The sequence below is a fragment of the Serratia sp. BNK-10 genome, assembly GCF_047456065.1.
In the GTDB taxonomy this organism is placed as follows: Bacteria; Pseudomonadota; Gammaproteobacteria; order Enterobacterales; family Enterobacteriaceae; genus Serratia; species Serratia ureilytica.
On record NZ_CP179894.1, the window covers coordinates 1249396 to 1480081 of the forward strand.

209 protein-coding genes, 1 pseudogene and 1 other annotated feature (2 of these 211 running past the window's edge) are annotated in these 230686 nt (G+C 58.2%); of the genes and pseudogenes, 115 read left to right on the plus strand and 95 right to left on the minus strand.

The window, feature by feature from the left end; all coding sequences use genetic code 11:
- The 6 genes from ACMGG9_RS06105 to ltnD form a co-directional block, all read right to left on the minus strand.
- On the minus strand, positions 1-62 hold the start of the coding sequence (locus tag ACMGG9_RS06105; protein ID WP_033650561.1) for a GNAT family N-acetyltransferase. The gene continues 469 nt to the left of window position 1, outside the view; only the first 62 of its 531 coding nucleotides appear in the window; the start codon lies at positions 60-62; the stop codon falls past the left edge of the window.
- Between the two features lie 63 nt (positions 63-125).
- Positions 126-1496, minus strand: a complete 1371-nt coding sequence (locus ACMGG9_RS06110; RefSeq protein ID WP_033642396.1) for a GntP family transporter — start codon at positions 1494-1496, stop codon at positions 126-128.
- Positions 1497-1602: 106 nt separating this feature from the next.
- Complete coding sequence (otnI, locus tag ACMGG9_RS06115; protein ID WP_197809194.1) at positions 1603-2379, minus strand: 2-oxo-tetronate isomerase; 777 nt, start codon at positions 2377-2379, stop codon at positions 1603-1605.
- A gap of 3 nt (positions 2380-2382) precedes the next feature.
- Positions 2383-3015, minus strand: coding sequence for an aldolase (locus ACMGG9_RS06120; protein WP_414161975.1), 633 nt, complete (start codon positions 3013-3015; stop codon positions 2383-2385).
- Positions 3012-4271, minus strand: a complete 1260-nt coding sequence (otnK, locus tag ACMGG9_RS06125) for a 3-oxo-tetronate kinase (protein WP_414161976.1) — start codon at positions 4269-4271, stop codon at positions 3012-3014. Before otnK ends, ACMGG9_RS06120 begins: the two co-directional genes overlap by 4 nt.
- On the minus strand, positions 4271-5185 hold the full coding sequence (gene ltnD / locus ACMGG9_RS06130) for an L-threonate dehydrogenase (protein ID WP_033642399.1): 915 nt from the start codon (positions 5183-5185) through the stop codon (positions 4271-4273). Before ltnD ends, otnK begins: the two co-directional genes overlap by 1 nt.
- A 283-nt stretch (positions 5186-5468) precedes the next feature.
- Here ltnD and ygbI point away from each other — a divergent pair, with 283 nt between their 5' ends.
- Positions 5469-6239, plus strand: coding sequence for a DNA-binding transcriptional repressor YgbI (ygbI, locus tag ACMGG9_RS06135; RefSeq protein WP_101453357.1), 771 nt, complete (start codon positions 5469-5471; stop codon positions 6237-6239).
- Positions 6240-6388: 149 nt separating this feature from the next.
- Here the strand turns inward: ygbI and ACMGG9_RS06140 are convergent, their stop codons facing one another.
- From ACMGG9_RS06140 to ACMGG9_RS06155, 4 genes are all read right to left on the minus strand, one after another.
- The gene (locus ACMGG9_RS06140) at positions 6389-6916 is read right to left on the minus strand and encodes a hypothetical protein (protein ID WP_414161977.1); all 528 of its coding nucleotides are present in this window, start codon (positions 6914-6916) and stop codon (positions 6389-6391) included.
- Positions 6917-7038: 122 nt separating this feature from the next.
- A complete protein-coding gene (locus ACMGG9_RS06145) occupies positions 7039-7806 on the minus strand; it encodes a molybdopterin-dependent oxidoreductase (RefSeq protein WP_414161978.1) in 768 nt (255 codons plus the stop codon).
- Positions 7799-8404, minus strand: a complete 606-nt coding sequence (locus tag ACMGG9_RS06150; RefSeq protein WP_414161979.1) for a cytochrome b/b6 domain-containing protein — start codon at positions 8402-8404, stop codon at positions 7799-7801. Before ACMGG9_RS06150 ends, ACMGG9_RS06145 begins: the two co-directional genes overlap by 8 nt.
- A gap of 13 nt (positions 8405-8417) precedes the next feature.
- Positions 8418-9044, minus strand: coding sequence for a hypothetical protein (locus ACMGG9_RS06155; RefSeq protein ID WP_108680350.1), 627 nt, complete (start codon positions 9042-9044; stop codon positions 8418-8420).
- Between the two features lie 140 nt (positions 9045-9184).
- Here ACMGG9_RS06155 and ACMGG9_RS06160 point away from each other — a divergent pair, with 140 nt between their 5' ends.
- Both ACMGG9_RS06160 and ACMGG9_RS06165 read left to right on the plus strand, forming a co-directional pair.
- Positions 9185-9856, plus strand: coding sequence for a heavy metal response regulator transcription factor (locus tag ACMGG9_RS06160; protein ID WP_414161980.1), 672 nt, complete (start codon positions 9185-9187; stop codon positions 9854-9856).
- Positions 9853-11271 (plus strand): heavy metal sensor histidine kinase, encoded by a 1419-nt coding sequence (locus ACMGG9_RS06165; RefSeq protein WP_197795434.1) that lies wholly within the window; start codon positions 9853-9855, stop codon positions 11269-11271. Before ACMGG9_RS06160 ends, ACMGG9_RS06165 begins: the two co-directional genes overlap by 4 nt.
- A gap of 13 nt (positions 11272-11284) precedes the next feature.
- On the opposite strand, the gene ACMGG9_RS06170 is transcribed toward ACMGG9_RS06165, so the two are convergent.
- Entirely contained in the window at positions 11285-12751 is a 1467-nt protein-coding gene (locus ACMGG9_RS06170) for an ATP-binding protein (protein WP_414161981.1), read from the minus strand.
- A gap of 3 nt (positions 12752-12754) precedes the next feature.
- Positions 12755-13468, minus strand: coding sequence for a winged helix-turn-helix domain-containing protein (locus ACMGG9_RS06175; protein WP_414161982.1), 714 nt, complete (start codon positions 13466-13468; stop codon positions 12755-12757).
- A gap of 151 nt (positions 13469-13619) precedes the next feature.
- Here ACMGG9_RS06175 and ACMGG9_RS06180 point away from each other — a divergent pair, with 151 nt between their 5' ends.
- From ACMGG9_RS06180 to ACMGG9_RS06195, 4 genes are all read left to right on the plus strand, one after another.
- Complete coding sequence (locus tag ACMGG9_RS06180; RefSeq protein ID WP_033650571.1) at positions 13620-14231, plus strand: cytochrome b/b6 domain-containing protein; 612 nt, start codon at positions 13620-13622, stop codon at positions 14229-14231.
- 10 nt (positions 14232-14241) lie between these two features.
- Positions 14242-15018: a molybdopterin-dependent oxidoreductase gene (locus tag ACMGG9_RS06185; protein ID WP_046686687.1), complete on the plus strand. Its 777-nt coding sequence runs from the start codon at positions 14242-14244 to the stop codon at positions 15016-15018.
- A 59-nt stretch (positions 15019-15077) separates the two neighbouring features.
- On the plus strand, positions 15078-15368 hold the full coding sequence (locus tag ACMGG9_RS06190) for a pentapeptide MXKDX repeat protein (RefSeq protein WP_015377176.1): 291 nt from the start codon (positions 15078-15080) through the stop codon (positions 15366-15368).
- A 67-nt stretch (positions 15369-15435) separates the two neighbouring features.
- Entirely contained in the window at positions 15436-15903 is a 468-nt protein-coding gene (locus ACMGG9_RS06195) for a YkgB family protein (RefSeq protein WP_016928490.1), read from the plus strand.
- A gap of 44 nt (positions 15904-15947) precedes the next feature.
- Here ACMGG9_RS06195 and ACMGG9_RS06200 read toward each other — a convergent pair whose 3' ends face one another.
- Positions 15948-17987 carry a choline transporter gene (locus tag ACMGG9_RS06200; RefSeq protein WP_004939112.1) on the minus strand — a complete coding sequence of 680 codons (2040 nt, stop codon included), beginning with the start codon at positions 17985-17987 and terminating at the stop codon, positions 15948-15950.
- 400 nt (positions 17988-18387) lie between these two features.
- Here ACMGG9_RS06200 and betI point away from each other — a divergent pair, with 400 nt between their 5' ends.
- The 3 genes from betI (at position 18388) to betA (ending at position 22282) form a co-directional block, all read left to right on the plus strand.
- Positions 18388-18990 carry a transcriptional regulator BetI gene (betI, locus tag ACMGG9_RS06205; protein WP_033642409.1) on the plus strand — a complete coding sequence of 201 codons (603 nt, stop codon included), beginning with the start codon at positions 18388-18390 and terminating at the stop codon, positions 18988-18990.
- A gap of 14 nt (positions 18991-19004) precedes the next feature.
- Positions 19005-20477: a betaine-aldehyde dehydrogenase gene (gene betB, locus ACMGG9_RS06210; protein ID WP_047572157.1), complete on the plus strand. Its 1473-nt coding sequence runs from the start codon at positions 19005-19007 to the stop codon at positions 20475-20477.
- Between the two features lie 137 nt (positions 20478-20614).
- Positions 20615-22282: a choline dehydrogenase gene (gene betA / locus ACMGG9_RS06215; RefSeq protein ID WP_004939099.1), complete on the plus strand. Its 1668-nt coding sequence runs from the start codon at positions 20615-20617 to the stop codon at positions 22280-22282.
- A 109-nt stretch (positions 22283-22391) separates the two neighbouring features.
- Here betA and ACMGG9_RS06220 read toward each other — a convergent pair whose 3' ends face one another.
- The 3 genes from ACMGG9_RS06220 to ACMGG9_RS06230 form a co-directional block, all read right to left on the minus strand.
- Positions 22392-24017, minus strand: a complete 1626-nt coding sequence (locus tag ACMGG9_RS06220) for an FMN-binding glutamate synthase family protein (RefSeq protein WP_414161983.1) — start codon at positions 24015-24017, stop codon at positions 22392-22394.
- Between the two features lie 184 nt (positions 24018-24201).
- Positions 24202-24792, minus strand: coding sequence for a LuxR family transcriptional regulator (locus tag ACMGG9_RS06225; protein ID WP_004939094.1), 591 nt, complete (start codon positions 24790-24792; stop codon positions 24202-24204).
- A 21-nt stretch (positions 24793-24813) separates the two neighbouring features.
- Entirely contained in the window at positions 24814-25530 is a 717-nt protein-coding gene (locus tag ACMGG9_RS06230; protein ID WP_016928483.1) for an EAL domain-containing protein, read from the minus strand.
- 514 nt (positions 25531-26044) lie between these two features.
- Here ACMGG9_RS06230 and ACMGG9_RS06235 point away from each other — a divergent pair.
- The 4 genes from ACMGG9_RS06235 (at position 26045) to ACMGG9_RS06250 (ending at position 31017) form a co-directional block, all read left to right on the plus strand.
- Positions 26045-26572, plus strand: a complete 528-nt coding sequence (locus tag ACMGG9_RS06235; protein WP_004939088.1) for a fimbrial protein — start codon at positions 26045-26047, stop codon at positions 26570-26572.
- Between the two features lie 66 nt (positions 26573-26638).
- On the plus strand, positions 26639-27322 hold the full coding sequence (locus ACMGG9_RS06240; RefSeq protein ID WP_033642410.1) for a molecular chaperone: 684 nt from the start codon (positions 26639-26641) through the stop codon (positions 27320-27322).
- Between the two features lie 27 nt (positions 27323-27349).
- On the plus strand, positions 27350-29965 hold the full coding sequence (locus ACMGG9_RS06245; RefSeq protein ID WP_414161984.1) for a fimbria/pilus outer membrane usher protein: 2616 nt from the start codon (positions 27350-27352) through the stop codon (positions 29963-29965).
- 11 nt (positions 29966-29976) lie between these two features.
- Complete coding sequence (locus ACMGG9_RS06250; RefSeq protein ID WP_197760134.1) at positions 29977-31017, plus strand: fimbrial protein; 1041 nt, start codon at positions 29977-29979, stop codon at positions 31015-31017.
- A 75-nt stretch (positions 31018-31092) separates the two neighbouring features.
- Here the strand turns inward: ACMGG9_RS06250 and ACMGG9_RS06255 are convergent, their stop codons facing one another.
- The 5 genes from ACMGG9_RS06255 to ACMGG9_RS06275 all read right to left on the minus strand — a co-directional run bounded on the left by ACMGG9_RS06255 (position 31093) and on the right by ACMGG9_RS06275 (position 36822).
- A complete protein-coding gene (locus ACMGG9_RS06255) occupies positions 31093-31551 on the minus strand; it encodes a helix-turn-helix domain-containing protein (protein ID WP_046686691.1) in 459 nt (152 codons plus the stop codon).
- A 205-nt stretch (positions 31552-31756) separates the two neighbouring features.
- Positions 31757-33337 carry a malate dehydrogenase (quinone) gene (gene mqo / locus ACMGG9_RS06260; protein ID WP_414161985.1) on the minus strand — a complete coding sequence of 527 codons (1581 nt, stop codon included), beginning with the start codon at positions 33335-33337 and terminating at the stop codon, positions 31757-31759.
- 460 nt (positions 33338-33797) lie between these two features.
- A complete protein-coding gene (gene phoA, locus ACMGG9_RS06265; protein WP_414161986.1) occupies positions 33798-35225 on the minus strand; it encodes an alkaline phosphatase in 1428 nt (475 codons plus the stop codon).
- Positions 35226-35356: 131 nt separating this feature from the next.
- Entirely contained in the window at positions 35357-36064 is a 708-nt protein-coding gene (locus tag ACMGG9_RS06270) for a glutathione S-transferase N-terminal domain-containing protein (RefSeq protein WP_414161987.1), read from the minus strand.
- Between the two features lie 74 nt (positions 36065-36138).
- Complete coding sequence (locus ACMGG9_RS06275) at positions 36139-36822, minus strand: ArsR/SmtB family transcription factor (protein ID WP_414161988.1); 684 nt, start codon at positions 36820-36822, stop codon at positions 36139-36141.
- A gap of 175 nt (positions 36823-36997) precedes the next feature.
- On the opposite strand from ACMGG9_RS06275, the gene ACMGG9_RS06280 reads away from it, so the two are divergent.
- Together ACMGG9_RS06280 and ACMGG9_RS06285 are read left to right on the plus strand one after the other, a co-directional pair.
- Positions 36998-37369 (plus strand): antibiotic biosynthesis monooxygenase family protein, encoded by a 372-nt coding sequence (locus ACMGG9_RS06280; protein ID WP_414161989.1) that lies wholly within the window; start codon positions 36998-37000, stop codon positions 37367-37369.
- A 168-nt stretch (positions 37370-37537) separates the two neighbouring features.
- Positions 37538-38035, plus strand: a complete 498-nt coding sequence (locus ACMGG9_RS06285) for an AAA family ATPase (RefSeq protein ID WP_060659748.1) — start codon at positions 37538-37540, stop codon at positions 38033-38035.
- A gap of 32 nt (positions 38036-38067) precedes the next feature.
- Here the strand turns inward: ACMGG9_RS06285 and ACMGG9_RS06290 are convergent, their stop codons facing one another.
- The 4 genes from ACMGG9_RS06290 to ACMGG9_RS06305 form a co-directional block, all read right to left on the minus strand.
- A complete protein-coding gene (locus tag ACMGG9_RS06290) occupies positions 38068-38574 on the minus strand; it encodes a GNAT family N-acetyltransferase (RefSeq protein WP_147837787.1) in 507 nt (168 codons plus the stop codon).
- Between the two features lie 62 nt (positions 38575-38636).
- Entirely contained in the window at positions 38637-38894 is a 258-nt protein-coding gene (locus ACMGG9_RS06295; RefSeq protein WP_004939031.1) for a YjhX family toxin, read from the minus strand.
- A 233-nt stretch (positions 38895-39127) separates the two neighbouring features.
- Positions 39128-39598: a cyanase gene (gene cynS, locus ACMGG9_RS06300; protein ID WP_033650583.1), complete on the minus strand. Its 471-nt coding sequence runs from the start codon at positions 39596-39598 to the stop codon at positions 39128-39130.
- Between the two features lie 19 nt (positions 39599-39617).
- The gene (locus ACMGG9_RS06305; RefSeq protein ID WP_164107260.1) at positions 39618-40271 is read right to left on the minus strand and encodes a carbonic anhydrase; all 654 of its coding nucleotides are present in this window, start codon (positions 40269-40271) and stop codon (positions 39618-39620) included.
- Between the two features lie 111 nt (positions 40272-40382).
- Between ACMGG9_RS06305 and cynR the strand changes: the two genes are divergently transcribed.
- A complete protein-coding gene (gene cynR / locus ACMGG9_RS06310; protein ID WP_048322586.1) occupies positions 40383-41333 on the plus strand; it encodes a transcriptional regulator CynR in 951 nt (316 codons plus the stop codon).
- On the opposite strand, the gene ACMGG9_RS06315 is transcribed toward cynR, so the two are convergent.
- Positions 41257-41688 carry a hypothetical protein gene (locus tag ACMGG9_RS06315; protein ID WP_019454439.1) on the minus strand — a complete coding sequence of 144 codons (432 nt, stop codon included), beginning with the start codon at positions 41686-41688 and terminating at the stop codon, positions 41257-41259. The genes cynR and ACMGG9_RS06315 overlap by 77 nt on opposite strands.
- 58 nt (positions 41689-41746) lie before the next feature.
- The gene (locus ACMGG9_RS06320) at positions 41747-42214 is read right to left on the minus strand and encodes a winged helix-turn-helix transcriptional regulator (RefSeq protein WP_033642428.1); all 468 of its coding nucleotides are present in this window, start codon (positions 42212-42214) and stop codon (positions 41747-41749) included.
- Between the two features lie 63 nt (positions 42215-42277).
- On the opposite strand from ACMGG9_RS06320, the gene ACMGG9_RS06325 reads away from it, so the two are divergent.
- Together ACMGG9_RS06325 and ACMGG9_RS06330 are read left to right on the plus strand one after the other, a co-directional pair.
- Complete coding sequence (locus tag ACMGG9_RS06325) at positions 42278-42505, plus strand: tautomerase family protein (RefSeq protein WP_033650586.1); 228 nt, start codon at positions 42278-42280, stop codon at positions 42503-42505.
- A 139-nt stretch (positions 42506-42644) separates the two neighbouring features.
- The gene (locus ACMGG9_RS06330; RefSeq protein WP_233788189.1) at positions 42645-44237 is read left to right on the plus strand and encodes an ABC-F family ATPase; all 1593 of its coding nucleotides are present in this window, start codon (positions 42645-42647) and stop codon (positions 44235-44237) included.
- A gap of 51 nt (positions 44238-44288) precedes the next feature.
- Here the strand turns inward: ACMGG9_RS06330 and moeB are convergent, their stop codons facing one another.
- Positions 44289-45044 carry a molybdopterin-synthase adenylyltransferase MoeB gene (gene moeB, locus ACMGG9_RS06335; protein WP_147880316.1) on the minus strand — a complete coding sequence of 252 codons (756 nt, stop codon included), beginning with the start codon at positions 45042-45044 and terminating at the stop codon, positions 44289-44291.
- A gap of 2 nt (positions 45045-45046) precedes the next feature.
- On the minus strand, positions 45047-46285 hold the full coding sequence (gene moeA / locus ACMGG9_RS06340; protein ID WP_069101134.1) for a molybdopterin molybdotransferase MoeA: 1239 nt from the start codon (positions 46283-46285) through the stop codon (positions 45047-45049).
- 157 nt (positions 46286-46442) lie between these two features.
- On the opposite strand from moeA, the gene ACMGG9_RS06345 reads away from it, so the two are divergent.
- From ACMGG9_RS06345 to gsiD, 6 genes are all read left to right on the plus strand, one after another.
- A complete protein-coding gene (locus tag ACMGG9_RS06345; protein WP_033650589.1) occupies positions 46443-46979 on the plus strand; it encodes a DUF924 family protein in 537 nt (178 codons plus the stop codon).
- Positions 46980-47336: 357 nt separating this feature from the next.
- Positions 47337-48293, plus strand: a complete 957-nt coding sequence (locus ACMGG9_RS06350) for an isoaspartyl peptidase/L-asparaginase family protein (protein ID WP_164057306.1) — start codon at positions 47337-47339, stop codon at positions 48291-48293.
- A 19-nt stretch (positions 48294-48312) separates the two neighbouring features.
- Positions 48313-50187 carry a dipeptide ABC transporter ATP-binding protein gene (locus ACMGG9_RS06355; protein ID WP_414161990.1) on the plus strand — a complete coding sequence of 625 codons (1875 nt, stop codon included), beginning with the start codon at positions 48313-48315 and terminating at the stop codon, positions 50185-50187.
- A 23-nt stretch (positions 50188-50210) separates the two neighbouring features.
- A complete protein-coding gene (gsiB, locus tag ACMGG9_RS06360; RefSeq protein ID WP_414161991.1) occupies positions 50211-51746 on the plus strand; it encodes a glutathione ABC transporter substrate-binding protein GsiB in 1536 nt (511 codons plus the stop codon).
- 52 nt (positions 51747-51798) lie between these two features.
- Positions 51799-52719: a glutathione ABC transporter permease GsiC gene (gene gsiC / locus ACMGG9_RS06365; RefSeq protein WP_025302141.1), complete on the plus strand. Its 921-nt coding sequence runs from the start codon at positions 51799-51801 to the stop codon at positions 52717-52719.
- 9 nt (positions 52720-52728) lie between these two features.
- Positions 52729-53637: a glutathione ABC transporter permease GsiD gene (gene gsiD, locus ACMGG9_RS06370; protein ID WP_414161992.1), complete on the plus strand. Its 909-nt coding sequence runs from the start codon at positions 52729-52731 to the stop codon at positions 53635-53637.
- A 142-nt stretch (positions 53638-53779) separates the two neighbouring features.
- Here the strand turns inward: gsiD and fghA are convergent, their stop codons facing one another.
- Genes fghA through ptrR form a run of 3 tightly spaced genes read right to left on the minus strand, consistent with a single transcriptional unit; the run spans position 53780 to position 56712 of the window.
- Positions 53780-54622: an S-formylglutathione hydrolase gene (gene fghA, locus ACMGG9_RS06375; protein ID WP_015377214.1), complete on the minus strand. Its 843-nt coding sequence runs from the start codon at positions 54620-54622 to the stop codon at positions 53780-53782.
- 14 nt (positions 54623-54636) lie between these two features.
- Positions 54637-55761: an S-(hydroxymethyl)glutathione dehydrogenase/class III alcohol dehydrogenase gene (locus ACMGG9_RS06380; protein ID WP_016928454.1), complete on the minus strand. Its 1125-nt coding sequence runs from the start codon at positions 55759-55761 to the stop codon at positions 54637-54639.
- A gap of 30 nt (positions 55762-55791) precedes the next feature.
- Positions 55792-56712, minus strand: a complete 921-nt coding sequence (gene ptrR, locus ACMGG9_RS06385; protein WP_016928453.1) for a putrescine utilization regulator PtrR — start codon at positions 56710-56712, stop codon at positions 55792-55794.
- A 105-nt stretch (positions 56713-56817) separates the two neighbouring features.
- On the opposite strand from ptrR, the gene ACMGG9_RS06390 reads away from it, so the two are divergent.
- From ACMGG9_RS06390 to ACMGG9_RS06425, 8 genes are all read left to right on the plus strand, one after another.
- On the plus strand, positions 56818-57975 hold the full coding sequence (locus ACMGG9_RS06390; protein ID WP_033650593.1) for a YbfB/YjiJ family MFS transporter: 1158 nt from the start codon (positions 56818-56820) through the stop codon (positions 57973-57975).
- Positions 57976-58219: 244 nt separating this feature from the next.
- Positions 58220-58885 carry a GTP cyclohydrolase I FolE gene (gene folE, locus ACMGG9_RS06395; RefSeq protein WP_004938969.1) on the plus strand — a complete coding sequence of 222 codons (666 nt, stop codon included), beginning with the start codon at positions 58220-58222 and terminating at the stop codon, positions 58883-58885.
- A 79-nt stretch (positions 58886-58964) separates the two neighbouring features.
- The gene (yeiB, locus tag ACMGG9_RS06400) at positions 58965-60137 is read left to right on the plus strand and encodes a DUF418 domain-containing protein YeiB (protein WP_042784037.1); all 1173 of its coding nucleotides are present in this window, start codon (positions 58965-58967) and stop codon (positions 60135-60137) included.
- A gap of 127 nt (positions 60138-60264) precedes the next feature.
- Positions 60265-61302: an HTH-type transcriptional regulator GalS gene (gene galS, locus ACMGG9_RS06405; RefSeq protein ID WP_414161993.1), complete on the plus strand. Its 1038-nt coding sequence runs from the start codon at positions 60265-60267 to the stop codon at positions 61300-61302.
- A gap of 265 nt (positions 61303-61567) precedes the next feature.
- A complete protein-coding gene (mglB, locus tag ACMGG9_RS06410) occupies positions 61568-62560 on the plus strand; it encodes a galactose/glucose ABC transporter substrate-binding protein MglB (RefSeq protein ID WP_033650594.1) in 993 nt (330 codons plus the stop codon).
- Between the two features lie 99 nt (positions 62561-62659).
- Complete coding sequence (gene mglA, locus ACMGG9_RS06415) at positions 62660-64168, plus strand: galactose/methyl galactoside ABC transporter ATP-binding protein MglA (protein WP_004938959.1); 1509 nt, start codon at positions 62660-62662, stop codon at positions 64166-64168.
- Between the two features lie 11 nt (positions 64169-64179).
- A complete protein-coding gene (mglC, locus tag ACMGG9_RS06420) occupies positions 64180-65190 on the plus strand; it encodes a galactose/methyl galactoside ABC transporter permease MglC (RefSeq protein WP_033642445.1) in 1011 nt (336 codons plus the stop codon).
- A 228-nt stretch (positions 65191-65418) separates the two neighbouring features.
- Positions 65419-65811 carry a tautomerase family protein gene (locus ACMGG9_RS06425; protein WP_099783537.1) on the plus strand — a complete coding sequence of 131 codons (393 nt, stop codon included), beginning with the start codon at positions 65419-65421 and terminating at the stop codon, positions 65809-65811.
- Between the two features lie 125 nt (positions 65812-65936).
- On the opposite strand, the gene sanA is transcribed toward ACMGG9_RS06425, so the two are convergent.
- The 8 genes from sanA to metG form a co-directional block, all read right to left on the minus strand.
- Positions 65937-66680, minus strand: a complete 744-nt coding sequence (gene sanA / locus ACMGG9_RS06430; RefSeq protein WP_004938948.1) for an outer membrane permeability protein SanA — start codon at positions 66678-66680, stop codon at positions 65937-65939.
- Between the two features lie 169 nt (positions 66681-66849).
- Positions 66850-68547, minus strand: coding sequence for an NAD-dependent malic enzyme (locus ACMGG9_RS06435; protein WP_004938945.1), 1698 nt, complete (start codon positions 68545-68547; stop codon positions 66850-66852).
- Between the two features lie 221 nt (positions 68548-68768).
- Complete coding sequence (gene cdd, locus ACMGG9_RS06440; protein WP_197776222.1) at positions 68769-69653, minus strand: cytidine deaminase; 885 nt, start codon at positions 69651-69653, stop codon at positions 68769-68771.
- Between the two features lie 137 nt (positions 69654-69790).
- Entirely contained in the window at positions 69791-70486 is a 696-nt protein-coding gene (locus ACMGG9_RS06445) for a CidB/LrgB family autolysis modulator (protein WP_033650597.1), read from the minus strand.
- Positions 70483-70890: a CidA/LrgA family protein gene (locus ACMGG9_RS06450; protein ID WP_033642448.1), complete on the minus strand. Its 408-nt coding sequence runs from the start codon at positions 70888-70890 to the stop codon at positions 70483-70485. The genes ACMGG9_RS06445 and ACMGG9_RS06450 overlap by 4 nt, the downstream gene beginning before the upstream one ends.
- A 138-nt stretch (positions 70891-71028) precedes the next feature.
- Positions 71029-72243, minus strand: a complete 1215-nt coding sequence (locus ACMGG9_RS06455) for an MFS transporter (RefSeq protein WP_414161994.1) — start codon at positions 72241-72243, stop codon at positions 71029-71031.
- Positions 72244-72374: 131 nt separating this feature from the next.
- Positions 72375-73442, minus strand: coding sequence for a sugar ABC transporter substrate-binding protein (locus ACMGG9_RS06460; protein WP_033650600.1), 1068 nt, complete (start codon positions 73440-73442; stop codon positions 72375-72377).
- A gap of 224 nt (positions 73443-73666) precedes the next feature.
- Complete coding sequence (metG, locus tag ACMGG9_RS06465) at positions 73667-75694, minus strand: methionine--tRNA ligase (protein WP_033650601.1); 2028 nt, start codon at positions 75692-75694, stop codon at positions 73667-73669.
- 159 nt (positions 75695-75853) lie between these two features.
- Between metG and apbC the strand changes: the two genes are divergently transcribed.
- The gene (apbC, locus tag ACMGG9_RS06470; protein ID WP_033650602.1) at positions 75854-76966 is read left to right on the plus strand and encodes an iron-sulfur cluster carrier protein ApbC; all 1113 of its coding nucleotides are present in this window, start codon (positions 75854-75856) and stop codon (positions 76964-76966) included.
- Positions 76967-77012: 46 nt separating this feature from the next.
- Here apbC and ACMGG9_RS06475 read toward each other — a convergent pair whose 3' ends face one another.
- Positions 77013-77642, minus strand: a complete 630-nt coding sequence (locus ACMGG9_RS06475; RefSeq protein ID WP_033650603.1) for a phosphatase PAP2 family protein — start codon at positions 77640-77642, stop codon at positions 77013-77015.
- A 232-nt stretch (positions 77643-77874) separates the two neighbouring features.
- Between ACMGG9_RS06475 and udk the strand changes: the two genes are divergently transcribed.
- From udk to dcuC, 4 genes are all read left to right on the plus strand, one after another.
- Complete coding sequence (udk, locus tag ACMGG9_RS06480) at positions 77875-78516, plus strand: uridine kinase (protein ID WP_033642454.1); 642 nt, start codon at positions 77875-77877, stop codon at positions 78514-78516.
- Between the two features lie 125 nt (positions 78517-78641).
- Positions 78642-79223 (plus strand): dCTP deaminase, encoded by a 582-nt coding sequence (dcd, locus tag ACMGG9_RS06485; protein ID WP_019454407.1) that lies wholly within the window; start codon positions 78642-78644, stop codon positions 79221-79223.
- 44 nt (positions 79224-79267) lie between these two features.
- A complete protein-coding gene (gene asmA / locus ACMGG9_RS06490; protein ID WP_033650604.1) occupies positions 79268-81100 on the plus strand; it encodes an outer membrane assembly protein AsmA in 1833 nt (610 codons plus the stop codon).
- 173 nt (positions 81101-81273) lie between these two features.
- Positions 81274-82626, plus strand: coding sequence for an anaerobic C4-dicarboxylate transporter DcuC (gene dcuC, locus ACMGG9_RS06495; RefSeq protein ID WP_033642456.1), 1353 nt, complete (start codon positions 81274-81276; stop codon positions 82624-82626).
- Positions 82627-82657: 31 nt separating this feature from the next.
- On the opposite strand, the gene ACMGG9_RS06500 is transcribed toward dcuC, so the two are convergent.
- Positions 82658-84241, minus strand: a complete 1584-nt coding sequence (locus tag ACMGG9_RS06500) for a TerC family protein (protein WP_033642457.1) — start codon at positions 84239-84241, stop codon at positions 82658-82660.
- Between the two features lie 620 nt (positions 84242-84861).
- Here ACMGG9_RS06500 and galU (ACMGG9_RS06505) point away from each other — a divergent pair.
- The 31 genes from galU (ACMGG9_RS06505) (at position 84862) to ACMGG9_RS06655 (ending at position 128050) form a co-directional block, all read left to right on the plus strand.
- Entirely contained in the window at positions 84862-85758 is an 897-nt protein-coding gene (gene galU / locus ACMGG9_RS06505; RefSeq protein WP_108682265.1) for a UTP--glucose-1-phosphate uridylyltransferase GalU, read from the plus strand.
- Positions 85759-85811: 53 nt separating this feature from the next.
- A complete protein-coding gene (gene galU / locus ACMGG9_RS06510; protein WP_072628009.1) occupies positions 85812-86705 on the plus strand; it encodes a UTP--glucose-1-phosphate uridylyltransferase GalU in 894 nt (297 codons plus the stop codon).
- A 435-nt stretch (positions 86706-87140) separates the two neighbouring features.
- Positions 87141-88277 (plus strand): polysaccharide export protein, encoded by a 1137-nt coding sequence (locus tag ACMGG9_RS06515; protein ID WP_033650761.1) that lies wholly within the window; start codon positions 87141-87143, stop codon positions 88275-88277.
- Between the two features lie 10 nt (positions 88278-88287).
- Positions 88288-88722 (plus strand): protein-tyrosine-phosphatase, encoded by a 435-nt coding sequence (locus tag ACMGG9_RS06520; RefSeq protein ID WP_033650606.1) that lies wholly within the window; start codon positions 88288-88290, stop codon positions 88720-88722.
- A 12-nt stretch (positions 88723-88734) separates the two neighbouring features.
- Positions 88735-90912, plus strand: coding sequence for a tyrosine-protein kinase Wzc (wzc, locus tag ACMGG9_RS06525; RefSeq protein ID WP_208060078.1), 2178 nt, complete (start codon positions 88735-88737; stop codon positions 90910-90912).
- A 104-nt stretch (positions 90913-91016) separates the two neighbouring features.
- Positions 91017-92153: a glycosyltransferase family 4 protein gene (locus ACMGG9_RS06530; protein WP_213587295.1), complete on the plus strand. Its 1137-nt coding sequence runs from the start codon at positions 91017-91019 to the stop codon at positions 92151-92153.
- A 1-nt stretch (position 92154) separates the two neighbouring features.
- On the plus strand, positions 92155-93477 hold the full coding sequence (locus ACMGG9_RS06535; RefSeq protein ID WP_099783564.1) for a hypothetical protein: 1323 nt from the start codon (positions 92155-92157) through the stop codon (positions 93475-93477).
- A 37-nt stretch (positions 93478-93514) separates the two neighbouring features.
- Positions 93515-94579, plus strand: a complete 1065-nt coding sequence (locus tag ACMGG9_RS06540; RefSeq protein ID WP_208060169.1) for a glycosyltransferase family 4 protein — start codon at positions 93515-93517, stop codon at positions 94577-94579.
- 173 nt (positions 94580-94752) lie between these two features.
- The gene (locus ACMGG9_RS06545; RefSeq protein ID WP_033650610.1) at positions 94753-95913 is read left to right on the plus strand and encodes a glycosyltransferase family 4 protein; all 1161 of its coding nucleotides are present in this window, start codon (positions 94753-94755) and stop codon (positions 95911-95913) included.
- Between the two features lie 15 nt (positions 95914-95928).
- A complete protein-coding gene (locus ACMGG9_RS06550; RefSeq protein WP_033650611.1) occupies positions 95929-97344 on the plus strand; it encodes a mannose-1-phosphate guanylyltransferase/mannose-6-phosphate isomerase in 1416 nt (471 codons plus the stop codon).
- Positions 97345-97402: 58 nt separating this feature from the next.
- Entirely contained in the window at positions 97403-98776 is a 1374-nt protein-coding gene (gene cpsG / locus ACMGG9_RS06555; protein ID WP_033650612.1) for a phosphomannomutase CpsG, read from the plus strand.
- A gap of 119 nt (positions 98777-98895) precedes the next feature.
- The gene (gene wcaJ / locus ACMGG9_RS06560) at positions 98896-100290 is read left to right on the plus strand and encodes an undecaprenyl-phosphate glucose phosphotransferase (protein ID WP_033650763.1); all 1395 of its coding nucleotides are present in this window, start codon (positions 98896-98898) and stop codon (positions 100288-100290) included.
- Between the two features lie 73 nt (positions 100291-100363).
- Complete coding sequence (locus ACMGG9_RS06565) at positions 100364-101710, plus strand: cellulase family glycosylhydrolase (protein ID WP_253271429.1); 1347 nt, start codon at positions 100364-100366, stop codon at positions 101708-101710.
- Positions 101711-101790: 80 nt separating this feature from the next.
- Positions 101791-102861 (plus strand): acyltransferase family protein, encoded by a 1071-nt coding sequence (locus ACMGG9_RS06570; RefSeq protein ID WP_033650613.1) that lies wholly within the window; start codon positions 101791-101793, stop codon positions 102859-102861.
- A gap of 647 nt (positions 102862-103508) precedes the next feature.
- A complete protein-coding gene (locus ACMGG9_RS06575) occupies positions 103509-106502 on the plus strand; it encodes a beta strand repeat-containing protein (protein WP_033650614.1) in 2994 nt (997 codons plus the stop codon).
- Between the two features lie 380 nt (positions 106503-106882).
- On the plus strand, positions 106883-108649 hold the full coding sequence (locus ACMGG9_RS06580) for a type I secretion system permease/ATPase (RefSeq protein WP_033650615.1): 1767 nt from the start codon (positions 106883-106885) through the stop codon (positions 108647-108649).
- Between the two features lie 54 nt (positions 108650-108703).
- Positions 108704-110035, plus strand: coding sequence for an HlyD family type I secretion periplasmic adaptor subunit (locus ACMGG9_RS06585; RefSeq protein ID WP_033650616.1), 1332 nt, complete (start codon positions 108704-108706; stop codon positions 110033-110035).
- 2 nt (positions 110036-110037) lie between these two features.
- Entirely contained in the window at positions 110038-111414 is a 1377-nt protein-coding gene (locus ACMGG9_RS06590) for a TolC family outer membrane protein (protein ID WP_033650617.1), read from the plus strand.
- 444 nt (positions 111415-111858) lie between these two features.
- Positions 111859-112872 (plus strand): UDP-glucose 4-epimerase GalE, encoded by a 1014-nt coding sequence (galE, locus tag ACMGG9_RS06595; protein WP_033650618.1) that lies wholly within the window; start codon positions 111859-111861, stop codon positions 112870-112872.
- 487 nt (positions 112873-113359) lie between these two features.
- Positions 113360-114247, plus strand: a complete 888-nt coding sequence (galU, locus tag ACMGG9_RS06600) for a UTP--glucose-1-phosphate uridylyltransferase GalU (protein ID WP_033650619.1) — start codon at positions 113360-113362, stop codon at positions 114245-114247.
- 313 nt (positions 114248-114560) lie between these two features.
- Positions 114561-115328 carry an ABC transporter permease gene (locus ACMGG9_RS06605; RefSeq protein ID WP_019454384.1) on the plus strand — a complete coding sequence of 256 codons (768 nt, stop codon included), beginning with the start codon at positions 114561-114563 and terminating at the stop codon, positions 115326-115328.
- The gene (locus tag ACMGG9_RS06610; protein WP_033650620.1) at positions 115328-116068 is read left to right on the plus strand and encodes an ABC transporter ATP-binding protein; all 741 of its coding nucleotides are present in this window, start codon (positions 115328-115330) and stop codon (positions 116066-116068) included. Before ACMGG9_RS06605 ends, ACMGG9_RS06610 begins: the two co-directional genes overlap by 1 nt.
- Positions 116069-116099: 31 nt before the next feature.
- Complete coding sequence (locus ACMGG9_RS06615; RefSeq protein WP_042785674.1) at positions 116100-117983, plus strand: DUF4422 domain-containing protein; 1884 nt, start codon at positions 116100-116102, stop codon at positions 117981-117983.
- A gap of 4 nt (positions 117984-117987) precedes the next feature.
- Positions 117988-119142, plus strand: coding sequence for a UDP-galactopyranose mutase (glf, locus tag ACMGG9_RS06620; RefSeq protein ID WP_033650766.1), 1155 nt, complete (start codon positions 117988-117990; stop codon positions 119140-119142).
- Positions 119139-120038 carry a glycosyltransferase gene (locus ACMGG9_RS06625; RefSeq protein WP_033650621.1) on the plus strand — a complete coding sequence of 300 codons (900 nt, stop codon included), beginning with the start codon at positions 119139-119141 and terminating at the stop codon, positions 120036-120038. The genes glf and ACMGG9_RS06625 overlap by 4 nt, the downstream gene beginning before the upstream one ends.
- Positions 120039-120052: 14 nt before the next feature.
- On the plus strand, positions 120053-121195 hold the full coding sequence (locus ACMGG9_RS06630) for a glycosyltransferase family 4 protein (protein WP_033650622.1): 1143 nt from the start codon (positions 120053-120055) through the stop codon (positions 121193-121195).
- 253 nt (positions 121196-121448) lie between these two features.
- Positions 121449-122855, plus strand: coding sequence for an NADP-dependent phosphogluconate dehydrogenase (gene gndA, locus ACMGG9_RS06635; RefSeq protein ID WP_042784055.1), 1407 nt, complete (start codon positions 121449-121451; stop codon positions 122853-122855).
- A 222-nt stretch (positions 122856-123077) separates the two neighbouring features.
- Complete coding sequence (locus ACMGG9_RS06640; RefSeq protein WP_099817909.1) at positions 123078-124178, plus strand: acyltransferase family protein; 1101 nt, start codon at positions 123078-123080, stop codon at positions 124176-124178.
- Positions 124179-124228: 50 nt separating this feature from the next.
- The gene (locus tag ACMGG9_RS06645) at positions 124229-125251 is read left to right on the plus strand and encodes a glycosyltransferase family 2 protein (RefSeq protein ID WP_080280840.1); all 1023 of its coding nucleotides are present in this window, start codon (positions 124229-124231) and stop codon (positions 125249-125251) included.
- A gap of 1 nt (position 125252) precedes the next feature.
- On the plus strand, positions 125253-126527 hold the full coding sequence (locus tag ACMGG9_RS06650) for a glycosyltransferase (protein WP_042784056.1): 1275 nt from the start codon (positions 125253-125255) through the stop codon (positions 126525-126527).
- A 149-nt stretch (positions 126528-126676) separates the two neighbouring features.
- Complete coding sequence (locus ACMGG9_RS06655; RefSeq protein ID WP_050440114.1) at positions 126677-128050, plus strand: glycosyltransferase family 2 protein; 1374 nt, start codon at positions 126677-126679, stop codon at positions 128048-128050.
- Between the two features lie 120 nt (positions 128051-128170).
- Here ACMGG9_RS06655 and hisIE read toward each other — a convergent pair whose 3' ends face one another.
- The 9 genes from hisIE to hisL form a co-directional block, all read right to left on the minus strand.
- A complete protein-coding gene (hisIE, locus tag ACMGG9_RS06660; RefSeq protein WP_015377251.1) occupies positions 128171-128791 on the minus strand; it encodes a bifunctional phosphoribosyl-AMP cyclohydrolase/phosphoribosyl-ATP diphosphatase HisIE in 621 nt (206 codons plus the stop codon).
- Positions 128785-129561, minus strand: coding sequence for an imidazole glycerol phosphate synthase subunit HisF (hisF, locus tag ACMGG9_RS06665; RefSeq protein WP_015377252.1), 777 nt, complete (start codon positions 129559-129561; stop codon positions 128785-128787). Before hisF ends, hisIE begins: the two co-directional genes overlap by 7 nt.
- Positions 129543-130280: a 1-(5-phosphoribosyl)-5-[(5-phosphoribosylamino)methylideneamino]imidazole-4-carboxamide isomerase gene (gene hisA / locus ACMGG9_RS06670; RefSeq protein WP_213587280.1), complete on the minus strand. Its 738-nt coding sequence runs from the start codon at positions 130278-130280 to the stop codon at positions 129543-129545. Before hisA ends, hisF begins: the two co-directional genes overlap by 19 nt.
- Before the next feature lie 5 nt (positions 130281-130285).
- Positions 130286-130876, minus strand: coding sequence for an imidazole glycerol phosphate synthase subunit HisH (hisH, locus tag ACMGG9_RS06675; RefSeq protein ID WP_414161995.1), 591 nt, complete (start codon positions 130874-130876; stop codon positions 130286-130288).
- Positions 130876-131943: a bifunctional histidinol-phosphatase/imidazoleglycerol-phosphate dehydratase HisB gene (gene hisB, locus ACMGG9_RS06680; RefSeq protein WP_015377254.1), complete on the minus strand. Its 1068-nt coding sequence runs from the start codon at positions 131941-131943 to the stop codon at positions 130876-130878. Before hisB ends, hisH begins: the two co-directional genes overlap by 1 nt.
- Entirely contained in the window at positions 131940-133028 is a 1089-nt protein-coding gene (hisC, locus tag ACMGG9_RS06685; protein WP_414161996.1) for a histidinol-phosphate transaminase, read from the minus strand. The genes hisB and hisC overlap by 4 nt, the downstream gene beginning before the upstream one ends.
- The gene (gene hisD, locus ACMGG9_RS06690) at positions 133025-134332 is read right to left on the minus strand and encodes a histidinol dehydrogenase (RefSeq protein WP_414161997.1); all 1308 of its coding nucleotides are present in this window, start codon (positions 134330-134332) and stop codon (positions 133025-133027) included. The genes hisC and hisD overlap by 4 nt, the downstream gene beginning before the upstream one ends.
- A gap of 4 nt (positions 134333-134336) precedes the next feature.
- On the minus strand, positions 134337-135236 hold the full coding sequence (gene hisG, locus ACMGG9_RS06695; RefSeq protein ID WP_015377256.1) for an ATP phosphoribosyltransferase: 900 nt from the start codon (positions 135234-135236) through the stop codon (positions 134337-134339).
- A 70-nt stretch (positions 135237-135306) separates the two neighbouring features.
- Positions 135307-135433: a sequence feature (His leader region), on the minus strand.
- Positions 135409-135456: a his operon leader peptide gene (gene hisL / locus ACMGG9_RS06700; protein ID WP_100396937.1), complete on the minus strand. Its 48-nt coding sequence runs from the start codon at positions 135454-135456 to the stop codon at positions 135409-135411. (Overlaps the previous feature by 25 nt.)
- 229 nt (positions 135457-135685) lie before the next feature.
- Here hisL and ACMGG9_RS06705 point away from each other — a divergent pair, with 229 nt between their 5' ends.
- The gene (locus ACMGG9_RS06705) at positions 135686-136510 is read left to right on the plus strand and encodes an SDR family oxidoreductase (protein WP_033642487.1); all 825 of its coding nucleotides are present in this window, start codon (positions 135686-135688) and stop codon (positions 136508-136510) included.
- 15 nt (positions 136511-136525) lie between these two features.
- On the opposite strand, the gene ACMGG9_RS06710 is transcribed toward ACMGG9_RS06705, so the two are convergent.
- Positions 136526-137410 (minus strand): LysR family transcriptional regulator, encoded by an 885-nt coding sequence (locus ACMGG9_RS06710; RefSeq protein ID WP_089180716.1) that lies wholly within the window; start codon positions 137408-137410, stop codon positions 136526-136528.
- 137 nt (positions 137411-137547) lie between these two features.
- Here ACMGG9_RS06710 and ACMGG9_RS06715 point away from each other — a divergent pair, with 137 nt between their 5' ends.
- The gene (locus tag ACMGG9_RS06715; RefSeq protein ID WP_414161998.1) at positions 137548-138738 is read left to right on the plus strand and encodes an MFS transporter; all 1191 of its coding nucleotides are present in this window, start codon (positions 137548-137550) and stop codon (positions 138736-138738) included.
- Here the strand turns inward: ACMGG9_RS06715 and ACMGG9_RS06720 are convergent.
- A complete protein-coding gene (locus ACMGG9_RS06720) occupies positions 138729-139634 on the minus strand; it encodes a LysR family transcriptional regulator (RefSeq protein WP_342173850.1) in 906 nt (301 codons plus the stop codon). The two genes, ACMGG9_RS06715 and ACMGG9_RS06720, sit on opposite strands and share 10 nt — an antisense overlap.
- Before the next feature lie 250 nt (positions 139635-139884).
- Between ACMGG9_RS06720 and speB the strand changes: the two genes are divergently transcribed.
- The 4 genes from speB (at position 139885) to ACMGG9_RS06740 (ending at position 144533) form a co-directional block, all read left to right on the plus strand.
- The gene (speB, locus tag ACMGG9_RS06725; protein WP_033642489.1) at positions 139885-140817 is read left to right on the plus strand and encodes an agmatinase; all 933 of its coding nucleotides are present in this window, start codon (positions 139885-139887) and stop codon (positions 140815-140817) included.
- 77 nt (positions 140818-140894) lie between these two features.
- Complete coding sequence (locus ACMGG9_RS06730; protein WP_033650631.1) at positions 140895-142280, plus strand: sodium:solute symporter; 1386 nt, start codon at positions 140895-140897, stop codon at positions 142278-142280.
- A gap of 16 nt (positions 142281-142296) precedes the next feature.
- Complete coding sequence (locus ACMGG9_RS06735; protein ID WP_089196830.1) at positions 142297-143724, plus strand: purine-cytosine permease family protein; 1428 nt, start codon at positions 142297-142299, stop codon at positions 143722-143724.
- A complete protein-coding gene (locus ACMGG9_RS06740; protein ID WP_033650634.1) occupies positions 143721-144533 on the plus strand; it encodes a nitrilase-related carbon-nitrogen hydrolase in 813 nt (270 codons plus the stop codon). The genes ACMGG9_RS06735 and ACMGG9_RS06740 overlap by 4 nt, the downstream gene beginning before the upstream one ends.
- A 73-nt stretch (positions 144534-144606) precedes the next feature.
- Here the strand turns inward: ACMGG9_RS06740 and ACMGG9_RS06745 are convergent, their stop codons facing one another.
- Positions 144607-145590, minus strand: a complete 984-nt coding sequence (locus tag ACMGG9_RS06745; protein ID WP_033642493.1) for a magnesium and cobalt transport protein CorA — start codon at positions 145588-145590, stop codon at positions 144607-144609.
- An 11-nt stretch (positions 145591-145601) separates the two neighbouring features.
- Positions 145602-146021 (minus strand): GNAT family N-acetyltransferase, encoded by a 420-nt coding sequence (locus ACMGG9_RS06750; RefSeq protein ID WP_033642494.1) that lies wholly within the window; start codon positions 146019-146021, stop codon positions 145602-145604.
- A 131-nt stretch (positions 146022-146152) separates the two neighbouring features.
- On the opposite strand from ACMGG9_RS06750, the gene ACMGG9_RS06755 reads away from it, so the two are divergent.
- A complete protein-coding gene (locus ACMGG9_RS06755; RefSeq protein ID WP_342173852.1) occupies positions 146153-147253 on the plus strand; it encodes a PQQ-dependent sugar dehydrogenase in 1101 nt (366 codons plus the stop codon).
- 13 nt (positions 147254-147266) lie between these two features.
- On the opposite strand, the gene ACMGG9_RS06760 is transcribed toward ACMGG9_RS06755, so the two are convergent.
- Both ACMGG9_RS06760 and ACMGG9_RS06765 read right to left on the minus strand, forming a co-directional pair.
- Complete coding sequence (locus ACMGG9_RS06760; protein ID WP_033642496.1) at positions 147267-147887, minus strand: glutathione S-transferase family protein; 621 nt, start codon at positions 147885-147887, stop codon at positions 147267-147269.
- A gap of 91 nt (positions 147888-147978) precedes the next feature.
- A complete protein-coding gene (locus ACMGG9_RS06765; protein WP_033642497.1) occupies positions 147979-148635 on the minus strand; it encodes an HAD family hydrolase in 657 nt (218 codons plus the stop codon).
- Positions 148636-148742: 107 nt separating this feature from the next.
- Here ACMGG9_RS06765 and ACMGG9_RS06770 point away from each other — a divergent pair, with 107 nt between their 5' ends.
- Together ACMGG9_RS06770 and ACMGG9_RS06775 are read left to right on the plus strand one after the other, a co-directional pair.
- Entirely contained in the window at positions 148743-148979 is a 237-nt protein-coding gene (locus ACMGG9_RS06770) for a hypothetical protein (RefSeq protein WP_071845076.1), read from the plus strand.
- Positions 148924-149946, plus strand: coding sequence for an isopenicillin N synthase family dioxygenase (locus tag ACMGG9_RS06775; RefSeq protein WP_033644235.1), 1023 nt, complete (start codon positions 148924-148926; stop codon positions 149944-149946). The genes ACMGG9_RS06770 and ACMGG9_RS06775 overlap by 56 nt, the downstream gene beginning before the upstream one ends.
- Before the next feature lie 59 nt (positions 149947-150005).
- Here ACMGG9_RS06775 and ACMGG9_RS06780 read toward each other — a convergent pair whose 3' ends face one another.
- Both ACMGG9_RS06780 and ACMGG9_RS06785 read right to left on the minus strand, forming a co-directional pair.
- Entirely contained in the window at positions 150006-151151 is a 1146-nt protein-coding gene (locus tag ACMGG9_RS06780; protein WP_213587266.1) for a trans-sulfuration enzyme family protein, read from the minus strand.
- A 12-nt stretch (positions 151152-151163) separates the two neighbouring features.
- Positions 151164-152531 (minus strand): pyridoxal-phosphate dependent enzyme, encoded by a 1368-nt coding sequence (locus ACMGG9_RS06785; RefSeq protein WP_042784067.1) that lies wholly within the window; start codon positions 152529-152531, stop codon positions 151164-151166.
- Between the two features lie 467 nt (positions 152532-152998).
- Between ACMGG9_RS06785 and ACMGG9_RS06790 the strand changes: the two genes are divergently transcribed.
- A complete protein-coding gene (locus tag ACMGG9_RS06790; RefSeq protein WP_033633487.1) occupies positions 152999-154204 on the plus strand; it encodes a serine hydrolase in 1206 nt (401 codons plus the stop codon).
- 97 nt (positions 154205-154301) lie between these two features.
- Here the strand turns inward: ACMGG9_RS06790 and ACMGG9_RS06795 are convergent, their stop codons facing one another.
- From ACMGG9_RS06795 to ACMGG9_RS06805, 3 genes are all read right to left on the minus strand, one after another.
- Positions 154302-154793 carry a fimbrial protein gene (locus ACMGG9_RS06795; RefSeq protein ID WP_414161999.1) on the minus strand — a complete coding sequence of 164 codons (492 nt, stop codon included), beginning with the start codon at positions 154791-154793 and terminating at the stop codon, positions 154302-154304.
- A 19-nt stretch (positions 154794-154812) separates the two neighbouring features.
- Complete coding sequence (locus tag ACMGG9_RS06800; protein ID WP_033633691.1) at positions 154813-155631, minus strand: fimbrial protein; 819 nt, start codon at positions 155629-155631, stop codon at positions 154813-154815.
- 232 nt (positions 155632-155863) lie between these two features.
- Positions 155864-156196 (minus strand): hypothetical protein, encoded by a 333-nt coding sequence (locus ACMGG9_RS06805; RefSeq protein WP_147880291.1) that lies wholly within the window; start codon positions 156194-156196, stop codon positions 155864-155866.
- Between the two features lie 663 nt (positions 156197-156859).
- Here ACMGG9_RS06805 and ACMGG9_RS06810 point away from each other — a divergent pair.
- The 9 genes from ACMGG9_RS06810 to ACMGG9_RS06850 all read left to right on the plus strand — a co-directional run bounded on the left by ACMGG9_RS06810 (position 156860) and on the right by ACMGG9_RS06850 (position 165234).
- Entirely contained in the window at positions 156860-157381 is a 522-nt protein-coding gene (locus ACMGG9_RS06810; protein ID WP_025302212.1) for a fimbrial protein, read from the plus strand.
- Positions 157382-157459: 78 nt separating this feature from the next.
- The gene (locus tag ACMGG9_RS06815) at positions 157460-157996 is read left to right on the plus strand and encodes a fimbrial protein (protein WP_033642500.1); all 537 of its coding nucleotides are present in this window, start codon (positions 157460-157462) and stop codon (positions 157994-157996) included.
- A 47-nt stretch (positions 157997-158043) separates the two neighbouring features.
- Positions 158044-160578 carry an outer membrane usher protein gene (locus ACMGG9_RS06820; RefSeq protein WP_147880290.1) on the plus strand — a complete coding sequence of 845 codons (2535 nt, stop codon included), beginning with the start codon at positions 158044-158046 and terminating at the stop codon, positions 160576-160578.
- Between the two features lie 79 nt (positions 160579-160657).
- The gene (locus ACMGG9_RS06825; RefSeq protein ID WP_164106163.1) at positions 160658-161422 is read left to right on the plus strand and encodes a fimbria/pilus periplasmic chaperone; all 765 of its coding nucleotides are present in this window, start codon (positions 160658-160660) and stop codon (positions 161420-161422) included.
- A gap of 74 nt (positions 161423-161496) precedes the next feature.
- On the plus strand, positions 161497-162135 hold the full coding sequence (locus tag ACMGG9_RS06830) for a fimbrial protein (protein WP_046897038.1): 639 nt from the start codon (positions 161497-161499) through the stop codon (positions 162133-162135).
- 50 nt (positions 162136-162185) lie between these two features.
- A complete protein-coding gene (locus ACMGG9_RS06835) occupies positions 162186-162740 on the plus strand; it encodes a fimbrial protein (protein ID WP_033642504.1) in 555 nt (184 codons plus the stop codon).
- A gap of 24 nt (positions 162741-162764) precedes the next feature.
- A complete protein-coding gene (locus tag ACMGG9_RS06840) occupies positions 162765-163187 on the plus strand; it encodes a hypothetical protein (protein WP_046686746.1) in 423 nt (140 codons plus the stop codon).
- Positions 163184-164572, plus strand: coding sequence for an FKBP-type peptidyl-prolyl cis-trans isomerase N-terminal domain-containing protein (locus ACMGG9_RS06845; RefSeq protein ID WP_164106162.1), 1389 nt, complete (start codon positions 163184-163186; stop codon positions 164570-164572). Before ACMGG9_RS06840 ends, ACMGG9_RS06845 begins: the two co-directional genes overlap by 4 nt.
- Positions 164569-165234: a response regulator transcription factor gene (locus ACMGG9_RS06850; RefSeq protein ID WP_164106161.1), complete on the plus strand. Its 666-nt coding sequence runs from the start codon at positions 164569-164571 to the stop codon at positions 165232-165234. Before ACMGG9_RS06845 ends, ACMGG9_RS06850 begins: the two co-directional genes overlap by 4 nt.
- Before the next feature lie 54 nt (positions 165235-165288).
- Here the strand turns inward: ACMGG9_RS06850 and ACMGG9_RS06855 are convergent, their stop codons facing one another.
- From ACMGG9_RS06855 to deoC, 4 genes are all read right to left on the minus strand, one after another.
- A complete protein-coding gene (locus ACMGG9_RS06855; protein ID WP_033642507.1) occupies positions 165289-166656 on the minus strand; it encodes an L-serine ammonia-lyase in 1368 nt (455 codons plus the stop codon).
- A 93-nt stretch (positions 166657-166749) separates the two neighbouring features.
- Positions 166750-168048, minus strand: a complete 1299-nt coding sequence (locus ACMGG9_RS06860) for an HAAAP family serine/threonine permease (protein ID WP_033650641.1) — start codon at positions 168046-168048, stop codon at positions 166750-166752.
- Positions 168049-169029: 981 nt separating this feature from the next.
- Positions 169030-169794: a DNA-binding transcriptional repressor DeoR gene (deoR, locus tag ACMGG9_RS06865; RefSeq protein WP_042784074.1), complete on the minus strand. Its 765-nt coding sequence runs from the start codon at positions 169792-169794 to the stop codon at positions 169030-169032.
- Positions 169795-169947: 153 nt separating this feature from the next.
- Positions 169948-170628, minus strand: coding sequence for a deoxyribose-phosphate aldolase (gene deoC / locus ACMGG9_RS06870; protein WP_033642510.1), 681 nt, complete (start codon positions 170626-170628; stop codon positions 169948-169950).
- A gap of 217 nt (positions 170629-170845) precedes the next feature.
- On the opposite strand from deoC, the gene ACMGG9_RS06875 reads away from it, so the two are divergent.
- Positions 170846-171679, plus strand: coding sequence for a hypothetical protein (locus tag ACMGG9_RS06875; protein WP_033642511.1), 834 nt, complete (start codon positions 170846-170848; stop codon positions 171677-171679).
- Positions 171680-171718: 39 nt separating this feature from the next.
- On the opposite strand, the gene ybjG is transcribed toward ACMGG9_RS06875, so the two are convergent.
- Together ybjG and ACMGG9_RS06885 are read right to left on the minus strand one after the other, a co-directional pair.
- Positions 171719-172324, minus strand: coding sequence for an undecaprenyl-diphosphate phosphatase (ybjG, locus tag ACMGG9_RS06880; protein ID WP_033642512.1), 606 nt, complete (start codon positions 172322-172324; stop codon positions 171719-171721).
- A gap of 5 nt (positions 172325-172329) precedes the next feature.
- Positions 172330-173064, minus strand: coding sequence for a phosphatase PAP2 family protein (locus ACMGG9_RS06885; protein WP_197793182.1), 735 nt, complete (start codon positions 173062-173064; stop codon positions 172330-172332).
- Between the two features lie 291 nt (positions 173065-173355).
- On the opposite strand from ACMGG9_RS06885, the gene eco reads away from it, so the two are divergent.
- The 3 genes from eco (at position 173356) to ACMGG9_RS06900 (ending at position 176535) form a co-directional block, all read left to right on the plus strand.
- On the plus strand, positions 173356-173868 hold the full coding sequence (gene eco, locus ACMGG9_RS06890) for a serine protease inhibitor ecotin (RefSeq protein ID WP_033642514.1): 513 nt from the start codon (positions 173356-173358) through the stop codon (positions 173866-173868).
- Positions 173869-174283: 415 nt separating this feature from the next.
- Entirely contained in the window at positions 174284-175765 is a 1482-nt protein-coding gene (locus ACMGG9_RS06895) for a phospholipase (RefSeq protein ID WP_414162000.1), read from the plus strand.
- Entirely contained in the window at positions 175762-176535 is a 774-nt protein-coding gene (locus tag ACMGG9_RS06900) for an ankyrin repeat domain-containing protein (protein ID WP_147880287.1), read from the plus strand. The genes ACMGG9_RS06895 and ACMGG9_RS06900 overlap by 4 nt, the downstream gene beginning before the upstream one ends.
- Positions 176536-176968: 433 nt before the next feature.
- Here the strand turns inward: ACMGG9_RS06900 and ACMGG9_RS06905 are convergent, their stop codons facing one another.
- Positions 176969-178657, minus strand: coding sequence for an aspartate:alanine antiporter (locus ACMGG9_RS06905; RefSeq protein WP_004938680.1), 1689 nt, complete (start codon positions 178655-178657; stop codon positions 176969-176971).
- A 294-nt stretch (positions 178658-178951) separates the two neighbouring features.
- Here ACMGG9_RS06905 and ACMGG9_RS06910 point away from each other — a divergent pair, with 294 nt between their 5' ends.
- Positions 178952-179341 (plus strand): inner membrane protein YbjM, encoded by a 390-nt coding sequence (locus ACMGG9_RS06910; protein WP_033642521.1) that lies wholly within the window; start codon positions 178952-178954, stop codon positions 179339-179341.
- Positions 179342-179380: 39 nt separating this feature from the next.
- Here ACMGG9_RS06910 and ACMGG9_RS06915 read toward each other — a convergent pair whose 3' ends face one another.
- Positions 179381-179644, minus strand: a complete 264-nt coding sequence (locus ACMGG9_RS06915; RefSeq protein ID WP_004938676.1) for a GrxA family glutaredoxin — start codon at positions 179642-179644, stop codon at positions 179381-179383.
- Between the two features lie 230 nt (positions 179645-179874).
- Here ACMGG9_RS06915 and ACMGG9_RS06920 point away from each other — a divergent pair, with 230 nt between their 5' ends.
- The 9 genes from ACMGG9_RS06920 (at position 179875) to rlmC (ending at position 188200) form a co-directional block, all read left to right on the plus strand.
- Positions 179875-180189, plus strand: a complete 315-nt coding sequence (locus tag ACMGG9_RS06920; protein ID WP_089194498.1) for a YbjC family protein — start codon at positions 179875-179877, stop codon at positions 180187-180189.
- Between the two features lie 56 nt (positions 180190-180245).
- Positions 180246-181148 (plus strand): 30S ribosomal protein S6--L-glutamate ligase, encoded by a 903-nt coding sequence (gene rimK / locus ACMGG9_RS06925; protein WP_414162001.1) that lies wholly within the window; start codon positions 180246-180248, stop codon positions 181146-181148.
- 136 nt (positions 181149-181284) lie between these two features.
- Positions 181285-181764 carry a YbjN domain-containing protein gene (locus ACMGG9_RS06930; protein ID WP_004938666.1) on the plus strand — a complete coding sequence of 160 codons (480 nt, stop codon included), beginning with the start codon at positions 181285-181287 and terminating at the stop codon, positions 181762-181764.
- A gap of 406 nt (positions 181765-182170) precedes the next feature.
- The gene (potF, locus tag ACMGG9_RS06935; RefSeq protein WP_033650647.1) at positions 182171-183280 is read left to right on the plus strand and encodes a spermidine/putrescine ABC transporter substrate-binding protein PotF; all 1110 of its coding nucleotides are present in this window, start codon (positions 182171-182173) and stop codon (positions 183278-183280) included.
- 120 nt (positions 183281-183400) lie between these two features.
- Entirely contained in the window at positions 183401-184534 is a 1134-nt protein-coding gene (gene potG, locus ACMGG9_RS06940) for a putrescine ABC transporter ATP-binding subunit PotG (protein ID WP_004938650.1), read from the plus strand.
- 24 nt (positions 184535-184558) lie between these two features.
- On the plus strand, positions 184559-185521 hold the full coding sequence (potH, locus tag ACMGG9_RS06945; protein WP_046686755.1) for a putrescine ABC transporter permease PotH: 963 nt from the start codon (positions 184559-184561) through the stop codon (positions 185519-185521).
- On the plus strand, positions 185518-186363 hold the full coding sequence (gene potI, locus ACMGG9_RS06950; protein ID WP_042784088.1) for a putrescine ABC transporter permease PotI: 846 nt from the start codon (positions 185518-185520) through the stop codon (positions 186361-186363). Before potH ends, potI begins: the two co-directional genes overlap by 4 nt.
- A gap of 161 nt (positions 186364-186524) precedes the next feature.
- Positions 186525-187004, plus strand: coding sequence for a YbjO family protein (locus tag ACMGG9_RS06955; protein ID WP_047024958.1), 480 nt, complete (start codon positions 186525-186527; stop codon positions 187002-187004).
- Between the two features lie 68 nt (positions 187005-187072).
- Positions 187073-188200, plus strand: a complete 1128-nt coding sequence (rlmC, locus tag ACMGG9_RS06960) for a 23S rRNA (uracil(747)-C(5))-methyltransferase RlmC (protein ID WP_033650649.1) — start codon at positions 187073-187075, stop codon at positions 188198-188200.
- On the opposite strand, the pseudogene ACMGG9_RS06965 reads toward rlmC, so the two are convergent.
- The 8 genes and pseudogenes from ACMGG9_RS06965 to ACMGG9_RS07000 form a co-directional block, all read right to left on the minus strand.
- Positions 188197-188479 (minus strand): annotated as a pseudogene (locus tag ACMGG9_RS06965) (type II toxin-antitoxin system RelE family toxin). The gene rlmC and the pseudogene ACMGG9_RS06965 sit on opposite strands and share 4 nt — an antisense overlap.
- A complete protein-coding gene (locus tag ACMGG9_RS06970; RefSeq protein ID WP_004928423.1) occupies positions 188469-188720 on the minus strand; it encodes a type II toxin-antitoxin system Phd/YefM family antitoxin in 252 nt (83 codons plus the stop codon). The pseudogene ACMGG9_RS06965 and the gene ACMGG9_RS06970 overlap by 11 nt, the downstream one beginning before the upstream one ends.
- A 101-nt stretch (positions 188721-188821) precedes the next feature.
- Positions 188822-189556, minus strand: coding sequence for an arginine ABC transporter substrate-binding protein (artJ, locus tag ACMGG9_RS06975; RefSeq protein WP_015377297.1), 735 nt, complete (start codon positions 189554-189556; stop codon positions 188822-188824).
- 199 nt (positions 189557-189755) lie between these two features.
- On the minus strand, positions 189756-190424 hold the full coding sequence (artM, locus tag ACMGG9_RS06980; RefSeq protein WP_099783622.1) for an arginine ABC transporter permease ArtM: 669 nt from the start codon (positions 190422-190424) through the stop codon (positions 189756-189758).
- Positions 190424-191140, minus strand: coding sequence for an arginine ABC transporter permease ArtQ (gene artQ, locus ACMGG9_RS06985; protein WP_025159684.1), 717 nt, complete (start codon positions 191138-191140; stop codon positions 190424-190426). The genes artM and artQ overlap by 1 nt, the downstream gene beginning before the upstream one ends.
- A 9-nt stretch (positions 191141-191149) precedes the next feature.
- The gene (gene artJ / locus ACMGG9_RS06990; protein WP_033642533.1) at positions 191150-191881 is read right to left on the minus strand and encodes an arginine ABC transporter substrate-binding protein; all 732 of its coding nucleotides are present in this window, start codon (positions 191879-191881) and stop codon (positions 191150-191152) included.
- A 32-nt stretch (positions 191882-191913) separates the two neighbouring features.
- Positions 191914-192642, minus strand: coding sequence for an arginine ABC transporter ATP-binding protein ArtP (gene artP, locus ACMGG9_RS06995; protein WP_089192582.1), 729 nt, complete (start codon positions 192640-192642; stop codon positions 191914-191916).
- A gap of 264 nt (positions 192643-192906) precedes the next feature.
- Positions 192907-193449, minus strand: a complete 543-nt coding sequence (locus tag ACMGG9_RS07000) for a lipoprotein (protein ID WP_033642535.1) — start codon at positions 193447-193449, stop codon at positions 192907-192909.
- Between the two features lie 159 nt (positions 193450-193608).
- Here ACMGG9_RS07000 and ACMGG9_RS07005 point away from each other — a divergent pair, with 159 nt between their 5' ends.
- On the plus strand, positions 193609-193932 hold the full coding sequence (locus ACMGG9_RS07005) for a heavy metal-binding domain-containing protein (RefSeq protein WP_004928400.1): 324 nt from the start codon (positions 193609-193611) through the stop codon (positions 193930-193932).
- Between the two features lie 53 nt (positions 193933-193985).
- Here the strand turns inward: ACMGG9_RS07005 and ACMGG9_RS07010 are convergent, their stop codons facing one another.
- Positions 193986-195515, minus strand: a complete 1530-nt coding sequence (locus tag ACMGG9_RS07010; RefSeq protein WP_414162002.1) for a DUF3300 domain-containing protein — start codon at positions 195513-195515, stop codon at positions 193986-193988.
- A gap of 187 nt (positions 195516-195702) precedes the next feature.
- Between ACMGG9_RS07010 and ACMGG9_RS07015 the strand changes: the two genes are divergently transcribed.
- A complete protein-coding gene (locus ACMGG9_RS07015; protein ID WP_414162003.1) occupies positions 195703-196539 on the plus strand; it encodes an N-acetylmuramoyl-L-alanine amidase in 837 nt (278 codons plus the stop codon).
- Here ACMGG9_RS07015 and ACMGG9_RS07020 read toward each other — a convergent pair whose 3' ends face one another.
- Positions 196540-197550 (minus strand): NAD-dependent epimerase/dehydratase family protein, encoded by a 1011-nt coding sequence (locus ACMGG9_RS07020; RefSeq protein ID WP_004928393.1) that lies wholly within the window; start codon positions 197548-197550, stop codon positions 196540-196542.
- 158 nt (positions 197551-197708) lie between these two features.
- Positions 197709-199148, minus strand: a complete 1440-nt coding sequence (locus tag ACMGG9_RS07025; RefSeq protein ID WP_033650655.1) for a DUF2867 domain-containing protein — start codon at positions 199146-199148, stop codon at positions 197709-197711.
- A gap of 150 nt (positions 199149-199298) precedes the next feature.
- Here ACMGG9_RS07025 and ACMGG9_RS07030 point away from each other — a divergent pair, with 150 nt between their 5' ends.
- A complete protein-coding gene (locus ACMGG9_RS07030) occupies positions 199299-199646 on the plus strand; it encodes a DUF1294 domain-containing protein (RefSeq protein WP_033642539.1) in 348 nt (115 codons plus the stop codon).
- A 29-nt stretch (positions 199647-199675) separates the two neighbouring features.
- Here the strand turns inward: ACMGG9_RS07030 and ltaE are convergent, their stop codons facing one another.
- From ltaE to ACMGG9_RS07055, 5 genes are all read right to left on the minus strand, one after another.
- Positions 199676-200692, minus strand: a complete 1017-nt coding sequence (gene ltaE, locus ACMGG9_RS07035; protein WP_033650656.1) for a low-specificity L-threonine aldolase — start codon at positions 200690-200692, stop codon at positions 199676-199678.
- Between the two features lie 244 nt (positions 200693-200936).
- On the minus strand, positions 200937-202658 hold the full coding sequence (gene poxB / locus ACMGG9_RS07040; RefSeq protein ID WP_033650657.1) for a ubiquinone-dependent pyruvate dehydrogenase: 1722 nt from the start codon (positions 202656-202658) through the stop codon (positions 200937-200939).
- Between the two features lie 198 nt (positions 202659-202856).
- Entirely contained in the window at positions 202857-203858 is a 1002-nt protein-coding gene (gene hcr, locus ACMGG9_RS07045) for an NADH oxidoreductase (protein WP_414162004.1), read from the minus strand.
- Positions 203859-203913: 55 nt separating this feature from the next.
- A complete protein-coding gene (hcp, locus tag ACMGG9_RS07050; RefSeq protein WP_414162005.1) occupies positions 203914-205563 on the minus strand; it encodes a hydroxylamine reductase in 1650 nt (549 codons plus the stop codon).
- A 181-nt stretch (positions 205564-205744) separates the two neighbouring features.
- A complete protein-coding gene (locus ACMGG9_RS07055) occupies positions 205745-206641 on the minus strand; it encodes a lysine exporter LysO family protein (protein WP_033642544.1) in 897 nt (298 codons plus the stop codon).
- 187 nt (positions 206642-206828) lie between these two features.
- Here ACMGG9_RS07055 and ACMGG9_RS07060 point away from each other — a divergent pair, with 187 nt between their 5' ends.
- Entirely contained in the window at positions 206829-208487 is a 1659-nt protein-coding gene (locus ACMGG9_RS07060) for an ATP-dependent endonuclease (protein ID WP_147880279.1), read from the plus strand.
- A 14-nt stretch (positions 208488-208501) separates the two neighbouring features.
- Here the strand turns inward: ACMGG9_RS07060 and ACMGG9_RS07065 are convergent, their stop codons facing one another.
- Positions 208502-209455, minus strand: coding sequence for a VirK/YbjX family protein (locus tag ACMGG9_RS07065; protein WP_033642547.1), 954 nt, complete (start codon positions 209453-209455; stop codon positions 208502-208504).
- 194 nt (positions 209456-209649) lie between these two features.
- Between ACMGG9_RS07065 and macA the strand changes: the two genes are divergently transcribed.
- Together macA and macB are read left to right on the plus strand one after the other, a co-directional pair.
- Positions 209650-210765, plus strand: coding sequence for a macrolide transporter subunit MacA (macA, locus tag ACMGG9_RS07070; protein WP_414162006.1), 1116 nt, complete (start codon positions 209650-209652; stop codon positions 210763-210765).
- Positions 210765-212711 carry a macrolide ABC transporter ATP-binding protein/permease MacB gene (gene macB, locus ACMGG9_RS07075; RefSeq protein ID WP_033642549.1) on the plus strand — a complete coding sequence of 649 codons (1947 nt, stop codon included), beginning with the start codon at positions 210765-210767 and terminating at the stop codon, positions 212709-212711. Before macA ends, macB begins: the two co-directional genes overlap by 1 nt.
- Positions 212712-212798: 87 nt before the next feature.
- Here macB and cspD read toward each other — a convergent pair whose 3' ends face one another.
- Complete coding sequence (gene cspD / locus ACMGG9_RS07080) at positions 212799-213020, minus strand: cold shock-like protein CspD (protein WP_004928349.1); 222 nt, start codon at positions 213018-213020, stop codon at positions 212799-212801.
- A 355-nt stretch (positions 213021-213375) separates the two neighbouring features.
- Here cspD and clpS point away from each other — a divergent pair, with 355 nt between their 5' ends.
- Positions 213376-213696: an ATP-dependent Clp protease adapter ClpS gene (gene clpS / locus ACMGG9_RS07085; RefSeq protein WP_004928347.1), complete on the plus strand. Its 321-nt coding sequence runs from the start codon at positions 213376-213378 to the stop codon at positions 213694-213696.
- Positions 213697-213723: 27 nt separating this feature from the next.
- Entirely contained in the window at positions 213724-216003 is a 2280-nt protein-coding gene (gene clpA / locus ACMGG9_RS07090) for an ATP-dependent Clp protease ATP-binding subunit ClpA (protein WP_025302261.1), read from the plus strand.
- Between the two features lie 205 nt (positions 216004-216208).
- Here the strand turns inward: clpA and infA are convergent, their stop codons facing one another.
- The 6 genes from infA to ACMGG9_RS07120 all read right to left on the minus strand — a co-directional run bounded on the left by infA (position 216209) and on the right by ACMGG9_RS07120 (position 222607).
- Complete coding sequence (gene infA, locus ACMGG9_RS07095; protein ID WP_002211347.1) at positions 216209-216427, minus strand: translation initiation factor IF-1; 219 nt, start codon at positions 216425-216427, stop codon at positions 216209-216211.
- A gap of 105 nt (positions 216428-216532) precedes the next feature.
- Positions 216533-217258: a leucyl/phenylalanyl-tRNA--protein transferase gene (gene aat / locus ACMGG9_RS07100; protein WP_033642550.1), complete on the minus strand. Its 726-nt coding sequence runs from the start codon at positions 217256-217258 to the stop codon at positions 216533-216535.
- A gap of 29 nt (positions 217259-217287) precedes the next feature.
- Entirely contained in the window at positions 217288-219027 is a 1740-nt protein-coding gene (gene cydC / locus ACMGG9_RS07105; RefSeq protein WP_197666408.1) for a heme ABC transporter ATP-binding protein/permease CydC, read from the minus strand.
- A gap of 2 nt (positions 219028-219029) precedes the next feature.
- The gene (gene cydD, locus ACMGG9_RS07110) at positions 219030-220796 is read right to left on the minus strand and encodes a heme ABC transporter permease/ATP-binding protein CydD (protein WP_413714984.1); all 1767 of its coding nucleotides are present in this window, start codon (positions 220794-220796) and stop codon (positions 219030-219032) included.
- 240 nt (positions 220797-221036) lie between these two features.
- Entirely contained in the window at positions 221037-222008 is a 972-nt protein-coding gene (gene trxB, locus ACMGG9_RS07115) for a thioredoxin-disulfide reductase (RefSeq protein WP_019454557.1), read from the minus strand.
- A 158-nt stretch (positions 222009-222166) separates the two neighbouring features.
- A complete protein-coding gene (locus tag ACMGG9_RS07120) occupies positions 222167-222607 on the minus strand; it encodes a hypothetical protein (protein WP_129993320.1) in 441 nt (146 codons plus the stop codon).
- A gap of 55 nt (positions 222608-222662) precedes the next feature.
- Here ACMGG9_RS07120 and lrp point away from each other — a divergent pair, with 55 nt between their 5' ends.
- From lrp to serS, 5 genes are all read left to right on the plus strand, one after another.
- Positions 222663-223157: a leucine-responsive transcriptional regulator Lrp gene (gene lrp / locus ACMGG9_RS07125; RefSeq protein WP_004928318.1), complete on the plus strand. Its 495-nt coding sequence runs from the start codon at positions 222663-222665 to the stop codon at positions 223155-223157.
- A gap of 120 nt (positions 223158-223277) precedes the next feature.
- Positions 223278-226901 carry a DNA translocase FtsK 4TM domain-containing protein gene (locus ACMGG9_RS07130; protein WP_206359611.1) on the plus strand — a complete coding sequence of 1208 codons (3624 nt, stop codon included), beginning with the start codon at positions 223278-223280 and terminating at the stop codon, positions 226899-226901.
- Positions 226902-227099: 198 nt separating this feature from the next.
- On the plus strand, positions 227100-227711 hold the full coding sequence (lolA, locus tag ACMGG9_RS07135) for an outer membrane lipoprotein chaperone LolA (RefSeq protein WP_033642555.1): 612 nt from the start codon (positions 227100-227102) through the stop codon (positions 227709-227711).
- Positions 227712-227778: 67 nt separating this feature from the next.
- Positions 227779-229065 (plus strand): replication-associated recombination protein A, encoded by a 1287-nt coding sequence (locus ACMGG9_RS07140; protein WP_046897122.1) that lies wholly within the window; start codon positions 227779-227781, stop codon positions 229063-229065.
- 109 nt (positions 229066-229174) lie between these two features.
- Positions 229175-230467 carry a serine--tRNA ligase gene (gene serS / locus ACMGG9_RS07145; protein WP_033642556.1) on the plus strand — a complete coding sequence of 431 codons (1293 nt, stop codon included), beginning with the start codon at positions 229175-229177 and terminating at the stop codon, positions 230465-230467.
- Between the two features lie 53 nt (positions 230468-230520).
- On the opposite strand, the gene ACMGG9_RS07150 is transcribed toward serS, so the two are convergent.
- A protein-coding gene (locus ACMGG9_RS07150) for a DUF1801 domain-containing protein (RefSeq protein ID WP_042784105.1) crosses the window boundary here: on the minus strand, positions 230521-230686 show its 3' end. The gene runs 200 nt beyond the window's last position; only the last 166 of its 366 coding nucleotides appear in the window; its start codon lies beyond the right edge, outside the window; the stop codon is at positions 230521-230523.

Sequence of the window (230686 nt, forward strand, 5' to 3'; positions counted from 1 at the left end):
GTGTGCGCGTCCAGCCGCAGGCGTTCGGTGATAAGCGTGGGCGCGGTGTTGATTACGGTCATGTTGCTGCTCCTGCACAGGATGAAAGGCGATGAAAAACAACGGCGTTCAGTATGCCAGAGAAATCACGCCGCCAGCCACAACAGCCAGGTGAACAGGAAGCCGCTCAGGCCGAGCAGGGTGGTCAACACCGTCCAGGTCTTCAGGCCATCGGCCACCGACAGCCCCAGATAGCGCGTGACGATCCAAAAACCGGAGTCGTTGACGTGCGAAAGCCCGAGCCCGCCGAAACAGGTCGCCAGCGTTACCAGCACCAGCTGCAGCTGATTCAAGCCGCTGACCGCTTCCGACAACAGGCCGCCGGTGGTCAGGATCGCCACGGTGGCGGAACCCTGCGAGGCGCGCAGCGCCAGCGAAATGATAAACGCGGCGGGCACCAGCGGCAGGCCGATGGCCGTCAGCACTTCCGCCAGCGCCTTGCCGACGCCGGATTCCACCAGCACCTTGCCGAACACACCGCCCGCGCCGGTCACCAGGATCACCACCGCGGCGGTCGGCAGCGCGGCCCCCATCACGTCGCCGGCGTGTTGCAGGCTCCAGCCACGGCGCAGCGCCAGGAAGTAGAAGGCCAGCAGCAGGGCGATCATCAGCGCCACCGCCGGCGAGCCCAGCAGCGACAGCGCGTCGCGCAGCGCCGAGCCGGCCGGCAGCAGGGTGGCGGAGACGGTGCCGAGCATGATGATGGCGATCGGGATGACGATCAGTGCCGCCACCAGGCCGGCGCCGGGCGGGTTGATGCGATCGCTGAGCGGCGCGTGATCTTCCGGACGCGGCTCCGGCGCCGCCAGCTGCAGCTGTTCCAGCACCTCTATCGATAACGGATAGGTTTTGCGGTTGAGGTAGTTGGCGGCGAAATAGCCGATAACGCCGACCGGAATACAGATCGCGAGGCCGATAATGGTTAGCCAGCCGATGTCGGCGTTGAGCAAGCCGGCGGCGGCGACCGGGCCGGGGTGCGGCGGCAGCGCGACGTGTACCGTCAACATCACGCCGGCCATCGGCAGGCCGAACTTGAGCGGCGACACTTTGGCGACCTTGGCGAAGCCATAGATAATCGGCGCCAGAATGATAAAGCCGACGTCGAAGAAGACCGGAATGCCGAGAATAAACGCGGCGAGGGTCAGCGCCGCGACGGTATGTTTCGGCCCCAGACCCTGGCTGAAACGCTGCGCCAGCGACTCGGCGCCGCCCGATTGTTCGATCATGCGGCCGAGCATCGCCCCCAGACCGATGATGATGGTCACCGAGCCGAGCACGCCGCCCATTCCGGCGGTCATCACTTTCATCACTTCGCCGGTCGGAATGCCGCTGGCCAGAGCCACCAGCAAACTGACCACCAACAGCGCGACAAAGGGTTGCACCTTCGCCTTAATCACCATCAATAACAGCAGCACCACGCCGAGTACGGCAATCAGCAACAGCAGAGAGGTAGACATGAAAAAAGCCTTTCGTTGGGTAAGCGTTGGGCACCGCGATCGCCGCGTGGCGATACGGGTGCGTTTCATTGTTATAAAATCGATTTCCTGGTGTTGGCGTGCGGCTTTAGCGGTAAGGCTTCAGCCAGCCGAGCCCGGCGGCGGTGTCGCCGCGCGGGCGGTATTCGCAACCGATCCAGCCCTGATAGCCGAGCGCATCCAGCTTGTCGAACAGCCACGGGTAATTCAGTTCGCCCTCGTCGGGCTCATGGCGATCCGGCACCGAGGCTATCTGGATATGCGCGTAGCGCCCGGCCAGCGTCTCCAGCAGCCCGCTGATATTGCCGTCCACTAACTGCGCGTGAAAAAAATCGAACTGGATGAACACGTTCGGTCTTTCGATCGCCGCCACCGCTTCCGCCGCCTGATGCTGACTGGCGAACAGGTAGTCGGGCTTGACCGGCGGGCTGAGCGCCTCGATCAGCACCTTGACGCCGTGCGGCGCAAAAGCGTCGGCGGCATAACGCGCATTGGCGATAAAGGTGTCGAGATAACGCCGTCGATCCGCGCCCGCGGGCACCACGCCGGCCATCAGGTGCACGCAGGGGCAGGAAAGGGCGATGGCATAGGCCAGCGCGCGATCGATATCGGCGCGCGCATCCCGCTCGCGGCCCGGCAGCGCCGCCAATCCCCATTCGCCGGCGGCGGCATCGCCGGGCGCGGTGTTGAACAGCACCTGTTGCAGGTCGTGTTCGCGCAGTTTCTCGGCCAACAGATCGGCGGGATGCTCGTAAGGGAACAGGAATTCCACCGCGCTGAAGCCCTGTGCGGCAGCGGCGGCAAAGCGATCGAGGAACGGCACCTCGGTAAACATCATCGACAAATTGGCGGCAAATTTAGGCATGGTTCAGCTCCGTAATTCGGCAATTTCATCAGCGGTCAAATAGCGGATCGGACGATCGCCGAGGGTGAAGATCAGCCGCGCTGCATCTTCCATCTCTTCGGTATTGTCCGCCGCCGCTCGCAGGTCTTTACCCGTCACCACTGGCCCGTGGTTGGCCAGCAAAAAGGCGCGGTGGGTCGGCGCCAGGCGGGCCAGATCCTGCGCCAGCCTTTCGTCGCCGGGCCGGTAGTAAGGCACCACCGGCACCTTGCCGACGCGCATCACCACATAGGGGGTGAACGGTTTGATGGCGTTGTCGGCGTCCAGCCCCTGCAGGCAAGAGAGTGCCGTGAGGTAGGTGCAATGCAAGTGCACTACCGCTTTGCATTGGGGGTTGTTCAGATAGAGCGCCCGATGAAAGCTGATCTCTTTCGACGGTTTGTCGCCGGAGAGCCAGTCGCCGTTCAGGCTCACTTTAGACAGGCGATCGGCCTGCAACTCGCCGAGGCAGGAGCCGGTCGGCGTCGCCAGCAGCGCGCCGTCCGGCAGCAACAGCGAGAGGTTGCCGGCGGAGCCGGTGGCGTAGCCGCGTTGGAAAAACGAGGCGCCCAGGCGCACCATCTCTTCACGCGCCTGCTGTTCAATCGTCATGCTCATACCGGGAACTCCGTTTGCGCGCGCGCGAAGAAGGCTTCATCGCCAAAATTACCCGATTTCAGCGCCAGGGAAATGGCCCGATCGCTGGCGCGCACCCAGGGAACGCCGGGTGAAATGCTGGGGCCGATATGGAAGCCGCGAATGCCCAGCGCCTGCGTCACCACGCCGGAGGTTTCGCCGCCGGCGACGATAAAGCGGCTGAATCCCAACTGGCGCAGTTGCACCACCAGCTCGGCGAACAAGGCTTCCACCGCCTTGCTGGCGGCGGCGCCATGCCGTTGTTGCGTTTGCTGCAGCGACTCCGGCGATGCAGTGGCGTAGATCAGCGGGGCAAGCGCTTCTCCGGCATGGCGCTGCGCCCAGTGCGCCAACTCGACGGCGTAGGCGGCGCGCGTCTGGGGATCGAAGCAACGGTCGATATCGATGGCCTGCGCCGCCGCGCGTTCGCGATAGTGCGCCACCTGCCGGTTAGTCATGACGGAGCAGGAGCCAGACAGCACCGCCGCCTTTTCCCCCTGCGGCGCGCCGGCCGCCTCTGCCGAACGTTCGCCGTTCTGCGCCCATTGCCGCGCCAAACCGATCGCCAAGCCCGAACCGCCGGTCACCAGCTTCATCGTTTTCAACGCTTCGCCCTGGGTAAGCAGATGCCGTTCGTTGAGCGTGTCCAGCACCGCGTAGCGCACGCCTTCCTGCGCCAATTGCTGCAGCTTCTCGCTGACTGCCTCGGCGCCGCGATCCATTTCCGCCGCCGTCACCAGCCCACAGCGTCCGGCGGCCTGGGATTCCATCAGGCGAAGCAGGTTGCTGTCGGTCATCGGCGTGACCGGGTGATGACGCATGCCGGACTCAGACAGCAGCTGTTCCCCGACGAACAGGTAGCCCTGATAGACCGTGCGGCCGTTTACCGGCAGCGCCGGGGAAACAACCGTGAAATTTTCCCCCAGCGCGGCGAGCAGGGCGTCGGTCACCGGGCCGATATTGCCCCGTGCGGTGCTGTCGAAGGTGGAGCAGTACTTGAAGTAGAACTGGCGGCAGCCCTGTTTTTGCAACCAGGCCAGCGCTTGCAATGCCTGTTCGATCGCCTGCTCTGCCGGGCAGGAGCGCGATTTCAGGCTGATGACGACCGCCTGAGCGTCGACCGGCGTTTCGTCCTGCGGCACGCCGTTCAACTGCACCGTCGGCAGGCCGTTTTGCACCAGAAAGCTGGCGATGTCGGTCGCGCCGGTAAAATCATCCGCGATTACGCCGAGCTGCATCAGAGCGTCTCCTTTTTCTGCGGCAGATCGATGCCGGCAAAGATTTTGATTACCGCGCTGTCATCTTCTTTACCGTAGCCGGCGTTGCTGGCGGCGGTAAACATGGTGAAGGCGGTGGAGGCCAGCGGCAGCGGGAAATGCAGCGCCTTGGCGGTATCCGCCACCAGCCCCAGATCCTTGACGAAGATATCCACCGCCGATTTGGGCGTATAGTCGCCGTCGACCACGTGGCGCATGCGATTTTCGAACATCCAGGAGTTGCCGGCGGCGTGGGTGACGACGTCATACATGACGTCCAGCGGGATGTTGGCGCGGGCGGCCAGCGCCATGGCTTCCGCCCCGGCGGCGATGTGCACCCCGGCCAACAGCTGGTGGATGATTTTTACCGTCGCGCCCAGGCCGATGGTTTCGCCGATGCGGTAAACCTTGCCGGCGATGGCGTCCAGCACGGGTTGCAGGCGCGCGAAGGTGGCGTCGGCGCCAGCGGCCATCACCGTCATCTGGCCTTCTTCCGCCTTGGCCGCCCCGCCGGAAACCGGCGCGTCCAGCATCGCCAGGCCGTAGTCCAGCAGCCGTTGCTCGATCTGTTTGGCGTCATCGGCGGAAATGGTCGAAGACACCATCACCGCCGTGCCCGGCTTGAGCTGCGGCGCCAGGCCTTGCTCGCCGAACAGGATTTGCTTCACCTGCGCGGCGTTTACCACCAGCAGCAACACGGCGTCCAGCTCGGCGGCGAAGTCGCGCGCGCTGGGGGCCGTTTGTTTCGCGCCGGCCTGTTGCAGCGCCGCCAGCGCCTGCGGATTGAGATCGGCGCCGTAGGTGGTCAATCCGGCGCGGAGGCATGAACGCGCGGCGCCCATGCCCATCGCCCCCAGCCCGATGACGCAAACGGCATAATTCCCTGGGTGTGTCATACTGCACTCCTGTTAATTTTAGTGATAATTTGTTTTGTTGTGTTAAATGTAAGCGCTTGTCGGCTGATTATCCGCGATCGCTATCACAATAATTAACAATGCGTGAAACGGGTTTTTCGTGCGATTTCTGGCCTGAAGCAACATTACTATTATGTTTTTAAATAAGTTTATTTTTGGCTGGCCTAACTGCGCTCGCCGTCACGCTGCGAGAAATTAGGGCTATCGGCGAACGAAAATTGACGTAAAATCACAATTATTATCACCGCAGCAACGAGAGGGAACCGTGATACCTGTAGAACGCCATCAACAAATTCTTGCGCTGGTATCCGAACGCGGCGTCGTCAGCATCGCCGAGCTGACCGAACGGCTGGGGGTGTCACATATGACGATCCGCCGTGACGTGCAAAAGCTGGAAGAGCAGGGGGCGGTGCAGTCGGTCTCGGGCGGCGTGCAGGCGCCGGAACGGGTGGCGAGCGAACCTTCTCACCAGACCAAAGAGGGGATGTTCGGCCGGCAGAAAATCGCCATCGGTCGGCTGGCGGCGCGGCAAATTCCCGCCAATAGTTGTATCTATCTGGATGCCGGCACCACCACGCTGGCGCTGGCGAAACAGATCGGAGAACGTGACGATTTGACGGTGGTGACCAACGACTTTGTCATCGCCGGGTTCCTGATAGAGCATAGCCAGTGCCGAATCATCCACACCGGCGGCACCGTGTGCCGGGAAAACCGTTCCTGCGTCGGCGAGGCGGCGGCGCAGGCGCTGCGCGGTCTGTTTATCGATCTGGCGTTCATCTCCGCCTCTTCGTGGAGCATGCGCGGCCTGTCGACGCCGAACGAAGATAAGGTGATGGTGAAGAAGGCCATCGTCGAGGCCAGCCGCCGCCGCATTCTGCTCAGCGATACGTCCAAATACGGCAAAGTCGCCACCTATCTGGCGCTGCCGATCGCCGCCTTTGACGCCATCATTACCGACGAAGGGTTGCCCGCCGCCGCGCGGGAGGCCATTGAGCAAGCGGGGATTGCATTGCTGACGGCGGGAGAAGAAGAATAAGAACGAACCGGAATCAGGATGAAAGTTCGGTATCGATGCTACGTGCGGGCGGTTCACTGGCTTCAACGCCGCCGCGTTCACGCCATTCGCGGCGCCTTTGTTCCCACCACTCTTCGTGGAAGGCTTGCATCTCTTTCAGGCGCTGTTCCTTAACGTGCTGTTGGCAAGTATGGGATGCTATGGGGGCTACGTGGGATTTCGATGACATAGAGGCCGTCCTTTATAAACTCTATTTTGTATAAATAATGCCCTTTGTGCGCGCATTTTTTCAACAAAAAATCATAAATTTTAGCTAATGCTGGCCTTAACGGTGCACTTAAGATGATCCTGGCATGATACTGATAGGCAAACTTGAGAAGAGTTTCCCCGATGCCAACAACGAATAAGCGTTCGCGTTGGAGAAGGGTATAATGCATTGCAGTATAGGTATCGAAAGCTGAGCGCCGATACCTGTTTACGTCGCTCAACGCCTTAACATCATAAAACTCCAGAGAGAAAGCATTATTGAGGAGAGCAGTGTCCACATACACTGGGGCAAACCAATGGTGCATGTTTTGCCCAATTCTCTTGAAATCCAAATGATAGATGGCCGATTTACCATCACCTTTTCTGACGGCAATCTGATATCTGTATGTGTCTGCTATTCCAGTGTGTGACTCCCTCACATCAATATCCATGATAAAATCCTTTTTACTATTATTTTTCCTATAGTTATCCCTTTTGTGACGAACAGATTATTAACCGCGGCGGAGACGATCCTCCAGCCGCCGATGAAGGTTGTGCGCAGCGCCGCGCAAAACTAAATGCCGCTGAACCAGTTGTAGCCCTGATCCTCCCAATAGCCGCCCGGATTGACGTCGCTGACGAAGATCGCGGCGATATGTTTGGCGTTTTTGAACCCCAGCTTGGTCGGCACGCGTAGCCGCAGCGGGTAGCCGTAGTCCGCCGGCAGCGCCTTGCCGCCGAAATCCAACGCCAGGATGGTCTGCGGGTGCAGCGCGGTGGCCATGTCGAGGCTGGCGTAGTAACGATCGGCGCATTTGAAGCCGACGTAACCGGCATTCAGATCCGCGCCGACGTGCTGCAGAAAGGTGCGCAGCGGCACGCCGTCCCATTGGCCAATGGCGCTCCAGCCCTCAATGCAGATCAGACGCGTGATCTGGCTTTGCTGCGGCAGCCGCTGCAGCTGTTCCAGCGTCCAGGGCGCTTTTTTCTCCACTTTCCCCGCGACCTCAAGCCGGTAGCCGGCGAGATCGATCTCGGGGACGTTGTATTCCGGGTAAAATGCGTTAAAGGGGAAGGGGTGAGTGATCTGGTCCGGCCGGTAAGTTTGCGCCAACCGCTGGCCGCTGAACAGCCAGGCCTGCACCCGGTCGTTCCAGCGCGACATAGCCCACAGCACCTTATCCACCCGATCGCCGTCTTGCAGATTACACCCGGTCAGCATGGCGATGCCGCCCAGCGTCAGCCCGGAGCGCAACATCAGCCGGCGTTGCAGATTGACCAGCTGCTTTTTTTGGTCCGGTTCCAGCGTCGGCGCGGTTGCCCGCTGTTTTTTCTCATTCATGTTTGCCACCCGTTATCATCGCCCACAGGGTTTTGGGCACGACAGCCACCATAAAGACGTGGATCGCCACAAACAGGCCGATGCCGGCCATGGCGAAGAAATGCACGTAGCGCGCGAAGTCGAAGCCGCCAAACAGCGCGACCAATCCCTGTAGCTGAACCGGTTTCCAAATCGCCAGGCCAGACAGCACCAGTAATAGCCCCAGCGCCAGTACGCCGAGGTACATCAGTTTCTGAATGGCGTTGTAGCGGCCATGCCGGTGGCGCAGGCGCAGCGTCATCGCCAGCCAGATATCCTGCCGCAGCGCGTCGGCGCGAAGCGGCAACAGATCGCGGCGAAAATGGCCGCTGAACAGGCTCCACAGCAGATAGCAGACGGCGTTGAGCGCCAATAGCCACATCACCGCCAAATGCCAACCAATCGCGCCGCCCAGCCAACCGCCCAGCGTCATCTGCGGCGGAAAGCTGAAATCGAACAGCGGCGAGGCGTTGTAGATTTCCCAACCGCTCATGAACATGCACACCATGGCGAACAGGTTGATCCAATGAGTGATTCGAACCGGCCAGCGATGCACCGGCGGCGACGCGTTGGTCTTCATGGCATTCCTCCGGTTACATCGGCGGCACGGTGCCGTCTTTGCCGGCGGAAATGCGCGTGGCGATGCGCTGGCCCTTATCGTCGGCGGCGGAGAACAGCACGATGTGCACGCCCGGTTTCAGCAGGCTCAGATCGCCCGGATCCAGCGTCACGATCGGCACGTCTTCCGGCACGACGACGGTTTTCTGCTGGTTGCCATAGGTGACGGTGAGGGTGCGGCCGTTAGATTTCACCAGCTTGCCGACGGTGCCGTTGGTCATGGTGTCTACTTTGCCGTCGGCGGATTCCCAGGCCGAATGCCCTTCGCCGGTGCCGCGCAGGCTGGCGGCGAACACGTGCACTTCCAGTGCCTTGAGCGTGCCGTCCGGCTGCGGCACGGCGGCGGTGCCGATAAAGCTGTCCGGCTTGATATCGTCCAGCGTGGCTTTGGAAACGCTGAGCACTTTAGTTTGCTCGTTCAGCTTGACGCTGAGTGTCTCGCCCTTGCGGTCGGTCAGCTGCAGATTGCCGTCGGCAACCTGCGTGATGGTGCCGCGCAGCGGCGCAATCACCTTGCCCGGCGGTTGGGCGGCGGCGGCCAATCCGCTGGAAAGCAGTAACGTGGACAACAGTAAACCGGCTATACGATGACGGGTAATCATAACGTTCTCCTGAAATGAGTTTGCCGGTTAAGCATGGTTGACCTACTGGGTCAGCGCCATGGCCGTTTGATGACATTAATGTCATCAAGTTTGTCCGCTGAAGCTGCTAGTATTTTTGCAGACGTAACGAGGTGGCGAGCATGCGAATACTGGTAGTTGAAGACGATATCGGCACAGGGGATTACCTGAAGAAAGGGCTGGGGGAAGCGGGCTATGGCGTCGATTTGGCGCGCAACGGCACCGACGGGCTGTTTCGCGCGTTGGAGCAGGACTACGATGCGATCGTGCTCGATGTCATGCTGCCGGGGCTGGATGGCTGGCAGATCATCGAGATATTGCGCAAGAAAAGCGACGTGCCGATCCTGTTTCTCACCGCCCGCGATGGCGTGCAGGATCGCATCCACGGTCTGGAGCTGGGCGCAGACGACTATCTTATCAAACCGTTTTCCTTTACCGAGCTGGTGCTGCGTTTGCGCACCTTGCTGCGCCGCGGGCCGGCGCGCGAAGCCGATCATTACGCCATCGCCGATCTGCAGTTGGACGTATTGCGCCGCCGGGCGGTGCGCCAGGATCAGGTGATCCCGTTGACCAATAAAGAATTCATGCTGCTGCATCTGCTGGTGCGGCGCGAAGGCGAAGTGCTGTCGCGCACGCAGATAGCCTCTCAGGTGTGGGACATGAATTTCGACAGCGACACCAATGTGGTTGACGTGGCCATCAAACGCCTGCGCGCCAAAATCGACCGGCCGTTCGACGTCAAGCTGATCCACAGCGTGCGCGGCATCGGCTATGTTTGCGAGCCGCGCTCGTGAACGCCCGCGCTTCACGTCGGCCGGTGTCGCTGACGCTGCGTACCGCCATGCTGTTCGCGCTGGTGGCCGCCTGCGTGGTGAGCGGGGCGGGCTGGTATCTGTTCGGCGCGATGCGCCAGGAAATGACGCTCCGCAGCGATCTGCAGGTGACCGGGCGCGTAGAGTATTTCCGCCATTTACTGGGGCAGCGCTTTCCTTTGGCGCGCCTGACCGCCAATAACGGCCTGTTCGAAAATATGCTGGGCAATGAACAGGACGTGCTGATTTTCCAAATCCCGGGGCAAAAACCGCTCATCAATGTGAATCCGGCCAGGGTGGCCCTGCCGCCGATCGCGCCGACACCGCCCGAACAGGCGCAGACGCTGGCCGCCGTGCGCGGCGGGGAGACGGCGCAGGGGGTGCCGCTGCGTGCGGCATCGGCGATGGTGCGTCTGGAAGACGGCAGTTTGCTGCAGATCTCCGCTGCGCACGTCATGGTCAACGAGCAGAAGATGCTGGCGCGTTACCTGTGGCGCATTGTCGCTGCGGTCATTGTGGCTTTCCTGCTGATTGCGCTGCTGGGCTATGGGGTCATGCGCCGGGGATTGAAGCCGCTATGGCGCATGGCGGCGCAGGCGTCGCAGATCGCGCCCAATACATTGTCCACTCGCCTCAGTGAACAGGGGGCGCCGAAGGAGTTGCAGCAGCTGACCCGGTCGTTCAATGCGATGCTCGATCGGTTGAATGAAGGCTATCAGCGGCTGACGCAGTTTTCCGCCGATCTGGCCCATGAGATCCGCACGCCGGTGGGCGCGTTGATGGGCCAGTGTCAGGTGGCGCTGTATCAACCCCGCAGCGTGGAGGAGTACGAAACCCTATTGTCGAACAATATGGACGAGCTGGAGCGTATTTCGCGCATGGTGGAAAACATCCTGTTTCTGGCGCGCGCCGGTGAGGCGCAGTCTGCGCTGAACTACAGTCGTCTGGAGGTGGCGGCCGAGCTGCGGCGGGTGGCGGATTATTTCGAAGGGCTGGCGGAAGAACGCGGCATCGCGCTGAGCTGCGAAGGGGAAGGAGAGCTGAAGGCGGACGCGATGTTGTTCCAGCGGGCGCTGAGCAACCTGGTGGCCAACGCGGTGCGCTATGCCGATGAAAACAGCCTGATCGTGTTGCGGGCTGAACGGCGTGCCGATGCCTGGTGGGTGCAGGTCATCAATCAGGGGCCGCCGATCGCGCCGGCGCATCTGGAAAAGCTGTTCGATCGTTTCTACCGCGCCGATCCCGCGCGCAGCGCCGGCAGCCACGCCAGCGGCCTCGGGCTGTCCATCGTGCGCGCCATCATGACGCTGCACGGCGGTGAGGTGCGCGCCGAATGTATCGAGCGCGCGCCTGTCGCCAGCCTCATTTTCAGCCTGCGGTTCCCGCTAGCGCAATAACCGATATGCCGGATTAACGCGGCGGAATGGCAAAGCGGAAGCAGGCGCCGCTTTGTGGTTGTTCGATCAGCTGAATGTCGCTGTCGTGCAGCTGCAGAATGCGCCGCACGATCATTAACCCCAGCCCGCCGGCGGGGCGTCGGACGCCGCTCAGGATAGACGGCCGCACGAACAGATCGGCGCGCAGCGTCTGCGGAATGCCGGGGCCGCTGTCGCTGACCTGCACCATCACCTGGTCTTCCTGCCGCCACAGCCGCACGCCGATGTCGCCGCCGGGCGGCGTATGGCGAATGGCGTTGTCCAGCAGATTAGTCAGCACCCGCTCAATCATGCTGAGATCGGCGAACACTGGCGGCACGCCGGGGGCGATGTCGGCGTGCAGCCGCTGGTTGCGCGCCTCCGCCGCCAGCTCGAACTTCTGGAACACGTCCTGCAGCAGTTCGCTGAGGGAGAAGGGTTCTTTCTGCGGTTTCACCACGCCATATTCCAGCCGCGCCAGTTCGAACAACTCCTGCGCCAGCTTGCCCACCTTGCGGCTCTGCGCCAGCGCGATCTCCAGATAGCGCCGCCGATCGGTGTCGCTCAGGGTGGCGGCCTTGACCGACAGCGTTTCCAGATAGCCGTGCAGCGAGGTGAGCGGGGTGCGCAGATCGTGCGAGACGTTGGCGATGAATTCGCGCCGCAGCCGATCCTGCTGCGCCAGCGTTTGCCACTGTTCGGCGAGGCGCTGCGCCATGCGGTGGAAGGCCTGTTGCAGCTGGCTGACCTCGTCGCGCCCGGCCGGCACCGCCGGCAGCGCCGCGTAGGTCTGCACTGCCTCAATACCGCCGCTGTCCAGCGCATTGACCTGACGGGTCAGGCGCCGGATGGGGCGAGTGACCCAGTAGAACGCGAAACCGCCGGCCAGCAGGCTGAACAGCACCATCACCCCGGAGGTCCACAGCGCCATCCTGGCCGCCGAGTTGAACTGGGCGTTGCTGGCCAGCGCCGTGTACTCTTCACCGAGCAAGACCACATACAGATAGCCCTCGACCCGGCCGTCGACCTTCAGCGGCGCAACGCTGAACACCTTGCGCCCGTCCGCGCTGCGCGGATCGTCGCCGTACACCGGCATCTGCGCGCCATCGAGCAGCGCCTGCAGCGGCGCCAGCGCGACCCGCTGCCGCTTCAGATGCCCGGCCGGCGCGGCGTTGCCGATGATTGCGCCCTGTTTGTCGAGCAGATAAACCTCAACGCTGGGGTTCACTGCCATCAGCTGATCGAACAGGGTATGCACCGCCTGTGGATCCGGCCCGTTCACCCCCAGCAGCGGATTGCTGTCGGCGATATGCTGCGCCAGGTTGCCGGACAGGCGCTGGATCACCGCCTGGCTGTACTGGGTATTGCTGCGCACCTGCATCCAGCCGGAAAAGGCGCAGCCGATGACGATCAGCAGCGCGAAGATAATCGTGAGGCGTTGCGCTAACGTAAGGTTTTTCATGGCTCACTCTTGCGGCGCGGCCGCGAATTTATAGCCCATGCCCCACACCGTGAGGATGCGCTCGGGTTCCGCCGGGTTGCGCTCGATCTTGATGCGCAGCCGGTTGATATGGGTGTTGACGGTGTGCTCATACCCCTCGTGCTGATAGCCCCAGACCTGATTCAACAGGCTGAGGCGCGAGAACACCTGGCCCGGGTGGCGGGCGAAAAAGTACAGCAGGTCGAATTCGCGCGGCGTCAGCTCGATCGGCTGTTGGTGCAGGCGCACTTCGCGGGCGATGGGATCGATGGTCAGATCGTTGAAGCTGAGCGCGCCGGCGTCCATGCGCAGGTTGCGGCTCATCGCCTCCTGGCGGCGAAACAGCGCCTTGACCCGCGCCACCAGCTCCAGCATGGAAAAGGGTTTGGCCAGATAGTCGTCGGCGCCCAGCTCCAGCCCCAGCACGCGGTGCACCTCGCTGGAGCGCGCGCTGGTGATGATGATCGGCGTGTAGCGCGTCATGGTGCGCGCCCGGCGGCAAATCTCCAATCCGTCTACGCCCGGCAGCATCAGATCGAGGATCAAGGCGTCCCAGCCGGCCTGTTCCAGCATCGCCATGCCCTGATTGCCGTCGGCGGCGTGGCTGATGGCGTAACCCTCGTCACGCAGATGCAACTGCAGCAGCTCGGCGATGTCGCCGTCGTCCTCGACGATCAAAATTCGTTTTGGCTTGTCCATTCTCATTACCGCTGATTAGCCCGATTCTCTCTGAAGTCTACACAACCGCCACCGGCGGAGTTATCACATTTTATTTAACTTTGCGTGAGGTCTTGGGGAACAAATCCGGGGAATACTCGGTTCATCGCATCGTTAGCTGGCAGGAATCGTTATGAGCCTCACCCTCACCCCGGAACAACGACAGACCGTACATCCGCTGTGGCTGCGGTTAACGCATTGGCTGAATGCGCTGGCGATGCTGATCATGGTGACCAGCGGTTGGCGCATCTACAACGCTTCGCCGCTGTTCAACTTCAGTTTTTTCAACGAGCTGACGCTCGGCGGCTGGCTGGGCGGCGCGCTGCAGTGGCACTTCGCCGGCATGTGGCTGTTTGGCGTCAACGGGCTGTGTTACCTGCTGCTGAACCTCGCCAGCGGGCGCTTCAAACGCAAATATTGGCCGCTCAGCCCGAAGCAGTTTCTCGCCGATGTCGGCGCGGCGCTGCGCGGCAGGCTGCAGCACGCCGACCTGCGCCACTACAACATGGTGCAGCGCGTGGCCTATCTGTCGGTGATGCTCCTCGGCGTGCTGAGCGCGCTGTCCGGACTGGTGCTGTGGAAATCGGTGCAGTTTCCGCTGCTGCGCACGCTGCTCGGCGGCTATGAGGCGGCGCGCTATATCCACTTTTTCGCCATGTCGGCGCTGGTGGCCTTCGTCGCGATCCATTTGGTGATGGTGGCGCTGGTGCCCCGCACGCTGCTGGCCATGCTGCGCGGACGTTAAGGAGTTCACGATGAAAAAGGATAAACAGATCATGACGATCGTTGAAGGGCAGGCGATCGTCAAAGAAGCGCAGCGCTTGTTGACCGCGTCGTCCCGCCGCCGCTTTCTGCGCAACGGCCTGACGCTGGGCGGTATCGCTATGCTTACCGGCTGCGATCTCAGCGGCAACGCCAACGTCGAGCAGGCGCTGAGCCGTATTTCGCGCCTCAACGATCGGGTGCAGGGCTGGCTGTTCAACGGCGATCGCCTGGCGCCGGTCTACCCGGAGTCGATGATCACCCGGCCATTCCCGTTCAACGCCTTTTACGCCGAGGAGGACGCGCCCGACATCAACGGCGACGACTATCGGCTGGAAGTGGCGGGGTTGGTGCAGGACAAGCGCGCCTGGAGCCTGCCGCAGCTGCATCGGATGGCGCAGGTTAGCCAGGTGACGCGTCATATCTGCGTCGAGGGTTGGAGCGCCATCGGCAAGTGGGGCGGCGTGCCGTTCGCCAACTTTCTTAAGGTAATCGGCGCGGATCTGAGCGCCCGCTACGTCAGCTTTAAATGCGCCGACGACTATTACACCAGTATCGACATGGCCACCGCGCTGCATCCGCAGACGATTATCGCGCTGACCTACGACGGCCAGACCTTGCCGCGCAAGTACGGCTATCCGATGAAGCTGCGCATGCCGACCAAGCTGGGCTACAAGAATCCGAAGCACATTCAGGTGATCGAGGTCACCAACCGCTTCCCGGGCGGTTACTGGGAAGACCAGGGTTACAACTGGTTTGGCGGCAGCTGAGGCGGCCGCCGGCCATTCTCCGGCACTCCGGTGCCTTTAACATGACGGAAGGAAATACCATGAAAAAGTTATTCGCAATGATGATGTGCAGCGCGCTGATGCTGGGCGTGGCCGGCGCCAACGCCGCGGACGGCATGAGCAAAGACGCGATGAAAAAGGACGGCATGAGCCAGATGTCGCACGACGGCATGGCGAAAGATGGGATGAAGAAAGAGTGCATGGGCAAGGACTGCATGAAGAAAGACAAAATGGGCAAAGACGCCATGAAAAAGGATGGCATGGCGAAAGACAGTATGGCCAAAGATGGCATGAAGAAAGACGAGATGAAAAAGGATGCGATGGGGCACTAAGCCGCCTCACCCCGCGGCCGCAAGCGGCAAACCGCGGCGGCTGCGGGCAACATAAGGAGAGAGGACGATGCTGGCGACATGGCTGCGACGCTTTCGGCGCTCGAACGGGGACGTTATTTTTATGCGCGCGGCGCTGGTGGTGATCTTCGCCGCCTTCGGCTACGCCAAATGGTTTGATTATGAGGCGCAGGGGCTGGTGCCGCTGATCGGCAACAGCCCGCTGCTGAGCTGGATGCATCAGGCGTTCGGCATTCGCGGCGCCAGTTATGCATTGGGCGTCGCCGAATGGAGCTTCGGTTTACTGCTGCTGGCGGGGTTCTGGTCGCGGCGTCTGGGTTTGCTGGGGGCGATCGGATCGACGGTGACCTACCTGACCACGCTGACGCTGATCTTTTCCACGCCGGGCGCCTGGGAGCCCTCCGCCGGCGGTTTTCCGGCCATGGCCGGCGCCACCAGCTTTTTAATCAAGGATCTGGTGTTGCTGGCCGGCTCCCTGGTGCTGCTGAAGGCCGATTTGCCGGCCGAGCAGGCATAAAAAAGGGCGTAGCCTGGCTACGCCCTCTGGTTATTTCTCGGCCGTCACATATCCGGGAAGGTCAGGGTGCCCCCCGGCGCTTCGCGATGAATGTGCAGGAAGTTCAGGTGCTTCTCGTACTGGTCGAGAATATCTCCAATCACCTGTTCCTTGCTGTAGTCCATCAGGTCGTTGCCCTGGGTGCCTTCCATCAGGAAGGTTTCCAGCCGGTAGTAGTGCGACTTGCCGGAGCGGGCGCGGTAGGTGAAGCCCGGCACCGAGTAGCGCATCGGCCAGATCTGATAGATAAAGTTCTGTTCCTCGCCCAGGTGCACCAGCAGCTCCAGGTGGTTCAGGCGTTCGTCTTCGGTCGGCGGCACTTCGCTGAACTCCACCTTCGCGCCGCGCAACTCCAGCTCGCGCGCCACGTCCTGCATCGCCGGGCGGCAAACCTTATCCAACATTTTCTGCGTGTACTGCGTGCCCGGGTAGTTCATCACCCGCGACAGACGCTGTTTCCAGTTGAGCACGTCGTGGCTGGAGACCGGCACCGGCGCCAGGGTGCTGAGCGCGCTGGCCTTGCGGTAGTCCTCCACCCGCAGCGACTTGTACAGCCCGGCCATCACGAAGAAGATCACGAAGCTGAACGGCAGGCCCATGATCACCGTGGTTTTCTGCAGCGCCGGCACGCCGTCGGTCATCAACATGCCGATGGTCAGCAGGCCAATGGCCACCGACCAGAAAATCCGCAGCCAGTTCGGCGCATCATTATTGATGTCGGCCAGGCGCGAGGTGAAGTTGCCCAGCACCAGCGAGCCGGAGTCCGCCGAGGTGACGTAGAACAGCAGGCCGGTGATGGTGGCCACCGAGGCGCTGAAGGTGAAGCCGGGGTATTGCGCCAGCAGGCTGTAGAAGCCGCGCTCCGGGAACTGCATCACTTCCTGAGCAAACTCGGCGTTGCCGTGGATGATCTGGTACAGCGCGCTGTTGCCGAAGATAGACAGCCACAGCAGGGTAAACACGAACGGTATGATCAGCGTGCCGACCACGAACTGGCGAATGGTGCGCCCGCGCGAGATGCGCGCCAGGAACAGGCCGACGAACGGCGACCACGCCACCCACCAGGCCCAGAAGAACAGCGTCCAGTTGTTCATCCACTCCACCGGCCGATCGAACGCGAAGCTGTTGAGCGTCATGCCCATAAAGCGGTTGACGTAATCGCCGACGTTAAGCACCAGCGCGTTGAGCAGGAACTCGGTGTCGCCGAAGAACAGCACGAACAGGATCAGGCCCAGTGCCAGCAGCACGTTCAGCTCGGACAGGATGCGAATGCCCTTGTTGACCCCCGAGGTGACCGAGATGGTGGCCATGATCACCGACAGCAGGATCAGCGAGCCCTGCACCGTCAGGTTTTCCGGGATCTCGAACAGCACCTTGAGGCCGTAGTTGAGCTGCACCACGCCAATGCCCAGCGTGGTGGCGATGCCGAAGATGGTGCCGAGCACCGCGGCGATGTCCACGCTGTGGCCGATCGGGCCGTTGATGCGTTTACCGAAGATCGGGTACAGCGCCGAGCGAATGGTCAGCGGCAGATTGTAGCGATAGCTGAAGTAGCCGAGGGCGATGCCCATCAGCGCATACATCGACCAGCCGGTCAGGCCGTAGTGGAACAGCGTCCAGACCATCGCCTGGCGGGCGGCCTCCAGCGTTTGCGCGTCGCCTTCCGGCGGCATCATGTACTGGGTCACCGGCTCGGCGACCGAGAAGAACATCAGATCGATGCCGATGCCGGCGGCGAACAGCATCGCCGCCCAACTCATCAGGCTGAACTCCGGTTTGGACTGTTCCGGCCCGAGCTTGATGGAACCGAAGCGCGAGGCGGCGATAAACACCACGAACACGATGTACAGCGTCGCCGCCAGCAGGTAGTACCAACCGAAGGTGGTCGACACCCAATTCAGCGTGCGGGTGATCCACTGCCCGGAGAAGTCGGTGAAAAAGATGGTCATCAGCGAGAAGGCCAGGATCAGCCCCGCCGAGGTGAAGAAAACCACAGGGTTGAGGCGGTCCTGCTGCGGTTTGGAGGAGGTTTCGCGTGTTGTCATCGTCATCCTCTGAACTGAGTAAAATCGTGCCGCTCCGCATTCTGGGGCGCGTTGGCGCATCCGGAAAACGGGCGAATGAAGGCGGCGGCCATCCCCACGGGAATGGCCTGAACGATGCCGCTTTCGCCTGCTTATGAAGCACCGGAGCGCTTCGCGGCGGGAACCGCTTACAGCCACTGATTTTGGTCAGATTCGTTAATTACCTCACAAAAATCAGCCAGTTCCACAACCAGAAAATACATTTTTTTAACCAGGCGGCAATAAAATATATGCAATTTTTATTGAACGTTCAATCAAAAAAAAGTTTAATAGTCCTCATGATGACCTGAATCACGGGCGAAACGGCAGTGAAATTTGCCCGCTGAGATAAGGCCGAAGTCGGTTTTGTGAGAGTCGAAATATGCCAAAGGTAGGAATGCAGCCAATCAGAAGGCAGCAGTTGATTGATGCCACGCTCGCCGCGGTAAACGAAGTGGGAATGCATGACGCCACCATCGCGCAGATCGCGCGGCGGGCCGGCGTTTCCAACGGCATCATCAGCCATTATTTCAAGGATAAGAACGGCCTGCTGGAAGCCACGATGCGCTATCTGATCAGCCATCTGGGCGAGGCGGTGAAGCTGCGGCTGCAGGCGCTGACCGACAACAGCCCGGCGGCGCGGCTGCAGGCGATCGTCGCCGGCAACTTCGACGACAGCCAGATCAACAGCGCGGCGATGAAGACCTGGCTGGCCTTTTGGGCCAGCAGTCTGTACCAGCCGCAGCTCAACCGCTTGCAACAGGTGAACGGCCGTCGGCTCTATTCCAACCTGTGCGCCGAGTTTCGCCGCGTTATGCCGCAGCCGCAGGCGCGGTTGGCGGCCAAGGGGCTGGCGGCGCTGATCGATGGGCTGTGGCTGCGCAGCGCGCTGCGCGGCTCCGCGTTCAATCAGGCGCAGGCGCTGGCGCTCACGACCGAATACATCACGTTCCAACTCCGGGGGCAAACGCCGCCCGGAGGATAACTCAAGGAGATCCTATGTCCCGTTTTGGCTTGCAGAAGCTCTATATTCATGGCGCCTATGTAGACAGCACCGCTGGAAAAACCTTCAACGCCATTAACCCGGCGAACGGCGAAGTTCTGGCTGAAGTCCAGTCCGCCGGCGCTGAAGACGTCGATCGTGCGGTGGCCAGCGCGGCCAGCGGGCAGAAGGTGTGGGCGGCGATGACGGCGATGGCGCGTTCGCGCATCCTGCGTCGCGCGGTGGATATTCTGCGCGAGCGCAACGATGAACTGGCGGCGCTGGAAACGCTGGATACCGGCAAAGCGATGTCGGAAACCACCGCGGTGGATATCGTCACCGGCGCTGACGTGCTGGAGTACTACGCCGGCCTGATCCCGGCCATTGAAGGCGAGCAGATCCCGCTGCGCGATACCTCGTTCGTCTACACCCGCCGCGAGCCGCTGGGCGTGGTGGCCGGCATCGGCGCCTGGAACTACCCGATTCAAATCGCGCTGTGGAAGTCCGCGCCGGCGCTGGCGGCGGGCAATGCGATGATCTTCAAGCCGAGTGAAGTCACGTCATTGACGGCGTTGAAGCTGGCGGAAATCTACACCGAAGCCGGCCTGCCGGACGGCGTGTTCAACGTGGTGACCGGCAGCGGGGCGGAAGTGGGGCAGTACCTGACCGACCATCCGGGCATCGCCAAAGTCTCTTTCACCGGCGGGGTGAAAACCGGCAAGAAGGTGATGGCCAACGCGTCGGGTTCGACGCTGAAGGAAGTCACCATGGAGTTGGGCGGCAAATCGCCGCTGATTATCTTCGACGACGCCGATCTGGATCGCGCCGCCGATATCGCCATGATGGCCAACTTCTACAGTTCCGGCCAGGTGTGCACCAACGGCACCCGCGTCTTCGTGCCGGCGGCGCTGCAGGCGCAGTTTGAGGCGAAAATCCTCGAACGCGTGAAGCGCATTCGCCTCGGCGATCCGACCGATCCGCAAACCAACTTCGGGCCGCTGGTCAGCTTCGCGCACATGGAATCGGTGCTGCGCTTTATCGAGAGCGGCAAAAACAGCGGCGCGCGCCTGCTGTGCGGCGGCGAACGCGTCACCCACGGCGAATTCGGCAAGGGCGCTTATGTGGCGCCGACGGTGTTCAGCGACTGCCGCGACGATATGGAAATCGTGCGCGAGGAGATCTTCGGGCCGGTGATGAGCATCCTCAGCTACCAGAACGAAGAGGAAGTGGTGCGCCGCGCCAACGACACCACCTTCGGCCTGGCCGCGGGCGTGGTGACCCACGATCTGGCCCGCGCGCACCGCGTGATCCACCAGCTGGAAGCCGGCATTTGCTGGATCAACACCTGGGGCGAGTCGGCGGCGGAAATGCCGGTCGGCGGTTACAAGCAGTCCGGCGTCGGCCGTGAAAACGGCCTGACCACGCTGGAGCACTACACCCAGATCAAATCGGTGCAGGTCGAGCTGGGCGAATACGCCTCGGTATTCTGATCTTCCCGCCGTCTTTCGAGCCGCAGCCGCGTTGGCTGCGGCCGACAATCTCTAGAGAGCCAAAATACACAGCCTGTTGCCGAGCCGCGCTTCGCGTCTTTGCCTGACCAGGCCTCTATAAAGTAAGGAGATAATGAATGGAATTTGACTACATCATTATCGGTGCCGGTTCCGCCGGCAACGTGTTAGCCACCCGATTGACCGAAGACGCCGACGTCAGCGTCCTGCTGCTGGAAGCCGGCGGCCCGGACTACCGGATGGATTTCCGTACCCAGATGCCGGCCGCGCTGGCGTTTCCGCTGCAGGGCCGCCGCTATAACTGGGCGTATGAAACCGATCCTGAGCCGCACATGAACAACCGCCGGATGGAATGCGGCCGCGGCAAAGGGCTGGGCGGTTCATCCCTGATCAACGGCATGTGTTACATTCGCGGCAACGCGATGGACTTCGACAACTGGGCCAAGGCGCCGGGTCTGGAAGACTGGACGTATCTGGACTGCCTGCCGTATTTCCGCAAGGCGGAAACGCGCGATATCGGCCCGAACGATTACCACGGCGGCGATGGCCCGGTGAGCGTCACCACGCCGAAGGCCGGTAACAACGAACTGTTCCACGCCATGGTGGAAGCCGGCGTGCAGGCGGGCTATCCGCGCACCGACGATCTGAACGGCTATCAGCAGGAAGGGTTCGGCCCGATGGATCGCACCGTGACGCCGAAAGGGCGCCGTGCCAGCACCGCCCGCGGTTATCTGGATCAGGCGCGTTCGCGGCCGAACCTGAAGATCGTCACCCATGCGCTGACCGACCACATCGTGTTCGACGGCAAGCGCGCAGTGGGCGTTAACTATCTGCAGGGCGACAGCAATCAACTGACCCATGCCAAAGCGCGCCGCGAAGTGCTGCTGTGCGCCGGCGCCATCGCCTCGCCGCAAATTCTGCAGCGTTCGGGCGTCGGCCCGGCGGCGCTGCTGAAAAGTCTGGACATCAACGTGGTGCACGATCTGCCGGGCGTCGGAGAGAACCTGCAGGACCACCTGGAGATGTATCTGCAGTACGCCTGTAAGAAACCGGTGTCGCTGTACCCGGCGTTGCAATGGTTCAATCAGCCGAAAATCGGCGCGGAATGGCTGTTCAACGGCACCGGCGTCGGCGCCAGCAACCAGTTCGAGGCCGGCGGTTTCATCCGCAGCCGTGCAGAGTTTGCCTGGCCGAACATTCAGTATCACTTCCTGCCGGTGGCGATTAACTATAACGGCAGCAACGCGGTGAAAGAGCATGGCTTCCAGGCCCACGTCGGTTCGATGCGTTCGCCGAGCCGCGGCCGAGTGCAGGTGAAGTCGAAGGATCCGCGCCAGCACCCGAGCATTCTGTTCAACTACATGTCGACCGAACAGGATTGGCAGGAGTTCCGCGATGCTATCCGCATCACGCGCGAAATCATGGCGCAGCCTGCCCTGGACGAATACCGCGGCCGTGAGATCAGCCCAGGGCCGGAGGTGCAGACCGACGAGCAGCTGGACGCCTTCGTGCGCGAGCACGCCGAAACCGCCTTCCACCCGTCCTGCTCGTGCAAGATGGGCGAAGACGAGATGGCGGTGGTCGACGGCCAGGGCCGGGTGCACGGCATGGAAGGATTGCGGGTGGTGGATGCGTCGATTATGCCGCTGATCATTACCGGCAACCTGAACGCCACCACCATCATGATCGCCGAAAAGATCGCCGACCGCATTCGCCAGCGCGCGCCGTTGCCGCGCAGCACCGCCGACTACTACGTCGCCGGCGATGCGCCGGTGCGCAAGCAGTAACCGACACGCCCTCTCGCCGTTGAGGGGGAGGGCCGCCGTAGCAAGCAACCCCTCTCCATATGCTCTTCCCCAAGGCGAGGGGGCAACTCTCTTTTTATTCCTTATCCCATCATGCCGCCGGCAGCGAGATTGCCTGATCGAAACTGTTGGGCGTCGCCATGCGCCACATGCGGGCGTAGAACTCGCTTTTGATCTCCGGCTGCAGCAGCGCGCCCGGCTCCAGGTAGTAATAGATATCGGCGTACACCTTGATCTCGGTCGGCGTGATGCGGCGCAGCATATGGTGCGAGGTCAACTGCTCCGGGCGGCTGACGCCGGCCGCCGCCAGCATGTCCGCCAGCGCTTTCACCGTATTTTGATGGAAGTGATAGACGCGCTCCGCCTTGTTCGGCACCACCAACGCCTTCTGACGCAGCGGATCTTGCGTCGCGACGCCGGTCGGGCAGTGGTTGGTGTGGCAGCTTTGCGACTGAATGCAGCCGACGGCGAACATAAAGCCGCGCGCCGAATTCACCCAGTCGGCGCCGAGCACCAGCACGCTGGCGATGTCAAAGGCGCTGATGATCTTGCCGCTGGCGCCAATCTTGATTTGGTCGCGCAGACCGCAGCCCACCAGCGTGTTATGCACGAACAGCAGCCCTTCGCGCAGCGGCATGCCCATATAGTTGGAGAGTTCGAGCGGGGCGGCACCGGTGCCGCCTTCCTTGCCGTCCACCACGATGAAGTCCGGCAGAATGCGGGTGTGCAGCATCGCCTTGATGATGGCGACGAACTCCCACGGGTGGCCGATGCACAGCTTGAAACCGACCGGTTTGCCGCCTGACAGCTCGCGCAGCTGCTGGATGAACTGCATCATTTCCAGCGGGGTGGTAAAGGCGCTGTGCGAGGCCGGCGAGATGCAATCCACGCCTTCCGGCACGCCGCGGGTGGCGGCGATTTCCGCATCCACTTTTTTCGCCGGCAGAATGCCGCCGTGGCCCGGTTTGGCGCCCTGGCTGAGCTTGATTTCAATCATTTTCACCTGCGGGCTTTGCGCCTGTTCGGCAAAGCGGCGCGGATCGAAATGGCCGTCGGCGGTGCGGCAGCCGAAATAGCCGCTGCCCAGCTCCCACACCAGATCGCCGTTGTTTTCGCGGTGATAGCGGCTGATGCTGCCCTCACCGGTGTCGTGGTAGAAATTGCCTTTGGCCGCGCCGAGGTTGAGTGCGCGAATGGCGTTGGCGGAGAGCGCGCCGAAGCTCATCGCCGAAATGTTGAAGATTGACGCGGAGTAGGGCTGGCGGCAGTCGGCGCCGCCGATGGTGATGCGAAAACTGGTGGGATCGGCGGCTTCCACCGGCCGCATGGAGTGGCCGATGCATTCATAACCGGTTTGGTACACGTCCAGCAGGGTGCCGAACGGCTTGTCGCCCATCTCGTTTTTCGCCCGGCGATACACCAGCGTGCGCTGGGTGCGGGAGAACGGGATCTCTTCATTATCCTGCTCGAGGAAATACTGGCGCAGTTCCGGGCGGATGAATTCAAAGAAGAAGCGCAGGCGGCCGATGATCGGGTAGTTGCGGCAAATGGCGTGGCGCTGCTGCGTGAGATCGTAGATACCCAGCACCATCAGGCAACCGCAGGCCAGGGCCGGCAGCCAGAACCACGGATGGTTGTGCATCATGATCAAGAAAACCAGGGTGAGCAAGATGCTCAGCACAAAGCAGGTATAGCGGCTGAATAAGGACGACTTCATAACATCTCCTGATGTTTATTTTTAATCCACACGACATGACTCACGGATAATCCGTGTGCAAATCGTAGCCAACAGGAGAGGATGTTGTGTGTCTGTTGCTGCTTTGTCGCCGGTTGTTACATTAATTTAACTCGGCGAGGGGGCGGGTTGCCGCGCGGCGTACCGCGCAACAAACCAGGGCGTGTTATTTGCCGGCGACGAAGATGGTGCTCATGCTGCGCAGCCGCAGCTTTTTCATCGCGCTGTATTTCTGCGAGAAGATGGTTTTCGGGTGCGTGCCGCGTTTTTCCGCGATATGCAGCAGGCTGTCGCCACGCAGCAGATTGAAGATCACGTCGCTTTCCGCTGGGCTGAGCTCGCGGGTTTTCTGCACCCGGATACCGCCCGGCTCTTTGCTTTCCAGCAGCCGCTGGATTTTTTCCTGCAGCGAATAAAGCGGAATGCGGGTGGAGACCAACTCGACGGAAATCCCCAGGATCGACAGCAGTTTCACCACGCGCTCGTCGTCATAGAACACCAACAGGCGCGTTTTGCTGTTGTACTGCTGGTGCAGGGACACCAGGCTTTCGATCACGTTGACGCTCTGCTCCAGGTTTTGCGAGGTGAAAATCAGTGCGATATCGTGCTTGGTGATCTTTTCCGCTTTGGCGCCGCCGTGCATGAAATCGGAAAACAGGCGGATATCGTACGCGCCGTAGTGTTTCTTCAGCAGCACCGACAGGCCAACATAGCTGTACTTACACTCACTAATCACAAGAACGTTGTTTTTAGACATAGGGCAAACACCAATACCGAGTTAAAAGTATTCAGCTGTAAGAAGCGAGTTCAAATCCTTAATGCTGGATTCCTTCCACAGCTTTCCCTGCAGTGCGTAATATGGCATTTCATCCAGCCATTTCTTGTGTTCGGGAGTTTCAACTCCTTCGATAATTACCTTGTAATGATTAAGGTAAAAGAAGCGCAGTAACGCGCGCATCAAGCCCTCGCCGCCGGACTTTTTCATAAAGTCCCAAAGCAGAAAACGATCGAGCTTAACGAAGCGGAACTGGCTGTTGTACAACGCGGAAAAACCCGCATAGCCAGAACCAAAATCATCGAGCCAAAATGAATAACTATTCAATGACGGATCGCCGTGCACGCGATCTTTCACCAGCCGGGTTGAATTCTCGCTGATCTCAAAATGAATACAGCGCAGGGCATTAATTCTTTCGGCAAAGTGAGTATTCGCCAGCGATTGCAGGGAATAATCGTCAACATTCAAAGTGGCTATCACTTGGTTTTCATGAAACCAGTGTTTGTATTTATCGATCAGATTGATCTGATCCATCAAAATCTCAATCCGGGTAGCGCTGTCGGCATGGCGAAAGAACTGTTCAGGAGAAAAATGGGCATATTCGCTATTAAACGTAAAGCGAGACAGGCATTCAACGGCCAGCAATTGTCCCGATTTCGCGAACATTGGCTGGAAAACATAATTAATGCCGTTATTTTTCTCTCTGAAAGAACCGCTCATTTCCCAATCCTTGGATTGATATTTAACTTGTTGATTTTAAATGATTAAAAAGAAAGTTACTCCGTATTTTTTGGTAAATTTCTTATTTAAAGCGTCAGGATGGCCGAAACGTGTCGACAGACCATTTAACGCGGAATTCGTGCCAAAGTCCAAACGTCGCAATCTGTTACTAAATGTAAATATTCGGGATAATATTCTGATTTTCAGGCCTTAACGCAAAATGTTGAACTCTGCAGCTTTCCCAAACACAGATTATTCCTATTCATATGAATCGTCAACATCGATCGATAGGTATCCGCCGATAGTTTATTCCTATCAAGAGGGGGCTTATGAATGTTTTAAACGATTTAACATTAAGAATATGCTTAGTCTATATTTCGTCCGGCAATGAGTTCATCGAGGCAACGCTCCTTTTCAGCAAGGGAGTGCTATCGCTGAGTGTATGCTCAGTGGCGGCAATATATATATAAGCCCGCCACTGAATCGATTATTTTATTGTTCTATGGAGCTGGAAATGAAAAAAGTATTATTGCCTTTGGCTGCCCTGGTATTGTCTGCAACTGCTTCCAACGCAATGGCAGCAAACGGCAACGTTAAATTCACCGGTGAAATTGTACAGTCCACCTGTAAAGTTGTTGATAAAGACCAGAATAAAGAAGTTTACCTGGGTAAATATCCTACCACCGCTTTCCCAACTGCCGGTTCTACCAGCGGTGCTAAAGCTTTCGATATTAGCCTGGAGAAATGTGAAGCGGGTAACTACACCCTGCGTTTCGACGGTAACACTCCAGCTGGCCACCCAGAGCTGTTGGCTGTAACTGGCGGCGCAACTGGCGTTGGCGTTGAAATTCTGGATAACAACGGTTCTACTCTGCCAATCTCTCAGGAAGTGGCTACCCCAGCTACCGTAACTGTTGCTGCTGATGGCGATAACCCAGGCGCTGCGACTTTCAACCTGCGCGCTCGTTACAAATCCTTCCAGGATCTGGTAACTGCCGGTCAGGCAAACTCTAACGCTACCTTCACCATCGAATACAAATAATTCGCTGGCAGGATAGATAGAGTTATTGGCCAAGGATGGCTAAATTTTGAGAGTTGAGACATTCCGATGAAAAAAATTCTGACTGGTATTTTATTCGCATTCTCTGTTAATGCCTTTGCCGGCATTCAGGTTGATGCGACGCGTGTCATCTATAACAGTGCAAGTAAATCCGCATCGCTCTCAATCAGCAATGACAGCGACGATACCTACATGGTGCAAACCTGGCTGGATACTGGTGACGCAAGCCAGATGCCTAAGAATTTGCCGATCGTGGTGACACCACCCATTTTGAAGCTGGCTGCCAAGAAAGACGCCATTTTGCGTTTTATTTATTCCGGCAGCGGTTTGCCGCAGGACAGAGAATCTCTGCTCTGGGTTAACGTACAGGAAATTCCGCCAACGCCTAAGCAAGATAACGTGCTGCAGGTGGCGATCCGTACCCGTATCAAACTGTTCTACCGCCCGGACTCGTTGAAAACCAACCTGCAGCAGCAGGCAGAAGCGCTGAAATGGACGCGCCAGGGCGGGAACTTGGTCGTGACCAACGATGGCCCGCTGTTCGTCACGCTGGGCGTATTGAACCTCAAGAGCGGCGGTAAAAGCTGGAAAGTGAACGCCGACATGGTCAAGCCACACGACAGCCTGCGTATTTCCCTGCCTCAGGGGGCGCAATCAGCCAGCAATATGTCGTTTACCTATATCAACGACTATGGCGGTCACACCGAGATTAAAAACGTCGCACTGAATTGATTTGAAGCACTTCAAGGAATGAAAGAAATGGCACACAAAAGAATAACAACCCTCGCGCCAAAACGTTTGGTGAAGCTGATTAATGGTGTAATTTATTTTTCTGCTGTGCCTTTTTCATTCTCACATATGGCCATGGCGGAGGAGCAGTTCAACACTTCCTTCATCCATGGCGATGACAATATCGCTCAGGTGGCGTCTTTGGCCAGCGGGGATGATATTCTGCCGGGTAAATATCCGTTTGATATCTATCTCAACGGGCAGCGTATCGATCACCGTGAAATCGAGTTCAAGAAAGAATCCAAGGACTCTCCTGTCGCACCGTGCCTGACGGCGGCGGACTATCAGGATTATGGCGTAAAGCTGCCTGGCGATCTGACCACCGCAGGTGCCGAGCAATGCTACGCATTGCCGCAGCAGATCTCCGGCGCCAAGCTGAACTATGACGCCGCCGTACAGCGTATGGATCTGGAAGTGCCGCAGGTGTTTCTGATCCCGCGTCCGCAAGGCGCCATTTCACCGAAAGTTTACGATCGTGGCATCAACGCCGGCTTTGTTAACTATAACTTTAGCGGCACTCATAACCGCTACGGCAACAACCAGAACGACAAGACTTCCGACTATTACTTCCTGAGCCTTAACAACGGCCTCAATATTGGCGATTGGCGCCTGCGCAACAACTCGACGTTGAATCAACAGTCGGGCGCCGGCACGCATTGGAAAAACATTTCCAGCTGGGCGGAGACGGATATTGTCTCTCTGCGCAGCCGTCTGGTGATCGGCCAGACCAACACCAATAACAACGTTTTCGACAGCATTCAGTTCCGCGGTGTGCAGATGTCCAGCGCCGACGACATGCTGCCGGAAAGCCAGCGCGGCTATGCGCCGGTGGTGCGCGGCGTGGCGACGACCAACGCGCGCGTTGAAGTGCGTCAGAACGGCTATACCATTTACAGTACCAACGTGCCGCCAGGGCCGTTTGCGCTGACGGACATTTTCCCAAGCACCTTGAGCGGTAACCTGGATGTGACGGTCATCGAAGCCAACGGTTCGAGAACCTCATTCGTCGTGCCATTCTCCTCGGTGCCGAACATGCTGCGCGAAGGGATTTGGAACTATCAGCTGACCGCCGGTAAATACCACGACGGCACCAGCCGCTATCAACCCAAGTTTGTACAAGGTACCTTGTCGCACGGCATGTCGTATGACATCACGCCTTACGGCGGCGTGCTGGTGGCGGAAAACTACCGTTCAGCGGTTGTGGGCCTGGGTAAAAACCTGGGGAACTGGGGGGCCGTTTCCTTTGATATGTCCTATTCCGACACCAACCTGGTGAACGGCGATGACAAGCAAGGGGAAAGTTTCCGTTTCCTGTATTCCAAGTCGCTCAACGATTGGGGGACGGAATTCCGCATTGCCGGTTACCGTTACTCGACCTCCGGCTATTATGATTTCTCCGATGCGGTTGCCGAGCGTGAACGCTATGAGAACGGCTATTACCGTAACGATTACTACGATCAAAACGATCGCAACCTGGGCGTACCGGACTGGGCGGAATCTCGCCGTCGCAGCTATTATACCAGCCGGTTCAACAACAAACGCCAGCGCGTTGAGCTGTCTGTCAACCAGCGCATCGCCGGTAATTCGACGCTGTACGCCAACCTCAGCAACCAGTCTTACTGGGGCGGGTCCGGCGAAGATCGCACCGTACAGACCGGTTTCAACAGCAGCTATAAAAATATCAGCTATGGCGTCTTCTATCAGGACAGCCGCAGCAACTACGGCTATAAAGATCGCAGCGTCAACCTGACCGTATCGATTCCGTTCAGCTTCTTCAGCAAGGATTCGTCGGATATGACCGCCAGCTTCAACGCCGGCCACAGCAAGCAGAGCGGCAATACCTACAGCGCCGGCCTGAGCGGCACCGCGCTGGATGACAACCGCTTGAACTATGCGGTGCAAAGCGGCCATGATCGTTATTCGGGCCAAACCAACTCGGCCAACGTCGGGTACCAGGGCAGCATGGGGAACATCAATGCCGGTTACAGCTACAGCAAAGATTATCAACAATCTTCGTTGGGCGTGGCGGGCGGCATCGTCGCACACTCCGGCGGCGTGACGTTGACCCAGCCGCTGCAGAACACCTTTGTGCTGGTGGAAGCCAAAGACGCCAAAGGCGTTCGCATCGAAAACCAACCGGGCGTCGCCATCGACCGCTTCGGTTACGCGGTAATGACCTCTGCGTCGCCATACCGTCATAACCGCGTGGCGCTGCGCACCGAAGATATCGGCAACGGCCTTGATATCCCGATGGCGGCGCGAGACGTGGTGCCGACTTACGGCGCAATCACCCGCGTGAAGTTTGAAACGCACACGGGCCAAAGCCTGTTGGTGCACAGCAAGATGGCCGACGGCGGCGTACCGCCGATTGGCGCCAACGTCTTCAGTGCGGACGGCAAGAACAACGGTACTGTCGGTACCAACGGCGATATTTATATTTCAGGGGCTTCCGCAGGGGATCGCCTGCTGGTGAAATGGGGCAACGACGCGGGCGAAAGCTGCTCACTGGTGGTGCCGGAATTGAAAGCGGCGACCGAACAGCTGATGGGTTATCAGGAACTTTCGCTGACCTGCGGAAAACCGTAAAAGGAAAGGATATGTCTTCTTTGTTAAAGCACAAGAATCTCGGGTTGGCGGCTGGGCTGCTGGTCACGCTGGGCGCGTTTTCTCAGAGCAGCTATGCGCTGTCTTGTAAGCAGAACGGCAGCATTCGCCAGGATATCGTGCTGGATAAAGCCATCAAGGTGTCGACCGCCAACACCGCGCCGGGCGCGTTGCTGTGGCGTTCGCAGACTTTTACTTCGACCTTCCAATGTACGGATGACTGGAACAACCCGAAAGGGGAGAACGCCTACCTGTACTGGGATCCGCAGTCCCGGATGAGTCAGATCCATAATTCGATCGAAGTGGGTGTCACTTATCAGGGGATCGATGTCAAACCGACTAAAGGCGCACGTCAGGACGTCGGTCCCGGCACGGAATGTCGCCGTTCGGGCAGCCGTTGTTTGTCTCCGGCCAGATCGCTGACGGTAACCGTGTCTTACGCCATCTACATTAAAGCAACCGGCAAGGCGCCGCCGGCCGGCGGCAAGATCAACGACAACAACTCGTACTCGGTATTTCAGGTTGATGGCGTCGGCGGCTTGAACGGCACGCCGAACAGTAACTTTAACGCCTACATTTCCGGGCTGGGCAATATTCAGTTTATTTCCTGCAACCCGAAAATCACCGTGGTGGCCAACAACGGCTCGACGGTGAATTTCGGCACTATCCCGCGTCAGAATGCGGTGGTGGGTAAAATCGAGAAACAGGTGCCGTTCTCGGTCGCCGCCAATATGTCCGATCCGACGACCGGTCAGGATTGCAAAGGTGAAACGTTGCAGGCCAGCTTTAGCACCACCTATCCACTGCAGGATAACAGCGTGATCCTGCCGACCAGCGACAGCGGTTTCGGGATTTTGATCTCGCAGGCGGCGACGCCGAATACGCCGATCATGATGAACAGCCCGGTCGATCTGGGCCTGGTCAACGGCACCATCGTTGAAAAGAACTTTATGGCCAGCCTGAAATGGTTGAGCACTAACCCGAAAGTGGGGCCGTTCAGCGCCTCGGCGAATATTGACGTCACCTTCAAATAATTCGGTGCCTGGTCAATAAAAGAAAGGGTTCAGTTCTCGCGAACTGAACCCTTTTTTGTGCCTTTACCGCGTGGATTAACGCAGCCCCATCCAGCTGGTGCATACGCCTTCCGGCAGTTTGCCGGCAAACCAGCGCGGTAAGGCGGGGGCGTCGCGGTGTTGCTCAGTCTGCGTCTGCGCCGGCTGCGCCGGCCACTCTGCGACGTCCCAGCGGGTGGTGCGGCGATACACCGCCGGGGTCTTGCCGAACTGTTTCTTAAAGGCGCGTGAGAACGAAGGCTGAGAGTCGAAATGGTACTGCAGGGCGATATCCAGGATCGGTCGTGGAGTGGAGCGCAGCGCCTGCGCCGCCTGCGATAGGCGCCGCTCGCGGATATAGCTGCCGAGCGCGTGGCCGGTGGTGCTGCGGAACATGCGCTGCAGGTGCCATTTGGAGTAGCCTGACTTGGCGGCGACGTTATCCAGCAGCAGCGGTTGGTCCAGATGAGTTTCAATCCAGTCTAGTAAATCGTGAATGATATTGACGCGATCCATGGTTTTAGTTCTCCCGCAAAAACGACATTCAGGTCACAGTGACTTAGCTTAATTATCCAAGAATATACTTTGATAATAGGCGTGACTACGCCGTTACGCAAGGGTAAACCGGGGGTAAATAGGTGGCCAAAAATGCTCTTTGAGCGGCAGGGGTATAGAAAAAAGGCCGCATAAAGCGGCCTTGTCAGCAGGAAACCACGGGGAATCAGTTAGTTTCCGGTTTCACTTCAATGTAGTTCAGACCCAGCACGCTGCTGGTGTAACCGCGGATCTTGTTGGTCATCTCGATATCGCCGTTCAGCTTGTGGCCGTAAGACGGGATGATCTCTTTCAGCTTGCTCTGCCATTCCGGCGTCGCCACTTTGTCTTTGAACACGGTTTCCATCAGATGCAGCATGATTGGCGCAGCGGTAGAAGCGCCCGGCGAAGCGCCCAGCAGAGCGGCGATGCTGCCGTCTTCAGAACTGACGACTTCGGTGCCGAACTGCAGCACGCCGCCTTTATCCGCGTCTTTCTTGATGATCTGCACGCGTTGGCCTGCGGTCCACAGCTTCCAGTCTGCCTGCTTGGCGTCCGGGAAGTACTCTTTCAGCGCGGCGAAGCGATCGTCGTCGTTCATCATCAGCTGGCCGACCAGGTATTTCACCAGATCGAAGTTATCCAGACCGACGTGGGTCATCGGCATCAGGTTCGAGGTGCTCAGCGAGTGCATCAGATCGAACAGCGAACCGTTCTTCAGGAACTTGCTGGAGAAGGTGGCGAACGGCCCGAACAGCAGCACGCGCTTGCCGTCCAGCATGCGGGTATCCAGGTGCGGCACGGACATCGGCGGTGAACCTACGCTGGCCAGGCCATACACTTTGGCCAGGTGCTGGTTGGCGATCGCCGGGTTGGTGGTGACCAGGAACTGGCCGCCGACCGGGAAGCCGCCGTAGCCGCCGGCTTCAGGGATGCCGGATTTCTGCAGCAGGGTCAGGGACGCGCCGCCTGCGCCGATGAACACGAACTTGGCGTTAACGGTGGTTTCTTTGCCGTCGCGGTTCAGATCGGCAACGGTCACGCTCCAGGTCTGGTCGGCGTTGCGCTTGATGTCGCGCACTTCGTGGCTCAGGTTCAGCTTGAACTTGTCGCTGGCGCTCAGCGCGTCAACCAGCTGGTGGGTGATCACGCCGAAGTTAACGTCGGTACCCAGCGGCATGCGGGTCGCGGCGATTTTCTGCGCCGGATCGCGGCCGTTCATCACCAGTGGCGCCCACTGCTTGATCTGCGCAGGATCTTCGGAGTATTCCATGCCGCGGAACAGGGTGCTGTGCTGCAGCGCCGCATAGCGTTTACGCAGGAAGTTGACGTTGTCGTCGCCCCACACGAAGCTCATGTGCGGCACGCTGTTAATGAAAGATTTCGGATCTTTCAGGACATTGTTTTTCACCTGATAAGACCAGAACTGGCGAGAGATTTCGAAAGACTCGTTGACCTTCACCGCCTTGCTGATGTCGATGGTGCCATCGGCTTTTTCCGGCGTGTAGTTCATTTCGCTGAAGGCGGAGTGCCCGGTACCGGCGTTGTTCCAGCCGTTGGAACTCTCTTCCGCTACGCCGTTCATGCGCTCGTACATGTCGATGGTCCAGGTCGGCTCCAGCTCATGCAGATAGGTACCCAAGGTGGCGCTCATGATGCCGCCGCCGATCAGAACCACGTCGACGGTTTTATTCTTCTCTTCAGCCGCCGCCTGTTGCGTAACGCCAAACAGGCTGAGACTGAAAATCAGGACGAGTAATTTTCTCATTGAATTAAATCTCTTGTGTGTAAATTCTACTCATTGCAGGTGAAAGAATTTAGCGGGAGTTACCCTGGAAATAATGAAGCCGACCGCCCGGCGAAAGCCGATAGGCAGCAATAATGCCTTTTTGTTAATAGGGTTTTTAACGAAAAGTGAACTATTGCAGGCCGTCCGGATGCAAATTGATCGGTTCACGTTACTGGCGGGGTATTATTGTTTGCGAGAATGTTAAAAACTACTTTTGTAACTAAAAAAAATGAATATAAGCAAAAAACGGCCGGTTGCTGTCGCAGGAATAAACAGAGAGGAGCGGAAGACAATATAACCGCGTTATTTTCATGGGTTAATTGCCGCGTAATTAGACGTTATTTCGTTATCACACAATAATTGCGGATTAATTGCAAATGCGCATCGGTAACCAATAATAAATGGCCGCCGTTGCGGGCGGCCATCGTTCAGAGGGCGGTTACTTGATGCCCATCGCATCGCGCATGGTGAAGAACAGATCGGTCTGATCGGTCAGGCCCACTACGTTGGCGGCGTGCGGGCCGTAGGCCGCGACGCGCAGCTGGGTGCCGGTGTGTCCCTGAGATTCCTCTTCAGAGTTGCCGTAGCTGAGGGTCATCGGCGCGCCGTCCTTGGTGGTCAGCTTTTGGGTCAGGCCCGGCGCTTTGGCGTCGGCGGCGACGATCTGGCTGGCGTGCGCGTGGTCGGCGGTGACGATCACCAGCGTGTTGCCGTCGGCGCGGGCGAAGGCCAGCGCTTTTTGTACCGCTTCGTCCAGATCGACGGTTTCGCCAATCTGCCCGCACGGGTTGGCGGCGTGATCCTGTTTATCGATCGACGCGCCCTCGACCTGCAGGAAGAAGCCGTTCGGGTTGTCTTTCAGCAGCGCGATCGCTTTTTCGGTCATCGCCGCCAGCGTTGGCGTGGCGGCGGTGCGCGCCGGGTTGTTTTCGCAGGTCACTGCCGGTTTGTCGAGGTTGCCGTGGTAGCTGGCTTTCGGCCCCAGCCAACGCACCGGCATATTGCCGTCGGCAAACAGCCCCAGCAGCGGTTTTTGCTGGTTGGCGAGGGTAACGGCCTGCAGTTCGTCGGTGTTGCTCACCCACTGATAACCCTGCGCCGCCGCCTGGTCCTTCAGCGATTTTCCTTGCCATTCGCCGCTTTTCGCCAGCTGGTTGAACGATTTCGCGCCGCCGCCCAGCGTGACGTCGGCGCGGGTTTTCAGCAGTTGTTCGGTGATGGAGCCGCGGCCGCCGTTTTCCAGCGCGTTAGCGGCGCATTTCTCGCTGGTTTCCTCCGGGCCATAGCACTTGCGTGAGATGACGTGGGAGACCAGCGCTGCCGGCGTGGCGTCTTGCAACTCGGCGGTGGAGACGTTGCCGGTGGCCTTGCCGGCCGCCTTGGCGATCTCCAGCAGCGTCGGTTGATCCTTGCCGTTCACGTCCACGCCGAGCGCGCCGTTATAGGTTTTCACCCCGGTGGCCCAGGCGGTGGCGGAGGCGGCGGAGTCGGTCACGTAGTCCGGCTTGTGGGTTTTCCTGTCCAGCGAGTAATGGGTGTATTGTCCGGTCAGCGGCAGGGCGTCGATGCCCTTGAAGTAACCGCCTGCGCCTTCGGCGTAGTTGCGCGCGGCGGTGATCTCGGAATCCCCCATGCCGTCGCCGATCAGCAGGATCACGTTTTTCGCCGTTTTGTCCGACAGCGACGCCTTCAGCGCGGCGGTCTGATCGCCGGCCAGACGGCGGGCGCCGCCCGGTTCGACGAGGTTGCCGCGCGCGGCGCGATCGGTCAGGCCATCGGCATTGGCCGAGGTTTCCGCTGCGATGGCGGAGGAACAGAGCAGGGCGGACAGTACGGCGCCGGCGATCAGGGATACAGCAGGTTGCATGGGGTAAGCTCCTTGTCGTAATACAACAATGTAAATAACATCAAATTGTTACGAAAGGAGAGTAGAGCAGAGGGATGACAATTTTATGACAGCGGAAGGCGGGACGGCCCGGCGGCCATCCCGTTTGACGATCAGGCCGCGCGCGCCGGGATAGCGAGCCCACGCTGCACCGCCGGGCGCGCCAGACCGCGCTCCAGCCACTGCGCGACGCGAGGGAAACTGTCGAACTCCACCAGTTCGCGCGCCTCATAGAAGCCGATCAGGTTGCGCACCCAGCCCAGCAGCGAGATATCGGCGATGGTGTACTCCGCGCCCATGATCCAGTCGCGGCCTTTAAGGCGCGTTTCCAATACGCCGAGCAGGCGTTTCGATTCGTTTTTGTAGCGCTCCAGCGGTCGCTTGTCTTCATATTCGCGCCCGGCGAATTTATGGAAGAAACCGAGCTGGCCGAACATCGGGCCGACGGCGGCCATCTGGAAGAACACCCATTGAATGGTTTCGTAACGCTGCGCCGGGTCCTGTGGCAGGAAACGGCCGCTCTTTTCCGCCAGGTAGAGCAGAATGGCGCCGGATTCGAACAGCGGCAGCGGCCGGCCGCCGGGGCCGTCGGGATCGATGATCGCCGGGATCTTGCCGTTCGGGTTCAGCGCCAGGAATTCCGGCGTCCAGGTTTCGTTGTTGCCGATGTCGATCAGGTGCGCTTCATAAGGCAGGTCGATCTCCTCCAGCATGATGGAGACTTTGACGCCGTTCGGCGTCGGCAGAGAGTAGAGCTGCAGCCGTTCCGGATGCTGAGCCGGCCAGCGTTTGACGATCGGGAATTGGGTGGAATCAAGCATGGAAACTCCTCAGGTTGGCGGGGTCGCTTAAGCGTACCCCTAGAGTATTGCAGTAAAACTACCCTGTCGCCGGGTTACACCGTGAGGTCAAAATGTGCGGCCAGCGCTTTTTTACCGGCGGGGGGCAGCTGCAGCTCGCGGCTGTCGAGCCGGCGAAGGATCCAGCCGCGTTGGATAAAGGCGGCTAACAGCGCGGCGCCCAGCGCGCCGCCGAGGTGAGAGCGGCGTTCGCTCCAGTCCAGGCAGCCGCAGGCGAAGCGGCGGCGGGTGGGAGCGGGGGAGCAATCGACGCCCAGCCGCGCCAGCGCGGCCTGCCCGGCGCCACTTAACCGGTAGTCTGCCTCGCCGGTCAGCCAGTTCAGCGCATGCAGCCGATCGTGCAGCTTCACCGCCACCTCGCCCGCCATATGGTCGTAGCAGGTGCGAGCATATTGCAGCGAGGTGGGCGTGCGGCTTTTCAGCGACGGGCGCGGCACGCCCGCCAGCGCCATCAGGCCTTCCAGCGCTGCGGCCACCGGTTGCCCGGCCAGTCGGAAATAGCGATAGCGCCCCTGTTTGACACAGGCAATCAACTGCTGCTCCAGCAGCTTCGCCAGATGTGCGCTGGCGGTGGACGGGGCGACCTCGACCGCCGCGCTGAGCTCGGTAGCGGTGTAGGCGCGCCCGTCCATCAACAGGCACAGCATGCGCGCCCGGGTGCGGTCGGCGATGGCGGCGCTCAGCGCCGCTAAACGATCTTCTATCTCGATGTTATGCATACTTCGAGGTTAGACGAAGTATGGCTGTGCGTCCATTGCTAGCCTGTGGTCATCGCACTTTGGTGCTGTGCGGCCGTATTCGCTGGATATTGATGAGCGGGCGTTGAAACCGGTGCAGTGGCGCCATTCTTACCCTGCGCGCGTACCGGAATTTTACCGTTGAGAGGAGAAGATAATGATCGCCGTGATTTTTGAACTGCAGGCCGCCGATGGGCAGCGCGATACCTATCTGGCGCTGGCGGCGGAGCTGAAGCCGCTGCTGGCGCAGATCGACGGATTCATTTCCATCGAGCGCTTTCAAAGCCTGGCCGATCCTGCGCGCCTGCTGTCGCTCTCTTTTTGGCGCGACGAAGCGGCGGTGCAACAGTGGCGCAATCTCGAACAGCATCGGGCGGCGCAGGCGCGCGGCCGTGGCGAGGTGTTGGCGCAGTATCGGCTGCGGGTGGCGGAAGTGGTGCGGGACTACGGGCTGGAGAGCCGCGAGCAGGCGCCACAGGATAGCCGTTGTTATCACGCACAGAGCAAACCTGCGTCGGAAGCGAATTGACAACGCTGCACGGTTGTCATATTCATTAGCTATGAAAAAATCCTACCGCCCATTCGCGAAAATTATTATCACCCTTCTCCAGAGGGTGGGATAGCGCGTGTGTCGCCAATAAAAACCCGCCGGCAGGCGGGTTTTTTTATCCCCTTCCGGCAACGACCGGAGAACGTCATGAAAACCTACCCTGCAGTTTTACACCTGATGTGCGGCAAGGCCGGCGCAGGCAAATCGACGCTGGCGCAGCGTTTGGCCCAGCAGCCGCAAACGCTGTTGCTGAGTGAAGATGCGTGGCTGGCGACGCTGTATGAACAGGAGATGGCCAGCCTGCAAGACTACGCGCGCTGTTCCGATCGGTTGCGGCGGGCGCTGGGCGGGCACCTCGTTCAGCTGCTGCGCGGCGGTTGGTCCGTGGCGCTCGATTTCCCGATGAATACGCCGGACAGGCGGCGCTGGGCCAAAGCCTTGGCGGAGGAGGCCGGCGTCGCGCACTGCCTGCACTTTCTCGACGTCAGCCATGCGCAGTGCCTGAGCCGGATAACGCTGAGAAATGCGCGCGGCGAGCACCCGTTTACACTGAGCGAGGCGGAGTTTGAGCACCTGGCGCAGTACTTTGTTCCCCCGTCGGAAGAGGAAGGGATGACCGTCTTGCGTTATGGCGAACGGGACTGAAAACCGGCGCCATGACGGCGCCGGCAACAGGGTTAGGCTTCGGCGTTAAACGCGTTGTGGAAGGTGACCTCCGCGCACGGCAGCGCGCCCTGGAAGGCGACGGCGCGGAAGTAGTTTTGCGGCACGCCTGGCAGGGTCAGCGTGCTTTGTGCCTGAAAGCCGAAACGGCCGTAATAGTTCGGATCGCCCAGCACTACGCAGCCTGCGGCGCCACGCTCCTGCAGCTCGGCCAGCAGCTGGCGGATAAGCCGGTTGCCGATCCCCTGGTTCTGACAGGCCGGCAGCACCGACACCGGCGCCAGCCCGTACCACCCGGCGGCGCCGTTGCTGAGTACGACCGGCGAGACGGACGCGTGCCCGATCGGTGTGCCATTTTGCTCGGCGACAAGCGACAGGGTGAGAGCTCCCGCCGCGCGCAGCGCATTGACGATAAACTGCTCGGTGTGGCTGCTGTGTTCGGCATGCAAGAATGCGGCGGCGGTCAGGGTGGCGATGGCGCCGACGTCGGCCGGCGTTTCGTGGCGTAACGTGATGTTCATGGTTGTATCCTGATTAAATAAGGCTGTGCCGACCGGGCTGCCTGCCCGGCCGGTATCGATGATTAACGGTTATCCAGCTGCGCCCGCACGGCCTTGAGCCCGGCGAAGGTGACGCGATAAGGGCGCCCCTGGCGAGAGAGGATCAGGCGTTTGGTTTTTAGCTTGGTGAAGACGGCCAGCGAGCAGTCGGCCAGGCCGAGCCCTTCGCGGGTGTAGCATTCAACGTGGGTGACGCGACCCGCGTCGTTGCGGGTGAAGGCGATATAGCCGCCTTTGGCCAACACGTGCAGCACGCGTTGTTCCGCTTTGGAAATGTTCATGTTGGGAGATCCTGTAATAACCCCAGATACGCGCATCCCCGCGCAAACGCACGTCGGATACGTCAGAGTCCCTCGCCATGCGGCAAGGAAGCGACTATCGGGTGGTTACAATCTCCAACATACAGGCCTCGGGCAGTGAAAAACGCCAGGGCGGCGTTTCAGCGCAGTTAATGTAGCCAATGGCCGGTTGGCTGTCAATTTGCCGGCGACGCGGGCCGCCGGCGCAAGGCCAATCAGAAAGGCTTGGTCGGCAGGTATTTGCCGTCCAGGGTGATCACCGCGCGTTCGCCGCCGTCCGGATCGGGCACCTTCTTGATATCCAGCTTGAAGTTGATGGCGCTGATGATGCCGTCGCCAAACTGCTCGTGCACCAGCGCTTTCAGCGTGGAGCCGTAGACCTGCAGCATTTCATAGAAACGATAAATGGTCGGGTCGGTCGGCACGCCGCCGGGAATGCTGCCGCGCAGCGGGATGGTTTGCAGCAGCTGCACCGCTTCTTCATCCAGCCCCAGCTTGGCCGCCACCGTGCGCGCCGCCGGTTCCGGCAGCGCATGCTGCCCCAGCAGGGCGGCGGTGACGAACGCCAGACTGAGACCGGTGCCCTCGGCCAGCGCTTCGAACGTCAGGTTATGGCGGATCTTGGCGGCCATGATGGTGTCGGTGAGCGCTTCGCGCGGGGCTGCGTTGTGCAGAGAGTGTGTCATGTTGGCTCCTTTTGTGGGCTTAAAAACGGGCGTTCGCCGGTGTGGCGGTCACCTCGGGATGGGTGGCGAGCGGCACGAAGCGGCGGGTTTCGCCGTCCAGCGCCTCGATAGCGCCGCTGGCGATGTCATAGACCCAGCCGTGCAACGCCAGGCGGCCCTGATCCAGCGCCAGGGCGACGGAAGGGTGCGTTTTGATGTTGTTGAGTTGGGCGATGACGTTCTCGCGCACCATAGACGCGACCCGCGCTTCGTCGCAGGCGTGCGGATAAGCCTGATTGACCGCCTTGGCGGAATCGGCGTAACGCAGCCAGCCGGCGACCGTCGGCAGGTGATCCAGACACTGGCAGGTGGCGATGGCGGTCATCGCGCCGCAGTCGGAATGGCCGCAGATCACGATATCTTCCACGCCCAGCGCGGCGACGGCGTACTCGACCGAGGCGGTCACCCCGCCGGGTTCGGGGCCGAAAGACGGCACGATGTTACCGGCGTTGCGGATAACGAACAGATCGCCCGGCTCGCGCTGGGTGACCAGCTCCGGCACCAGGCGGCTGTCGGAACACGAGATAAACAGCGTGCGCGGATTTTGGCGGGTCGCCAGCCGCTGAAACAGCGCCGTGCGTTCAACAAAGGCTTCGCGCTGAAACTTCAGGAAGCCTTCAATCACCTCTTTCATTGTCTTTCTCCCTGGGGGGTAAGCGATGACGGCATGATGAACGCTTCTGGCTATAGGGTCTAAGACCCATTTATAATGCTGGCTATAGGTTTTACTAATAGCTGGGGCGCTATGCTGCTGCGACATATCCGATATTTTCTGGCCGTTGCCGAACAGGGCAATTTCACCCGCGCCGCCGAAGCGCTGCACGTCTCGCAACCGACGCTCTCCCAACAGATCAAACAGTTGGAGGATGCGCTGGGAGCGCCGCTGTTCGATCGCAGCGGCAGAAGGGTGCAGCTCACCGACGCCGGTGAGGCCTGGATGCGCTATGCGCGCCTGGCGCTGCAGGATCTGGACGCCGGCGCGCGGGCGATCCATGACGTGGCGACGCTGGCGCGCGGCCATTTGCGGCTGGCGATGACCCCGACGTTCACCGCCTATCTGGTGGGGCCGACGATTGATGCGTTCTATCGCCGCTACCCGGGGATTACGCTGAGCATTGAGGAGATGGCGCAAGAGCGGATCGAGGCGCTGCTGGCGCAGGATCGGCTGGATCTGGGGATTGCCTTTGAGATGGCGCAGTCGGCGGAGGTGGAAGCGATGCCGTTGTTCAGCGAGACGCTGGAGCTGATGGTCGGCGCTGAACATCCCCTGGCGGCGCGGCGTCGGCCGCTGACGCTGGCGGAATGGCAGCATCTGCCGCTGGCCTTGCTGAGCGGCGACTTCGCCACGCGGCAGTTTATCGATCGCTACTGCACGCAGTTGGGGTTTCGGCCGCAGGTGGCGGTGGAGGCCAATGCGCTGGGCGCCATCGTCGAGATCGTGCGGCGCGGGCAGCTCGCTACGCTGTTGCCGGCCGCGATTGCGCGCGAGAACCGGCAGTTGAAAAAGGTGGCGCTGGCCAACGCCATGCCGGCCCGTCAGGCGGTATTGCTGCAGCGCCAAGGCGCTTACCGCAGCGCCGCCGCGCAGGCGTTTATCGCCGTCTTGCAGGAACAGGGCGTTACGCCAACGCACTCCAGCGCTGCGTCATCCCCAGCAGATGCACCAGCCCGAAGCCGAGGCAAATCAGCGAGCTGACGACGATGAAGCGTTGGCTGCGTCCGGTATCGCGCAGGGCGAAAGGGCCGGCGACACCGCGCAGCAGGTAGATAAAGGTGATGATAAACAGCGCGGGCCGCAGCAGCGGCAGCGGTGCGATCAGGCCCGCGCCGGACAGCGCATACAGCGCCCAAATAAACAGCACCAGCGCGATACCAGCGGTGACGACGGCCGGGAACTTTTTACCCGCTTCCGCCGCCTTAATGAAGCGATCGCCGGCGCCGCACAGCCGATAGCCGCGCGGCCCGGCGGCGATCACCCAAATATGCAGCAGGGCGGCGATGGCGCTCAGCGCGGCGCCGATCAGCAGCGCGGTGTTATAGAGGTGTGGCATGGTTCAGCATCCTTGTCCTAAATCAGTCTGGTATCAAGCGTAGACCAGAATGGGTAAGTCAGGCCGGGGGGAGCTCAACGGCCGACATTTGCAGCGCGTCTTCAGGCACTACGTGCGCCTGCGCATCGATAAATGCCAGCTGCACCGGCAGCCCGCTGCGTTTATCCACCAGTTGAACGTGGGGGCTGTCATGCAGAATATGCCGGTGGCCCCACGCCATCAGCGCAACCAGGATAGGCCCCAGGCTGCGCCCCTTGTCCGTCAAGACATATTCATGTCGTTCGCGCTCGCCCGGCTCCCGGTAAGCGCGTTTGGCCAACAGTTCTTGTTCTACCATGGCATTCAGACGGTTGCTCAACGCCTGGCGTGAAGCACCGATATTCTCGCGCAGCTCTTCAAAACGGCGGACGCCGTAGAATGACTCGCGCAGGATCAGTAACGTCCAGCGATCGCCAAGCAGATCCGCGGCCTGCGCCAGCCCGCACAGGGCAAGAGAAACGGTAGGGAGATCGGGAGATTTTGACATGGGCATTTTCCTTCGCTAATCTAAGTCTTGCTTTTAGACTTAGCTATATTCAAGGAGAGTATAATGCCATTTGTTAATGTGCAAACGGTGAAAGGCATGCTGGATGAACGGCAAAAAAGCGAATTGCTGTCCCGCATTACCGAACTGCTGGTAGAGATAGAAGGGCGAGGCGATCCGGCGTTCAGGCAGTCGGTTTGGGTCCGAATCGATGAACATGCGCCCGAACAATGGAGCCTGGGCGGCGTGCAGCCGACGGCGGCGATGATTGCCGCGAAGTTCCCGCCGCGTTAATTCAGCTATGCCGCCTGCGAAAAGGATCGGATGCCGCAGGCGCCGCTCAAAATGTCACCGAAACTTCCCGCGATCTCTGCACCCCGTTGTGGCATAATGCGCGCCAAATCACATTCCCTATGTATAAAGAGCGAGCGCTGTGTTAAGCACTAACAACATCACCATGCAGTTCGGCAGTAAGCCGTTGTTTGAAAACATCTCTGTCAAATTCGGCGGCGGCAACCGTTACGGCCTGATCGGCGCCAACGGCTGCGGCAAGTCCACCTTTATGAAAATCCTCGGCGGCGATCTGGCGCCGAGCGGCGGCAACGTGTTCCTCGATCCGAACGAGCGCCTGGGTAAACTGCGTCAGGATCAGTTCGCCTTTGAGCAGTACAGCGTGCTGGATACCGTGATCATGGGCCACACCGAACTGTGGGCGGTGAAGGAAGAGCGCGACCGCATCTACGCCATGGCGGAGATGAGCGAAGAAGACGGCTATAAAGTGGCCGATCTGGAAGTGGCCTACGGCGAAATGGACGGCTACAGCGCCGAAGCGCGCGCCGGCGAACTGTTGCTCGGCGTGGGTATTCCGGTTGAGCAGCACTATGGCCCGATGAGCGAAATCGCCCCGGGCTGGAAGCTGCGCGTGTTGCTGGCGCAGGCGCTGTTCTCCGATCCGGAAATCCTGCTGCTCGACGAACCGACCAACAACCTGGACATCGACACCATTCGCTGGCTGGAAAACGTGCTCAACGAGCGCAACAGCACCATGATCATCATCTCGCACGACCGTCACTTCCTGAACATGGTCTGCACCCACATGGCGGATCTGGACTACGGCGAACTGCGCGTTTACCCGGGCAACTACGACGAATACATGACCGCCGCCACCCAGGCGCGCGAGCGTCTGCTGGCGGACAACGCCAAGAAGAAGGCGCAGATCAATGAGCTGCAATCGTTCGTCAGCCGCTTCAGCGCCAACGCCTCCAAATCCAAGCAGGCCACCTCGCGCGCTCGTCAGATCGACAAGATCCAGCTGGAAGAGGTGAAAGCCTCCAGCCGCCAGAACCCGTTCATCCGCTTCGAGCAGGACAAGAAGCTGTTCCGTAATGCGCTGGAAGTGGAAGCGCTCACCAAGGGCTTCGATGAAGGCCCGCTGTTCAGCAAGCTGAACCTGATGGTGGAAGTGGGCGAGAAGGTCGCGGTGCTGGGCGCCAACGGCATCGGTAAAACCACCCTGCTGAAAACGCTGGTGGGCGACGCGCAGCCGGACAGCGGCACCGTGAAATGGTCGGAAAACGCCCGTATCGGTTACTACGCGCAGGATCACGAATACGAGTTCGACGACACCCTGACCGTGTTCGACTGGATGAGCCAGTGGAAGCAGGAAAAAGACGACGAGCAGGCGGTGCGCAGCGTGCTGGGCCGTTTGCTGTTCAGCCAGGACGACATCAAGAAGAAAGTGAAGGTGCTGTCCGGTGGTGAGAAGGGCCGCATGCTGTTCGGCAAGCTGATGATGCAGCGCCCGAATATTCTGGTGATGGACGAACCAACCAACCACCTGGATATGGAATCCATCGAATCGCTGAACATGGCGCTGGAGATGTACGAAGGCACGCTGATCTTCGTCTCCCACGACCGTGAGTTCGTCAGCTCGCTGGCGACGCGTATTCTGGAAATCACCCCGAACAAGGTGATCGACTTTACCGGCAACTACGAAGACTATCTGCGCAGCCAGGGCATCGTGTAACCCTCGCGGCAACGCATCAGGGCGGGAATTATCCCGCCCTTTTTTTATCCGTCACGCCCCGCCGCACACCTCGCAGTGCGGATCCTTCGGCAGTTTCATCTCGCGGAACTGCATGCTCATCGCATCGAACATCAACAGCTTGCCGCGCAGCGGCTGACCGTACTCGGCCAACAGCTTGATGGCTTCCATCGCCTGCAGGGTGCCGATAGTGCCGACCAGCGGCGCCATCACGCCCGCTTCGACGCAGGTGAGGGCGCTGTCGCCGAACAGCCGGCTCAGGCAGCGGTAGCAGGGCTCGCCCGGCTGATAGGTGAACACGCTGAGCTGGCCCTCCATGCGGATCGCCGCGCCGGAAACCAGCGGCCTCTGCTGCGCGTGGCACAGGCGGTTCAGCGCGTCGCGCGCCGCCACGTTATCGGTGCAGTCCAGCACCAGATCGCAGGCGGCGATCTCTGCCGCAACCGCATCGTCTTCCAGACGACCGTCGATGGCGTCGATGCGGATATGCGGATTGATGGCGCTCAGTTCCTGCCTGGCGGAGGCGACTTTGCTCTGGCCGATGCGATCGTCGCGGTGCAGGATCTGGCGCTGCAGATTGGAGAGCGAGACGGTGTCGAAATCCACCAGCACCAGATGGCCGACCCCGGCTGCCGCCAGATAAGGCGCGGCGGCGCAGCCCAGCCCGCCCAGCCCGGCGATCAGCACGCGGGCGGCCTTCAGCTTCTCCTGGCCGTCGAAGTCAAAGCCGCGCAGCACGATCTGGCGGTTGTAGCGCAGCGCTTCGGCGTCGGTCAATTCCGGCAACATGTTCAGCTCCTCAGCAGGGCGTTGAAAGGCTCAATCTCCACCGTTTCACCCGCCGCCACCGAACCGCGTTCGCGCTCCAGCACGATGAAACAGTTGCCCTGGCTGTAGGAGCTGAAGACGTGCGAGCCCTGGTGGCCGGTGGTGCTCACCTCCAGTTCGCCCGCGGCGTTGCTGCTGAACACGCCGCGCTGAAAATCGAGGCGGCCCGGCGATTTCTTCAGCGGCGTCAGCGCCCGCGCGCGCAAGCGCGGCGGCAGGCGCCAGTCGCTGTGGCCGGCCAGCTTCGCCAGCAGCGGTTGCACCAGTTGGTAGAAGGTCAGGGCGGCGGAAACCGGGTTGCCCGGCAGGCCGCAGAACCAGGCGTGGCCCAGTTTGCCGAAGGCGAACGGTTTGCCGGGTTTGATCGCCAGCTTCCAGAAGCTGACCTGGCCCAGCTCGTCGAGCATCTGTTTGGTGTAGTCGGCTTCGCCGACCGAGACGCCGCCGCTGCTGATCACTACGTCGGCCTGGCTGTCCGCTTGTTCGAAGGCGGCGCGCAGCGCATCGCGATCGTCGCGGATAATGCCGAGATCGAGCACGTCGCAGCCCAGCTGCTCCAGCATCAGGCGCACCGCGAAGCGGTTGGTGTCATAGATCTGGCCCGCCTGCAGCGGCTGGCCGACCGGCTGCAGTTCGTCGCCGGTGGAGAACACCGCCACCTTCAGCTTACGCATCACCTGCACTTCGGCGACCCCGAGCGAGGCCAGCAGCGGCAGCTGCGCGGCGCCCAGCTTCACGCCGGCCGGCAACACGCTGGCGCCCTGGCGAATGTCTTCACCCGCCAAACGGATATTCTGGCCGGCTTCTACCGGGGCGGTAAAACGCACGCCCTGGTCGCTCACTTCGGCCTGTTCCTGCATGACCACGGCGTCCGCCCCGGCTGGGATCGGCGCGCCGGTCATGATGCGCACGCAGCTGTTGGCCGGCCATTGGCCGTCGAACGGCGCGCCGGCGAAGGCTTTCCCGGCGACCGGCAGCGGCGCATTGGCCGCCAGATCGGCGAGGCGCACCGCATAGCCATCCATCGCCGAGTTGGCGAACGGCGGCACGTCGAGCGGTGAGACCACCGGCGCGGCGGTGATGCGGCCGGCGGCGGCGGTCAGCGCGACGGATTCGGTCTGTTGCAGCGGGGCGATCTGCCCGAGCATTTTTTCCAGCGCTTGCTCCAGGGAGATGAGATCGGAAGTATGGCAATGATCCATAAGGGGAACTCCATAATCAGGGTGCGCATTGATAGCGACAAAGTGCGGGTATTATGGCAGAGAACGCCGGGGGGGAGAACGGGTTATGCCCGCCATCTTTCGCACTGCGGCGCTGGGGCGATCGGGTATAAACTGCGTAAAACAGAGGAGAGTCATGATGCATAAACAGGTTATCGAGTTCTGGTTCGACGAGATCGAACCGGTGATGTGGTTTAAAAAGGACGATGATTTCGATCGTCTGCTGCACAGCCGCTTCGGCGAAATCTGGCGGGCGGCGGCGGCGGGAGAGCTGGCTCACTGGCGCGACACCATCGAAGGGCGGCTGGCGGAGGTGATCGTGCTCGATCAGTTCAGCCGCAACCTGTTCCGCGGCACGCCGCAGTCGTTCGCCTGCGACGGCATGGCGTTGATTCTGGCGCAGGAGGCGATCCGCAGCGGCGAGTGCGAACGGCTGAGCCGCGAGCAGCGCGGCTTCCTTTATCTGCCGTTCATGCATTCGGAATCGCCGCTGATTCACCAACAGGCGCTGGTGTTGTATACCGAGCTCAATAACGGCGATCAGCTGGAATTCGAACTGCGTCATAAGGCGATCATCGATCGTTTCGGCCGTTACCCGCATCGCAATGCGATATTGGGGCGCATCAGCACGCCGGAAGAAGAGGCCTTTTTACAGCAACCCGGTTCCGGTTTTTAATCGCGGAGTATCTTCGCCCGGCCGGGAAAAAAACGGCAGGCCGGGCGTCGAAATAATGATTATTCAGCGTGAACGTTTATTTCATGACCCCATGCCGCTATTTCCTCTCGCGAAATTACCAATAATCCCAGCCGCACTCTCAGCGGTTTGCTGCTTTTTATAACCTGCTGTTTTTATTCCAATAAGCTATTTCAAGGTGCGAAACGGTCTAAGCGGACTACGCTAAAAGTGGGGCGTGGACGTTATGCTGTACTTCCACAGTCGGGCTAAATAGAGTCGAAAAAGACTGAATAATAATGATACCGCGTTCAGCTTATTCGCTGCGCAACGGCGGGATTAACACAGGGTGTCAGGCAAATGAGCAAACCAGTGATTGCCATTCATGGCGGCGCGGGCGCAATTACCCGGGCGGCGCTGAGTGCGGAAAAGGAACGGCAGTATATTCAGGCGCTGTCCGAGATCGTGGCCGCCGGGCAGGCGATATTGGCGCAGGGCGGCAGCGCGCTGGACGCGGTGACCGCAGCGGTGCGGCTGCTCGAAGAGTGCCCGTTGTTCAACGCCGGTAAAGGCTCGGTGTTTACCCATCAGGGCTCCCACGAGCTGGATGCCTGCGTGATGGACGGCCGCACCTGTGATGCCGGCGCCGTCGCCGGCGTCAGCCGCATCCGCAACCCGGTGCTGGCGGCGCGCGCGGTGCTGGAAAACAGCGAACACGTGCTGTTTGCCGCCGAAGGCGCCGAGAAGTTTGCCGCCGCCCACGGCCTGGAAATGGTCTCCCCCGACTTCTTCTTTACTCAGGAACGTTTTGATCAGTTGCACCGCGCCCAGGCGGAGCAGGGGCGGGTATTGCTCGATCACGACGGCGCGGCGCAGGCCGGCGAGCCGCTCGATCCCGATCGCAAATTCGGCACCGTCGGCGCGGTGGCGCTGGATGCGCTGGGCAACCTCGCCGCCGCCACTTCCACCGGCGGCATGACCAACAAGCAGGCCGGGCGGGTGGGCGACACGCCGATCATCGGCGCCGGTTGCTATGCCAACAACGCCACCGTGGCGGTCTCCAGCACCGGCACCGGCGAAATCTTCATGCGCGGCGTGGCGGCCTATGACGTCTCCGCCCTGATCGAATACGGCGGGCTCAGCCTGCAAGAGGCCAGCGATCGGGTGGTGATGGAGAAGCTGCCGGCGCTGGGCGGCAGCGGCGGCATGATCGCCGTCGATCGCCACGGCAATATCGCGCTGCCGTTCAACAGCGAGGGGATGTACCGCGGTTTTGGCTATGTCGGCGATGCGCCGTCCGTCGGGATTTATCGCTAAGCGTTCACCGGGAGGGTGTATGACCGACGTTTCATTCCGGCCCGCCGGCGACGGGCTGTCATTGCCGCCGCAGCGGGTGCTGACGGTGCGCGATCTGAGCATCAGCTTTCCTCAAGCGGACGGCGCCGTAGACGCGGTGCGCAACCTGTCGTTCGATCTCGATCGCGGCGAGACGCTGGCGATCGTCGGCGAGTCCGGCTCCGGCAAATCGGTCACTTCGCTGGGGCTGATGCGGTTGGTGGAGCAGGGCGGCGGGCGTATCGTCGGCGGCGCCATGACGCTGCGCCGGCGCGACGGCGCGCTGCTCGATTTGGCGCGCGCCTCGCAGCACACGCTGCGCACGGTGCGCGGCGCCGACATGGCGATGATCTTCCAGGAGCCGATGACCTCGCTCAACCCGGTATTTCCGGTCGGCGAGCAGATCGCCGAATCGCTGCGTTTGCATCAGGGCATGGACCACCGCAGCGCGCGCCAGGAGGCGCTGCGCATGCTCGATCTGGTGCGCATTCCGGAGGCTAAAGAGGTGTTGGGGCGCTACCCGCATCAGCTTTCCGGCGGCATGCGTCAGCGGGTGATGATCGCCATGGCGCTCTCCTGCAAGCCGGCGTTGCTGATCGCCGATGAACCCACCACCGCCCTCGACGTCACCATTCAGGCGCAGATCCTGCAGCTGATCCGCGTGCTGCAACAGGAGATGCAGATGGGGGTGATCTTCATTACTCACGACATGGGCGTGGTGGCGGAGATCGCCGATCGGGTGCTGGTGATGCGCCGCGGTGAGCAGGTGGAACAAAATCGGGTGCGCGAGCTGTTCGCCGCGCCGCAACAGGCCTATACCCGGGCGCTGCTGGCGGCGGTGCCGAAGCTGGGGGCAATGGCCGATCGGCCGCTGCCGGCGAAGTTTCCGCTGCCGGATGGCGAGGGGGATGCCGCGCCGCAGGATACTGTGCCGCCAGACGCTGCGCCGATCCTGCGGGTGGAGCATCTGGTCACGCGTTTTGATCTGCGCGGCGGGCTGTTCAATCGGGTCACTCGCCGGGTGCACGCGGTGGAAAACGTCAGCTTCGATCTTTACCCCGGCGAGACGCTGGGGCTGGTGGGCGAGTCCGGCTGCGGCAAGTCCACCACCGGGCGTTCTTTGCTGAAGCTGGTGGACAGCCAGAACGGCACCATCACCTTCGCCGGGCGGCGAATCGATCGGTTGAAGGGGCCGGCGCTGCAGCACCTGCGGCGCGATATTCAGTTCATTTTTCAAGATCCTTACGCTTCGCTCGATCCGCGCCTGACGGTCGGTTTCTCCATCATGGAGCCGCTGCTGGTGCACAACGTAATGCGCGGCCGTGAGGCGGAAAGGCGGGTGGCCTGGCTACTGGAACGCGTCGGTCTGCAGCCGGAGCATGCGCGCCGCTACCCGCACGAATTTTCCGGCGGCCAGCGCCAGCGTATCTGCATCGCGCGCGCGCTGGCGTTGAACCCGAAAGTGGTGATCGCCGACGAGGCGGTCTCGGCGCTGGACGTGTCGATTCAGGCGCAGATCGTCAATCTGCTGCTCGATCTGCAGCGCGAGTTCGGCATCGCTTTTCTGTTTATTTCACACGACATGGCGGTGGTGGAGCGCATCAGCCACCGGGTAGCGGTGATGTACCTCGGGCAAATTGTCGAGATCGGCCCGCGGCAGGCGGTGTTCGACAACCCGCAGCACCCCTATACCCGCAAGCTGATGGCGGCGGTGCCGGTGGCCGATCCCGCTCACGCCCACAAACGGCAGCCACTGCCGGCCGATGAGATCCCGAGCCCAGTGCGCGCGCTGGGCGATGAACCCGTTACCGCACCGCTGGTGCAGGTTGGCGCCGGGCACTTTGTCGCCCGCCACCCGATCGCCGGTGCTTTTTAAAGACCTCAGGAGAGACAAGCGACATGAAGCACACATTCAAACGCAATGCGCTGTTGGCCGCCGTACTGCTGGCGGCGGGAACCGGCCCGGTCTGGGCGGCGAAGGACGCGGTGATCGCCGTGGCCTCCAACTTCACCACCCTCGATCCTTATGACGCCAACGACACGCTGTCGCAGGCGGTGGCCAAGTCTTTCTATCAGGGGCTGTTCGGCTTCGACAAGGACATGAAGCTGGTGAACGTGCTGGCGGACAGCTATGAGGTCAGCAAAGACGGCTTGACCTATACCGTCAAACTGCGCCAGGGCATCAAATTCCACGACGGCACCGTGTTCAACGCTGAAGCGGTGAAGATCAACCTCGATCGTGCCAGCAACCCGGACAGCCACCTCAAGCGCTACAACCTGTTCAAGATGATCGACAAAACCGAGGCGGTGGACGCCAATACGGTGAAGATCGTGCTGAAGGCGCCGTTCTCGGCGTTCGTCAACAATCTGGCGCACCCGGCGGCGGCGATCATCTCCCCGGCGGCGCTGAAGCAATACGGCAAGGAGATCGGTTTCCATCCGGTCGGCACCGGGCCATATCAGTTCGTGACCTGGAACCAGACCGATTTCGTCAAGGTGAAGAAGTTCGACGGCTACTGGCAGCCGGGGCTGCCGAAGCTCGACAGCATCACCTGGCGCCCGGTGGTGGATAACAACACCCGCGCGGCGATGCTGCAGACCGGCGAGGCGACCTTCGCCTTCCCGATCCCTTACGAGCAGGCCAAGGTGCTGGAGGGCAACGCCAAGCTGAACGTGGTGGCTGCGCCGTCGATCCTGCAGCGTTACATCAGCATGAACGTCACTCAAAAGCCGTTCGACAACCCGAAGGTGCGCCAGGCGCTGAACTACGCGATTAACAAGGACGCGCTGATCAAGGTGGCGTTCGCCGGTTATGCGGTGCCGGCGGAAGGGCCGGTGCCGCCGGCCATCGATTTCGCCGCCCGCTACAAGCCGTGGCCGTACGATCCGGCCAAGGCGCGCGAGCTGTTGAAAGAGGCCGGCTACCCGAACGGCTTCACCACCACGCTGTGGTCGTCCCACAACCACAGCACCGCGCAGAAAGTGCTGCAGTTCACCCAACAGCAGCTGGCGCAGGTGGGGGTGAAAGTGACGGTAACGGCGATGGATGCCGGGCAGCGCGCGGCGCAGGTGGAGAGCGTCGGGGTGAAAGACACCGGCGTGCGGCTGTTCTACACCGGCTGGTCGGCCTCGACCGGGGAAGCGGACTGGGCGCTGTCGCCGCTGTTCTCCACCCAGGCGGCGCCGCCGAAGCAGTTCAACACCGCGTTCTACAGCAACCCGCAGGTGGACAAGGATCTGACCGACGCCCTGGCGACCACCGATCGCGCCGAGAAGCAGAAATTGTATCAGGACGCGCAGGATCGCATCTGGGCCGACGCGCCCTGGATCTTCCTGGCGACCGAACGCTTGCTGTCGGCCAACAGCAAGCAGCTGAGCGGTTTCTACGTGATGCCGGATACCTCGTTCAACTTTGATAACGCCGATCTGAAATAAGGCGCCCATCCCCGCCTGCGGCCCGACGGCGGCGGGCGGGGGAAGGAATGAGATGCTCAATTATTTTCTGAAACGACTGCTGGGCCTGATCCCGACGCTGCTGATCGTGGCGGTGCTGGTGTTCCTGTTCGTCCACCTGCTGCCAGGCGATCCGGCGCGGCTGGCGGCGGGGCCGGAGGCCGACGAGGCGGTGGTGCAGCTGGTGCGCAAGGATTTGGGGCTGGATAAGCCGCTGCCGCAGCAGTTCGCGCACTTTTTCGTCAACGCGCTGCGGGGCGACTTCGGCATCTCGATGGTGTCCAAGCGCCCGGTGAGCGAAGAGATCGCCTCGCGCTTTATGCCGACCTTCTGGCTGACCGTCGCCAGCATGCTGTGGGCGGTGGCGTTCGGTCTGGCGATCGGCGTGGTGTCGGCGGTGTGGCGTAACCGTTGGCCGGATCGTCTCGGCATGACGCTGGCGGTATCGGGGATCTCGTTCCCGGCCTTTGCGCTCGGCATGCTGCTGATGCAGGTGTTCTCGGTCGAGCTGGGGTGGCTGCCGACGGTGGGCGCCGACAGCTGGCGGCACTACATTCTGCCTTCTATCACCTTGGGGGCGGCGGTGGCGGCGGTGATGGCGCGTTTCACCCGCGCTTCGTTCGTCGAGGTGTTGCAGGAGGACTACATGCGCACCGCGCGCGCCAAGGGCGTACGGGAAAGCGTGGTGGTGATGAAACACGGCCTGCGCAACGCGATGATCCCGGTAGTGACCATGATGGGGCTGCAGTTCGGCTTCCTGCTCGGCGGTTCGATCGTGGTGGAGAAGGTGTTCAACTGGCCGGGGTTGGGGCGCTTGCTGGTGGATTCGGTGGAAATGCGCGATTACCCGGTGATCCAGGCCGAGGTGCTGCTGTTCTCGCTGGAGTTCATCCTGATCAACCTGCTGGTGGATATGCTGTACGCGGCGATCAACCCGGCGATTCGTTACCAATGAGGACGCGGCATGATTAAGCATTGGCGGCGCAGCGCCGCATTGAAGGCGATGCCGCTTATCGACCCTAACGCGGTACGCACGCCGTGGGGCGAATTTTGGCGGCGTTTTCGCCGCCAGCGGGCGGCGCTGGTCGCCGGCCTGTTGGTGCTGCTGCTGATTGCGGCGGCGCTGCTGGCGCCTTATCTGGCGCCGTTCGATGCGGAAAATTACTTCGATTACGACCGGCTGAATGAGGGGCCTTCGCTGATGCACTGGCTGGGCGTAGATTCCCTCGGGCGCGATATCTTCAGCCGCATCCTGATGGGCACGCGTATTTCGCTGGCGGCCGGGGTGTTCTCGGTGCTGGCGGGGGGGGCGTTCGGCACCCTGCTGGGGCTGCTGGCCGGCTACTATGAGGGCTGGTGGGATCGCCTCACCATGCGCGTCTGCGACGTGCTGTTCGCGTTTCCCGGCATTTTGCTGGCGATCGGCGTGGTGGCGATCATGGGCAGCGGCATGGCCAACGTGATCGTCGCGGTGGCGATCTTCAGCATTCCGGCCTTCGCCCGCCTGGTGCGCGGCAATACGCTGGTGCTGAAGCACCTGACCTATATCGAGTCGGCGCGCAGCATCGGCGCCTCGGACTGGACCATCATCCTGCGGCACGTCCTGCCGGGCACCCTGTCTTCGATCGTGGTCTATTTCACCCTGCGCATCGGCACCTCGATCATCACCGCCGCCAGCCTGTCGTTTTTGGGGCTGGGCGCCCAGCCGCCGACGCCGGAGTGGGGGGCGATGCTCAACGAAGCGCGCGCCGATATGGTGATCGCGCCGCACGTGGCGATCTTCCCCAGCCTGGCGATATTCATCACCGTGCTGGCGTTCAACCTGTTGGGCGACGGATTGCGCGACGCGCTCGATCCGAAATTGAAGGGGTGATGCTTTAACGTATGGCGCATATTTGAACGGGCTCAAATGACGTCTCAGTGCCATTATCCGTTCAATAAGCTGTATTGTTAGCACGAAGATGATTGCTGGTTTTTGAAGAAATCCGGGCGGTTAAACCGCCCGGATTTTTTTATCAGCGGAACAGGTGCTCGGCGTGGAAGCGCAGGTGATCTTCCACGAAGGTGGCGATGGTGAAGTAGCTGTGATCGTACCCCGGCTGAATGCGCAGCGTCAGCGGCCAGTCGCGCTGGCGCGCCAGTTCGGCCAGCCGCGCCGGCTGCAGCTGATCGGCCAGGAACTGGTCGTCATCGCCCTGATCGATAAGGACCGGCATTTTCTCCGCGCCGCTGGCCAGCAGATGGCAGCTGTCGTACTGCAGCCACTGGCTCTCGTCGCTGCCCAGATAGGCGGTGAACGCCTTGCGGCCCCACGGCACCTGGCACGGGTTGACGATCGGCGCGAAGGCCGATACCGAGCGGAAGCGCTGCGGGTTGCGAAACGCCATCATCAGCGCGCCGTGGCCGCCCATCGAGTGGCCGAAGATCGACTGACGATCGCTGACGCTGAAGTGCTGTTCGATCAGCGCCGGCAGTTCGGCGCTGATGTAGTCGTACATGCGGAAGTGGCGATCCCACGGCGCCTGGGTGGCGTTCAGGTAGAACCCGGCGCCCTGGCCCAGGTCGTAGCCTTCGTCGTTCGGCACCTCGTCGCCACGCGGGCTGGTGTCCGGCATCACCAGCACCAGGCCCAGCTCGGCGGCGATGCGCTGCGCGCCGGCTTTCAACGTGAAGTTCTCGTCGTTGCAGGTCAGCCCCGACAGCCAGTACAGCACCGGCGGCGGGTTGTCATCGCGCGGCGGCGGCAGGTAGATGCTGAATGTCATGTTGCAATTCAGGCTCTGCGCCGCGTGGCGATAACGCTGTTGCCAGCCGCCGAACATGCGGTGCTCTTCGAGAAGTTCCAATGACAACGTCATCTCTGCCTCCTGGCTTATTTGTCGAAGTGGATGACGGAACGGATCGATTTGCCTTCGTGCATCAAATCGAACGCTTCGTTGATCTGCTCCAGCCCCATGGTGTGGGTGATAAAGTCGTTCAGCGCGAATTCGCCGTCCAGATAGCGCTCGACGATGCCCGGCAGCTGTGAACGGCCCTTGACGCCGCCGAATGCCGAGCCGCGCCAGACGCGGCCGGTGACCAGCTGGAACGGCCGGGTCGAGATCTCTTCGCCGGCGCCCGCGACGCCAATGATCACCGATTCCCCCCAGCCCTTGTGGCAGCATTCCAGCGCGGAACGCATTACGTTGACGTTGCCGATGCACTCGAAGGAGAAGTCGACGCCGCCGTCGGTCAGCTCGACGATCACCTCCTGAATCGGTTTGTCATAGTCTTTCGGGTTGATCAGATCGGTAGCGCCCAGCTTGCGCGCCAGATCGAACTTGCTGGTGTTGATGTCGATGCCGATGATGCGGCCCGCGCCGGCCATCTGCGCGCCGATGATCGCCGACAGGCCGATGCCGCCCAGGCCGAAGATCGCCACGGTGTCGCCCGGCTGCACTTTGGCGGTGTTCATCACCGCGCCCATGCCGGTGGTGACGCCACAGCCCAGCAGGCACACTTCCTCCAGCGGCGCTTCCTTGTTGATTTTCGCCAGTGAAATCTCCGGCACCACGGTGTATTCGGAGAAGGTGGAAGTGCCCATGTAGTGGAAGATCGGCTTGCCATCCTTGAAGAAGCGGGTGGTGCCGTCCGGCATCAGGCCTTTGCCCTGAGTGGCGCGGATCGCCTGGCACAGGTTGGTCTTGCCGGATTTACAGAATTTGCACTCGCCGCACTCCGGGGTGTAGAGCGGGATCACGTGGTCGCCGACCGCCACGCTGGTGACGCCTTCACCGACCGCTTCCACCACGCCGCCGCCCTCGTGGCCGAGGATCGCCGGGAACACGCCTTCCGGATCTTTGCCGGACAAGGTGTAGGCGTCGGTGTGACAAACGCCGGTGGCGACGATCCGCACCAGCACTTCGCCTTTTTGCGGTGGCATCAGCTCGACTTCTTCGATCTTCAGCGGCTGGTTCGGGCCCCAGGCAACGGCGGCGCGGGTTTTGATCATCTCCATCATAGTCTCCTCAGTGGTTTTCTTTTTAAATCAGGCGATATCGACAACGTCTGATAAATCGTTGGGGGTGCTTTCATCAACAGCGGCGGTTTCCGTCTGTTCAATAATCAATTCTTTCAGCGCGCGCACGTTCGGCCCGAACGCGTCGCGGCGCCACAGCAGCCAGGTGGCGGTGTCGGCCACGTCCGGCGGCAGGGTGTGAACCCGAACCCGCTCATGGCCCGGCAGCAGGCTGAGCACCGAATGCGGGATCATCGCCAGCCCGGCGCCGCTGGCGACGCAGGCCAGCATGGCGTGATAGGACTGGATCTCCATGATCTGCCCCGGCCGCGCGCCTTCGCGCTTGAACCAGGCCTCCAGCCGCAGGCGGTAGGAACAACTGGCGCGAAAGGCGAACAGCGTTTCGCCGTTGGCGTCTTTGGCGCTGTGGATCGGCGCGTGATCGAGACAGGAGATCACCACCATATGCTCAGGATAGGCGATGCAGCCGTTCAGCTCGTCATAGGGCACCGGGCCGTCGACCAGCGCTGCCGCCAGCGTGCCGGCGCGCACCCGATCGGCGATTTCGCCGGAGGTGCCGGTAGTCAGCGACAGAGACACCTGCGAGAAACGCTGGTGGTAAGCTGCCAGCAGCGAGGGCAGGCGGGTGGCGGCGGTGCTCTCCATCGAGCCGAGAGCAAAGTTGCCCGCCGGTTCGCCGGCATGGGTGATGCTCATCGCCTCGTCGCTCAGCGCCAGGATGCGATTGGCGTAGCACAGAAAGTTATGGCCCATCGGCGACAGGCGCAGGCGCTGTTTTTCGCGGATAAACAGATCGGCGCCCAGTTCCTGCTCGAGCTGGCGCAGCCGGGTGGTCAGATTCGACGGCACGCGGTGCAGCTGCTCGGCGGCGCGGGCGACCGAGCCGGTTTCCGCTACGCAGCAGAACATGCGAAGCTGGGTCAGATCCATAATATTCTCGTTTCGTGATGAACTTGATGACTATTATTCAGTTTTTGTGAGTTTAATACTGCGGCATGATACTGGCAACTTTCTTTTAACCTTTTGGATACCGGTATGGCTTTACGTATTGCCTTGAGCGGGTTTGCCGCGCTGATCGTGGCGATGGGCATTGGCCGCTTCGCTTTCACCCCTCAGGTGCCGCTGATGATCGCTGACCACCAGTTCAGCCTGACCGGCGCTGGGCTGGTGGCGGCGATCAACTATTTGGGCTATCTGTGCGGCGCCTACGACGCGATGCGCGCCACGCGCCACGTCGAGCGGCGCCTGTGGCTGGGCGTATGGGGCGCGATGGCGCTGACGCTGCTGTCGGCGTTGGCGCAGGATGAATGGACCCACGGCGCGCTGCGCTTCGTCATCGGCTGGGCCAGCGGCTGGGCGATGGTGCTGGTGGCGGCCTGGACTAACGAGCGGTTGGCGCACTACGGCCGGCCGGCGCTGAGCGCGGCGGTGTTCGCCGGGCCGGGCGCCGGCATCTTCCTCAGCGGCATGCTGGCGGTGGGCATCAACGCGCTGGGGCTGACGGCGGCGCAGGCCTGGCTGGTGTATGGCGGGCTGGCGCTGGTGCTGGTCGGGGGGATTAGCGCCTTTCTGCCGCGCAGCGGCGAGCTGCATCGCCCGGACGTGGCCCCGGAGCCGCTGCTGCTGACGCCGGCGCTCAAGCGTCTGGTGTGGAGCTACAGCCTGGCCGGCTTCGGCTATATCCTGCCGGCGACCTTCTTGTCGCAGATGGCGGCGGCGCGTTTTCCCGACAGCCTGTTCGCGCAGTTCGTCTGGCCGGTGTTCGGCGGCGCGGCGGTGTTGGGGATCGTTATCGGCATTGTGACCCGCCATCGGCTGACCACCCAAACCCGGTTGGCGATCACGCTGTGGGTACAGGCGCTCGGCGTGCTGAGCGCCGAAGTGGTGCCGGGCGTGGCCGGCCTGGCGCTCGGGGCGTTGCTGACCGGCGGCGGTTTCCTCTGTGTGGTGCAGCTCGCCCTTCAGCACGGCCGTGAACTGGCGCCGCGCCATGCGCGTTACATGGCCGGATTGCTGACCACCGGTTATGCGATCGGCCAGCTGGTTGGGCCGATGCTGTCGGCGCTGTCGACCGCCTTGACCCATCGGCTGGAACCGGCGCTGTATGTGGCGGTGATAGCGCTGTTGGTGGCCGGAGGGCTGGCGGTGAATACCCCGGCGCGGCGGTTGGCGCAAAAAACGGCGACTCGGTGATTAAAATCCATACAAATAGCGTGGAGACCCGCAGCCGGCCTGATTGTGCTAAATGCGAAGATTTCACCTCTGGATGAAGCACTATCACTGGATAATCGCCGCGCTCTCATCTACAGTGGGGGCAAAATCTTGACCGGGTTCACGTTATCCACCACGAAAACTCTGCCGTCACGAGAGCAAGCAATTCGCCGGCCGCACGCCCTATCAGGCCGCCGGCGGGTTCCGTCCGCAGGAGAACAAATACATGACATCATTAAGTAAAGAAGCCGCGCTGGTGCATGCGGCACTGGAAGAGCGTGGTCTGGAGACACCGCTGCGCGGGGAAGTGCTGGATCGCGAAACGCGCAAGCGTCGCATCAAAGAGCACATGACCGAAATCATGCAGTTGCTGAATCTCGATCTGTCTGACGACAGCCTGGCGGAAACGCCGCATCGCATCGCCAAAATGTATGTCGACGAGATCTTCTCCGGTCTGGACTACGCCAACTTCCCGAAAATCACCGTCATCGAGAACAAAATGAAGGTGGATGAGATGGTGACGGTGCGCGATATCACGCTGACCAGCACCTGTGAACACCACTTCGTCACCATCGACGGCAAGGCCACCGTGGCCTATATCCCGAAAGACTCGGTGATCGGTCTGTCGAAGATCAACCGCATTGTGCAGTTCTTCTCCCAGCGCCCGCAGGTGCAAGAGCGCCTGACCCAGCAGATCCTGGTCGCGCTGCAGACCCTGCTCGGCACCAATAACGTGGCGGTATCGATCGATGCGGTCCATTATTGTGTCAAAGCGCGCGGCATTCGCGACGCGACCAGCGCCACCACCACCACCTCGTTGGGGGGGCTGTTCAAGTCCAGCCAAAATACCCGCCAGGAGTTCCTGCGCGCGGTGCGCCATCACCAGGGGTGATGGCGTTGCGGGGCGACTCGCAAAACGACAACAGGCGCCTGCGGGCGCCTTTTTCATGAGCGGAAGACAGCGATAAAAAATGAACAGTCATCCTCTGCCGCGCATCGCCACGCTGGACTGCGTGCGCGGCATCGCCATCCTCGGCATCTTATTGCTGAACATCAGCGCCTTCGGCTTGCCGAAGGCCGCCTACCTCAATCCGGCCTATCTGGGGATGCCGTCATCGCGCGACGCCTGGACCTGGGCGCTGCTGGATCTCTTCGCCCAGGCCAAGTTCCTGGCGATGTTCGCACTGCTGTTCGGCGCCGGGCTGCAAATGCTGCTGCGACGCGGCAAAAGCTGGATCCGCGCGCGGCTGTCGTGGCTGGTGCTGTTCGGCCTCGCGCACGCCATCTTCCTGTGGGACGGCGATATTCTGCTGGCCTACGGGCTGATCGGCCTGGTGTGCTGGCGCATGATCCGCGAAGCCAAAGACACATTCCAACTGCTGAAAACCGGCGTGGTGCTCTACCTGATTGGCGTGGCGGTGCTGCTGCTGCTCGGTTTTGTCTCGCACGGTGAACCGGGCAGCTTCTGGCAGCCGGGCGTGGCGGAGTTGCAGTACGAGAAGTTCTGGAAGCTGCAGGGCGGTTTCGAAGCCTGGCGCAGCCGCGCCGATCTGCTCTCGTCCAGCCTGCTGGCCATCGGTGCGCAGTATGGCTGGGAGCTGGCGGGGCTGATGCTGTTCGGCGCCGGGCTAATGCGCAGCGGCTGGCTGCGCGGCAGCTATTCCTCCGGCTATTACCTGCGGCAGGCGGCGTGGCTGTTGCCGCTGTCCGTGCTGATCCAACTGCCGGCGGTGGCGCTGCAATGGCAGGTGCACTGGGACTATCGCTGGAGCGGTTTCCTGCTGCAGGTGCCGCGCGAGCTGGGCGCGCCGCTGCAGGCGCTGGGCTATCTGGCGCTGTGTTACGGTTTCTGGCCCGCGCTGTCGCGCCTGCGCATCGCCCACTGGCTGAGCCAGGTGGGGCGCATGGCGCTGAGCAACTACCTGTTGCAAACGCTGATCTGCACTACGCTGTTTTATCGCTTTGGCCTCTATGAGCAGTTCGACCGGCTTCAGCTGTTGGCGTTTGTGCCGCTGGTCTGGTTGGTCAACCTGGTCTTTTCCGCACTGTGGCTGCGTTACTTCGAACAGGGGCCGATGGAATGGCTGTGGCGCAAATTGACGCAGATGGCCGCCGGTGAAACGGAATCCAAAGCGCTGAAGTGAGCGCCCATCGGCAGGTTAAAAAAATGTATGTAAACGTTTTCTTTCCTGTGACGTAATTCACGCAGAGCTGCGGGTCAATCGGGGTAGGATAGCGCCACCGGCCACTACCCCGATTTCAGGATCCCGCATGCCTCCAGTTCATCCGATCACTATTCGCGACGTGGCGAAACGCGCCGGCGTCTCCGTGGCGACCGTGTCTCGCGTGCTCAATCACAGCGCGCTGACCAGCAAAGAGACGCGCGAACAGGTGCTGCAGGCGGTGGCGGAACTGGGCTACCGCCCCAACGCCAATGCACAGGCGCTGGCGACCCAAAGCAGCGATACGCTGGGCGTGGTGGTGATGGACGTGTCCGATCCATTCTTCGGCGCGCTGGTGAAAGCGGTAGACACGGTGGCGCAGAAACACCACAAGTATCTGCTGATCGGCAACAGCTATCATCAGGCGGATAAAGAGCGCCATGCGATCGAAGTGCTGATCCGTCAGCGCTGTAACGCCCTGATTGTTCACGCCAAAGCCCTGAGCGACGCCGAACTGATCGGCTTTCTGGAGCAGGTGCCGGGCATGGTGCTGATCAATCGGATTATCCCCGGCTATGAGCCGCGCTGCGTTGGGCTGGACAACGTCAGTGGCGCTGACATGGCGATGCGTCTTCTGCTCTCGCAGGGCCATCGGCGCATCGGTTATCTGGGCTCCAATCACCCGATCGAAGACGGGCCGCTGCGTCAGCAAGGCTATGCGCAGGCGATGGCCGCCGCCGGGCTGGCGACGCCCGACAGCTGGCGCGCGTACGGTTCGCCCGATCTGCAGGGCGGCGAGGCGGCGATGGTCGAGCTGCTGGGGCGCAATTTACAGCTGAGCGCGGTGTTCGCCTACAACGACGCCATGGCCGCCGGCGCCATGGCGGTGCTGAAAGAAAACGGTATCACGGTGCCGCAGCATTTCTCGCTGATCGGCTTCGACGACATTCCTATCGCGCGCTACACCAGCCCCAAACTCACCACGGTGCGTTACCCGATCGTTTCGATGGCCATGTTGGCGACCGAGCTGGCATTACAGGGCGCAGCAGGCCTGGCGGAGCCGCAGGCGAGCCATCTGTTCATGCCGACGCTGGTGCGGCGCCATTCTGTCGCCCCCTGGCAAAGTGAGGCGACGGTCACTCTCTGACGATTTAATCTTGTGTAACCGTTTTCAATCTGTGAGAAAATTCACAGAATATTAACATCACGCCGTCTATGCTCTAGGCGTTTTCAGGCGCAAAGGCCCTTGCCGCTGTAACCGTTTATCTCGCGCTGACACAGCATTTCTCGGAAATAACAAGATCCACGGACGACAGGTGTTGAGTGGAAATCGCCTGGCCTGGGGTGCGCGCACTGCCGGTGACCATTGGCTCAAAGACGAGTAATACCCTACACAGAACCGGAGATTGACAATGAATAAGAAGGTTTTCACCCTGGCCGCCATGGCCGCTGCCATGATGTTTGGCGCCGCAGCCCATGCTGATACCCGTATTGGCGTCACGATTTACAAATACGACGACAACTTCATGTCGGTGGTGCGCAAAGCGATCGAGAAAGACGCCAAGGCGTCACCGGACGTTACCCTGTTGATGAATGACTCGCAGAACGATCAGTCCAAACAGAACGATCAGATCGACGTGCTGCTGGCCAAGGGCGTGAAAGCGCTGGCGATCAACCTGGTCGACCCGGCCGCGGCGCCGGTGGTTATCGATAAGGCGCGCGCAAACGATATCCCGGTGGTGTTCTACAACAAAGAACCTTCCCGCAAAGCGCTGGACAGCTATGACAAGGCGTATTACGTCGGCACCGATTCCAAAGAGTCCGGCGTGATCCAGGGCGAACTGATCGCCAAACACTGGAAAGCCAATCCGGCCTGGGATCTGAACAAAGACGGCCAGATCCAATTCGTGCTGCTGAAGGGCGAGCCGGGCCACCCGGATGCCGAAGCGCGCACCACCTACGTGGTGAAAACGCTGAACGAGAAAGGCATCAAGACCCAACAGCTGCAGTTGGATACCGCGATGTGGGATACCGCGCAGGCGAAAGACAAGATGGACGCCTGGCTCTCCGGCCCGAACGCCAACAAGATCGAAGTGGTGATCGCCAACAACGACGCCATGGCGATGGGCGCGGTGGAAGCGCTGAAAGCGCACAACAAGACCAGTATTCCGGTGTTCGGCGTGGATGCGCTGCCTGAAGCGCTGGCGCTGGTGAAATCCGGCGCGATGGCGGGCACGGTGCTGAATGACGCCGACAATCAGGCGAAGGCCACCTTCGAGCTGGCGAAAAACCTGGCGGCGGGCAAACCGGCCACCGAAGGCACCCAATATAAAATCGAAAATAAAGTCGTGCGTATCCCTTACGTCGGCGTAGATAAAGACAACCTGTCTCAGTTCATTAAATAAGAATTGAGATCCCGCTAAGATCCCGCCTGCGGCGCCAACACCAGGGATACCGCCGGCGGGGATGTTTACGACTGCAAGATCGTTAAGCCAGGTGTATTTATGGCCGATAGCTCACGCGAATTTTTGCTGGAAATGACGGATATTTGTAAGTCATTTCCCGGCGTCAAAGCCTTGGACAATGTCAATTTACGCGTCCGTCCGCACTCCATTCACGCCCTGATGGGGGAGAACGGCGCGGGGAAATCGACGTTGTTGAAATGCCTGTTCGGCATTTACAAAAAAGACAGCGGCAGCATTGTATTTCAGGGCCGGGAAATCGACTTCAAGAGCTCGAAGGAAGCGCTGGAGCACGGCGTTTCCATGGTGCATCAGGAGCTGAACCTGGTGCTGCAGCGCACCGTGATGGACAACATGTGGCTGGGACGCTACCCGACCAAAGGCCTGTTCGTCGATCAGGACAAGATGTTCAAAGACACTCAGGCGATCTTCGACGAGCTGGATATCGACATCAACCCGCGCGAAAAGGTGGGCAACCTGTCGGTGTCGCAGATGCAGATGATCGAGATCGCCAAAGCGTTTTCCTATGACGCCAAGATCGTCATCATGGACGAACCGACCTCTTCGTTGACGGAGAAAGAGGTCAATCACCTGTTCACCATCATCCGCAAGCTGAAAGAGCGCGGCTGCGGCATCGTCTATATCTCGCACAAGATGGAAGAGATCTTCCAGCTGTGTGACGAGATAACGGTACTGCGCGACGGCCAGTGGATCGCCACCCAGCCGCTGGAAGGGCTGGATATGGACAAGATCATCGCCATGATGGTCGGCCGCTCGCTGAGCCAGCGTTTCCCCGACAGGCAGAACACGCCGGGTGAGGTGATCCTCGAGGTGAAGAACCTGACGTCGCTGCGCCAGCCTTCGATCCGCGATGTGTCCTTCGATCTGCACCAGGGCGAGATCCTCGGCATCGCCGGGCTGGTGGGCGCCAAGCGCACCGACATCGTCGAGACGCTGTTCGGCATTCGCGAGAAGGTGGCGGGCACTATCAAGCTGCACGGCAAGGCGATCGACAACCACAGCGCCAACGAAGCGATTAACCACGGTTTCGCGCTGGTGACCGAAGAGCGGCGATCCACTGGGATTTACGCCTACCTCGACGTGGGTTTCAACTCGCTGATCTCCAACATCCGCAATTATAAAAACAAGCTCGGCCTGCTGGACAACGCGCGGATGAAGAGTGACACCCAGTGGGTGATCGACGCCATGCGGGTGAAAACGCCGGGGCATCACACCCATATCGGCTCGCTGTCCGGCGGCAATCAGCAAAAGGTGATCATCGGCCGTTGGCTGCTGACGCAGCCGGAGATCCTGATGCTGGATGAACCGACGCGCGGCATCGACGTGGGCGCCAAGTTCGAGATCTATCAGCTGATGACCGAGCTGGCGAAGAAGGGCAAGGGGATCATTATCGTCTCGTCCGAAATGCCGGAGCTTTTGGGGATCACCGACCGTATTTTGGTGATGAGCAATGGTCAGGTTGCGGGCATCGTTAACACCAAACAGACCTCGCAAAATGAAATCTTACGTCTCGCCTCCCTGCACCTTTAAGGATTCGAATTATGAACGCGCTAAATAAAAAAACCTTATTTACCTATTTCAAGGAAGGCGGCATTTACGTGGTGTTGCTGGTGCTGTTGGCCATCATCATCATTCAGGACCCCACTTTCCTCAGCCTGATGAACCTGAGCAATATCCTGACGCAGTCTTCGGTGCGCATCATCATCGCGCTGGGCGTGGCGGGGCTGATCGTGACCCAGGGCACCGACCTGTCCGCCGGGCGGCAGGTGGGGCTGGCGGCGGTGGTGGCGGCCACGCTGTTGCAGTCGATGGATAACGTCAACAAAGTGTTCCCGCACATGGAAACCTGGTCGATTCCCGTGGTCATCCTGCTGGTGTGTGCGGTCGGCGCGGTGATCGGCCTGGTTAACGGCCTGATTATCGCCTACCTCAACGTGACGCCGTTCATCACCACGTTGGGCACCATGATCATCGTCTACGGCATCAACTCGCTGTATTACGATTCGGTCGGCGCGTCGCCGGTCGCGGGCTTCGATCCGAAGTTCTCCACCTTTGCCCAAGGCTTCTTGCGCTTCGGCGACTTCAAGCTGTCGTACATCACCTTCTATGCGCTGATTGCCATCATTTTCGTCTGGATCCTGTGGACCAAGACCCGCTTCGGCAAGAACATCTTCGCCATCGGCGGCAACCCGGAAGCGGCCAAAGTGTCCGGCGTCAACGTGCCGCTGAACCTGATCATGATCTATGCGCTGTCCGGCGTGTTCTATGCCTTCGGCGGCTTGCTGGAAGCGGGGCGCATCGGCAGCGCCACCAACAACCTCGGCTTTATGTATGAGCTGGACGCCATCGCCGCCTGCGTGGTGGGGGGCGTCTCGTTTGCCGGCGGGGTGGGGACGGTGTGGGGCGTGGTGACCGGGGTGATCATCTTTACCGTCATCAACTACGGCCTGACCTATATCGGCATCAACCCGTACTGGCAGTACATCATCAAGGGCAGCATCATCATCTTCGCCGTGGCGCTGGACTCGTTGAAATACGCCAAGAAGAAGTAGATCTACCGCAGCAGAGACGACAAGGCCGGCCTATTGCCGGCCTTGTTGCATTCTGGGAGGCAGGGCGCAGCAAAAACAGTAAGGCATTATTTGGCAATGGCTGCCGGGGTATCTCGGATATCGCCTGATCTTAGGTTGGATTGGTTACAGCGCGACACAGTTTTCGGGCTACCAACGCGGTATGAAGTCAGTAAACTGGTTTTACCTACCGTTTCCGGGGAGCAAACTATGCCTGTATTTACCATTACGCTGAAAAGTCGTAATACGCTTGATAAGAAAAGAATTTCATCAGCTATTCACGCGGCGGTAGTAAAAACCGGCTATCCTGCGAACGATCAATTCCAGCGCTTTATCAGTCTTGGGGAAGACGATTTATATGTGGATCCAACATATCCCGACCTGGATTCGCCCCGCAGCGCCAACTTCGTGTTGATTGAAGCCATGCTTTCCTCTGGTTCCCCTGATGCCCGCAAACAATTGCTCTTGCAATCACTGGTACAGGAACTCGCCCTGATTGGACTGGACAGCAATGATCTGATGGTCCTTTTCATTGAACTGGATCGTTTGAATAGTTCATTCGGCGGCGGCAAAAGGGCATCGCCGCTTTCTATGTCACAATAACGTATGGGCCTACGCAGAGAGTGCTTCCTGCTTTTGAACGGAAATCATTCGGCGTTCGTGACTCGAATGATGTGCCTTTTTAGCGTATTGCGCAGGGGAGAGTGTAAAGTCCTGAGCTCGGGTGATTAAGGCTGTTTGGCTTTCTGCTTCTCTTCTTTCAGCTTGTGCTCCAGTTCCACCAACTGCTCCGGCGAGACGGCGGGATAACCCTGGGCGTCTTCCGGCACGGTGTGCATGGCGGAGATCGGGATCAGCGGGCCGAGGAAGCGCGGCTCGCGCTTGAGGATGTACAGATCGGTCAGCGCGCCCAGACGGGCGAAGATCTCGCGGGCGCGCACCGTCATCATGTCCTTTGGCGACGGCACCGCGTAACACTGCGCCTGAATGCCCATGTGCAGGGCGATAAACAGCGCGCGCTCGCAGTGGAAGCGCTGGGTGATGATGATGAAATCGTTGGTGTCGAACACCTTGCGGGTGCGCACGATGGAATCCAGGGTGCGGAAGCCGGCGTAATCCAGCACGATATCGCTCGGCGCCACGCCGGCGGCGATCAGATCGCGGCGCATGGTCATCGGTTCGTTATAGCTTTGCTGGGCATTGTCGCCGCTCAGCAGCAGGTATTTCACCTTGCCGCTGTTATAGGCGTTGATCGCTCCCTGAATGCGGTAACGGTAGTACTGGTTGATCACGCCGGTGCGATAATACTTGGCGGTGCCGAGCACTACGCCGACCTGGCGATGCGGTAATTCCTGCAGTTCGTCGTAGACGTAAGGCGCGGTTTTCCAGCTGATCCAGCGATCGAGCGCAATAGCCGAGCCCATCAACACCGCAATGATGATGAACAGGCTGATTATCAGGCGTTTCCACATGTTGTTGCCTTACGCGCGCCGGGCTGAAAAAGATGGATCAAGGCTACTTTACCTGACCGACCGACGCAAGACGCGAACCGCCTGAAGCACGCGCGTCGCCGCATTTTTCGGCGGTTTTACCGCACAAAAAAGCCCGGCGGAGCCGGGCTGGGTCATTTCAGCGCGTCAATCAGAACGAGGTGCGCTTATAGCTGCGGTACTGCGGCCGCCAGAAGTTGTGCTCGATGGCTTTCGACAGTGCGTCTTCGGAGGTGACGATCGCCACACCCTGCAGCTGCGCCGCTTTGCCCACTTCCATGGCGATGCACTTGGATACGCCCTGAATATCGTCGATATTCGGCAGCAGCGCGCCGTGGCCGTCGGTCGCCAGCGGCGAACAATCCGCCAGCGCGCGGCTGGCGGCCATCAGCATGGCGTCGGTGACGCGGGTGGCGCCGGAGGCCAGCACGCCCAAACCGATGCCCGGGAAGATGTAGGAGTTGTTGCACTGAGCAATCGGGTACAGCTGCTCTTTGTAGCTTACCGGCGCAAAAGGGCTGCCGGTCGCGACCAGGGCGGCGCCGTCGGTCCAGTTGATGATGTCTTCCGGACGGGCTTCCACGCGTGAGGTCGGGTTGGACAGCGGCATCACGATAGGACGTTCGCAGTGCTTGTGCATCTCGCGGATCAGCTCTTCGGTAAACAGCCCCGGCTGGCCGGAAACGCCGATCAGAATGGTCGGTTTGGCGTTGCGCACCACGTCCAGCAGCGAGATGGCGTCGCTGGCGGTTTCCCAACCGGCCAGGTTGTCGCTCTTCTGCACCAGCTTGCTCTGGAAGTCGAGCAGGTTCGGCAGTTTGTCGGTCAGCAGGCCGAAACGGTCAACCATGAATACGCGGGCGCGCGCTTCGTCTTCGCTCAACCCCTCGGACTTCATCTGCGCGATGATCTGCTCGGCGATGCCACAGCCGGCGGAACCGGCGCCGAGGAAGGTGACGGTCTGATCGCGCAGCTGGCTGCCGGCGGCGCGGCTGGCGGCGATCAGGCTGCCGAGGGTGACCGCGGCGGTGCCCTGGATGTCGTCGTTAAAGCAGCAGATCTCGTCGCGGTAGCGGTTCAGCAGCGGGGTGGCGTTGTTCTGCGCGAAGTCTTCGAACTGCAGCAGCACGTTCGGCCAGCGGCGTTTGACCGCCTGAATAAACTCTTCGACGAAGGCGTGGTATTCCTCGCCGGAGATGCGCGGATGGCGCCAGCCCATGTACAGCGGATCGTTGAGGCGCTGCGGGTTGTTGGTGCCGACGTCCAACACTACCGGCAGGGTATAGGCCGGGCTGATGCCGCCGCAGGCGGTATACAGCGACAGCTTGCCGATTGGAATACCCATGCCGCCGATGCCCTGGTCGCCCAGGCCGAGAATGCGTTCGCCGTCGGTCACCACGATCACCTTGACGTTCTGCTTGGTGGCGTTTTGCAGCATGTCATCGATGCGATCGCGGTTCGGGTAGGAGATGAACAGCCCGCGCGCGCGGCGGTAGATATCGGAGAAGTGCTCACAGGCCTCGCCGACGGTCGGGGTGTAGATGATTGGCATCATCTCGCTCAGGTGCGAGTCCAGCAGGCGATAGAACAGGGTTTCGTTAGTGTCCTGGATGTTGCGCAGGTAGATGTGCTTATCGTTATCGTTCTTGAAATCCTGATACTGACGGTAGGCGCGTTCCACCTGTTCTTCGATGGTCTCCACCGCTTCCGGCAGCAGGCCGTGCAGGTTGAAGTGGCTACGTTCTTCCTCGGTGAAAGCGCTGCCTTTGTTCAGCAGCGGAAATTCCAGCAGAATCGGGCCGGCGTAAGGGATGTAGAGCGGGCGTTTGCTTTCGTATTCTAGTTCCATCAGTTTTACTCTTCACGTATCAGATAACTGTATTGCCGACGATCCTAAAAGATAAAGAGAAGATGTACAGCATTTGTTGCCCGATGATGAACCAGGTTGGCGTAATTATCGACAATCAAATGATTTTTTAACTAAAGAAAGTGTCTCTGGCGGCGTCGGGGCATTGTATTTGGCGGGCGGTGCTGTTAACGGCGGAACCGGATGGCCCCGCCGTCGTGCGCTTAGAAGGCGGCGCGGCTGACGTTTTGGCAACCCAGCGCCGCCAGGGTGACGCGGGTGGCGTCCCATTGGCTGATGCTCGCGTCCTGCGGTTCGGCCAGGACGGCGCGACGGATAGCCTGGCAGTCGCCGCCGGAGAGGTTCAGCAGGATCAGCGCGGCTTGCAGCGGCGGCAGGCTCGGGTTAAAAGCGGCGTTTTCCGCATAGCGGCCGGCGTAGAGGCTGCCGTCTGCCGTTTCCAGCGCCACGCCGCTGTGGGCGTTGCTGTACGGCGCGTGGCTCCGGTTGGCCGCCGCCAGCGCCGCTTGCGTCAGCGCATCGTTCAGCGGCAGTTGATGCCCGTGATTGACCTCGTCCATGAGCAGTGAAGCGACATCCAGATCTTTCGGGCCGAAGGCGTCCGGCAGATAGTCCGCCAGCGTGGCCGGCGCGCGGCCAGGCAAACGGATTTGCAGCGCGCCGCCGCTGTTCAGCTCATTCATAAACTGGCGGCAGTGGCCGCACGGCGTATAGTTGACGGTGATCGAGGCCAGCGCTTTTTCGCCGCGCAGCCAGGCGTGAGTCACTGCGCTTTGTTCCGCATGTACGGATTGCTGCAGCGGCGCGCCGCTGAATTCCATATTGGCGCCGAAATAGAGATTGCCGCTTTGCCCGCGCGCGATGGCGCCGACGTGGAAATGCGATATCGGGGTTAACGAGCAGGCCGCCGCCAGCGGCAGCAGCGCGAATGCCAGCGCGTCATCGTCCAACCCGCAACCTGAGCGGATCGCCGCCGCTTGCTCGGCCGTGAACATCGCCGGAAAGTCGGACGCGTCCAGATAGGGCTGCAGGGCGGATTGCAGTGTCGCGGGCAGTGCGCTGAATGCGGTGTGAAAACGCGGATGCATGGAAGGTCTCTCTACAGGTTAACGGGATCACATTCTAGGCAGGCCAGAGACATTAAAGTGTGATCAATATCTCTTAAATGATGAAATCAATGCAATAAAAGGCGTAAATGCGAGATGTATCGCAAGTTTCATCCTGATCAACCGAACAGATGCAACAGCACCGGAAACACAAACGGCGCCAGCAGCGAGGTGATGATGCCGCAGATCACCAGCGCCAGCGAGCCGAAGGCGCCCTCCTGATAGTCCATCTCCGCGCAGCGCGCAGTACCCAGCGCGTGGGAAGCCGTGCCCATCGCCAGGCCACGCGCCGAGGGGGTCGTGATTTTCAACAGGTTGAACAGCGTGTGGCCGAACACGGCGCCGAGGATGCCGACGAAAATAACGCAAACCGCGCTGATCGCCGGAATGCCGCCGAGCGAGTCCGCGACGGCCATCGCGATCGGCGTAGTGACCGATTTCGGCAAGATAGAGGCGGCGATTTCCGGCGTGGCGCCCAACCACAGGGCGATGGCGCCGCCGCTGATCATGGCGGTCAGGCTGCCGATGAAGCACACCGTGATAATCGACTTCCAGCGCGCGCGGATTTGGTGCAACTGCTCATACAGCGGGAAGGCCAGCGCGACGACCGCCGGCTGCAGCAGATCGTTGAGGATCCTGCTGCCCTGGAAGTAGCGCTCATAGGAAATGCCGCTGAGCAGCAGCAGCGGGATGATCACCGCCATGGACACCAGCAGCGGATTGAGCAGCGGCATGTTCAACCGGCGCGCCAGCCAGCGCGCGGCGAAATAGACCGCCAGCGTCAGCGGCAGCGACCACCAGATTTCATGGATCATGAGTTGCCCTCCGTGTCGTCGGGCTTGCCGGCAATGCGCCGCTCGCGGTGAAAATAGTGTGAGGTATAGCCGACCACCACCAGCACCATCAGCGTGCTGATCAGGCAAGAAATGACCAGCGGGCCCAGATGCGCGACGATCTGGTCGTAATATTTCATCACGCCGACGCCGATCGGCACGAACAGCAGCACCATGTAGCGGATCAGCAAATGACAGCCGGGTTTAACCCATTTGGCCGGCAGGATCTGGGTGGAGAGCAGCGCGAACAGCAAGAGCATGCCGATAATGCTGCCTGGAATGGCGAAAGGCAGCAGCGCCGCCACTGCGTTGCCGACGAACAGACACAGGTAGATGAGGAGCAGGGCCCTGAGGTATTTCCAGCACAGTGTGAGCACGTTGGCCATTGTCTTTTCCCGTTTAACTGACGCATTCATCATACAATTAAACTGTGAGCCACGCCACAGATCGCACTATGAATTCTCGCTATGCCTGCCATGCGCGATCGGCGGGTTGACATCCTGCTTTGAGAGTTGCAGGCAGGGTCAGCGCGCGTCTTCGGCCGTTGCCGCAGAACGTTCAGCCAAACGATGGCCGAGGAAGAAAAACAGCAGGCTGAGCAGCGCGGCGACGATCAGCATCACGAACATCAGCGGCGGCGCGGCGTAGCTGAGCATGACCCCGCACAGCACCGGGTTGATGGCGCCGCCCAATGCGCTGAGGTTCTGTACGCCATAGTAGCTGCCTTTCAGGTGCGGCGGCGCGATAAAGTCGATGAACATGTATTCCACCGGGATAACGATGATCTCGCCTAAGGTAAACACCGCCATCGCCGCCAGCCATAGCCAGACCGCCTGGCCGGCCACCATAAAACCGAGCAGCCCGACGATGAAAAACAGCGTGCCCAGCGCCAGCCAGCGCAGCATATTCTCCTGGCGCATGCCGCGGCTGAGCAGGTATTGCAGGGCGATGACGATACCGGCGTTGACGATCATCACCAACCCGATGATTTTGTAGGCGAACTCGGCGCTGGAGACGGTGATCAGGTACTGCGACAGATAGCCCGTGAACTGACCGAACACCACCGCGCCCAGCGTGCTGCCGAGGGTGAAGTAGATCAGCCGTCGATCGCTGCGCAAGATGGCCAGCGTTTGACGGAAGTTGGCCAGCGCGGCCGGTGCGGCGGCGCTGGGTGCCGGGCGCGGTTCACCAGCGCGCAAGCGCAGGCTCAGCGCCGCCACCGTCGCCAGCGCCAGGCCGCCTGACAGGTAGAACGGCAGCAGCGGACTCAGCCCGGCCACCAGAACGCCGAGCGCAGAGCCGATCGCCCAGCCGACGTTGACCAGCGTGTAGTTGATTGAGAAAGCCTTGATGCGCTGCTCGACTGGCAGCCAATCGGCGAAACAGGCCTTAATGGTGATGCTCAGCACCGAATAACAGGTATGCAGGATCGCCAGCACCACGATCACGCCGCCGGGACGCGGGATCCAGGGAATGGCGAAGAAACTCAGCGCGAACAATAAAATCGACAGCAGGATCAGGCGGTTTTTGCTGAATTTGTCCACCAGATAACCGCCGTACAGGCTGGCGATGATGCCGAGGGTGAGGCTGACGCCCAGGATCACGCCCACGCTTTTCGGCAACAGCTGGAAGTGCTCCGTGAGGTAGATGGTGATGAACGGCAGCGTGACGCCGCGGCCGATGGTCAACACCAGCGAACTGGCCAGCAGTACGTTGATCAGCGAGGGGAATCCCTTCATTCTAAACCTGTTTATGCATACAGTTATTGGGCGATGCAGATAACATAGCGCATTTTGGCGGGGACGGAAGGGGGCTGCCGATATTTATCTAAAAAACAGAGGCTGCGTCGGCAGCCTCGTGAAAAACAGCATTATTTACCGTGTTCGGCCTGCAGCGTGGCGAACCACGGCTGAACGAAATCGCTGCTGCTGCCCCAGCCGGGGATGATCTTCGCCAGGCCGGCGACGTTGACCGGCCCCGGTTGCGCCAGCAGCAGCGCCTGCGGAATGACCGCCGCTTTGAACTGATAGTTGTCCGGCGTGCTTTCCCCGGCGATCTTGTTGGCCACCAGGCGCAGGTTGACCGCGCCGATCAGCTTCGGATCCACCGCCACGCTGACCTGCCACGGGCTGCCGGCCTCGCGCATCAGCTGTAAATCCTGATTGGAGATATCGATGCTGTACAGCTTGATTTCGGTGCGACCGTTCTCTTTCAACGCCTTGTAAGCCCCTTGGGTAAAGGCGTCCCACGTGCCCCAGATGGCGTCGATCTTGCCTTTCGGGTATTTCGCCAGCACCGCGCCCACCTTGTTGGCGGTATCGCCCTGTACGTCGGATGAGACCGCGCCGATCGATTCCAGCTCATGAATGCCCGGATGCTGTTTCAGCAACTGCTGATAAGCGGCCTGACGGCGCTCCATCGGCGGGAAGCCGGCCACCCACAGTTTGACAATATTGGCCTGGCCGTTGAAATCCTTCACCAGTTGGCCGAAGGAGGCATTGGCCAGTGAAGCGTCGTCCTGCTGCGAGACGGTGACGCCGGGAACGCTGCCGCTGACGTCGGTATCGAAAGCCGCGACGGCGATGCCGGCCGCCGCGACGCGCTTGACCAGTTCAGTGGAATAGGGGGCTCGCCCCTGCGAGAGAATGATGCCGTCATATTTCTGGCTGATAGCCTGATTGACGAAGTCCTGGAAGCGCGCGTCGTCGCCGTTGCTGAGGAAGGTATCCACCTTGAAGCCCAGCTTGCGCCCTTCCTGAATGGCGCCCGCCAAAAATTGCGTGGTGTTGTCGTCGGATCCGAGGTTGCGGATCACCGCGATGCGCACCGGCCCCTGATGCTGAGCGATGGCGGCGGGTACGGCGGCGTTTTCCGCCGCCTGCAGCGGCAGGGCGGACAACAGACTGAGGGCGAGCAGCGAAGTCTTGAGGTTTTTCATTATTATAGGCTCCAAAAAAGCAGGGAAACGATCCCGGTGAAGGTCTGTTATAGCAGTCTTTCTGTCTGGACGTCTATTTTGGGTTTCGGAGCATCATAGCCGGATGCGGCGGGCAGGGGAATCAGGGCGGTTATGACTTTTTCTTCATGCTTATAACGTGGGGGTTGGGGCAATAAAAAAGGGCCGAGCAAGCTCGACCCTCCCTACGCCGCGCATCTGCGCGATTACTTGACCTGCATGCCAGGCTGCGCGCCGCTGTCCGGGCTCAGCAGGAAGATCTCTTTCCCGCCTGGGCCTGCCGCCATCACCATGCCTTCTGACACGCCGAAGCGCATTTTACGCGGCGCCAGGTTGGCGACCATGATGGTCAGACGGCCTTCCAGCGCTTTCGGGTCCGGGTAAGCGGAACGAATGCCGGAGAAGATTTGGCGCGATTCGCCGCCCAGATCCAGCTGCAGCTTCAGCAGCTTGTCGGAGCCCTCGACAAAGTCGGCGCTCTTGATCAGGGCGATACGCATGTCAACCTTGGCGAAGTCGTCGAAGGTGATGGTTTCCTGGATCGGATCGTCAGCCAGCGGGCCGGTCACCGGCTTGGCGGCGGCCATGTCTTCTTTCGAGGCGCTGACCATCGCGTTGACCTTGTCCAGATCGATGCGGTTGAACAGCGCTTTGAACGCGTTCACCTGATGGCCCAGCAGCGGCTGCGGGATCGCGTCCCAGCTCAGCTCGGCGTTGAGGAACGCTTCGGCGCGTTCGGTCAGCGAAGGCAGCACCGGCTTAAGGTAAGTCATCAGCACGCGGAACAGGTTGATGCCCATCGAGCAGATGGCCTGCAGATCGGCGTCGCGGCCTTCTTCCTTCGCCACCACCCACGGCGCCTGCTCATCCACATAGCGGTTGGCCAGATCGGCCAGCGCCATGATTTCGCGGATTGCGCGGCTGAACTCGCGGGCGGCGTAGGCTTCGGCGATGCTCTGGGCCGCGTCGACGAAGGTCTGGTACAGCGCCGGATCGGCCAGGGTGTCGGCCAGCTTGCCGCCGAAGCGCTTGTTGATAAAGCCGGCGTTGCGCGAAGCCAGGTTCACCACCTTGTTGACGATGTCGGCGTTGACGCGCTGCACGAAGTCTTCCAGATTGAGATCGATGTCGTCAATGCGTGAAGAGAGCTTGGCGGCGTAGTAATAGCGCAGGCAATCGGCGTCGAGGTGCTGCAGGTAGGTGCCGGCCTTGATGAAGGTGCCGCGCGACTTGGACATCTTGGCGCCGTTCACCGTCACGTAACCGTGCACGAACAGGTTGCTCGGTTTGCGGAACTGGCTGCCTTCCAGCATCGCCGGCCAGAACAGGCTGTGGAAGTAGACGATGTCCTTGCCGATAAAGTGGTACAGCTCGGTGGTGGAGTCTTTGCGCCAGAACTCGTCGAAGTCCAGATCGCCGCGCTTGTCGCACAGGTTCTTGAAGGAGCCCATGTAGCCGATCGGCGCGTCCAGCCAGACGTAGAAGTATTTGCCCGGCGCATCCGGGATTTCGAAGCCGAAGTAAGGCGCATCGCGGGAGATGTCCCACTGCTGCAGGCCGGATTCGAACCACTCCTGCATCTTGTTCGCTACCTGCTCCTGCAGCGCGCCGGAGCGCGTCCACGCCTGCAGCATTTCGCTGAAGGCCGGCAGGTCGAAGAAGAAGTGCTCGGAGTCGCGCATCACCGGCGTCGCGCCGGAAACCACGGACTTCGGATCGATCAGTTCCGTCGGGCTGTAGGTGGCGCCACACACTTCGCAGTTGTCGCCGTACTGGTCCGGCGATTTGCATTTCGGGCAGGTGCCTTTCACGAAACGATCCGGCAGGAACATGCCTTTCTCCGGATCGTACAGCTGAGAAATGGTGCGGTTCTTGATAAACCCGTTTTCTTTCAAGCGGCTGTAAATCAGGGTGGACAGCTCACGGTTTTCATCGCTATGGGTCGAATGATAGTTGTCATAGCTGATGCCAAAGCCGGCGAAATCCTGTTGGTGCTCCTGGCTCATCTCCGCGATCATTTCTTCCGGTTTAACGCCCAGTTGCTGCGCTTTCAGCATGATCGGCGTGCCGTGCGCGTCGTCCGCGCAGATGAAATGCACTTCGTGGCCGCGCATTCGTTGGTAACGCACCCAGATATCCGCCTGGATGTGCTCGAGCATGTGGCCGAGATGGATGGAACCATTTGCGTACGGTAGCGCGCACGTCACCAATAATTTTTTCGCGACTTGAGCCATAGTGAGAACTTGCTTTCTGTAATGAATAAAAGGGCCTTCGATGTTAACCGATCGCGCCCTTCGCTGCTAGGGCGGTTTCTTACAGGTTATACGCGCCAGCCGCCGCGCAGTTCTGGTATGCTTAGCCGGAAGCTACCCATTCAAAATCAAGGAGCCGGGATGAACGCAAAATCCCCTGAGCAGACCAACCCCGAAGTTCTGCGCGCCCTGGTGACCGGTGTACTGGCCGCCTTTGAACACCCGACGTTGAAAAACAACCTGACCGCATTGAAGGCTATCCATCACTGCGCGTTGCTGGACGATGTACTGCATATCGAACTGACGATGCCCTTTGCCTGGCAGAGCGGTTTTGAAGCGCTGCAGGCGAGCGTCGGCCCCGAACTGCTGCGCGTGACCGGCGCCGGCGCCATCGATTGGAAGCTGAAACACGATATCACGACGCTGAAGCGCGCCAACGCGCAGGCCGGGATCAAAGGCGTGCGCAACATCATCGCCGTCAGCTCCGGCAAAGGCGGAGTGGGGAAATCCAGCACCGCCGTCAACCTGGCGCTGGCGCTGGCCGCCGAAGGGGCCAAGGTCGGCATTCTGGACGCCGACATTTACGGCCCGTCGATCCCCAACATGCTGGGCACCGAACACGAGCGGCCGACCTCGCCGGACGGGCAGCACATGGCGCCGATCATGGCGCACGGGCTGGCGACCAACTCCATCGGTTATCTGGTGACCGACGACAACGCCATGGTGTGGCGCGGCCCGATGGCCAGCAAGGCGTTGATGCAGCTGCTGCAGGATACGCTGTGGCCGGATCTGGATTACCTGGTGCTGGATATGCCGCCGGGCACCGGTGACATCCAACTGACGCTGTCGCAGAACATTCCGGTGACCGGCGCGCTGGTGGTCACCACGCCGCAGGATATCGCCTTGCTGGATGCCGCCAAAGGCATCGTAATGTTCGAGAAAGTGCATGTGCCGGTATTGGGCATTGTCGAGAACATGAGCGTGCATATCTGCAGCAACTGCGGCCACCATGAGCCGATCTTCGGTACCGGCGGCGCCGAGAAGCTGGTGCAGAAATATAACAGCCGTCTCCTGGGGCAGATGCCGCTGCATATCTCGCTGCGTGAAGATCTGGATCGCGGTACGCCGACGGTGATCAGCCGCCCGGACAGCGAATTCGCCGACATGTATCGTCAATTGGCCGGCCGTGTGGCTGCGCAGATGTATTGGCAGGGCGAGGCGATCCCGACGGAGATTGCGTTCCGCGCGCTGTAATCAGCCTTTCGCAATGCAAGAACCCGGCTTAAACGCCGGGTTTTTTTTATGGGGTAGGGGTCGGCCTGTGCAGGTCGGCACGGGTATAAGGGCGTTCGATCTGCGCCAGCGTTTTGGCGATATGTTCCAGCAATCCCTGAGTGGGGGCCGGCTGCCGCTGCCCCATCAGCGCCAACGGCAAGGCCAGCGCGATGGCCAAATGCGGCCAGGCCAGCTGTGGTCGCGCTTTCCCTCGCTGCAGCCATAAAAACAGTGCGCTGGCCAGGTAGCCTAAAATCAGCCCGCTGATGACCTCGGATACCGAATGCACGCGGATTTCCAGGCGCGACACGCCGATGGTGAAAGGCAATATCCACCCGGTCAACAACGCGATGCTGCGCACCGGATGGGAAAATCGACCGGTTAAAGCCCAAAGCAGCGGCGGCCAGATGCTCGCGGCGAGGGCCGAATGGCCGCTGAATCCGGTGAAGTCATAACTTGCGCTACCAATGCCCCAGCCCATAAAGGCCAACTTGGACAGGCAGACCAGCCCGCCGGTGAAACCGAAAATCAGCGCCCATTGCCAGCCTGCAACGCGGGTGGCGGGCGATGCGAGCAGCAATAAAAAAAGAATCAGCGCGCAGGGCAGCAGCAGCATGCTGTCGCCGAAAAAAGTCAAAAAATACCAATCCAGCACATCATTCTCCGATGAAAGACTACGGGGTCCCTAAGTCAGCGCAGGAGTGTAACCTGTTGCGGGGCATTGCCCTAGCCGTGAGATTCTTAAAATGTCATATCGCCGGTAGGGCGCGATAGCCTGAATTCGCCCGCCGTCGCGCAATATACAGTGGCGCAAACCCCGACGACTCCCTATAATTGTCGCGTTTTAGTTCCCTCCCTTCACATTACGAAATCAGGTCTTTAATTTTATGACTGACAATCCGCATCAGTGCGTCATTATTGGTATAGCTGGCGCATCTGCCTCCGGAAAAAGCCTTATTGCCAGCACGTTGTACCGCGAACTCCGCGAGCAGGTCGGCGATGAGCACATCGGCGTTATTCCAGAAGACAGTTACTATAAAGACCAGAGTCACCTGACCATGGAAGAACGGGTCAAAACCAACTATGACCACCCGAGCGCCATGGATCACAACCTGCTGTTCCAGCATTTGCAGATGCTGAAGGCGGGCAAAGCGATCGAACTGCCGCTGTACAGCTACACCGAGCACACGCGCAAGAAAGAAACCGTCCACCTGAAACCTAAAAAAGTCATTATTCTGGAAGGGATCTTGCTGCTGACGGATATCCGCTTGCGCCAGGAGATGAATTTCTCGATCTTCGTCGACACGCCGCTGGATATCTGCCTGATGCGCCGCATGAAGCGCGATGTCAACGAGCGCGGCCGCTCGATGGATTCGGTGATGGCGCAATACCAGAAGACCGTGCGCCCGATGTTCCTGCAGTTTATCGAACCTTCCAAACAATACGCCGATATCATTGTCCCGCGCGGTGGCAAAAACCGCATCGCGATCGATATTCTGAAAGCCAAAATCAGCCAATTCTTTGAATAATGCCGCTTAATGGCCGGAAATGTGTATTTCCGGCCGGTGGCCAACTATTTGCACCCCGGCGTAGACCTTTCGCCCGTTGTGTGGCAATTTTTGTTTAGTTACGCGTTTTGATGGAGAAGAGAGACATGAGACTGTGCGACCGCGATATAGAAGCCTGGCTGGATAGCGAGAAACTGGTGATTTCCCCGCGTCCGCCGCTCGAACGCATCAACGGGGCCACAGTAGATGTCCGTTTGGGCAACCAGTTCCGCGTATTCAGCGGCCATACCGCGCCTTTTATCGATCTCAGCGGGCCGAAAGACGAAGTCAGCGCCGCGTTGGATCGCGTGATGAGCGACGAGATTGTCCTGCCGGAAGGCGAGGCGTTTTTCCTTCATCCCGGCGAGCTGGCCCTGGCGGTGACGTTCGAATCCGTGACGCTGCCGGACGATCTGGTGGGTTGGCTCGACGGCCGTTCTTCTCTGGCGCGCCTGGGGTTGATGGTGCACGTCACTGCGCACCGTATCGATCCGGGCTGGCATGGACGCATCGTGCTGGAATTTTACAACTCCGGCAAGCTGCCGCTGGCGCTGCGGCCGGGCATGCTGATCGGGGCCTTGAGCTTTGAACCGTTGTCCGGCCCGGCGGCCCGGCCATACAACAGCCGGCAGGACGCGAAGTATCGCGATCAGCAGGGCGCAGTAGCCAGTCGAATCGACAAGGACTAACGGCGCGGGATGCACCGTCGGTGTGGCGCTGACAAGAGGGTGGCATGAGAAGATTACTGACGACATTGGCGATTTTACTGGTGGTCGTGGTGGCGGGGATGTCCGCGCTGGTACTGCTGGTCAATCCGAATGATTTTCGCGGTTACATGGTCAAAAAGGTCGAGCAGAAGAGCGGCTATCAGCTGACGCTCGAAGGCGACCTGCGCTGGCATATCTGGCCGCAGCTCAGCATTTTGGCCGGGCGCATGACGCTGACCGCGCCGGGCGCGAAAGCGCCGGTAGTGAGCGCGGAAAATATGCGCCTCGATGTCAAACTGTTGCCTCTGCTGTCGCATCAGCTGTTTGTGAAACAGGTGATGCTGAAAAACGCCGTCATTCGCCTCACGCCCGATAGCGAAGAGCATTCGCAGATGGATGCCCCGATCGCGCCGGCCGGCACTGGCACAGACGCGGCAGATGCGGCCTGGAAGTTCGATATCGATAATCTGCGGGTCGTGGACAGTCTGCTGATTTGGCAGCGCGCCGACAATGAGCAAATCAATGTCCGGGATATCAATCTCACCCTGCAACAAACGCAGACGCGACAGGCGCAGCTGGAACTTTCCAGCCGGGTCAACCGCGATCAGCGCGACCTGACCTTCAGCATGGCGGCCGATGTCGACTTGCAGCAGTTCCCTCGCCAGATTGGCGCCAAAGTCACCCAGTTCAATTATCAACTGGCGGGTGCGGATATTCCGAACGGCGGTATTCAGGGAGAGGGCAATGCGCAGGTGGTCTATCAGCAGACGCCGGCGCAGATTGCCGTCAGCCAGCTGAGCGTCAGCGCCAATAACAGCCAATTGACCGGCGATATCAGCGCCACGTTGGGGGCGGTGCCCGGCTATGTGGTGAACCTCAATTCGGCTAACCTCGATCTCGATGCGCTCTCCGGCTGGCAATCCAGCACCAATACCGCCGAACAACCTGCCGTGACTTCCGCGCCGGTGATCGCCAGCCAGGTTGACGATCGGCAGCAGAATTTAGAGGCGCTGCGCGATTTCAATGCGCAGTTGAATCTGCAGGCCGCGCAGTTGACCTATCGCGGTATGAACGTCTCTCAGTTGGCCGTCGTGGCGGACAACCAACGCGGACTGCTGACGCTGCATAAACTCGCCGGACAATTGGCCGGCGGTGATTTCTCCTTGCCGGGCTCGCTGGACGCGCGCGGCAATAAACCGGTGATCAGCGTGCAGCCGGCGCTGAACCAGGTTGAACTGGGCACGGTGCTCAAAGCCTTCGACATGCCGCAGATGTTGACCGGCAAATTCAGCATGAAAGGGGATTTGACCGGCGATCGCCTCTCTTCACAGTCATTTGAGCGCCGCTGGCGCGGTACGGCGCAGCTGGCGATGCAGGATGCGCAGCTGCATGGCCTGAACATTCAGCAGCTGATCCAGCAGGCTGTGGCGCGCAACGATAACAGCGTGCGCGGGCAAGACAGCTATCAGCGTTATACCGAGGTCAAAAACGTCTCGGCGCAGGCCAGTCTGAATCAGGGCACGATCAAGCTCAGCGGTCTGACGGCGGATTCTCCTTTGCTGGCGCTGACCGGCGCCGGCAGCATCGATATGCCGGGCAAACAGTGCGATATGGCGCTTAACGTGCGCGTCACCGGCGGATGGCAAGGGCGCGGCGAGCTGATCGAGCAACTGCAAAAAACGCCGATCCCGCTGCGGGTCTATGGGCCGTGGCAACAGCTCAACTATCAACTGCAGGTCGATCAGGTATTGCGTAAAACGCTGCAGGATCGGGCTAAAGATGCGCTGAACAAATGGGCTGAAAAGAACAAGGATTCGCGCGAAGGTCAGGATCTGAAGAAGCTGCTCGACAAGCTGTAATCCCTCCGATGCGGGCCACAGTGTGGCCCGCGTCAATATCGAGGTTCCCGCGATAATTTCTCTCCGTTACCTTGATGAATGTCATGAAGACCTCTGCTCAGTTTGTGCAGAGTAGGGGCCAGTTTTGCTATTACTGTGCGCTTGAGCGCGAAAAAATGACGAGTTGAGGAAACATGATAGAGCTCCTTATTGGCGCCGCAGTCGCGGCGGGCGTGGGCCGTTACATTATCAAGGGATATTCCGCTACCGGCGTCTTGTTGGTGGGAGGGTTGCTGCTGCTCGGCATCAGCGCCTTGATGGGGAAAACGCTGTTGCCGTCCGGCGCCGCCTCAACCGGCTGGCGCGCGACCGACATGATCGAATACGTCAAGATTTTGCTGATGAGCCGCGGCGGCGATCTCGGCATGATGATCATGATGCTGTGCGGTTTTGCCGCCTACATGACGCATATCGGCGCCAACGACGTGGTCGTGAAGCTGGCTTCGCGTCCGCTGCAGATGATCAATTCGCCTTATCTGCTGATGGTGGCGGCGTATTTTGTCGCTTGCCTGATGTCGCTGGCGGTCTCTTCCGCCACTGGCCTCGGCGTGCTGCTGATGGCGACGCTGTTCCCGTTGATGGTGAACGTGGGCATCAGCCGCGGCGCGGCGGCTGCCATTTGCGCTTCGCCGGCGGCGATTATTCTGGCGCCGACGTCCGGCGACGTGGTGCTGGCGGCCAAAGCGGCGGAGATGCCGCTGGTGGACTTCGCGTTCAAAACCACCCTGCCTATCTCGATTGCCGCCATTGTCTGCATGGCTGTGGCGCATTTTTTCTGGCAGCGTTATCTCGACAGAAAGAGCAATGAACAGCATCACATCATGGACGTCAGCGAAATCAAAACCCATGCGCCGGGATTTTACGCGATATTGCCGTTTACACCGATCCTCGGCGTGCTGATTTTCGACGGTAAATGGGGACCGGAGCTGCACATCATTACCGTGTTGGTGGGGTGCATACTGTTGGCGGCATTGATTGAGTTCGTGCGCAGTTTCAGCGCGAAACAGGTATTCAGCGGCCTGGAAGTGGCTTATCGCGGCATGGCGGACGCATTCGCCAGCGTGGTCATGCTGTTGGTGGCCGCCGGGGTCTTCGCGCAAGGGTTGAGCACCGTCGGCTTTATCAGCGGGTTGATCGGGCTGGCGCAGTCGTTCGGCACCGGCGGTTTGATCATGATGTTGGTGCTGGTGGTGATCACCATGCTGGCGGCCATGACCACCGGCTCCGGCAATGCGCCGTTCTATGCGTTTGTCGAACTGATCCCGAAACTGGCGGCGCAAATGGGCGTTAACCCGGCTTATCTGGTGATCCCGATGCTGCAGGCGTCTAACCTCGGCCGCACGCTGTCGCCGGTCTCCGGCGTGGTGGTGGCGGTCTCCGGCATGGCGAAAATCTCACCGTTCGACGTGGTGAAGCGCACTTCGGTGCCGGTGATTGTCGGGCTGGTGGTGGTGATCGTGGCGACGGAGTTGCTGGTTCCTCAGTAAAACCAAGGCCGGGCAATGCCCGGCCTCAATGTTAAACCTCGTAGTCCTCCGGTGGGGGAGGCGGGGTGATCTTCACTTTCAGGATACGGTGGCTGTTGACCTCCAACGGCTCGAACAGGTAGTCACCGATCGTGATTTGTTCGCCTTCTTGCGGCACGCGCTGGCTGTGTTCCATCAGCAGCCCAGCCAGCGTGTGGTATTCACGCTTTTCTTCCAGCGGCATCGGCAGGTACAACACCAGATCTTCCAGCGGCATATAGCCGTTGGCGGTCCAACTGCCGTCCTCGTTTTGCTGAATGTCGTGGCGTGCATCCACCTCTTCGCCGGCCTCCGGCAGGTTGCCGGCGATGGTTTCCATCACGTCCGTCAGGGTGACGATGCCTTCGACGGAACCGAACTCATCGACCACAAAGGCAAAGTGCGTTTGTGCCTGGCGGAATTGCTCAAGGGCGCTCAACAGTGTGAGCTGCTCCGGGAAGATCAACGGTTGGCGTATCAGCGCGCGCAGATCCAGCGGCGCCTGCGCCAGCTGCTGTTTGAGGACGTCGATAGTGTGGATAACGCCCAACGGCTCATCGCTGGCGCTGCTTTCTACCACCACGATGCGCGTGTGTTGATTGCGCTCCAGCAATTGCGTCAGCTTCTCCTGCGGATCGTTCAGCTCAAGGTATTCGACGTCGTGACGCGAGGTCATGATGCTGCTGACCGTGCGCTGCGCCATGCCCAGCACGCGTTCGATCATGCGCCGCTCTTGCTGATTGAAGATCTCGCCGTTTTCGCTGTCGCTGTCGGCCAGCAGATTGGCGGAATGACTGTCGACCTCGGCTTCTTCATGTTTGCCGCTCAGCATGCGCAGCACCGCCTCGGCGGTACGCTCGCGCAGCGGCCGCACCTTCGACAGGAAACGACGGCGGTTGAACTGCGCCAGTTGGTTCAATGCTTCGATCATCACCGAGAAGCCGATCGCCGCGTAGAGATAGCCTTTCGGAATGTGGTAGCCGAAGCCCTCCGCCACCAGGCTGAAACCGATCATCAGCAGGAAGCTCAGGCACAGAATGACGATAGTCGGGTGTGCGTTGACGAAGCGCGTCAGCGGTTTGCTGGCCAGCAGCATCAGGCCGATGGCGATACAGACCGCGATCATCATCACCGCCAGGTGGTCGACCATGCCGACCGCGGTGATCACCGAGTCGAGCGAGAAGACGGCATCCAGCACCACGATCTGCGCCACCACCGGCCAGAAGCGCGCGCCTTTGCGTGTGCCATGCTGCTCTTCATCCTTGCCCTCCAGCCGCTCGTTCAGCTCCATGGTGGCTTTGAACAGCAGGAATATGCCGCCGACCAGCATGATCAGATCGCGGCCGCTGAAGGGGTGTTCTGCGACGATGAACATCGGTTTGGTCAGCGTCGCCAGCCACGAGATGGAGGCGAGCAACGCCAGACGCATCACCAGCGCCAGCAACAGACCGACGACACGAGCCTTATCTCTTTGTTGTTTTGGTAGTTTATCCGCCAGAATGGCGATGAAGACAAGGTTGTCTATACCCAGAACGATTTCCAGCACGACCAATGTGGCCAGGCCGGCCCAAATTGTTGGATCAGCGATCCATTCCATACGCCCAATTTCACCTGTAAGTTCTACGGCTTATGCCGCACGGGAATGATGGGCGCTGAGGCGGCAAAATTCAACTCTAATCCGGGACATGTCGACAAAAACGGGCGTTGCAAGACTTTGCGCAACAAATATTGTTCGCCGATGCTGGGCATGAAAGCGGCGGGCGGTATCAGGCTGTTTTTGCCGGAATACGCCTCGCTCATAAAAAGAACGTCTCTATAAATCTATTTAAATCAAAATATTAAAATCTCTCTCCACGTCAGGGACTCGTTACGGTATGTGGCATGAGTAGTCTTATTCTGAAAACGGCTGGCTGGGGGGATCTAAGGCTTGTATCACTTGGACATTAGTATAAGAATCCTAGCCATATAAACGTCAGTAACTAACATTGTTTGGTTATAAAGGCTCCAGTTTTTTTATTGTTTTGTGAGCGGTGCGGCAATCCAGATTAAGAGCAAATGCCGCTTTACAAAAAGTGATTTGGCTCACGGGGGGGGACGTGAGTGAAAACGTCAATAACAGTACTTTGGTAGCTGCAAGCCAAGGGCGGTAGCATGCTTGATGAATGTTCCCTTTTTACTTGCCGCGGGGATGCAGCGCCACGATGAATTGGAATGAAAATGCAGAAAAGACTCAAGGCAGTGATCCCTGTAGCGGGCTTGGGAACCCGAATGTTGCCGGCAACCAAAGCCATCCCTAAAGAAATGTTGCCGGTGGTCGATAAGCCCTTAATTCAGTACATCGTCAGTGAGTGCGTAGCGGCGGGCATCAAAGATATCGTTTTGGTTACCCATTCATCAAAAAATGCGATTGAAAACCATTTCGATACCTCCTTTGAGCTTGAGGCGATGCTCGAAGCGCGCGTGAAGCGTCAGTTGTTGGCCGAAGTAAAAAGCATTTGTCCACCGGATGTGACCGTGATGCAAGTGCGCCAGGGCCAGGCGAAAGGGCTGGGACATGCCGTATTGTGCGCCAAGCCGATGATAGGCGATTCTCCTTTCGTGGTGCTGCTTCCGGATGTTTTGCTGGATGATGCAACCGCGGATCTGCGCACAGAGAATCTGGCCAGAATGCTCCAGCGTTTCGACGAGACGGGATTCAGCCAGATTATGGTTGAACCGGTGCCGGAACAGGATGTGTCCAAATATGGCGTAGTTGACTGCGCCGGCGCGACGATCGCTGTGGGTGAAAGCGCGCCGATGACGGCCGTGGTAGAGAAGCCGGCTCGCGAGGATGCGCCTTCCAATCTGGCGGTTGTTGGCCGTTATGTGCTTTCCGCCGATATTTGGCCGTTGCTTGAAAAGACGCCACCCGGCGCGGGCGATGAGATCCAACTGACCGATGCGATCGCGATGTTGATGGATGAACAAACGGTGGAAGCGTTCCACATGAGCGGTAAATCCCATGATTGTGGTGACAAGCTTGGCTACATGAAGGCATTTGTGCAGTATGGATTGCGTCACGGTTCCGAAGGCGAAAACTTCAGCCGCTGGTTGAAGCAGACGTTGAATAAGTAACAGGCTGTCGCCACTGCGGCTGAAAGCGATCACCAGATTGAATGAGGGCTACTATGACGAAGTTGAAAGCGGTTATTCCTGTGGCAGGGCTGGGTATGCGTATGCTTCCGGCGACCAAGGCGATTCCGAAAGAAATGTTGCCGATCGTAGATAAACCGCTGATTCAATACATTGTCAATGAATGTGTTGCTGCCGGGATCAAAGAGATCATCTTGGTGACGCATTCTTCTAAGAACGCCATCGAAAACCATTTTGATACCTCATTCGAATTGGAGGCGATGCTGGAGGCTCGTGTGAAACGGCAGCTGTTGGATGAGGTGCAGTCGATAACGCCAAAAGGCGTCACGCTGATGCATATCCGGCAGGGGCAGCCAAAGGGGTTGGGCCACGCGGTGCTCTGTGCCAAACCTTTGGTCGGTGATTCGCCGTTTGTCGTTCTGTTGCCGGATATCTTGCTGGATGACGCAAAAGCCGATTTGAAGAAAGACAATCTGTCACACATGATTGCGCGCTTTGAACAAACCGGTCTGAGCCAGGTGTTGGTTCAGACGGCGGATGAACACGTCCTGCATGACTATTCTGTGGTGCAGTGTGAAGCCAGCAGCCTGGCTCCTGGCGAAAGCGCTCGTATCACGTCGATTATCGAAAAACCGGCGCCGGAAACCAAGTTGGAATCCAACTATTCGGCGGTGGGACGTTATGTGTTGTCAGCGGATATTTGGCCTCTTCTGGAGACGACCAAACCGGGGGCCTGGGGCCGTATTCAACTGACCGATGCGATTGCCGAATTGTTGAAACACAAACCGGTAGAGGCAACAGAGTTGGTTGGGGAGTCGTTCAACTGTGGTGAAAAACTGGGGTACCTGCGGGCGTTTGTCACCTACGGTTTGCGTCATCCTACTCAGGGCAAGGCTTTCAGGGAATGGGCTGAACAGCTGACGTTTTGAACTAGACGGATGGTTCCCTATCGGCCCGATCACTGTAAGGAAATCAGGAGAGTGGTTGAATTTTGGGGAATTTCACTGTCTCAATTTTTATATTAGTATACATTCAATAGCGGGTTGCTGAGTTGCCTTGGTGAGTGATTTTTGCACGAACTTGCCAGGCTGCTCTGCAATATACTGTTATTAATACAAATTAAAGCCCGAATCGGCCCCGGTATCGATTTTCGCCAATGCGAGGCTTCTCAGCTTATTTATCTTGCCAATAATAGCTTTGCTCTTATCAACGGCAGATAAACGTTATTGAAAATTGCAACAGGGCGCTTATTGAGAGACGGCGCAGCAAGTGTCAGGCATTTTGATAAGGTTACAGCGAGGCAGCCACGGTTGGCTAGCATTGTAGCTTTGCAGATACATTTACTTGAAAGTGATGATAATTTGATGGCAAAACGACAATTGAAAGTGATATCGCTATTGATATCAATTAGCGTAATCAGTGGATGCACGGTGTTTCCTGGAACCCATTTATCGACCAGTGGAAAAGATGTCGTAAAACAAGAAGATGCTGACTTCGATATTGATAAGCTGGTCAATATTTACCCTATGACGCCTAAGCTGCTGGATTCGATGCGTCCCGCAAAGGTGGTTGCTCAGTCGAATGCGCAATTGGACGCATCGCTGCGCACGTATGAATACCGGATTGGTGTGGGTGACGTCCTTAACGTAACGGTTTGGGACCATCCTGAACTGACTACGCCTGCGGGCCAATACCGCAGCGCCAGCGACACCGGTAACTGGGTGCATGCCGACGGTACTATTTTCTATCCTTATATCGGTAAGGTGAGCGTGGTAGGTAAAACGGTCACCGAGATCCGCGATCAAATCGCCAGGAGACTGGCGCAATACATTGAAAGTCCACAGGTTGACGTCAATATCGCCGCTTTCCGTTCACAGAAAGCGTATGTGACGGGGGAAGTCGCCAAGTCGGGTCAACAACCGATCACCAACGTACCATTGACGGTGATGGATGCCATCAACGCCGCCGGCGGGCTGACGGAAGATGCCGATTGGCGCAATATCATTTTGACTCACAACGGCAAAGAGCAGCGCCTTTCATTGCAGCAACTGATGCAAAATGGGGATTTGACCCAGAACCGCCTGCTCTATCCTGGGGACATTCTGTACATTCCTCGTAATGACGATCTCAAGGTATTCGTGATGGGGGAAGTAAAAACTCCATCCACGCTCAAAATGGATCGCAGCGGTATGACGTTGACGGAGGCGTTGGGTAGCAGTCAAGGGCTTGTACAATCGAGTGCTGACGCGACAGGCATTTTCGTTATTCGACCTCTGCATGGCACTCAGGGCAATAAACTGGCAAACATCTATCAGTTGAATATGTCGGATGCGACAGCCATGGTGATGGGGACAGAATTCCACCTTCAGCCTTATGACATTGTCTATGTCACTGCGGCGCCGGTCGCTCGTTGGAATCGTCTGGTCACGCAGTTGGTGCCAACCATCGACGGCTTCAACAACCTGACGGAAGGTACGCTGCGTATTCGTAACTGGCCGTAGAGGATACGCTATGTTTGATTCTGTTTTGGTTGTCTGTGTTGGAAATATCTGCCGTTCTCCGACGGGGGAGCGGCTGTTGAAAAAACATCTGCCACAAAAAAAAATCGCGTCGGCCGGTATCGGCGCACTCGTCGGTAAGCCGGCGGATGAGGCTGCGGTGGCGGTGGCGGAAGAGCATGGTCTTTCTTTGGATAACCATGTTGCACAGCAGTTGACCAAGGAAATGTGTCGTGAATATTCGCTGATACTGGTGATGGAAAAAAGTCACATTGAGGCCGTTTGCCGTTTAGCCCCCGAAGTCAGGGGGAAAACCATGCTGTTCGCTCACTGGATGGGGCAGGCTGAAGTTCCTGATCCGTATAAGAAGAGTCACGAAGCGTTTGAGTTTGTATATAACCTTCTGGCTGAAGCTGCGCAGAAATGGGCAAAAGCATTAAATCGTTAACCAGAGATGACAATGATTGATAATAGCAAACTGGGTCCGGCTGCGGGCGCAAGTAATGATGAGATTGATTTAGGTCGGTTGCTGGGAACGCTGCTGGATCATCGGTGGCTGATTATAGGGATTACGACATTCTTTGCTGTGATCGGCATCGTCTATTCTCTGTTCGCAACGCCTGTATATCAGTCGGATGCATTGATTCAAGTTGAACAAAGTTCGGGTAACTCGATCCTCAACAACCTTTCCGAAATGTTGCCCTCGGCACAGCCTGGTTCTGCGGCGGAGATTGAGCTGATCAAATCCCGCATGGTGCTTGGCAAAACCGTCGCAGATTTGAACCTGAATACGGTCGTTGAACAAAAATACTTCCCGATCTTTGGGCAGGGTTGGAATCGTTTGATGGGGAACGAACCTGGCAAGATAGCCTTGTCGCGTTTGTCTATTCCTTATTCATGGAATGAGAAAGACCTTGAGCTGGAAGTGATTGATAAAAACAGTTTCGCTCTCAGCGTTGATGGTGATGAATTCCTCAAAGGCAAAACGGGTGAGCTGGTCAATCAAAAAGGCGTGACCATGCTGGTCAGCGAAATTGACGCGGCGCCTGGTACGGTCTTCAAAGTGACCAAGCGCAGCGATCTGATGGCTATTAACGCGTTGCTCGCGGCGTTGACGGTTGAAGATAAAGCCAAGGACACCGGCGTGTTGGCGTTGACCCTGCAAGGGGAAGATCCTGAGCTGGTGGGTAAAACGCTCGACAGCATTTCGAAAAATTATTTGCTGCAGAACGTTGAGCGTAAGTCGGAAGAAGCGGCCAAGAGCCTCGAATTTCTGAAAGAGCAGTTGCCGCAGGTGAGAACCTCTCTGGACATCGCCGAAGATAAGCTGAATAAGTTCCGTCAAGACAATGATTCCGTCGATCTGTCGCTTGAAGCCAAGTCTATGCTGGACAGCGTGGTTTCTGTCGAGGCACAACTGAATGAGTTGACCTTCAAAGAAGCTGAGATATCGAAGCTGTACACTAAAGAGCACCCGGCATATCGTGCTTTGATGGAGAAGCGTGGGACCCTGGAAGGGGAACGCGCGAAGCTGAATAAACGTATTAGCGTAATGCCTAAGACGCAGCAGGAAATCTTGCGGCTAACCCGAGATGTTGATGCGGGTAAAGAAATTTACATGCAACTGCTGAATAAGCAACAAGAGCTTGGGATCACCAAAGCCAGTACCGTGGGTAATGTGCGTATTGTCGATCCGGCGGTGACTCAGCCAAAACCGGTTCAGCCACGTAAAACCTTGATTGTTCTGCTGTGTGTGGTGTTGGGCGGGATGTTCTCCATCGGCATCGTGGTGCTTAAAACCATGCTGCACCACGGAATCGAGAGTCCTGACGAGTTGGAGCAACGCGGTATCAACGTCTATGCCAGCATTCCATTGTCTGAATGGCAGCAGAAAAAAGACCGCGAAATGTTGCTGCGCACTCATCGCAAGTCCAATACGCGCGCCAACTCGTTGCTTGCCGTCGGCAACCCGGCTGACCTTGCCATCGAAGCCGTTCGCAGTCTGCGCACCAGCCTGCATTTTGCGATGATGGAAGCGAAGAATAATGTGCTGATGATTTCCGGCGCCAGTCCAAACATCGGTAAGACGTTTGTCAGTATCAACCTGGCGGCGGTTATCGCTCAGGCGGGGCAACGTGTGTTGGTTATCGACGCCGACATGCGAAAAGGGTATTCACATACATTGCTGGATGCCGATTGGCAAAATGGTCTGTCTGATATTTTGTCAGGCAAAATCGATGCGGCCAGCGCGGTTCGTCCTACGCAAATCAACGGTATGGACTTCATTCCGCGCGGCCAGATTCCACCGAATCCTTCTGAGTTGCTGATGCACAGCCGTTTTGCCGATTTGGTCGAATGGGCGGACAAGCATTATGATCTGGTTCTGATCGATACTCCGCCTATCCTGGCTGTCACCGATGCGGCAATTATTGGCCACCATGTCGGTACGGCGCTGATGATCGCGCGCTTCGGTATGAACACGGTTAAAGAACTCGAGATCAGCGTGCGTAGATTCGATCAAAACGGTATCGAGATCAAAGGCATTATTCTGAACGCCGTTGAACGTCGCGCAAGCAGCTATTATGGCAACTACGGTTACTACCAGTACGAATACAAATCTGGCGGTAAAGACGCGTAATAAAGCAAATCTCCCTTCAAGAGGTTATAAGTGTCTTTATAACCTCGCTTTATCTAAAGCGCCTAGTCTTACGGCGCCGAAATACCTGATAAAAACCGGCTATTATGAATATATTAATTGTTAATACATTATATGCACCATTCAAGGTTGGCGGCGCGGAAGTGTCTGTGCAACTTTTGGCGGAAGAGCTGGTTTCAAAAGGCGATAGAGTTCGCGTAGTTTGTTTACACGATGAAAAGTTCAGAAAGCAGACGGAAATAAATGGCGTTGAGGTGGTTTATTTACCGCTGAAAAATCTGTACTGGCCTTTCAGTAATGAGCAAAAAGGGAGGTTGTCAAAAGTCGTCTGGCATTTGGTTGACAATTTCAATCCAATGATGGGAAAGGCTTTCTCCAGAGAGTTGGATGATTTTAATCCCGATGTGGTACATACCAATAACATCAGTGGCTTTTCTGTTGCGATTTGGGACTGTGTCAAAAAAAGGAATATAAAACTCGTCCATACGGCTCGTGATTATTATCTCTTTCACCATAACTGTACGCTGTTTCAACATGGGGAAAATATGGATGTAGGTTCTGCAGCGGTCCAGTTGACATCTATGGTGAAAAAGCGAAAAAGCCAGAATGTCGATAGGTTTGTCGGCATCAGCAAATACATCTCTGCATTGCATCAAGATAATGGCTTTGCCATTAATGCCCGACACAGCCACATCTACAATCCGATAAAAAAATGTCATGTTGCCGACCAATCGTCGTCGGTTATCCGGATTGGCTTTATTGGCCGTTTGACCGCAGATAAAGGGTTCAAGGCGTTCTGCGCCAAAGCGTTGGAAATGACGATACCGGGTGAGGTGGAGTTTTACGCTGCCGGGCGTTTTTCCTCCTCCGATGAAGGCCGCGCCTTGCAACTCAGGGCGGAGGAGGCTGGCGTCCATCTGTTGGGGTTTGTGCCGGTAGAATCCTTCCTGGCTCAGATTGATATGGTTTATTTGCCTACACTCTGGAATGAACCGTTTGGCCGAGCAGTAGCGGAAACGGCTGCTGCCGGCAAGCACGTCTTCACTTCTTTCGCCGGTGGCGTTGCTGAAATCGCTGAACATTACCCCAATGTATATCAGCTAAGTGAATTTACGTTGGAAAAACTGCGAATCTTAAAAAATGAGCGCGTCGAGTTTGTTGATGTGAATCCCTTTGACGCCGGGCGGTTGGCTGCGGGTTATCAAGAGGTTTATAAGAGCTGATATGGGATTCTCATCGAAAAAATTCGCAGACTATTTTGTTATCACCTATCTGGTAGTAATTTCAATCAGTGGGGTTATCAATATCGTCGCTCACAATACGACGCGCCTGATACTGCTTTATAAAGATGTCTATTCATTGGCATTACCGGCGTTTTTGCTGCTTTATCTGGCGGCCAATAAGAGTAGAACCGGCCCGGGTTTTAGAAGCTACCTACTGCTGTTTATTGGCATGGTTATGCTTTCCCTGTCATATGTTCTTATTTCTATTCTTAACAGCAATTTTAAAATTGGTAACGTCGTTACGCAATTCCGCTTCGAATTGTTTACCTATTCGTCGTTGCTGGTTGCCGCACTCTTGGTGTGTCTAGAGCCTGAACATCGCATGAAATTGCTGATGAGGCTGATTAAAGTTTACGTCATAGTCACCGTTGTCAATGCTATTTTCGCCATACTGGAAAGCGTGTTTTCAGGTTTGCTTTATGCGCTGACCGGGGTAAGTCCTGGATTGCAATTTACGCAAGTGGGAAAAGATAATGGGCTGATTTTACGTACCGCAAGCGGATTCTTTAGGGCGATAGGTCTTTTTAGTAGTCCTTTTACACTATCTGAGTTTTTATTCTTCGGTCTCATATTAAGTCCATTTGTTAGTAAGAAAAATCGCTTGAGATATATATTGATTGTCTCGGCCGGTATTGTCTGTTCCACATCGAAAACAGCTATAATTATGGCCGGTATTTATTTTGGCTATCTGTTTGTTCGTCGATTCCTATCGTTGAAAGCCAGTTTAGCCAGTGTGGTGCTTGTATGCGTGGCATTGTCATCATTCTTCTACGCAACCATGACGGACATGGGGATCTATAAATCTATCTATTCAAGCGATAATAATTATGCAGAGCAAAGTATTCTGGAAAGGATCTTACTGATTGAAGAAGTGAGAAATAGTGACACCTATTCAATTTTTACCGGAGCAGGTTACGGCGTTAACGGTAATGCCGCGGTCGGTGATGATGCTGCGCTGCCGTTGGACAGTATCTATATTTTCTTGCTTTCCAACTATGGCGGAGTGGGAATTTTCATCTTCTTACTTGCTGCGTCAATTATTTTGCTGAAACTGTATAATAAAGTCCGTTATGGACAGTTCTACACGGGCGTGTTCCTGTATTGGATGATTTCGCTATCTATCAACTTAGTTTATAACAACCCGATTACTAATTATCCAGGGTATGTTTTCTCGATTATTATTTCTGCTTTGCTTTTGTCATTTAGACAAGATGAGTTTTCTAAGGTGGCTGATGCCCAAAGGCTCCAAGCGCAGACACGATAAGCTTGAATTGTATAGTGGCGTCGTCATAGAGGTATATATGATTGTTGTTAATGCACGATTTCTCACACAAGAGTTAACAGGGGTGCAGCGCTTTGCCGAACAGATTAGCCTGGCGCTACGGGAACTACGCGACGATATCGTTTTTGTTTCACCTGGTGACATAAAGAATACGAAAGCTGCTGAGTTGCTCAATGTAAAGGTGGTTGGACATCGAACCGGGCATCAATGGGAACAACGTGACCTGCCAAAATATCTGAAAGCCAATGGCAATCCATTGTTAATCAATTTAGGGAATACTGCGCCGCTGTGGTATAAGAATAAGGTCGTGACTCATCATGACGTGACTTATAAGAAATTCCCGCAGAGCTATTCTAGAAAATTTCGGTTGATGTATAACCTGCTGATTCCCATCATGCTAAAAAACAGCCGTGCACTATTGACCGTTAGTGAATTTTCTAAAAAAGAAATTACGACGGCTTATGGTTACAATCCGAAAAATACCTTTGTGATCGCCAATGCCGTATCCGATCTTTTTTCTCGCAGAAGTGTCGAGAGTGCCAGCAATACTGATGAGCGTTTTCTGTTGGCGGTTTCGTCGCCTAACTATCATAAGAACTTTCATGGTTTACTGGCCGCTTTTTCTGCCGCATGTCAAAATACGGATGTTAAACTTAAGATTATCGGTGGAAAGAATAAGAATTTTTCAGGCATGGATTTCTCTGGCAATGATGAGAACGCCATGAAGAATGTTGAATTCTTAGGGCGAGTCACCGATGAAGAGTTGGTGGCGATTTACCAACGCGCTTTAGCGTTTGTTTTTCCTTCGTTCTATGAAGGCTTTGGTATTCCTCCATTGGAAGCCCAGGCTTGCGGATGTCCCGTCGTTTCGTCGAACCAGGCCTCCTTACCCGAAGTATTGGCGGATAGCGCCCTGTATTTTAACCCGTATAAGCATCAGGAAATGGTTGATGCACTGAATAGAATTATCAACGATGAATCGTTGCGCGAACAGCTCAAAGAGAAAGGCTACAATAACATCGGTCATTATTCCTGGCTTGAATCGGCCAGGAAGTTGGAAAATATTATCACTCAGTTGAGATAGCGCTAGAATATTAGGTGTTCGGTAATTGTAGAACGTTATTATGAAATTGCGGATGCCTGGCATATCTGAAGAGACGTTGAGAAGATATCATTCAGCGATTCAGAAAAGCCGAATCATTAGTGAAGAGTATTCTTGTATTGGGATTTCAAATTTAAGGTGAGTTGGGGAGAGGTATGTCTGAACAGAAGTCGTTAAATGTCGGGGTCGTAGCCGATTGGTTGGTGACCTACGCAGGGGCTGAGCGCGTAATAAAAGAGTTTATTGACATATATCCCGATTCTACTCTCTATTCCGTGGTCGATTTTTTGTCGGATGCCGCTCGACAACAGATTCACAACAAGCATGCCACAACCACATTCATACAAAATCTACCGAAAGCCAAGACCAGCTACCAAAAGTATTTGCCTCTGATGCCGTTGGCTATTGAGCAGCTTGATGTCTCCTCTCATGATGTCGTGCTATCCAGCAGTCATGCTGTGGCCAAAGGCGTTCTGACTGGACCCGATCAGCTGCATATCAGCTATGTGCATTCGCCCATCCGTTATGCCTGGGATCTGCAGCATCAATACCTGCGCGAGGCTAACTTGATGAAGGGCATGAAAGGGCGGTTGGCTAAATGGTTGCTGCACAAAATTCGCATGTGGGACTATCGTACCGCTAACGGCGTCGACCATTTTATTGCTAATTCACAGTTTATTGCGCGTCGTATTAAGAAAGTGTATGGCCGTGAAGCCGACGTTATTTATCCACCTGTTGATGTGGATCGATTCTTACTTAATGAAAACAAGGATGATTTCTATTTTACGGCGTCGCGAATGGTCCCTTATAAGCGCATGGACTTGATCGTTGAAGCTTTCAGTGCGATGCCTGACAAGAAGCTGATCGTGATAGGCGACGGCTCGGAGATGGCGAAGATCAAAGCCAAAGCGGGCAAAAACGTTGAGATCCTGGGGTACCAGAGCAATGAGGTATTGCAGGATCATATGTCCAGAGCCAAAGCGTTTGTTTTCGCTGCTGAAGAAGACTTCGGCATTACGCCGGTAGAGGCGCAGGCATGTGGAACACCCGTTATCACCTTCGGTAAAGGTGGCGCGTTGGAAACCGTGCGTCCGTTTGGCGTCAGCAATCCTACCGGGCTTTTCTTCTCGGAACAAACGGTCCCTTCGTTGGTCGCTGCCGTAGAGCAATTTGAGAAAATACAGGACCAAATCAGCCCTGTTGACTGTCGTACTCAAGCCTGCAAGTTCTCTGCGGAACGTTTTCGCAGTGAGCTGACCGAATACATTAATGCCAAATGGCATGAGTTCAATACCGCGAAAACCATAAAATACTGATCGGTGAGATTTATTATGAGTAATATTTATCCTGTAATTATGGCTGGCGGTACCGGAAGCCGTTTATGGCCTCTTTCAAGAGAATTATTTCCGAAACAGTTTTTAGCGTTGTGCAGTGAATTTTCCATGTTGCAAACCACGGTCAACAGACTTGATGGGTTGGAGATATCAAACCCGCTGGTGATCTGCAATGAAGAGCACCGTTTTATTGTTGCAGAACAGCTGCGACAGATTACTCGTTTATCCCACAACATTATTTTGGAGCCGGTTGGGCGCAATACGGCACCGGCCATTGCACTGGCCGCGTTGCAGGCGACCGCTGGCGGCGAAGATCCCTTATTGCTGGTTTTGGCAGCAGATCATGTTATCCAGAATGAGGAAGCATTCCGTACGGCTGTATTGCAAGCGGTGCCTTATGCTGAAGCAGGAAAGCTGGCGACCTTCGGGATTGTGCCGACCGGTCCGGAAACAGGGTATGGTTATATCCATAAAGGTGAAAGTATTGATGGGGCGCTTGCCTCTCGGGTGTCCCGCTTTGTTGAAAAACCGAATCTGTCGACGGCTAAAGAGTATCTTGCCAGCGGAGAATACTTATGGAACAGCGGGATGTTCCTGTTTAAAGCCAGCCGTTATCTCGAGGAGTTGAATAAATTTCGTCCGGATATTTTGGCTGCGTGTCGTCAGGCCTTGCTGCATACGGCGCCGGATCTGGATTTTGTCCGTGTCGATCGCGAAGCCTTTATTCTTTGCCCGGATGAGTCCATAGACTATGCGGTGATGGAGCAGACAGCGGATGCCATCGTGGTGCCGTTGGATGCGGGGTGGAGCGATGTCGGTTCCTGGTCGGCGCTTTGGGACATCAGTGCGAAAGATGCAAACGGCAACAGCACCTTTGGTGATGTGTTGCAACATGATTGTTCAAATAACTATATTCGTGCCGAACATAAATTGGTCGCAACGGTAGGTGTAGATAACTTGGTTATCGTTGAAACCAAAGATGCTGTGTTGATCTCGAATAAAGATAAAGTGCAAGATGTTAAAGAGATCGTCAATCATCTGAAACGTGGACAGCGTTCGGAATGCAAGCAGCATCGTGAGGTCTACCGCCCATGGGGCAAGCATGACGCCATTGCGCAAGGCGAGCGTTTTCAGGTACGTAAGATAACGGTTAAACCTGGCGAGAAACTCTCATTGCAGATGCACCATCACCGTTCAGAGCATTGGGTGGTCGTTTCTGGTACCGCCAAAATTATAAAAGGCGGTGAGACGAAGTTTGTAACTGAAAACGAATCTATTTATATTCCATTAGGTACTGAACACTCATTAGAGAACCCAGGAAAAATTGCATTGGATTTGATTGAAATTCAATCCGGATCTTATTTGGGTGAAGACGATATTATTCGCATTGATGATAATGGAAAATACAAATAACGGTGATGTGTCTTAAGCGTGACATGTTTTCGTAAATTTTTTTGGTAAGGATTTTTAGATGACTCAAACTTTAACTTGTTTCAAAGCATACGACATTCGTGGCCGGTTAGGTGAGGAGTTAAATACGGATATTGCCTATCGTATCGGTCGGGCTTACGGTGAGTTTTTGCAACCACGCGAAGTTGTGGTTGGTGGCGATGTTCGTTTGACCAGTGAAGAGCTGAAACTGGCGCTGGCTGAAGGTTTGCGTGATGCCGGCGTTGACGTACTGGATATCGGGCTCAGCGGTACCGAGGAGATTTATTTCGCGACTTTCCATTTGGGTATTGATGGTGGCATTGAAGTGACCGCCAGCCACAATCCTATGGATTACAATGGTATGAAGCTGGTGAGAAGCCAGGCCAAACCGATCAGCGGTGATACCGGCTTACGCGATATTCAGCGATTGGCCGAAGGGAACGAGTTTGCCGAAGTGGATCCCTCTGCGCGTGGCAGCTACCGTAAGATTTCCGTAGAGGATGCCTATATTGAGCACCTGCTAGGCTATATCGATGTCAAAAATCTGAAGCCGCTTAAACTGGTGGTCAATTCCGGCAATGGTGCAGCAGGGCATGTGATCGATGCCATTGAAGCACGTTTCAAGCAACTGCAAGTTCCGGTCGAATTTATCAAGGTTCACCATCAGCCGGATGGTAATTTCCCTAACGGTATTCCTAATCCTCTGTTGCCTGAGTGTCGTGAAGATACGGCGCAAGCGGTTCGCGCGCATGGTGCCGATATGGGCATTGCGTTTGATGGTGACTTCGATCGTTGCTTCCTGTTTGACGAGAAGGGCGGCTTTATTGAAGGTTACTATATTGTTGGCCTTCTGGCTGCGGCGTTTCTGGAGAAAGAAACCGGTGCCAAAATCATTCACGATCCGCGCTTAAGCTGGAACACGATTGATGTGGTCAACGCCAGCGGTGGCGTGCCTGTCATGTCGAAAACCGGCCATGCCTTTATCAAGGAACGCATGCGTAAGGAAGATGCTGTCTATGGCGGTGAGATGAGTGCTCACCACTATTTCCGCGAGTTTTCTTATTGCGATAGCGGCATGATCCCATGGCTCTTGGTTGCCGAATTGCTTTGTCTGAAGAATATGTCCCTCGGACAATTGGTGGCCGATCGCATGGCTGCCTACCCGGCTTCCGGGGAGATTAACAGCCATCTGCAAGATCCTCAGGCATCGATTGATAAAGTCCTGGAATGCTATCGGTCTGATGCGCTGCTGTTCGATCACACCGATGGTATCAGTTTGGAGTTTTCTGACTGGCGATTCAACTTACGCAGCTCGAACACGGAGCCGGTGGTTCGCTTAAACGTTGAGTCGCGGGCGAATCCGTCATTGATGCAGCAGAAAACAGAGGAAATTCTTGCCTTGCTCCGCAGTTAAACTCTGCACTTACGCTATATTGGAAGTTCGGGGCTGTATTGCCCCGGCTTTAGGAATATAGGTACCAGAGAAAACTAACAAAAGGCATCTATACTATGCTAGCGAATAGGCCGTTATCTATGAATGGTTTCCGTCGTGGGAGTTTGCATACCAATGCGTCCCTGACATCAATGTTGCAACGATTTTCCGATATTTTTATCGTTTTTTGCGGGCTCTACTTATCCTGTCTGATTTCAGGAACGCGCTTCGCCATACAACACTGGGTTATGGTATTAACGTCGATTGTGATATTTCAAATGATCGGCGGCATTACGGATTTTTATCGTTCCTGGCGCGGTGTGCGAGCAGGGTTAGAGATTCGGCTTATTATCCAAAACTGGACGATAAGCTTGGTGATGACTTCGGGCGCTGTTGCATTTGTCAATGATTTTAATAATGAATATATAGTATATATTCAATGGTACTTATTTGTTTGCTGCGGTTTAGTCATTACACGCAGCACTATCCGTTTGATGCTGGGATATATGCGGAATTTAGGATTTAACACCCGCAATATCGCCATCATGGGATCGATGCCGGTTGGTATTCGGCTAGCGGAAACGTTGAGTGATGCGCATTGGATGGGATTCCGGGTACTGGGTATCTATGATGACAGTGCAGAGCCATTGGACAGTGTGATCGAACGCCGTGGCGATTTAGCGCAACTAATTGAGGACGCTAAGTGTGGTCGAATTGATCGGATTTATATCGCCATGCCTATGGAGCAAGAAAAGCTGATCAAGGATACGGTGACTGAACTTTCCGATACCACGTGTTCCGTGATGCTGATTCCAGACATATTCACCTTTAATATGTTGCAGTCGCGATCGGAAGAAATTAACGGCGTATCCGTTGTCTCGTTGTTTGATACACCAATGAGTGGTATTAACCAGGTGATAAAGCGGGTAGAAGATATTGTTCTCTCCATTTTTATCCTGCTCTTTATTTCACCGGTACTGGTGTTGATTTCAGCCGCAGTGAAGTTTACTTCTCCCGGCCCGGTGATTTTCAAACAGCGCCGATACGGCATGGATGGCAAGGCAATTGAAGTGTGGAAGTTTCGCTCCATGAAGGTAATGGAGAATGGCGATAAAGTCGTTCAGGCGACAAAGGGCGATTCGCGGGTGACACCGGTGGGGGCATTTCTTCGCCGTACTTCACTCGATGAGCTGCCACAATTTATCAATGTGCTGAAAGGCGACATGTCGATTGTAGGGCCACGCCCTCACGCCGTTGCGCATAATGAGCAGTATCGTAAGTTGATCAAGGGTTATATGCTGCGGCATAAAATGAAGCCTGGCATCACAGGTTGGGCCCAGATAAATGGCTGGCGGGGTGAAACCGACACGCTGGATAAAATGGAAAAGCGTGTTGAATTTGACCTTGACTACATTCGGAACTGGAGCGTTTGGTTGGATGTAAAGATTGTTTTCTTGACGATATTTAAAGGGTTCGTCAGTAAAACAGCCTATTAATTACTCTGATGGTAAATTGCCTCATCGGGCTTCCTGTTCAACAGGTTGCCCGGGGGGCGTGCAGGAGGTCGCGTTGAAAATCCAGTCTGGTACCACACGTCGCCCCGTAAACGGCTATGCGAAAATAGTAAAAGCATGCGCGGTTGCGGGTGCGTTATTGTTCGGTTCATACGGATACGCGAATGCGTTTGAGGTGGGTGTGAACGTACATTTGCGTCACTACCCCAAACCGACAGACAACTATCTGTCGTTAATCAAGGAGTATGGCTTTACTTCTTTCCGAGCCGGCTATTTGTGGGGATTGGTAGAGCGAACACCCGGTACGATGAACGTCGCAGATCCGTTGACTAAGGAAGATGATGCTTATCAACACGGTCTCTCTCAGTATGGGTTGAATTCTTTACTCATTCTCGCCTACGGGAATACCGCCTATAACGCACCTGACTACCCCACAACGCCTGCGGCTATCGATGGATTTGCCAATTATGCATACTGGACCGCAAAGCGCTTTAAAGGAAAGGTAAAATATTACGAAGTTTGGAATGAGTGGACGGTTGGAACCGGTATGAGTAAAAAAACGGCCATTCCTCCGCCTGAAGTGTTTGCAGAGCTGGTTAGGAAGACATCCGCCGCCGTAAAACGCGCAGACCCTGATGCCATCGTTCTCGCCGGTTCGCTTAATCCTCTGGGGCCGGCGGGGCTAAGTTGGTTCGACCAATTGATGAAGCTAGGCATACTTAATGATATTGACGGTATCTCGTTGCATCCTTATTCCTACCGTTTGCCGGACTTAGCGTTAAGAACGCCAGAGGATAACCTCAACGCTATCGATAAATTTGAGCAAAGGGTGAAAGCCTTCGCCAAGAAAAGCGTCCCTGTTTACATTACAGAGATGGGGGTGCCGACTTACAATGGCCCCGGTGGATTAAGTGATGCTGCTGCGGCGCAATACGTTGTTAAGTATACGATGTTGGCTAAATCGCGACCGTATATCAAAGGTATTTGGTGGTATGATCTCATTGATGATGGTGACAACCCGGCAATCAATGAACATCGGTTTGGCTTGCTAAATCGACAGGAACAACCAAAAGCTGCCGCATTGGCTTACGAAAAAATTGCCAAGGTAGCGCGCGATTTCACCGTAAGTGACTACAAAGCATCGTCTGACGGCGTGATAAGTATTGCGTTGAAGGGCACCGGTAATCAGTATGCGATGCTCTATTGGCAAAAACCGCAAGTGGTGCAACCTTCAGCTCAGGCAAATGGTTTGAGATCATTAATCAGCAGCGCGCCAGTACAGAAGACGAAAGAGTCTGCCGCCCAACCGTTGATTGAGTTAAACAGCCAGAAAACTGTGTTGCAAGGAGATACTCCCGTGTTGATGTTATCCGATAAGCCTATCTCATCGCCGACGCGTTAATATTCTTTTTTACTATTTTGGGCTTTTATTTTTCCTGGATTATGACTGATAAATATTTTTCTCAACATCAGGTGGTTTCTATGCAAATAGATAAACAGGCGAAAACCACCGCTGACAATAAAACTCCTGTTCGTTTGGACTATGTAGACTCGATACGAGGGATTGCGGCGATAAGTGTAGTTATTGCCCATTTTCTGGTGCCGATTTACGGTTACGATAAGTATATTTTTTCCCATGTTTTTGATATCGGTAAAATAGGTGTCGTATTATTTTTTATTATCAGCGGGTTTATCATTCCCTTTAGTTTTCGTCGTGAAAACGGCGGTGTTCAAGCCTTCTTCATCTCGCGCTTTTTCAGGCTTTACCCTGGATATTGGTTCTCGTTGTTTTTGTATCTTGTTGTTTCTTATTGCTTTGGTGAGCAGTTCCCCTTGCGGCAAATTTTGGCCAACATCACCATGTTTCAAACGGCTTTACACGTGAAAGATATTGTCGGCGTATATTGGACGCTGTTTATTGAACTGGTCTTTTACATCATGTGTGTATTTGCCTTCATTCTGGGGTTACTCAACAAGGTAAGATTCAATTTTATTTCTGCGCTTGTCATGTTAGGTGTTGCTCTGGCGATGGGAGTTGCCAGGCATAAACTGGATGCTGCGTTTCCTGTCGCTCTGCCGCTTGCATTGTCACTCATGATGTTTGGCGGTTTATGGCGTTCATATTTGTTGGAAGGCGATCTATTCGCTAAAAAACAGGCGATTTACTATATCGCGATTTTTGCTTGCGTCATTCCGCTAGTCAGTTTCTATTCCTATGGTTCGGAGCCCGGGCATACGATGAGATATACTTTGACGTATTATTTCAGCATGCTGCTGTTCATCCTGTTGACAACGCGGCTAAAAATTCATAACAAATTCATGGTGCTCATGGGTGTTATTAGCTACTCTATTTATCTGATTCATCCTAGCCTGTTGATTGTATTCGAACATCTGACAGCTAATTTCGATAATGGCGCTCGCTATTTTTGGGGGAGCGTCGGGGCGACTTTAACTTTGCCGGTTTCATATTTGGTATACAAATATATCGAGTTGCCATCGATCCACTTTGGCAGAAGAGTTAAGTCCAGCTTGGTCAAAGCGATGCCTCTCTGAGCATGTTTGCTGCAATTACCTGATTCATTTCTACAGGTATTATCTATGGGCATCTTCATCACCATCGATGAAGATGCCTTTTTTTATGCCTGTTTCCCGCCTTCATCACCGCGCTCCAACTTTTCAACGCTCATGTAATATCTTTATTCTTCAATGAGATAGTTTTTATCTTTATATCACTTATGCTCCTATCCCCCATCCCTCCGCGGCGACTAACCGGCATTGCACGTCTGAAAAAATCCTCTCTATTTAGTATGGTTTTTCTCTGTCTAACTTAGGTTTGAGCCACCACTGAAGCGATCTTTATATGAAAATGGCAATATCATTGCCATTTTATTCGAAGTTTAAACAAATCATCTTATTAACCATCGCCTTACCGTTAGATGTGCTGCCTTTAATTGACATAACAATAATCTCATTGCGTTCCTTGACAGATCCGGTCATCAGATACTTTACTCAGTAAATAACTATAGGCGCGTTTAGGAGAGTTATTTAGCTGGAATTGATTTTATTGCTATTAATTTGATGTTGAGTTTACAGGCAAGACCAAACTTCTTTAAATTCAGCAGCTAAGCTTATGTTGCTGAACATCGAAAGTTGTGTGGAACGTTCTTTTTACCTTATCTCACTTAGATTAGGAGTTTTTTATGGCTTCTCTAGCATCTCAGCAGCAGGCGGCGGCGATCTACTATTCGGTTTTGGGACGTACTCCGTCTCTGACCGAGATCAACACCTATGGGCAGCAGCTCGAGGGTGGCACACAAACCGCAGCGCAACTGGCACAGTTCTTCATCAGCTCTTCCGGCGGGAATGCGCTCTATTCTGGGAAAACCGACTCGGAAATTCTGCAGATTATCTATACCCGTGAGTATGGCTCTGCCGCCACATCTCAACAACTGACTGATTTCCTGAATGGCAACACCCTGAGTTCGGCGGTTTCCAATGTCGTCAGCGGGTTGCTGAACTACAGCGGTAGCGACGCCACGATATTGGCTCAACAGACCGCATTCCAAAACACGGTTAACACGTTGCTATATCCTTCGACGGCCTCCGCTGCCTTAGGGCAGGGTGCATCGGATATTCAAGCTATTTTGCATGTTATTGGTTCGACCGTGACTGCCGATGCCGTCAACTATTTTGGCGCTAAAATCAATGCCGGGATGACGATCACTCAGGCCGCGGCCGCCAACATTGCGGGGCGTTCTTACCTGACTTCGCTGAGTGACGACGCATTTATCGCTCGTCTGTTCCAATTTGGTTACGAGCGTGCGCCATCCTCTGCCGAATCTGCCAGCTTCCTGTCATTGCTGCAGGGGGGCGCGACTCGTGCCGATCTGGTGGTTGATATTATCCAGGCATTGCGTGGCACCGTCGCGGCCGGCGATCTGACGGCGCAGCAACATTTCAATAGCGCTACGACCGTGTACCAACCAGGCCATCTCCCAGGATTGGCGTTCCAGGAACAAATCGCGGCTGTCTACCTGGGCGTTCCGGAACGCGGCGTTGATGCATCCGGTTTAGACACCTGGAGTAAAGCGTTAGCCGCCGGCATGTCATATAACTCATTGATCGGTAACCTGGTTAGTTCTTCCGAGTTCCAACGTAAGGGCGGGCAGTTAACCGGCACTGATTTTATCCAGCATGTTTTCACCGCGGTGCACGGCGTTGCCGCCACGACGGCCCAACTGGCTATTTACAGCGCATTGGGCTCAGACAAAGGGATCATTACCCAAGCGATTATTAATGATCTGCGCTCTTCGACCGCAACGGATGCGGCAACCGTAACTCAACAGCATGCTTTCGAATTCGATATCGGCACCAGCTTGTTGTATAAAACTAATGCCAATCTGTCTGTTACGGCGGGGGGCGGCAACGGCACCGGCACCGTCAATACCGGCGCCAGCCATGCGTTGAGCAATGCGGAGACCGCGGTGTTGACCAACGTGGTGTTGAACGCCAACGCCGCCAGCCTGGTCAACCTGAAGTTCGCCGATCACTTGGCCAACCTGACCATCAACGGCACCAGCGCGGCAACGGTGAATCTGTCTGACAACGGCGCCAGTTCTGGGGTTGCTGTCACCGTCAACAACGGCAACGTGATCCTGAATGCCAGCTCCGGCGCAGATAACGTGGTCGTCACTTCGACGGCAAACATCGCGACAGGTACCGCGCAGTTTAACCTCGGCGCCGGCAACGACAGCCTGCACTGGGCGGGTAACGCCGTCGCCGGCGCGGCGAACACCGTCGCCAATACCGTCAAGGCTGACGGTGGCGCAGGGACGGACTCCATCTCCGCCAACTTCATCACCAAAACCGTGGTGACCAACCAGAACGCCCTGGGCGTTCGTACCAGCACCGTAACCAGTAACGCCAACAACTTCTCGAACTTCGAGCAGATTGATCTGACCGGTTATATCGGCAAGTCTGTCGGTACGCTGATTACGACACCGCTGGTTGGTTCACCGACTACCACTACCGTCACAACACCGACCAACACCTTCGACTTTGGCCTGACCAACGGCACGTCCACGGTGGAAGGCACCACGGGAGGCACTGTCACCCAGAACGCGGCGGCGACCAACCTGGGTGCGCAAGGGTTTGTGATCTCCGGCCTGGCTAACGTCAACGTCATCAACGCCGCCGGCGGCAACGCCGCGCAGCTGGAAGTGAAAGGGGACGCGACCTCCGCCAGTACGCTGAACTTCACCTTCGTGCAGAATGCCACCGATCACTTCAACATCAACTTTGATGCGGTGAGCTCTGCCAACGTGAATGCCGGCGCCATCAGCCTGAACAGCAGCAGCAGCGCTCTGTTGGGGACGGCATTGACGACGGTGAACGTGGCTTCCGGCGGGACCGGTGCGTTCAGCAATATTCTGTCTCTGGCAGGCACCAACGCGCAGGTTCAGAATATTAACGTGACCGGCGACCATGCGTTGAACCTGACCGTGGGCGCGGGCTACAGCAACGTGCGCGACATCAATGCCTCTGCCAATACCGGTGGTTTGAACCTGGATTCAAGCCATGCGGGTACCGGTGACGGTATTATCGTGCAACTGCTGAAAGCCTTGCCGTTGAGTGCGGCTACCACGGCGCTGCTGACTCCGCTGCTGAACACGCTGGGTCTGAACGGTTACCAATTGACGGTGGAAGGGACGTCGACGACCGACAGCTTCAACGTGCTGGGTAACACCACGCTGACTGGCGGTAACGGAGCGAATACTTACGATCTGAAATCCAGTAACTCGCAGGCGGGGGTCACCATCACCGACTTCAGCACCGCGAAAGACAAGATCGTCGATGCCGCTTCCGGCCTGACCTTGTCCAATACCGGCACTGCGGTATCAGACTACGGTACTCGCGCTGCAGATACGCTGGATGCGCTGTTGGGATCGTTGGTTGGCGGTCTGACCACCGGCGTCGTCGGCCTGTTGGGCGGCATCCTGGGGCTGAGCAATCCAAACTCGCTGACCGGGAAAGTGGGTGTGGCCTCTGTGGTGTTCAGCGGGACAGGTAACAATGCTGACTCCTATGTGATTATTGACAATAACAATAACCACACGCTGGATGCCAACGATACTGTCATTTACCTGACTGGCCAGAACCATCAGCAATTGGTGGATACTCTGCACTACGCCTAAGGGTAAAGTTGCAATAACAAATAATTCCATGTGGAACTATTTGGGGTTAAATAATGCGGGGGCGTAATCCCCCGCATGTTTAATTTTGTGAGCGGCGTCATCCTCTCTAAGTTATTCCATTTCGTTCTCTTCCCTCCCTGCTTTTATTTTCTCATATCGCATTGTTTTGTTGGGCTTTTGTCAGGCGCGTTGACCGGCTTTTTTTTTATGACCCACCTTGCCGGTTTTCACTTTCTCTACCTATAGTTAACGAAAGTATCTGCAGTCTCGGGCATTTCTTTGGGGTGAGCCTTCTCGGGATAATTCTTTTTTTAGGAATTTCTTTAGGTAGGGGGTCAATGCGGATTGGACTGACAGTGCACATGATGTAAGGGCAGAACGTGAATCAATTTATCCCGCGCAACGAAATTGCGGATGTTATACGTACACGCAGCAAAGTCTTCTGGACCGTTGGTATATTTACTGCGTTTATTAACCTGTTAATGCTGGTTCCTTCCATTTACATGCTCCAGGTTTACGACCGGGTGCTGCCTTCGCGCAATGAAATCACGCTGTTAATGCTGACGCTGATCATGCTGGGGATGTTCGGCATGATGTCCTTGCTGGAATACGTGCGCAGCATGGTGGTGATCCGCATCGGCAGCCAGCTGGACATGCGCCTCAATACGCGCATTTATACGGCGGCTTACGAGGCGAATTTAAAGAACGGCTCGTCCGATGCCGGCCAGATGCTGAGCGATCTGACCAACGTGCGCCAATTCCTGACCGGTAGTGCGCTGTTTGCCTTCTTCGATGCGCCCTGGTTCCCGATCTATCTGCTGGTGATTTTCCTGTTTAACCCTTGGTTGGGGTTGTTCGCCCTGGTAGGCTCCTTGCTGTTGATCGCCCTGGCGGTGATCAACGAAGTGGTGTCGAAGAAGCCGCTGGCGGATGCCAGCCGGCTTTCAATCATGTCAGGCAATCTGGCCAGCACGAATTTGCGCAATGCCGAAGTGATCGAAGCACTGGGGATGCTGCCTAACCTGAAGGGACGCTGGTTCGGTTTACACCAGCGCTTCCTGAATAGTCAGCGTATCGCCAGCGAGCGGGCATCGCGGGTGACATCGATCACCAAGTTTGTGCGTTTGTCGCTCCAGTCGCTGGTTTTGGGGCTGGGGGGCTGGCTGGCGATCGATGGGCACATCACGCCGGGCATGATGATCGCCGGTTCCATCTTGATGGGGCGCACGCTGGCGCCGATCGAGCAAGTGATTAACGTATGGAAAAGCTGGAGCTCCGCCAAGCTGGCTTATCAGCGTCTGGTGCGCCTGCTGGAACAGCATCCGCCTCGCGGTACCGGAATGTCGCTGCCGCGTCCGGAAGGGGTGGTTTCCGTTGAAGGGGTGACCGCTACGCCGCCGGGCTCGAAGGGGAGCGCGGTATTGCATAACGTCAGTTTCGCCGTTCAGCCGGGAGACGTGCTGGGGATTATTGGGCCAAGCGCCTCCGGCAAATCGACGCTGGCGCGTCTATTGGTCGGCATCTGGCCGGTGAGTGAAGGCATCGTGCGACTGGACAATGCCGACATCTACCAGTGGAACAAGGACGAGTTGGGGCCCTATATCGGTTATCTGCCGCAGGATATTGAACTGTTCGCCGGCAGCATCGCGGAGAACATCGCCCGCTTCAACGAGCTGGACTCGGAGAAAGTGATTGAGGCCGCCAAGTTGGCCGGCGTGCATGAGCTGATTCTGCGCTTCCCCAATGGCTATGATTCGGTGATCGGCAGCGGTGGCGCCGGGTTGTCCGGCGGCCAGAAACAGCGTATCGGTTTGGCGCGTGCGCTGTATGGCGATCCGTCTCTTATCGTGCTGGATGAACCCAACTCCAATCTGGACGATGCCGGTGAGCGGGCGTTGAACCAGGCCATTACGTTCCTTAAACAGCGCAATAAAACGGTGATCCTGATTACTCACCGCACCAATCTGCTGGCGATGACCAACAAGCTGTTGCTGCTGGTTAACGGGAACGTCAATGCATTTGGCCCAACGCAGCAGGTATTGCAGGCCTTGGCGAATGCGCAAAAAGCGCAGGTGCCTCCGCAGGCGGTGCGTGCGGTGAACTCCGAGCCGGATGAAGGCGATATCCCTAAAACTCAAACTAATTAAGCCGTGAACTCGCCTGGCGGCGCCGTTGCGTCGCCGGCAGTCAAAGGAGTTGGTATGTCTACGCATATTGGCGAGCCGCATGACTCGTACTCAGAACAGATCCCGTTGGATGAGCGTCGTTATACCCGCCTGGGGTGGTTGGCGCTGGGAGTGGGCGTGTTCGGCTTCTTGGCCTGGGCGGCGTTTGCGCCTCTGGATAAAGGGGTGGCGTCGCCGGGCTCGGTAACCGTTTCCGGCAATCGTAAAACGGTGCAGGCTCCGGCCAGTGGCATCATCAAAAATATCGCGGTGAAAGACGGCGATAAGGTGAAAGCCGGCGAGGTGCTGGTGCAACTGAGCCAGGTGCAGGCGCAAGCTCAGGTCGATTCGCTGCGCGATCAGTACTACACCACCTTGGCTACCGAAGGGCGCCTGCTTGCTGAACGGGATGGGCTGGGCCATGTCACGTTTTCCCCGATCTTCGCCAAGATCAAGGATCAGCCGCGTGTCGCGGAGATTATTGCGCTGCAAACGCAGCTGTTCGCTTCCCGCCGCCAAGGGCTGCAAAGTGAAATAGACGGCTATAAGCAGTCGATGGACGGGATCCGCTTCCAGTTGAAAGGCCTGCAGGATTCGCGTGCCAATAAACAGATCCAGCTTTCCAGTTTGCGCGAACAGATGAACAGCATGAAGCAGTTGGCCGCGGATGGATACCTGCCGCGCAACCGCTACCTGGAAATTCAACGCCAGTTCGCCGAGGTGAACAGCAGTATCGACGAAACCGTCGGGCGGATTGGCCAATTGCAAAAGCAACTGCAGGAATCTCAGCAACGCATCGATCAGCGCTTTGCTGATTATCAGCGCGAGGTCAGAACGCAGCTGGCGCAAACCCAAATGGACGCCAGCGAGTTCCGCAACAAGCTGCAAATGGCCGATTTCGATCTGGGCAACACTGCCATCACCTCACCGGTGGACGGCACCGTGGTCGGATTGAATATCTTCACTCAGGGGGGCGTCGTGGGAGCGGGTGACCACCTGATGGACGTTGTGCCCAGCCAGGCGACTTTGGTGGTGGATTCTCGCCTCAAAGTCGACCTGATCGATAAGGTGTACAACGGGTTGCCGGTGGATCTGATGTTTACCGCCTTCAACCAAAACAAAACCCCGAAAATTCCGGGAACGGTCACGTTGGTTTCCGCCGACCGTCTGGTCGACAAAACCAATGGCGAACCCTACTACCAGATGCAGGTCACGGTCTCGCCGGAGGGCATGAAAATGCTCAGTGGCGAGGACATCAAGCCGGGGATGCCGGTGGAGGTGTTCGTGAAAACGGGGTCGCGCTCGCTGCTGAGCTATCTGTTTAAACCTATTTTGGATCGCGCTCATACTTCATTAACCGAGGAATAATTTTGATTCATTCAAAACGACAGGCTGCCGGTCTGGTTATCGGCACCCTTTTGTTTGCGATGTCTGCGCCGGTTTATTCGATAGGGATTTTAGACGCATATTCGCTGGCATTAGAAAAGGACCCGACCTTCCGGGCGGCTATAAAAGAGAAAGAAGCGGGGGATGAAAACGAAAACATCGGCAGGGCGGGGCTGCTGCCGAAGGTATCGCTGAATTACCAGAATTCGCCGCGTAACTGGCAAACCCAGAAATATCCGCAAAGCGACTTCTTTGGCAACATTACGGAAGCGACGCGGCGCCAGCAGTACCGCAGCTACTCCAGCTCGGTGACGCTGACGCAGCCGCTGTTCGATTATGAGGCCTATGCGCGTTATAAAGGCGGCGTGGCGCAGACGATGATGTCGGATGAGCGCTATCGCGGCAAACTGCTCGATCTGGCGGTGAGGGTGATCAGCGCGTATGTCGAAGTGGCCTATGCCAAAGATCAAATCGCCTTGGCCGAGGCGCAGAAAGCAGCCTATAAAGAACAGTTGGCGTTGAACGATCGTCTGATGAGCGCGGGTGAGGGGACCCTGACCGACGTCTCCGAAACGCAGGCGCGCTACAGCCTGGCAGAGGCGCAGGTGATAGAAGCGCGCGACGCGCTGGACGCTGCGCAGCGTGAGCTGGAGGTGATCATCGGCGTGCCGTTGAATCAATTGGATGAGCTGCAGAGCTTACGGCCAGGGCAATTCAAGGTGGCGCCGCTGATCCCGTCGAAGTTTGAAGAGTGGCAAAAGATCGCCCTGGAAAACAACCCAGTGCTGGCCGCCTCGCGCCATGGCGTCGATGCGGCGAAATACGAAGTGGAGAGAAACCGCGCCGGCTTTATGCCGAACGTGCAACTTTACGCTTCGCATTCGGAAAACGACTCCAGCAGCGATAACACGGTTAACCAGAAATATCGTACCGACAGCATCGGCGTGCAGGTGAGCCTGCCGATTTACTCCGGCGGCGGCGTGGCGGCCTCCACCCGGCAGGCCGCGGCGCGGTACGGCCAGGCGATGGCCGAAATGGACACGCAAGTCGGCACGACGCTGAACGATCTGCGCAAGCAGTTCAATCTGTGCATCAGCAGTCGTGCCAAACTGGCGGCCTACGAATTGGCGGTGAAGTCGGCGACTACGCAGGTGACGGCGACCCGGCAGAGCGTGTTGGCGGGGCAGCGCGTCAACGTCGATGTGCTCAACGCCGAACAGCAGCTCTACAGCGCCCAACGTGACTTGGCCTCCGCCAAATACACCTATATCAAGTCTTGGATTACCCTGTTGAGCGATTCCGGCACCTTGGACGAGAAGGATGTGCTGCGCGTCGCGCAGTATTTTGCCCGTAATCGCTAGAGGTTATTCCACTATAAGCATGACTCTGAAAGAGCAGCGTTAAGCTGCTCTTTTTCAATTTCATGCGTGTATTTCTCAGGTTGTGTTTACTTGTTTTTTATTTGATTCATAAAGAATGTCTGCTTGGGCTTGGGCTTGGGCTTGGGCTTGGGCTTGGACTTGGAATGCAGTCATGCTCCTGAGAGGGTATCGAATTCTGCCGAAAGATAACGAGAAGCCACCCAAGCGCGATGCCACGTTCACCCCCAGGAAAAGGTGATGCTGCAGTTAACCCTTCATCGCTCAAGAGGCGCACATACCGTTTTCTCTTCATGCGTGAACCATTGAGCTGTATTATGCGTTTTGTCATCAATGGATGGTTTGCGTGAACGTCTCATGAAACAAACGGTCTTCTTATAGAACGAGTAACTATGCTTCGATGCTATCGAAGCGTAAGGGGTTGATATGGCAATTTTAGTTACCGGTGGCGCTGGTTACATCGGATCGCACACCGTGCTATCGCTTCTGGAGCGTGGCGAGGACGTTGTGGTGCTGGATAATTTGTCCAACTCATCTGCGGAGTCATTGCAGCGCGTGGAGAAACTGACGGGGAAAGCCGCGGTGTTCTATCAAGGCGATGTTCAGGATGCTGAATGCCTGCATCGTATCTTCGGCGCGCATGATATCACTGCCGTGATCCACTTCGCCGGCCTCAAGGCTGTTGGAGAGTCAACGCGCAAACCGCTTGAGTATTATCAGAATAACGTCACCGGCACGCTGGTACTGTTGGATGCTATGCGCCGTGCCGGCGTACATGATTTCATCTTCAGTTCCTCCGCCACTGTCTATGGTGCCAATTCGCCGGTGCCTTATGTTGAAACGACACCGATCGGCGGCACGACCAGCCCTTATGGCACGTCTAAGCTGATGGTGGAGCAGATCCTGCAGGATTTCGCTAAGGCTGAACCGCAGTTTTCGATTATTGCCTTGCGTTACTTCAACCCGGTCGGCGCTCATGAATCGGGTTTGATCGGCGAAGATCCTAACGGTATTCCCAATAACCTGCTGCCTTATATTTCGCAAGTGGCTATCGGCAAACTGGAGAAGTTGGGTATTTTCGGTGGTGACTATCCAACAAAAGACGGCACGGGCGAGCGCGACTATATTCACGTTATGGACTTGGCCGACGGTCATCTCAAAGCGATGGATCATCTGGCGAAGATCAGCGGATTTAAGGCTTATAACCTGGGGGCCGGTGTAGGGCACTCGGTGTTGGCGATGGTTCAGGCATTTGAAAAAGCTTCCGGCGTAACGATCCCTTACCAAATCTTGCCTCGCCGCGACGGCGATCTGCCTGCTTTCTGGGCGAACGCGGATCTGGCATATCAAGAGCTAGGATGGAAAGTACGTCGGAATATTGATGACATGATGCGCGACACTTGGAACTGGCAGAAGAAAAATCCGCAAGGGTATAAGTAAGAAAACTGATATAAAGTTAAGCAACGAAAAAGCCCACATCTCGATGTGGGCTTTTTCGTTGTTGGTCATGAAGATACCGGGGAGTACTTTTCTTGTAATTAATAATCATTCTCAATTAACCAGTGTTTTTATTAGCGTGCTTATTAAATTTTGCTTTTTTTGGCCACTCTTACCCTGCGGTAGCAAAAACGGCACCTGGCGTCAGGAGGTTTTTAGGACAAGTTTGAAAGCATGAATGGTTTATTTTTTATTGTTATTCAGTGTGTTAGGATTTTTCTTGGTGGCTGGCGGTTACTGCATAGACAAATGACGTTTTGTCTATGTGGCGTTAATGTATTAACTTCCCACATGGGTGTATAATTCAGCCCGAAGAAAATAGAGGTCTCTTGGTTGCATAACCGAGGACGGCGATAACGTCGAAATGTTATCGCGATAATTTTGACATGTTGCATTAATGAAACTGAAGTCGTTGGGAGCCCCCACAGATATGCTGAAAGCTGTCATTCCCGTTGCCGGTCTTGGTACCCGCATGTTACCGGCCACTAAGGCGATTCCTAAGGAAATGCTACCGGTTGTCGACAAACCTCTTATCCAATACATCGTAAATGAATGCGTCGCCGCCGGTATTAAAGAGATTATTCTGGTTACGCACTCGTCAAAAAATGCTATTGAAAACCATTTTGACACCTCGTTTGAATTGGAAAGCATGCTGGAGTCACGCGTTAAGCGCCAACTGCTGGAAGAAGTTCAGTCTATCTGTCCGAAAGGCGTGACCCTGATGCATGTGCGGCAGGGGCAATCCAAAGGGTTGGGCCATGCGGTACTCTGTGCCAGACCCCTGATCGGTGATGCGCCGTTTGCCGTGTTGCTGCCGGATGTGCTGATGGACGACATCGCCTCTGATCTGACGAAAGATAACCTCGCCAGCATGATCGCTGAATTTGAAGCGCACGGTCGCAGCCAGATCATGGTAGAACCTGTGCCAGAAAAAGACGTGTCCAAATACGGCGTGGTTGATTGTCGCGGCGTGGCCGTGGCGCCAGGCCAAAGCGTGCCGATGCATGCGATCGTCGAAAAACCCTCGCAGGAAGAGGCTCCTTCAAATTTGGCTGTCGTTGGCCGCTATGTTTTGGCTGCTGATATCTGGCCGCTGCTGGAAAAAACGCCTTATGGCGCTGGCGGTGAGATCCAGCTTACCGATGCTATCGCCATGCTGATGGAGCAAAAACCGGTTGAGGCTTTCGCCATGGTTGGGCGTTCGCATGACTGCGGTGATAAATTAGGTTATATGAAGGCCTTTGTTGAGTATGGTCTTCGTCATCCGACGCAGGGTGAAGCATTTTCTGAGTGGTTAAAGGGGATGTTGCAGGCTTAAGCGTCTGCTAGACCTGACGAATCCAGCCGATTCCTAAAGTAAAATGAATTGGCTGGATGTAGCTTGAGGGCAGGTTACACGCGCTCATCGCGCTGTGTAGCGAACTGGGTGCAGGAAGTTTTCCCGGTTATGAAGTAAAATCAACAGGTTGTTTTAAGTGTGCTCTGGTTGCCGCAATGCCAGGGGCGGTAGCGTGGTTGCGATTAGTTCAGCAACGCATTCTACCCGTCATGCCATCTGGCTACGCTGGACCTGAAGACGTACGGCCATGTTTCATCTGTCAGGGAATTTCAATCTTAAATCGAGTTTTTATATGAAGTATAGCTTAGGTTATCTTTGGGATTTGGCTTCGGTCATCACAGAGAAAGAATTAAAAGTAAGATATAAAAGCAGCTTCTTTGGCTATTTATGGTCAATTGCTAATCCATTACTCTTTGCTATGATCTATTATTTTATTTTTAAATTGGTCATGCGGGTTCAAATACCAAACTATACCATTTTCATTATTACAGGCCTGTTCCCTTGGCAGTGGTTTGCCAGCTCAACGACTAACTCCTTGTATTCGTTTATCGCAAACGCACAGATCATCAAAAAAACCGTATTTCCGCGTTCGGTCATTCCTTTTAGTAATGTCCTGATGGAGTGTCTGCATTTCCTCTGCACGATTCCGGTCATTATCTTCTTTCTCTATGTCTATGACATGCGTCCATCAATTGATTGGCTTTGGGGGGTTCCGCTTATCGGCATTGCGCAGATGATGATGACCTTCGGGATCGCGATGATGTTATCGACGCTGAACCTTTTCTTCCGCGATCTGGAACGTTTCATCACGCTGGGTATCATGCTGATGTTCTACTGCACGCCGATTTTGTACTCCGGTGATATGATTCCTGAACAATATCGCTTCCTGATTGATTTTAATCCACTGGCTAACATGATACTGAGCTGGCGTGATCTTTTTATGAATGGCGTAATTGATTATCACCAGATAGGCATGCTTTACGGATATGCGTTGCTGTTCATTATCATTGGTGTCAGCATTTTCAATAAGTTGAAGTACAGATTTGCAGAGATATTATAATGAGCGTAGCTATAGAATTTAAAAATGTGACTAAGCGCTATCCATTATACCATCATATTGGATCTGGCATTAAAGAGCTGATTTTTAACCCGCGTCGTGCACTAAGTTTACTGAGTGGTCGTAGCTATCTGGCGATTGAAGATATCAGTTTCCAGGTTAAAAAAGGCGAATCGGTTGCGCTTATTGGCCGAAACGGTGCGGGGAAGAGTACGTCGCTTGGTTTGGTCGCCGGTGTGATGAAACCGTCATCCGGTTCTGTTCATGTAGTTGGCCGTGTGGCTTCGATGCTGGAGTTAGGCGGTGGGTTTCACCCCGAGCTGACTGGCCGTGAGAATATTCGACTGAATGCGACGCTGTTAGGCCTTCGTCGTAAGGAGTTGAAGCAGCGTTTGGATAAAATCATCGAGTTCTCCGAGCTGGGTGAATTTATTGACGAGCCCATCCGAGTTTACTCCAGCGGTATGTTGGCGAAGCTGGGTTTCTCTGTCATTACGCAGGTTGATCCAGATATTCTGATTATCGATGAGGTTTTGGCAGTCGGGGACATCTCGTTTCAACGCAAATGTCTCGAAACTATTAATGAGTTCAAGAAGAAAGGGGTGACAATTCTTTTTGTTAGCCATAATCTTCGTGATATCGAAAAAATTTGCGATAGAGTCATCTGGATAGAAAACCATAAGATGAAAGTTATGGGTGAGGCTCATACTGTTATAGCGCAATATAAAGAAGCAATGAGTTGAAATTCATAACCGTGATTGCCAGGTAGTGCAAATGCAGAATATTAAAATATATACGTGTCATCACAAGCCTAGCGCTTTTCTCGACTCAAAGTGGATACAACCAATTCATGTCGGTAAGGCTAATAGTCTTACCGAGATTGGATGCCTTGGTGATGATACGGGTGATAATATATCGTTCAAAAACCCATTCTATTGTGAGTTGACTGCGCATTATTGGGTATGGAAAAATGCAGAGCCAGCCGACTATGTTGGGTTTATGCACTACCGGCGTCATCTAAATTTCTCTAACGATCAGCAGGCCCCGGAGGACCGATGGGGCGTGGTGAGTGCTGAGAAGGTAAGTCGAGAATACCAAGATAAATTTGGTTTGAATGATGAAACGATTCCTCTTTGTCTCGAAGGCGTCGACATTATTTTGCCTAAAAAATGGGATGTTGGTGCTGCAGGTAGCAAAAATAATTATCAGCATTATAAAATCTCTAACCACTTGCATATCGAAGACTATGATGCCGCATTGACCGTATTGGGAGAGCTTTATCCCGAATATATCACTGCCGCAGAAAAATTTAACCAAGCCTCAGATGGTTATTATACGAATATGTTCGTGATGAGAAAGGACATCTTTGAGGACTATTCAATCTGGCTCTTTTCTATTTTAGATAAGTTGGAAGAGAGGCTGAGGTTTAAAAACTACAGCGATCAGGAAAAGCGAGTTGTCGGCCACATTGCAGAACGGTTACTTAACATTTATGTTGGTCACAAGCGAGAAGTTGGCACCTTAAATATTAAAGAGCTGCAGAGAACCTTTATTCAGAATGAAACCTTCTCGGCGACGCTGGAACCTGCATTCTCTGATAATAATGTACCGGTTGTCATTTGCTTCGATGATAATTATGCGATTAGCGGGGCTGCATTAGTCAACTCTATCATTAAGCATGCTAATCCTCTTTTGAATTATGATTTGGTGGTGCTTGAGAACGGAGTGTCTCAGGCGAATAAGCAACGTTTCTTCTCTCTGCTTGCTGAGCATGACAATATCAATCTCCGCTTCTTTGATGTTAACGCTTTTTCAGAGATAAAGAATGCGTTTACGCGTGCACATTTCAGTGCTGCAACCTATGCGCGTTTGTTTATTCCTCGGCTGTTTGCTGAGTATGAAAAAGTGATCTTTATTGACTCGGATACTGTAGTCGAGAATGATTTAGCAGAGTTACTCGATATCCCGTTGGCCGATAACTTGGTTGCGGCGGTAAAAGATATCGTGATGGAAGGGTTTGTTTTGCTTGGTGCCATGTCACAATCCAGTGACGGAGTGATGCCGGCGAAGGAGTACCTTTCTTCTTCATTGGGTTTAATCAATCCAGATGAATATTTCCAAGCGGGAATATTGGTATTTAACATTGTTCAGATGAATAAAGAGAATACCTTTTCCAGCCTGATGGAGGCGATGCAGGGTAAGCAATACTGGTTCCTCGATCAGGATATTATGAATAAAGTTTTCCATGGCCGCGTACATTATTTGCCGTTGGAATGGAATGTCTATCATGGTAACGGTAATACAGAGACATTTTTCCCCAATTTGCCATTTTCAACCTACATGCATTTCCTTGAGGCGCGTCGTAATCCGAAGATGATTCACTTCGCTGGTGAGAATAAACCGTGGAATACGCGTTACGTTGATTTCTTCGATAATTATCACAAGAATATACTGAATACGCCCTGGGCTCCGGAGCTTTATGCCCGCTTGCAAGGCGAGAGGAAGGATTCGTCACCCGCACGTAAGAAGAGTGGGGCACCGATATTGAAACGCTCCATAATGTTTATTCTTAATCGTGTAGCGCCGAAAGGGACAACGCGGCGTAATGCAATGACCAAATACTACTACAAATTTAGACAGCTAATTCGCGGATCATAAGATGATGAACAGTAAGAAAATTTTAATCGTTGGAGCAGGCTTTTCCGGTGCGGTGATCGGGAGAAAATTGGCTGAGCAAGGCCATCAAATTCATATTATCGATCGCCGTACTCATATCGCTGGCAACTGCTACGATGCTCGGGATGAAAAGACGGACGTGATGGTGCATACCTATGGTCCGCATATTTTCCATACCGACAACGAGCAAGTCTGGAACTTTGTGAATCAGTACGCCACAATGATGCCTTATGTTAACCGCGTAAAAGCGACGGTAAACGGCCAGGTTTTCTCGCTGCCGATCAATTTGCACACCATCAACCAGTTCTTCAAAAAAACCTGTTCACCAACGGAAGCGAAAGCCTTGATCGCCGAGAAAGGCGATTCCAGTATCACCGATCCGCAATCGTTCGAAGAACAGGCGCTGCGCTTTGTCGGCAAAGAACTGTATGAAGCCTTTTTCAAAGGTTACACCATCAAGCAATGGGGCATGTCCCCGGCACAGTTGCCGGCTTCGATTCTGAAGCGTCTGCCTATTCGTTTTAATTATGATGATAACTATTTCAATCATAAGTTCCAGGGGATGCCGAAAGACGGTTATACCAAAATGGTGGAAGGTATTCTGGATCACCCGAATATCTCGGTGACGTTGGATACCCAGTTCCAAATGCAGGATCGTGAGGGCTACGATCATGTGTTTTACAGCGGTCCGCTGGATGCGTTCTATGACTTCCAGTTTGGGCGCCTCGGCTACCGTACGCTGGACTTTGAGAAATTTACCGTGGAAGGGGATTATCAAGGCTGTGCGGTGATGAACTATTGTGAACAGTCGGTACCTTATACTCGCATCACCGAGCATAAGTACTTCTCCCCTTGGGAACAGCACGAAGGGTCGGTTTGCTATAAAGAGTACAGCCGCGCTTGCGAAGAAAATGATATCCCTTATTACCCGATTCGTCAGGTCGGTGAAATGGCATTATTGGAAAAATACGTCGATTTGGCCGAAAAAGAACATGACATTACCTTCATTGGCCGCCTGGGTACGTATCGCTACCTGGATATGGACGTGACCATTGCCGAAGCACTGAAAACGGCTGAAACCTATCTGGCCAGTCTGGAGCAAGAAAACGCTATGCCAGTATTCACGGTCAGCATCAGATGAGATGTTCGGCGTTAATTGTTACATTCAATCGCCTGGAAAAATTGAAACAATGTTGGGCGGCAACCTCTGCGTTGCCGTTTGATGACATTGTCATTGTCGATAACGCGTCGACCGACGAAACGCAGTCGTGGCTACACAGTATCGAAGATAGCCGTTTGCACGCCATACGCGCTGCGCAAAACGACGGCGGCGCAGGCGGGTTCAGGCTCGGAAGTGAATATATTGCGAGTAAGATAGACACCGACTGGGTGTTTATGTTCGATGATGACGCTTATCCCGATCGCACATTGTTGACACGTTTCGCTGAATTGGCGCAACGGTTCGACTATGAGGCCTACTGTTGCCGAGTCCTGGATAGACAAGGGACGTTATGCAAAATGAACGTACCTTTCAGCAAGATGCCTACGTCGTTGGTAAACACGTTGGGTTATATCGCCAGACCCGAACGTTACATCCCCGCAGAGCTTAAGCCTGCGGATGTCGTGACTTTCTCATTTGTTGGTGCAATAATACGCAAAGACGTTTTAGCCGCTAACATTGAGTACATTTGGCCAGAACTTTTTATTTATTATGATGATCTTTACTTCTCTTACAGGTTGAGTCAACAAGGGTATCGGTTCCGGTACTCACCAGAGTTGGTATTTCTGCACGATGTGCCTGCTGGCCAGGGGGGGATAAACCCGCCCTGGAAAGTCTACTATCTGGTCAGAAACCTGCTCCTCTCAAGGATGCTTTTCAAAAAACATGAAAGACCTTACTCACTCGGAGCTATCGTGTTACGTATTGCAAAATATTTACTTTCTTTTACCTCTCAAGGCAAAAAAGGTGAATATATTAAATACGTAGTGCGCGGTATTGTTGACGGTATATCACGTAAAAATGGTAAACAACATTAGCCGGTAAGAGTTAAATGAAAAAGATTTGTTATTTTATCAACTCAGATTGGTACTTTGAACTGCATTGGGTTGAAAGAGCGCTGGCGGCTCAGGCTGCTGGCTATGAAATCCACGTTGTTAGCCACTTTGTGGGAGACGACATTCAGCAAAAGTTGGCAGATAAAGGTTTTATCTGCCACGATTCATCAGTATCTGAGCTGTCCATCAACCCGTTCAACTTCTTTGGTTCATTGGCCAAGGTATGGTCGTTGCTCAAAAAAATTGACCCAGACGTACTGCATTGCATCACTATCAAACCTTGTTTGATGGGGGGGTTCTTTGCGCGTTTTTACAACAAACCGATTATTCTGGGCTTTGTCGGGCTTGGGCGTGTCTTTATGGAAGACAAATTGTCAATGAACGTCATTCGTTATCTGACGTTACATTCGTACAATCATATCTTTAAGAACAAAAAATGCTTGCTGGCCTTTGAGCACGAACACGACCGCGATCGACTTCTTGCGCTGACTGAAGCGAAAAAAAGCCAAACGGTTGTTATCGATGGTGCCGGCATTAACCCCGATATTTATCACTACTCGCTAGAAATCAACCGCGAAAAACCGGTCGTCTTGTTCGCCAGCCGATTGCTCTGGAGCAAAGGATTGGGCGATCTGGTCGAGGTGAAAAAGCGCTTGGCGCAGAAAGGCGTGGATTTTGTGTTGAATGTGGCGGGAATTTCCATTGTTGACGATCCGGATGCGATTCCGCTGTCGCAAATAGAAGAATGGCACCAGCAGGGGCTCATCAATTGGTTGGGTCGTTGCAGCGACGTTTACAGCCTGATTGAGGCCTCTAACGTAGTCGCTCTGCCTTCTACGTATTCAGAAGGCATTCCGCGTATTTTGCTGGAAGCGTCTTCGGTTGGGCGTGCTTGCATCGCTTATGACGTGGGTGGTTGCCAAAGTCTGATTATTGATGAGTACACCGGCAGCCTGGTGGAGATGCGCAATATCGAGGTTCTGGCAGAGAAGTTGGAGCAGTTGCTTACCAGTCCAAGCAAGCGCGTTGAGATGGGCGTGCGCAGCCGTGAGCGTATCGAGAGCAAATTCGCCTCATCATTGGTTATTGATGACACGTTAAAGCTCTATCAGCGTGCGATCGCAGCCGGAAGTTATTGAGCGTCGTGTGAGCGTTGGGTTTTTCGGTAAAAGGACAGTGGAAAATCCAAATTTGTAAGCAAGAGTCATGGCTGTAACCTAAACGGCTGTTATTGTCGCGATTGTGTAATTTTTGATGGTTCGTAATCTGTTGCAAAGCCTATCGCACCAATCACTACCCACCCGGCTCAATCCTGAGTTAACATGTGTGCCACATCACAAAACCTGCTGGCCGACGTTGCCAGCAGGGTCATCCTCAGACAGGAGTTCCTAAATGTCCAAGCAACAAATCGGCGTTGTCGGCATGGCGGTAATGGGCCGCAACCTCGCGCTGAACATCGAGAGCCGTGGTTACACCGTTTCCATTTTCAACCGTTCTGGCGACAAGACTGACGAAGTAATCGCTGAGAATCCGGGCAAAAACCTGGCGCCGTATTACACCGTTGAAGAGTTTGTCGAATCGCTGGAAAAACCGCGCCGCATCCTGCTGATGGTGAAAGCGGGCGAAGCGACGGATAAAACCATTGCCTCGCTGACTCCGCATCTGGACAAGGGCGATATCCTGATCGATGGCGGCAACACCTACTATCAGGACACCATCCGTCGTAACCGCGAACTGTCCGACCAGGGCTTCAATTTCATCGGCACCGGCGTTTCCGGCGGTGAAGAGGGGGCGCTGAAAGGGCCTTCCATCATGCCTGGCGGCCAGAAAGAAGCTTACGAGCTGGTGGCGCCGATCCTGGAGAAAATCGCTGCGGTTGCGGAAGGCGAGCCTTGCGTGACTTACATCGGCGCTGACGGTGCAGGCCACTATGTGAAGATGGTGCACAACGGCATCGAATACGGCGACATGCAGCTGATTGCCGAAGCCTATTCTCTGCTGAAGCAGGCGCTGAACCTGAGCAACGAGCAACTGGCCGAAACCTTCGCCGAGTGGAACAAGGGGGAGCTGAACAGCTACCTGATCGACATCACCAAAGACATCTTCACCAAGAAAGACGAAGAAGGTAAATACCTGGTCGATGTGATCCTGGACGAAGCCGCCAACAAAGGCACCGGCAAGTGGACCAGCCAGAGCTCGCTGGATCTGGGCGAACCGCTGTCGCTGATCACCGAATCGGTGTTCGCGCGCTACCTGTCCTCGCTGAAAGATCAGCGCGTTGCCGCGTCTAAAGTGCTGACCGGGCCGAAAGTGGCACCGTTCACCGGCGACAAAGCCGAGTTCATCGAGAAAGTGCGTCGTGCGCTTTATCTGGGCAAGATCGTATCCTACGCGCAGGGCTTCTCTCAGCTGAAAGCCGCGTCCAAAGAAAACAACTGGGATCTGCACTACGGCGAAATCGCCAAGATCTTCCGCGCCGGCTGTATCATCCGTGCCCAGTTCCTGCAGAAGATCACCGACGCTTACGCGGCGGACGCCGATATCGCCAACCTGCTGCTGGCGCCATACTTCAAGCAAATCGCCGACGAGTACCAACAGGCGCTGCGTGATGTTGTGGCCTATGCCGTGCAGAACGGTATCCCTACGCCAACCTTCTCCGCCGCGATCGCCTACTACGATAGCTACCGTTCAGCGGTGCTGCCGGCTAACCTGATCCAGGCGCAGCGCGACTACTTCGGCGCTCATACTTACAAGCGTACGGATAAAGAAGGTGTATTCCACACCGAATGGTTAGACTAACCTACTGTAATCATTAAATATTTTAAACCACCATGCTACTGGCATGGTGGTTTTCTTGGCTTTAATTAATTATTCCTACTAGCCGTTTCTGCATTAATTGTTACTACTTCATTTGGCGTCATTCCCTCTGTCTTCAATATTGCGAAATTATCAAGACAGCATATATATGCTGACTCTTTACGACACTATTAGATAGAGAGAAAGGTTCATATTAAGGTTTTTATGAAAAAAATAACCTATCTTGAAGGTTTACGGGGTATATGCTGCTTTATTGTTATTATTGATCACTGCGTCAGTATCTATAAACCAGATATTAGATATACATCGTTTAGCGATATTGGAGGAATGCTGAGGCGGTTAATTGCATGGACACCATTAAATATAGTTTACAGTGGAATTGCACCTGTTTGCATTTTTTTCATTCTAAGCGGTTTTGTTCTTTCGATTAAGTTCAATAAAACCCACGAGGGTAGTGCCATATTCAATGGCGTTGTAAAGAGATACCCAAGGCTGGTTCTTCCTATTTTAGCCTCTATGCTGATGAGTGCATTGCTATATTATATATTGAAGTATACAACTGGCCATGTGATTGAACTCGGTTTTATTCCAGCGATTCTTGAAGCGGTGTATTTCGCGCCTTTCCAACATGTGCCTTTGCATAATTATGCTCTTTGGACTATATCTTTCGAGTTTTATGGATCTTTTATTGTTTTTGGTCTGCTTGCGTTCTTCGGTATGCACCGTAGGCGACTAATATTTTATGCATTGGTCTTCTCTTTCCTTTATGCATGGGGCTCCTTTTATTGTCTCTTCGTCTTTGGAATGATTTTAAACGATTTATATATCGACAATAAATTCAAAATCCATGGGGTGCTGCGTGCACTTATGTTTTTGATCGGCATTGTGCTGGCAACTTCGCCGTATGAACGGGATGGCGTGTATTTATATGGAGGCATCTATAAATACATTGAATACATTTCCGTTGGCTCATATCGAGATACTTATCAAATGCTTATGTTGACAGGAAGTATGCTGATTTTTATGTCGATTTTAGGCAGTAGTTTGAGTGAAAAGTTGCTCGAAAACAAGCTGGCGCAGTTTTTGGGACGTATCTCTTTCCCGTTATATGTCGTACATGTCTGTATACTTAATATTATTGCTGCAATAGCGAAGAGTTATTATGGTGACATACACATGTCTACGTTCATAATGCTATTGTTAGTTACCGTATCAGTGTGCCTGTTGCTTTCTTACTATTTTGAAAAGTATATTGACTTGCCATCAATTAAAATGGCAAATGTATTCGCTAAAAAAATAGCATGATTTTCGCAACCATCAAATATATGGCTGACATTTTTAAGTGGATTCAATGAATGAATAAGGATGCTATGATCGACGTTAATAGTAATACTTCCGCAGCAAGCGAAAGTGTTAAGATTTCGATAATAATCCCGGTATACAATGCTCAGAATTCCATTGTCGCAACCCTGGATTCTATTTTACGTGCGATTAAGAGTACACATGAAATCATCCTCGTCGATGATTGCTCTACTGATAATACTATCTCGGTGATCGAGGGTTATCTTGCTCAGAGAGGAAATATCAAGCTCATTAGGCAAGAGAAAAATCAGGGGCCGGGTGTTGCCAGAGATGTAGGCTTGGCGTCAGCGAGCGGTGAGTATACGATCTTCTTCGACAGCGATGACTTTATGCTGCCTAATGTGGCCGATAATGCCATCGCCAAGCTTGAAAAAGAAAAACTGGACGTTGCCGTAACTCAGTACAATATCGTTTATGGCAAAGCCAAAGAAAGTATTGGCATGTGGGAAGGCGATGAGAAGTTGTTTGAGGAAGTGCGAGTAAAATATGGTGATATCCTTTCTCTGCAAAAGCTACCCGATTTCCTGACGCTAACAAACTATCCTTGGAATAAAATCTGTAGAACACGGTTTTTAAAGGATAATGACATAAAGTTTGGCAGTTTACGTTTACATGAAGATATTTTTCCGCACTGGAAAATATTGATGAATGCAGAGAGAGTTGCCATTCTGAACGATGCAATATGTAATTATATGCTTTGTCCTGAAGGCAGTAATGTGACTAATAATAAAAGTCAGTTACGTATGCAGTGCGTAGATGCTATTGCTGAGTTATATGACTATATTAAGTCAGATAAGCGCTATGATGTTTATACAACGAGTTTCTTCTTGTTTAGCGTAAATCTGATTGATTGGGCAAAAGAAAATATAGTTATTGACTTCAAATCAGCACTAGTCTCCAAAGTGAGAGACGTTTTCCTGCAGAGCAGTTACAGTGATCTGCAAAAGGTTTTCCACACAAATAAATATATTCATTCTAAAGTGTGTGAGTATTTAGTTAATAAAAAGGTTTTTTGAGATGACTGCAAAATTATCTATCATTGTCACGTCCTATAACATCGAAAAATACATTGGCGAATGTTTGGACAATGTTCTAGCTCAAACGCTAGAAGATATTGAAATCATTGTAGTGGATGATGGTTCTAAAGATAGCACGCCGAAAATTATCGAGTCTTATGCCGAGAAAGATAAGCGTATCATTCCTATTTTGATGAAAGAGAACTCACCTGGCGGGGTTGCTACCGTTGCTAATATTGGCATGGAAGCCGCTACGGGCGAATTTATTGGTTTTGCCGATGGTGACGATCTTTACGATCCGACAATGTTCGAGAAGCTTTATAACATTGCAGTGGCTGAAAATGCCGATGTCGCGATGTGTAACTTCCTCGAGTTTGAGACAGAAACCGGCATCGAGAATGCGCCGTATGAACCTGCCTGGGCAACATTAGCGAACAAACCCGTTTGGGATATTCGCAGCGTTGAGAACAAGAAGAAAGTTCTCGAATTGTTGCCTGTGCCATGGCGTAAAATTTACAAGCGGAAGCTCATTACCGACAATAATCTGAAATTCCCTGTTGGGAAATACTTCTTCGAAGATAATGGGTTCCATTGGTTTGTCACGTTAACGTCAGATAAAGTCTGCTTTATCGATGAAGTGCTCTGCTATCACCGCCGTAACCGTGCTGGCCAGACGATGATGGCCGGCGGGGATCGGTTACTCGGTGTTTTCCTGCAGCACCAGGTTATTTTTGACTATCTTGAAAAGTCAAAAATGCTGGCGCAATACCGCGAGTATTCACTCAACTGGCTGGTTGGCCATATTGCTTGGGTAAGCCAGGTTCTTACGCCTACGTTTTCCACAGAGTTCTACGAAACACTGTTGCCGCACGTAAAACGCTATCAGAAAGGTGAGATCCAGTCTTACTTGTCCACGCGCTTCTATGACAGAAAAACGGTTGGTCTCGTTATTGCACTGATGAAAGAAAGCAGTGCAGATTTCTCAAAAGTCATGAATGGTTGGGTAGCGAAAACGAAGGCTGAAAAATTACGCTTCAACTACGATAAACTGGGGCCTGGTGGGTTGCTGAATATGCTGGTGCGTATAGGCAAGCACAAGTTTATCGAACGCGGACTACATCGTAAGAGTACGCGGGCTTTGTTGATTGAAAATAATGCAAGATTGGACTCCATTCATTGGCGTTTGTCAGAGTTAGAGAGAATGATCGAGTCTGGGTTTATTCTGCAAGAGCAGAGAATTGCGGAAATAAAAAAGCAGGTTGAAGAGATTAAATAATCAGAAATAGGCCTTATGCGGTAGCATAAGGCTTTTTTCATTTAATCTCCTTCGATTATATGATTATAGGATCAAGCGCGGGAGGTTTCACTGGGGGCCAATGTCATTCTAAAAGTTGGCTTTATTACAATGAACATGGTGGAATAATAATGTCTGAAGTTAAAACGATACCCTATGTTTCGGTAGTTATGCCAGTTTTTAATGCCGAGATTTATATTTTTGATGTCATTGATAAAGTCAGAAAGCAAACGCTGAAAGAACTCGAGATTATTATCGTTGACGATAATTCTACGGATGGTACCAAGGCGATCCTGGAGCGTATTGCCGCCGAGGATGACAGGGTTATATTGCTTTCCGGCATTGAAGGTGGTGGGGCCGGTGCTGCACGCAATGTTGGTTTAAGCCATGCCCGAGGTGAGTTTGTTGTTTTCCTCGATGATGATGATTTCGTTGATGAAAACCTGATGGAAAAAGCCTATTCAATGGCGAAATCGCATGATGCCGATGTTGTCATTTATAGAAGCCAGTTTTATAACGTTCAGCAGGATAAGCATCTGTCGATTCCCTGGTCGATACGCACAGATCTGCTGCCACAAAAAAACGTGTTCTCTTCCATTGAGATCGAGAGGGATTTTTTCAACGCTTTTATTTGGTGGCCTTGGGACAAAATGTTGAAGCGTGAGAGGATATTAGCTGAAAATTTGCAATTTCAGCAAATAAGAACCTCAAACGATCTCTATTTTATTTGTGCGTTCGTTTTGTTATCTGAAAGAATATGTATTCTTGATGATGTATTAATTGATCACACGGTTTCCAGAGAGACATCTCTGTCTAATACCCGCGAAAAGTCCTACCACTGTGCAATTGATGCGTTGGAAGCATTGAGATCCTTAATGGTTGAGAGAGGGATCTATGATGGACGAAAAACCGATTTTATCAACTATTCGGCTTCATTTCTCGAGTGGCATTTAAATACCTTGTACGGTAAGGCTTATTTCACATTATATGATGATGTCAGAAGTTATCTGAATAAGCTCGGTGCTAAGTTCGAGGATTTTTACGAAGAAAGAACACAAGTTTTTTTCGACAGTCTTTATCGTTTGTCAGCGGATGAGTACCTCTTTTATTTAAGCCGACGTTTGCAGAATGAAAACGATGAGTTGGTTTCTGCTAATTATGATCTCTCTTCTGCCAATCGTGAGGCCGAGTCGTCTTATCAGATGTTGTCTACCTCTTACCAAGATGTTTGCGCCGAGTTCAAACGAAAAGAGGAAGCGGAACAGAAGCTACATGCTGAACAGCAAGCTATGGAGGCTAAGCTGAGTGCTCTGGAGGCTCGACTCAGAGCCCATGAAGGGGTGATTCTCGAGAAAGGCCACCAATTGAGAGCCGCTGAAAGCGAGATAGAGTCGCTTACGCATCAACTCAGAGAGTGCGAAATGCGCAATCGTGAGATAGTAAATTCTTGGCCATGGCGGCTGATGGCCCTGTTCCGGCCTTCGCGCAAAAACGGAAAAAATTAAGAATCACGTAGTGGGGGCTGGGCTTTGATTCTCTTCTGCTGCTGTTTTCGATGCTTGTGAACAAATAAAAAGCCGCCGAGGTTAACGCCCGGCGGCTTTTTTATTGCGCGTGATTTAATGTCACGCTTTTTTCTGATGCCGCTCGCGCAGCCGGCCGATCACCGCGCTCAGATCCAAATCCTGATCCTGCAGCAGCACCAGCAGGTGATAGATCAGATCCGAGGCCTCGTTGGTCAACTCTTCGCGATCGTTGACCGTGGCGGCCAGCGCGGTTTCCACGCCTTCTTCCCCGACCTTCTGCGCGATGCGTTTGGTGCCGCTGGCGTACAGGCTGGCGGTGTATGAGCTGTCCGGGCTGGCATGCTTGCGCTCCGCCAACAGCTGTTCCAGCTGATAGAGGAACGTCCAGTCGCTGGCGGCCGGGTGGAAGCAGCTGCTGTTGCCCAGGTGGCAGGTCGGGCCGATCGGGTTGGCCAATACCAGCAGCGTGTCGTTATCGCAGTCCGGCGTGATGCTGACCACCTTGAGGAAGTGGCCGGAACTTTCGCCTTTGGTCCACAGGCGCTGCTTGGTGCGCGAAAAGAAGGTGACATTGCCGCTCTGCTCGGTGGTCGCCAGCGCTTCCGGCGTCATGTAACCCAGCATCAGCACTTCGCCGGAAACGGCGTGTTGCACGATGGCCGGCATCAGGCCGTCGGTTTTCTCCCAGTCCAGCTGGTTTCTCTGTTGTTCTGTCAGCACACGCGAATCTCCACGCCTTGTTCGACCAGGAACCTTTTCAGTTCGCCGATATTGATGATTTGTTTGTGGAACACCGATGCCGCCAGAGCGCCGTCGACGTCCGCATCGCGGAACGCTTCCAGGAAGTGCTCCATCGTGCCCGCGCCGCCGGAGGCGATCAGCGGCACCTTGCAGACCTCGCGCACCTGGCGCAGTTGCTGCAGATCGTAACCGTTGCGCACGCCGTCCTGGTTCATCATGTTCAGCACGATCTCACCGGCGCCGCGGCGCTGCACTTCCTGCACCCAGTCGAGGGTTTCCCACTGGGTGACGCGGGTGCGGCTCTCGTCGCCGGTATATTGATTGACGTGATACTTGCCGGTTTCACTGTCGAACCAGGTATCGATGCCCACCACGATGCACTGCACGCCAAAGCGATCCGCCAGGCGGCTAATCAGATCGGGATCGGCCAGCGCCGGTGAGTTGATGGAGATTTTGTCGGCGCCGAAAGACAGGATCTGGCTGGCATCCTCGGCGCTTTTAATGCCGCCGGCGACGCAGAACGGAATATCAATCACCTCCGCCACGCGCGACACCCAGCTTTTGTCCACCACTCGGCCGTCGCTCGAGGCGGTGATATCGTAAAACACCAGCTCGTCCGCGCCTTCTTGCGCATAGCGCTGCGCCAGCGGCACGATGTCGCCGATGATTTCGTGGTTGCGGAACTGCACGCCTTTCACCACTTGCCCGTCTTTAACATCCAGACACGGGATTATCCGTTTTGCCAGCATGCAATCGCCTCCTCAACGCTAAATTTACCTTCCAGCAGGGCGCGCCCGACGATCACGCCGGCAACGCCGCTGCCGCGCAACTGGGCGATGTCGTCCAGATTGCCGATGCCGCCTGAGGCCTGGAAGGCCACTTGCGGATAGCGGCGGCTGATCGCCTGATACAGCGCCACGTTGGAACCGGCCAGCGTGCCGTCGCGCGAAATGTCGGTGCACAGCACGTGTTTCAGCCCGTAGGGCAGGAACTGCTCTACCACCTGTTCAAGCGTGGCGTCGGAATCCTCCTGCCAGCCGCTGATGGCCACGCGCTTCACGCCCTGCGCGTCGATGCGCACATCCAACGCCAGTACCAGCGCGTCGGCGCCATAGCGTTCGAACCAGCTTTGCACCAACTGCGGCTGTTTCACCGCGGTGGAGCCGATCACCACGCGCGTGGCGCCGGCCTCCAGCAGGGCGCTGACGTCTTGCTCGTTGCGGATGCCGCCGCCGGCCTGCACCGGCACGTTAACCCCCGCCAGCAGCTTGCGCAGCAGCGGGATCTGGCGCGCGGCCGGATCTTTGGCGCCGGTCAGATCGACCAGGTGCAGCACCTGGGCGCCCTGTTGTTGATAGTCCTGCAGGCGCAGCAGCGGATCGTTGCCGTAGTCGCGCTGTTGGCCGTAATCGCCCTGATGCAAACGCACCACGTTGCCGTCGATCAAATCCAAAGCCGGAATAATCATGCTGCCTACATCTCCAGAAAGTTTTTCAACAGTTGCGCGCCGGCCGCTCCAGATCGTTCTGGATGAAACTGTACGCCGAAGAAGTTGTCTTTTTGCACGGCGGCGGTGAAGGGCCCGCCGTAGTTCGCCTGAGCGATGGTGCTGGGGCATATCGGCATCGCATAGCTGTGAACGAAATAGAAGTAGGCGCCGTCATCGATGCCGCGGAACAGATGGTGGCCCGCCTGCGCGGATACCTGGTTCCAACCCATGTGCGGCAGCGGCAGGCCGAAGTCGGTCATCTGCTTTACCGGCGTATCGATGAGGCCGAGCGTCGTTATGCCGCCGTTCTCTTCGCTGCTGGCCGCCAGCAGCTGCATACCGAGGCAGATGCCCAGCACCGGCTGAGTGCAGGCCCTGATCAGTTCGATCAGATCGCGTTCGCGCAGCTGATCCATCGCCGCCTGCGCGGTGCCGACGCCCGGCAGGAACAGCTTGTCGGCGCGCAGCACGATCTCCGGATCGCGGCTCACTTCCGGCTGATAGCCCAGGCGCCGCACCGCATAGGTGACGGAGGCCAGGTTGGCGCAGCCGGTATCCAAAATCACCACGTTCATCACAGCACTCCTTTCGAGCTCGGCAGGGTATTGCCCTCGACGCGGATCGCCTGGCGCAGCGTGCGGCCAAACACTTTGAACAGGCTTTCGACCCGGTGGTGGTCGTTTTTGCCTTTGGTCTTCAGGTGCAGCGTGCAACCCATGGTGTAGGAGAGCGAGCGGAAGAAGTGCTCGACCATTTCGGTGCTGAGATCGCCGACGCGCTGATAGTTGAACTCGGCCTTGTACTCCAGGTGCGGGCGGCCGGAGATATCCAGCGCGCAGCGCGCCAGACACTCGTCCATCGGCAGCACGAAGCCGAAGCGGGCAATGCCGCGCTTGTCGCCCAGCGCCTTGTTCAACGCTTCGCCCAGCGCCAGGCCGGTGTCCTCTACGGTGTGGTGATCGTCGATATACAGGTCGCCTTTGACGTCGATCTCCATGCGGAAGCCGCCGTGGGTGGCGATCTGATCCAGCATGTGGTCGAAGAAGCCGACGCCGGTTTTGATTTTGCTGCCGCCTTCGCGATCCAGCCAGACGTTGACATCGATCTGCGTCTCTTTGGTCACGCGGTTAACCCGCGCATGACGGTCGCGCAGGGTCAGCTGGCGCACGATCTCTTTCCAACCCAGCACGCCGCGCTGGTAGCGCAGCCCCTGAATGCCCATGTTTTCTGCCAGCTGCACGTCGGTCGGCCGATCGCCGATCACGTAGCTGTGGGCGGTATCGAGCACGCCGGGTTCGAGATAACCCTTCACCAGCGCGGTCTTCGGCTTGCGGCAGTCGCAGTTGTCCGCCGGCAGGTGCGGGCAGATCAACACATCGGCGAACTGAATGCCCTGCGAGCTGAGGATCTGCATCATCAGGTTGTGCGGCGGATCGAAGGTTTCCTGCGGGAAACTGGCGGTGCCGAGCCCATCCTGATTGGTGATCATCACCAGCTGATACCCCGCCTGTTGCAGCGCCAGCAGGGAAGGGATCACGTCTGGCTCGAGCGCCAGCTTGTCCAGGCGGTCAACCTGGAAATCTTCCGGTGGCTCGGCGATCAGCGTGCCGTCACGATCGATAAAGAGGATTTTTTGGCTCACATTGGCTCCTGGCGAGTCTGGTTGGCGCCGGGCAGGGCGGACAAGGCGTCCACCACGCGTTGACATTCGTCGCGGGTGCCTATGGTGATGCGCAGGCAGCCGGACAACCCGGGCTGTTTGTTTTGGTCTCGTAAGATAATGCCCTGATCCCACAAGCTTTTAAACACATTACTTGAGGCGGTGAAGCGGGCCAGCAGGTAATTGCTGTCGCTGGCGAAAACCTGCTCGACGCAGGCGCATTTCTCCAGCTGTTGCTGCAGCCAGCTGCGGGTGGCGGCGATGTCGGTGACGCGCTGACGCATGGTGCGGATGCCTTCTTCGCTCAGCGCCTGCGCGGCGATATCTGCCACCGGCGTCGAGAGCGGGTAAGGCGCGATCACCTTCAGCAGCAGGGCGATCAGATCTTCGTTGGCGAGCGTAAAGCCGCAGCGCAGGCCGGCCAGCGCAAAGGCCTTCGACAGCGTGCGCAGAATAGCCAGGTGCGGATAGTCGCTCAGCCACCCGGCCACCGAGGCCTGCGGGCAAAACTCGATATAGGCTTCGTCCACCGCGACGATCGCTCTGCCTTTGGCCAGCTCCAGCAGGCTACGCAGAGAGTCCGGGTCAATCAGGTTACCGGTCGGGTTGTTCGGGCTGCAGACGTAGATCATTTTCACGTTGTCCAGGCTGTCCGCGATGGCCGGCAGATCCAACTGCCAGTCCTCTTTGGCGGCTACGGTGCGGCGCTCCACGCCAAAGGTTTCGGCGCTGACGGCGTACATGCCGTAGGTCGGCGGGCAGAACAGAATGGTGTCTTTGCCTGGCTCGCAGAAGGCGCGGATCAGCAGCTCGATGCCTTCATCGGCGCCGCGGCTGACCAGCACCTGCTCTTTCTTGACCCCGGCATAGGCGGCGTAGCGTTCGATCACCTGCGCCGGCTGGCACTCCGGATAGCGGTTGAAGGTTTGCGCGGTCAGCTGGAATTCCGGGGCGATCGGGTATTCGTTGGCGTTCAGCCATACGTCGCCCTTGCCGCCGAGGCGGCGCGCCGATTGATAAGGGGTCAGCTCGCGAACGTTGGCGCGCGCCAGTTTTTCGATGCTCATGCTTGCTCCTTCAGGGCGGCGACGCGCAGGGTCACGGCGTTCTTGTGGGCGATCAGCTGCTCGGCGGCAGCCAGCGTCTCGATGGTGGCGGCCAGGTTGCTGAAGCCCTGCGGCGTCAGCTCCTGCACCGTCATGCGTTTTTGGAAATCGGCCAGCCCAAGGCTTGAGCAGGTAGCGGTGTAGCCGTAGGTCGGCAGCACGTGGTTGGTGCCGGAGGCGTAATCGCCGGCGGACTCCGGCGACCAGTCGCCTAGGAACACCGAACCGGCGCTGGTGATGCCGTCCACCAGATCGCGCGCATTGCGGGTCTGAATGATCAGGTGCTCCGGGCCGTAACGGTTGCTGATGGCCACGCACTCCGGCAGATCGCGCGCCACGATCAGGCGGCTGCTCGCCAGCGCCTGACGGGCGGTCTCAGCACGCGGCAGCTCGGCCAGCTGGCTTTCCACCGCGTCGGCCACCGCCTGCGCCATCGCCGCGTCCGGCGTCAGCAGGATCACCTGCGAATCCGGGCCGTGCTCGGCCTGCGACAGCAGATCGGAAGCGACAAATGCCGGGGTGGCGCCGGCGTCGGCGATCACCAGCACTTCCGAAGGACCGGCCGGCATGTCGATGGCCGCGCCGTCAAGGCGCTGGCTGACCTGCCGCTTGGCTTCGGTCACGAAGGCGTTGCCCGGCCCGAAGATCTTCGCTACGCGCGGCACGCTTTCGGTGCCGAACGCCAGGGCGGCGATCGCCTGCGCGCCCCCGACCTGAAACACTTCCTGCACGCCGCACAGCTGCGCCGCATACAGGATCTCATCGGCGATCGGCGGCGGCGAGCACAGCACTACCCGGCGGCAGCCGGCGATGCGCGCCGGCGTCGCCAGCATCAGCACGGTGGAGAACAGCGGCGCCGATCCGCCGGGAATATACAGGCCCACCGAGTCGATTGGGCGGGTCACCTGCTGGCAGCGCACGCCCGGTTGCGTTTCGACGTCCACCGGCGGCAGTCGCTGCGCGTTGTGGAAGGTTTCCACGTTGGCGACGGCCACCGCCATCGCCTGTTTGATGTCGTCGCCCAACCGCGCGGCGGCGGCGGCGATCTGCTCGGCGCTGACGCGCAGCGCCGAGACTTCCGCCTTGTCGAAACGGGCGCTGTAGTCGCGCAACGCCCGATCGCCGTTGGCCTTCACGTTGTCGAGGATCTCGTTGACCGTGCGGGTGATGCTGTCAGAAGCGGCGATCGCCGGACGCATCAGCAGCTCGGCCTGGCGTTCGGCGCTGCACGTCGCCCAATCGATCGGCGTGTTGAAGGTCGACATGGCGTTACTCCATCATCTTTTCAATCGGCAGCACCAGAATCGAGCTGGCGCCGAGCGCTTTCAGTTTTTCCATGGTTTCCCAGAACAGGGTTTCGCTGCTGACCATGTGCATCGCCACGCGGTTCTGCGCGCCGGCCAGCGGCAGAATGGTCGGGCGTTCGGCGCCCGGCAGCAGCGCGACGATCTCGTCCAGCTTCTCGCTCGGCGCGTGCAGCATGATGTATTTGGATTCGCGCGCCTGGATCACGCCCTGAATGCGGGTCATCAGGCGGTCAATCAGCTGCTGTTTGGCTTCAGGCATTTCGCCGTCGCGCTGGATCAGGCAAGCTTTGGAGCGGTAGATCACTTCCACTTCGCGCAGGCCGTTGGCCTCCAGCGTGGCGCCGGTAGAGACCAGATCGCAGATGGCGTCGGCCAGGCCGGCGCGCGGCGCCACTTCCACCGAGCCGTTCAGCAGGCAAGATTTGAAGCGCACGCCCTGTTTGTCGAGGTATTGCTTCAGCAGGTGCGGGTAAGAGGTGGCGATGCGGGCGTCCTGCAGGCTTTGCGGGCCGGCGTATTCGGCGTCGAGCGGGGTGGCCAGCGACAGGCGGCAGCCGCCGAAATCGAGGCGGCGCAGGGTGAAGTAGCGCGGGTCTTCACCCTGTGCGCGGCGGCTGAGCAGCTCTTCTTCCAGCACGTTCTCGCCGATGATGCCGAGATCGACCACGCCGTCCATCACCAGACCCGGAATGTCGTCGTCGCGCACGCGCAGGATATCGATCGGCATGTTTTCGGCGAAGGCGATCAGACGCTGCTGCTGCAGGTTAATCTTGATGCCGCAGCGCGCCAGCAGTTCCTGGGATTCATCGCTCAGGCGGCCCGACTTCTGCATTGCGATCCGTAAACGTGTCTTGTCCAGCATGGTAACCTCTGTTTAATCTGTAATTTTATGAATTTATTGTAAAAACTATTCTTTCTTTCTGTCCGGAGCCAAAAAAAAACCCTCGGAAGAAATCTTCCGAGGGCTCTCTCTTGCGTTCTGCGCGCCACTGGAAGATTAACAAACCGTCTTCCAGCACACATCGCCTGAAAGACTAGTCAGGGTGATGGTGATGATGGTGGTTGAACTGAACGCGTGTCATGGTGTTTTCTCTCAGCAAAAGTCGGTAAAAAACCGTATGGCAATTAAGCTAAACTATCCGCTGTCCGCCGTGCAACTCTTTTTTATCGTCATAAATTTAATTTATTGAAACAGGTTGAGTTATTAGCCACACGCGGCTTTACCTAACCTTAAGCCGGTCAGATTGTATCGCCGCGCGCAGTGGCGTAGCCTTAAGGGCAGGGCGCTGCGATCTTCAGGAGAGGAAGAGGATGAAAAAGGTAGCCATTATTGGTCTGGGTTGGTTGGGCATGCCGCTGGCGTTGTCGCTGATGGGCCGCGGGTACGACGTGGTCGGCAGCAAAACCACGCCGGACGGCGTCGAGGCCGCGCGGATGAGCGGCATCGAATGTTATCAGTTGGAGCTGACGCCGGAATTGATCTGCGATCCGGACGATCTGGCGTCGTTGCTGCGCGTGGATGCGCTGGTGGTCACGCTGCCCGCGCGCCGCACCGTCGAAGGCAGCGAGAACTATTTCAATGCGGTGCGCATGCTGGTGGACAGCGCAATGGCTTTCGGCGTGCCGCGGGTGATCTTCACCAGTTCCACTTCGGTGTATGGCGAAACCGCCGGCACGCTGCGCGAAGAGTCGCCGCTGCGGCCGGTCTCGCCGTCCGGCCGGGTATTGGCCGAGCTGGAGCGCTGGCTGCACGAACTGCCGAATACCTCGGTGGACATTCTGCGTCTGGCGGGGCTGGTGGGCGCCGATCGCCACCCAGGCCGCTTCCTGGCGGGAAAGCTCGATGTGAAGGGGGGCTCGCAGGGGGTGAATCTGGTGCACCAGGACGACGTCATCGCCGCCATCCAACTGCTGCTCAAGCTGCCCAAGGGCGGCCACGTGTACAACCTGTGCGCGCCGCGTCATCCGGCCAAGCGCGATTTCTATCCGGCCCTGGCCGAGCAGTTGCACCTGGAGCCGCCGCAGTTTGCCGACGAAGCGGAACAGGATGAGCGGCTGGTGGACGGCAACCGCATCTGCAACGAGCTGGGTTTTGAATACCAGTATCCCGATCCGGCGCGCATGCCGGTCAGTTAAGACGGTATATGTCGTTTAAAGCGGGAAAAGGTGGCTCGTCACAAAGTCGACGAATAACCTGATTTTGACTGACAGGTGGCGGCCCGACGGCCAGAGGACATGAAAAACCATGTTCTCGCGGTTGTAGTCATCCAAAACCGTTACCAGGCTGCCCTGTTCCAGCTGTCTGCGCACGGCGATCTCCGGCAGATAAGCGATGCCCAGCCCTTGTTCCGCGAAGCACACCTGCGGATCGAGGGTATTTGTCACCATGCTGGCCGGCCGTTCGGGGATCATCTCCGTCTTGTCTCCCAGCGGCCAGACATCCAGTTTGCCGGTGCTGGGAAAGCGATAATGCAAACGAGCATGGCTTGTCAGATCCTCGGGCTTGCGCGGCATACCCACTTTGCTGAAATAACCCGGCGCGCCAACGAAAACCTTGCGGCAGGTACCCAGCCGGCGGGCAACCAGCCGTGAGTCGCTCGGGGTTCCGCTGCGGATAACGGCATCGAAACCTTCCTCAATCACGTCAACCAGCCGATCCGAATAATCAATATCCAGCTCGATCTCAGGATAGCGGCGCTTGAAGTCCCCCAGTTTTGGCATGAAAAGCGTGCCCAGCGACGGGAGACTGATGCGCAGCTTGCCCTGAGGCGTTCCCCGCGTTTGCAAGAGCTCGGCTTCCGCCTCTTTCACCTCACTCAAAATTCGTCGACACCTTTCCAGAAACAAGGCCCCTTCAGGCGTCAGGTTGACCGTGCGGGTAGAACGGTGAAACAGGCGCACGCTGAGCCGTTCCTCCAGCCGGGCAATGGTTTTGCTGACCGCCGAGGCGGAGATCCCCAGCTGTTGCCCGGCCGCCGTAAAACTACGGCTTTCACTGACCCGGACGAAAACGTCGAGAGAACCCAAGCTTTCCATAGGCTTCCATTTTATTGATGACTTTTGAGTCATGAGTGTTGTTCACTTTAGCCTATTTTTCTTTTATCGGCGAGTGGGCAGCATGATGCAACCGTCATCCGCGATGGGCGGAAACACCTTTGAATGGGGAGTGATTGATGAATCAAACGACGATATCTGCGCGTGCCGGGAGCATCGAGCGGTTGCCGCTGGGGGGCCTGTTGGCATTGGCAATGGCCGCTTTTATCACGCTGCTGACCGAGATCATGCCGGCGGGCGTGCTGTCTTCGATCGCGGGCGATTTGAACGTATCTGAAAGCCTGGCGGGGCAGTTCATCACCGCCTATGCGGTGGGCGCGTTGGTCGCCGCTATTCCGCTCACCGCATTGACGCAAGGCATGCGGCGCCGCCCCTTGCTCTTGAGCGCGATCTGCGGTTTTGCCATCGTTAACTTCGTCACGGCGCTGTCGAACGATTATCACGTCTCATTGGCGACGCGTTTCTTCGCCGGCGTTTTCGGCGGCATCGTTTGGTCTTTGCTGGCTGGTTATGCGGTGCGCATGTCACCGGCCCACCTTGGCGGCCGCGCTATTGCGATCTCCGGCGCCGGCGCCACTCTGGCGCTGGTGCTTGGCGTACCGCTCGGCACGTTGCTTGGCCGAGCCATCGGCTGGCAGGGCGCTTTTGGTCTGATGACGTTGATGGCGCTCGTGCTCGTGGCGTGGATCATCGCCATCGTGCCGGATTTCCCCGGTCAGGCTAAGGCGCATCGGCCGTCTCTGAGCGGCGTATTCTTGCAACGGGGGATCCGCGCCGTGCTATTCGTGGTGTTCACCTTTATCGTTGCCCATAACATTCTGTATATCTACCTGGAGCCTTTTCTCAAACCGTCGGGGTTGTCCGAACGGGTCGATATCGTTCTGTTTATCTTCGGGCTGGGCGCGATTGCCGGATTGGGCGTCGCCGGGATGCTGGTCGATCGGCGAGTCCAATCTCTTACGGTGATGAGTATCGTCATCTTTGCTCTCGCTGCCGTGCTGCTGGGGAGTGGGGGACGGATGATCCCGATGGTCTATCTCTCCGTCGCTTGTTGGGGCTTGGCTTTCGGCGGCTTTGCCACCCTCACGCAGACGGCGTTATCACGCCTTTCCGGCCGTGCGGCCGACGTTGCGCAGTCCATGTATACGACGGGCTGGAATACGGCCGTAGCCGCCGGTGGCGCGTTTGGCGGCATGTTGCTCGATAAGGGCGGGGCGCCCTCTTTCGCCTGGGCCATCATCGGATTACTCGTCCTGTCTTTAACCGGCACGCTGTTTGCCATGAATCGGGCGCTGGCCTCTCAGCGATGAGGTGATGGGCGTGCGGCGCGCGCCAAATCCTCCAACAGCGCGTTCAACGCCTCGTCGGGTTGGACGGGGCGGCTGACCAGGCTGAGCGTGGCGCGGTAAGAGAGCGCTGCGCCGCCCAACTGCCGCAGCAGCCCTTGCTCCACCCAGCGCGCCGCATAGTGGGTGGGCAGATAACCGAGACAGGTGCCGCTCAGCACCAGATGGGCGACGCTCTCCATGTGGTGGGCCACCGCGGCCAGATGCGGCGGGGCGATCGGGCACAGCTGGTGCGCCAGCAGGTAGCCGCGTTTGACCCAGCGCGCGTTTTCAATCTGCTCGCGCTCGGGTTCTTCCACCGCGAACAGCGGGTGATCCTCACTGCAATAGATCGCCTGCGTCTCCTCCAGCCACGGTTGATAACGCAACGCCTCCAACTGCTGGCCAAAGTAGCCGATGCCCAGATCGAGCTGCCGGTGCAGCAGCCCTTGTTCAATCTCGTTCGGTGAACAGATGCGGCACTGCAATTGCACGTCCTGGTGGCGCCGCTGAAAGTGCTTGATGGCCTGACTGAACGGGTTGCCCGGCAGTGAAACCAGGTTATCCACCAAACCAATTTGCAGATCGCCGGTCAGCAGGCCGTTCAGCGACTGGCTGACCCGGGTGAAGTCGCGGGCGGCGTTGAACAAGGAGCGGCAGGCGATCAGCATGCGTTCCCCTTTTGGCGTCAGCCGGAAGCCGGAGCGCCCGCGCTGGCACAGGCGAAAACCCAGTCGCGTTTCCAGCGAGGCCAGATGGGTGCTGATGGTGGATTGGTTCATCAGCAGCGTTTCCTGTGCGGCGCTGACGCCCTGGGCTTCCGCCACCGCGACGAACACCCGCAACAGCTTCAGATCGATATCGCTTAGGTTAGTGAGCATCGCCCCCTCCGCAGAACGTCGGCCGCTTAACCCATTTTTAACATCGAAGAAATAGGCGCGGCGCTGAAGATATGGCCTTTCTTATGGCATGAGATTGAAATAAAAATCAACGCTTCAATGGGTTAGTTACATCGTGTTTTTCGATGTTTACATGCAAAAGCGGGAATGGTAGCCGGTGCGGTCAACGGGGTAGTCTGCGAATGTTGCTTAAATGTTTCAATTTATCGCAAGCCCAAGACAAGGAAACGCCATGCTGAACCAACCCCAAAGCGGCAACGACATGCCGCGCTTTGCCGGTCTCCCCACCATGATGCGCCTGCCCGCCGCCGATCAGGCGCGTGGTCTGGACGCCGCCTTTGTCGGCATTCCTCTGGATATCGGCACCTCCAATCGCAGCGGCACCCGCTATGGCCCGCGCCAGATCCGCCAGGAGTCGGTGATGATCCGCCCCTACAACATGGGCACCGGCTCCGCCCCATTCGAACGGCTGCAGGTGGCCGATCTGGGGGACGTCGCCATTAACCCCTACAGCCTGGCGGACAGCGTACGGCGCATCGAGGCGGCTTACCGCGAGATCCTGGCGCACGGCTGCACGCCGTTGACGCTTGGTGGCGACCACACCCTGACGCTGCCGGTGCTGCGCGCCATCGCCCGCCGACATGGCCCGGTCGGGCTGATCCACGTCGATGCGCATTCCGACACCAACGAGGAGATGTTTGGCGAACAGCTGGCGCACGGCACCACCTTCCGCCGCGCGTTTGAGGAGGGGCTGCTGGCGCCGGAAAAAGTGGTGCAGATTGGTCTGCGCGGCAGCGGCTATGCGGCGGATGACTTCGATTGGTCACGGCGCCAGGGCTTTCGCGTGGTGCCGGCCGAAGCTTGCTGGCATCGGTCGCTGACGCCGCTGATGGCGGAGATCCGCGAGCAGATGGGCGATGCGCCGGTTTATCTCAGTTTCGATATCGACGGGCTGGATCCGGCCTTCGCGCCGGGCACCGGCACGCCGGAGGTCGGCGGACTGTCGGTTTGGCAAGGGCTGGAGATCGTGCGCGGCTGCCGTGGGCTGAACCTGATTGGCGGCGACGTGGTGGAGGTGTCGCCGCCTTACGATCGCTCCGGCAATACGGCGCTGCTGGCGGCCAACCTGCTGTTTGAAATGCTGTGCGTGCTGCCGGCCCGCTGAGGCCGGCGTACTGACCCTGCCGGCGGAGCGGTTGCGTCGGGCCCCCTGATAACAATAACAACGGAGTGGAGGTACCCATGAATCTCGATCTGCTGGTTGTGGTGATTTACTTTTTGGTGATAGGCGCGGTGGGGTGGATGGGCATTCGCCGCGCCAACTCCAAAGAGGCGTATCTGGTGGCCGGGCGCAACCTGGGGCCGGGGCTGTATCTGGGCACGCTGTCGGCGGTGGTGCTCGGCGGTGCGTCGACCATCGGCAGCGTCAAGCTCGGCTACACCTACGGCATCTCCGGCGTCTGGCTGTGCGGCGCGCTCGGGCTGGGCATTGTGGTGCTGAGTCTGGTGCTGGCCAAACCGCTGCTCAAACTGAAGCTGTATACCGTCAGCCAGGTGCTGTCGCGGCGGTATCACCCGGCGGCGCGGGTCACCAGCGGCGCGATCATGCTGGCGTATGACCTGATGGTGGCGGTGACCTCGATCATCGCCATCGGCAGCGTGATGCAGGTGATGTTCGACCTGTCGTTCAGCGCGTCTATCCTGCTCGGCGGCGGGCTGGTGGTGCTGTATTCGACGCTGGGGGGCATGTGGTCGCTGACGCTGACCGACATCATTCAGTTCATCATCATGACCGTCGGCATGATGCTGGTGCTGATGCCGATGAGCATCGTCAAGGCCGGCGGCTGGGAGGCGTTCACCAGCCTGCTGCCCGCCGGTTACTACCAGCTGTCGTCGATCGGGCTGGATACTATTCTGGTATTTTTCCTGATCTACTTCTTCGGCATTTTGATCGGTCAGGACATCTGGCAGCGGGTGTTCACCGCCCGTAGCGCCAATGTGGCGCGCTTCGCCGGGCTGGGGGCGGGCGTCTATTGCGTGCTGTACGGCGTGACCGGCGCGCTGATCGGCATGGCCGGCAAGATCGTGCTGCCGTCGCTCAGTAATACCGACGGCGCCTTCGCCGCCATCGCGCAGGCGGTGTTGCCGGTCGGCGTCAGCGGGCTGGTGGCTGCGGCGGCCCTGGCGGCGCTGATGTCCACCGCCAGCGCCTGCCTGCTGGCCTCTTCGACCATCGCGCTGGAGGACGTGTTGCCGGCCATCCGGCGCAAACCTTCCGGCGGGCTGGCCGCCGGGCGCTTCACCACGCTTTTCATGGGCGCGGTCATGCTGGGGCTGGCGTTTGTGGTGCGCGACGTGTTGGCGGCGCTAACGCTGGCTTACAACCTGTTGGTGGGCGGCATGCTGATCCCGTTGGTGGGGGCTATCTTCTGGCCGCGCGCCACCAGCGCCGGCGCCATCGCCAGCATGCTGACCGGCAGCCTGTGCGTGGTGGGGCTGATGATCTGGCACGGCATCGACGCCAACAGCCCGATCTACGGCGGTCTGCTGGGCGGCGGCGTCGCCTTCGTGCTGGGCAGCTTGCTGAGCCGCCCGGCGCCGCAGTTGCAGACCCAAACCGAGCGTTGAAACGACGAGGTGGGACATGAACAATCGCAATGTGGCGCCACGCCCAAAAATTGAAGTGCGCTCGATAGACTATGTGCCCCGTCACGAGCGGCATGGCAAGGTTTGGCATCAGGCGCCGTTTTGGTTCACCGGTAATTTCGTTTTGACGACGATGGTGGTCGGTTTCACCGGCCCGGCGTTGGGGTTGGGCGCGCTTTATTCAATGCTGGCCATTGTCGTCGGCGTGGGGTTCGGCACGTTCTTCATGGCGTGTCATGCCAATCAGGGGCCGCGCATGGGGCTGCCACAGATGATCCAGTCGCGGGCCCAATTCGGCCTGCGTGGCGCCATCGTTCCCTTTGCCGCCGTGGTGTTTGTTTACATCGGTTTCAACGTGTTCAACGTTATTCTCGCGACCGATGCGATCAACACGGTATTGCCGGGTCACCGTCCGCCTTGGTATGCGTTGCTGATCGCGGTGGCCGTGCTGTTGGCGATCGTCGGCCACGATATGCTGCATGCGGTGCAGCGCTGGCTGACCTATGTGATGATGGCGGTGTTCGGCGTGCTGACGGTCGGTGCCGTGCTGTCGCTGCGGATGGACGCTGTCGTCGGCGCCGGGCATTTTTCGTGGGCGGCTTTTTTGATTCAGCTGTCGGCGGCCGCCGGCTACCAGATCAGCTACGCGGTGTATGTCTCCGACTACTCGCGCTATTTGCCGCATGAAACGCCGTCGGCCAACGTGATCTTTTGGACTTATCTGGGGGCGGCCGGATCGGCGCTTTGGCTGATGTCGCTGGGCGCGTTTCTGGCCTCAGCCTTACCGGCTCCCGATGCGATCGGCAGCGTACAGGCGGTGGGGAATGGCATCTATCCGGGGTTCGGCACGCTGGCTGTGCTTATCGCCGTGCCTTCGCTGGTCGGTATCATGGCGGTCAACTGTTATGGCGCAATGCTGACCAGCCTCAGCGCGATTGACGCGTTCCGTAAAGTGACGCCAACGTTGAAATTACGCATGGCCGGCATCGGCGTCGTCGCTCTGACGGTGTTCGCGGTGGCGTTGGCTATCCCGGCGAGCTATCTCGCCAGCTTCAATACCTTCGTGCTGCTGATGCTGTATTTCCTGGTGCCCTGGACGGCGGTGAATCTGATGGACTTTTACGTGGTGCGCGGCGGGCATTACGCGATCGGTGAAATCTTCAACCCGGCGGGGATCTACGGCCGTTGGGGCGGCTCCGGTCTGACGGCCTACGCGATCGGCCTGCTGGCGATGGTGCCGTTCATGACGTTGGGCTTTTACACCGGCCCCTTTGCTGTTTTACTGGGCGGCGCGGATATCGCTTTTCTGATCGGCTTGCTGGTGGCCGGGAGCGTTTATGTCGTCATGTGCCGAAAGCTCGATCTCGAAGCCGAACGGCGGGTGGCGTTGCGCTGCGAGGGATTATTGGAAGGAGAACGGGAGTGAAGGAAAAAATCAGCGTCGCATGCTGCCAGTTGGCGCTGCGGGTAGGGGAAGCGGAGCACAATCGGGCGCTGTCCGCCCAGGCGATCCGCCGGGCGGCGCAGCGCGGTGCCAACGTCATCGTGTTGCCGGAATTGGTGAACAGCGGCTACGTGCTGCGCGATAAGGCGGAGGCGCTGGCGTTGGCCGAGGCCGAAGACGGCCCTAGCCTCAGCCTGTGGTGTGCCCTGGCGCGCGAGTTGGATGTGGCGATCGTCGCCGGTTTTTGCGAGCGCCTGCCCGAGGGTGAGGTGGCCAACAGCGCGGCATTGATCGATGCGCAGGGAGTGAGGGCGATTTATCGCAAAGCGCACCTGTGGCATGGAGAGAGTTCGATCTTTACCGCCGGCGATCGGCCGCCGCCGGTCGTCGAGACGCGCTTTGGCCGGTTGGCGGTGATGATCTGTTACGACCTCGAGTTTCCGGAGTGGGTGCGCTTGCCTGCGTTGGCCGGTGCTCAGCTGCTGTGCGCGCCGGTCAACTGGCCGCTGGCGCCGCGCCCGCAGGGCGAACGGCCGGCGGAGATGGTGAAGGCCCAGGCCAACGCCGCCGTCAATCGGCTGTTCATCGCGGTGTGCGATCGTTGCGAAACGGAGCGCGGAGTTGCGTGGATCGGCGGTTCGGTGATCGTCGACGCCGACGGCTATCCGTTGACGCAGAGCCTGACAGGCGAAGGCATGGTGCTGGCATCGATGGATATCGGCGCGGCCGATGACAAGCACATCGGCCGCCACAATCACGTGCATCGCGATCGGCGGCCGATGCTGTATTGAAGCGGCGGGGCGGCCGGTGATCCCAGCCGCCCCGCGATCGTTTTCGTCGGCGGGAAAAGCGCCGTTCTGGCGCTTACAGCCAGCCCGATTTCTTCAGTTTCTGATACAGGAAAATGCAGCCGACGGCGGTCACTCCCAGCGTGGCGTGATAGGCCCACGGGAACTTCAGTTCCGGCATGTCGGCGAAGTTCATCCCGTACAGGCTGAAGACCACCGTCGGGATGGCCAAGATTGCCCCCCAACCCGCCAGCCGTTTCACCACTTCGTTTTGTTTGACCGTCACCAGCGCCAGGTTGACGTGCATGGCGTTGGTCAGCATTTCGCGCATGTCGTCGATATTGCTGACCACCTGATGGGCGTGATCTTGCACGTCGCGCACGTAGGCGCGCAGCTCTTTCGGGATCACCTCTTCGTGCAGGCGGATCAGCTGGTTGCAGATTTCATCCATCGGCAGCGCGGCGTTGCGCAGCGCCAGCAGATGGCGGCGCAGGGTATAGACGTTCTCGATCGCCGCCTGATCGAATTCAGACTGAAACATGTTGGCTTCAATGTTCTCGATGGTGCTCTCGAAGCGCGCCACCACGCTGCGGTAGTTATCCACCACGAAGTCCAACACTGAATAGAGGGCGAAGCCCGGCCCGCGGCACATCTGCTTGTGGTTCTCTTCCGCCTTGGCGCGGATCGGCGCGTAACTGGGCGAAGCGCCGTGGCGCACCGTCACCAGAAAGTTTTTGCCGACGAAGAAGTGGGTTTCGCCATATTCGATTTCGTCGTGCTCGCCCCACTGCGCGGTTTTCACCACGATGAACAGCGAGTCGCCGTAGGTCTCCAGCTTCGGCCGCTGGTGCGCGCACAGCGCGTCTTCGATCGCCAAATCGTGCAGCCCGAACTCCTCCTGCACCTTGCGCATAAACGCCGGCTCCGGCTGCCTTAATCCCAGCCAGATGAAGGTGTCGGGCTGTTTGACCACCTCGCTGATATCGTCGATGGTCACTTCGCCCAGCCGTTGGCCGGCTTTGTACGCCACACAGTTCACCACCATGCTTTTGCTGTCCATCCGTCCATCCATTAATCAGTCAGCGTTTTGGTAAGTAAATAACACTCATGTTCTACCGGATACTCTTTCAGCGTCATTTGCAGCTGATAGCCGAGCTTTTCGTAGAACGGCCGCGCCTGAAAGCTGAAGGTGTCGAGGCGGGCGTAGCGGCAGCCGCGCGCCTGCGCCTCGTGCTCGGCGGCGCGCATCAGCCGGCCGCCGAGGCCGCTGCCGCGCTGGGTATCCGCCACCCATAGCCACTCGACGCTCAGCCAGTTGCCCCAGGTTTCGGCGGTCAGGCCGCCGATCACCGCGCCGGCTTCGTCGCGCGCATAGACGCTGAGCGGCTTGCGGTGGCTGGCGTCGATATGCGGCAGGTTGTAAGCGCGCAGGCCTTGCCTGATCGCATCGAGGGTTTGTTCGTCGATCGCGTCGGTAACGGTAATGTCCATTTTTCCTCCTGGGTAATGGATTAACTTAAGCACATGGCGGCTAAAAGGCAACCCGTTGAAATGTAATGCAAACGACCGCGGCCGCTGAGTGGGCTACACTAAACGGGTCATTTTATCTTCAGGAGGACGCCATGTCCCGATTGACTCTGCTGGCCGGTTTGCTGCTGTGCAGCGGCCTGGCGCACGCCGCGCCGACGGTCAGCCAATTGCAGGACGGCCTGGAACACCCTTGGTCGCTGGCCTTCTTGCCGGCGGAACAAGGCCTGCTTATCACCGAACGGCCCGGCCGGCTGCGGCTGTGGCAGCAGGATAAAGGGCTGTCGCCGCCGATCGCCGGTGTGCCGCAGGTCTACGCCGAAGGGCAGGGCGGCCTGCTGGAGGTGCTGCCGGCACCCGATTTCGCCGCCAGCCGCCGGGTGTATCTCAGTTTCGCCGAACCGGGCGAGGGCGGCAAAGCCGGCACGGCGGTCGGCTATGGCCGCCTGAGCGACGATGGCGCGCGGCTGGAAAACTTTAAGGTGATCTTCCGTCAGCAGCCCAAGCTGTCGGTCGGCAATCACTTCGGCGGCAAATTGGCGTTTGATCGGCAAGGCTACCTGTTTATCACGCTGGGCGAAAACAATCAGCGGCCGACGGCGCAAGAGACCGACAAACTGCAGGGCAAGCTGGTGCGGCTGACCGCCGAGGGCGCCGTGCCGCCGGACAACCCCTGGGTCGGCCAGGCAGGTAAACGCCCGGAGGTTTGGTCTTACGGCCATCGCAATCCGCAAGGGCTGGCGTTGAACCCGTGGAGCGGCGCAATCTGGGAGCATGAGCACGGTCCGCGCGGCGGCGATGAGCTCAACATCCCGCTGCTGGGTAAAAACTACGGCTGGCCGCTGGCCACCTACGGCATCAACTATTCCGGCCAGCCGATCCCCGAGGCGAAGGGGGAGCGGGTGCCCGGCACCGAACAACCGCTCCACTATTGGCGAGTTTCGCCCGGCCTCAGCGGCATGGCGTTCTATGATGGGCAGCGCTTCCCCGCCTGGCGGCACTCGCTGTTCATCGGCGCGCTGGCGCAAAAGGCACTGATTCGCCTGACGCTGAAGGGGGACAAGGTGGTGGCGGAAGAGCGGCTGCTGGGCGATCGCGGCGAACGCATCCGCGAGGTGCGCAGCGGGCCGGATGGCTACCTGTATCTGCTGACGGACGAACGGGACGGCAAGCTGCTGAAGGTCGGGGCGTCGTAACGCCCCGCACGCGTCAGGTGAGTGCGCTCATCACGCCGCGCTGGTAGGCCGGGCGTGCGCGCAGTTGCTGATACCAGCGCTCCATGTTCGGCCGCGGGCGGCGGGCGATCGGCATTTCGAACCAGGCGTAGGCGAAGCTGCCGAGCGGGATATCGCCGAAACCGAACGCGCCGCCGGAGAGGTAAGGCTGGTGCGCCAGCGTCTGTTCGATGACGTCGAAGTGTTTTTCCAGCGTGGCGATCGCCGTTTCGATTTTCGCCATGTCGCGCAGCTCCGGCGCGGTGCGTATCAGGCCCCAAAAGACGATGGTGAAGGCCGGGACAATCGTCGAGGTGGTCCAGTCCATCCATTTCTCGGCGGCGGCGCGCGCCTGCAGATCTTGCGGATAGAACGTCGCGTCGCCGAATTTCGCCGCCAGGTAGCGCACGATGGTGTTGGACTCCCACAGCACGAAGTCATCGTCCTGCAGCAGCGGCACCAGGCCGTTCGGGTTCAACGCGCGGTAACTCTCTTCGTTGACTTTGCCGAACGCCCCGCCGGCGTTGATGTGGGTGTAGTTGAGCCCCAATTCGGCGGCGCACCACAGCACCTTCCTGACGTTGTTCGAATTCTCACGACCCCAAATGGTCAGCATGGGATAACTCCGTTAGCGGATAATAAGGACCCTCTATACCTACGCCACAACGCGCTTTTTGTCACACCGCAGGGCACTTTTTGTCTGCCGCTCAGCGTTCCCAGCGGCACACTTCCCAGCCGCGCTCCGCCGCCAGCGCGCTCAGTTCGCTGTCGGGGTTGATCACCGTGGCGCTGTCGACGAATTGCAGCATCGCCTTGTCATTGAGAGAGTCGCTGTAGCCGTGGCTGTGCTCGAACTTCAGGTGCGGGTGCTGCGCCAGCCAGTGCTGCAGGCGGATCACCTTGCCCTGTTGATAGGTCATGGTGCCGTAGGTGTTGCCGGTGAAGCGGCCATCGCTGATTTCCACGCCGATCGCCAGCGCATCGTCGGCGCCGAGCTGTTCGGCGATCGGCGCCACCAGATGCTCGCCGGTGGCGGAGATCACCAGGATGCAGTCGCCGCGTTCGCGGTGCCACTGCAGGCGTTCGCGGGCGGCGGGATAGACGCGCGGCAGGATGTCGCGGCGGATGTAACGTTGCACCCAGCCGGCCACGGTTTGCACGCTCAGGCCGGCCAGCGGCGCCAGCGTGGCCTGCATGTAGTCCTCCATCGACAGCTTGCCCTGATAATAGAGCTGCATCAGCTGCTGCTCCTGCAGTTCCAGCTCCGCCGGCGCGAACCCCTGGCCGACCAGCCAGCGGATCCACAGGCTGGCACTGTCATCGTCAATCAGGGTTTCATCCAGGTCGAATAAGGCTAAATCCATCAGTATTTCTCCGGCAGGCAGGGTATGAGGTCGTTTACAGGATAGCGGATAGCGCACATCGCCAGCCAGCGGCGTCGGCGAAATTGCGCAGAGCATAAGAAACATTGATGACGGTTTTGCGACAGTTTGTTGAACGTTTGCATAACTTAGAACGCAACAATATTGGCCGCTCCGGCGAGCGCGGTGATAACTATGAAGCAAATGCAGCTACCCGCTGGGGAGTGACAATGTTGATTATTCGCCTGTATGGCAGCCCGATCGTGATCGGGGAAGAAGAGGAACCGCATGATGACGCATCTGACGACGCAGAAGACGCTGCCGCTGCTGGATCTTTCGCAGCTTGACGGTGATGCGCGCCAACGGCGCGCCTTTCTCGACGATCTGCGCGCGGCGGCCCGCGACGTCGGTTTTTTCTATCTGCGCGGCCACGGCGTGGACGGCGCGCTGAATGCGCGGCTGCAGCACGCCGCGCGGCAATTCTTCGCCCTGCCGGAAGCCGACAAGCTGGCGGTGCAGATGGTGCATTCGCCGCACTTTCGCGGTTACAACCGGGCGGCGGCGGAACTCACGCGCGGGCAGCCTGACTGGCGCGAGCAGTTCGATATCGGCGCCGAACGCCCGGCGCTGACGCTGTCTGATGACACGCCGCGCTGGGCGCGCCTGCAGGGGCCAAACCAGTGGCCGGCGGCGCTGCCGACGCTGAAACCGCTGCTGCTGCAGTGGCAACAGGCCATGACCGCCATGTCGCTGCGGCTGCTGCGCGCTTTCGCTTTGGCGCTGTCGCTGCCGGAGCAGGCGTTCGATCGTTTGTACGGCGAGAAGCCCAACGAGCACATCAAACTGATCCGCTACCCGGGGCGGGACGCCACCGGCAGCGCACAGGGCGTCGGCGCGCACAAGGACTCCGGGTTTCTCAGCTTTTTGCTGCAGGACGCGCAAAAAGGGCTGCAGGTAGAGGTGAGCGAAGGGCAATGGATAGACGCGCAGCCGCGTGAAGACACCTTCGTGGTGAACATCGGCGAGCTGCTGGAACTCGCGACCAACGGCTATCTGCGCGCCACGGTGCACCGGGTGGAAACGCCGCCGGCGGGGCGCGACAGGTTGTCGATCGCTTTCTTCCTCGGCGCGCGGCTGGACGCGGTGGTGCCGCTGTATCAACTGCCGCCGCAGCTGGCGGCGCAGGCGCGCGGCCCGGCCAGCGATCCGCTCAACCCGCTGTTTCGCGACGTGGGCGACAATTACCTGAAAGGGCGCATCCGCTCTCACCCCGATGTGGCGCACCGTTTTTATCAGGACGTCATCGGCGTCTGAACGCCGGGCGTAAAAAAGCCCGGCGCGTCGGCCGGGCTGATGGTGCGCTGATGCGGCGATTATTCCGCCAGCGCCTGCTGCAGATCGGCGATCAGATCTTCCACATCCTCAATCCCTACCGACAGGCGCACCAGCTGCGGCGTGATGCCGGTTTCCAAGCGCTGTTCCAGCGGAATGGAGGCGTGCGTCATGCTGAACGGCTGGCTGATCAGGCTTTCCACGCCGCCCAGGCTTTCCGCCAGGGTGAACAGGCGCGAACGCTGGATGACCCGGCGCGCATAGGCGTCGTCGCCTTTCAGCCGTACCGAGATCATGCCGCCGAAGCGCGTCATCTGGCGCGCCGCCAGCTCATGCTGCGGATGGCTCGGCAGGCCGGGGTAATAGACGTTTTCCACCTGCGGCTGGCTCTCCAGCCACTGGGCGATGCGCAGCGCGCTATCGCTGTGGCGCTGCATGCGCAGCGCCAGAGTGCGAATGCCGCGCAGCGTCAGGAAGCTGCTGAACGGATCGAGAATGCCGCCGACCGCGTTTTGCAGGAAACCGAGCTGTTCCGCCAGCGCCGGGTTATTCCCCACCGCCGCGACGCCCGCCACCACATCGGAGTGGCCGTTAAGGTATTTGGTGGCGGAGTGCACCACCACGTCAAAGCCCAGATCCAGCGGACGTTGCAGATACGGCGAGGCGAAGGTGTTGTCCGCCACGCTGATGAGCTGATGCTTTTTGGCGATCGCGGCGATGGCGCTCAGATCCGCCAGCTTGAGCAGCGGGTTGGTTGGCGTTTCGACCCAGATCATTTTGGTTTCCGGCTCGATCGCCTGTTCCAGCCCGGCAAGATCCGCCGGCGACACGTAAGTCACGCGCAGGCCGGCGGTGCGGCTGCGCACTTTTTCCAGCAGGCGATAGGTGCCGCCGTACAGGTCGTCTACCGCGATCAGGTGGCTGTCTTTATCGAGCAGCTCCAGCACCGTGGAGCACGCCGCCAGACCGGAGGCGAAGGCGTAGCCGCGGCTGCCGCCTTCCAGTTCGGCGATGGCGCTTTCCAGCGCGGTGCGCGTCGGGTTGGCGCTGCGGGAGTATTCGTAGCCGGTATGTTCGCCCGGTGCCGGTTGGGCGTAGGTGGAGGTGGCGTAAATCGCCGGCATCACTGCGCCGGTCGCATCCGGGGTGTAACCGGCGTGAACGGTCAACGTATCAAACTTGGCCATAATGGATCCTTATTAACGTAATTTTTGGCGCCAGGCGTTAAGCACGTCTGTGCGGGTAATCAGGCCGAGGAAGCGCTCGCCGTCGAGCACCACCGCGACGTGGCCATGGTTGAAGGTGGCCTGTAATTCCTCGTAGCCGGCTTCCTTTTGCAGCGTCTGGACCTGCTTGGTCATCGCGCTGCCGGCCGGCAGGCTGAAGTGGGCGGCGTCGGCCTGGACGGCGTTCAGCAGATCCCACTCATCGATCAATCCGACCACCCGATCGCCTTCCAGCACCGGTAGCTGCGAGATGTCGTACAGCCGCATGCGGGCGTGCACGATCGCCAGCGTGTCGTCCGGCGCGGCGGAAACGGCGGCGCCTTCGTCGTGGCGATAAGCGATCAGATCGCGCAGATCGCCGTGCTGCGGTTTGCTCAGCAGGCCCTGCTCCAGCATCCAGTGGTCGTTATACATTTTAGACAGGTATTTGTTGCCGCTGTCGCAAACGAAGGTCACGACCCGCTTGGGTTCGGTTTGCGCGCGGCAGTAACGCAGAGCGGCGGCCAGCAGGGTGCCGGTGGAGGAGCCCGCCAGCACGCCTTCCTTGCGCAGCAGATCGCGCGCGGTGGTGAAGGCTTCTTCATCGCCGATGCGGTAAGCGTGGCGCACCTGGTCAAAGTCGCTGAGCGGCGGGACGAAGTCTTCGCCGATGCCTTCCACCAGCCAACTGCCCGCTTCGCCGATTTGGCCGTGGTCGAGATAGTCCGCCAGGATAGAGCCGGCAGGGTCGGCCAGCACGAATTCCGTCTGCGGCGAAACCTCGGCGAAATAGCGGCTCAACCCGCCCAGCGTGCCGCCGGAACCGACGCCGACCACGATGGCGTCCACGTCATGATCCATCTGCCGCCACAGTTCGGGCGCGGTGGTGGTGGTATGGGCCGCCGGGTTGGCCGGGTTGTTGAACTGATCGATATAAAAGGCGCCGGGGATCTCCCCGGCCAGGCGTTTAGCGTAATCCTGATAATAAGCCGGGTGCCCCTTGCCGACGTCCGAACGCGTCAGCAACACCTCTACCCCCAACGCGCGCAGGTGGAAGATCTTTTCGCGGCTCATCTTGTCCGGCACCACCAGCAGCAGCTTATAGCCTTTCAGCGCCGCCACCAGCGCCAACCCCAGGCCGGTATTGCCGGCGGTGGCTTCGATGATGGTGCCGCCCGGCTGCAGTTTGCCGTCGCGCTCGGCCTGCTCGATCATCGACAGCGCCACGCGGTCTTTGATCGAACCGCCGGGGTTTTGGTTCTCCAGCTTGACGAACAGCCGGCACGGGCCGGTATCAAACTGGGTCAGTTCCAACATCGGGGTATTGCCAATCATCTCGATGACGGAATGGGGGATCGCCATGACTCATCTCCAGGATTATTCGGTATAAAAGTCGTTGTGCGGATGATAGCGCTGAGGATAAGCGCTTTAAAAAGAACAAATAACGGTTCTATATGCAATTATGGAATATATTAATCTTTTTTAGACGTATGGAAGCGCAGATGTTTAGCGGTGCAGATGCTTGGCCGTTTAGCCGTGGATGGGGGCGAAAGTGCGCGTCTCGATGCTTTTTTGAACGATAAGTGCGTGCCTGCGTACAGTTATGTAAAAATGCTGAAAATTCACGCTAAACCCTGCAAAAATAAGATAAATCACATAAACTCACAGCAAGGGCATTTTCGGTGTGTTGTGTTACCCGCTACGGGCGCCGCAGGGGGTTGCGGCCGGCACGCGCGCACCGGGCCACTCTCGCTGGTTGGCTTAAAACGTGAACATGTTTGAAAGTTAACGCTATTTCAATGGTTTTGAATGGACACTCTGGCGACGTCATGATGAAAAAAAACTTATCCACTTCCCTGAAAAAATTGACCTTCAGCGTAGGCATCCTGTTGCTGGCCGCCCCGGCCGTACACGCGGCCGAGCCGCCGGCGCCGCCGCAGGTAGACGCCAAGGCCTTCATTCTGATGGACTACAACAGCGGCAAGGTGCTGACCGAAGGCAATGCCGACACCCGTCTCGATCCCGCCAGCCTGACCAAGATCATGTCCAGCTACGTGATCGGCCAGGCGATCAAGGCCGGCAAGATCAAGCCGGAAGACATGGTCACCGTCGGCAAAGACGCCTGGGCGCCCGGTAACCCGGCGCTGCGCGGCTCTTCGCTGATGTTCATCAAGCCGGGCGATCAGGTGCCGGTGCTGGAACTGAATAAGGGCATCGTGATCCAGTCCGGCAACGACGCCAGCATCGCGCTGGCAGACTACGTGGCGGGCAGCCAGGATTCGTTCGTTGGCCTGATGAACAACTATGCCAAATCCCTGGGCCTGCAGAATACCCACTTCCTGACGGTGCACGGCCTGGATGCGGAAGGGCAGTACAGCACCGCGCGTGACATGGCGCTGTTGAGTCAGGCGCTGATCCGCGACGTGCCGGACGAATACGCGCTGCATAAAGAGAAAGAGTTCACCTTCAACAAGATCCGCCAGATTAACCGCAACCGTCTGCTGTGGAGCAGCAACCTGAACGTCGACGGTATCAAGACCGGTTACACCAGCGGCGCCGGCCACAACCTGGTGGCGTCCGCTACCGACGGACCGATGCGTCTGATCTCGGTGGTTTTAGGCGCGCCGAGCGATCGCGTGCGCTTTAGCGAAAGCGAAAAGCTGCTGACCTGGGGCTTCCGCTTCTATGAAACCGCGACGCCGATCAAGGCCGATAAACCGTTCGTCACCCAGAAAGTGTGGTTCGGCGACGTCAGCGAAGTGCCGCTTGGCGTGGCGAAAGACGCCTCGGTCACCATTCCGAAAGGGCAGATGAAAAACCTGAAGGCCAGCTACAAGCTGACCCAACCGACGCTGGAAGCGCCGCTGGCGAAAAACCAGGTGGTCGGCACCATCGATTTCCAGCTGGACGGCAAAACCATCGAACAGCACCCGCTGGTGGTGATGCAAGAGGTGAAAGAGGGCAACTTCTTCAGCCGCATCTGGGATATGGTGATGATGAAGCTGAGCCAGTGGTTCGGCGGGATCTTCGGCTGAATAGCCTGATGTAAGGAGCGCCCCGGGCGCACCATCCTCGACCAAGCCGCAACGGAGACGTTGCGGCTTTTTTTCGCGAGTTTCTGCGGCGCGGTGATTAAAAGTAGTCCACCAGCATGGTGGCGCCGCTGGTGAAATCGCCTTCCGCCAGGGTGACGGCGCTGTTTTTTACCGGCACCGCATCAAGCGTCGGCGGATTGGCGTAGTCGATGTTCAGCGGCGTATTGATGGCGAAGGCCTTACCGTTGGCCAACAGCTTGATGCCCAATCCAGTGACGCTGCTGGTCAACACGCTGTTGTCAAAGGCCGCCGCGCTGCCCATGATCTTCATTTTCAACTGGCGGCTGTTATCCAGAAACTCGCATTTGATGCTGTAATCGATGCGTTGCATATAGCGGCTGCCGTCGATGCGTTTGATGCCGACCTTGCCGAAGTCGATATCGATGGTGCGCCCGTCGTTGATCACGCAAGGCGGAGGCGCCACCACGGTGGCGGTGATGTTGACTTTGGTGCCCTGATCGGCGGCCTGAGCGGCCGAGCTAATCAACTCCAGCGCCAACAGCAGGGCGCAGCCCGTTTTTATCGTCATGTTCATTCTGGCTCCCGTCTCAAGGTGCGCTGAAGATCAGCGTGGCCGAGCCCGACAGCGGACCGGTGGCGATGCTGGTGTAAGGGACATTGTTCTTCACCGGCACAAAGGTGACGGTGTCGTTGCCCAGACCGTTGACGATGCGCGTTCTGAAGGCATTGTTGGGCTTTACCACCGCGCCGTTGTGCACCATGGCCACGCCGACGTTGGGGTTGGTGGTCTTGATAAAATCGCTGGAGAATCCGCTGGCGTCGCTGACCATCCGGATCAGAATATCCTGCGTCGCACTCTGATCGTCGCACTGGTAGCTGAGCGCTTTGTCCTGTTTGATCTGGGCGTCGTTGGCGCTCTGGGTCAGGAAGTCCTGGCGGATCTGACCAAAATCGACATTAATTTGCTGGCCGTTGTTGATGGTGCAACTGGTGGTGACGAAGTAGGCGTCGTTGTCGGCGATCAGGCGCCAGCGATAAACGCCGCACTGTGGGCAGCCCGGTTGATCGTTGGTCTGAATAAAGTTGATTTGGCCGATGACGTCACCCTTATTCACCTTGATGTCCGGCGTTGGGAAACGGTTCAACACGATATAGACCCGGATGGCGACAGACTGGGTCTGCAAGCCGGTGAGGCTGAGTACGCTGATGCCGGCAGGCACCGGGGAGTTATAGTCGCTGCCGTTGATGGTCGTGCCGCTGCCGATCGAGCCAAAAATCGCGCCGTTCATCGACAGCGCCGGGCTATCGGTTTTGAGATAGTCGTACCAGCTCGCGACGTCGTTTTTACAGGTGACCTGGCTGACGTTGACGATTTCGTTTTTGCCATAAGAAAGCTGCGGCCCGATGCGAACCCGGACGTCAACCGGCGTGGCCGATCCCCCCGGGGGAATAAGTCCGCCATCGGACGTGCGGCAAGTAAATGCGTTGGCGTTGCCAAACAGCAGGAAGAAAGAGAGTGCCAGGCAGCAACGTAAAAATAGCAGGGCTGTTTTTCTCACGATAATATCCCGATATATATAAATGGTGTGCGGCGTTACTCCGCAATGAAATATTGCCAATCAGGCCGGCTGGCCATATTTATTCCGTTAAAGGAGAGTGAGATGCATCTTTGTTGGGTATGCCGTTGTTATCGCCACCGTCCAGCAACGCGGTGGGATACCACCTCAACGAGTTGTTGATGGAGCCGTCCGTCACAATCACTTCTTGTCGGGCGACAAGATCCAATAACAGCCGTCGAGCCCGGTAAACACCGACGTTGACGGCATTGGCCAGTTGCCGTGTCGAGAGCCACTGCTGCTGTGGCGGCGGCCCGGCGACGGGACATTGACGGGGCGATTGCGCGAATAATGTTTGCAGCAGTTCGTGCTGCAATTGCCGTATTTCCTTTTGTTTCGGAGATAACGCTTCCATAGCACTTCCTCTGTATTCCGATTGCCGTATTCCTAAGAAAAAACAAACATTCACCGTCTACCAACAACGAGGTAAAACGCGAACAAAGAAAATTCCTATCTATTTATCAGGATTGAAAAAAAAGGCGTTGCCCGCCCCGTTTTTACCTATGTTCAGGCAGGGGGGCGTCACGCAGAAACCTAAAATTTTGGTTTATTATATTCACAAAGAGCCACTTTGCGATCTGATTACTTGTGAATCTCGCAAAAACAGGATATTGCTCTATAAAAGTATTTTTTACGATCTATGAGCCTAAAAATAACAGTAAATTAACTTTAATTAGGAAATAAATTGCGAATGTTCGCCTTGATCAAAAAAAGCCTTTTTTTGCTGAGAGGCATTTGCCAGAATATTCATCGCCGGACAAGAAGGGCGGATTAGAAAGTATTGGCCCCTGCTCGTTGTGATTTCGTTTATTTTTATAGGACGAATTCATTAATGGGTGGGCCGCTGCAGACTTGCCGTTATCGACTTTTTATTGTCGGTGCCTTTGGGTTTTGGCAGTTAACCAACTAGCAAGATGCTAAAGAATCAGGGCTGCGCACATATAAGCGCGAGCAGGTTTCCTGTTGCTCTTTTTCTTGATTGGAATATGCATTTTTTCTTATAAGGAATATAGGTTCTATGAAACTTAACAAAATCATGATGGCTGCAGTGATTGCATTTGGCGCAAGTTCTTTTGCACAGGCAGCCGATCAGGGACACGGTAAGGTCACCTTCACGGGCTCTATTATTGATGCGCCATGCTCTATTGCGCCTGAGTCGATCGATCAGACCGTAGATCTGGGCCAGGTGTCCAACGTGGCGTTGAAAAACGGCGGCAAATCCAACCCGCGTCCGTTTGAAATCAAGCTGGAGCAGTGCGACATCACCACCCTGAAAACCGTTAAAACCACCTTCAGCGGCGTAGCATCGTCTACCGATAAGGATCTGCTGGGCATCGCGGGCACCGCCAGCGGCGCCGGCGTAGCCATCTCTTACAACGGCCAGCCGATCAAACTGGGTGAAGCGACTACCGCGCAGACCCTGAACACCGGCAACAACACCCTGCATTTCGCCGCCTACCTGCAGGGCGAAGGCGCTTCTGCCGCCATCGTTCCGGGTGACTTCACCGCCGTAGCCGATTTCACCCTGGCTTATCAGTAAGTGAGTCCGAAGGCTTAATCAACCAGGCATGGGGTTCGCCGCATGCCTGGTGAATCTCCCTGTCAAAGGAATGTCGCGATGTTTTTACCAAGGAATCGAGCGGGTGCCGTTCTTTTGGCGTCGTTGGCGTTTGCGCCCGGCTATGCAACTTCCGCCGCGCAGGGGTGGGGCAAAGTCAGCATGCACGGCGCCATTATCGACACCGCCTGCGCCATTGCCGCCGGCAGCCGCGATCAGACGATCGATATGGACACTCTTCCTCTCGGGCAGATCATTCGTGACGGCCAGGGGATGACCAAACCTTTCAGTATTGAATTGGTCAACTGCATTTTGGAACGGCCGGAAAACAAACCTGATTGGAAATTCTTTCAGGTCACGTTTGATGGTTATGCGGAAGGCGCTCTGTTTGGCGTACAGGGCGAGGCGCGCGGCGTCGCATTGAAGATAAAAGACAGCAACGGCACGCCGGTTATTCCAGGGAAACCCTTACCGATGGAAGGAATAATACCGGGAAATAGAGTGCTGAATTATTCCATGACGTTGATGCCGAATCATCAGCCGTTGAAGGCGGGAGCGTATTTTTCCACAGTGCGTTTTAAGCTGGATTATTTTTGATTTTTTCTCGTACTGACGGTTAATTCGTTATTGAAAGGACTTTTATTATGCTTTCACCGGCAGGGAAGTTATTTCGTCTTCAAGCTTTGGGGCTTTGTGTTGCCCTTTCTCTGGGAAATCCGATCGCGTTGGTCTATGCCGCCGACGTTATTCAATTCAATACTGACGTATTAGACATCAACGATCGTAAAAATATCGATCTGAGCCAATTTACGCGCAGCGGCTACATCATGCCGGGCGTTTATACCATGGTGGTGCACGTCAATAAGAACGACCTGCCGGAACAGCCGGTGACGTTTTTGGCGCCTGAGAACGATCCTAAAGGCAGCGAAGCCTGTCTTTCACCGGCATTGGTCAACCAACTGGGGCTGAAAGAAAAGCTGTTAAGCACGCTGAACTGGACACACGGCGGCCGCTGCCTTGACGCCTCCAGTCTGGCAGGGATGGAAGCGCGCGGCGATCTCGCCAGTTCCGCGCTGTATCTCAACATCCCACAGGCCTATCTGGAGTACAGCTCGGAAAACTGGGATCCGCCTTCGCGCTGGGATGACGGTATTCCCGGGCTGCTGTTTGACTATAACGTCAACGCCCAAACGCAAAAGCACCAGAAAGGCGGCAGCAGCTACAGCCTGAGCGGCAACGGCACCGGCGGCGCCAACCTGGGCGCCTGGCGCCTGCGCGCCGACTGGCAGGCCAACCTCAACCACCAGACCGGATCTTCTCAGCCGACTGACAAACAGTTCGACTGGAGCCGCTATTACGCCTATCGGGCGATCCCGGCGCTGCGTTCGCGGCTGACGATGGGGGAGGATTACCTGAACTCCGACATTTTCGACAGCCTGCGCTTTACCGGCGTCAGTCTGCGATCCGACGACAGCATGTTGCCGCCCAACCTGCGCGGCTATGCGCCGGAAGTGACCGGCGTGGCGAAAACCAACGCCAAGGTGGTGGTCAGCCAGCAAGGGCGCGTGCTGTATGAAACGCAAGTGGCGGCGGGGCCGTTCCGCATTCAGGACATCAACGACGCCGTTTCCGGCGAGCTGGACGTGCGCGTCGAAGAGCAGGACGGCAGCGTGCAGGAGTTCAAGATGAACACCGCCAACATTCCTTACCTGACGCGCCCGGGCACGGTGCGTTACAAGCTGGCGACGGGCAAACCGTCGGAGTGGGGGCATCACCTGCGCGGGCCGATGTTCGGCACCGGCGAGTTCTCCTGGGGCATCAGCAACGGCTGGTCGTTGTACGGTGGGGGCATCGCCGGCGGCGATTATAACGCGCTGTCGCTGGGGGTCGGGCGCGATCTGATGGCGCTGGGGGCGCTGTCGTTCGATGCCACGCAGTCGCGCGCGCGTTTGCCGCAGGATGGCACGCTGACCGGCGGTTCGTATCGGTTGAGCTATTCGAAGAACTTCGATGAATACGACAGCCAGGTCACCTTTGCCGGTTACCGCTTCTCCCAGGAAGATTTCATGAGCATGGGGGACTACCTCGATGCGCGTTACGAAGGGGGACGCAGCGGCAAGAGCAAGGAGATGTACACCATCACCTTCAACAAACAGTTCCGCGATCTGGGGCTCAGCACCTATCTCAACTACAGCCACCAAACCTACTGGGATCGGGCGCCGAACGATCGTTACAACCTGATGGTATCGCGCTACTTCGATATCGGCGATTTCAAGAACGTCAGCGTATCGCTGTCGGCCTATCGCAACCGTTACAACGAGCGCAACGACGACGGGATGTACCTGTCGCTGTCGCTGCCCTGGGGCAGCGCCGGGACGCTCAGTTACAACATGACGCTCGATCGCGAAGAGAACGCTCATCGGGTCGGTTACTACAACCGGGTCGATGAACACAACAACTATCAGATCAGCGCGGGCGCCGCGCGCAGTGGGGCGACCGCCAGCGGGTATTACAGCCATCAGGGCGATATGGCGCAGATCAACGCCAACGCCAGCTACCAGGCCGGTCGCTACAGCGCCGTCGGCATCGGCGCGCAGGGCGGCCTGACGATGGCGGCGGAAGGGGCGGTGCTGCATCGGGTCAATACGCCGGGCGGCACGCGCTTGCTGCTCGATACCGAAGGCGTCGCCGGCGTGCCGGTGCGTGGCTACGGCAGTACGGTGCTGACCAACCGTTACGGCAAGGCGGTGGTGGCGGATGTGAACAGCTACTACCGCAACAAGGCCAGCATCGATCTCAACAGCCTGGGCGACAACGTCGAGGCGACGCGTTCCGTGGTGCAGGCCACGTTGACCGAGGGCGCCATCGGCTACCGCAAGTTCGAGGTGATTGCCGGCGAGAAGGCGATGGCGATCGTCAAGCTGGCGGACGGCAGTGAGCCGCCGTTTGGCGCCACGGTGCTGAATGCCCGCAAACAGGAGACCGGCATCATCAATGACGGCGGCAGCGTTTACCTGTCCGGCCTCAACCCCGGCGAGCGCATGAGCGTGCACTGGAACGGCGCGGCGCAGTGTGAAATCCAGCTGCCGGCGCCGTTGCCGGCCGAAATGCTGATGAACACGTTGCTGCTGCCTTGCCGTCCTCTCACCGGTAACAAGCCGGCGGAGAACGCCAACTGATACCCCCGGCGGAGCGTGCTTCGCCGCTAAACCGCCGGGGCGGAATCGCCCGCCTTCGGCTGACTGGAACCGTGAAGACATGATGAATCTGACTATGACCAGAAAGACCGTTTCCCTTTTGAGCTCGCTCGCCGCCGCGTTGACGATCGGCGCGATCGGCCTGCCCGCCCATGCGGCTATCGCGCTGGATCGCACGCGCGTGATTTTCGACGGCGACCAGAAAACGGTCAGCCTCAACATCAGCAATCAGAATAAGCAATTGCCCTATCTGGCCCAGGGGTGGATTGAAGACGATCGCGGCAACAAGATCCAAAGCCCTTTCACCGTGCTGCCGCCGGTGCAGCGGGTGGAGCCGGGCAAACCGAGCCAGGTGAAGATCCAGTCGCTGCCGGCGGCGCGTCAGCTGCCGCAGGACAGGGAGACGCTGTATTACTTCAACCTGCGCGAAATACCGCCGCGCAGCAATAAGCCGAACACGCTGCAGATAGCGTTGCAGACGCGCATCAAAATGTTTTATCGCCCGGCGGTGCTCGCCCCGAAAAAGAACGCCGCACCGTGGCAGGAGCAGCTGACGCTGACCCGGCAGGGCGACAAGTACGTGGTGAACAACCCGACCCCGTATTACGTGACGATCGTTGAGGCGAGCGCCGGCAAGGGCGGGAAAGGGGCCGCCGGCTTTGAACCGTTGATGGTGGCGCCGAAGGCCAGCGCCTCGCTGAACGTCTCAGCCGCGAGCCTCGGCAGCGGCCCGTCGCTGGCGTACATCAACGATTACGGTGGTCGGCCGCAGTTGAACTTCCGCTGCGCCGGCAATGCCTGCCAGGTCGTGCCGGTCGCCAAATGACGCGCCGCGCGCAAGCAGGGAAGACCAAGTCATGAACACAGCGGAGTGAACGAATCATGCAACGAAAGAACCCCATGCTGTTGGGAAAGGCCTATGAACGTCATCAGCGACGCACTATTGGCCTGACGGTGTTGGCCGCGCTGATGGTGCCGCTGACGGCGGGCACGATGTTGATGCTGATGCCACCGGCCCGCGCGGTGGATAACTGGGACGTTGAGGGGGCGAACGGCACGCTCCACGTCTACGGCGCGTTAACGGAAAGCGCCTGCAGCCTGGAAATGACCACCGCCCGCCAGGAGGTATGGCTGGGCGAGACGGGAACGGCGCACTTCCAGCGCCCGGGCGATCGCGGCACGCCGGTCGCCTTCGAGCTGACGCTGAAAGACTGCCTGCGGGCACCGGCGAGCAACCGCGACGCCTGGACCGGGGTTCTGGCCTGGAGCGGCAGCCAGCCTGCGGTGTCCGTCGCGTTTTCCGCGCCGACGGATGACGACGCGCCGGGTCTGGTCAGGGTCGCCGGCGTCACCGGTTTGGGGTTGCAGTTGGCGGATGCCCGCGGTCTGCCGGTCCGCCTCGGCGCGCGCAACAAACCGGTATTGCTGACGCCGGGACAAAACACCCTGACGTATACGGTGACGCCGGTGCGCACTCCGGCGACGCTGAGCGCCGGCGCTTACCGCGCGGCGATCGATTTCCGTCTTTATTACGACTAATACGCCGCTTGCGCCTGGCAGGCGCAAGCATAACCAAAGGGAGTGGCGTCATGCGCGCGACAGAGACGAACCGGCGCCGAAGCGCGCTGCTGGGAGCCGGCATGGTGATGCTGGCCGGCATGATGGCGCAGCCGGCGGCTGCGGCGGAAAACATGCGCTTTCACGGTACGCTGGTGGCCGAGCCGTGTGTCATACAACCGGGGGATGAGGACATCCAACTGGATTTCGGCACCATCGTCGACAAATACCTGTACCTGAACACCCGCACCCACAGCCAAACCTTCGCGTTGCACCTGACCGAGTGCGATCTCAGCCTGGGCAATACGGTGGCCATTACGTTTACCGGTACTGAGAACGCCAAACTGCCCGGCCTGTTGGCGTTGGATGGCGGCAGCCTGGCGTCGGGGATCGGCATCGGGCTGGAGGACAGCAGCGGCAAGGCGCTGCCGCTCAATCGCGCCAGCGATAAATTCCGTCTGAACGCCGGCAACACCACACTCACGCTGCAAGCCTATGTGCAGGGAGAGCCGGAAGCCATCCAGACGAAGTCCATCGGCCGCGGCACCTTCAGCGCGGTGGCCACCTTCACGTTGGAATACGAATAAGCGCCTACAAGGACAAGAAACGCAATGATGAGAAAGCACGTCAATCACGCCCTGCGCATGGGGATGCTGTGCCTGTTGGCGTTGAGCGCCGCCGCTTGCCAAAGCCAAAAGCCGGGCAAGCCTGCCGTGAACACCCAAAATCAGGCTGCGCAACCTCCGTCAGAAGAGGTGTTGCGCAAGCAGCGTGAGGCCGAGCAACTGCGCCAGTGTCAGGAGCAACTGGGCGCGTTGCGCACGATCAACGAGAAACAGTATCAGCGCTACAAACAGGCGTTCGACAGCCTGATGAGCGGCGCTTCCCAGTACGCCAACCTGCGCGCCCGGGTAAACGGTGACACGCAGGAGACGGTGGATGCGCTGTATCGCTACAAGGTCAACTATCTGTGCGCCGGGGTGAATCAGGCGGTGTTGACCGGGCTGGCGGATCGCGGGGAGCAGGTTAAATGAGGCTGCGTCTGCTGGGCTGTGTCGCTTTGCTGTTCACCGGCGTCGCGCAAGCGGACGACGGCGTGCCGGCGCTGCTGCAGTTTGCCGAGCAGTATCAACGGCAGAATATCGGTCCGGCGACCGAAAAAACGGCGCCGGACGACCGTGAGTCAGGGAAAAAAAAGCGTGAGCCGGCGAAGCGCCTGTCGGACAACAGCCAATCCGCCTCACCGGCCAAAACGTTTACGCTGAGCCAGGAATTATTGGCGCGCGATCAACAGCTGGCGCGCCAGCGAATGGCGCTGACGGCGCTGCGCCAGGAGCTCGCCGCGCTGCGGGCGGAGAAAGCGGCGCCACCCGTCGCGGCGTTGCCGGACTCGTCAACGCTTCAACAGTGGATCGCCGGGCTGGGCGCCGCCTGGCGTGGTTCGCCCGACGCGCAGCGCGCCGAGGCGCTGTTGCGTCAGGCGACGCAGGAAACCGCCAAAAGCAGAGCGACGGCGGCGCAGGCCGAACGGCGCGTCACCGAACTTGAGTCTGCCGCGCAGGCATCGGCACAAACGCTTGCACAACGCCAACGCGAGCACCAGGAGGCGTTGCACGCTCTGCGCGCCGCGTTGGAAGAAAGCGAGCAGAAGCGGGCCGGTGAGCAGAAGGCGACTCAGCATGCGCGCGAAGACCTGCTGGCGTTGCGTAAGCGGCTGCAATGGGAGATGACGCCGGAGCAGTTGAAGGATGAACGCAAGCGTTTGTCCTATGCGGCGGGCAGTGCGCTGGGGCGGGATATTCAGGGGTTGATGACGGAGCGTCAAAGCTGGGGCGTGCCGGTGGATCGCGACAGCCTGTTGGCGGGCGTTATCGACAGCGTGTCGGGACGTTTGCAGCTGTCGCCGCAGGAACTGAATACGTTGACGGCGCAGGCGGATGCCGCCGCCGTGGCCGCGCGTGAGAAACGCGTTAACCAGCAGCGGCGGCGCGATGACGATTACCTGACGCAGTTCAGTCAACAAAAGGGCGTAAAGCAGTCGGCGATGGGCTTCTGGTATCGGGTGGATTATGCCGGGGAGGGGGCGCTGGCGCCAACGGCGGTGGTCGATGTTGTGGTGAAAGAGAAGCTGACCGACGGCACGGTGATCCAGGATATGGATCTGAGCGGCAAGGTGCTGTCGCAACCGCTGTCCGAATACCCGCCGCTGTTCCGGGAGGCGATAAGTCATCTGCACAACCACGGCTCGTTGACGATGGTCGTGCCGCCGGCGCTGGCCTACGGTGAAACCGGCTACCCGCCGAAGGTGCCGCCCAACGCCACCATGGTTTATGAATTGCGCATCGACAACAGCCAGGCGCCGGCAAAGGGCGTCCAGGCGGTTAAACGGGAAGCCGACACGGCGGGAGGGCAGGGATGAACACGATGATAAAAATCGCGCTATTTGATGAGAATCGATACTTCAGCGCAGGTTGGCAAGAGGCTCTGGCGCTGCACTTCAGCACTTACGGCAAGCGCACGCTGTTAGTGGATGCGCGGCAGGCTCATGAAGCCGATCTGGTGTTCTGCTATTTTCCTCCCGGCGTGCAAAGCTGTTTTTGCCACCTCTCTGAGGCGCAGCCCGTGGGGCGTAAAACGCTGTATTTCTCGTTGCGAACGCCGGAGGGAAGGCATAAACGCACCGTCGGTAACCGCTGCTCGCTGGAGGCCGGCGTCATCTACCACGATATGCCGTTGGTTTCGGCGCTGTATCAGGTGAGCGCCGAGCTTGAGCGGCGCAGCAAATGGCCGGGCAGACTGAGCTGTGGCAAGAACTGCGCATGCCAACACCGGGGCTTGACGTTGCGCGAACAAGAGATCATGCGCTGCATGACGCGGGAGATGGGAGTCACGCAAATCGCCCGGATGCTGGATATTAGCGTGAAGACGGTCAGCAATCACAAGATGAGCGTCATGCGCAAAATGGGATTCCGGCGTAATGCCGAACTTTACGGCTGGCTGCGGCACAGCGCTCGTCCCGGGGCTGTGGGGCTTCGCGCGGGCATTCAGCCCGGCGTTGCGGCAGGAAAGGATCGCTATTGAAACGGCGCCGGCCAAGTCACACCGGCCGGCGCCTTAAGTGCCTCGCCGTGGCGATCAGTTGCAGGCCACGACCTTGATCGCCAGCCCGCCCTGTGAGGTTTCGCGGTATTTGGCGTTCATGTCTTTGCCGGTCTCGTACATGGTTTCGATCACCTTATCCAGACAAACCCGCGGTTCGCTGGTCCGGCGCATCGCCATGCGTGCGGCGTTGACCGCCTTAACGGCGGAAATGGCGTTGCGTTCGATGCACGGCACCTGAACCTGGCCGGCGAGCGGATCGCAGGTCAGCCCCAAATGGTGCTCCATGGCGATCTCCGCCGCGATGCACACCTGCGCCGGGCTGCCGCCGAGCAGCTCGGTCAACCCGGCCGCCGCCATTGAACAGGCCACGCCCACTTCCCCCTGACAACCGACTTCGGCGCCGGAGATCGAGGCGTTCATCTTGTACAGCGCGCCAATCACGCCGGACGCCAGGAAATAGCGGGTATAGGAGTTGGCGTTCACCGGGCGGATGAACTTGTCGTAGTAGGCCAGCACCGCAGGGATGATGCCACACGCGCCGTTGGTCGGCGCGGTGACCACGCGGCCGCCGGCCGCGTTCTCTTCGTTGACCGCCAACGCGAACATGTTGATCCAATCGACCACGTTCATCGGATCAATATTGTTCTTGTCTCCGGTCACCAGAATGCGGCGCAGCGCGGCGGCGCGGCGCGGCACTTTCATCGGGCCGGGCAGCAGCCCTTCGGTGTTGATGCCGCGCTCGATACCGGCGCTCATCACCTGCCAGACATCGGCGAAATGCGCGTCGATATCCGCCTTGCTGCGCAGCGCCAGCTCGTTTTGCATCACCAGGCCGGACAAGGACAGCCCGGTCTCCTTGCAATGCTGCTGCAGATCGTGCGCTGATTTGAACGGATAGGGCACCGGCGTGGCGCCCTCGGCGGACTGGCCGAAGTGCTCTTCGTCGACGATAAAACCGCCGCCGATCGAGTAATAGGTTTTGCTGTGCAGCAGGCGTTCACCGGCGAAGGCGCGGATGCGCATGCCGTTTTCATGCAACGGCAGGTTATCGCTGTGGAAGTTCATGCCGCCGTGCAGCGGGAAATCCACCTCGTGGTGGCCGTTGGCCAGCGGCAGGCGGCCGCGTTGCTCAACGTCGCGAATAAAGCCCGGAATGCTGTCGATGTCCACATCGTGCGGCAGGTTGCCGGCCAGGCCCATGATGATGGCGATGTCGGTGTGGTGACCTTTACCGGTCAATGACAGCGAACCGTAGACGTCGACCACCACGCGGGTGGTGTCCTGTAACTGCTGGTGCGCGATCAGCTCGTCGACGAACTGTTTGCCGGCCTTCATCGGGCCAACGGTGTGGGAGCTGGATGGGCCGATGCCGATTTTGAAAATATCGAAAACGCTGACCATGGTCTCGCCTCCTTCTTCAGGTTTCAGGCGGTGAATACGGGAAATGGGGGAGTGCGGGAGGGCCGGCGCGCAAGCGGCGCCGGCCGGGCGTGATTAGCCGAGCAGGCTGAACACGATGGCAGAGATGGCGATCAGACCCATCACAACCACGAACACGTTGCTGATGTGGCCGCTGTACTTGCGCATGGCAGGCACTTTACGGATGGCGTACATCGGCATCAGGAACAGCAGCATGGCGATGATTGGGCCACCCAGGGTTTCGATCATGCCCAGGATGCTTGGGTTCAGGGTGGCGACGATCCAGGTGGTCACCAGCATGAAGATAGCGGTCATGCGGTTCAACTTGGCGGTGCTGACGGTTTTGCCGCGGCTTTTCATCGACTTGGCGACCAGGCCGTTGAAGCCTTCACGGGCGCCCAGGTAGTGGCCCAGGAACGATTTGGTGATGGCGACGAAGGCGATAACCGGCGCGATGTACTCGATCATCGGGTTGTTAAAGTGGTTGGCCAGGTAAGACAGAATCGAGATGTTCTGCGCCTTGGCTTCCGCCAGGTTTTCCGGTGTCAGGCTCAGCACGCAGCTGAACACGAAGAACATCACGGTCAGCACCATCATGATGTGTGCATAAGCCAGAATGCGGGAGCATTTCTTCTCGGCGTCTGCGCCGTACTCTTCGCGTTTGGCGACGGCGAAGGCGGAGATGATCGGCGAGTGGTTGAAGGAGAACACCATCACCGGGATTGCCAGCCACAGGGTCATGATCAGGCCGTGACCCATGCCGGTACCGCTGCCGGACAGCGACACGTTTTCGAAGATGGCGCCGGTCCAGTTAGGGATCAGGTATACCGCCAGCAGCATCAGCACCGCCACAAACGGGAAGACCAGGATGCTCATGGTTTTCACGATGGCCTGCTCACCGAAGCGCACGATGGTCATCAGGCCGACGATCAGGATCAGCGACAGGATGGCGCGCGGCGGCGACGTCATGCCCAACTGGTGGGTAATGAAGCTGTCGACGGTGTTGGTGATCGCCACGCTGTAAACCAACAGAATCGGGTAGATGGCGAAGAAGTACAGCAGAGTAATCAGTTTACCGGCGGTGATGCCGAAGTGCTCTTCTACCACGGCGGTGATGTCTTCACCGGGATTTTTACCGGACAGAACGAAACGGCACAGGCCGCGGTGGGCAAAGAAGGTCATCGGGAAAGCGATGATGGCCATGATGATCAAAGGAATCAAACCGCCGATGCCGGCGTTGATTGGCAAGAACAGGACGCCTGCGCCGATGGCGGTGCCGTACAGGCCCAACATCCACATGGTATCCGTTTTACGCCAGGTAGTGCTGGAACCCGAAGCCGCAGAGGCAATTGTGCCGGTCTGTGTAGTGTCCATAAATATCTCCGAAGTGAACACGAATTTAAAATTAAAAGGCAAAACTTAAGGTTAAACCGTCAAACGTCCTATTCAGGCAACGCTTGCGGTAAGAATCAGGTGTTGCTTGCGGGGATGTTTTGGCGTCCCCCTGGTTGTTTATTGTGTTCATTACCACAGGCACAGCGCCGGGTAATTCACCAAAGACTTTTCACCGCCACGGGGTGATAAAAGTCGTTACCGCTGCCGACAGGTCTTTGCCTGTCGATTTTTGTTGGCGGCAAGATAACGATTTACAGTAGAAACAACCGTGATCCTGCTCTCAAATGCGTAATATGTGCAGTTATCTGCTTTTTTATCGATTTTTCGCGCATTTGTTGCACATTTGTGTAAGATTTTGTGCTGAGAACGCTCTCATAAAAATTTCTGCGATTATGCGGCTTGTACAATAATTAGCCGGATAAAGCGCTGTGCTCAGCAGCAAGCCGAGCAATATATTTTATGCGTGGTTTTGGATCTAGCTAAAAACCCGGATTAAGCAGTTTTAGTGACGTAGATCACATTGTATTTTTAAGTCAAATGAGCAGTATTGATTTGTTTTTAAAGGATTTTAATTGAAAAACACCGCTAGTAACGAAGGGAAATTACTTACGTGGTTAGCGGATAAAAATGCGTAACCATTCATCATATAAATAACAGATAGCTAACAGGTATTGGCGAGATTTGCTGCAATAGCCTAACCGGCCGTTTATTTAAACATCCCGGTCTTTGGCGCGATTTATCATATAAAAGCCATAAATAGTCGTTAATTCATCCAGCCGAAGGCGGGTTTGACCAGAGAGAAAATAATCACTCGGGTGACCTGTTGCATTTTATTAACCTGATGTTGCGTGAGGATAAGCGAAAAATGCGTATCGATTGCGCATTATTTGTTCATCGCGGGCCGTGGGAAAAGAGAGATTTCAGCGGCGCGCCGTCGTTTCCGACGGCGCTGAAGGGGGATCAATAGCGGGTAGCGATGGCGTTATCGTTGAAGAACGCCATGAAGTCGGCGTCCGGCTGGCGATCGGTGATCACCCGATCGAACTGCGTCAGCGGGCCGATACAGGCCGGCTTGATTTTGCCGAACTTGCTGTGATCCGCCACCAGGATCTTTTGCTGCGCCATCGCCATTGCGCGATGCTTCATCTCCAGCTCGTCGAAGTTGAAGCAGGTGGCGCCGTGCCGCAGGCTGAGACCGGCGGCGGAGATAAAGGCGATGTTCGGGCAGATGTGATCGAGCTCATTGCGGCCGCCGACGCTGGAAAAGATGTAGTTGTTCGGTTTGAACTCGCCGCCGCACAGGATCACCTTGCAATTCGGTTTGTCTTGCAGGGCCAGGAAGGTGTTCAGCGAATGGCACACGGCGGTGAAGGTCAGTTCGTCGGCAATGGCGTCTATGATCGTCGGGGTGGTGGTCCCGCAGTCGAAAAACACCGTGTCGTTTTCATTGATCAACGGCGCCGCCAGCAGGCCGATGCGCCGTTTCTCCGTGACCTGTTTGGCTTTTTGATCGGAAACGAAGTAGTTGGTCACGCCGTTGCTGCGCGGATCGGTCACCACATAGCCGCCGAGCAGCACCACCGCCGCCGGCTCGGCGCTCAGATCGCGGCGAATGGTCATCTCCGAGACCCCCAGCAGCGCGGCGGCTTCTTTCAGGTGGATCTTGTCAGCGCGTTTTAACGCCTGAACTAACCGGTTGATACGTTCTTCGCGCCGCGTTTCCATAGATCCGTCTTCCCACAGGTAGTAGAGGTAAAAAAGCGTGCCGCCGTTTCCGGCGCTAAACACAACGATGCGGGGCAATATCGGGCCGCATCGGCCGCCCGTATTGTCCCGCATCGTTGTGTATTGGCTGCGCCCGTCAAGGCGCGCCGACGATCAGTAGCTGCCAGCCGCCGCCTGCGCGCCGGATACGATGGCAACGCCGGAGCTGGTGCCGATACGCGTGGCGCCGGCTTTGATCATCTTCTCGGCGGTGGCGCGATCGCGCACGGCGCCGGAAGCTTTCACGCCCATTTCGCTGCCCACCGTCTCGCGCATCAGTTTGACGTGCTCTTCCCGAGCGCCGCCGGTGCTGAAGCCGGTGGAGGTTTTAACGAAGGCGACATCGAGTTCGCGACACATTTCACAAACCTGGACGATCTGCGCATCGCTGAGCAGGCAGGTTTCCAATATTACCTTCAACGGGATCGCCGCGCAAACCTCGCGCACGGCGGCGATGTCGGCTTTCACTTCGTCCAGCAGGCCGCTTTTCAGCCAGCCGACGTTGATCACCATATCGATCTCTTGCGCGCCGGCGGCGATCGCCGCTTTGGCTTCAAAGGCTTTGGCGACGGTCAGGCCGGCGCCCAGCGGGAAACCGATCACCGAGCAGACTTTCACGGTGCTTTCCTGCAGCAGCTGGGCTGCCAACGGCACGTAGCCGGAGTTGACGCACACCGCATAGAAGTTGTGCTGCTGGGCTTCTTCGCACAGTTTGGCGATCTGCATTTCGGTGGCGTCCATGGCCAGCAGGGTGTGGTCGACATAGCGGGCGTAATCGATGTTTTCGGAGGTCATCGCGGTTCCTTAATGAAGTTGAGAAAAGAGCGTTGATAGAGAATGTGAAAATAATAACATTACAATGCGGGTAAACCTAGCGGGATTTGAAAAATGTCGACGAGATCATAGTTATCTCACTGTTATATGTATAACTTAGGGGAAGTGTATTTGTTATTTAAATAACATTTTCAGCGGCCGCTCGCGGCCTGCGCGGGCGAAATGTCGAGGGAAAACGATGAAAATCAACATTGATCTGGTTCCTGCCGCGTTCGGGGCGCATCGGCAGGCGCTGTTCCGCAATGCGGATTTCGCGGTGAGCGCCCATCGCTGCGCAGAGCGCGGGCCAATGCTGACGCTGGCGAATCGGCGCGGGGCACTGACGGTCTTGCCGTATCAGGGCCTGGCGATTTGGGATGCTGAATTTGACGGTTACTCATTGAAATCGGGCCGCCGCAGCGGGCGGGGCGCCGGAAGAAAGCGCGATGATGTCGCCGCGTTCTGCCCCGCCTGGCCGAGTCACGACGGCGCATCGCTCCAGATGCAACGCGTGTGGCTGCAGCTGGCGGGCGACGAGCTGACGTTGCAGGGCGAAGGCGAGCGGTTGGGCGAGGGATGGCGCATCGGCCCGGCGCTGCGTTTGGCGGCGCAGAGCGCGCAGTTCGCCATTGAGATGAAAGTCACCAATCTGGCCGATCGGCCGCAGCCGCTGCGCTATGTGTGCCGCCTCAACTACGATTGCATTCCCGACGCGGTATTCCGCCAAAACTTGCCGACGCCGGCGCTGTTGGGGGAGGCGCTCGGGCAGGAACTGCTGTGTTCCGAGGATCTGTCTCGCTACGTGGACCGAGCCGAATTCTTTATGCTGGCGCCGCAAGGCCGGCGCTATGTAACGCGTTTCGCCACCGGGCAATTCAACTATGGTCTCCGGCGCATCGCCGTTCAGGGCAACCGGCAGTTGCTTTCCTTTATCCAGCCGGCAAACTGCCGCCCGAATGCGCCAGAGGGTGAGGGAGTGATGCTGGGAGCGGGAAAAACGCGGGCGTTCTGCGTGACCACCGGCGTGGTGTGAAATAAGCAGGGGCGGTAACGCCCCTGTCATGTTGTGCGGTTACTCTTTCACCCAACCGCGGCGAATGGCGAAGGCGAACAGGAAACGATACAGGCGCGACAGCCTGTCGGCGATGACATCGCCGAACAGATTCCACACCAGTTGGGCGAACAGACAGCCCACCAGGCCGAGCAGGAAACCGCCGACCATATCCAGCGGCCAGTGCACGCCGAGGTAAACGCGTGACCAGGCGATGCCGACGGCGACGATCATCAGCAGCACGCCGGACCAAACGCGGTGCCAGAACAGGAACGCCAGCGCGAAGGTAAAGATGGCGGTGCCGTGATCGCTCGGGAACGAGCTGTCCGGCGCGTGTGGCAGGAAGGTATAACCGACGCCGGCGACGAATGGGCGCTCATGCGGCAGCAGCGCGCCGATAGCGGAAGCGGCAAGCATGGCGAACAGCAGCGCGATAGTGGTTTTTGCTACCACCTGGCGTTGCGAAACCAGCTGGCTTTGCGGCCCCCACAGCCAAAGACCGACGATCAGCAGCGGCACGATGATGATCAGATCGCGCGCCAAAAAGGTGGCGAAATCGATCATCCATTCGGGAGACGCCGGAGTCGCATTGATCCAGGCGAAAAGAAAATGGTTCAACTGTTCCATAACCGTTACCTCGTCTTGCGGCGCCAATAGCCGCTAACCGTCCAATAAATAGCCAACTGGCTTAACCAAACCCACCAACCCGCCCACAGGTTATGGGTAAGAAAATGTGCGCCGCGCATGATCTGACCAAAGCCCATCAGCATGCCTAGCGCGATGCCGCCGCACCAACACCACCAGGCGAGGCGTGGACGCTGCGGATAAAACAGGAAAAACAACGCCATCACCGCGAAACCGCTCGAGGCGTGCCCGCCGGGGAAACAGCGGCCGGGGCCCGGCAGCGCCGGTACCGCGCCGAATAGCGGGAAGGACATCGCCTTGCCGCCGTACTCAATCAGATCCCACGGGCAGGAGTGCGCGCTGGTGGCTTTGAGAATGCCCACCACCAGCGGGCCGATGCCAATCAGCAGCATGGTCACGATCAGGCGCGCGCTGCGGCGATAGATGCCCCAAAACAGCGTCAGCACCGCGCCTACGATCACTATCTGCTTCAACAGGCGGTGATTGATCAGATCCAGCCAATAATTGTTTTGCCACGGGAAATGCCCGCTGGCGGCATCGTACCAATAGTTGCTGATCGCCCAATCCAGCTGTTCGTTGCGGGAGAGCCACAGAAACGCCAGACCGCTGATCAGCAGGCCAAAAACCTGCCAACGGTAAAAGGATGTCGACAGGGAGTAAAGGGCGGTTGTCTTAATTTGCGGTGTCGTTGAGGATTGATTTAATGACGATTCTGGATTCACGCGCAGGCTCGGTGACAGGATTGAATGACGTCACTGTAATAATTCTGTCTTAAGAAAACCTTAGTCCGCCGGCAAGAAAATCCTATCTGATACACCCGCTTGTGCGAAGGTAATCGCTTGTTTTTCTCGTCTTAACCCGAGGGTGTGCTGGCTAATTGCTCCGGTTAACGGTTTATATCAGGCGATTGTCACTATTGATCGCCTATTGTAAAGAAGATTAAACCTGTGGCGGGCTTAGCGGTAGTGTATTAGTTTATAGGCGGATTATTTGACAAAGTGTAGGGATAAAACATGAACAAGGCATCCGTTGTATTTTCCGGCCTGCTGATGGCCGTTTCCGCTGGCGCTATGGCGGCGACCTCTGGCGATGACGCAGACATGAGCAAACAGCCGCTGGAAAAAGTCGCGCCTTACCCGAAAGCCGAGAAGGGCATGAATCGCCAGGTGATCTACCTGCCGAAGCAAGAGCACGAAGAGAACTACAAGGTCGAACTGCTGATCGGCAAGACGCTGGAAGTGGACTGCAACCGCCATATGATTGGCGGCACGCTGGAGACCAAAACCCTGTCTGGCTGGGGTTACGACTACCTGGTGCTGGAGAAGCTGTCTGAACCGGCCTCGACCATGATGGCCTGCCCGGACAATACCAAGACCAAGAAATTCATCGCCGCTAACCTGGGCGACGCCGCGATGCAGCGCTACAACAGCCGCCTGCCGATCGTGGTGTATGCGCCGAAAGACGCGGAAGTGAAATACCGCATCTGGAAAGCCGAAGACACCGTAAGCCAGGCTGAGCAGAAATAACCGCCGCCTGACGCCGCTCCGCTGGCCATTCCCGGTTGGCGGAGCCTTTCTCCTTCCTGTCTCCTTATCATTCCCGCATCTTTGACACTCGACTGATTGCTTTCGGACGTGGCTTTTAGGCGCGACATGGCAACGAAATACGCAAGTCAATACCTCTTCACAAGGGCACAGGAAGCACGCAGCTGCATGGATGGGAGAGGATGCGCGCGTATAGAAATAGAGCAAAGAAATCTTTACTGAAGTGTGATAATTTTGCGCATTCCCTATTAATGGAATGACACAGAAGATAAGGATATCCAATGCGTTATCGTTCGCTAACGCTCGACGAGCCCCGTAACAGCCGCACACCTGGCGAGTTGCTTGATGATGGTGCGCCTGTGCCGACCACGGAACCCTGCGAGTGGGCAGGCACCGTATGAAACTGATTCATTTCTCCTCTGAACACACGGCGCCGGAAAGCTTTTCCAGGATACTTAACCCGACAGCAGCGCGGCATGAGCTGGAACGGCACTATTTGTTCGGCGGCGCAGCCGGCATATCGATAAGCAGCCGGTATCCTATTACCCGCAATACTCAATCCGGGATTGGCGTCACCGGTTATCGTGAGGACGTGGCTATGAAGCGCAGCGTACTCGATGAGATCAACCGGGGCGGCTTGCTGGCGATTGATCAGGGAATCGGCACCTGGACGCCGACGAAATATGCCTTTTACGTCGACGCGGAAGGCCGATTACAGCGCTACCCAGGCAGCTCTCTTCCCGCCTTTTATCCTACCGGGCGCGTGATCGCCCGCTATGAAGAAATGGTCAGCCGCTATGGCCACCGGGCAAAACCGACGGTGCTGCCGGCGAGGCAGAATACGACCCGGAATCCCCCTCTGCAGCAAGCCATTGCTACCGCAGTGGCAACCGTTGCCGCCACGGTGCAGGCCATCCGCCCAATGACCAAGGCAGAACGCTGGCAAGAACGCCAGTACCTGATAGGGCGAGGCAACCGCAGCATTTACCCGGATGCGCGCCTGGCGGCACAGCGCCTGGCGGAGAACAACATCGCGGTCGAAAAGGCGAAGTTGGCTGAGAATGTCTATAAGACCACTAACCCGCTCAAGGACACGATAGACATCCCTGAAGGCTGGAAGGATATCAGTAACAATGATGGGGCGCTGGGTCGGCTAGGTTTGAGCAGTAACATGCTTTATGACAAACCAATGAATCCCGATTTTTTAGCCCGAGTTTATCAGCCAGACGAGAGTGTCTTTGGTAAGGCGATGAACCCGACGGTGGTGTTCCGCGGATCGCGCGCACCAGAATTCCCGGAGGGGATAAGCCACGCAGCCCAAAAAGCCTTATTAAGGGGGGACTTGTCAGGCGTTAAAAATCTCAGTGACTGGAAAAACAACGGTGCTCAAGGAATAGGACTTAATTCTGAATACTACAAAAAAGCGGTTGGTATTGGCGATAAAATTTCAAAAGTATCCAATATCGACGTTGCAGGTCATTCATTAGGAGGAGGTATGGCGTCCGCGGCCTCTATGGCCAGCGGCAAACCGGCTTGGACGTTTAATGCAGCAGGCCTGAATGCGGGAACCGTCGAAAAATACGGCGGCTCTATAATAGGCAGCGCCGATAATATTCAGGCGTATCGCGTAAAAGGGGAGCTGTTGACCAAGCTGCAGGAGGTTGATTTGTGGGAGGATGCCAAAGACCTCAAATTTTATCCGCCTGCGGTGATGGCGAAAGAACGGTTGTCCATGTTGGCGCCTGACGCCGTGGGAGTAAAGCACACGCTTCCCGGTGGAACAGGTTCACTGCTGGATAAGCACGGTATAGACCAGGCGATACAATGCATTGAAAATGAGAAAGACGATGACATTGCCACAATCAAGGGACGAATATGAAAAAAATCATACTCATTATCACGATGCTAGTGTCTACGCTCATCATGCAGGGGTGCAAACAAGGTATGGATTTACAACCGCAGGATTATTTTGACGGTCAGCAATTGGACATTGCCAAAGCCATTTATGATGGTGACAGGCCGCAGTTGGATAACTTATTGTCATCAGTAAGCAAAGAGATCTTAAATCGTCCAGCTAAGGAAGAAATGACCTTATTGTTTTGGGCAATAAACAATGCCATCTATGACAAAACCACACCTGAAAGGCTGAAAATTATCACTGACTTGGTAAAAGCCGGAGCAGACCCTTTACAGCCTCAACCTAACACTCCGGGTAGTCCCGCTGAATTTGTTATGAAAGCGGATAAAGGCATCTGGATACAGGCTATGTTAGAGGGCGGACTCTCTCCAAATGCTAAGGATAAGGTTCATAATCAACCCATTATATTCAATAGCATCTTTGCAAAAAACACAGAGACATTAGAGATCATGTTGGATTATGGCGCTGATATAAATATAAGAAATTCACTGGGTGATACGCTGCTCATCGATGCTTTAGATTATCACTCCTATGACCACGTCATTCTTCTATTAGAAAAAGGCGCCGATAGCAATATAAGAGGCAACTCGGGTTGGACAATGGGCAATCAACTGCAACGGCTGATTAATAGAAGTCAGGATGGCAGCGAGGCGAAAGCGTCTCTTGAGCGCATCAAAGACGAGCTAATTAAGCGTGGTGGGAAATGGCCGCCGGCTCCTGTCAGTCAATAAGCAAACCCGAAGTGGCGGGATGCTAAGATCAATCCAATTAGTGACCGACGGTACCGTTATGGCCAGTGGCGACGAGAGTGCTGTTGTTAAGTACCGTTTGTGACGCCATCTCTTTGAACAGTGGCGAACCCACAAGCAGCGTTTCTATGTTGAAACCTGCACATTGATAGGGATGCTGGCGTAAGCGACGCTCAGAGATAGGATGCTTTATGCCTGACGACGAGGCCGCGACAGCAGGTGTTGCGGGCTGCTTCAGGCAACAAAAAACCCGATAATCTTGAACCTAAAAGGCGGGATTATCGGGCTCCACAAAATGGGGACATCAAAGAAAAGCAGTGGCACTAATTCAGACTGCGGCCCCCAACGAAAGTTCTCCCCGGCGACAAAAAAATCAAAATATTTTTATCGCCGATCCATCTCTCCCGCTAATCGATCAGCCGAGTATGCCCGGCCATAGCACCACGATGAGTGAACCCGCCAGCGTTAACAGCACGTTAGCGATGGCGTAGGTGCCGGCGTAGCCCAGCGCCGGGATGTTGCTGCGCGCGGTATCGCTGATGATCTCCATCGCCGGCGCGCAAGTGCGGGCGCCCATAATCGCGCCGAACAGCAGGGCGCGGTTCATGCGCAGCACGTAGGCGCCGAACAGGAAGCAGATAATCACCGGCACCAGGCTGACGATCAGCCCGGCGATCAGCATCTGGCCGCCGACCGCGCCCAGACTGTGGCCAATGCCGGCGCCGGCGCTCAGGCCTACGCCCGCCATAAACACCATCAGGCCGAACTCTTTCACCATGTTCAGCGCGCCCTGAGGAATGTAGCCGAAGGTCGGGTGGTTGGCGCGCAGGAAGCCGAGCATAATGCCGGACATCAGCAGGCCGGCGGCGTTGCCGATGCCGAACGAGAAGTTGCTGAACTGTATGGTGATCTGGCCGATCAAAAGGCCGATGATGAAGAAGGCGCAGAACGCCAGCAGATCGGTCACCTGGCTGTGAATCGAGATAAAGCCAATTTTCTCCGCCACGCTCTTCACCCGGCGCGCGTCGCCGCTCACCTGCAGCACGTCGCCTTTGTTGAGCACGATGCTGTCGTCGATCGGCATTTCGATCTGGCTGCGGATCACGCGGTTGAGGAAGCAGCCGTGGTCGGTCAGCTTCAGCTGGCTCAGGCGTTTGTTCACCGCGTTGCTGTTCTTCACCACGATCTCTTCGGTCACGATGCGCATGTCGAGCAGATCGCGGTCAAACACTTCCTTACCGTTGCGGAAGCTCGGATCCAGCCGCGCGTGGGCGTCCGGGTAGCCGACCAGCGAAATCTCATCGCCCACCTGCAGCACCGCGTCACCGTCCGGGTTGGCCAGAATGCCGTTGCGGCGGATGCGTTCGATGTAGCAGCCGGTCTGGCGGTAGATGCCCAGCTCGCGCAGATTCTTGCCGTCGGCCCAGGCCACCAGCTCGGGGCCGACGCGGTAGGCGCGGATCACCGGCAGGTAGACCTTGCGCTGGCTGTCGGTGTCCAGGCCGCGTTCACGAGCGATTTGCTGGGCGGAGGTGGACAGATCCTGGTGCTGCAGCTTCGGCAGGTAGCGCGCGCCAAAAATCAGGCTGACCAGACCGATCAGGTAGGTGAGGGCATAGCCGAGGCTCAGATGATCCTGCGCCGCCAGCAGCGCCGGGCCGTTGACGATGGTGTTGCGCAGCGTATCGCCGGCCCCCACCAGCACCGGCGTGGAGGTCATCGAGCCGGCCAGCATGCCGGCGGTCAGGCCGATGTCCCAGTGGAACAGCTTGCCGAGACCGATGGCGATCACCATCGCCGAACCGACCATCACCAGCGCCAGCATCAGGTAATTTTTGCCGTCGCGGAAGAAAATCGAGAAAAAGTTAGGCCCGGCTTCCACCCCGACGCAGAAAATAAACAGCATGAAGCCGAGATTCAGCGCCTCGGTGTTAATGGCGAAGTGTTGCTGGCCGAGCAACAGGGAAACCACTAAAACGCCAATGGAATTACCGAGTTGGACGGAGCCCAGACGGAGTTTACCGAGGCACAGCCCCAGCGCGAGTACCACGAACAGTAACAGAATGTAGTTACCGTTTAACAAACTAGCGACGTTTATGTTCACGGAGGATAACTTATTGTTTACCAGTAAGTGCTTGATATAGATAACTATAAGAGATAAATTCAGCCTTAAAACGACGTCATAAATCACCACCAGCAGAAAGCGAAGCGAACCATCGTTCGGCGGCGTTCATTCTAGACGCTATGACCGATGACAGCCAGCACAGAAAGCTGATTTCCTGCGCCGCCGTGCGCATTTAACTCTCTTTTGACCAAGGAAAAAATTCGGTTCAGCGTCACCTGACGGGTGGCCGGGCTGATTTCTATTGATGCGGTAATTGGGCGGGGGAGAATTCGCATGACGAGTTATCGATATTGGCTGGGCATTCTCAGCTGTTTTCTGTTGTTCAACCTGGTGTTTCTCGGCCAGCAAACCGGCCTGTTCGGCAGCACGGATCATGAGCACCACGGGGAAACCGGCCTGCTGCTGTTTGTGATCCCCGGCGCGATCGCCAGCTATCTGTCGAGCCGCAAGCGGCTGCTGTGTCCGCTGCTGGGGGCGCTTTATGCCTTGCCGCTCTGCCTGCTGATCCGTCACTTCTGGCTGACGCCGTCCTATTCGTTCTGGCAGGAGCTGGCTTACGCCACCAGCGCGGTGTTCTGGTGCGTGTTCGGCGCGATGCTGATGCTGTTCGCCCTCGGTCTGTTGCACACGCTCCAGCAGCTGCATCGGCGGCAGCGGCAATAAAAAAAGGCGCGTTAAGCGCCTTTTTTGTCGTTCAAAAACTTACTGGAACAGGTTCAGGTGTTCTTTAGCGTAAGCTTCGAAATCGGTGCAACCGCCGATGTGCTTCTCGTCCAGGAAGATCTGCGGCACGGTTTCAACCGGTTTACCGACGGTTTTTTCCAGATCGGCCTTGGTGATGCCTTCCGCGTGGATATCAACGTAACGGAAGTTGAAATCGTCGCGTTCTTCAGTCAGTTTTTCCGCCAGTTCTTTAGCGCGGACACAATAAGGACAGCCAGGACGCCCGAAGATTACTGCAAACATGCAACGCTCCTTAATTGGATTTTCAAAAAATTGTTCGCTACCGCAACGACATCCCGTCACCGAAAAAGTCATTACCTGCGTCAGATAGCGCCTACTATGCCCGTTGAGGCGGTGAAAAAAAAGCAGGAATTACCTGTTAATCTGATTCATGTAACCAATTAGTCTGCCGGGGCTGTCGCCGCCGACGGGAATTCACTACACTGGGGGCAGACCTTCTGGAGAAGAAAAATATGCGTTCATTCGGTGACTTACCGCGCCCGGTGCTGGTGTTGGAAGGGCTGGGCATCGTGATGCTGGTATTGGCCTACCTCAGTATTCACGGCCACCTGCAGCTGCCGGGCTGGCTGGCGTCGCAACAGGCGGCGGTCGGCATGATTTTCCTCGGCGTGGCGCTGATGGTGCCGGCGGCGGCGTTTCTGGTATGGCGCGTGGTGCAGGGTTTCGGGCCGCTGATGCGCGGCGGCCTGCCGCCGGAAAACGATAGCCGCAAGCCGCAAGATGCGGACGCATCGAAAAATCATCAGGACAGCGATCCGCGCGCCTGAGCGCCGCGGCCGCTAACCCGCCTGCGGGGCAGGCGTTGGCCTTTTTGGGGTGACGAGTGAAAATTGCCATTCTTTCTCGCGACGGATCGCTCTATTCGTGCAAACGGCTGCGTGAAGCGGCGGAAGATCGCGGGCACAGCATCGATATCATCGATCCGCTTTCCTGTTATATGAACATCAACCCGGCGGCGCCGACCATTCACTATCGCGGCCGTCAGTTGGAGCGTTATGACGCGGTGATCCCGCGCATCGGTTCCGCCATCACCTTTTACGGCACCGCGGTGCTGCGCCAATTCGAGCTGCTCGGCAGCTACCCGCTCAACGAATCCGTGGCCATTACCCGCGCCCGCGACAAGCTGCGTTCGCTGCAACTGTTGGCCCGGCAGGGTATCGATCTGCCGATCACCGGTTTCGCCCATTCACCGGACGATACCGGCGATCTGATCGAACTGGTCGGCGGCGCGCCGCTGGTGGTCAAGCTGGTGGAAGGCACGCAGGGCATCGGGGTGGTGCTGGCGGAAACTCGCCAGGCGGCGGAAAGCGTGATCGACGCCTTTCGCGGCCTGAACGCCCATATTCTGGTGCAGGAATACGTGCGCGAAGCGCAGGGCCGCGACGTGCGCTGCCTGGTGGTGGGCGGCCGGGTGGTGGCCGCCATCGAGCGGCAGGCGAAGCCCGGCGAGTTTCGTTCCAACCTGCACCGTGGCGGCAGCGCCCGCAAAGTGACCATCACCGCCAGGGAGCGGGCGGTTGCGGTCAAAGCGGCGAACACGCTGGGGCTGGACGTCGCCGGGGTGGATATCCTGCGCGCCGAGCGCGGCCCGCTGGTGATGGAGGTCAACGCCTCACCGGGGCTGGAAGGGGTGGAAACCACTACCGGGCTGGACATTGCCGGCATGATGATCGAATACGTCGAGCAGCGCGGCCGGCCGGGGTTCCGCCTGAAATCGGGCGGCTGACGGTACGCGCGTTGCGCTTTTCCCGCCGAGCAATATCTTAATTAGTGAATTAAGCCGCATTGATCGTGGCGTATCGGGTGAATATTCCGTAAGCTATGCGCCTTTTCGCGTTTTGAATATTGTGAGGCTGGTTATTATGGATTCACTCATTGTCCCCGATTTGGCGCTGTTGCGGCGCTGGCTGGATCAGTCGGGCATTTCTTTCTTTGAGTGCGATTCCTGCCAGGCGCTGCACCTGCCGCACATGCAGAACTTCGACGGCGTGTTCGACGCCAAGATAGATCTGGTGGACAACGTCATTCTGTTCTCCGCGCTGGCCGAGGTGAAGCCGACCGCGCTGATCCCGCTGGTGGCGGATCTGAGCCAGATCAACGCCAGCTCGCTGACCATCAAGGCCTTTGTCGACATTCAGGACGACAACCTGCCGAAGCTGATCGTCTGCCAGTCGCTGAGCGTGGCGGTCGGCATCACCTACGAGCAGTTCACCCACTTCATGCAGCAGGGCGAAGAGCAGGTCTCGATGGTGATCCTCGAGGCGCGGGCGAACGATCTGCTGTTTATGGGGGACGAAGAAGAGATCCCCGCTGGCGCCGTGCGTCAGCCGATGCTGCACTGATCCTCGCTGTACCTTAAGCATGCCGTCGCTCCGGCGGCATGCTGCCGTGATTCCCCTCCGCAATTAAATATTCTGCACTTTGGCCTCTGTCGCCCGATCTTTCTCGGCTTTTACGCCGTTAATGCCGTATCACATAGAGAAAAATTGCATAAAAAATCGATAAATGGCGTTTTTTACCCTGGGGGCTGGCGGGTTGCGATGGCAGCGGCTATGCTGCTGATTCTGCAAAGGGCTTGCGATTTCCCTTGTAACCACGCGAGCAGGGCAGTGCAAAAAGGCGCATGCAATCATATGCATAGCCATTCATTTCGCGGTTGCAACGATTGCGCTCAATCAGGAAAGGTTTTGTATCGCTGCAGATACAAGTTCAATTCTATGATTTACCCTGTTTTGGAGGAAGTTACGGATGGTCACCCAACGTAAAAAGTGGTTATCGGGTGTGGTTGCCGGTCTGTTGATGGCCGCGTCCGTCACGGCGTCAGCCGAAGAGAAAACGCTGCACGTGTATAACTGGTCCGACTATATCGCGCCGGATACCCTGGCCAAATTCCAGAAAGAAACCGGTATCAAAGTGGTGTACGACGTCTTTGACTCCAACGAAGTGTTGGAAGGCAAACTGATGGCGGGCAGCACCGGTTACGATTTGGTAGTCCCTTCATCCAACTTCCTCGAGCGTCAGTCGCAGGCCGGCATTTTCGAGCCGCTCGACAAGAGCAAGATCCCCAACTACAAAAATCTCGATCCCGAGATGCTGAAGCTGGTGGCGCATAACGACAAAGACAACAAATACGGCATCCCTTACATGATGGTGACCACCGGCATCGGCTATAACGTCGACAAGGTGAAGGCGGTACTGGGCAAAGACGCGCCGGTCAACAGCTGGGATCTGATCTTCAAGCCGGAAAACCTGGAGAAGCTCAAGAGCTGCGGCGTCTCCTTCCTCGATGCGCCGAGCGAGGTCTACGCCACCGTGCTGCATTATCTGGGCAAAGATCCCAACAGCACCAACGCGGCGGACTACACCGGCGCGGCCAACGATCTGCTGCTGAAGCTGCGACCGAACATCCGCTATTTCCACTCTTCTCAGTACATCAACGATCTGGCGAACGGTGACATCTGCGTGGCGATCGGTTGGTCTGGCGACGTGATGCAGGCGGCCAACCGCGCCAAAGAGGCGAAGAACGGCGTGAATGTGGCCTATGCGATCCCGAAAGAGGGGGCGCTGACCTACTTTGACATGTTCGCCATGCCGGCGGACGCCAAAAGCAAGGACGCCGCCTACCAGTTCCTGAACTTCCTGCTCAAGCCGGACGTGATGGCGGACATCAGTAACCACATTTACTACGCCAATGCGGTGAAAGATTCCACGCCGCTGGTGAACGCCGAAGTGCGCGATAACCCGAACGTCTATCCGCCGGCCGATTTGCGCGCCAAGCTGTTCACGCTCAACGTGCAGTCGCCGAAGCTGGACCGTGTCATTACCCGCGCATGGACTAAAGTTAAAAGCGGGAAGTGATGATGGGGGAGCCCCCCATCGTCGGTAAACCGGCAGGCGGGTGTTCCCCGCCTGCATTGCCGTTTTGGGCCACGGCGCTCGCCGTGGTTTTGTGCCGCTTTACGCCGGAGAGCACCCCGATTGAACGACGCCATCCCTCGTCCTCAAGCCAAGTCGCAGAAGGTTTTCACCCCTCTGCTGGAAATCCGTAACCTCACCAAAACCTTCGACGGGCAGAATGCGGTCGAAGACGTCAGCCTCACCATCTATAAGGGTGAGATCTTTGCGCTGCTTGGCCCGTCCGGCTGCGGCAAGTCCACCTTACTGCGCATGCTGGCCGGTTTTGAACAGCCGACGGAAGGGCAGATCGTGCTCGACGGGCAGGATATGTCGCATGTGCCGCCGTACCAGCGGCCGATCAATATGATGTTTCAGTCGTACGCGCTGTTCCCGCACATGACCGTGGAGCAGAACATCGCGTTTGGCCTTAAGCAGGACAAAATGCCGCGGGCGGAGATCGCCGAACGGGTGGCGGAAATGCTGGCGCTGGTGCACATGCAGGAGTATGCCAAGCGCAAACCGCACCAGCTTTCCGGCGGCCAACGGCAGAGGGTGGCGCTGGCGCGCAGCCTGGCCAAGCGGCCGAAGCTGCTGCTGCTGGATGAACCCATGGGCGCGCTGGACAAGAAGTTGCGCGACCGCATGCAGCTGGAAGTGACCGACATTCTCGAGCGCGTCGGCGTGACCTGCGTGATGGTGACGCACGATCAGGAAGAAGCGATGACCATGGCGGGGCGCATCGCCATCATGAACCGCGGCAAGTTCGTGCAGATCGGCGAGCCGGAAGAGATCTACGAGCATCCGAACAGCCGCTTCAGCGCCGAATTTATCGGTTCGGTCAACGTCTTCGACTGCGTGCTGCAAGAGCGCCACGACGATGCGCTGATCCTGCAAAGCCCGGGGCTGCGCCATGCGATCAAAGTGGATCCGGACGCCTCGGTGGTGGACGGCGTGCCGATCCAGGTCGCGCTGCGGCCGGAAAAGATCCTGCTGTGCGAACAAGTGCCGGAAGACGGCTGCAACTTCGCGGTGGGGGAAGTGGCGCACATTTCCTATCTGGGCGATCTGTCCATCTACCACGTGAAGCTGCACAGCGGGCAGATCATCAGCGCCCAGCTGCAAAACGGCCATCGTTTCCGCAAGGGGATGCCCACCTGGGGCGATGAAGTGCGTCTATGTTGGGAAACCGACAGCTGCGTCGTGTTGACGGTGTAGTGGATCCGGTGAGGAGTAACCCGTATGACCCTGCTTTCTGAACGCGCGCCGGAACCGCCGGCCAAAGCGCCCGGCGCCCTCAGGGCGCTGTTCCATCGCTTGCTGATGGCCCATGGCCGCAAGCTGGTGATCGCGCTGCCGTATTTATGGCTGACGCTGCTGTTTATGCTGCCTTTCCTGATCGTGTTCAAGATCAGCCTGGCGGAGTTGGCGATGGCGGTGCCGCCCTACACCGAGCTGATGAGCTGGGTGGACGGCAAACTGAACATCGCGCTCAACTTTGCCAACTACCTGCAGCTCACCGACGATCCGCTGTATATCGACGCCTATCTGCAGTCGCTGCGCGTGGCGGCGATTTCGACGCTGTGTTGCCTGATCATCGGCTATCCGCTGGCCTGGGCGGTGGCCCACAGCAAGGCGTCGACCCGCAACATCCTGCTGTTGCTGGTGATCCTGCCTTCCTGGACCTCGTTCCTGATCCGCGTCTATGCCTGGATGGGCATTCTGAAAAACAACGGCACGCTGAACAACTTTCTGATGTGGTTAGGGGTGATCGACCAGCCGCTGGTGATCCTGCACACCAACCTGGCGGTGTATATCGGCATCGTCTATTCCTACCTGCCGTTTATGGTGTTGCCGATCTACACGGCGCTGATCCGGCTGGATTACTCGCTGGTGGAGGCGTCGCTGGATCTGGGCGCCCGGCCGCTGAAAACCTTTTTCAGCGTGATCGTGCCGCTGACGCGCGGCGGCATCATCGCCGGCTCGATGCTGGTGTTCATTCCGGCGGTGGGGGAGTTCGTGATCCCGGAGCTGCTCGGCGGGCCGGACAGCATCATGATCGGCCGCGTGCTGTGGCAGGAGTTCTTCAATAACCGCGACTGGCCAGTGGCCTCGGCGGTCGCCACCATCATGCTGCTGTTGCTGATCGTGCCAATATTGTGGTTCCACAAGCACCAGAACAAGGAAATGGGAGGCCAGGCATGAACAACTTGCCGGTAGTGCGTTCACCGTGGCGCATCGCCATCCTGACTGTCGGCTTTACCTTCCTGTATGCGCCGATGCTGATGCTGGTGATTTACTCCTTCAACAGCTCCAAGCTGGTGACGGTGTGGGCCGGCTGGTCCACGCGCTGGTATAGCGAACTGTTCCACGATTCGGCGATGATTAGCGCGGTGGGGCTCAGCCTGACCATCGCCGCCGCCGCCGCCACTGCCGCGGTGGTGCTGGGCGCCATCGCCGCGGTGGTGATGGTGCGTTTCGGCCGTTTTCGCGGCTCGACCGGCTTCGCGTTTATGCTGACCGCGCCGCTGGTGATGCCGGACGTGATCACCGGCCTGTCGTTGCTGCTGCTGTTCGTGGCGATGGGGCACGCCTTCGGTTGGCCGTCGGAGCGCGGCATGTTCACCATTTGGCTGGCGCATGTCACCTTCTGTACCGCTTATGTGGCGGTGGTGATCAGTTCGCGCTTGCGCGAGGTGGATCGCTCAATTGAAGAGGCGGCGATGGACCTGGGGGCGCCGCCGCTGAAGGTGTTTTTCGTCATCACCTTGCCGATGATTGCGCCGGCGCTGATCTCCGGCTGGATGCTGGCGTTTACCCTGTCGCTGGACGATCTGGTGATCGCCAGTTTCGTCTCCGGCCCAGGCGCCACCACGTTGCCGATGCTGGTGTTCTCCAGCGTGCGCATGGGGGTGAATCCGGAAATTAACGCGCTGGCCAGCCTGATCCTGCTGGTGGTGGGCATTCTCGGCCTGATCGCCTGGTGGTTTATGGCGCGCTCGGAAAAACAACGATCGCGTGAATTGCAGCGGGCGGCCCGTAGCTGAATCGTAACAAACCTGCTATTTTTGCAATCAATAAGTATTGCAACTAACTACCTGACTTTACATGCGCCATTTGAATGGCTCCAATGAATTTCACACTGCCGCCAACAACGCGGCAATGTGAAAGGCGTAGGGGCAGTGGCGCGTCGTAGCGGAACACGGATATGTCAGACATGCTGAAAAGCGGGCAGGGAATAAGATCGACTTCGGATGCGCCGGTGCCGGTGATGGTGGCGGGCACCGCCATGGTGGCGATCAAGTGTATCAGCGTGGTGCTGCTGCTGGGCGAGCTGGGCGTCGACGGTGCGAAGGAGTTTGTCAGCACCAGCGCGCAGGCGTGGGATTCCACCTTTATCTTTCTGGCCGGGCTGATGCTGCTGTGCCTGCAAATCAGCTGCGGTTTTGCGGTGATGCGCGGCCGCAACTGGGGGCGCTGGGGCTACGTGGCCTGTCAGTGCATCGTGGTGCTTTACCTGCTGCTGGCCACCATCGGCAGCGTCTTCCCCGAGGTGTTCACCGTGGAAGGGGAAACCAGCGGCCAAATCCTGCACGTTCTGATCCTGCAAAAGATCCCCGACGCGGTGATCCTGGCGCTGCTGTTCGTCCCCACCGCCAGCCGCCGCTTCTTCACCGCGCGCAAGTGAGATTTTAGGCGCGCGGAGTGGTAAACTCTGCGCCCTTAATTCGTCATCCTGAACTTCACGGTATCTTCATGCATTGCGCTTTGTATACGGCGGGCACCTGCCGTTCCTGTCAGTGGCTGGAAAAGCCCTATCCGCAGCAGCTGGCCGACAAACAGCATCACCTGCAATCGCTGCTGGCCGGGCGCGACGTCGCGCAGTGGCTGCAGCCGGCGGCGGGGGAACTGAGCGCATTTCGCAATAAAGCCAAGATGGTGGTCAGCGGCAGCGTGGAGCGCCCGCTGCTCGGCATGCTGCACCGCGACGGCACGCCGGTCGATCTGAGCGACTGCCCGCTGTATCCCGCCGGCTTTGCGCCGATGTTTGCGGTGCTGAAAAGCTTCATCGCCCGCGCCGGCCTGACGCCGTATAACGTGGCGCGCAAACGCGGCGAGCTGAAATACCTGCTGCTGACCGAAAGCACGCTCGACGGCGGCGTGATGCTGCGCTTCGTGCTGCGCTCGGAAACCAAGCTGGCGCAGCTGCGCGCCGCGCTGCCGTGGCTGCAGCAACAGCTGCCGCAGCTTAAGGTTATCTCCGCCAATATTCAGCCGGTGCATATGGCGATCATGGAAGGGGAGCGCGAGATCGCGCTGACCGAACAGCAGGCGCTGGAGGAACAGTTCAATCAGGTGCCGCTGTTCATCCGCCCGCAAAGCTTCTTCCAAACCAACCCGCAGGTGGCCGCCGATCTGTATGCCACCGCCCGCGACTGGGTGCGCGCGCTGGGTATCGACAGCATGTGGGATCTGTTTTGCGGCGTCGGCGGTTTCGGCCTGCACTGCGCGCAGCCGCAAACTCGCCTGACCGGCATCGAAATCAGCGCGGAAGCGATCGCCTGCGCGCGCCAGTCGGCGCAGCGATTGGGGTTGCTGCAGGTCGATTTTCAGGCGCTCGATTCCACCCGCTTCGCCACCGCCGAAGGGCAGGTGCCGCAGCTGGTGTTGGTCAACCCGCCGCGCCGCGGCATCGGCCAGGCGCTATGCGATTATTTGAGCCGGATGGCGCCGGATTACATTCTGTATTCCAGCTGCAACGCCGAGAGCATGGCGAAAGATATCGAGATGTTGCCGGGATACCGCATCGAACGGGTGCAGCTGTTCGACATGTTCCCGCATACCGCGCACTACGAAGTGTTGACGCTGTTGGTGCGGCGTTAAAGGCGCTTTTTGGCAGCGGTGTAAGCCGCTGAACGTTCGCGTTTGCCCACAGACAGGACCAGAACCACGATCTCCGTTTCCATGACGCGATATACCAAACGAAAGCCTGAGGCTCTGAGTTTGATTTTGTAGCAATCGGGCAAACCGGCGAGTTTGTTGGCGGGGACGTGGGGATTAACCAGCACCGATGCCAGCTTTTTTGAACTGTTCCCGGATCACCGGGGACAGTTTTTTAAATTCCTTCAGCGCATGTTCTTCGAATTCAAGCTTATAAGTCATCCAAATTGACCTTAATGCGTTTGCCGTTCATCCGTGAACGAACGATTTCAGCGAGTTCGATATCTTCCAGGTATTCCGCGATCGCCTCCCAGGTTTCCGGAGAGACGTAATATCCCGAAATCTTACCGTTGGTCAGGACGGCGACCGGTTGCCCTTGTGCCTCTTTAAGAGCGGCGTTGGGCGATTTCTTAAAATCGCTGATGCTGACAGCCGAGTCGGCAAGAATGGGTTGAACCGTCATGATGTTATCCTTGATGCTAAATTCAGTATCAAATTTAGCACTAACCGAATGGGGTGGCAATCGGATGGAGCCGCCGAAGGATGGCGACTCCACATGCGGACTTACTGCGGGAACCATTTGTCGTTGATGGCCTTGTAGGTGCCGTCGGCCTTGATGGCGTCCAGCGCGGCGTTCAGCTTGGCCAGCAGCGCCTGATTGTCCGGGCGCACCGCGATGCCGAGGCCGGTGCCGAAGTATTGCGCATCGGTGATATGTTCGCCGACCGGCGCCAGCTGCGGGTTGGTTTTCAGCCACTCGTTCACTACGGCGGTATCGCCGAAGACGCCGTCGATACGGCCGTTTTTCAGCTCCAGAATAGCGTTCTGGTAGCTGTCGTAAGAGACGGTGTTAATCTCCGGGTGCTTGTCCTGCATGTATTTCTGGTGGGTGGTGCCGTTTTCCATGCCGAGCTTTTTGCCTTTCAGATCAGCCAGCGAGCTGAACTTGCCTTTTTGCGCGATCACAATCGCCGAGTTGGCATAGTAAGGTTGGGTGAAGGCGACCTGTTTGCTGCGCTCCGGCGTGATATCCATACCGGAAATCACCGCATCGTATTTTTTGAATTTCAGCGCGGCGATCAGGCTGTCGAACGCCTGGTTGGTGAAAGTGCACTGCGCCTGCATCTGTTTGCACAACGCGTTGGCCAAGTCGATATCGAAGCCGACGATCTGGTTGTTGGCGTCCAGCGATTCGAACGGCGGATAGGTGGCGGAGGCGGCGAAGCGGATAGTCTCGGCTGCGGTGGCGTTAAAGGTCATTCCGGCCAACATCGTCGCGGCAAGCAGCAGTTTTTTCATGCGTAGAGCTCCTGTCTGGATCCTGAAAGTGATTATTTCGCTATCGTTTGTTTTTACTGGTAATCGCCAGAGGTTTTTGCGAGGACACCTGCTGACAACCCTGCCACTGAGTGAATTAAAATGCAATATAAATGATTAAATATTGCAATGGGGATAAAAAAAGCCCCGCGCAATGGCGGGGCTGGAAAGGGGGATGGCTTCAGTTGCGGCGCTCAAACGCCAACGCGCGGCGCTCCACCAGCCGCATCAGCAGCGTCAGCAGGCCGTTGACGCACAGATACACCAGACCTGCGGCGCCGAACACCATCACGTCGTAGGTACGGCCGTACATCAGCTGGCTATAGCCCATCACTTCCATCAGCGTGATGGTGTAGGCCAGCGACGTGCTTTTGAACACCAGCACCACTTCGTTGGAGTAAGACGACAGCGCGCGCTTGAAGGCGAACGGCAGCAGAATGCGCAGCGTCTGCCGGCGCGACATGCCCAGCGCTTCGCACGACTGCCATTGTCCGGCGGGGATAGCGCGCACCGCGCCGTAGAACAGCTGCGTGGTATAGGCCGCGCTATTCAGCGCCAGCGCAATCATCGCGCACAGCCAGGGCTGCGACAGCAGGTTCCACAGCCACGGGTAGTCGCGAATCGCCGGAAACTGACCGGGGCCGTAGTAGATCAGGAAGATCTGCACCAGCAGCGGCGTGCCGGTGAACAGCGTCACGTAGATCTTGACCAGCGGCGTCAGGATCGGCGTTTTCAGCGTCAGGATCACCGTCAGCAGCAGCGACAGCAGCAGCGCGACCAGCAACGCGGCGACTGTTAGCGTCAGGCTGGTATGCAGCCCTTTGAGGATTTCCGGTAAATATTCAATCATCAGACCGGCCCCCGTTCAAACCGCGTGGCGCGCAGCTCAATGCGCTTGATGACGTATTGGCTGAACAGCGTCACCAGCAGATAGATGGCCGCCGCGATCACGTACCAGGTAAAGGGTTCCTGGGTGCGAGTGGCGATGCTTTTGGTTTGCAACATCAGATCGTTCACGCTGATCAGCGACACCAGCGCGGTGTCTTTCAGCAGCACCAGCCACTGATTGCCGAGGCCGGGGAGGGCATGGCGCCACATCTGCGGCATGATCAGGCGAAAGAAGATCGCCGCTTTGCCGAGACCCAGCGCCTGGCCGGATTCCCACTGCCCCTGCGGCACCGCTTTGAGCGCGCCGCGCAGCGTCTGCGAGGCGTAGGCGGAATAGAGCAAGGCCAGGGCGATCACCCCGCACAGGAACGGGCTGACTTCGAAATTGTCGATCGCCAGCTGAATCGGCAACTGAAACAGACCGAGGTTAAGGGTAAAGCCGTCGGAGAGCATCAGCAGCAGCTGCGACGAGCCGAAATAGATAAACAGCACCACCAGGATTTCCGGCAGGCCGCGCAGCACGGTCACCCAGGCGGTGCCGAGCCAGCTGACGGCTTTCCAGCGGGACGATTCCCATACGGCGAACAGCATCGCCAGAATCAGCCCGAGGATCAGGGCGCAAACGGCAAGGCCGACGGTCATGCCGGCGGCGCTTGCTAAAGGTTGTAATTCATTCATCGGGGCGTATTACTGCTGGAACCATTTTTTGTAGATGGTTTCATAGGTCCCATCCTGCTTGATCTTGTCCAGGGCGGCGTTGAACTTGCCCTGCAGATCGGTATTTTTCTGGCGTACCGCGATGCCGAGGCCGGTGCCGAAGTAGTCTTTATCCGTTACTTTGGCGCCCACTGTCGCCAGCGCGTCATTCTGCTTCAGCCACTCGTTGACCACTGCGGTATCGCCGAACACCGCATCAACGCGGCCGTTCTTCAGATCCAAAATGGCGTTTTGGTAGCTGTCGTAAGGCACGGTGGTGATTTCCGGGTGCTTGTCGGTCAGGTATTTTTGGTGAGTGGTGCCGTTTTGCACGCCGACTTTCTTGCCTTTCAGCGCCGCCACGTCGGCGATTTTGCCTTTCTGCGCGATGAACAGCGCCGAGTTATCGTAGTACGGCTTGGTGAACAACACCTGCTTTTCACGCTCCGGCGTAATGTCCATACCGGCCATGACCGCATCGAAACGCTTGAACTTCAGGCTTGGGATCAGGCTGTCGAACGCCTGATTGGTGAAGGTGCACTCGGCCTGCATCTCTTTGCACAGCGCGTTGGCCAGATCGACATCAAAACCCTGAATTTTGTTGCCGGCGTCAATAAATTCAAATGGAGGATAGGAGGCTTCGGTAGCGAAACGGATGGTTTCGGCTGCGGAGGCGGAAACGCTGATGCCGGCTAGAACGGCGGCGATTATTAGTTTTTTCATCGCAAACTCCCCAAATTACAGCAAGTTAATTGTTAGTGTGATAAGTAGTTGGCAAACTCGGTGGTCCGCGGCTGCGTGAAGTGGCTGCTGTCGCCTTGCTCCACCACATGGCCGTTTTCCATGTACACCACGCGGCTGGCGGTCTTGCGCGCCACTTCCACTTCGTGGGTGACGATCACCTGAGTGATGCCGGTGCCGGCCAGTTCGCGAATGATGCTGACGATCTGGGCGGTGATTTCCGGATCCAGCGCTGCGGTCGGTTCATCGAACAGCAGCACCTGCGGCTCCATCATCAGGGCGCGAGCGATCGCTACGCGCTGCTGCTGGCCGCCGGAAAGGTGCAGCGGAAAGCGATCGGCGAAGTCGGTCAGGCGCAGACGCTTGAGCAGCTTGTCGGCGCGCTCCATTGCCTGAGCCTTGGTCAGACCCAGCACGCGGCAAGGCGCTTCGATCAGGTTCTGGACCACGGTGAGGTGAGGCCACAGGTTGTATTGCTGGAAGACCATGCCGACATTTTGCCGCAGTTCGCGAATGGCTTTTTCGCCCGGCGCCTGCTTGAAATCGAATTGGTTGCCGGCGATCTTTAGCTGACCCGAGCGCGGCATTTCCAGCAGGTTCAGCACCCGCAGCAATGAACTTTTCCCGGCGCCGCTTGGGCCAAGCAGCACCAGGGTTTCCCCGGCTGGACATTCCAGCGTGATGTCAAACAGCGCCTGGTGAGCGCCGTAATAGCAATTGATACCGTTAAGTTGAATACTCATGCGCCAGAATTGAATAGACATTGATGCCGCAAATGTTAACTTCCACAGAATACTTATGCAATCTTTGTGCGTTAAAATTTATGAGTGTGCGGCGGGACAGTAAAAGATTAGCACAAGATACCGCGACTCAGGCCGAGGGAGGGGATTTGTGGCGCAGGCTGTGAGATCGGTAGCGAAATTTTTTCTATCGGACGAAATCTGAGCGGCGCAAGGGGAGACGGGAACGACCGACGCGGCGGGCCCGCGTCGGCCGGGGAGTGCGGGTTATCGGTTTTCCAGCACCTGACGCACGCTGCCGTTGGTGGCGTGTGCTGGAACATTCAGGTAGCGAATATCATCAACCACCCAGCAGGTGCCTTCGCGCACCATCAGCACTTCGTCTTGCCAGTTCACGGTACTGTTGGCGTCTTTCTGGTAGCTCAAGTCAACGCGCAGCGGGATGTTCTTCGCATCGGTGTTGGGAATGGTCGAGGCGCTGGCGACGGACGCGCTGCTTGGCCCTTGCGCGTTGCCGGAGAACAGATCGCCGGTTATCTGATGCTTGCCCGGATTTTGAGCGGCGCTGACCAGATCCTGATACAGCACTTTGCTCAGATAAGGCTGCAGCTGCGCCAGGCGGTTGCTGTCCGGCAGGCTGGAGCCTTGCTGGATGCGCAGGTCATAGAACTTTTGCGCGACCGTATCCGGGCCGCCTTCCACACAGCTGCCGCTGCGGGTGCCGATATCCTTGTATGCCGGTTCCACCGTGGTACAGGCACTCAGCAACAGCGCTAAGGGTAAAACAGCCGCAATCGTTTTTGTTTTCATCTTATTACCTTATGTGAAAGTCTCTACCATGAAGACCGATAGCTTACAGTATAAATGCGTTTTTTGGCCTTGCATTCGTACTGCGTGCCATTGATTAAGCGAACATAATGCCAATCTTCTGGTCATAGATACGTTGAATTAATCAAACAAGGAGTTCTGATGCAGCTTTCAACTACCCCGACCCTGGAAGGGTTTACCATCACCGAATACTGCGGCGTCGTCACCGGCGAAGCGATCCTCGGCGCCAACATTTTTCGTGATTTCTTCGCCGGCGTGCGCGATATCGTCGGCGGCCGCTCGGGCGCTTATGAGAAAGAGCTGCGCAAGGCGCGCCTGATCGCATTCGAAGAGCTGGAAGACCAGGCGAAAGAGCTGGGCGCCAACGCGGTGGTCGGCATTGATATCGATTATGAAACCGTTGGCAAAGACGGCAGCATGCTGATGGTGACCGTCAGCGGCACCGCGGTGAAAGTGAGCCGCTAACGCCATGCTTTCTTTTCGCCCCGGCCATTCCGCCGGGGCGACATCCTCTTGATTTATCCCACCTTGTGCTGCTCGACGATTGGGCGGTGTTCCTGCGGCTTCGTGGGCGCCGGCTCCTGGCGATGCGGCATCGGCTGAACGGACGTCTGATGGCGCTGCGGCGCCGGCATCGGGCTTATCGCCGCCGGATGCTGCGGCGCTGCCGGTTCGCGGATCACCGGCTGAGCGACGTGCGGGGCCTGCAGAACCTGCGGGCGCGCGACGGCTGGATGCACCGGCGCAGCGGCCGGCATCGGATGCGTCTGTAGCGGCGCTGAATGTACGGCTGTCGGCTGCTGCGGGTGAGGTGCCGTCGGAACGGCATGCGTGAACGTCGGCGTGCTCATCGGCTGCTGTGCATGAGGCGCGATGACCGGCTGTCGCACGTGCGGGACGGCCGCTACCGGCTGGTGTATGGCTACCGGCTGCTGTACGTGAGGCGCCGCCGGCTGGGTATGCGCAAAGTTCGGCAGCGTCATCGGCGCGTGGGCCGCAGGCGCGACGTGCGGCTGTTGCGGCGCGCCGATGGACGTCGGTTGAGTGACGCGGGGCGCCGGCGCGGCGGCGGTATTGTAGTTGTTCACCGTGCTGGTGCTGCTGCGATTCACAGTGTTCACGTTGTTATATTGGTTGATGTTGGTGACGCGATTCACCACGGTGGTGGAGTGTGATACATAGGGCGCATTGCGGTAGACCACCGGCTGGCGGCGATCGTCCCAGCGCATATCCCAGCTGTGCCAGCCGCTGTCGTGCTGGTTAAGCAAGGTAGCCACCGCGATGCCGACGCCGAAGCTGATCACGCCGGCCGCCAGCATGTCGCCGCCGCTGTAGCCCGAGGGCTGATACTGATAGCTCGGGTAGGCCGGGACCGGCGTGCCGTAGGCTTGCCAGGGATCGTAATGCGGGACGTAAACTGTATCCGGCTGGCTGGGTTCGATAACGATGGTCTCGCCCGGCGCCGCCACCACGCGCTGGCGATAGGGCTGCTGTTCGACATAACGCGTCGTTGGCGCCACGACGATGCGCTGCTGCGGGGTGTTTTTCAGCGTGCCTTGGCTGGCCGCCCGTTGACGCATCACCTGAATGGCGTTCATCACGTCGGTGGGATCGTTTAGGTAGGCGCTGCCCAGGGCGGTGGTCCAGGGGATGTTTTTCGCCATTTGATCGAGCACGTCGGGGAATTGCACCAGGCCGCGCACGCTGGGATCCCAGGGCTGAGCGTCGACCGCTGAGCTGAGCGCCGCCGGTTGCAAGCCGCGGTTTTGCGCCAGCCAGGCATCCGCGGCGCTGATTTGGTCAGGATAGCCCGCGCCGGCCAACACCTGCGCCAGCAGCTTGTCGGGGAACAGCGCCACCGGGCTGACCAACTGGTACAGTTGATCGGCGCTCAGCGGCGTATAGGCCGGCGCGCTGGCACTCGTGACGGGCGCGGCCGAGGGCGGGGCGCTCCCGCCCATCGCGTCGGCGACTTTTTGCCGATCGCAGCCGCTGAGCGGCAGCATGGCGGCACAGAGCAACCAGGACAGATAGCGTAGCGTGAACATGTTCGACTCCGCTCTTTCAGCGCAGATGATACTTTGAGACTATCATGGGCGGGAAAGGCCGCCAGCCGGGAGCAACACTCGCTTGCACATCGGCGCTATCTGTCATTATTTCTCGATGAGCGTGATGATTGGATACAGATCACTCGCGTCGCGTTACATCTTTCACGGACGTCAATCAGGAGGATAAGTGAAAATTTGGCTAGGGATCATCGCCGCCGCGCTGTTGGCGGGATGCCAAAATCCGCAGCAGGACACGCTCGTCGATCGTGGCGCTTACCAGCTCGAAACCTTGCATCAGGCGCAGGGCGCCGATCAGCGCATTCGGTTTCTGGTGATGCACTATACGGCGGAAGACTTTCATTCATCACTGAAAACGCTGACCGATGAACACGTCAGCGCACACTACCTGTTGCCGGCGCACCCGCAGCGCGAACACGGCAAACCGACGGTGTACCGGTTGGTGCCGGAGGCGATGCGCGCCTGGCATGCCGGCACCAGCGGCTGGCGCGGGCGCAGCAATCTCAACGACACCTCGATCGGCATTGAAATCGTCAACAAGGGTTTCACCCGCAGCATGCTGTTCACCCACTGGCAGCCCTACACGGCGGAACAGATCGCCGTGTTGATTCCGCTGAGCCGCGACATTATCCAACGCTATGGCATTCAGCCGCAGGACGTGGTGGGGCACAGCGACATCGCGCCGCAGCGCAAACAGGATCCCGGCCCGCTGTTCCCCTGGCGGCAACTGGCGCAGGCCGGCATCGGCGCCTGGCCGGACGAGGCAGACGTGCAGCGGCTGCTGGCGGGGCGAGACAGACAGGCGCCGGTGCCGCTGGCGCCGCTGCTCGAAAAGCTGGCGCGTTACGGCTACGCGATCGACCCGTCGTGGGATGCGCGGCAGCAGCGCAATGTGCTGGCGGCGTTTCAGATGCATTTCCGGCCCGACGATGTTCGCGGCGAGCCGGATGCAGAGAGTGAGGCGATTATCGATGCGCTGCTGTTGAAGTACGGCGCGTGGCGTTGATTACAGGCCGTGCAGTTTGCCGTGATCTTTCAGCCAGCGGGCGGTGCGCGCGATGCCTTCTTCCAGCGAGACGATCGGCTGATAGCCCAGCTCTTGCTGCGCGCGGGTGGTATCGAGCGTGAGATCGAAGTTGAGTTTGGCGACGCCGTAATGGGTCAGCACCGGCTCCTTTTCGCTTTTGCTGCCCAGGCGCTCCATGCCGCGCGCCATCATGTCGAGCATCGGATAGGGAACGGAGCGGATGCGGCACTTCATGCCCAAATCGTCGATCAGCTGCTGCACCACGGTGCGAAGCGGGCGCGGCTGCTGGTTGGTGATGTTGTAGGCGCGGCCGGACGGCGTGTCTTCTTTTAGCGTCGCCAGCCACATGGCGTGCACCGCATTCTCCAGATAGGTCATGTCCACCATCGCCGCGCCGCCGCGCGGCAGCAGCAGGTTGCCGTAGCGTTTGATCATCTGCAGCAACCGCGGCAGCATCACCTTGTCGTGCGGCCCGAACAGGCCCTGCGGGCGCAAAATGGTGAAATGGGTCTGCGGATTGGACAGCGCCAATTGCTGGATCACCTGCTCGCCGGCGGCCTTGCTGCGCGCGAACTCGTTGGCGTAACGCTGCGGGCGAAAGTCTTCGGTTACGTTGCGGTGATGGTGGTAGTCGAAATAGATCGCCGGGGAAGAGATGTGAATGAACTGCGCCACGCCATAGGCCGCCGCCCATTCGCCGAGGCGGCGGGTGGCGCGGACGTTGGCCAGTTCGAAGGCTTCTTCGGTGCCCCAGGGCGAGGTAAAGCTGGAGCAGTGCCACAGCACATCGACGTCCGCCAGCATCGCTTTGGCCTGCGAAGAGATCAGGTTGGTGAGATCGGCATGAATGAACTCCGCGCCCATTTTTTCCAGCAGGCCGCCCATCGCCTGGTTACGACCGGTGGCGCGCACTTTGATGCCCTGGCGGCGCAGATATTCAACGGCGTTACGGCCTAACCCACTGGTTGCACCGGTGACCAATACCTTCATAACGGACTCTATTCTCACCCAAAATCGGAATACCGGCGGGCGCTTGCGGCGCTCCCAGCAAATAAGATGCCATTCTTCCGTGATTTCGTGCGCTATGCAATCGGAAAGCCCCGAAGCACAGCGGCAAACTGTGCGGTTGATCGACAAATGAACGGCATTCAGCGCTGTTGGCGGTCCAGGTTCTCGGCCAGCGTCGCGATGCGCTTCGCCATGCCGCGAAAAATGAACAGATGCGCGGGCATCATGGCGAACCAATACAGCAGCCCGCTGAAGCCGGCCGGATGCCACCAGGCGCGCACGTCCAGCGTGCGGCGATCGCCGCGATCGGTAATGGTGAAGCTCAGCCGCCCTAGCCCCGGCGCCTTCATGCCGAACAGCAGCGCCAGCTGCCGCAGCGGCTTCAGCGTGATGACTTTCCAGCCGTCGATCTCGTCGCCCAGCGCCAGGGACGCGCGCGCCGGGCGGCCATAGACCACGCCGTTGCCGATCATGTCGTCCATGCGGGCGCGGATCCGCCACAGGATATTGGCGTAGAAATAGCCTTCCTCGCCCCCCAACTGCTGCACCGTCTGCCACAGCGCCTGGCTGGAGGCGGCGGTGTCGAGCGAACACCCCGCCTGTTTCGGGTAATAGCCGTAGCCGGGGCGCCAGCGGGCCCGCGCCGCCGGATCGTAGCCCCAGTCGGCGGAATCGACCACCTCCAGCTCGCGCTGCAGCGTGGCGGTGACCGCCTGATCGAAGGTGTGCAGACGTTGCGGGATCAGTGCCTGCAACGGTTTGCCGTCGGCGGGCAGATCGTGCTTCAGGCCCTGGATCAGCGCGCGCGCGATCGGCGTCGGCACCGAGGTGATCAGGCTGATGAACCACACTGAAATCAGCCGCGTCGGCAAGGGGATCGGGATCAGCCAGCGCCGTTTGCCGCTGATGGCGATAAAGCGTTGGAACATGTCCTGATAGCTGAGGTATTCCGGCCCGGCGACGTCGAAGATGCGGTGTTCCTCCGCCGGGTGCGCCAGCAGATCGGCCAGGTAAACCAGCAGGTTCTCCAGCGCCACCGGCGACGACTTCGAGCGCACCCAGCGCGGCGGCGTCAGCACCGGCAGGTTATAGACCATGTCGCGCATCACTTCGAACGCCGCCGAGCCGGGGCCGACGATGATGCCGGCGCGCAGCTCGGTCACCGGCACACCGCTCTGGCGCAGGATCTCGCCGGTCAGGCGGCGCGCCGCCAGGTGCGGCGAACTGTCGTCGTTCGGCTGCAGCGCGCCGAGAAAGATCACCTGCTTGACGCAGGCATTGCGCAGCGCATCGCGCAGATTTTCCGCCGCCTGGCGTTCCTTCTCGATAAAGTCGTCGCCGTCGCCCATCGCGTGCACCAGATAGTAAAGCGTATCGATTTCCCACAGCGCCGCGCTCAGGGTTTCCGGGCGGTACAGATCGACATACAGGCAGTTGACCTGCGGCCAGTTCTGCTCCTGCAGCCACTCGATGCGCCGTGCGGCGGCGGTAATCTGGTGCCCCTGTTCGATCAGGTGCGGGATCAGGTTCTGGCCTATATAGCCGCTGGCTCCAAGAACCAGTACGCGTTGGGGTGTCATCGGGCCGCCTTGTGCGGTGAAAGAATCGCAGAACGACAGGATGCCAAATTCAGGGTTTAAATGCACTTTTTGTATGGGTATAAGCCGGTTGCATCCGCCGCGGCGCGAGTTCACACTACGCGCCCCTTATCGCACGAAAAACCGAATGCCATGAAACTCAATGTGATTTGTTACGCCCTGCTGGGCCTGGCGCTGATCGCCAGCCTGTTCTCGCCGCATCCGGTGTGGATGTGGCTGCTGTCGGCCAACCTGCTGACGTTTCTGATCTACGGCGGCGATAAGCTGGCGGCGCGCAAGGGATGGCGACGGGTGCCGGAGACGACGCTGTTGCTGTTCGGCGCGCTGGGCGGCTGGTTGGGCGCGCTGCTGGCGCAGCAGCTGTTTCGCCACAAGACCCAGAAGCAGCCGTTTAAAACCTGGTTCATCCTCAGCGTGGCGCTCAATCTGGCGGCGGTGCTGGGGCTGTGGTACTGGGTTTACGGCCGCTGGATCTTCTGAGTGCGGGGCGCGGTCTGCGCCCCGAGCGATCAGGCGTGCTGCTGAAGAAACTCCCGCCACAGTTCGACCACCCGCTGCAGATCCTGACGGCTGACGTCGAGGTGGGTCAGAATGCGCGTCAGCGGGCCGCTGCTGATCAGCACGCCGCGTTCGCGCATCCACGGGCCGAGTTTGGCCGCCAGCGCCGGCGTTTGGCGCAGGTACAGCACGTTGGTCTGCGCGCCGGGTTCGGCGATCTCTACGCCGATCTGCCGCAGCTGTTGCTCCAGCCAGACCGCGTTGTCATGGTCTTCGCGCAGCCGCGCGACGTTATGCTCCAGCGCGTAGAGGCCGGCCGCCGCCAAAATGCCGGCCTGGCGCAGCCCGCCGCCGGTCATCTTGCGCCAGCGCAGCGCGCGTTGGATGAAAGCCTCGCTGCCGCACAGCAGCGATCCGACCGGCGTGCCCAACCCTTTCGACAGGCAAATGGTGAAGGTGTCGCAGTATTGCACGATCTCTTTTAGCGGCAGGTTCAGCGCCACGGCGGCGTTGAAGATGCGCGCGCCGTCGATATGCAGCGCCAACTGCCGCTCGCGGGTAAACTGCCACGCCTGCTGCAGGTAGGCCTGCGGCAAGACTCTGCCGCTGATGGTGTTTTCCAGGCTCAACAGCCGGGTGCGGGCGAAGTGGATATCGTCGGGTTTGATGGCGGCGGCGAGCTTGTCCAGCGGCAGCGTGCCGTCGGCGTCGGCCTCGATCGGCTGCGGCTGGATGCTGCCCAGCACCGCTGCGCCGCCGGCTTCGTATTTGTAGTTGTGCGCCTGCTGGCCGACCAGATATTCATCGCCGCGCTGGCAGTGGCTCAGCAGCGCCACCAGGTTGGCCTGGGTGCCGCTGGGCAGAAACAGCGCCGCTTCTTTGCCCGACAGACGCACCGCCTCCGCCTCCAGCGCGTTGACCGTCGGATCATCGCCGTAGACGTCGTCGCCGACTTCTGCCTGAGCCATCGCCTGGCGCATGGCGGCGCTGGGGCGGGTGACGGTGTCGCTGCGTAGATCGATAAGCATAGGGTTCCTTTTAATCCCCCTTTATCTTTCAAGCCGCAGCGTTGTTGGCTGCACAGGAGACCCCCAGTCACTGACTTGAGTCAGCTCCTGGGGATTCGCCTGCCGGCCGCCCGGCTGCAACTTGAAATCTATTGGGGATGGCAATAATGAATTGAAGGAGAATACGGTTTCCATCATAGCCCGATTCTTTTTGAGCCACAGATAAAAATCCCGGATATGGCGCTTCCCTATCCGGGAAATACGGCTAGCGCAGCCAGTTGGTTTTCGCCAGCTCGACCACTTCGTCGCCGCGGCCGTTGATGATGGCGCGCAGCATGTACAGGCTGAAGCCTTTCGCCTGTTCGAACTTGATCTGCGGCGGCATCGCCAGCTCTTGCTTGGCGGTGACCACGTCCAGCAGCGCCGGGCCGGGGTGCGCCAACATCTCTTGCAGCGCGCCGTCCAGATCGGAGGCTTTTTCCACGCGGATGCCCTTGATGCCGGCGGCGTTGGCGATCGCCGCGAAGTCCGGATTATGCAGATCGGTGCCGTCGGTCAGGTAGCCGCCGGCCTTCATCTCCATCGCCACGAATCCCAGCACGCTGTTATTGAACACCACGATTTTCACCGGCAGCTTGAGCTGCGCCAGCGACAGGAAATCGCCCATCAGCATGGTGAAGCCGCCGTCGCCGCACATGGCGATCACCTGTTTATCCGGCGCGGTGGCCTGAGCGCCGATCGCCTGCGGCATGGCGTTGGCCATCGAACCGTGGTTGAACGAACCGAGCAGGCGGCGCTTGCCGTTCATTTTCACGTAGCGGGCGGCCCACACCGTCGGCGTGCCGACGTCGCAGGTGAAGATGGCGTCGTCGCTGGCATAGTGGCTGAGCTGCTGCGCCAGATACTGCGGGTGGATCGGTTGGTCGTCGCCGGCGGTCGCCAGCCCGTCGAGATCCTTGCGCGCGTTGCGGTAATGCTCCAGCGCCTTGTCGAGGAACGCCCGATCGCGCTTCGCCTCCAGCTGCGGCAGCAGGGCGGTGAGGGTGGTATGGATATCGCCCACCAGCGCCATATTGACCGGGCAGTGCGCGCCGATGCTGCCGGGGTTGATGTCGATCTGAATGATGTTGGCGTTGGTGGGGTAGAACGCCCGATAGGGGAACTGGGTGCCGAGCAGCACCAGCGTGTCGGCGTTCATCATCGCGTGATAACCGGAGGAGAAACCGATCAGTCCAGTCATGCCGACGCTGTACGGGTTGTCCCATTCGATATGTTCTTTACCGCGCAGCGCGTGCACCACCGGCGCCTGCAGCAGTTCGGCCAGCTTGACCACTTCATCGTGCGCGCCGGCGCAGCCGCTGCCGCACATCAGGGTGATGTTCTTCGCCTTGTTCAGCGTTTCCGCCAGCTTGTTCAGCTCGCTCATCGGCGGCTGCACCAGCGGCAGCGCCGGGGTATGCCAGGTCACGGCCGCGTCTTCCGGCGCCATGCGCAGCGCCACGTCGCCCGGCAAGACGACCACCGACACGCCGCGATTGAGGATCGCCTTGCGCATGGCGATCTCCAGCACGCGCGGCAGCTGTTCCGGGTTGGAAACCAGTTCGCAATAGTGGCTGCATTCGCGGAACAGCTCCTGCGGATGGGTTTCCTGGAAGTAGCCGCTGCCGATTTCGCTGGAAGGGATGTGCGCGGCGATCGCCAGCACCGGCACATGGTTGCGGTGGCAGTCGAACAGGCCGTTGATCAGATGCAGGTTGCCGGGGCCGCAGGAACCGGCGCACACCGCCAACTGGCCGGTGAGCTGGGCTTCGGCGCCGGCGGCGAAGGCGGCCACCTCTTCATGGCGGGTGCCCAGCCATTCGATGGTGCCCATGCGGTGCAGGCTGTCGCTGAGGCCGTTGAGCGAATCGCCGGTCACGCCCCAAATGCGTTTTACGCCGGCTTGATCCAGCGTTTTGGCGATCAGTGTGGCTACGGTTTGCTTCATGGTTCCCCCAAACATGGTTTGAAAAACGATGTGGACTCGATCCGGTGAGTGGCAGCAGAACAACTGCAAGCATAGCTTACCGGCTGTGGACGAGATGCGGTCAGGAAGGGTAAAGAGCGTAGGACGGGAAAAAGTGTAACCGGGCTGGCCACGGGGAACTTGCCGATAAATGCCCCATCGCGGCGATGGGGCCAGGGATCACGCCAGCGTGACGTCGCCCTGCAGCTGGCAACTGCAGGCCAGCACGTAGCCCTGCGCTACCTCTTCCTCGCTCATCGTCATGGTGCTGGTGGTGGTGTAGTCGCCCTCGAGGATGCGGGTTTTGCACGAACCGCATACTCCGGCGCGGCAGGCGGCGTTGACCGGCAGGGCATTGGCCTCCATCGCTGCCAGCAGGGTGCTGCCGACCGGCACGCGGAATTCGCGCAGCGGGCGGGCGGCGCGCAGCGTCAGCCCTTCGGTGGCGTCAGCCTGCGCCGTCGGCGTGTGGAACTGCTCCTTATGGAAACGCTCGGCCGGCACGCCGAGCCGGCGACAAAGTTGCTCCACCTGATCCATGTAGGGCGCGGGGCCGCAGGTCATTACCGTGCGTTCGGCGATGTCCGGCGCCGCCTGCCGCAGCGTCTGTTCATCGATGCGGCCGCTGAGGTAGCCGGGTTGCAGATCCTGCTCGGCCATCAGCGTCAGGCGCAGCTGCGGATGGGCGGCGCACAGCGCGCGCCACTGATCGGCGAAAATCGTGTCGGCGGGCGTGCGCACGTTAACGATCGCGGCGATATCACAGGTTGGACGGTTGGCGGTCAGCCAGCGGCACATCGAGACGATCGGCGTCACGCCGCAGCCGGCGGCCAGCATCAGATAACGATCGGCCGGGTGGCGCTCGCAGCTGAATTCGCCCTGCGCGTCGGACAGCCACAGCGTGTTGCCGGGCTTGACCTCTTGCGTCAGCCAGCGCGACCCGATGCCGTCCGGCAGGCAGCGCACGCTGATGCTGAGAAAGCGGCTCTGGCCGGGCGAGGAGGAGAGCGTATAGGCGCGCAACGTCTCCTCGCTGTTGCGAATGCTGACCAGCGCGAACTGGCCAGCCTGGTAAGGGTAGAAAACGTCGCAGATCAGGTTCAGCGTCCAGACGTCGGCGGTTTCACGCTGGATGGAATGCACCTGCATGCGGTTCGGGCAAAGCGGAGTGGGTTGAGTCATCGGGCACCTCAAAAAGCAAAGGGGCCGGCGCAGGCGGCCCCATAACGTAACGGCATCAGGCGAGCAGCGCTGCGATCTCCTGCTCGACGGTGGTGATCGGACGCAGGCCGAATTTCTCGTTGAGGATCGCCATCAGGTTGTCGGTCAGGAAGCCCGGTGCGGTCGGGCCGGTGACGATGTTTTTCACCCCCAGCGACAGCAGCGTCAGCAGAATGACGATTGCCTTCTGTTCAAACCACGACAGCACCAGGCTGAGCGGCAGCTCGTTGACGCTGCAGCCGAGCGTATCCGCCAGCTTGACCGCCAGCATGATGGCGGAGTAAGCGTCGTTGCACTGGCCGACGTCCAGCAGGCGCGGCAGCCCTTCCAGCGTGCCGAAATCCAGTTTGTTGAAACGGTATTTGCCGCAGGCCAGCGTCATGATCAGGCAGTCTTGCGGCACGCTGCGGGCGAAGTCGGTGAAGTAGCTGCGCTCGTCGCGGCTGCCGTCGCAGCCGCCGACCAGGAAGACGTGGCGCAGTTTTTTCTGCGACACCAGGTCGATGACCGTGTCGGCGGCGTTCAGCAGTGTCTGGCGGCCGAAGCCGACGGTGATCAGGTGCTCAATCTCGGTGTAAGGGAAGCCGTTCATGCCCTGCGCCTGGCGGATCACGGCGCCGAAGTCGTCGCCTTCCAGATGGTTGACGCCCGGCCAGCCGACGATGCTGCGGGTCCAGATGCGATCGCCGTAGTTGCCGACGTTAGGATCGATGATGCAGTTGGAGGTCATCACGATCGGGCCAGGGAATTTGGCGAATTCCGTCTGCTGGTTTTGCCAGCCGCTGCCGTAGTTGCCCACCAGGTGCTTGAATTTTTTCAGTTCCGGATAGCCGTGCGCCGGCAGCATTTCACCGTGGGTGTAGACGTTGACGTTTTGCCCTTCGGTTTGCTCGAGCAGCATGCGCAGATCTTTGAGATCGTGGCCGGAAATCAGAATGGCTTTCCCGGCCACCGGGCGCACGTTGACCGCGCTGGGCTGCGGATCGCCGTAGGCCTGGGTCTCACCGCGATCGAGGATCGCCATCACGTTGAAGTTCATCTTGCCAATGCCCATGGCGTTGTTCAGCAGGGTATCGACGTCGCGCGGCCGGGTGCCGAGCCAGGCCATGAAAGCGTGGTAGTCGGCATAGAGCTGTTCGTCGAACTGGCCGAGCACGTGCGCGTGTTCCATATAGGCCGCCGCACCTTTCAGGCCATACAGACACAGCAGGCGCAAACCGTGTACGTCGTCGCCGACCTCGGCCTTGTCGCTGTCGAGGGCAAACTGCGCCGCCTGCTGCAGCAGCGCAGGCATAGCGTCACCGGCCAGCTGCAGCGCCGCCATCGGGTGATCGACGCGCACGTCGGCATCCAGCAGCCGGCAACGGGCGGCCAGCGAGTCGCGCAGCAGCAGGGTTTCCCGCGCGTAGCCGATGATGCGCTGGGAATCGAAGTTAACGTTGGTCAGGGTGGAGAAGAAGGCGCGCGGGGCGAAGCTGTCGATTTCGTGGTCGACGATGCCCAGCGAACGCGCCTGCAGCGCCCAGGCGGAGAGGCCCTGCAGCGCCGCCACCAGCAGATCCTGCAGATCGGAGGTTTCCGCCGTTTTGCCGCACATGCCCTGAGCATACGCGCAGCCGTTGCCTGCCGGGGTTCGAATGGTTTGTTCACATTGCACACAGAACATAGTCGCTTCCTTTTATTTTTAAAGTTGCATTTATAATGCTTGTTTAAAAGCATAGATCGGCGATCGGGGTTGCAAAAGGCTTTTGTGCGACTACTGTGGGCAAGTTTGATTTAGCGCAATTTTGCCGTGCGGATGGGAATGATTACGCTTTGGGGGCCGGGTGACCCCCAAGGGGAAAGGATCAGGAGAACAGGGCGATCAGCACCGGCGCCAGCAGGCTCAGCAGAAAGCCGTGCACGATGGCGGGCGGCACCATGTCCAGTCCGCCGCTGCGCTGCAGCACCGGCAGGGTGAAGTCCATCGAGGTGGCGCCGCACAGGCCGAGGGCGGTGGAGCGGCTGCGGCGCACCAGCGTCGGGATCAGCATGATCGCCACCAGCTCGCGCGCCAGATCGTTGAAGAACGCGGCGCTGCCCATCACCGGGCCGTAGGCGTCGGTGATCAGAATGCCGGACAGCGAGTACCAGCCGAAGCCGGAGGCCATCGCCAGCCCGGCCTTGACCGGCAGCCCCAGCAGCTGCGCCGCCAGCGCGCCGCCGGCCAGAGACGCGACGACCACCGCCAGCGCCACCAGCGTGCCGCGGCGGTTGAGCACGATCTGGCGCAGCGTCATGCCGCTGTTGCGCAGCTGAATGCCGACCAGCAACAGCAGGAAGATCAGCGCATATTCGCTGCCTTTATGGGCGAACTGCAGCCATTGCCACTGCGTCAGGCCGAGCAGGAAGCCGCCGAGCACCACGCCGCACAGCTTGAGCGACTCCAGCGCCATATGCACGCGCGAAGGCAGCTTTTCCTGTTTATGGCTGCTGCGCCACGGCATGCGCCGCTCCAGCAGCGCCAGCAACAGCAGATTGGCGCAGAGAATGCAGAAGAAGAACGCCGCGCTGTACTGGAAGATCAGCATCAGATTGCTGCTGAGATTCTCCATAAACGCCAGGCTGATGCCCATGAAAAACAGGATCACATACACCATCCAGCTCAGCAGCCGGTTGATCAGCACCAGCAGCGGGCGATGGCGTAAGGGAATGAGGTAACCGACAATCAGCGGTAACAGAATAATCAACAGTCCTGAGTACATGGTGCAACGAGTGTCCTTGAGTTTTGATGCGCGACGAACGGCGGCGAGGAGCACACGCTAACCAAAAGCCCGGCCGGAGTAAAGCGGCAGATTTGACGCTGGCCGCTTGACCTGCAAGGGGTTTTTTGACCATGCTCTGTGAAAGTCGCCTCATTGAAGAGGCGACGGCGCGCACGGGAGGCGGCGGATGTTCTTGGAGCGTATCGAAATTGTAGGTTTTCGCGGTATTAATCGGCTGTCCCTGATGCTGGACGATAACACGTTGTTGCTCGGCGAAAACGCCTGGGGTAAATCCAGCCTGCTGGATGCGCTGACGCTGCTGCTGGCGCCGGAGCAGAAACTGTATCGATTTGAAGCGCACGACTTCCATTTTCCCCCCGGTGAGGAGGCGGCCAAAGAGCGCCACCTGCAGGTGGTATTCACCTTCTGCGAGAAAGACATCGGCCACGCGCACCTGCCGCGCTACCGCCATCTGACGCCGTTGTGGGTCAAGGGGGAAGACGGCCTGAGCCGCATTCACTACCGCTGCGAGGGCGAGCTGGCCGATGACGGCACGGTGTGCACCTGGCGCGGTTTTCTCGACGCCGACGGCAACGCCTTTCAACTGCACCATATCGAACAGCTGGCCCACGCCATCATCCGCATCCACCCGGTTTTGCGCCTGCGCGACGCGCGCTTTATTCGCCGCCTGCGCCCCAGCAGCCTCGGCGATGAACGCAAACCCGATACGCAGGCGTTGGCGCAGCAGCTGGATCAGCTGACGCGCGAGCTGGTGCGCAATCCGCAGAAGCTGACCAACGGCGAGCTGCGTCAGGGGCTGGCGGCGATGCAGCAGTTGCTCGAGCACTACTTTGCCGAGCAGGGCTCGCAGGTGGCGCGGCCGCGCCGCCGCGGCGGTGAACCGGAGCAGGACGCCTGGCGCGCGCTGGACGGCATCAACCGCATGGTCGCCGAGCCGAACAGCCGCAGCATGCGTCTGATCCTGCTGGGCATGTTTTCCACCCTGCTGCAGGCCAAGGGCGACGTCAAGCTGGATCCGCACGCCCGGCCGCTGCTGCTGGTGGAAGACCCGGAAACTCGCCTGCATCCGATCATGCTGTCGGTGGCCTGGGGGCTGCTCAATCAGCTGCCGCTGCAGCGCATCACCACCACCAACTCCAGCGAACTGGTGTCGCTGGTGCCGGTGGAGCACGTGTGCCGGCTGGTGCGCGAGTCGGGCCGCGTCGCGACCTATCGTCTCGGGCCGCGCGGGTTGAGCGCCGAAGACGGGCGGCGCATCGCGTTTCACATCCGTTTCAACCGGCCGTCGTCGCTGTTCGCCCGCTGCTGGCTGCTGGTGGAGGGCGAGACCGAAGTGTGGCTGCTGAACGAACTGGCGCGCCAGTGCGGCTATCATTTCGAGGCGGAAGGGGTAAGGGTCATCGAATTCGCTCAGTGCGGCCTGAAGCCGCTGCTGCGCTTTGCCCGCCGCATGGGCATCGAGTGGCATGCGCTGGTGGACGGCGATGAGGCGGGCAAAAAGTACGCCAACACCGTGCGCAGCCTGCTGGACAATCATGAAGACAACGAACGCGATCGGCTGACCGCGCTGCCGGCGCCGGACATGGAACACTTCATGTTCCGCGAAGGGTTCGCCCCGGTCTATCACCGAATGGCGTCGGTGCCGATCAACGCGCAGATGCCGGTGCGCAAGGTGATCCTGAAAGCGGTCCACCACTCTTCGAAGCCGGATCTGGCGATCGAGGTCGCGATGCAGGCCGGCGAATGGGGCACGGACTCGGTGCCGCCGCTGCTGAAGAAAATGTTCTCACGGGTGATCTGGCTGGCGCGCGGCCGGGCGGACTGACGGCCCGCCGGGTGTTATCGGGCGCAGAAGTGCGCCGCCAATCCCTGTTCCAGCTCGTCCAGCAGCTGATAGCGGCGGCGATACTCGGCGCGCTTCTTGCTGGCGATCTCTTCGATCGGCTTGCGGGCGATGCGTTCGGGCAGCAGGAAATAGCCGCTGTCGAGCGGTTTGGCGCCCATCGATAGCCAGAACTGATCGTAATCGGCGTGCAGCTTGTCCTTCTTCTTACTCTGGTAGCGCCAGTTTTGATAGATATGGGTGGCGTTGCCGACCGCCACAATCTGGCGGATGCCGAGGTGCCGCGCCAGCGTGCAGATGCCTTCCAGCACCAGCCGTTTAGGGAACAGGCCGTGACACTCTTTGGTGGTGTGCTGGATCTCGGCGTGCGGCACGTCATGGTTTGCGCCCTGCAGACCGCCGATGAACAACGTCGGCTGCTGCTGATAATGCATCAGCGCAAAGGTGATCTCCGCCAGCATCACGCCGTTGGCGTTGCGCAGCAGCAGCGTGGCTTCCCCTTCCTTATTCAGTTTGTCGATCGCCGCCAGCTCCAGCGTGATCGGCGCTTCGTTCTTGCCCATCGCGCTGGCCAGCACGAAGGCGTGCGGGCCGAGGTGGCCGAGGCGCATCTTCAGCGGCATGCGCTGTACGATGAGATCGTAATGATCGCGCAGGGCGAACAGGCATTCGATCTTGCTCATGTTGGCCGCCAGGTAGGGACGATGCAGTTTGCACGGCAGGTTCGGCTGCGCGCTCAGGATCTCCTCCAGCAGCGGATTGCTGGCCAGGGTGCTGAGCAGGCCGCTGGTGGTGCGCCAGTTGAGCAGCGAACGGCCGAGAAACTTCAGGCGAAACGAGGTTTTTTTCCAGGCGTTGCTCGGTGCCTTTTCGCCATTGATCAGCGCCGTCATCAGTTGCCAGCCGTTAAGCGGCCGGGCGGAGGCGAGTGGGTAGCTGAGCTGTGACATGATGAAATCCTTGGCTGTGTTGAATGGCGCTATTTCATCAAGGCTTCACTAAACGGGAGTTCAATGCCGAACTGTAACCAAGCGTGTCTCCACATTGTGTTGAGCTAAGGTTTAGTTATTCCCTACGGTGCGTGCTAATTTAGCTCCGCCGCCGCAATGGGCGGTCGATATTCACAAGCACAGGCAGGTCAATTTTGACAGGGTTTAAAGGACATAAACGCCGCTGGATACTCGCACTGGCGGTGATTGCGGCGATTGCCGCGGCGGCCGTTTGGCACTTCCGCCATCCGGCGCCGACCGATTTCAAAACGGTAAAGGTCACCAAGCGCGATCTGCAGCAGAACGTGTTGGCGACCGGCCAGCTGGACGCAGTGCGCAAGGTTGACGTCGGCGCGCAGGTCAGCGGGCAGTTGGAAAAGCTGTATGTCGAGATCGGCGACAAGGTGAAGAAAGGTCAGTTGCTGGGGGTTATCGATCCGCAACAGGCGCAGAACAGCATCCGTGAAGGCGAGGCGACGCTGCGCGAGCTGCATGCGCAGCTGCTGCAGGCGCAGGCGGAACAGCAGCTGGCGGCGGTTACGCTGCAGCGCAACCAGGCGCTGGCCAAACTGCAGGCGGTATCGCGTCAGGATCTGGATCAGGCGGCGACGCAGCTGGCGGTGAAGAAGGCGCAGGTAGGCACCATCAATGCGCAGATCGCCCGCAACCAGGCCAGCCTGGATACCGCCAAGATCAATTTGGCCTATACCCGCATCGAAGCGCCGATGGATGGCGACGTGGTGCAGATCACCACGCTGCAGGGCCAGACGGTGATCGCGGCGCAACAGGCGCCGAACATTCTGACGCTGGCGGATCTCGGCACCATGCTGGTGAAGGCGCAGGTCTCGGAGGCCGACGTCATTAACCTCAAGCCGGGTCAGAAGGCCTGGTTCACGGTGCTGGGCGATCCGACCCGGCGCTTCGACGGCGTGCTGAAAGACATTCAGCCGACGCCGGAAAAGGTCAACAACGCCATCTTCGATTACGCGCGTTTCGAAGTGCCCAACCCGGAAAGGCTGCTGCGCTTGCAAATGACGGCGCAGGTGCACATTCAACTGGCCGGCGTCCAGCAGGCGCTGGTGATCCCGCTGGCGGCGCTGGGCGATCAGATCGCCGACAATCGCTACCACGTTTCGGTGCTGAAACAGGGCAAGGAAGAGAAGCGTGAGGTGGCCATCGGCCTGCGCAACAATATCGATGTGCAGATCCTCAGCGGGCTCGAGGCGGGCGATGAGGTGATCGTCAGCCGCGGCGGCGTGGAGGCCGGCTGATGGCGGCGCTGTTGCAGCTGAACGGCATCCGCCGCAGCTACCGTTCCGGCGAGCAGACGGTGGAGGTGCTGAAGGGGATCAGTCTGAGCATCGACGCCGGTGAAATGGTGGCGATCATGGGGGCTTCCGGCTCCGGCAAATCGACGCTGATGAACATTCTCGGTTGCCTGGACAAGCCGAGCGCCGGCGTCTATCGGGTGGCCGGCCAGGACGTGGCGACGCTGAGCGACGATGCGCTGGCGCAGCTGCGGCGCGAGCATTTCGGCTTTATCTTTCAGCGTTATCATCTGCTGCCGCACCTGAGCGCGGCGCATAACGTCGAGGTGCCGGCGGTGTACGCCGGGCTGGGCAAAGCGGCGCGGCGCGAACGGGCGGAGGCGCTGTTGCGCCGTCTGGGGCTGGGGGAGCGCGTCAACTATCGGCCGAGCCAGCTTTCCGGCGGCCAGCAGCAGCGCGTCAGTATCGCCCGCGCGCTGATGAACGGCGGGCAGGTGATCCTGGCGGATGAGCCGACCGGCGCGCTCGACAGCCATTCCGGCGAAGAGGTGATGGCGATCCTCAAACAGTTGTGCGCCCAGGGCCACACGGTGATCCTGGTGACTCACGATCCGGCGGTGGCGCGTCAGGCTGAACGGATCATCGAGATCCGCGACGGCGAAATCATCGCCGATTCCCGTCCGGCGCCGTCGGAGGATGCCCAGGCCAAGCCGCTGACGCTGGCCGCCGCGGCGCCTTCCTGGCGGCAGATGGGCGGCCGCTTTCGCGAAGCGCTGGTCATGGCCTGGCGCGCGATGGCGGCCAACAAGATGCGCACCGCGCTGACCATGCTCGGCATCATTATCGGCATCGCCTCGGTGGTATCGATCCTGGTGATCGGCGACGCCGCCAAGCAGATGGTGCTGGCGGACATCAAATCGATCGGCACCAACACCGTCGATATCTACCCCGGCAAGGACTTCGGCGACGACGATCCGACCTACCGGCAATCGTTGAAATACGGCGATCTCGACGCGCTGCGCGAACAGCCGTACATCAGCGCGCTGTCGCCGAGCATCAGCAGCAGCATGCGGTTGCGGCTGGGCAACGTCGACGCGGCGGCCAACGTCAACGGCGTCAGCGAGCAGTTCTTCCGCGTGTACGGCATGAGCTTTACCCAGGGCGTCGGCATCGACCCGATGCAGGTGCAGTCACAGGCGCAGACGGTGGTGATCGACGCCAATACCCAACGGCGGCTGTTCCCGCACCAAAAAAACGTGGTGGGCGAGGTGATCCTGGTGGGCAACATGCCGGCGACGGTGGTTGGCGTGGCTAAAGAGAAGCAGTCGATGTTCGGCAGCAGCAAGACGCTGAACGTGTGGGTGCCGTACAGCACCATGGCCAACCGGCTGATGGGCAACAGCTATTTCGATTCGATCACCGTGCGCATCCGCGACGGCTACGACAGCAAGGAAGCGGAACAACAGCTGTCGCGTCTGCTGACGTTGCGCCACGGCAAGAAGGATTTCTTCACCTATAACATGGACAGCCTGGTGCAAACTGCGGAGAAAACTACTCGCACGCTGCAGCTGTTCCTGACGCTGGTGGCGGTGATTTCGCTGGTGGTGGGCGGCATCGGCGTGATGAACATCATGCTGGTGTCGGTGACCGAGCGCACGCGTGAGATCGGCATCCGCATGGCGGTGGGCGCGCGTTCCGGCGATGTGTTGCAGCAGTTTCTGATCGAGGCGGTCTTGGTCTGCCTGGTGGGGGGCGCGCTGGGGATTACGTTGTCGTTCGCTATCGGTTTGGCGGTGCAGCTGGTGTTGCCGGGTTGGCAGATCAGTTTCCCGCCGGCGGCGTTGCTGAGCGCGTTCCTCTGTTCCACCGGCATCGGCGTGGTGTTCGGCTATCTGCCGGCGCGCAATGCCGCGCGGCTGAATCCGATCGATGCGCTGGCGCGCGAGTAAGTCACAGGCATAAAAAATGCCAGTCACACGGCGGCTGGCATTTTTATCGCAGTCAGAGTCAGTGCAGCGCGACGCTGCCGGAAGCGTTTAGGACAGCGCCTCGCTTTCCACTGGCACAATAAGACTGGCATGGTTGCCTTTGGGCCCTTGATGCACGTCAAAGCTGACCTGCTGGCCCGCCTTCAACGTTCTGTAACCATCCATCTTGATTGTGGAATAATGCGCGAAAATATCTTCGCCGCCGCCGGCTGGGCAGATGAAGCCAAAACCTTTGGCGTTGTTAAACCATTTAACAGTACCCGTCTCCATGCTTTTACATCCCTCGCAACGCTATTTTAAGTGAGATGAATAACTGATTTCGCACTCGCCGTGGGCGAGTAGCAGGGTGGACAAGGGGTGGTTAAAAGACCACCAGCCACGAATTTACACTCTAGAGCAAATGATCGGGGCGTCAAGGGATCGGCTTTTGTCGGCGGGGAGCAGTTCACCAAAGTTTGAAGCAGGTAACGCTATTGCCACGATTCAGTCACAATTGGCCCGTTTTTTTGCGCACGTTACAGTGCGGCGGGACGATGCCGAAGATGATAAAATAGTAACTATCCCCACTTTGAATAACCGAAACCTGTCCCCATATCAGAGGGCAGAGCAGAGAAGATGAGCAGCGATGGGCAATAACAACGATTGGCTAAACTTTGAACACTTGGCCGAAGAAAAACAAATCGATGCGGTAAAACCGCCGTCTATGTATAAAGTTATACTTAACAACGACGATTACACACCGATGGAATTTGTGATTGACGTTCTGCAAAAGTTCTTTTCTTATGATATTGAACGCGCAACGCAACTGATGCTCACGGTCCACTATCAAGGCAAGGCGATCTGTGGTGTTTTTACCGCCGAGGTGGCGGAAACCAAAGTCGTCCATGTGAACCGGTACGCAAGGGAGAACGAGCATCCGTTGCTTTGTACGCTGGAAAAAGCCTGAATAAGGCAATCTATTGGGGAGGTGCTTATGCTCAATCAAGAACTGGAACTCAGTCTCAACATGGCTTTCGCCAGGGCGCGTGAGCACAGACACGAGTTTATGACCGTGGAGCACCTGTTGCTGGCGTTGCTGAGCAACCCTGCCGCGCGAGAAGCGCTCGAGGCATGTACGGTGGATCTGGCCGCGTTGCGCCAGGAGCTGGAAGCCTTCATCGAACAAACCACACCGACGCTGCCCGCCGGCGAAGAAGAGCGCGACACTCAGCCGACGCTCAGCTTCCAGCGCGTGCTGCAGCGCGCGGTCTTCCATGTGCAATCCTCCGGCCGCAGCGAAGTGTCCGGCGCCAACGTGTTGGTGGCTATTTTCAGCGAGCAGGAATCGCAGGCGGCCTATCTGCTGCGCAAGCACGACGTCAGCCGTCTCGACGTGGTGAACTTCATTTCACATGGCACGCGTAAAGACGAGCCGGGACAAGCGCCGAATGCGGAAAACCCGGTGAACGAAGAGCAGTCCGGAGGGGAAGACCGTATGGAAAACTTCACCACCAACCTCAATCAGTTGGCCCGTGTGGGCGGCATCGATCCGCTGATCGGCCGCGATCGTGAGCTGGAGCGCGCGATTCAGGTGCTGTGCCGTCGTCGTAAAAACAACCCGCTGCTGGTCGGCGAATCCGGCGTGGGCAAGACCGCCATCGCTGAAGGCCTGGCCTGGCGTATCGTGCAGGGCGACGTGCCGGAAGTAATGGCGGACTGCACGCTGTATTCGCTGGATATCGGTTCACTGCTGGCCGGCACCAAATACCGCGGCGACTTCGAGAAACGCTTCAAGGCGCTGCTCAAGCAGCTGGAACAGGATCAGAACAGCATCCTGTTCATCGATGAAATTCACACCATCATCGGCGCCGGTGCGGCTTCCGGCGGGCAAGTGGATGCCGCCAACCTGATCAAACCGCTGCTGTCGAGCGGCAAGATCCGGGTGATCGGCTCGACCACCTACCAGGAGTTCAGCAACATCTTCGAAAAGGATCGCGCTCTGGCGCGCCGTTTCCAGAAGATCGATATCACCGAACCGACGGCGGAAGAGACCGTTCAGATCATCAACGGCCTGAAGACCAAGTATGAAGCGCACCACGACGTGCGTTATACCGCCAAGGCGATCCGCGCCGCGGTGGAGCTGTCGGTGAAATACATTAACGATCGCCATCTGCCGGACAAGGCGATCGACGTGATCGACGAGGCGGGCGCCCGCAGCCGGTTGATGCCGGCCAGCAAGCGCAAGAAAACCGTCAACGTGGCCGATATCGAATCCGTGGTGGCGCGTATCGCTCGCATCCCGGAGAAAACCGTGTCGGCCAGCGATCGCGACGTGCTGAGAAACCTGGGCGATCGCTTGAAGATGCTGGTATTCGGCCAGGATCAGGCGATCGAAGCGTTGACGGAAGCGATCAAGATGAGCCGCGCCGGTCTGGGCCACGAGCGCAAGCCGGTCGGTTCCTTCCTGTTCGCCGGGCCGACCGGGGTCGGGAAAACCGAGGTCACCGTACAGCTGGCCAAGGCGATGGATATCGAGCTGCTGCGTTTCGACATGTCCGAGTACATGGAGCGGCATACCGTCAGCCGTCTGATCGGCGCGCCTCCGGGCTACGTCGGTTACGATCAGGGCGGGCTGCTGACCGATGCGGTGATCAAGCATCCGCATGCGGTGGTGCTGCTCGATGAGATCGAGAAGGCGCACCCGGATGTGTTCAACCTGCTGCTGCAGGTGATGGACAACGGCACGCTGACGGACAACAACGGCCGCAAGGCGGACTTCCGCAATGTGATCCTGGTGATGACCACCAACGCCGGTGTGCGGGAAACCGAACGCAAGTCGATCGGCCTGGTGCAGCAGGACAACAGCACCGACGCGATGGAAGAGATCAAGAAGGTGTTTACGCCGGAATTCCGCAACCGTCTGGACAACATCATCTGGTTCAACCATCTGTCTACCGAGGTGATCCAGCAGGTGGTCGACAAGTTTATCGTCGAACTGCAGGCGCAGCTGGATGCGAAGGGCGTCTCGCTGGAAGTGAGCGACGAAGCGCGCGACTGGCTGTCGGTGAAGGGCTACGACCGTGCGATGGGCGCTCGTCCGATGGCGCGCGTCATGCAGGAAAACCTGAAGAAACCGTTGGCCAACGAATTGCTGTTCGGTTCGCTGGTGGACGGCGGTTCCGTGAAGGTCGAGCTGGACAAGGACAAGAAACAGCTGACTTACCACTTCCTCAGCGCCGCCAAGCGCAAGGCGGACGAGGGCGCGGTGCACTAAGGCTGCCTGCAGGCAAAGAAAAAGCGATGCTTCGGCATCGCTTTTTTTATGGGTGAGATTCACCGTACAACAGAAACGAGTGAGCCCTCTCAGTTTACCTGCGCACCTGCAACCCGTTGTTTAACGTCGCTGCGGGGGTAAACGGAAAGGGCTCCCGAGGGATTACATCCTCGATGCCGCCAGCGTGTGGCGCGCGGTGAGCCGATTAACGGCTACGGAAGACAATGCGGCCTTTGCTCAGGTCGTACGGGGTCAGCTCTACAGTGACTTTGTCGCCCGTCAGGATGCGGATATAGTTTTTACGCATTTTACCGGAGATGTGTGCGGTTACCACGTGCCCGTTTTCCAATTCAACGCGGAACATGGTGTTGGGCAGCGTATCAAGAACGGTGCCCTGCATTTCAATATTGTCTTCTTTGGCCATCGAATCCTCTAGGTCTAACTACCTTAGTTTTTAACCGGCAAGATAATGCCGAAAAACCCCCATTATGTAAAGATGTGTCGGTGAACATTGCACCGTTTCCATCAATTAGTTTACTGGATAGGGCGGTTCAACCGGCTGTGGGGATATGACTTGCGGCGCCCAGCACGCCGGTGCCAAAGGCCGCCGTTGAAGGGTGCTGAGCTGCTGCAAGAATTGACGGCGCGGAATTTCACGCGCGCCAAGGCGGGCAGTGTGAGCGTTCAGCACCTGGCAGTCAATCAATTCCCCGCCATAAGCGGCAAAATGGCGGCAAAAGGCCATCAATGCGCATTTTGAGGCGTTGGTGACGCGGCTGAACATCGATTCGCCGCAGAACAACGCGCCCTGCGCCACGCCGTACATGCCGCCAACCAGTTGATCATCCTGCCAGACCTCCACCGAGTGCGCGTAGCCGAGGCGATGCAGATGCTGATAGGCGCGCTGCACCTCCGGGCCGATCCAGGTGCCTTCATCCGGTCGGTGGGCGCAGGCGGCGATCACCGCGGCGAAGTCGTGATTGAGCGTGATGCGAAACGGATCGTGGCGCAGAAAGCGTTTCAGGCTGCGGTTAAGATGAAACTCGGCCGGGAACAGCACCGCACGCGGGTCGGGCGACCACCACAGGATGGCCTCTCCCGGCGAATACCAGGGGAAGATGCCGCGCTCATAGGCCGCCAGCAGCCGCGGCGCCGTGAGGTCGCCGCCGATCGCCAGTAGGCCGTTGGGGTCGCGCAGGGCGCCCTCAGGCGAGGGAAACGCCAGCGACTGCGGGGAGAGCTTAACGATGCGCATACAGGGTCTCTGCGTCCTCTACGGGCCGATTAAGGCGCCAGGTTGCTGATACGGTTGCGAAAGCGGGCATAGCGGCCCTGCTGGCGCATCAGGGCCGCGTGATTGCCCTGTTCGACAATCCGGCCGTCGTCCATCACGCAAATGCGGTCGAGATGTTCCAGGCCATACAGGCGGTGCGTCACCAGGATCAGCGTCTTGCCCTGACAATGCCGGCGCAGCAGCGCCAGGATCTGCTGCTCGGTTTCGGCGTCCAGCCCTTCGGTCGGTTCGTCAAGCAGCAGCAGCGGGGCCGGATGCAGCAGCGCACGGGCGATGCCCAGACGGCGCTGTTCGCCGCCGGACAGTTGGCGGCCGCCTTCGCCGAGCCAGGCGTTCAGTCCGCCGTCGCCGGCCAGCAATTTGCCGAGCCCCACCTGCTGCAGGACGTCACTCAAACGAGCGTCGTCGGCATCCGGTGCGGCCAGCCGCAGGTTTTCCCGCAGCGTATCGCTGAAGATATGCACTCGCTGGCTGACGACCGTGGTCATTCGGCGCAGCGTGGTTTCATCATAATCCTCCAGCGGTTCGCCGTTGAGTAGAATTTTGCCGCCGTCGGTGCGCCAGGCGCGGGTCAGCAGCTGCAGCAGGGTGGACTTGCCGCAGCCGGTGCGGCCGAGCAAGGCGATGTGTTCGCCGGCCGCCACCTCAAGCGTGACGTCGCGCAGCACCGGCTGCGGCTGATCGGGGTAGGTGAAACTCAACTGCTGCAGGCTGAGCTGCGCCCGGTCGGCAGCGGCCGGGCCGGCGGCAGGGAAGGTGACTTCCGGTTGGCGATCGATGATCTGTTTGACCCGCGTGGCGGAGGCGATCACCTGACCGAGATGCTGGAAGGCGCCGGCCACCGGCATCAGCGCTTCGAACGACGCCAGCGCGGCGAAGACAAACAGCGCGATCAACGCGCCGGGTTGGGTATCGCCGCCGATGCCCGCGGCGGTCAGCCACAGCAGCAGCGTCACCGTCAGCCCGCTGGCGAGGATCATCAGCGCCTGCGCCTTGCCGCTCAGCGAGGCCTGCTGCCACTGGCGGCGTTGCCACCGCTGTTCGGTGGCGTTCAGCGTCTTGCGGAAGTCGTTGACGGCGCCGAACACCACCAGTTCCGCCTGCCCCTGCAGCCAGGCGGTCAGGTCGGTGCGGTATTGACCGCGCAGCGCGGTGAGTTGGCCACCGATCGGTTTGCCGGCGCGATAGAACACCGGCGGCACCAGCAGCAGCAGCAGCAGCAGAATGCCGCCCAGCGTCAGGGCGAGTGCAGGATCCAGCCAGCTCAGGCCGTAAGTGACGACCAGGATCACCACCGCCGCGCTGATCAGCGGCGAGATCACCCGCAGATAAAGGTGATCCAGCGTGTCCACGTCCGCTACCAGGCGGTTGAGCAGGTCGGCCTGGCGGAAACGGGCGATGCCGCCCGGCGTCAGCGGCAGGATCTTGCTGAAGGTGAACACCCGCAGGTGCGACAGCACGCGGAAGGTGGCGTCGTGGCTGACCACGCGCTCGGCGTAGCGCCCGGCGGTGCGGAAGATCGCCGCGCCGCGCACGCCGGCGGCGGGCAGCATGTAGTTGAAGGTCAGCAGACCCGCCAATCCGGCCAGCGAAGAGGCGGCCAGGAACCAGCCGGAGAGCGCCAGCAGGCCGATGCTGGCCAACAGGGTGACGATCGCCAAAATGATGCCCAGGCTAATCAGCAGGCTATGGCGGCGATACAACGCCAAAAACGGCAGCAACACGCGCATGATTAAAGCTCCCCGCGGCGGTGGGCGATCAGAGTGGCGAACAGGCCCGGTTGGGCGCTGAGGGTAGCGTAATCGCCCTGTTGCACGATACGCCCGTTATCCATCACCCAAATCTGATCGTAGTCTTCGGTATCTTCCAGCTGATGCGTCACCAGCAGGGTGGTTTGTTGATGCGAAGCGGCATTCAACGCCTGCATCACCCGTTGTTCGCTATGGGCATCGAGGCTGGCGGCCGGTTCATCGAGCAGCAGCAAGCGGCGCGGGCCGATCAGCGCCCGGGCGACCGCCACGCGCTGCGCCTGGCCGACCGACAGACGGGCGGCGTTATCGCCCACTTCGGTGTCGAGCCCCTGCGGCAGATACGGCAGCAGCTCGCTGACGTAGGCGTGTTCCACCGCCTGCTGCAGCTGCGTTTCGTCGGCCTGCGGGCAGCCCAGCAGGATATTGGCGCGCAAGGTTTGCGCCGGCAGGTGCGGGTTTTGCCCGACCCAGCTCAGCTGCTGCCTCCAGTTCTCTGCGGACAGGTCACGCAGTTCGATGCCGTTGACGGTCAACGATCCACGGTAGGGCAGAAAACCGAGCAGCAGATTGAGCAGCGAACTTTTGCCGGCGCCGCTCAGCCCGACCAGCGCCACGCGCTGCTGCGGTTGCAGGGTGAAACTCAGCGGCCCGGCCAGCAGCACGCCGTTCGGCGACAGAATTTCCAATTCGTTCGCCTGTAGCGTCAGCGGTTGCTCAGCGGGCAACTTCCGCGTGCCGTTGCCCATCTGCTCGCCTTCGGCGCTGAGGAAGGTTTCCAGCGCTTCCGCCGCGCCGACCGCCTGCGCCTTGGCATGGTAGAAGGTGCCGAGATCGCGCAGCGGTTGGAAGAACTCCGGCGCCAGAATCAGCACCAGAAAACCGGAAAACAGCGTTACGCCGAGGCCATAGCTGCCGAAGTTGAGTTCGCCGAGGTAAGAAAAGCCGAAATACACCGCCACTACGGCGATGGAGATCGACGCGAAGAACTCCAGCACGCCGGAGGAGAGGAAGGCCATGCGCAGCACTTCCATGGTGCGGCTGCGGAAGTCTTCGGAGGATTTGGCGATCTGCGTGGTTTCGGCCTGCGCGCGGTCGAACAGCCGCAGGGTGTCCAGGCCGCGCAGGCGGTCGAGGAAGTTACCGCTCAATCGCGCCAGCGCCACAAAGTTGCGGCGGTTGGCGTCGGCGGCCCCCATGCCCACCAGCGCCATAAACAGCGGGATGAGCGGCGCGGTCGCCAACAGAATCAAACCGGCGGCCCAGTTGATCGGGAAGACGGCGATCAAGATCAGCAGCGGGATAAACACCGCCAGATACATCTGCGGCAGATAGCGCGAGTAATAGTCCTGCATATCCTCGATCTGTTCGACGATGATGCTGGCCCAGCTGCCCGCCGGTTTGCCCTGGATCCAGGCCGGCCCGAGCTGCTGCAGCTTATCCAGCACCTGCCGGCGCATGCGCTGGCGGATCACCTGCCCACACAGAAAACCGACCCGTTCCCGCAGCCAGCTCAGCAGCGCCCGCAGCGCGAACGCGACGGCCAGCCAGATAAACGAAGGGATCAGTTGCTCACGCGGGGTGTGTTCGATGATCAGGGCGTGCAGCAGGCTGGCCAGCAGCCACGCCTGCGCCACGATCAGCAGGCCGCTGAACAACCCCAACAGCATGGAAAGGCGCAGCCAACGCTGCGCTAACGAACTCTGGGTTTTAAGCCAACGGGTTAACTGTTGCTGTCTGGTTTTTTTCATCAGATATGCGTCTGCGTCGCCGGCGCCCGTTTGTTACGGGCTGGGTTAACGTACTGTTAAATAATAGTGTTTGGCGCAATCGGCGACAAACAAGCGAGGCCTCATGTTACCTCGTGACCCGGCAGACTGAAAAGAATAAAGCGGGCAAATATGGCTATAACAGATGGGAGGGAGAGATTGCTGAACCCAGAAACAAAAAAAGCGGCTCGAGAGCCGCTTTTTGCCGATGATGAAAACGTCTTAGCAGACTTCTGCGCCGGCGATGCCGTCCAGATAACGCTCTGCGTCCAGCGCCGCCATGCAGCCGGTGCCGGCGGAGGTGATCGCCTGACGGTAGATGTGATCCATCACGTCGCCCGCGGCGAAGACGCCGGGGATAGTGGTTTGGGTCGCATTGCCGTGAATGCCGGACTGCACCTTGATGTAGCCGTTTTCCAGCTCCAGCTGACCGCCGAAGATGCCGGTGTTCGGGCTGTGGCCGATGGCGATGAACACGCCGGCCAGTTCCAGCTCACGGGTTTCGTTTTCCGCTTTGGTGCTGCGGATACGCACGCCGGTCACGCCCATTTCATCGCCCAGCACTTCGTCCAGCGTATGGTCGGTGTGCAGCACGATGTTGCCGCTCTTCACTTTTTCCATCAGCCGGTCGATCAGGATTTTCTCCGAGCGGAAGCTGTCGCGACGGTGGATCAGGTGAACCTCGGCGGCGATGTTTGACAGGTACAGCGCTTCTTCAACGGCGGTATTGCCGCCGCCGACCACCGCGACTTTCTGGTTACGGTAGAAGAAACCGTCGCAGGTTGCGCAGGCGGAAACGCCTTTGCCCTTGAATGCGTCTTCGGAAGGCAGGCCAAGATAGCGGGCGGAGGCGCCGGTCGCGATGATCAGCGCGTCGCAGCTGTATTCACCGCTGTCGCCGAACAGGCGGAACGGACGCTGCTGCAGATCGACGCTGTTGATGTGGTCGAAGACGATTTCAGTCTGGAACTTCTCCGCGTGCTCGCGCATGCGCTCCATCAACGCCGGGCCGGTCAGGCCTTCGGCGTCGCCGGGCCAGTTTTCCACTTCGGTGGTGGTGGTCAGCTGGCCGCCTTGTTCCAGACCGGTGATCAGCACCGGGTTCAGGTTGGCGCGCGCCGCGTAGACGGCGGCGGTGTAACCGGCCGGGCCGGAACCCAGAATCAGTAATTTGCTATGTTTAGCCGTGCCCATGAATAACCTCTTTATTCCACAATGGCGGACAATGAAGCCGATTGTAGGGAAAATGGCGCAGTAAAAAAAGCGCCGGGCGACGTTGTTAACGATTTGTATGATAGTTGTCGCCTATTAATGCATCCGTTGTCGGTAAATCGGTCGTCGAACGCAGAAATTTAACTTATCAAAGCCGCATTCGGCCAGCGAATCGCCAACCGTGCAAAAACGGCGCACTCTGCGGCTTCCGCCGCTCCCGACCGGGGTTTATCAGCCAGCGATTCATAATCAAAAATGGGATGCAGACTTTTCATGACGGTACGTTGTTCTGATTTTGCTTCTTTTACTTTGACAATCCGCTGCGCATTTGCGAAAACATCATAGGAAGAAGAAATTATCCCCGTAACACCAGCAAATCGTACGTATTTGCGCCGCAAGGCGACGATACGCAGCGGGAGTGCGGAGCAGGGCGCGCAAGCGTTTGCTGATTTTTTCTCGACCGAAACATCGTTGCCGGCGCTGCGCGGAGTTGGACAGACAGGCTGCGCGGCGTGGAATGATGGCAGTGAAGAAGCACATGACAGGCATCGGGTCTTCGCTTGGAACGAACCCTTACACATTGACGTTGGCTAGGGTGTGGCAAGTGCACGGAAGAAAATAAGAGAGACAATAATAATGGCAGACAACAAGAAACGCCCGGGTAAAGATCTTGACCGTATCGACCGCAACATCCTGAATGAGCTGCAGAAGGATGGGCGTATTTCGAACGTCGAGCTTTCGAAGCGCGTGGGGTTATCCCCGACACCATGTTTGGAACGCGTGCGCCGTCTCGAGCGCCAGGGTTTCATTCATGGCTATACCGCATTGCTGAACCCGCATTATCTGGATGCGTCCCTGCTGGTTTTCGTGGAGATCACGTTGAACCGCGGCGCGCCGGATGTGTTTGAGCAATTCAACTCGGCAGTGCAGAAGCTTGAAGAGATTCAGGAGTGTCATCTGGTTTCCGGCGATTTCGACTACCTGTTGAAAACCCGCGTACCGGACATGTCGGCTTACCGCAAATTGCTGGGCGAAACCTTGCTGCGTTTGCCGGGGGTTAACGACACCCGTACCTACGTAGTGATGGAAGAAGTGAAACAGAGTAACCGTCTGGTTATCAAAACACGGTAAGGTGCAGGTGCAAAACCTGATTAAATTGGTTACACTCCTGTTTATTCATACAGTTTCGGCGCCGGGGCAGTTTCTCGGCGCTGTTGCTATGTCAGCTAACAGGAACCTGGAGAGCCTTTCTTGAGCCAGGAATATACAGAAGATAAAGAAGTTACCCTGAAAAGACTCAGCAGTGGCCGGCGTTTGCTGGAAGCTGTGCTTATCGTGGTAGCGATTTTTGCCGTTTACCTCATGGCTGCGCTGGTCAGTTTCAACCCGTCTGACCCAAGCTGGTCGCAGACCGCGTGGCATGAGCCGATTCACAATCTGGGCGGCGGTGTCGGGGCCTGGTTGGCCGATACGCTGTTCTTCACCTTCGGGGTGCTCGCCTACGCGATACCGCCGATCATGCTGGTCCTGTGCTGGGCGGCTTATCGCCAACGCAGCAACAGAGACTACATCGACTATTTCGCGCTTTCCCTGCGCCTGATCGGCACCCTGGCGTTAGTGCTCACCTCCTGTGGGTTGGCGGCGCTGAACGTTGACGATCTCTATTACTTCGCCTCCGGCGGCGTGATCGGCAGCCTGCTGAGCAACGCCATGTTGCCGTGGTTCAACGGCATCGGCGCTACGCTGGCGCTGCTGTGCGTATGGGCGGCGGGGTTGACGCTGTTTACCGGCTGGTCCTGGCTGGTGATCGCCGAGAAGATCGGCGGGGCGGTGTTGGGCGTTGCGACGGTGATGACCAATCGCTCACGTCGCGAAGAGCGCTATTTCGAGGATGACGAGCGTTACGTTGACGACGAGCCTGAGCAGGCAGGGAAGGGCGCCGCCGCAGCGGTTGCCGCGACCGCCGCCGGAGCCGCGGCCGCCGATGACGACGTGCTGTTCTCCGCGCCTTCGGTTACCGAAAGCGCCAAAGCGGCGGCGGAAGACGCCGCCGATCCGTTGCTCAGCGGCCTGCGCGCCGACGATGGTGAGCTTGAAGCAGAAGCCGCACCCAGCGCGCCGGTGGCTTCGCCTGCACCGACGGTGAAGGCAGAGATCCACGAGCCCGTCGCTGCGCCGATCGCCGCTCAGGCGCCGTCGGTAACGGTGGCGCCGGCCGCGCCGGCCTCGGTCAATCAGCACCCGGTAAGTGCGTCGGCGCAAGACGCTACGCCGCCGCTGTATTCCTTCGAGATCCCGGAAGAAACGCCTGCGCCTAAGGCGACGCGTCCTGTCGATCCTTATCAGGATGACGATGAGCCGCGCCTTGGCAACTGGCAAGAGCCGGCCGCGCCGCAGCCGCCGGCGCGTTCTCCCTTTGATTTTACCGCCGCACAGCGTGACAGCGTTGACATCGGCAGTTCGAGCGGTTTCAGCGCCACCGGCGCCAAACCGCAGCCGGATACGGCGGCAGCCGCTGCTGCGGGCGTTGCGGCGGCGACCTTTATGCCGGCCTTCACGGCGACCAGCGACGGCAATCCGCAGGTTAAGCAGGGCATCGGTCCTGAGCTGCCGCGGCCGAACCCGGTACGCATCCCGACCCGTCGCGAGCTGGCTTCCTACGGTATCAAGCTGCCTTCGCAGCGTGCGGCCGAACAGGAACAGCGCCAGACAGAGGCGGAGCCTCAACAGCTGACGGCGGCGAACCCGCAGGAAGAAGAGGCGCTGCAAGAAGCCGCGCTGCGCCAGGCGTTCGCCGAGCAGCAAAGCCAGCGCTACGGCGAAAGCTACGCGCCGGAGCAGGATGATGAACAGGCTCAGCAGGAGGCTGAGCTTAGCAAAGCGTTCGCCGAGCAACAGAGCCAGCGTTACGGCGAAGACCAGCAGGACGACGAAGCGGCGCGGCAAGAGGCTGCGCTGCGTCAGGCATTCGCCGAGCAGCAGCAGGCGCGTTATGGCCAGCAAGAGCCTGCTCCGCAGGCGCCGGCCGCCAGCCCGGTCGATACCCGCAATGCTTTCAGCTTCTCGCCAATGGCGGATCTGGTGGACGATGGCCCGAGCGAGCCGATGTTCACGCTGTCGCCGCAGCTTGAAGAGCGCATTGAACTGGAAAGCGAGCAAGAGGACGACATGCCGTTCGGCCAGTTTGAGCCTGCGGCGCCGGCTGCTCAACCTCAGCAATCGCACCCTCAGCCTCAACAATACCAACAGCCGCAGCAGCAATATCAGCAGCCGCAGCAACAGCCGCAGGTGCAGCAGCCTCAGCAACCTCAGGCTGAGCAGCATCCGGCGATGGACAGCTTGATTCACCCGTTCCTGATGCGCAACGATCAGCCGCTGCAGAAACCGACCACGCCTCTGCCGACGCTGGATCTGCTGACCGAAGCGCCGAAAGAAGTGGAGCCGGTCGATTCCTTCGCGCTGGAACAGAAAGCGCGCCTGGTGGAGGCCAGCTTGGCCGATTATCGCGTGAAAGCCGACGTGGTGGACATCCTGCCGGGGCCGGTCATCACCCGCTTCGAGCTGGATCTGGCGCCGGGCGTTAAAGCGGCGCGCATTTCCAACCTGTCGCGCGATCTGGCGCGCTCGCTGTCGACTTCGGCGGTGCGCGTGGTGGAAGTGATCCCCGGTAAGCCTTATGTCGGTCTGGAGCTGCCGAACGCCAAGCGGCAAACGGTATACCTGCGCGAGGTGCTGGATTGCCCGGCCTTCCGCGACAACCCGTCGCCGCTGTCCATCGTATTAGGTAAAGACATCTCCGGCGAGCCGGTGGTGGCCGATCTGGGCAAAATGCCGCACTTGCTGGTCGCCGGTACCACCGGCTCCGGTAAATCGGTCGGGGTCAACGCCATGATCCTGAGCATCCTGTATAAGGCCACGCCGAAAGAAGTGCGCTTTATCATGATTGACCCGAAAATGCTGGAACTGTCGGTTTACGAAGGCATTCCGCACCTGTTGACCGACGTGGTCACCGACATGAAAGACGCCGCCAATGCGCTGCGCTGGTGCGTGGGTGAAATGGAACGCCGCTATAAGCTGATGTCAGCTCTGGGCGTGCGTAACCTGGCCGGCTACAACGAACGCGTCGATCAGGCCGAAGCGATGGGGCGTCCGATCCCGGATCCGTTCTGGAAACCGACCGACAGCATGGACATCACGCCGCCGGTGTTGGAGAAAGAGCCGTACATCGTGGTGATGGTCGACGAATTCGCCGACCTGATCATGACAGTCGGCAAGAAGGTCGAAGAGCTGATCGCCCGTCTGGCGCAAAAAGCGCGTGCGGCGGGCATCCACCTGGTGCTGGCGACCCAGCGTCCGTCGGTGGATGTGATCACCGGCCTGATCAAGGCCAACATCCCGACGCGTATCGCCTTTACCGTGTCGAGCAAGATCGACTCCCGCACCATCCTCGATCAGGGGGGCGCCGAGTCCTTGCTGGGCATGGGTGATATGCTTTATCTGGCGCCGAACTCCTCGATCCCGGTGCGCGTACATGGCGCATTCGTGCGCGATCAGGAAGTGCACGCGGTGGTCAAGGATTGGAAAGCGCGCGAGCGGCCCCAATATAAAGAGGGCATTCTCAGCGGCGGTGAAGACGGCGAGGGCGGTGCCGGCGGCGGTATGGACGGTGACGAAGAGCTGGATCCGCTGTTTGATCAGGCGGTGGATTTCGTGGTGGATAAACGCCGCGCCTCCATCTCCGGCGTACAGCGCCAGTTCCGCATCGGCTATAACCGCGCCGCGCGCATCATCGAACAGATGGAAGCGCAGGGCATCGTCAGCGAGCAGGGGCACAACGGCAACCGCGAGGTGCTGGCGCCGCCGCGGCACGATTGATGGTCGTTTAGCCATTGCAACTCAATAAGAAAGGGCCGCTTAAGCGGCCCTTGTGCAAAGAAGCGTAAACCCGTTTCTTCTCGGAACATTGGCCTACCGGCCGTTCGCCGGCTTCGGGTAAAGTAACGGGGTAAAGGGTTGATTTGACCCGCACGGCGCCGCCTTGCGGTTAACGCATTTCATAAGGTATCTGGAATAATGAAAAAACTGTTAGTTGCCTGCTGTCTGCTTTCGGGATTCGCTTCTACCTCCGTGCTGGCCGACGCCGCACAGGATCTGCAAAGTCGCCTGGCGAAGGTGAACAGTTTCCACGCCAGCTTCTCGCAAACCGTGACCAGCGCCGACGGCGCCGCGGTGCAACAGGGGGAAGGCGAGCTGTGGGTGAAGCGGCCGAACCTGTTCAACTGGCACATGACGTCACCCGATGAGAGCGTGCTGGTCTCCGATGGCCAAACCCTGTGGTTCTATAACCCGTTCGTTGAGCAGGTGACGGCGACCTGGCTGAAGAACGCCACCGGCAATACGCCGTTTATGCTGATCACCCGCAACAATGCCAGCGACTGGAAGCAGTACAACGTGAAGCAAAAGGGCGATGATTTCGAGCTGACGCCGAAATCCGCCAGCGGCAACCTGAAGCAGTTCGCCATCAGCGTGACCAACAGCGGCACCATCCGCAGCTTCGCCGCGGTGGAGCAGGACGGCCAGCGCAGCGCTTATACGCTGAAAAGCCAGCAGAACGTCACCGCCGATCCGGCCAAATTCAAATTTACCCCGCCGAAGGGGGTGACGCTGGACGACCAGCGCCAGTGAGGTGCAAGTGAGTAATAATCTGTCGCTCGATTTTTCCCAGAACGAGTTCCAGCCGTTGGCCGCGCGTATGCGGCCGACCACGCTGGCGCAGTATATCGGCCAGCAGCACCTGCTGGCCGCCGGCAAGCCGCTGCCGCGCGCTATCGAGGCCGGGCAGCTGCACTCGATGATTTTATGGGGGCCGCCGGGCACAGGGAAGACGACGCTGGCAGAGCTGATCGGCCGTTATGGTCAGGCGGACGTCGAACGGATCTCCGCCGTGACCTCCGGGATCAAGGAGATCCGCGAGGCGATCGAACGGGCGCGGCAAAACCGCGACGCCGGCCGCCGCACTATTCTGTTCGTCGATGAAGTGCACCGCTTCAACAAAAGTCAGCAGGACGCCTTCCTGCCGCACATTGAAGACGGCACCATCACCTTTATCGGCGCCACTACCGAAAACCCGTCGTTCGAACTGAACTCAGCGCTGCTGTCGCGCGCCCGCGTCTATTTGTTGAAGGCGCTGACCGCCGAAGACATCGGCCAGGTGCTGGATCAGGCGATGAACGACAAGGCGCGCGGTTTTGGCGGCCAGAACGTCGAGCTGCCGGCGGAAACGCGCCGCCTGCTGTCGGAGCTGGTGGGCGGCGATGCGCGCCGGGCGCTGAACAGCCTGGAAATGATGGCGGACATGGCGGAGCTCGACGCCAAAGGCGTGCGGGTGCTGACGCCGGAGCTGCTGAAGGAGGTGTCGGGCGAGCGCAGCGCGCGCTTCGACAACAAGGGCGACCGTTATTACGACCTGATTTCCGCGCTGCATAAATCGGTGCGTGGTTCGGCGCCGGACGCCGCGCTGTACTGGTATGCGCGCATCATTACCGCCGGCGGCGATCCGCTCTATGTGGCGCGCCGTCTGTTGGCGATTGCCTCTGAAGACGTGGGCAACGCCGATCCGCGCGGCATGCAGGTGGCGATCGCCGCCTGGGATTGTTTCACCCGCGTGGGGCCGGCGGAGGGCGAGCGCGCCATTGCGCAGGCGATTGTTTACCTGGCCTGCGCGCCGAAAAGCAACGCGGTTTACACCGCGTTCAAGGCCGCCATGCGCGACGCCAAAGAGCAGGCCGATTATGACGTGCCGGAGCATTTGCGCAACGCGCCGACCAAGCTGATGAAGGAAATGGGGCTGGGGGCGGAATACCGTTACGCTCACGACGAACCCAACGCCTATGCCGCCGGCGAGAACTACTTCCCGCCCGAAATGGCCAACACGCGCTACTACCAACCGACCTCGCGCGGGCTGGAAGGGAAAATCGGCGAAAAGTTGGCATGGCTGGCTGAGCAGGATCAAAATAGCCCGACAAAACGCTACCGCTAGCGTGGCCGTTGCGGTAAGGTTAGCGGGTATCACTCTTCTTTTATGCGGCTATAAATCAGCCGCATAGAACAACAACACTTCTTTCAATAACAACAAGCACAGGATTAGCATGCTCGATCCCAATCTGCTGCGTAATGAGCTAGACGCAGTCGCCGTCAAACTGGCTCGCCGAGGCTTTAAACTCGATCTGGATCTGCTGCGTTCGCAGGAAGAACGCCGCAAAGTTCTGCAGGTAGAAACTGAAACGCTGCAAGCGGAACGCAACTCCCGATCGAAATCCATCGGCGCGGCCAAAGCGCGTGGGGAAGACATCGAGCCGCTGCGTCGCGAAGTGAACGAGCTGGGTGACAAGCTGGATGCCGCCAAGGCGGAACTGGATGCGCTGCAGAGCGAGATCCGCGATTATGCCCTGACGCTGCCTAACCTGCCGGACGACGCCGTGCCGGACGGTAAAGACGACAGCGAAAACCTGGAAGTCACCCGCTGGGGTGAACCGCGCCAATACGACTTCGCGGTGCGCGATCATGTCGATCTGGGCGAAATGGCCGGCGGGCTGGATTTTGCCGCCGCGGTTAAGCTGACAGGTTCGCGCTTCGTGGTGATGAAAGGGCAAATCGCCCGCATGCACCGCGCGCTGTCCCAGTTCATGCTGGATCTGCACACCGAACAGCACGGCTACCTGGAGGCCTACGTGCCTTACCTGGTCAACCACGCCACGCTGTACGGCACCGGCCAACTGCCGAAGTTCGGCGAAGACCTGTTCCATACCCGCCCGCTGGAAGAAGAAGCCGACAGCAGCAACTACGCGCTGATCCCAACGGCGGAAGTGCCGCTGACCAACCTGGTGCGCGACGAGATCGTGGAAGAGGAAACTCTGCCGCTGAAGATGACCGCGCACACGCCATGCTTCCGTGCGGAAGCCGGTTCTTACGGCCGTGACACCCGCGGTTTGATCCGTATGCACCAGTTCGACAAGGTCGAAATGGTTCAGATAGTCCGTCCGGAAGATTCGATGGATGCCCTGGAAGAGCTGACCGGCCATGCGGAGAAAGTGCTGCAGCTGCTGAACCTGCCTTACCGCAAGGTGCTGCTGTGCACCGGCGACATGGGCTTCGGCGCCTGCAAGACCTACGATCTGGAAGTGTGGCTGCCGGCGCAGAACACCTACCGCGAGATCTCGTCCTGCTCTAACATGTGGGACTTCCAGGCGCGCCGCATGCAGGCTCGCTGCCGCAGCAAGGCCGACAAGAAGCCGCGTCTGGTCCACACGCTGAACGGCTCCGGCCTGGCGGTCGGCCGTACGCTGGTGGCGGTGCTGGAAAACTACCAGCAGGCCGACGGTCGCATTCAGGTGCCTGAAGTGCTGCGTCCTTATATGGGCGGCCTGGAATACATCGGTTAAACGGCAAAGCATTTGAAAAAAGCGCCTGCGGGCGCTTTTTTTATGTCGGAAATTCAGTCTGTCGCCAGCGCGTAAGCCTGTTTAATGTAGTCCGCCAGGTGCTTGTTTTTCACTTCGGCGGGCGAGTGGAGCTTGATGTGCCGCCGATATTGGCCGTTGCCTTCAAGTTGCTGATAGCGATCTTCCAGTCGGTGCCCTTGGCCGAATTCCACCGTGACG

What these genes read in the sequence shown, in the direction of transcription:
- ACMGG9_RS06110 (WP_033642396.1), bottom strand. Translation starts at nt 1,496, where the DNA reads ATGTCTACCTCTCTGCTGTTGCTGATTGCCGTACTCGGCGTGGTGCTG.
- otnI (WP_197809194.1), bottom strand. Translation starts at nt 2,379, where the DNA reads ATGCCTAAATTTGCCGCCAATTTGTCGATGATGTTTACCGAGGTGCCG.
- ACMGG9_RS06120 (WP_414161975.1), bottom strand. Translation starts at nt 3,015, where the DNA reads ATGAGCATGACGATTGAACAGCAGGCGCGTGAAGAGATGGTGCGCCTG.
- otnK (WP_414161976.1), bottom strand. Translation starts at nt 4,271, where the DNA reads ATGCAGCTCGGCGTAATCGCGGATGATTTTACCGGCGCGACCGACATC.
- ltnD (WP_033642399.1), bottom strand. Translation starts at nt 5,185, where the DNA reads ATGACACACCCAGGGAATTATGCCGTTTGCGTCATCGGGCTGGGGGCG.
- ACMGG9_RS06140 (WP_414161977.1), bottom strand. Translation starts at nt 6,916, where the DNA reads ATGGATATTGATGTGAGGGAGTCACACACTGGAATAGCAGACACATAC.
- ACMGG9_RS06145 (WP_414161978.1), bottom strand. Translation starts at nt 7,806, where the DNA reads ATGAATGAGAAAAAACAGCGGGCAACCGCGCCGACGCTGGAACCGGAC.
- ACMGG9_RS06150 (WP_414161979.1), bottom strand. Translation starts at nt 8,404, where the DNA reads ATGAAGACCAACGCGTCGCCGCCGGTGCATCGCTGGCCGGTTCGAATC.
- ACMGG9_RS06155 (WP_108680350.1), bottom strand. Translation starts at nt 9,044, where the DNA reads ATGATTACCCGTCATCGTATAGCCGGTTTACTGTTGTCCACGTTACTG.
- ACMGG9_RS06160 (WP_414161980.1), top strand. Translation starts at nt 9,185, where the DNA reads ATGCGAATACTGGTAGTTGAAGACGATATCGGCACAGGGGATTACCTG.
- ACMGG9_RS06170 (WP_414161981.1), bottom strand. Translation starts at nt 12,751, where the DNA reads ATGAAAAACCTTACGTTAGCGCAACGCCTCACGATTATCTTCGCGCTG.
- ACMGG9_RS06175 (WP_414161982.1), bottom strand. Translation starts at nt 13,468, where the DNA reads ATGGACAAGCCAAAACGAATTTTGATCGTCGAGGACGACGGCGACATC.
- ACMGG9_RS06180 (WP_033650571.1), top strand. Translation starts at nt 13,620, where the DNA reads ATGAGCCTCACCCTCACCCCGGAACAACGACAGACCGTACATCCGCTG.
- ACMGG9_RS06185 (WP_046686687.1), top strand. Translation starts at nt 14,242, where the DNA reads ATGAAAAAGGATAAACAGATCATGACGATCGTTGAAGGGCAGGCGATC.
- ACMGG9_RS06190 (WP_015377176.1), top strand. Translation starts at nt 15,078, where the DNA reads ATGAAAAAGTTATTCGCAATGATGATGTGCAGCGCGCTGATGCTGGGC.
- ACMGG9_RS06195 (WP_016928490.1), top strand. Translation starts at nt 15,436, where the DNA reads ATGCTGGCGACATGGCTGCGACGCTTTCGGCGCTCGAACGGGGACGTT.
- ACMGG9_RS06200 (WP_004939112.1), bottom strand. Translation starts at nt 17,987, where the DNA reads ATGACAACACGCGAAACCTCCTCCAAACCGCAGCAGGACCGCCTCAAC.
- betI (WP_033642409.1), top strand. Translation starts at nt 18,388, where the DNA reads ATGCCAAAGGTAGGAATGCAGCCAATCAGAAGGCAGCAGTTGATTGAT.
- betB (WP_047572157.1), top strand. Translation starts at nt 19,005, where the DNA reads ATGTCCCGTTTTGGCTTGCAGAAGCTCTATATTCATGGCGCCTATGTA.
- betA (WP_004939099.1), top strand. Translation starts at nt 20,615, where the DNA reads ATGGAATTTGACTACATCATTATCGGTGCCGGTTCCGCCGGCAACGTG.
- ACMGG9_RS06220 (WP_414161983.1), bottom strand. Translation starts at nt 24,017, where the DNA reads ATGAAGTCGTCCTTATTCAGCCGCTATACCTGCTTTGTGCTGAGCATC.
- ACMGG9_RS06225 (WP_004939094.1), bottom strand. Translation starts at nt 24,792, where the DNA reads ATGTCTAAAAACAACGTTCTTGTGATTAGTGAGTGTAAGTACAGCTAT.
- ACMGG9_RS06230 (WP_016928483.1), bottom strand. Translation starts at nt 25,530, where the DNA reads ATGAGCGGTTCTTTCAGAGAGAAAAATAACGGCATTAATTATGTTTTC.
- ACMGG9_RS06235 (WP_004939088.1), top strand. Translation starts at nt 26,045, where the DNA reads ATGAAAAAAGTATTATTGCCTTTGGCTGCCCTGGTATTGTCTGCAACT.
- ACMGG9_RS06240 (WP_033642410.1), top strand. Translation starts at nt 26,639, where the DNA reads ATGAAAAAAATTCTGACTGGTATTTTATTCGCATTCTCTGTTAATGCC.
- ACMGG9_RS06245 (WP_414161984.1), top strand. Translation starts at nt 27,350, where the DNA reads ATGGCACACAAAAGAATAACAACCCTCGCGCCAAAACGTTTGGTGAAG.
- ACMGG9_RS06250 (WP_197760134.1), top strand. Translation starts at nt 29,977, where the DNA reads ATGTCTTCTTTGTTAAAGCACAAGAATCTCGGGTTGGCGGCTGGGCTG.
- ACMGG9_RS06255 (WP_046686691.1), bottom strand. Translation starts at nt 31,551, where the DNA reads ATGGATCGCGTCAATATCATTCACGATTTACTAGACTGGATTGAAACT.
- mqo (WP_414161985.1), bottom strand. Translation starts at nt 33,337, where the DNA reads ATGAGAAAATTACTCGTCCTGATTTTCAGTCTCAGCCTGTTTGGCGTT.
- phoA (WP_414161986.1), bottom strand. Translation starts at nt 35,225, where the DNA reads ATGCAACCTGCTGTATCCCTGATCGCCGGCGCCGTACTGTCCGCCCTG.
- ACMGG9_RS06270 (WP_414161987.1), bottom strand. Translation starts at nt 36,064, where the DNA reads ATGCTTGATTCCACCCAATTCCCGATCGTCAAACGCTGGCCGGCTCAG.
- ACMGG9_RS06275 (WP_414161988.1), bottom strand. Translation starts at nt 36,822, where the DNA reads ATGCATAACATCGAGATAGAAGATCGTTTAGCGGCGCTGAGCGCCGCC.
- ACMGG9_RS06280 (WP_414161989.1), top strand. Translation starts at nt 36,998, where the DNA reads ATGATCGCCGTGATTTTTGAACTGCAGGCCGCCGATGGGCAGCGCGAT.
- ACMGG9_RS06285 (WP_060659748.1), top strand. Translation starts at nt 37,538, where the DNA reads ATGAAAACCTACCCTGCAGTTTTACACCTGATGTGCGGCAAGGCCGGC.
- ACMGG9_RS06290 (WP_147837787.1), bottom strand. Translation starts at nt 38,574, where the DNA reads ATGAACATCACGTTACGCCACGAAACGCCGGCCGACGTCGGCGCCATC.
- ACMGG9_RS06295 (WP_004939031.1), bottom strand. Translation starts at nt 38,894, where the DNA reads ATGAACATTTCCAAAGCGGAACAACGCGTGCTGCACGTGTTGGCCAAA.
- cynS (WP_033650583.1), bottom strand. Translation starts at nt 39,598, where the DNA reads ATGACACACTCTCTGCACAACGCAGCCCCGCGCGAAGCGCTCACCGAC.
- ACMGG9_RS06305 (WP_164107260.1), bottom strand. Translation starts at nt 40,271, where the DNA reads ATGAAAGAGGTGATTGAAGGCTTCCTGAAGTTTCAGCGCGAAGCCTTT.
- cynR (WP_048322586.1), top strand. Translation starts at nt 40,383, where the DNA reads ATGCTGCTGCGACATATCCGATATTTTCTGGCCGTTGCCGAACAGGGC.
- ACMGG9_RS06315 (WP_019454439.1), bottom strand. Translation starts at nt 41,688, where the DNA reads ATGCCACACCTCTATAACACCGCGCTGCTGATCGGCGCCGCGCTGAGC.
- ACMGG9_RS06320 (WP_033642428.1), bottom strand. Translation starts at nt 42,214, where the DNA reads ATGTCAAAATCTCCCGATCTCCCTACCGTTTCTCTTGCCCTGTGCGGG.
- ACMGG9_RS06325 (WP_033650586.1), top strand. Translation starts at nt 42,278, where the DNA reads ATGCCATTTGTTAATGTGCAAACGGTGAAAGGCATGCTGGATGAACGG.
- moeB (WP_147880316.1), bottom strand. Translation starts at nt 45,044, where the DNA reads ATGTTGCCGGAATTGACCGACGCCGAAGCGCTGCGCTACAACCGCCAG.
- moeA (WP_069101134.1), bottom strand. Translation starts at nt 46,285, where the DNA reads ATGGATCATTGCCATACTTCCGATCTCATCTCCCTGGAGCAAGCGCTG.
- ACMGG9_RS06345 (WP_033650589.1), top strand. Translation starts at nt 46,443, where the DNA reads ATGCATAAACAGGTTATCGAGTTCTGGTTCGACGAGATCGAACCGGTG.
- ACMGG9_RS06350 (WP_164057306.1), top strand. Translation starts at nt 47,337, where the DNA reads ATGAGCAAACCAGTGATTGCCATTCATGGCGGCGCGGGCGCAATTACC.
- ACMGG9_RS06355 (WP_414161990.1), top strand. Translation starts at nt 48,313, where the DNA reads ATGACCGACGTTTCATTCCGGCCCGCCGGCGACGGGCTGTCATTGCCG.
- gsiB (WP_414161991.1), top strand. Translation starts at nt 50,211, where the DNA reads ATGAAGCACACATTCAAACGCAATGCGCTGTTGGCCGCCGTACTGCTG.
- gsiC (WP_025302141.1), top strand. Translation starts at nt 51,799, where the DNA reads ATGCTCAATTATTTTCTGAAACGACTGCTGGGCCTGATCCCGACGCTG.
- gsiD (WP_414161992.1), top strand. Translation starts at nt 52,729, where the DNA reads ATGATTAAGCATTGGCGGCGCAGCGCCGCATTGAAGGCGATGCCGCTT.
- fghA (WP_015377214.1), bottom strand. Translation starts at nt 54,622, where the DNA reads ATGACGTTGTCATTGGAACTTCTCGAAGAGCACCGCATGTTCGGCGGC.
- ACMGG9_RS06380 (WP_016928454.1), bottom strand. Translation starts at nt 55,761, where the DNA reads ATGGAGATGATCAAAACCCGCGCCGCCGTTGCCTGGGGCCCGAACCAG.
- ptrR (WP_016928453.1), bottom strand. Translation starts at nt 56,712, where the DNA reads ATGGATCTGACCCAGCTTCGCATGTTCTGCTGCGTAGCGGAAACCGGC.
- ACMGG9_RS06390 (WP_033650593.1), top strand. Translation starts at nt 56,818, where the DNA reads ATGGCTTTACGTATTGCCTTGAGCGGGTTTGCCGCGCTGATCGTGGCG.
- folE (WP_004938969.1), top strand. Translation starts at nt 58,220, where the DNA reads ATGACATCATTAAGTAAAGAAGCCGCGCTGGTGCATGCGGCACTGGAA.
- yeiB (WP_042784037.1), top strand. Translation starts at nt 58,965, where the DNA reads ATGAACAGTCATCCTCTGCCGCGCATCGCCACGCTGGACTGCGTGCGC.
- galS (WP_414161993.1), top strand. Translation starts at nt 60,265, where the DNA reads ATGCCTCCAGTTCATCCGATCACTATTCGCGACGTGGCGAAACGCGCC.
- mglB (WP_033650594.1), top strand. Translation starts at nt 61,568, where the DNA reads ATGAATAAGAAGGTTTTCACCCTGGCCGCCATGGCCGCTGCCATGATG.
- mglA (WP_004938959.1), top strand. Translation starts at nt 62,660, where the DNA reads ATGGCCGATAGCTCACGCGAATTTTTGCTGGAAATGACGGATATTTGT.
- mglC (WP_033642445.1), top strand. Translation starts at nt 64,180, where the DNA reads ATGAACGCGCTAAATAAAAAAACCTTATTTACCTATTTCAAGGAAGGC.
- ACMGG9_RS06425 (WP_099783537.1), top strand. Translation starts at nt 65,419, where the DNA reads ATGCCTGTATTTACCATTACGCTGAAAAGTCGTAATACGCTTGATAAG.
- sanA (WP_004938948.1), bottom strand. Translation starts at nt 66,680, where the DNA reads ATGTGGAAACGCCTGATAATCAGCCTGTTCATCATCATTGCGGTGTTG.
- ACMGG9_RS06435 (WP_004938945.1), bottom strand. Translation starts at nt 68,547, where the DNA reads ATGGAACTAGAATACGAAAGCAAACGCCCGCTCTACATCCCTTACGCC.
- cdd (WP_197776222.1), bottom strand. Translation starts at nt 69,653, where the DNA reads ATGCATCCGCGTTTTCACACCGCATTCAGCGCACTGCCCGCGACACTG.
- ACMGG9_RS06445 (WP_033650597.1), bottom strand. Translation starts at nt 70,486, where the DNA reads ATGATCCATGAAATCTGGTGGTCGCTGCCGCTGACGCTGGCGGTCTAT.
- ACMGG9_RS06450 (WP_033642448.1), bottom strand. Translation starts at nt 70,890, where the DNA reads ATGGCCAACGTGCTCACACTGTGCTGGAAATACCTCAGGGCCCTGCTC.
- ACMGG9_RS06455 (WP_414161994.1), bottom strand. Translation starts at nt 72,243, where the DNA reads ATGAAGGGATTCCCCTCGCTGATCAACGTACTGCTGGCCAGTTCGCTG.
- ACMGG9_RS06460 (WP_033650600.1), bottom strand. Translation starts at nt 73,442, where the DNA reads ATGAAAAACCTCAAGACTTCGCTGCTCGCCCTCAGTCTGTTGTCCGCC.
- metG (WP_033650601.1), bottom strand. Translation starts at nt 75,694, where the DNA reads ATGGCTCAAGTCGCGAAAAAATTATTGGTGACGTGCGCGCTACCGTAC.
- apbC (WP_033650602.1), top strand. Translation starts at nt 75,854, where the DNA reads ATGAACGCAAAATCCCCTGAGCAGACCAACCCCGAAGTTCTGCGCGCC.
- udk (WP_033642454.1), top strand. Translation starts at nt 77,875, where the DNA reads ATGACTGACAATCCGCATCAGTGCGTCATTATTGGTATAGCTGGCGCA.
- dcd (WP_019454407.1), top strand. Translation starts at nt 78,642, where the DNA reads ATGAGACTGTGCGACCGCGATATAGAAGCCTGGCTGGATAGCGAGAAA.
- asmA (WP_033650604.1), top strand. Translation starts at nt 79,268, where the DNA reads ATGAGAAGATTACTGACGACATTGGCGATTTTACTGGTGGTCGTGGTG.
- dcuC (WP_033642456.1), top strand. Translation starts at nt 81,274, where the DNA reads ATGATAGAGCTCCTTATTGGCGCCGCAGTCGCGGCGGGCGTGGGCCGT.
- ACMGG9_RS06500 (WP_033642457.1), bottom strand. Translation starts at nt 84,241, where the DNA reads ATGGAATGGATCGCTGATCCAACAATTTGGGCCGGCCTGGCCACATTG.
- galU (WP_108682265.1), top strand. Translation starts at nt 84,862, where the DNA reads ATGCAGAAAAGACTCAAGGCAGTGATCCCTGTAGCGGGCTTGGGAACC.
- galU (WP_072628009.1), top strand. Translation starts at nt 85,812, where the DNA reads ATGACGAAGTTGAAAGCGGTTATTCCTGTGGCAGGGCTGGGTATGCGT.
- ACMGG9_RS06515 (WP_033650761.1), top strand. Translation starts at nt 87,141, where the DNA reads ATGGCAAAACGACAATTGAAAGTGATATCGCTATTGATATCAATTAGC.
- ACMGG9_RS06520 (WP_033650606.1), top strand. Translation starts at nt 88,288, where the DNA reads ATGTTTGATTCTGTTTTGGTTGTCTGTGTTGGAAATATCTGCCGTTCT.
- wzc (WP_208060078.1), top strand. Translation starts at nt 88,735, where the DNA reads ATGATTGATAATAGCAAACTGGGTCCGGCTGCGGGCGCAAGTAATGAT.
- ACMGG9_RS06530 (WP_213587295.1), top strand. Translation starts at nt 91,017, where the DNA reads ATGAATATATTAATTGTTAATACATTATATGCACCATTCAAGGTTGGC.
- ACMGG9_RS06535 (WP_099783564.1), top strand. Translation starts at nt 92,155, where the DNA reads ATGGGATTCTCATCGAAAAAATTCGCAGACTATTTTGTTATCACCTAT.
- ACMGG9_RS06540 (WP_208060169.1), top strand. Translation starts at nt 93,515, where the DNA reads ATGATTGTTGTTAATGCACGATTTCTCACACAAGAGTTAACAGGGGTG.
- ACMGG9_RS06545 (WP_033650610.1), top strand. Translation starts at nt 94,753, where the DNA reads ATGTCTGAACAGAAGTCGTTAAATGTCGGGGTCGTAGCCGATTGGTTG.
- ACMGG9_RS06550 (WP_033650611.1), top strand. Translation starts at nt 95,929, where the DNA reads ATGAGTAATATTTATCCTGTAATTATGGCTGGCGGTACCGGAAGCCGT.
- cpsG (WP_033650612.1), top strand. Translation starts at nt 97,403, where the DNA reads ATGACTCAAACTTTAACTTGTTTCAAAGCATACGACATTCGTGGCCGG.
- wcaJ (WP_033650763.1), top strand. Translation starts at nt 98,896, where the DNA reads ATGAATGGTTTCCGTCGTGGGAGTTTGCATACCAATGCGTCCCTGACA.
- ACMGG9_RS06570 (WP_033650613.1), top strand. Translation starts at nt 101,791, where the DNA reads ATGCAAATAGATAAACAGGCGAAAACCACCGCTGACAATAAAACTCCT.
- ACMGG9_RS06575 (WP_033650614.1), top strand. Translation starts at nt 103,509, where the DNA reads ATGGCTTCTCTAGCATCTCAGCAGCAGGCGGCGGCGATCTACTATTCG.
- ACMGG9_RS06585 (WP_033650616.1), top strand. Translation starts at nt 108,704, where the DNA reads ATGTCTACGCATATTGGCGAGCCGCATGACTCGTACTCAGAACAGATC.
- galE (WP_033650618.1), top strand. Translation starts at nt 111,859, where the DNA reads ATGGCAATTTTAGTTACCGGTGGCGCTGGTTACATCGGATCGCACACC.
- galU (WP_033650619.1), top strand. Translation starts at nt 113,360, where the DNA reads ATGCTGAAAGCTGTCATTCCCGTTGCCGGTCTTGGTACCCGCATGTTA.
- ACMGG9_RS06605 (WP_019454384.1), top strand. Translation starts at nt 114,561, where the DNA reads ATGAAGTATAGCTTAGGTTATCTTTGGGATTTGGCTTCGGTCATCACA.
- ACMGG9_RS06610 (WP_033650620.1), top strand. Translation starts at nt 115,328, where the DNA reads ATGAGCGTAGCTATAGAATTTAAAAATGTGACTAAGCGCTATCCATTA.
- ACMGG9_RS06615 (WP_042785674.1), top strand. Translation starts at nt 116,100, where the DNA reads ATGCAGAATATTAAAATATATACGTGTCATCACAAGCCTAGCGCTTTT.
- glf (WP_033650766.1), top strand. Translation starts at nt 117,988, where the DNA reads ATGAACAGTAAGAAAATTTTAATCGTTGGAGCAGGCTTTTCCGGTGCG.
- ACMGG9_RS06625 (WP_033650621.1), top strand. Translation starts at nt 119,139, where the DNA reads ATGAGATGTTCGGCGTTAATTGTTACATTCAATCGCCTGGAAAAATTG.
- ACMGG9_RS06630 (WP_033650622.1), top strand. Translation starts at nt 120,053, where the DNA reads ATGAAAAAGATTTGTTATTTTATCAACTCAGATTGGTACTTTGAACTG.
- gndA (WP_042784055.1), top strand. Translation starts at nt 121,449, where the DNA reads ATGTCCAAGCAACAAATCGGCGTTGTCGGCATGGCGGTAATGGGCCGC.
- ACMGG9_RS06640 (WP_099817909.1), top strand. Translation starts at nt 123,078, where the DNA reads ATGAAAAAAATAACCTATCTTGAAGGTTTACGGGGTATATGCTGCTTT.
- ACMGG9_RS06645 (WP_080280840.1), top strand. Translation starts at nt 124,229, where the DNA reads ATGAATAAGGATGCTATGATCGACGTTAATAGTAATACTTCCGCAGCA.
- ACMGG9_RS06650 (WP_042784056.1), top strand. Translation starts at nt 125,253, where the DNA reads ATGACTGCAAAATTATCTATCATTGTCACGTCCTATAACATCGAAAAA.
- ACMGG9_RS06655 (WP_050440114.1), top strand. Translation starts at nt 126,677, where the DNA reads ATGTCTGAAGTTAAAACGATACCCTATGTTTCGGTAGTTATGCCAGTT.
- hisF (WP_015377252.1), bottom strand. Translation starts at nt 129,561, where the DNA reads ATGCTGGCAAAACGGATAATCCCGTGTCTGGATGTTAAAGACGGGCAA.
- hisA (WP_213587280.1), bottom strand. Translation starts at nt 130,280, where the DNA reads ATGATTATTCCGGCTTTGGATTTGATCGACGGCAACGTGGTGCGTTTG.
- hisH (WP_414161995.1), bottom strand. Translation starts at nt 130,876, where the DNA reads ATGAACGTGGTGATTTTGGATACCGGCTGCGCCAACCTGGCCTCCGTC.
- hisC (WP_414161996.1), bottom strand. Translation starts at nt 133,028, where the DNA reads ATGAGCATCGAAAAACTGGCGCGCGCCAACGTTCGCGAGCTGACCCCT.
- hisD (WP_414161997.1), bottom strand. Translation starts at nt 134,332, where the DNA reads ATGTCGACCTTCAACACGCCGATCGATTGGGCGACGTGCAGCGCCGAA.
- hisG (WP_015377256.1), bottom strand. Translation starts at nt 135,236, where the DNA reads ATGCTGGACAAGACACGTTTACGGATCGCAATGCAGAAGTCGGGCCGC.
- ACMGG9_RS06705 (WP_033642487.1), top strand. Translation starts at nt 135,686, where the DNA reads ATGAAAAAGGTAGCCATTATTGGTCTGGGTTGGTTGGGCATGCCGCTG.
- ACMGG9_RS06710 (WP_089180716.1), bottom strand. Translation starts at nt 137,410, where the DNA reads ATGGAAAGCTTGGGTTCTCTCGACGTTTTCGTCCGGGTCAGTGAAAGC.
- ACMGG9_RS06715 (WP_414161998.1), top strand. Translation starts at nt 137,548, where the DNA reads ATGAATCAAACGACGATATCTGCGCGTGCCGGGAGCATCGAGCGGTTG.
- ACMGG9_RS06720 (WP_342173850.1), bottom strand. Translation starts at nt 139,634, where the DNA reads ATGCTCACTAACCTAAGCGATATCGATCTGAAGCTGTTGCGGGTGTTC.
- speB (WP_033642489.1), top strand. Translation starts at nt 139,885, where the DNA reads ATGCTGAACCAACCCCAAAGCGGCAACGACATGCCGCGCTTTGCCGGT.
- ACMGG9_RS06730 (WP_033650631.1), top strand. Translation starts at nt 140,895, where the DNA reads ATGAATCTCGATCTGCTGGTTGTGGTGATTTACTTTTTGGTGATAGGC.
- ACMGG9_RS06735 (WP_089196830.1), top strand. Translation starts at nt 142,297, where the DNA reads ATGAACAATCGCAATGTGGCGCCACGCCCAAAAATTGAAGTGCGCTCG.
- ACMGG9_RS06745 (WP_033642493.1), bottom strand. Translation starts at nt 145,590, where the DNA reads ATGGACAGCAAAAGCATGGTGGTGAACTGTGTGGCGTACAAAGCCGGC.
- ACMGG9_RS06750 (WP_033642494.1), bottom strand. Translation starts at nt 146,021, where the DNA reads ATGGACATTACCGTTACCGACGCGATCGACGAACAAACCCTCGATGCG.
- ACMGG9_RS06755 (WP_342173852.1), top strand. Translation starts at nt 146,153, where the DNA reads ATGTCCCGATTGACTCTGCTGGCCGGTTTGCTGCTGTGCAGCGGCCTG.
- ACMGG9_RS06760 (WP_033642496.1), bottom strand. Translation starts at nt 147,887, where the DNA reads ATGCTGACCATTTGGGGTCGTGAGAATTCGAACAACGTCAGGAAGGTG.
- ACMGG9_RS06765 (WP_033642497.1), bottom strand. Translation starts at nt 148,635, where the DNA reads ATGGATTTAGCCTTATTCGACCTGGATGAAACCCTGATTGACGATGAC.
- ACMGG9_RS06770 (WP_071845076.1), top strand. Translation starts at nt 148,743, where the DNA reads ATGACGGTTTTGCGACAGTTTGTTGAACGTTTGCATAACTTAGAACGC.
- ACMGG9_RS06775 (WP_033644235.1), top strand. Translation starts at nt 148,924, where the DNA reads ATGACGCATCTGACGACGCAGAAGACGCTGCCGCTGCTGGATCTTTCG.
- ACMGG9_RS06780 (WP_213587266.1), bottom strand. Translation starts at nt 151,151, where the DNA reads ATGGCCAAGTTTGATACGTTGACCGTTCACGCCGGTTACACCCCGGAT.
- ACMGG9_RS06785 (WP_042784067.1), bottom strand. Translation starts at nt 152,531, where the DNA reads ATGGCGATCCCCCATTCCGTCATCGAGATGATTGGCAATACCCCGATG.
- ACMGG9_RS06790 (WP_033633487.1), top strand. Translation starts at nt 152,999, where the DNA reads ATGATGAAAAAAAACTTATCCACTTCCCTGAAAAAATTGACCTTCAGC.
- ACMGG9_RS06795 (WP_414161999.1), bottom strand. Translation starts at nt 154,793, where the DNA reads ATGACGATAAAAACGGGCTGCGCCCTGCTGTTGGCGCTGGAGTTGATT.
- ACMGG9_RS06805 (WP_147880291.1), bottom strand. Translation starts at nt 156,196, where the DNA reads ATGGAAGCGTTATCTCCGAAACAAAAGGAAATACGGCAATTGCAGCAC.
- ACMGG9_RS06810 (WP_025302212.1), top strand. Translation starts at nt 156,860, where the DNA reads ATGAAACTTAACAAAATCATGATGGCTGCAGTGATTGCATTTGGCGCA.
- ACMGG9_RS06815 (WP_033642500.1), top strand. Translation starts at nt 157,460, where the DNA reads ATGTTTTTACCAAGGAATCGAGCGGGTGCCGTTCTTTTGGCGTCGTTG.
- ACMGG9_RS06820 (WP_147880290.1), top strand. Translation starts at nt 158,044, where the DNA reads ATGCTTTCACCGGCAGGGAAGTTATTTCGTCTTCAAGCTTTGGGGCTT.
- ACMGG9_RS06825 (WP_164106163.1), top strand. Translation starts at nt 160,658, where the DNA reads ATGATGAATCTGACTATGACCAGAAAGACCGTTTCCCTTTTGAGCTCG.
- ACMGG9_RS06830 (WP_046897038.1), top strand. Translation starts at nt 161,497, where the DNA reads ATGCTGTTGGGAAAGGCCTATGAACGTCATCAGCGACGCACTATTGGC.
- ACMGG9_RS06835 (WP_033642504.1), top strand. Translation starts at nt 162,186, where the DNA reads ATGCGCGCGACAGAGACGAACCGGCGCCGAAGCGCGCTGCTGGGAGCC.
- ACMGG9_RS06840 (WP_046686746.1), top strand. Translation starts at nt 162,765, where the DNA reads ATGATGAGAAAGCACGTCAATCACGCCCTGCGCATGGGGATGCTGTGC.
- ACMGG9_RS06845 (WP_164106162.1), top strand. Translation starts at nt 163,184, where the DNA reads ATGAGGCTGCGTCTGCTGGGCTGTGTCGCTTTGCTGTTCACCGGCGTC.
- ACMGG9_RS06850 (WP_164106161.1), top strand. Translation starts at nt 164,569, where the DNA reads ATGAACACGATGATAAAAATCGCGCTATTTGATGAGAATCGATACTTC.
- ACMGG9_RS06855 (WP_033642507.1), bottom strand. Translation starts at nt 166,656, where the DNA reads ATGGTCAGCGTTTTCGATATTTTCAAAATCGGCATCGGCCCATCCAGC.
- ACMGG9_RS06860 (WP_033650641.1), bottom strand. Translation starts at nt 168,048, where the DNA reads ATGGACACTACACAGACCGGCACAATTGCCTCTGCGGCTTCGGGTTCC.
- deoR (WP_042784074.1), bottom strand. Translation starts at nt 169,794, where the DNA reads ATGGAAACGCGGCGCGAAGAACGTATCAACCGGTTAGTTCAGGCGTTA.
- deoC (WP_033642510.1), bottom strand. Translation starts at nt 170,628, where the DNA reads ATGACCTCCGAAAACATCGATTACGCCCGCTATGTCGACCACACCCTG.
- ACMGG9_RS06875 (WP_033642511.1), top strand. Translation starts at nt 170,846, where the DNA reads ATGAAAATCAACATTGATCTGGTTCCTGCCGCGTTCGGGGCGCATCGG.
- ybjG (WP_033642512.1), bottom strand. Translation starts at nt 172,324, where the DNA reads ATGGAACAGTTGAACCATTTTCTTTTCGCCTGGATCAATGCGACTCCG.
- eco (WP_033642514.1), top strand. Translation starts at nt 173,356, where the DNA reads ATGAACAAGGCATCCGTTGTATTTTCCGGCCTGCTGATGGCCGTTTCC.
- ACMGG9_RS06895 (WP_414162000.1), top strand. Translation starts at nt 174,284, where the DNA reads ATGAAACTGATTCATTTCTCCTCTGAACACACGGCGCCGGAAAGCTTT.
- ACMGG9_RS06900 (WP_147880287.1), top strand. Translation starts at nt 175,762, where the DNA reads ATGAAAAAAATCATACTCATTATCACGATGCTAGTGTCTACGCTCATC.
- ACMGG9_RS06910 (WP_033642521.1), top strand. Translation starts at nt 178,952, where the DNA reads ATGACGAGTTATCGATATTGGCTGGGCATTCTCAGCTGTTTTCTGTTG.
- ACMGG9_RS06915 (WP_004938676.1), bottom strand. Translation starts at nt 179,644, where the DNA reads ATGTTTGCAGTAATCTTCGGGCGTCCTGGCTGTCCTTATTGTGTCCGC.
- ACMGG9_RS06920 (WP_089194498.1), top strand. Translation starts at nt 179,875, where the DNA reads ATGCGTTCATTCGGTGACTTACCGCGCCCGGTGCTGGTGTTGGAAGGG.
- ACMGG9_RS06930 (WP_004938666.1), top strand. Translation starts at nt 181,285, where the DNA reads ATGGATTCACTCATTGTCCCCGATTTGGCGCTGTTGCGGCGCTGGCTG.
- potF (WP_033650647.1), top strand. Translation starts at nt 182,171, where the DNA reads ATGGTCACCCAACGTAAAAAGTGGTTATCGGGTGTGGTTGCCGGTCTG.
- potH (WP_046686755.1), top strand. Translation starts at nt 184,559, where the DNA reads ATGACCCTGCTTTCTGAACGCGCGCCGGAACCGCCGGCCAAAGCGCCC.
- potI (WP_042784088.1), top strand. Translation starts at nt 185,518, where the DNA reads ATGAACAACTTGCCGGTAGTGCGTTCACCGTGGCGCATCGCCATCCTG.
- ACMGG9_RS06955 (WP_047024958.1), top strand. Translation starts at nt 186,525, where the DNA reads ATGTCAGACATGCTGAAAAGCGGGCAGGGAATAAGATCGACTTCGGAT.
- rlmC (WP_033650649.1), top strand. Translation starts at nt 187,073, where the DNA reads ATGCATTGCGCTTTGTATACGGCGGGCACCTGCCGTTCCTGTCAGTGG.
- ACMGG9_RS06970 (WP_004928423.1), bottom strand. Translation starts at nt 188,720, where the DNA reads ATGACGGTTCAACCCATTCTTGCCGACTCGGCTGTCAGCATCAGCGAT.
- artJ (WP_015377297.1), bottom strand. Translation starts at nt 189,556, where the DNA reads ATGAAAAAACTGCTGCTTGCCGCGACGATGTTGGCCGGAATGACCTTT.
- artM (WP_099783622.1), bottom strand. Translation starts at nt 190,424, where the DNA reads ATGATTGAATATTTACCGGAAATCCTCAAAGGGCTGCATACCAGCCTG.
- artQ (WP_025159684.1), bottom strand. Translation starts at nt 191,140, where the DNA reads ATGAATGAATTACAACCTTTAGCAAGCGCCGCCGGCATGACCGTCGGC.
- artJ (WP_033642533.1), bottom strand. Translation starts at nt 191,881, where the DNA reads ATGAAAAAACTAATAATCGCCGCCGTTCTAGCCGGCATCAGCGTTTCC.
- artP (WP_089192582.1), bottom strand. Translation starts at nt 192,642, where the DNA reads ATGAGTATTCAACTTAACGGTATCAATTGCTATTACGGCGCTCACCAG.
- ACMGG9_RS07000 (WP_033642535.1), bottom strand. Translation starts at nt 193,449, where the DNA reads ATGAAAACAAAAACGATTGCGGCTGTTTTACCCTTAGCGCTGTTGCTG.
- ACMGG9_RS07005 (WP_004928400.1), top strand. Translation starts at nt 193,609, where the DNA reads ATGCAGCTTTCAACTACCCCGACCCTGGAAGGGTTTACCATCACCGAA.
- ACMGG9_RS07010 (WP_414162002.1), bottom strand. Translation starts at nt 195,515, where the DNA reads ATGTTCACGCTACGCTATCTGTCCTGGTTGCTCTGTGCCGCCATGCTG.
- ACMGG9_RS07020 (WP_004928393.1), bottom strand. Translation starts at nt 197,550, where the DNA reads ATGAAGGTATTGGTCACCGGTGCAACCAGTGGGTTAGGCCGTAACGCC.
- ACMGG9_RS07025 (WP_033650655.1), bottom strand. Translation starts at nt 199,148, where the DNA reads ATGACACCCCAACGCGTACTGGTTCTTGGAGCCAGCGGCTATATAGGC.
- ACMGG9_RS07030 (WP_033642539.1), top strand. Translation starts at nt 199,299, where the DNA reads ATGAAACTCAATGTGATTTGTTACGCCCTGCTGGGCCTGGCGCTGATC.
- ltaE (WP_033650656.1), bottom strand. Translation starts at nt 200,692, where the DNA reads ATGCTTATCGATCTACGCAGCGACACCGTCACCCGCCCCAGCGCCGCC.
- poxB (WP_033650657.1), bottom strand. Translation starts at nt 202,658, where the DNA reads ATGAAGCAAACCGTAGCCACACTGATCGCCAAAACGCTGGATCAAGCC.
- hcr (WP_414162004.1), bottom strand. Translation starts at nt 203,858, where the DNA reads ATGACTCAACCCACTCCGCTTTGCCCGAACCGCATGCAGGTGCATTCC.
- hcp (WP_414162005.1), bottom strand. Translation starts at nt 205,563, where the DNA reads ATGTTCTGTGTGCAATGTGAACAAACCATTCGAACCCCGGCAGGCAAC.
- ACMGG9_RS07055 (WP_033642544.1), bottom strand. Translation starts at nt 206,641, where the DNA reads ATGTACTCAGGACTGTTGATTATTCTGTTACCGCTGATTGTCGGTTAC.
- ACMGG9_RS07060 (WP_147880279.1), top strand. Translation starts at nt 206,829, where the DNA reads ATGTTCTTGGAGCGTATCGAAATTGTAGGTTTTCGCGGTATTAATCGG.
- ACMGG9_RS07065 (WP_033642547.1), bottom strand. Translation starts at nt 209,455, where the DNA reads ATGTCACAGCTCAGCTACCCACTCGCCTCCGCCCGGCCGCTTAACGGC.
- macB (WP_033642549.1), top strand. Translation starts at nt 210,765, where the DNA reads ATGGCGGCGCTGTTGCAGCTGAACGGCATCCGCCGCAGCTACCGTTCC.
- cspD (WP_004928349.1), bottom strand. Translation starts at nt 213,020, where the DNA reads ATGGAGACGGGTACTGTTAAATGGTTTAACAACGCCAAAGGTTTTGGC.
- clpS (WP_004928347.1), top strand. Translation starts at nt 213,376, where the DNA reads ATGGGCAATAACAACGATTGGCTAAACTTTGAACACTTGGCCGAAGAA.
- clpA (WP_025302261.1), top strand. Translation starts at nt 213,724, where the DNA reads ATGCTCAATCAAGAACTGGAACTCAGTCTCAACATGGCTTTCGCCAGG.
- infA (WP_002211347.1), bottom strand. Translation starts at nt 216,427, where the DNA reads ATGGCCAAAGAAGACAATATTGAAATGCAGGGCACCGTTCTTGATACG.
- aat (WP_033642550.1), bottom strand. Translation starts at nt 217,258, where the DNA reads ATGCGCATCGTTAAGCTCTCCCCGCAGTCGCTGGCGTTTCCCTCGCCT.
- cydC (WP_197666408.1), bottom strand. Translation starts at nt 219,027, where the DNA reads ATGCGCGTGTTGCTGCCGTTTTTGGCGTTGTATCGCCGCCATAGCCTG.
- cydD (WP_413714984.1), bottom strand. Translation starts at nt 220,796, where the DNA reads ATGAAAAAAACCAGACAGCAACAGTTAACCCGTTGGCTTAAAACCCAG.
- trxB (WP_019454557.1), bottom strand. Translation starts at nt 222,008, where the DNA reads ATGGGCACGGCTAAACATAGCAAATTACTGATTCTGGGTTCCGGCCCG.
- ACMGG9_RS07120 (WP_129993320.1), bottom strand. Translation starts at nt 222,607, where the DNA reads ATGTGTAAGGGTTCGTTCCAAGCGAAGACCCGATGCCTGTCATGTGCT.
- lrp (WP_004928318.1), top strand. Translation starts at nt 222,663, where the DNA reads ATGGCAGACAACAAGAAACGCCCGGGTAAAGATCTTGACCGTATCGAC.
- lolA (WP_033642555.1), top strand. Translation starts at nt 227,100, where the DNA reads ATGAAAAAACTGTTAGTTGCCTGCTGTCTGCTTTCGGGATTCGCTTCT.
- ACMGG9_RS07140 (WP_046897122.1), top strand. Translation starts at nt 227,779, where the DNA reads ATGCGGCCGACCACGCTGGCGCAGTATATCGGCCAGCAGCACCTGCTG.
- serS (WP_033642556.1), top strand. Translation starts at nt 229,175, where the DNA reads ATGCTCGATCCCAATCTGCTGCGTAATGAGCTAGACGCAGTCGCCGTC.